194 protein-coding genes, 5 tRNA genes, 1 riboswitch and 1 other annotated feature (2 of these 201 cut by a window edge) are annotated in these 230686 nt (G+C 43.8%); of the genes, 82 read left to right on the top strand and 117 right to left on the bottom strand.

The window, feature by feature from the left end:
- The 9 genes from WR49_RS01485 to nrfB all read right to left on the bottom strand — a co-directional run.
- Nucleotides 1-1225, bottom strand: the 5' portion of a protein-coding gene (locus WR49_RS01485) for an imelysin family protein (RefSeq protein ID WP_046222818.1). It extends 35 nt beyond the left edge of the window; the window shows 1225 of its 1260 coding nt (coding positions 1-1225); the start codon lies at nt 1223-1225; its stop codon lies off the left edge, out of view.
- A gap of 176 nt (nt 1226-1401) precedes the next feature.
- Nucleotides 1402-1998 carry a GTP cyclohydrolase II gene (locus WR49_RS01480; protein WP_017055144.1) on the bottom strand — a complete coding sequence of 199 codons (597 nt, stop codon included), beginning with the start codon at nt 1996-1998 and terminating at the stop codon, nt 1402-1404.
- Nucleotides 1999-2258: 260 nt separating this feature from the next.
- Complete coding sequence (locus tag WR49_RS21420; protein WP_017055143.1) at nt 2259-2435, bottom strand: hypothetical protein; 177 nt, start codon at nt 2433-2435, stop codon at nt 2259-2261.
- Nucleotides 2436-2523: 88 nt separating this feature from the next.
- Nucleotides 2524-2964 (bottom strand): cytochrome c-type biogenesis protein CcmH, encoded by a 441-nt coding sequence (locus WR49_RS01470; RefSeq protein ID WP_017055142.1) that lies wholly within the window; start codon nt 2962-2964, stop codon nt 2524-2526.
- Nucleotides 2961-3515, bottom strand: a complete 555-nt coding sequence (locus WR49_RS01465) for a DsbE family thiol:disulfide interchange protein (protein ID WP_046222817.1) — start codon at nt 3513-3515, stop codon at nt 2961-2963. The genes WR49_RS01470 and WR49_RS01465 overlap by 4 nt, the downstream gene beginning before the upstream one ends.
- Nucleotides 3496-5412, bottom strand: coding sequence for a heme lyase CcmF/NrfE family subunit (locus WR49_RS01460; RefSeq protein ID WP_046222816.1), 1917 nt, complete (start codon nt 5410-5412; stop codon nt 3496-3498). The genes WR49_RS01465 and WR49_RS01460 overlap by 20 nt, the downstream gene beginning before the upstream one ends.
- A 132-nt stretch (nt 5413-5544) precedes the next feature.
- Nucleotides 5545-6519 (bottom strand): cytochrome c nitrite reductase subunit NrfD, encoded by a 975-nt coding sequence (nrfD, locus tag WR49_RS01455; RefSeq protein WP_046222815.1) that lies wholly within the window; start codon nt 6517-6519, stop codon nt 5545-5547.
- 2 nt (nt 6520-6521) lie between these two features.
- Nucleotides 6522-7208, bottom strand: a complete 687-nt coding sequence (nrfC, locus tag WR49_RS01450) for a cytochrome c nitrite reductase Fe-S protein (protein ID WP_046222814.1) — start codon at nt 7206-7208, stop codon at nt 6522-6524.
- A gap of 3 nt (nt 7209-7211) precedes the next feature.
- Nucleotides 7212-7796, bottom strand: a complete 585-nt coding sequence (nrfB, locus tag WR49_RS01445) for a cytochrome c nitrite reductase pentaheme subunit (RefSeq protein ID WP_046222813.1) — start codon at nt 7794-7796, stop codon at nt 7212-7214.
- 481 nt (nt 7797-8277) lie between these two features.
- Here nrfB and nrfA point away from each other — a divergent pair, with 481 nt between their 5' ends.
- Nucleotides 8278-9708 (top strand): ammonia-forming nitrite reductase cytochrome c552 subunit, encoded by a 1431-nt coding sequence (gene nrfA / locus WR49_RS01440; RefSeq protein ID WP_017055137.1) that lies wholly within the window; start codon nt 8278-8280, stop codon nt 9706-9708.
- 146 nt (nt 9709-9854) lie between these two features.
- Nucleotides 9855-10199 (top strand): rhodanese-like domain-containing protein, encoded by a 345-nt coding sequence (locus WR49_RS01435; RefSeq protein WP_017055136.1) that lies wholly within the window; start codon nt 9855-9857, stop codon nt 10197-10199.
- A 51-nt stretch (nt 10200-10250) separates the two neighbouring features.
- Here WR49_RS01435 and WR49_RS01430 read toward each other — a convergent pair whose 3' ends face one another.
- Both WR49_RS01430 and gyrA read right to left on the bottom strand, forming a co-directional pair.
- A complete protein-coding gene (locus tag WR49_RS01430; RefSeq protein ID WP_046222812.1) occupies nt 10251-10880 on the bottom strand; it encodes a TPR domain-containing protein in 630 nt (209 codons plus the stop codon).
- Nucleotides 10881-11054: 174 nt separating this feature from the next.
- The gene (gene gyrA, locus WR49_RS01425; RefSeq protein WP_046222811.1) at nt 11055-13715 is read right to left on the bottom strand and encodes a DNA gyrase subunit A; all 2661 of its coding nucleotides are present in this window, start codon (nt 13713-13715) and stop codon (nt 11055-11057) included.
- A 292-nt stretch (nt 13716-14007) separates the two neighbouring features.
- Here gyrA and ubiG point away from each other — a divergent pair, with 292 nt between their 5' ends.
- From ubiG to yfaE, 4 genes are all read left to right on the top strand, one after another.
- Nucleotides 14008-14718 carry a bifunctional 2-polyprenyl-6-hydroxyphenol methylase/3-demethylubiquinol 3-O-methyltransferase UbiG gene (gene ubiG, locus WR49_RS01420; RefSeq protein ID WP_017055133.1) on the top strand — a complete coding sequence of 237 codons (711 nt, stop codon included), beginning with the start codon at nt 14008-14010 and terminating at the stop codon, nt 14716-14718.
- A gap of 508 nt (nt 14719-15226) precedes the next feature.
- A complete protein-coding gene (gene nrdA, locus WR49_RS01415) occupies nt 15227-17509 on the top strand; it encodes a class 1a ribonucleoside-diphosphate reductase subunit alpha (RefSeq protein ID WP_046222810.1) in 2283 nt (760 codons plus the stop codon).
- A gap of 101 nt (nt 17510-17610) precedes the next feature.
- Nucleotides 17611-18744 (top strand): class Ia ribonucleoside-diphosphate reductase subunit beta, encoded by a 1134-nt coding sequence (nrdB, locus tag WR49_RS01410; protein ID WP_046222809.1) that lies wholly within the window; start codon nt 17611-17613, stop codon nt 18742-18744.
- A complete protein-coding gene (yfaE, locus tag WR49_RS01405; RefSeq protein WP_010438115.1) occupies nt 18744-19022 on the top strand; it encodes a class I ribonucleotide reductase maintenance protein YfaE in 279 nt (92 codons plus the stop codon). The genes nrdB and yfaE overlap by 1 nt, the downstream gene beginning before the upstream one ends.
- A 172-nt stretch (nt 19023-19194) precedes the next feature.
- Here the strand turns inward: yfaE and napF are convergent, their stop codons facing one another.
- Nucleotides 19195-19710, bottom strand: a complete 516-nt coding sequence (napF, locus tag WR49_RS01400) for a ferredoxin-type protein NapF (protein WP_046222808.1) — start codon at nt 19708-19710, stop codon at nt 19195-19197.
- A complete protein-coding gene (locus tag WR49_RS01395) occupies nt 19710-20276 on the bottom strand; it encodes a molecular chaperone TorD family protein (RefSeq protein WP_046222807.1) in 567 nt (188 codons plus the stop codon). Before WR49_RS01395 ends, napF begins: the two co-directional genes overlap by 1 nt.
- A 198-nt stretch (nt 20277-20474) precedes the next feature.
- Here WR49_RS01395 and WR49_RS01390 point away from each other — a divergent pair, with 198 nt between their 5' ends.
- Genes WR49_RS01390 through WR49_RS01380 form a run of 3 tightly spaced genes read left to right on the top strand, consistent with a single transcriptional unit; the run spans nt 20475 to nt 24392 of the window.
- Complete coding sequence (locus WR49_RS01390) at nt 20475-22913, top strand: DmsA/YnfE/YnfF family dimethyl sulfoxide reductase (protein ID WP_046222806.1); 2439 nt, start codon at nt 20475-20477, stop codon at nt 22911-22913.
- A gap of 11 nt (nt 22914-22924) precedes the next feature.
- A complete protein-coding gene (locus WR49_RS01385; RefSeq protein ID WP_004733360.1) occupies nt 22925-23545 on the top strand; it encodes a DMSO/selenate family reductase complex B subunit in 621 nt (206 codons plus the stop codon).
- Between the two features lies 1 nt (nt 23546).
- On the top strand, nt 23547-24392 hold the full coding sequence (locus tag WR49_RS01380; RefSeq protein WP_046222805.1) for a dimethyl sulfoxide reductase anchor subunit family protein: 846 nt from the start codon (nt 23547-23549) through the stop codon (nt 24390-24392).
- 162 nt (nt 24393-24554) lie between these two features.
- On the opposite strand, the gene WR49_RS01375 is transcribed toward WR49_RS01380, so the two are convergent.
- Complete coding sequence (locus WR49_RS01375; RefSeq protein WP_046222804.1) at nt 24555-25793, bottom strand: CinA family nicotinamide mononucleotide deamidase-related protein; 1239 nt, start codon at nt 25791-25793, stop codon at nt 24555-24557.
- A gap of 207 nt (nt 25794-26000) precedes the next feature.
- Between WR49_RS01375 and WR49_RS01370 the strand changes: the two genes are divergently transcribed.
- Nucleotides 26001-26912 carry a DUF3943 domain-containing protein gene (locus WR49_RS01370; protein ID WP_029626788.1) on the top strand — a complete coding sequence of 304 codons (912 nt, stop codon included), beginning with the start codon at nt 26001-26003 and terminating at the stop codon, nt 26910-26912.
- Between the two features lie 274 nt (nt 26913-27186).
- On the top strand, nt 27187-27699 hold the full coding sequence (locus WR49_RS01365; protein WP_017055124.1) for a glycine cleavage system protein R: 513 nt from the start codon (nt 27187-27189) through the stop codon (nt 27697-27699).
- A 109-nt stretch (nt 27700-27808) separates the two neighbouring features.
- On the opposite strand, the gene nspC is transcribed toward WR49_RS01365, so the two are convergent.
- The 10 genes from nspC to uvrY form a co-directional block, all read right to left on the bottom strand.
- A complete protein-coding gene (gene nspC, locus WR49_RS01360) occupies nt 27809-28942 on the bottom strand; it encodes a carboxynorspermidine decarboxylase (protein WP_046222803.1) in 1134 nt (377 codons plus the stop codon).
- Between the two features lie 134 nt (nt 28943-29076).
- Nucleotides 29077-30327: a carboxynorspermidine synthase gene (locus tag WR49_RS01355; protein ID WP_046222802.1), complete on the bottom strand. Its 1251-nt coding sequence runs from the start codon at nt 30325-30327 to the stop codon at nt 29077-29079.
- Nucleotides 30328-30335: 8 nt separating this feature from the next.
- The gene (locus WR49_RS01350; RefSeq protein ID WP_197078515.1) at nt 30336-33287 is read right to left on the bottom strand and encodes a pyridoxal phosphate-dependent class III aminotransferase; all 2952 of its coding nucleotides are present in this window, start codon (nt 33285-33287) and stop codon (nt 30336-30338) included.
- Nucleotides 33288-33934: 647 nt separating this feature from the next.
- Nucleotides 33935-34010, bottom strand: a tRNA-Gly gene (locus WR49_RS01345).
- Nucleotides 34011-34042: 32 nt separating this feature from the next.
- Nucleotides 34043-34129, bottom strand: a tRNA-Leu gene (locus WR49_RS01340).
- A gap of 80 nt (nt 34130-34209) precedes the next feature.
- Nucleotides 34210-34285, bottom strand: a tRNA-Gly gene (locus tag WR49_RS01335).
- A gap of 34 nt (nt 34286-34319) precedes the next feature.
- Nucleotides 34320-34393: transfer RNA gene (locus tag WR49_RS01330), tRNA-Cys, on the bottom strand.
- Nucleotides 34394-34659: 266 nt separating this feature from the next.
- Nucleotides 34660-35217, bottom strand: coding sequence for a CDP-diacylglycerol--glycerol-3-phosphate 3-phosphatidyltransferase (gene pgsA, locus WR49_RS01325; protein ID WP_017055120.1), 558 nt, complete (start codon nt 35215-35217; stop codon nt 34660-34662).
- 46 nt (nt 35218-35263) lie between these two features.
- Nucleotides 35264-37096, bottom strand: a complete 1833-nt coding sequence (uvrC, locus tag WR49_RS01320; protein ID WP_156155653.1) for an excinuclease ABC subunit UvrC — start codon at nt 37094-37096, stop codon at nt 35264-35266.
- 17 nt (nt 37097-37113) lie between these two features.
- A complete protein-coding gene (uvrY, locus tag WR49_RS01315; RefSeq protein ID WP_017055118.1) occupies nt 37114-37758 on the bottom strand; it encodes a UvrY/SirA/GacA family response regulator transcription factor in 645 nt (214 codons plus the stop codon).
- A 425-nt stretch (nt 37759-38183) separates the two neighbouring features.
- On the opposite strand from uvrY, the gene WR49_RS01310 reads away from it, so the two are divergent.
- Complete coding sequence (locus WR49_RS01310) at nt 38184-40547, top strand: DNA polymerase II (protein ID WP_046222799.1); 2364 nt, start codon at nt 38184-38186, stop codon at nt 40545-40547.
- Between the two features lie 91 nt (nt 40548-40638).
- Here the strand turns inward: WR49_RS01310 and WR49_RS01305 are convergent, their stop codons facing one another.
- A complete protein-coding gene (locus WR49_RS01305) occupies nt 40639-41406 on the bottom strand; it encodes a nucleotidyltransferase (RefSeq protein WP_046222798.1) in 768 nt (255 codons plus the stop codon).
- Between the two features lie 137 nt (nt 41407-41543).
- Here WR49_RS01305 and efpL point away from each other — a divergent pair, with 137 nt between their 5' ends.
- From efpL to WR49_RS01290, 3 genes are all read left to right on the top strand, one after another.
- The gene (gene efpL / locus WR49_RS01300) at nt 41544-42113 is read left to right on the top strand and encodes an elongation factor P-like protein EfpL (RefSeq protein ID WP_017055115.1); all 570 of its coding nucleotides are present in this window, start codon (nt 41544-41546) and stop codon (nt 42111-42113) included.
- Nucleotides 42114-42123: 10 nt separating this feature from the next.
- A complete protein-coding gene (locus tag WR49_RS01295) occupies nt 42124-42453 on the top strand; it encodes an HI1450 family dsDNA-mimic protein (RefSeq protein WP_004741258.1) in 330 nt (109 codons plus the stop codon).
- A gap of 147 nt (nt 42454-42600) precedes the next feature.
- Entirely contained in the window at nt 42601-43083 is a 483-nt protein-coding gene (locus tag WR49_RS01290; protein ID WP_017629620.1) for an RNA methyltransferase, read from the top strand.
- A 240-nt stretch (nt 43084-43323) separates the two neighbouring features.
- Here WR49_RS01290 and rluB read toward each other — a convergent pair whose 3' ends face one another.
- The 3 genes from rluB to rnm form a co-directional block, all read right to left on the bottom strand.
- Entirely contained in the window at nt 43324-44358 is a 1035-nt protein-coding gene (gene rluB / locus WR49_RS01285) for a 23S rRNA pseudouridine(2605) synthase RluB (RefSeq protein WP_046222797.1), read from the bottom strand.
- 159 nt (nt 44359-44517) lie between these two features.
- Complete coding sequence (locus tag WR49_RS01280) at nt 44518-45138, bottom strand: L-threonylcarbamoyladenylate synthase (protein WP_017055111.1); 621 nt, start codon at nt 45136-45138, stop codon at nt 44518-44520.
- Between the two features lie 55 nt (nt 45139-45193).
- On the bottom strand, nt 45194-46063 hold the full coding sequence (gene rnm, locus WR49_RS01275; protein WP_017055110.1) for an RNase RNM: 870 nt from the start codon (nt 46061-46063) through the stop codon (nt 45194-45196).
- A 120-nt stretch (nt 46064-46183) separates the two neighbouring features.
- Between rnm and WR49_RS01270 the strand changes: the two genes are divergently transcribed.
- The 7 genes from WR49_RS01270 to trpA all read left to right on the top strand — a co-directional run bounded on the left by WR49_RS01270 (nt 46184) and on the right by trpA (nt 53359).
- The gene (locus WR49_RS01270) at nt 46184-46309 is read left to right on the top strand and encodes a trp operon leader peptide (RefSeq protein ID WP_017055109.1); all 126 of its coding nucleotides are present in this window, start codon (nt 46184-46186) and stop codon (nt 46307-46309) included.
- Nucleotides 46256-46370: a sequence feature (Trp leader region), on the top strand. Its footprint overlaps the gene before it by 54 nt.
- Before the next feature lie 125 nt (nt 46371-46495).
- Entirely contained in the window at nt 46496-48103 is a 1608-nt protein-coding gene (locus tag WR49_RS01265) for an anthranilate synthase component 1 (RefSeq protein ID WP_046222796.1), read from the top strand.
- Between the two features lie 2 nt (nt 48104-48105).
- A complete protein-coding gene (locus WR49_RS01260) occupies nt 48106-48750 on the top strand; it encodes an aminodeoxychorismate/anthranilate synthase component II (protein WP_017055107.1) in 645 nt (214 codons plus the stop codon).
- 9 nt (nt 48751-48759) lie between these two features.
- Nucleotides 48760-49755, top strand: a complete 996-nt coding sequence (gene trpD / locus WR49_RS01255) for an anthranilate phosphoribosyltransferase (RefSeq protein ID WP_046222795.1) — start codon at nt 48760-48762, stop codon at nt 49753-49755.
- Between the two features lie 25 nt (nt 49756-49780).
- Nucleotides 49781-51232: a bifunctional indole-3-glycerol-phosphate synthase TrpC/phosphoribosylanthranilate isomerase TrpF gene (gene trpCF, locus WR49_RS01250; RefSeq protein WP_046222794.1), complete on the top strand. Its 1452-nt coding sequence runs from the start codon at nt 49781-49783 to the stop codon at nt 51230-51232.
- 130 nt (nt 51233-51362) lie between these two features.
- A complete protein-coding gene (trpB, locus tag WR49_RS01245) occupies nt 51363-52553 on the top strand; it encodes a tryptophan synthase subunit beta (protein WP_017055104.1) in 1191 nt (396 codons plus the stop codon).
- Nucleotides 52553-53359 (top strand): tryptophan synthase subunit alpha, encoded by an 807-nt coding sequence (trpA, locus tag WR49_RS01240; RefSeq protein WP_046222793.1) that lies wholly within the window; start codon nt 52553-52555, stop codon nt 53357-53359. Before trpB ends, trpA begins: the two co-directional genes overlap by 1 nt.
- Nucleotides 53360-53456: 97 nt before the next feature.
- Here the strand turns inward: trpA and WR49_RS01235 are convergent, their stop codons facing one another.
- Nucleotides 53457-54254, bottom strand: coding sequence for a slipin family protein (locus tag WR49_RS01235; protein ID WP_046222792.1), 798 nt, complete (start codon nt 54252-54254; stop codon nt 53457-53459).
- Between the two features lie 69 nt (nt 54255-54323).
- Entirely contained in the window at nt 54324-55730 is a 1407-nt protein-coding gene (locus WR49_RS01230) for an NfeD family protein (RefSeq protein ID WP_046222791.1), read from the bottom strand.
- Between the two features lie 409 nt (nt 55731-56139).
- Between WR49_RS01230 and WR49_RS01225 the strand changes: the two genes are divergently transcribed.
- Nucleotides 56140-57459, top strand: a complete 1320-nt coding sequence (locus tag WR49_RS01225; RefSeq protein ID WP_371692163.1) for a dicarboxylate/amino acid:cation symporter — start codon at nt 56140-56142, stop codon at nt 57457-57459.
- A 120-nt stretch (nt 57460-57579) separates the two neighbouring features.
- On the opposite strand, the gene WR49_RS01220 is transcribed toward WR49_RS01225, so the two are convergent.
- Nucleotides 57580-58353, bottom strand: a complete 774-nt coding sequence (locus WR49_RS01220; RefSeq protein WP_017055099.1) for an ABC transporter substrate-binding protein — start codon at nt 58351-58353, stop codon at nt 57580-57582.
- 10 nt (nt 58354-58363) lie between these two features.
- Complete coding sequence (hisC, locus tag WR49_RS01215) at nt 58364-59488, bottom strand: histidinol-phosphate transaminase (RefSeq protein WP_046222790.1); 1125 nt, start codon at nt 59486-59488, stop codon at nt 58364-58366.
- Nucleotides 59489-59668: 180 nt separating this feature from the next.
- Here hisC and WR49_RS01210 point away from each other — a divergent pair, with 180 nt between their 5' ends.
- The 5 genes from WR49_RS01210 (at nt 59669) to WR49_RS01190 (ending at nt 62887) form a co-directional block, all read left to right on the top strand.
- Nucleotides 59669-60559: a LysR substrate-binding domain-containing protein gene (locus tag WR49_RS01210; protein ID WP_017055097.1), complete on the top strand. Its 891-nt coding sequence runs from the start codon at nt 59669-59671 to the stop codon at nt 60557-60559.
- A gap of 209 nt (nt 60560-60768) precedes the next feature.
- Nucleotides 60769-61335, top strand: a complete 567-nt coding sequence (locus WR49_RS01205) for a septation protein A (RefSeq protein WP_046222789.1) — start codon at nt 60769-60771, stop codon at nt 61333-61335.
- 266 nt (nt 61336-61601) lie between these two features.
- Nucleotides 61602-62000, top strand: coding sequence for an acyl-CoA thioester hydrolase YciA (gene yciA / locus WR49_RS01200; protein WP_017055095.1), 399 nt, complete (start codon nt 61602-61604; stop codon nt 61998-62000).
- Between the two features lie 193 nt (nt 62001-62193).
- A complete protein-coding gene (locus tag WR49_RS01195; protein WP_004741234.1) occupies nt 62194-62490 on the top strand; it encodes a YciI family protein in 297 nt (98 codons plus the stop codon).
- A 1-nt stretch (nt 62491) separates the two neighbouring features.
- Complete coding sequence (locus WR49_RS01190) at nt 62492-62887, top strand: GspS/AspS pilotin family protein (RefSeq protein ID WP_046222788.1); 396 nt, start codon at nt 62492-62494, stop codon at nt 62885-62887.
- A gap of 120 nt (nt 62888-63007) precedes the next feature.
- On the opposite strand, the gene metE is transcribed toward WR49_RS01190, so the two are convergent.
- A complete protein-coding gene (metE, locus tag WR49_RS01185) occupies nt 63008-65371 on the bottom strand; it encodes a 5-methyltetrahydropteroyltriglutamate--homocysteine S-methyltransferase (RefSeq protein ID WP_046222787.1) in 2364 nt (787 codons plus the stop codon).
- Between the two features lie 281 nt (nt 65372-65652).
- On the opposite strand from metE, the gene WR49_RS01180 reads away from it, so the two are divergent.
- Nucleotides 65653-66564, top strand: a complete 912-nt coding sequence (locus WR49_RS01180) for a LysR substrate-binding domain-containing protein (RefSeq protein ID WP_046222786.1) — start codon at nt 65653-65655, stop codon at nt 66562-66564.
- A gap of 111 nt (nt 66565-66675) precedes the next feature.
- On the opposite strand, the gene WR49_RS01175 is transcribed toward WR49_RS01180, so the two are convergent.
- Complete coding sequence (locus WR49_RS01175; RefSeq protein ID WP_017055091.1) at nt 66676-66876, bottom strand: DUF4250 domain-containing protein; 201 nt, start codon at nt 66874-66876, stop codon at nt 66676-66678.
- A gap of 113 nt (nt 66877-66989) precedes the next feature.
- Nucleotides 66990-67670, bottom strand: a complete 681-nt coding sequence (locus WR49_RS01170; RefSeq protein ID WP_046222785.1) for a hypothetical protein — start codon at nt 67668-67670, stop codon at nt 66990-66992.
- Nucleotides 67671-67905: 235 nt separating this feature from the next.
- On the opposite strand from WR49_RS01170, the gene WR49_RS01165 reads away from it, so the two are divergent.
- Nucleotides 67906-70314 (top strand): YgiQ family radical SAM protein, encoded by a 2409-nt coding sequence (locus tag WR49_RS01165; protein WP_077680244.1) that lies wholly within the window; start codon nt 67906-67908, stop codon nt 70312-70314.
- A gap of 113 nt (nt 70315-70427) precedes the next feature.
- On the opposite strand, the gene WR49_RS01160 is transcribed toward WR49_RS01165, so the two are convergent.
- From WR49_RS01160 to WR49_RS01150, 3 genes are read right to left on the bottom strand one after another with little or no spacing between them, the layout of a single operon-like run.
- Nucleotides 70428-70892: a GtrA family protein gene (locus tag WR49_RS01160; RefSeq protein ID WP_046222783.1), complete on the bottom strand. Its 465-nt coding sequence runs from the start codon at nt 70890-70892 to the stop codon at nt 70428-70430.
- The gene (locus tag WR49_RS01155; RefSeq protein WP_046222782.1) at nt 70879-72366 is read right to left on the bottom strand and encodes an ArnT family glycosyltransferase; all 1488 of its coding nucleotides are present in this window, start codon (nt 72364-72366) and stop codon (nt 70879-70881) included. The genes WR49_RS01160 and WR49_RS01155 overlap by 14 nt, the downstream gene beginning before the upstream one ends.
- Nucleotides 72363-73382, bottom strand: coding sequence for a glycosyltransferase family 2 protein (locus WR49_RS01150; protein WP_046222781.1), 1020 nt, complete (start codon nt 73380-73382; stop codon nt 72363-72365). The genes WR49_RS01155 and WR49_RS01150 overlap by 4 nt, the downstream gene beginning before the upstream one ends.
- 125 nt (nt 73383-73507) lie before the next feature.
- Here WR49_RS01150 and WR49_RS01145 point away from each other — a divergent pair, with 125 nt between their 5' ends.
- From WR49_RS01145 to WR49_RS01130, 4 genes are all read left to right on the top strand, one after another.
- Entirely contained in the window at nt 73508-74185 is a 678-nt protein-coding gene (locus WR49_RS01145) for a response regulator transcription factor (protein WP_046222780.1), read from the top strand.
- Entirely contained in the window at nt 74182-75480 is a 1299-nt protein-coding gene (locus WR49_RS01140; protein ID WP_046222779.1) for a sensor histidine kinase, read from the top strand. The genes WR49_RS01145 and WR49_RS01140 overlap by 4 nt, the downstream gene beginning before the upstream one ends.
- Before the next feature lie 92 nt (nt 75481-75572).
- A complete protein-coding gene (locus WR49_RS01135; RefSeq protein ID WP_046222778.1) occupies nt 75573-76502 on the top strand; it encodes a pyridoxal-phosphate dependent enzyme in 930 nt (309 codons plus the stop codon).
- 216 nt (nt 76503-76718) lie between these two features.
- Nucleotides 76719-77456, top strand: coding sequence for a dienelactone hydrolase family protein (locus WR49_RS01130; protein WP_046222777.1), 738 nt, complete (start codon nt 76719-76721; stop codon nt 77454-77456).
- 72 nt (nt 77457-77528) lie between these two features.
- Here WR49_RS01130 and WR49_RS01125 read toward each other — a convergent pair whose 3' ends face one another.
- From WR49_RS01125 to WR49_RS01080, 11 genes are all read right to left on the bottom strand, one after another.
- The gene (locus WR49_RS01125; protein ID WP_046222776.1) at nt 77529-78782 is read right to left on the bottom strand and encodes a D-amino acid dehydrogenase; all 1254 of its coding nucleotides are present in this window, start codon (nt 78780-78782) and stop codon (nt 77529-77531) included.
- 230 nt (nt 78783-79012) lie between these two features.
- Nucleotides 79013-79939: a LysR family transcriptional regulator gene (locus WR49_RS01120; RefSeq protein ID WP_017055078.1), complete on the bottom strand. Its 927-nt coding sequence runs from the start codon at nt 79937-79939 to the stop codon at nt 79013-79015.
- A 244-nt stretch (nt 79940-80183) separates the two neighbouring features.
- Nucleotides 80184-81161, bottom strand: coding sequence for a DHH family phosphoesterase (locus WR49_RS01115; protein ID WP_046222775.1), 978 nt, complete (start codon nt 81159-81161; stop codon nt 80184-80186).
- 58 nt (nt 81162-81219) lie between these two features.
- On the bottom strand, nt 81220-82032 hold the full coding sequence (locus WR49_RS01110) for an ETEC_3214 domain-containing protein (protein WP_046222774.1): 813 nt from the start codon (nt 82030-82032) through the stop codon (nt 81220-81222).
- A 2-nt stretch (nt 82033-82034) separates the two neighbouring features.
- A complete protein-coding gene (locus WR49_RS21410) occupies nt 82035-82205 on the bottom strand; it encodes a hypothetical protein (RefSeq protein WP_186667111.1) in 171 nt (56 codons plus the stop codon).
- A gap of 77 nt (nt 82206-82282) precedes the next feature.
- On the bottom strand, nt 82283-83776 hold the full coding sequence (locus tag WR49_RS01105) for a transglycosylase SLT domain-containing protein (RefSeq protein WP_046222773.1): 1494 nt from the start codon (nt 83774-83776) through the stop codon (nt 82283-82285).
- Between the two features lie 79 nt (nt 83777-83855).
- The gene (locus WR49_RS01100) at nt 83856-84467 is read right to left on the bottom strand and encodes a lipoprotein (protein ID WP_046222772.1); all 612 of its coding nucleotides are present in this window, start codon (nt 84465-84467) and stop codon (nt 83856-83858) included.
- Between the two features lie 225 nt (nt 84468-84692).
- Complete coding sequence (locus WR49_RS01095) at nt 84693-86093, bottom strand: hypothetical protein (protein WP_046222771.1); 1401 nt, start codon at nt 86091-86093, stop codon at nt 84693-84695.
- Entirely contained in the window at nt 86075-87253 is a 1179-nt protein-coding gene (locus WR49_RS01090) for a hypothetical protein (protein WP_046222770.1), read from the bottom strand. The genes WR49_RS01095 and WR49_RS01090 overlap by 19 nt, the downstream gene beginning before the upstream one ends.
- Nucleotides 87253-87969 (bottom strand): hypothetical protein, encoded by a 717-nt coding sequence (locus WR49_RS01085; protein ID WP_046222769.1) that lies wholly within the window; start codon nt 87967-87969, stop codon nt 87253-87255. Before WR49_RS01085 ends, WR49_RS01090 begins: the two co-directional genes overlap by 1 nt.
- Before the next feature lie 11 nt (nt 87970-87980).
- On the bottom strand, nt 87981-88925 hold the full coding sequence (locus WR49_RS01080) for a hypothetical protein (protein WP_046222768.1): 945 nt from the start codon (nt 88923-88925) through the stop codon (nt 87981-87983).
- Nucleotides 88926-89754: 829 nt separating this feature from the next.
- Between WR49_RS01080 and WR49_RS21685 the strand changes: the two genes are divergently transcribed.
- Complete coding sequence (locus tag WR49_RS21685; RefSeq protein WP_269429454.1) at nt 89755-89886, top strand: hypothetical protein; 132 nt, start codon at nt 89755-89757, stop codon at nt 89884-89886.
- 225 nt (nt 89887-90111) lie between these two features.
- On the opposite strand, the gene gltS is transcribed toward WR49_RS21685, so the two are convergent.
- The 4 genes from gltS to WR49_RS01060 all read right to left on the bottom strand — a co-directional run bounded on the left by gltS (nt 90112) and on the right by WR49_RS01060 (nt 95019).
- A complete protein-coding gene (gene gltS / locus WR49_RS01075) occupies nt 90112-91326 on the bottom strand; it encodes a sodium/glutamate symporter (protein WP_046222767.1) in 1215 nt (404 codons plus the stop codon).
- A 254-nt stretch (nt 91327-91580) separates the two neighbouring features.
- Nucleotides 91581-91671: transfer RNA gene (locus WR49_RS01070), tRNA-Ser, on the bottom strand.
- 163 nt (nt 91672-91834) lie between these two features.
- Nucleotides 91835-92284, bottom strand: a complete 450-nt coding sequence (locus WR49_RS01065) for an L-alanine exporter AlaE (protein WP_017055077.1) — start codon at nt 92282-92284, stop codon at nt 91835-91837.
- 248 nt (nt 92285-92532) lie between these two features.
- Nucleotides 92533-95019, bottom strand: coding sequence for an ATP-binding protein (locus tag WR49_RS01060; protein WP_436410593.1), 2487 nt, complete (start codon nt 95017-95019; stop codon nt 92533-92535).
- A gap of 138 nt (nt 95020-95157) precedes the next feature.
- Here WR49_RS01060 and WR49_RS01055 point away from each other — a divergent pair, with 138 nt between their 5' ends.
- Nucleotides 95158-95727 carry a UPF0149 family protein gene (locus WR49_RS01055; RefSeq protein WP_046222766.1) on the top strand — a complete coding sequence of 190 codons (570 nt, stop codon included), beginning with the start codon at nt 95158-95160 and terminating at the stop codon, nt 95725-95727.
- A 115-nt stretch (nt 95728-95842) separates the two neighbouring features.
- On the opposite strand, the gene WR49_RS01050 is transcribed toward WR49_RS01055, so the two are convergent.
- The 17 genes from WR49_RS01050 to aspS all read right to left on the bottom strand — a co-directional run bounded on the left by WR49_RS01050 (nt 95843) and on the right by aspS (nt 112053).
- Complete coding sequence (locus WR49_RS01050) at nt 95843-96874, bottom strand: potassium channel protein (protein WP_017055074.1); 1032 nt, start codon at nt 96872-96874, stop codon at nt 95843-95845.
- Nucleotides 96875-97054: 180 nt separating this feature from the next.
- Nucleotides 97055-98116, bottom strand: coding sequence for a quinolinate synthase NadA (gene nadA, locus WR49_RS01045; protein ID WP_017055073.1), 1062 nt, complete (start codon nt 98114-98116; stop codon nt 97055-97057).
- A 209-nt stretch (nt 98117-98325) separates the two neighbouring features.
- On the bottom strand, nt 98326-99114 hold the full coding sequence (gene ybgF / locus WR49_RS01040; RefSeq protein WP_046222765.1) for a tol-pal system protein YbgF: 789 nt from the start codon (nt 99112-99114) through the stop codon (nt 98326-98328).
- A 33-nt stretch (nt 99115-99147) separates the two neighbouring features.
- Entirely contained in the window at nt 99148-99690 is a 543-nt protein-coding gene (gene pal / locus WR49_RS01035) for a peptidoglycan-associated lipoprotein Pal (RefSeq protein WP_017055071.1), read from the bottom strand.
- Between the two features lie 111 nt (nt 99691-99801).
- A complete protein-coding gene (gene tolB / locus WR49_RS01030) occupies nt 99802-101154 on the bottom strand; it encodes a Tol-Pal system beta propeller repeat protein TolB (RefSeq protein ID WP_046222764.1) in 1353 nt (450 codons plus the stop codon).
- 12 nt (nt 101155-101166) lie between these two features.
- The gene (tolA, locus tag WR49_RS01025) at nt 101167-102234 is read right to left on the bottom strand and encodes a cell envelope integrity protein TolA (protein ID WP_046222763.1); all 1068 of its coding nucleotides are present in this window, start codon (nt 102232-102234) and stop codon (nt 101167-101169) included.
- Nucleotides 102235-102247: 13 nt separating this feature from the next.
- Nucleotides 102248-102691 carry a protein TolR gene (tolR, locus tag WR49_RS01020; protein WP_017055068.1) on the bottom strand — a complete coding sequence of 148 codons (444 nt, stop codon included), beginning with the start codon at nt 102689-102691 and terminating at the stop codon, nt 102248-102250.
- 3 nt (nt 102692-102694) lie between these two features.
- Complete coding sequence (gene tolQ / locus WR49_RS01015) at nt 102695-103378, bottom strand: protein TolQ (protein ID WP_017055067.1); 684 nt, start codon at nt 103376-103378, stop codon at nt 102695-102697.
- On the bottom strand, nt 103368-103805 hold the full coding sequence (gene ybgC, locus WR49_RS01010; RefSeq protein WP_017055066.1) for a tol-pal system-associated acyl-CoA thioesterase: 438 nt from the start codon (nt 103803-103805) through the stop codon (nt 103368-103370). The genes tolQ and ybgC overlap by 11 nt, the downstream gene beginning before the upstream one ends.
- 171 nt (nt 103806-103976) lie before the next feature.
- Nucleotides 103977-104279 carry a cyd operon protein YbgE gene (gene ybgE / locus WR49_RS01005; RefSeq protein WP_046222762.1) on the bottom strand — a complete coding sequence of 101 codons (303 nt, stop codon included), beginning with the start codon at nt 104277-104279 and terminating at the stop codon, nt 103977-103979.
- Entirely contained in the window at nt 104272-104379 is a 108-nt protein-coding gene (gene cydX / locus WR49_RS20860) for a cytochrome bd-I oxidase subunit CydX (protein WP_000270284.1), read from the bottom strand. The genes ybgE and cydX overlap by 8 nt, the downstream gene beginning before the upstream one ends.
- A gap of 31 nt (nt 104380-104410) precedes the next feature.
- Nucleotides 104411-105547, bottom strand: coding sequence for a cytochrome d ubiquinol oxidase subunit II (gene cydB / locus WR49_RS00995; RefSeq protein ID WP_017055064.1), 1137 nt, complete (start codon nt 105545-105547; stop codon nt 104411-104413).
- Nucleotides 105548-105560: 13 nt separating this feature from the next.
- On the bottom strand, nt 105561-107147 hold the full coding sequence (gene cydA / locus WR49_RS00990; RefSeq protein WP_017055063.1) for a cytochrome ubiquinol oxidase subunit I: 1587 nt from the start codon (nt 107145-107147) through the stop codon (nt 105561-105563).
- A gap of 552 nt (nt 107148-107699) precedes the next feature.
- A complete protein-coding gene (gene ruvB, locus WR49_RS00985; RefSeq protein ID WP_017055062.1) occupies nt 107700-108716 on the bottom strand; it encodes a Holliday junction branch migration DNA helicase RuvB in 1017 nt (338 codons plus the stop codon).
- A 151-nt stretch (nt 108717-108867) separates the two neighbouring features.
- Nucleotides 108868-109479: a Holliday junction branch migration protein RuvA gene (ruvA, locus tag WR49_RS00980; protein ID WP_017055061.1), complete on the bottom strand. Its 612-nt coding sequence runs from the start codon at nt 109477-109479 to the stop codon at nt 108868-108870.
- Nucleotides 109480-109634: 155 nt separating this feature from the next.
- Nucleotides 109635-110156, bottom strand: a complete 522-nt coding sequence (gene ruvC, locus WR49_RS00975; protein ID WP_046222761.1) for a crossover junction endodeoxyribonuclease RuvC — start codon at nt 110154-110156, stop codon at nt 109635-109637.
- A gap of 115 nt (nt 110157-110271) precedes the next feature.
- Nucleotides 110272-112053 (bottom strand): aspartate--tRNA ligase, encoded by a 1782-nt coding sequence (aspS, locus tag WR49_RS00970; RefSeq protein WP_017055059.1) that lies wholly within the window; start codon nt 112051-112053, stop codon nt 110272-110274.
- Between the two features lie 347 nt (nt 112054-112400).
- Between aspS and WR49_RS00965 the strand changes: the two genes are divergently transcribed.
- The 6 genes from WR49_RS00965 (at nt 112401) to WR49_RS00940 (ending at nt 118755) form a co-directional block, all read left to right on the top strand.
- A complete protein-coding gene (locus tag WR49_RS00965; protein WP_046222760.1) occupies nt 112401-113285 on the top strand; it encodes a DUF72 domain-containing protein in 885 nt (294 codons plus the stop codon).
- Between the two features lie 139 nt (nt 113286-113424).
- A complete protein-coding gene (gene cmoA, locus WR49_RS00960; protein ID WP_046222759.1) occupies nt 113425-114153 on the top strand; it encodes a carboxy-S-adenosyl-L-methionine synthase CmoA in 729 nt (242 codons plus the stop codon).
- Nucleotides 114154-114266: 113 nt separating this feature from the next.
- Complete coding sequence (gene cmoB / locus WR49_RS00955) at nt 114267-115238, top strand: tRNA 5-methoxyuridine(34)/uridine 5-oxyacetic acid(34) synthase CmoB (RefSeq protein WP_046222758.1); 972 nt, start codon at nt 114267-114269, stop codon at nt 115236-115238.
- A 275-nt stretch (nt 115239-115513) separates the two neighbouring features.
- Nucleotides 115514-116248 (top strand): ATP-dependent zinc protease family protein, encoded by a 735-nt coding sequence (locus WR49_RS00950; RefSeq protein ID WP_046222757.1) that lies wholly within the window; start codon nt 115514-115516, stop codon nt 116246-116248.
- Nucleotides 116249-116265: 17 nt separating this feature from the next.
- A complete protein-coding gene (locus tag WR49_RS00945) occupies nt 116266-117771 on the top strand; it encodes an inactive transglutaminase family protein (protein ID WP_017055054.1) in 1506 nt (501 codons plus the stop codon).
- Between the two features lie 3 nt (nt 117772-117774).
- A complete protein-coding gene (locus tag WR49_RS00940) occupies nt 117775-118755 on the top strand; it encodes an alpha-L-glutamate ligase-like protein (protein WP_029626774.1) in 981 nt (326 codons plus the stop codon).
- Between the two features lie 113 nt (nt 118756-118868).
- Here the strand turns inward: WR49_RS00940 and fdhF are convergent, their stop codons facing one another.
- The 5 genes from fdhF to cmoM form a co-directional block, all read right to left on the bottom strand.
- Nucleotides 118869-123098: a formate dehydrogenase subunit alpha gene (gene fdhF, locus WR49_RS00935; protein ID WP_046222756.1), complete on the bottom strand. Its 4230-nt coding sequence runs from the start codon at nt 123096-123098 to the stop codon at nt 118869-118871.
- Between the two features lie 294 nt (nt 123099-123392).
- On the bottom strand, nt 123393-127853 hold the full coding sequence (gene mukB, locus WR49_RS00930) for a chromosome partition protein MukB (RefSeq protein ID WP_046222755.1): 4461 nt from the start codon (nt 127851-127853) through the stop codon (nt 123393-123395).
- Nucleotides 127850-128644 (bottom strand): chromosome partition protein MukE, encoded by a 795-nt coding sequence (mukE, locus tag WR49_RS00925; protein WP_046222754.1) that lies wholly within the window; start codon nt 128642-128644, stop codon nt 127850-127852. The genes mukB and mukE overlap by 4 nt, the downstream gene beginning before the upstream one ends.
- Entirely contained in the window at nt 128625-129962 is a 1338-nt protein-coding gene (mukF, locus tag WR49_RS00920; protein ID WP_046222753.1) for a chromosome partition protein MukF, read from the bottom strand. The genes mukE and mukF overlap by 20 nt, the downstream gene beginning before the upstream one ends.
- 125 nt (nt 129963-130087) lie before the next feature.
- Entirely contained in the window at nt 130088-130873 is a 786-nt protein-coding gene (gene cmoM, locus WR49_RS00915; RefSeq protein WP_046222752.1) for a tRNA uridine 5-oxyacetic acid(34) methyltransferase CmoM, read from the bottom strand.
- 115 nt (nt 130874-130988) lie between these two features.
- On the opposite strand from cmoM, the gene elyC reads away from it, so the two are divergent.
- Complete coding sequence (elyC, locus tag WR49_RS00910; protein WP_046222751.1) at nt 130989-131837, top strand: envelope biogenesis factor ElyC; 849 nt, start codon at nt 130989-130991, stop codon at nt 131835-131837.
- Nucleotides 131838-132008: 171 nt separating this feature from the next.
- Here the strand turns inward: elyC and torR are convergent, their stop codons facing one another.
- Nucleotides 132009-132722: a two-component system response regulator TorR gene (gene torR / locus WR49_RS00905; protein WP_046222750.1), complete on the bottom strand. Its 714-nt coding sequence runs from the start codon at nt 132720-132722 to the stop codon at nt 132009-132011.
- Between the two features lie 255 nt (nt 132723-132977).
- Between torR and torD the strand changes: the two genes are divergently transcribed.
- From torD to WR49_RS00880, 5 genes are all read left to right on the top strand, one after another.
- Entirely contained in the window at nt 132978-133625 is a 648-nt protein-coding gene (gene torD, locus WR49_RS00900) for a molecular chaperone TorD (RefSeq protein WP_046222749.1), read from the top strand.
- A gap of 316 nt (nt 133626-133941) precedes the next feature.
- Entirely contained in the window at nt 133942-134946 is a 1005-nt protein-coding gene (gene purR, locus WR49_RS00895; RefSeq protein ID WP_017055044.1) for an HTH-type transcriptional repressor PurR, read from the top strand.
- A gap of 170 nt (nt 134947-135116) precedes the next feature.
- Nucleotides 135117-135202, top strand: a riboswitch (cyclic di-GMP riboswitch).
- 127 nt (nt 135203-135329) lie between these two features.
- Nucleotides 135330-135920 (top strand): TfoX/Sxy family DNA transformation protein, encoded by a 591-nt coding sequence (locus WR49_RS00890; RefSeq protein WP_004736448.1) that lies wholly within the window; start codon nt 135330-135332, stop codon nt 135918-135920.
- Nucleotides 135921-136052: 132 nt separating this feature from the next.
- The gene (locus WR49_RS00885; RefSeq protein WP_046222748.1) at nt 136053-136733 is read left to right on the top strand and encodes a TVP38/TMEM64 family protein; all 681 of its coding nucleotides are present in this window, start codon (nt 136053-136055) and stop codon (nt 136731-136733) included.
- An 11-nt stretch (nt 136734-136744) separates the two neighbouring features.
- Entirely contained in the window at nt 136745-137062 is a 318-nt protein-coding gene (locus WR49_RS00880) for a putative signal transducing protein (protein ID WP_017055041.1), read from the top strand.
- Nucleotides 137063-137188: 126 nt separating this feature from the next.
- On the opposite strand, the gene WR49_RS00875 is transcribed toward WR49_RS00880, so the two are convergent.
- The 4 genes from WR49_RS00875 to topA form a co-directional block, all read right to left on the bottom strand.
- Nucleotides 137189-137986: an alpha/beta fold hydrolase gene (locus WR49_RS00875; RefSeq protein ID WP_017055040.1), complete on the bottom strand. Its 798-nt coding sequence runs from the start codon at nt 137984-137986 to the stop codon at nt 137189-137191.
- 283 nt (nt 137987-138269) lie between these two features.
- A complete protein-coding gene (gene glgA / locus WR49_RS00870; RefSeq protein WP_046222747.1) occupies nt 138270-139724 on the bottom strand; it encodes a glycogen synthase GlgA in 1455 nt (484 codons plus the stop codon).
- The gene (glgC, locus tag WR49_RS00865) at nt 139714-140943 is read right to left on the bottom strand and encodes a glucose-1-phosphate adenylyltransferase (protein WP_082082726.1); all 1230 of its coding nucleotides are present in this window, start codon (nt 140941-140943) and stop codon (nt 139714-139716) included. The genes glgA and glgC overlap by 11 nt, the downstream gene beginning before the upstream one ends.
- 521 nt (nt 140944-141464) lie before the next feature.
- Nucleotides 141465-144095, bottom strand: coding sequence for a type I DNA topoisomerase (topA, locus tag WR49_RS00860; protein WP_046222745.1), 2631 nt, complete (start codon nt 144093-144095; stop codon nt 141465-141467).
- Between the two features lie 439 nt (nt 144096-144534).
- Here topA and WR49_RS00855 point away from each other — a divergent pair, with 439 nt between their 5' ends.
- A complete protein-coding gene (locus WR49_RS00855; RefSeq protein ID WP_017055036.1) occupies nt 144535-144780 on the top strand; it encodes a YciN family protein in 246 nt (81 codons plus the stop codon).
- A 59-nt stretch (nt 144781-144839) separates the two neighbouring features.
- On the opposite strand, the gene aroA is transcribed toward WR49_RS00855, so the two are convergent.
- Nucleotides 144840-146120, bottom strand: a complete 1281-nt coding sequence (gene aroA / locus WR49_RS00850; RefSeq protein WP_046222744.1) for a 3-phosphoshikimate 1-carboxyvinyltransferase — start codon at nt 146118-146120, stop codon at nt 144840-144842.
- A 162-nt stretch (nt 146121-146282) separates the two neighbouring features.
- Nucleotides 146283-146738 (bottom strand): glycine zipper 2TM domain-containing protein, encoded by a 456-nt coding sequence (locus WR49_RS00845; RefSeq protein ID WP_017055034.1) that lies wholly within the window; start codon nt 146736-146738, stop codon nt 146283-146285.
- Nucleotides 146739-146791: 53 nt separating this feature from the next.
- Here WR49_RS00845 and aat point away from each other — a divergent pair, with 53 nt between their 5' ends.
- The 3 genes from aat to infA all read left to right on the top strand — a co-directional run bounded on the left by aat (nt 146792) and on the right by infA (nt 148500).
- Entirely contained in the window at nt 146792-147502 is a 711-nt protein-coding gene (gene aat, locus WR49_RS00840; RefSeq protein WP_046222743.1) for a leucyl/phenylalanyl-tRNA--protein transferase, read from the top strand.
- Nucleotides 147502-148200: an arginyltransferase gene (locus WR49_RS00835; protein ID WP_046222742.1), complete on the top strand. Its 699-nt coding sequence runs from the start codon at nt 147502-147504 to the stop codon at nt 148198-148200. Before aat ends, WR49_RS00835 begins: the two co-directional genes overlap by 1 nt.
- 81 nt (nt 148201-148281) lie before the next feature.
- Nucleotides 148282-148500, top strand: coding sequence for a translation initiation factor IF-1 (gene infA / locus WR49_RS00830; protein WP_001040192.1), 219 nt, complete (start codon nt 148282-148284; stop codon nt 148498-148500).
- A 173-nt stretch (nt 148501-148673) separates the two neighbouring features.
- Here infA and clpA read toward each other — a convergent pair whose 3' ends face one another.
- Both clpA and clpS read right to left on the bottom strand, forming a co-directional pair.
- Nucleotides 148674-150947, bottom strand: a complete 2274-nt coding sequence (gene clpA / locus WR49_RS00825) for an ATP-dependent Clp protease ATP-binding subunit ClpA (protein ID WP_046222741.1) — start codon at nt 150945-150947, stop codon at nt 148674-148676.
- A 39-nt stretch (nt 150948-150986) separates the two neighbouring features.
- Entirely contained in the window at nt 150987-151307 is a 321-nt protein-coding gene (clpS, locus tag WR49_RS00820; protein ID WP_029626771.1) for an ATP-dependent Clp protease adapter ClpS, read from the bottom strand.
- 585 nt (nt 151308-151892) lie between these two features.
- Between clpS and cspD the strand changes: the two genes are divergently transcribed.
- Nucleotides 151893-152114 carry a cold shock domain-containing protein CspD gene (cspD, locus tag WR49_RS00815; protein WP_046222740.1) on the top strand — a complete coding sequence of 74 codons (222 nt, stop codon included), beginning with the start codon at nt 151893-151895 and terminating at the stop codon, nt 152112-152114.
- Between the two features lie 251 nt (nt 152115-152365).
- Here the strand turns inward: cspD and WR49_RS00810 are convergent, their stop codons facing one another.
- The gene (locus WR49_RS00810; protein ID WP_046222739.1) at nt 152366-154591 is read right to left on the bottom strand and encodes an NADP-dependent isocitrate dehydrogenase; all 2226 of its coding nucleotides are present in this window, start codon (nt 154589-154591) and stop codon (nt 152366-152368) included.
- A gap of 321 nt (nt 154592-154912) precedes the next feature.
- On the opposite strand from WR49_RS00810, the gene WR49_RS00805 reads away from it, so the two are divergent.
- A complete protein-coding gene (locus WR49_RS00805) occupies nt 154913-155647 on the top strand; it encodes a pseudouridine synthase (protein WP_046222738.1) in 735 nt (244 codons plus the stop codon).
- Nucleotides 155648-155726: 79 nt separating this feature from the next.
- On the opposite strand, the gene WR49_RS00800 is transcribed toward WR49_RS00805, so the two are convergent.
- Together WR49_RS00800 and WR49_RS00795 are read right to left on the bottom strand one after the other, a co-directional pair.
- Entirely contained in the window at nt 155727-156383 is a 657-nt protein-coding gene (locus WR49_RS00800) for a DUF2057 family protein (RefSeq protein WP_046222737.1), read from the bottom strand.
- A gap of 191 nt (nt 156384-156574) precedes the next feature.
- Entirely contained in the window at nt 156575-157573 is a 999-nt protein-coding gene (locus WR49_RS00795) for a porin (protein WP_046222736.1), read from the bottom strand.
- Between the two features lie 512 nt (nt 157574-158085).
- Here WR49_RS00795 and dinG point away from each other — a divergent pair.
- The 5 genes from dinG (at nt 158086) to WR49_RS00770 (ending at nt 162983) form a co-directional block, all read left to right on the top strand.
- Nucleotides 158086-160161, top strand: coding sequence for an ATP-dependent DNA helicase DinG (gene dinG / locus WR49_RS00790; RefSeq protein ID WP_046222735.1), 2076 nt, complete (start codon nt 158086-158088; stop codon nt 160159-160161).
- A 127-nt stretch (nt 160162-160288) separates the two neighbouring features.
- On the top strand, nt 160289-161068 hold the full coding sequence (locus WR49_RS00785; RefSeq protein ID WP_017055023.1) for a sulfite exporter TauE/SafE family protein: 780 nt from the start codon (nt 160289-160291) through the stop codon (nt 161066-161068).
- A gap of 22 nt (nt 161069-161090) precedes the next feature.
- Nucleotides 161091-161639 (top strand): primosomal replication protein, encoded by a 549-nt coding sequence (locus WR49_RS00780; RefSeq protein ID WP_046222734.1) that lies wholly within the window; start codon nt 161091-161093, stop codon nt 161637-161639.
- Nucleotides 161629-161799: a pleiotropic regulatory protein RsmS gene (gene rsmS, locus WR49_RS00775; RefSeq protein WP_046222733.1), complete on the top strand. Its 171-nt coding sequence runs from the start codon at nt 161629-161631 to the stop codon at nt 161797-161799. Before WR49_RS00780 ends, rsmS begins: the two co-directional genes overlap by 11 nt.
- 50 nt (nt 161800-161849) lie before the next feature.
- Complete coding sequence (locus WR49_RS00770) at nt 161850-162983, top strand: ribosomal protein uL16 3-hydroxylase (protein ID WP_046222732.1); 1134 nt, start codon at nt 161850-161852, stop codon at nt 162981-162983.
- 141 nt (nt 162984-163124) lie between these two features.
- On the opposite strand, the gene WR49_RS00765 is transcribed toward WR49_RS00770, so the two are convergent.
- A complete protein-coding gene (locus tag WR49_RS00765; RefSeq protein WP_046222731.1) occupies nt 163125-165242 on the bottom strand; it encodes a methyl-accepting chemotaxis protein in 2118 nt (705 codons plus the stop codon).
- A 688-nt stretch (nt 165243-165930) separates the two neighbouring features.
- On the opposite strand from WR49_RS00765, the gene emrD reads away from it, so the two are divergent.
- The 3 genes from emrD (at nt 165931) to xthA (ending at nt 170538) form a co-directional block, all read left to right on the top strand.
- Nucleotides 165931-167136, top strand: coding sequence for a multidrug efflux MFS transporter EmrD (emrD, locus tag WR49_RS00760; RefSeq protein ID WP_046222730.1), 1206 nt, complete (start codon nt 165931-165933; stop codon nt 167134-167136).
- A gap of 335 nt (nt 167137-167471) precedes the next feature.
- Nucleotides 167472-169562, top strand: a complete 2091-nt coding sequence (locus WR49_RS00755; protein WP_046222729.1) for a S9 family peptidase — start codon at nt 167472-167474, stop codon at nt 169560-169562.
- 169 nt (nt 169563-169731) lie between these two features.
- The gene (gene xthA, locus WR49_RS00750; RefSeq protein WP_046222728.1) at nt 169732-170538 is read left to right on the top strand and encodes an exodeoxyribonuclease III; all 807 of its coding nucleotides are present in this window, start codon (nt 169732-169734) and stop codon (nt 170536-170538) included.
- 75 nt (nt 170539-170613) lie between these two features.
- Here the strand turns inward: xthA and WR49_RS00745 are convergent, their stop codons facing one another.
- From WR49_RS00745 to WR49_RS00730, 4 genes are all read right to left on the bottom strand, one after another.
- The gene (locus tag WR49_RS00745) at nt 170614-171291 is read right to left on the bottom strand and encodes an ABC transporter permease (RefSeq protein WP_017055015.1); all 678 of its coding nucleotides are present in this window, start codon (nt 171289-171291) and stop codon (nt 170614-170616) included.
- Between the two features lie 2 nt (nt 171292-171293).
- Nucleotides 171294-172034: an ABC transporter permease gene (locus WR49_RS00740; protein ID WP_017055014.1), complete on the bottom strand. Its 741-nt coding sequence runs from the start codon at nt 172032-172034 to the stop codon at nt 171294-171296.
- A 77-nt stretch (nt 172035-172111) separates the two neighbouring features.
- On the bottom strand, nt 172112-172882 hold the full coding sequence (locus tag WR49_RS00735) for an ABC transporter substrate-binding protein (RefSeq protein ID WP_017055013.1): 771 nt from the start codon (nt 172880-172882) through the stop codon (nt 172112-172114).
- Nucleotides 172883-173018: 136 nt separating this feature from the next.
- Nucleotides 173019-173789, bottom strand: coding sequence for an ABC transporter ATP-binding protein (locus tag WR49_RS00730; RefSeq protein WP_017055012.1), 771 nt, complete (start codon nt 173787-173789; stop codon nt 173019-173021).
- A 789-nt stretch (nt 173790-174578) separates the two neighbouring features.
- Here WR49_RS00730 and WR49_RS00725 point away from each other — a divergent pair.
- The 8 genes from WR49_RS00725 to WR49_RS00690 all read left to right on the top strand — a co-directional run bounded on the left by WR49_RS00725 (nt 174579) and on the right by WR49_RS00690 (nt 187202).
- The gene (locus tag WR49_RS00725) at nt 174579-176120 is read left to right on the top strand and encodes a DUF3360 family protein (RefSeq protein ID WP_017055011.1); all 1542 of its coding nucleotides are present in this window, start codon (nt 174579-174581) and stop codon (nt 176118-176120) included.
- Between the two features lie 308 nt (nt 176121-176428).
- Nucleotides 176429-178705, top strand: a complete 2277-nt coding sequence (gene pflB, locus WR49_RS00720; RefSeq protein ID WP_046222727.1) for a formate C-acetyltransferase — start codon at nt 176429-176431, stop codon at nt 178703-178705.
- 207 nt (nt 178706-178912) lie between these two features.
- Nucleotides 178913-179914: a lipid A deacylase LpxR family protein gene (locus WR49_RS00715; RefSeq protein WP_046222726.1), complete on the top strand. Its 1002-nt coding sequence runs from the start codon at nt 178913-178915 to the stop codon at nt 179912-179914.
- A 163-nt stretch (nt 179915-180077) separates the two neighbouring features.
- The gene (pflA, locus tag WR49_RS00710; RefSeq protein WP_046222725.1) at nt 180078-180818 is read left to right on the top strand and encodes a pyruvate formate lyase 1-activating protein; all 741 of its coding nucleotides are present in this window, start codon (nt 180078-180080) and stop codon (nt 180816-180818) included.
- 383 nt (nt 180819-181201) lie between these two features.
- The gene (locus WR49_RS00705) at nt 181202-181702 is read left to right on the top strand and encodes a YfbU family protein (RefSeq protein ID WP_046222724.1); all 501 of its coding nucleotides are present in this window, start codon (nt 181202-181204) and stop codon (nt 181700-181702) included.
- Nucleotides 181703-182337: 635 nt separating this feature from the next.
- The gene (locus tag WR49_RS00700) at nt 182338-184272 is read left to right on the top strand and encodes a PrkA family serine protein kinase (RefSeq protein ID WP_017055006.1); all 1935 of its coding nucleotides are present in this window, start codon (nt 182338-182340) and stop codon (nt 184270-184272) included.
- Nucleotides 184273-184357: 85 nt separating this feature from the next.
- Complete coding sequence (locus WR49_RS00695) at nt 184358-185629, top strand: YeaH/YhbH family protein (protein ID WP_046222723.1); 1272 nt, start codon at nt 184358-184360, stop codon at nt 185627-185629.
- 10 nt (nt 185630-185639) lie between these two features.
- Nucleotides 185640-187202, top strand: coding sequence for a SpoVR family protein (locus tag WR49_RS00690; RefSeq protein WP_046222722.1), 1563 nt, complete (start codon nt 185640-185642; stop codon nt 187200-187202).
- 184 nt (nt 187203-187386) lie between these two features.
- Here WR49_RS00690 and sohB read toward each other — a convergent pair whose 3' ends face one another.
- Nucleotides 187387-188454 carry a protease SohB gene (gene sohB, locus WR49_RS00685; RefSeq protein WP_032547853.1) on the bottom strand — a complete coding sequence of 356 codons (1068 nt, stop codon included), beginning with the start codon at nt 188452-188454 and terminating at the stop codon, nt 187387-187389.
- A gap of 137 nt (nt 188455-188591) precedes the next feature.
- Here sohB and WR49_RS00680 point away from each other — a divergent pair, with 137 nt between their 5' ends.
- The 4 genes from WR49_RS00680 (at nt 188592) to WR49_RS00665 (ending at nt 194846) form a co-directional block, all read left to right on the top strand.
- Complete coding sequence (locus WR49_RS00680) at nt 188592-189332, top strand: YciK family oxidoreductase (RefSeq protein WP_016792973.1); 741 nt, start codon at nt 188592-188594, stop codon at nt 189330-189332.
- 155 nt (nt 189333-189487) lie between these two features.
- Nucleotides 189488-190195, top strand: coding sequence for a translesion DNA synthesis-associated protein ImuA (gene imuA, locus WR49_RS00675; protein ID WP_046222721.1), 708 nt, complete (start codon nt 189488-189490; stop codon nt 190193-190195).
- Between the two features lie 3 nt (nt 190196-190198).
- Complete coding sequence (locus WR49_RS00670; protein WP_046222720.1) at nt 190199-191671, top strand: Y-family DNA polymerase; 1473 nt, start codon at nt 190199-190201, stop codon at nt 191669-191671.
- Nucleotides 191672-191768: 97 nt separating this feature from the next.
- Nucleotides 191769-194846 (top strand): error-prone DNA polymerase, encoded by a 3078-nt coding sequence (locus WR49_RS00665; protein ID WP_046222719.1) that lies wholly within the window; start codon nt 191769-191771, stop codon nt 194844-194846.
- Between the two features lie 304 nt (nt 194847-195150).
- Here WR49_RS00665 and WR49_RS00660 read toward each other — a convergent pair whose 3' ends face one another.
- Together WR49_RS00660 and mlc are read right to left on the bottom strand one after the other, a co-directional pair.
- On the bottom strand, nt 195151-196092 hold the full coding sequence (locus WR49_RS00660) for a chemotaxis protein CheV (protein ID WP_046222718.1): 942 nt from the start codon (nt 196090-196092) through the stop codon (nt 195151-195153).
- A gap of 159 nt (nt 196093-196251) precedes the next feature.
- Nucleotides 196252-197469, bottom strand: coding sequence for a sugar metabolism global transcriptional regulator Mlc (gene mlc / locus WR49_RS00655; RefSeq protein ID WP_046222717.1), 1218 nt, complete (start codon nt 197467-197469; stop codon nt 196252-196254).
- Between the two features lie 318 nt (nt 197470-197787).
- Here mlc and pyk point away from each other — a divergent pair, with 318 nt between their 5' ends.
- Nucleotides 197788-199236, top strand: coding sequence for a pyruvate kinase (pyk, locus tag WR49_RS00650; RefSeq protein WP_046222716.1), 1449 nt, complete (start codon nt 197788-197790; stop codon nt 199234-199236).
- 143 nt (nt 199237-199379) lie between these two features.
- Here pyk and WR49_RS00645 read toward each other — a convergent pair whose 3' ends face one another.
- On the bottom strand, nt 199380-200588 hold the full coding sequence (locus WR49_RS00645) for a patatin-like phospholipase family protein (RefSeq protein ID WP_046222715.1): 1209 nt from the start codon (nt 200586-200588) through the stop codon (nt 199380-199382).
- Nucleotides 200589-200629: 41 nt separating this feature from the next.
- A complete protein-coding gene (cydH, locus tag WR49_RS21765; RefSeq protein WP_099049783.1) occupies nt 200630-200719 on the bottom strand; it encodes a cytochrome bd-I oxidase subunit CydH in 90 nt (29 codons plus the stop codon).
- 145 nt (nt 200720-200864) lie between these two features.
- Here cydH and WR49_RS00640 point away from each other — a divergent pair, with 145 nt between their 5' ends.
- Complete coding sequence (locus WR49_RS00640; protein ID WP_046222714.1) at nt 200865-201458, top strand: outer membrane protein; 594 nt, start codon at nt 200865-200867, stop codon at nt 201456-201458.
- A 123-nt stretch (nt 201459-201581) separates the two neighbouring features.
- Here the strand turns inward: WR49_RS00640 and WR49_RS00635 are convergent, their stop codons facing one another.
- From WR49_RS00635 to yceD, 15 genes are all read right to left on the bottom strand, one after another.
- Complete coding sequence (locus WR49_RS00635) at nt 201582-201983, bottom strand: hypothetical protein (RefSeq protein ID WP_046222713.1); 402 nt, start codon at nt 201981-201983, stop codon at nt 201582-201584.
- A 224-nt stretch (nt 201984-202207) separates the two neighbouring features.
- On the bottom strand, nt 202208-203638 hold the full coding sequence (ptsG, locus tag WR49_RS00630; protein ID WP_046222712.1) for a PTS glucose transporter subunit IIBC: 1431 nt from the start codon (nt 203636-203638) through the stop codon (nt 202208-202210).
- A 444-nt stretch (nt 203639-204082) separates the two neighbouring features.
- A complete protein-coding gene (locus WR49_RS00625) occupies nt 204083-204850 on the bottom strand; it encodes a TatD family hydrolase (protein WP_046222711.1) in 768 nt (255 codons plus the stop codon).
- Nucleotides 204841-205806: a DNA polymerase III subunit delta' gene (locus WR49_RS00620; RefSeq protein WP_046222710.1), complete on the bottom strand. Its 966-nt coding sequence runs from the start codon at nt 205804-205806 to the stop codon at nt 204841-204843. The genes WR49_RS00625 and WR49_RS00620 overlap by 10 nt, the downstream gene beginning before the upstream one ends.
- A 6-nt stretch (nt 205807-205812) precedes the next feature.
- Complete coding sequence (gene tmk, locus WR49_RS00615; protein WP_046222709.1) at nt 205813-206445, bottom strand: dTMP kinase; 633 nt, start codon at nt 206443-206445, stop codon at nt 205813-205815.
- Between the two features lie 10 nt (nt 206446-206455).
- Nucleotides 206456-207472, bottom strand: a complete 1017-nt coding sequence (gene mltG / locus WR49_RS00610; protein ID WP_046222708.1) for an endolytic transglycosylase MltG — start codon at nt 207470-207472, stop codon at nt 206456-206458.
- Nucleotides 207469-208347: an aminodeoxychorismate lyase gene (gene pabC, locus WR49_RS00605; RefSeq protein WP_046222707.1), complete on the bottom strand. Its 879-nt coding sequence runs from the start codon at nt 208345-208347 to the stop codon at nt 207469-207471. Before pabC ends, mltG begins: the two co-directional genes overlap by 4 nt.
- 104 nt (nt 208348-208451) lie before the next feature.
- Nucleotides 208452-209696 (bottom strand): beta-ketoacyl-ACP synthase II, encoded by a 1245-nt coding sequence (gene fabF, locus WR49_RS00600; RefSeq protein WP_010437291.1) that lies wholly within the window; start codon nt 209694-209696, stop codon nt 208452-208454.
- Nucleotides 209697-209789: 93 nt separating this feature from the next.
- A complete protein-coding gene (gene acpP, locus WR49_RS00595; RefSeq protein ID WP_004737381.1) occupies nt 209790-210023 on the bottom strand; it encodes an acyl carrier protein in 234 nt (77 codons plus the stop codon).
- Between the two features lie 166 nt (nt 210024-210189).
- The gene (gene fabG, locus WR49_RS00590) at nt 210190-210924 is read right to left on the bottom strand and encodes a 3-oxoacyl-ACP reductase FabG (RefSeq protein ID WP_029626769.1); all 735 of its coding nucleotides are present in this window, start codon (nt 210922-210924) and stop codon (nt 210190-210192) included.
- 25 nt (nt 210925-210949) lie between these two features.
- Nucleotides 210950-211873, bottom strand: coding sequence for an ACP S-malonyltransferase (gene fabD, locus WR49_RS00585; RefSeq protein WP_046222706.1), 924 nt, complete (start codon nt 211871-211873; stop codon nt 210950-210952).
- An 80-nt stretch (nt 211874-211953) separates the two neighbouring features.
- Entirely contained in the window at nt 211954-212904 is a 951-nt protein-coding gene (locus WR49_RS00580; RefSeq protein ID WP_017054985.1) for a beta-ketoacyl-ACP synthase III, read from the bottom strand.
- Nucleotides 212905-212909: 5 nt separating this feature from the next.
- Entirely contained in the window at nt 212910-213935 is a 1026-nt protein-coding gene (gene plsX / locus WR49_RS00575; RefSeq protein WP_017062152.1) for a phosphate acyltransferase PlsX, read from the bottom strand.
- A 9-nt stretch (nt 213936-213944) separates the two neighbouring features.
- The gene (gene rpmF / locus WR49_RS00570; RefSeq protein WP_004737376.1) at nt 213945-214115 is read right to left on the bottom strand and encodes a 50S ribosomal protein L32; all 171 of its coding nucleotides are present in this window, start codon (nt 214113-214115) and stop codon (nt 213945-213947) included.
- A 35-nt stretch (nt 214116-214150) separates the two neighbouring features.
- A complete protein-coding gene (gene yceD / locus WR49_RS00565; RefSeq protein WP_046222705.1) occupies nt 214151-214678 on the bottom strand; it encodes a 23S rRNA accumulation protein YceD in 528 nt (175 codons plus the stop codon).
- 149 nt (nt 214679-214827) lie between these two features.
- On the opposite strand from yceD, the gene WR49_RS00560 reads away from it, so the two are divergent.
- Nucleotides 214828-215409 carry a Maf family protein gene (locus tag WR49_RS00560; protein WP_017054982.1) on the top strand — a complete coding sequence of 194 codons (582 nt, stop codon included), beginning with the start codon at nt 214828-214830 and terminating at the stop codon, nt 215407-215409.
- 292 nt (nt 215410-215701) lie between these two features.
- On the opposite strand, the gene rluC is transcribed toward WR49_RS00560, so the two are convergent.
- Nucleotides 215702-216646, bottom strand: a complete 945-nt coding sequence (gene rluC, locus WR49_RS00555; protein ID WP_017054981.1) for a 23S rRNA pseudouridine(955/2504/2580) synthase RluC — start codon at nt 216644-216646, stop codon at nt 215702-215704.
- Nucleotides 216647-217264: 618 nt separating this feature from the next.
- On the opposite strand from rluC, the gene rne reads away from it, so the two are divergent.
- Entirely contained in the window at nt 217265-220384 is a 3120-nt protein-coding gene (rne, locus tag WR49_RS00550; protein ID WP_046222704.1) for a ribonuclease E, read from the top strand.
- Nucleotides 220385-220642: 258 nt separating this feature from the next.
- Complete coding sequence (locus WR49_RS00545; RefSeq protein WP_017054979.1) at nt 220643-222190, top strand: SulP family inorganic anion transporter; 1548 nt, start codon at nt 220643-220645, stop codon at nt 222188-222190.
- A 110-nt stretch (nt 222191-222300) separates the two neighbouring features.
- Here WR49_RS00545 and WR49_RS00540 read toward each other — a convergent pair whose 3' ends face one another.
- Nucleotides 222301-222750 carry a low molecular weight protein-tyrosine-phosphatase gene (locus WR49_RS00540; protein ID WP_017054978.1) on the bottom strand — a complete coding sequence of 150 codons (450 nt, stop codon included), beginning with the start codon at nt 222748-222750 and terminating at the stop codon, nt 222301-222303.
- An 84-nt stretch (nt 222751-222834) separates the two neighbouring features.
- Between WR49_RS00540 and cobO the strand changes: the two genes are divergently transcribed.
- Entirely contained in the window at nt 222835-223440 is a 606-nt protein-coding gene (gene cobO, locus WR49_RS00535) for a cob(I)yrinic acid a,c-diamide adenosyltransferase (RefSeq protein WP_017054977.1), read from the top strand.
- A gap of 143 nt (nt 223441-223583) precedes the next feature.
- On the opposite strand, the gene WR49_RS00530 is transcribed toward cobO, so the two are convergent.
- From WR49_RS00530 to apbC, 3 genes are all read right to left on the bottom strand, one after another.
- Nucleotides 223584-225698: an AsmA family protein gene (locus WR49_RS00530; RefSeq protein WP_046222703.1), complete on the bottom strand. Its 2115-nt coding sequence runs from the start codon at nt 225696-225698 to the stop codon at nt 223584-223586.
- A 108-nt stretch (nt 225699-225806) separates the two neighbouring features.
- Complete coding sequence (udk, locus tag WR49_RS00525; protein ID WP_017054975.1) at nt 225807-226448, bottom strand: uridine kinase; 642 nt, start codon at nt 226446-226448, stop codon at nt 225807-225809.
- A 247-nt stretch (nt 226449-226695) separates the two neighbouring features.
- Complete coding sequence (apbC, locus tag WR49_RS00520; RefSeq protein WP_046222702.1) at nt 226696-227775, bottom strand: iron-sulfur cluster carrier protein ApbC; 1080 nt, start codon at nt 227773-227775, stop codon at nt 226696-226698.
- Nucleotides 227776-227932: 157 nt separating this feature from the next.
- Between apbC and metG the strand changes: the two genes are divergently transcribed.
- Together metG and WR49_RS00510 are read left to right on the top strand one after the other, a co-directional pair.
- A complete protein-coding gene (metG, locus tag WR49_RS00515; RefSeq protein WP_046222701.1) occupies nt 227933-229993 on the top strand; it encodes a methionine--tRNA ligase in 2061 nt (686 codons plus the stop codon).
- A gap of 236 nt (nt 229994-230229) precedes the next feature.
- Nucleotides 230230-230686 carry the 5' portion of a DUF1456 family protein gene (locus tag WR49_RS00510; protein WP_046222700.1) on the top strand. The gene runs 23 nt beyond the window's last position, so the window shows 457 of its 480 coding nt (coding positions 1-457); its start codon is at nt 230230-230232; the stop codon falls past the right edge of the window.

The following is a 230686-nucleotide window of genomic DNA, read 5'->3' as shown; positions in this document are numbered from 1 at the left end:
TATCAATACCAATCACACCAGCAGCACGCTCAATCGCAGCAGTTTGAGACACTAGCGCAACAATTGTTTTGTTTACTAGTGCGTTACCTGCCGCGTTGTCAGCAGCGATTAGCTGATCGAAGTGCTGGTTGTTTTTCTCAGCAGACGTTACTAATTCACCTACTTGTGCACGCGCTAGGTCAAACTGCTTTTGAATCTCTTTCGCAGCTTGCTCATCTTTTTGCTCTACTAGGTCAAACAGGCTTGGGCCTGAAAGCAGAGTGCCGTCTTCACGCTTGTATAGACCCGTGTAAACGTTGTAGATGCCTTGCTCGTTGTAGTAGTGAGAGTTGTGTGTGTTATCAGAGAAACAATCGTGCTCGTCTTCAGTCGAGTTCGCTTCTAGTGCCACCTTCATACGCTCACCCGCTAGCTCACCTAGAGACAGTGAGCCCATACCGAATAGCATTTTACGCAAACCGTTTTCGCTAGATTCAGCAAGAAGTTCTTGACGGTAGTTGCCTTTCTCGCCTTCAGCCCACTGCTTTTCCATCCACTCTAGGTCTTGAATAAGGAGTTCAGCTGATGCTTTTAGGTATGCGCCACGACGGTCACAGTTGCCATTTGTACACTCAGCGCCAACAACGAAATCTGTGTAAGCACGCTCACCTGCACCGCTGTTAGTACCGTTTAAATCTTGGCCCCAAAGTAGGAATTCAATCGCGTGGTAACCAGATGCCACGTTCGCTTCAGAACCGCCGATCTCGTTAAGGTCTGCGATTAGCTCAGGGGTAATGTTCGTTGCATCAACAGTCGTCTGACCAATTTGAAAAGTCTTGTTTGCCACGATGTTTGCGCTAGCGCCTTCGTTACCAAGCTCATATTGGTAATCAGAAGAAACGTAATCGATCAGGCCTTCATCTAGTGGCCATGCGTTTAGTTGGCCTTCCCAATCATCAACAATAACGTTACCAAAGCGGAACACTTCAGATTGTTGGTAAGGAACACGAGACTCCAGCCAAGCTTGTTTGACTTGTTCGAAGTTACCAGCAGAAGGAGAAGCTAAGAAGGTATCAATAGAAGAGTTCAACGCTTTTGCTGTAACTACTGAATCGGCAAACACTGCATGCGCGATATCTGCGTAATGTTCTACAACTTGATCTTGAGTTACTGCTGCGAAAGAAGAAGCAGAGGCAAAAATGAGTGACGAAGTTACGGCTTTTGTCACTAAAGATTTAATGGTCATGAAGCATCCTTGTTGAGCTTTAAATTATTATTCGTAGTAATAGTGCAAACTATTATCATTTACACTACGGATTAAAATAATACAAACTTACAATTTTATTGCAAGATAAATACAAAAAAACCTCACGAAGGTGAGGTCTTTAAACATTTTTGTGTTTTACGCAACAAAGAGACGAGTCAGATATCCAAATTATGTTTTCCGTGTGAGACTTTTGCCTTGAGGTAGCTTTCGTTCCCCGACTTTATATGGGCAGAGGTCTTTACCACTTCTTCAATCTCAATACCAAAAGATCTAAGCTCATTGATCTTCTTAGGGTTATTGGTCAGCAAACGGATTTTAGTGGTGCCTAAAGCTCGTAGCATTTCAGCTGCTTCTGTAAAATCACGCAAATCATCACCAAAGCCTAGGTGATTATTTGCTTCATACGTGTTCATTCCTTCACTTTGAAGACGGTAAGCATCAATTTTGTTATACAAACCAATACCGCGTCCTTCTTGGCGTAAATAAAGAATCACGCCACCCGTTTCACCCATAATCCTTATGGTTTCGTCTAACTGCTCACCACAGTCACAGCGAGATGAATGGAAAACATCACCAGTAAGACACTCAGAATGCATGCGAACAAGAGGTATGTCTTGTGTCTTATCTGCTGACTTAAATATCACAGCAACATGCTCTTTATCTGTTTTCAAACCATGAAAAGACAGAAGCTCAGCATCAATACTGCTTGTTACCCCTACTTTGAAATCTATTCTGGCACGCACTTCCGCCATAGCTATACTCACTTGAAAATTCGATGTATTTAACAACACTACATTATATGTCTAGGCAATATTTTGTAGCGAACTATCTAATGATAGACACTATGAGGCTGTTAACAATTTTTTTCAAGATCGAACAGGCAAAAAATTGTTATGTTATAACAATAAATGTTCACATAAGAAAAAAACCCACATTGGCGTGACCAATATGGGTTATAAATAAGTTTAATTGTAGTGGTTGACTAAAACTGTAGTTATACCTTGACCGCTTATCAACCAACTTGTGTTTGCTTCCAGATGACTAATTGAACCCAGGCGTTTTGCAATTCGGTCAACTCTTCCGGGGTCAAAGTAGATACACTTGACTTGGCACTGTATTTTTCGCCCCATTTATCTGCTTGGACATGGGTATGGAACTCTTTTTTTAGATTTGAGATTACGTTATCCACGAATACATCCTTATATAACAGTGCTTAGCCTTTATAATTTTTAATGTTACAAAATACAGGTCAATTGGTAAACAATAATACATGACTTTTATGAGCTCTTTCTAACACTTTTTACTGATAGATATATAAACAAGAGGAATAATAGACTGGGTAGTAGCCAAAGTAATAAGTTTGAAGCGTTCATTGCCGGCTTATAAAGTACAAATTCACCAAACCTTTCCGTCATATATTGAGTAATTTCACGATCACTCTCTCCAGCTTTTACCCTATTGAACACAACAAGACGTAAATCTTTTGCGATGGGAGAATTCGACTCAATAAGGTTTTGATTCTGACATTGCGGACAACGTAGTCTTTTTGCCAAGGAAATAGCTCGCTGCTGCTGTTCTGAGTTGTCAAACTCAAACAGTTCAACTTGAATACTCGTATCTTTATTACTGGCAGTAAACAGGTCTTCAGCCATGGTCGGAAGGCTAATCACTAAAAGAGCTGACAGCATAAACAACGTTTGTATTAGAGACTTCATCATCCATTCACACCATCAAAATACATCGCAAGCTCATCTTTCCATACCGTTTCATTAATCACGCCCGATAGCTTTTTAATGATCTGGCCATCAGCATCGACCAAATACGTTTCAGGTGTGCCGATTACGCCCAACTCTAACGCTAACTTACCTTGCGGGTCACTGATCACGGTTGAGTACGGGTTGCCAGCATTCGATAACACGTTAATCGCAGCCCCAGAGTTATCTCGATAATTAAGCCCGACGATGGGAATGCCTTTATCGTGAAGTTGAAGCAAAAATGAATGTTCGGTTTTACATATCACACACCAAGAAGCCCACACATTAACCAGTTGATAAGGATGCTGCGTGACATCAGTAAGCGTAACTTTCTGCTGACCACTGACGCCTTCACTATTTACTAACGCACTCGATGTAAATTCTGGAAATGCCCTTTGTTGTTCAGACACAATGGTCGATTGCTGCTTATTATCAAGCGCAAAGACAAACCCCAGCACCACAATCAATGCTAAGGCAATTAGACTAATTAGCTTGTTACGAACGCTGGTATGCATACTGTGACGCCTTAACGGTTTTCTTTTTACGATGAGTCAATGAGAGTAAAGCGCCGATAATGGAGAACAGTCCACCAAACCAGATCCAGCGCGCATACGCCTTATACTGAACACGAAATGCGTAAGCGGTGGAATCGACTTTCTCGCCCATGGTGATATAAACATCACCATGCCAGAACCATTTCATTGCGGGCTCACTCATGTTCATGACTCGAACTTGGTAATGCCTTCTTTCCGGCGAAATAGAAAAACTTTGCTCGCCAGACTCTAGGCTGAGTATCGCTTTTTCTGCAGTAAAGTTTGAAGCGACATACAGCTCAGTATCACGATGAGAAAGCGCCCAATCCATGAATTCGACTTCTACGCTCGGGCTTAACTTATAGCTGCGCTCAAACGAGTGGTAGCTATTCATGGCAGCACCGACCGCTAACACTGCTACCCCAACATGAGCAAAGGTCATCACCCAGACTTTGCGTTGGAACTTGGAACTGCGCGTTACCACCAAGCCATACACATGAGTGAGTAAAACCCAAAATGCGAGTGACCATGTCATCAGAGCCATCACTAGGATCTTCTCTACTTGCCAAGCGTAACAGGCGAACCCGAGACCAATCGATACTAAAGCGATCAGCATCATAACGCCTTTCGACGCTTGAGGCTTAATGCTCAACAAAGGGGCTAAGCCGACGACGGCTAACGCAAGCAAAGCCAAAGGTGCAATCAATAGATTAAAGTAAGGTGCGCCGACCGAGATGTTTCCTAGGCCAAGCAATTCAAATACCATTGGATAAAATGTTCCGAACACCACGACAGCAGTCGCCAGAACAAAAATAAGCACCGCGACTAAGCTCAAAAAGCTTTTGCTGGCGAAGCTGGTAATCGGATTAGATTCAAAAGACTCTCCTCTGACGATAAGCAGAGAAAATGAACTCACCAGCACCAGAACTAATATAAGCAGCAGTGCGATCCCTTTGGTTGGGTCGACTGCAAAAGCGTGTACCGATGTGAGTACGCCAGAACGAACAATAAAGGTGCCTAATATACTCAAACAAAACGTAATGAAAGCGAGACTGAGAGACCATTTCAGTAACTGTTGTTTGCCCTTTGCAACGCCTAGGCTGTGCAGTAAAGCGGTCGAAGTAAGCCACGGCAACAAGCTCGCATTTTCAACCGGATCCCAGAACCACCAGCCGCCCCAACCTAATTCGTAATACGCCCACCAAGAGCCAAGAATGATCCCTGCGGTTAAAAAGATCCAAGCGACTAGACACCAACTGCGACAATGAGCAACCCAATCAAATTCAATTGGATCAACCAGCAAAGCGGCAACTGCAAATGCCAGCACTACAGAAAACCCGACATAACCAAGGTAAAGTAAAGGCGGGTGAAAGATCAGACCAACATCTTGCAACATTGGGTTAAGGTCACGCCCTTCTAGCGGCAACGTCGAGTTCATTTCAAATGGGTTTGATGCGAACAAGGTGAACCAAGCAAATATCGCGAGTAGCAGATTCATCACCCACAGCACTCGGCTTTGGTATTCATTTGAATAGTGTTTTTGTAAGGCGATAACACCAGACCAGACGCTGATCGTCAGTACCCAAAATAACAAGGAACCTTCATGGCCAGCCCATACGGCCGCTAGCTTAAAAAATGAGGGTAATTGAGTATTTGAATGTTCAGCGACGTATAAGATAGAGAAGTCATCACTGACAAAGGCATAGCCAAGCAATGCGACAGAAGTGAGAGAAAACAGCGCACTTGAAAGAGAGAAACTGCGGATTAAACCTAGATTTTGCGTCCGTTTATTTAGCATTTGGTAAAACGAATGCACACCAATAATGCTGCTGAGTACAGCAACCAACACCAAACTAAACAGCCCCAAAGAACCGACCATATCACCTCAATAAGACTCTACCGGAGCAGAGCCAAGTTAAACAATTGTTCGCTTATACTGTTCCAATAAACAGAAGCCAAGTAAGCAGATGCCCAGTATCCAACATCTACTTACTCATTAACTTGCGCGAAATTAAGCTATCGTTAACTGCCCTGCATAAAGGACAAAAGTTCGCAGCATTAATACGCCCATTAGGCTTAGTGAAGTCACCGAGAAAATATACACCGAGCTATGGCGGATCGAGGTTGGTGTAACGGCATTCAGCAACAATGGTAGAACCATGCCAACACCGATAACGCCGTACCAGAACCAACTTGCCCAGAAACCACTGCCGATTGCGTTCCATACGGCTTGCTCACTTTGGCCACCAGCGAAGATAAGCCCAGTAAAGAAAGTAATAAGAACAAACAACTCAAACATCACGACCGGACGTTCGAATCCGTGAATCCATGAAATAGTCGGGCTATGAGGTGATTCTTTAAAGACCAACACACCAAATAAAATACACGCCGCCGCTCCCGAAGATAAGCTCGAGAATAAGAACAAAATCGGCAGCACGGGGTTATTCAATAGTGGGAAAGTATTTAAAGCTGAAAGCAAGAATCCGGTATAAGCGGCAAGCATTAGAGCAAGAACAGCTAAGAATACTTCCAAAGCATTCTCAAACACTTCTAATTTTCCAACCCAGATACCGACGAAATCGAGTCGCCCTTTTAACCATGTTTGGTCATTTAAAAATACGACGATTTGATCTCTAAATATAATGCCGATCCAAAGAAATAAGATCACCATATACACTTGGAATAAGATCACCCCCATCGACATCACAGACGTTGGATTATAGAAGATCATGATCTTCCAAAAAGATAACGGTTTTGTCAGGTGGAAAACCAAGATCAGTAGGCCTGAGATGATCCCAAATGGCGCAAGAAAAGCGGTCGCCTTTAACACACCATTATGAGCAGGATCGCCTTCAATGACCTTACGTTTTAGGTAAATGGAGATCATTACGGCGCCCGCCGACATCCCCGCGAGAAATAGATAGATAGCTATAATCCAGTCCCATACCACGGTACCAGACTGAAAAGCTGTGTCCCATGCACTCATAATCAGATCTCCCCTTTTTGGTGTGGCACTTTATAGAGTTTTGGCTGAGTCCCTAGGTAGGCTTTATCTCTGTAAACCACTTCCGATTGAAGCACCTCGTTTATCTCACTCTTAGGATCGTTCAGGTCGCCAAATATCAGCGCATTGGTTGGGCAAGATTCAACACAAGCAGGTAACTTCCCTTGAGCCAAGTTAGTGTCACGGCAGAAGTTACATTTATCAGCGGATTTATTCTCTGGGTGGAAAAAGCGCACTTGATATGGGCAAGCTAATAAGCAGTAACCACAACCCACACACTTCTCTTTGTGCACGTCAACAATACCGGTTTTCTCATCTTTATAGGCCGCACCCGTTGGGCAAACCATCACACACGGAGCATTATCACAATGTTGGCAAGAGTTACGGGTAAAACGGTAATCAACATTTGGATATTCGCCTTGAGGTTCGCTCTTAATGATCTCTAAGCGCGATACACCTTCAGGCACTTTGTTTACTTCACGACAAGCTTCTGTACAAGCGGTACAACCAATGCACGCGGTTTCGTCATGAATCATTCCATAACGTTTAGCCCCATCCTCTTGAACATTGGCCAACGTTTTACGGCTTGTTACCGCCGCCGTTCCTGCAACACCTGTGGTAAAAATAACGGCACCCGCGCCAGCTAAAAAGTTTCTTCTTGAGCAGCTCATAGATTACTCCCCTTCTTTCTTCTGGTTGAAGTCTGAATGGCAATCCACACACAGCTTAATGGTTTGCTTCTTATCTAAGCCCAACACCTTTGCTTCTGTCGCATGAACATCATGGCAGTTTGAACACGTTAAATTTTGTGCGTGAACGTCGTGGGTCCAACTCGCTTCGCGCAGATCATCAGGCTTGTGACAATCGATACATTGGCTATTGGCATCTAAAATTAAGCTAGGATCGAGGAAAACCTTGTCGGTCCCTGGTTGTGATTGAGCCTCACGATACTTCACCACTTTAGGCGCGCCTTCGCGGTGATCGGGGCTAATAGAACTATGACAGTCGGTACAATTTACTTCACGGCCAAGCAAAGCGTGTGCACTTTCACCATGTGAACCCAATACCGTTTCTTTTGAATCTTTATGGCACTGAACACACTTGTAGTCTTTGTCACGGATTAATTCGATTTCATGTCTTGTTGATTCTCCTACTGGCGTAACAGCAGGCTCAGCAACAGCATGAATGGAATAACCATAGAGGCAGAATGCTAGAAGGGATTTAAGCATTATGACTATGGCCAATTTAATATTGCCCATTTTATCCTTTCCTTATACCGGCATTATTTAACTCTCAACTAAATAATATTCCGGTTAAACAAAAGTACCCTTAAACGATATTATTACCGCTTAAATGATATCAATTCTTATTTTGGATAAGCCACAACGCTTTCTATAGTTAGAATATACCTCTAATTAGGTAATACGAAATTTGGATGGGTTAATCTGTGAACGCAATCACCCTATTTATATCATGGTCAATCTAGGTAATTGATTGTTATATATGATAATAATTCTCAATTGAATTTTAATACCACTAACCACCAATACCTCTTTAGGGGTATATAAACTTCAACGTGATTGAAGTCACTACCGTTAATTGATCTAAGACAAGCTATATCCAACACGTAACAAAATGTGTTTGTTTATGAATTAATATAAACAGGAATTCTCCAGTTCTTAATTTGAATAGCAAACTCACAACGCTTGGTATAAGAATCAGTATATTGGAGATATCACTGTGAAAAAGCATTGGATACGTAATTCGGTCACAGCACTATTAATGGTTAGCGCATCACTAGCAAGCGCGACCAGTTTTGCTGCGTCTGAACAAAAAGAAATTGGCGATCCTCGTAACGACCAGTTCGAGCAAAACCACCCAGATCAATATCATTCATGGAGACAAACGTCAGAAAGTGAAACTATTGAAGATGCGCTAAAAGAAGATCCCAACATGGTCATCATGTGGGCTGGCTACGGCTTCGCAAAAGATTACAACAAAGCGCGTGGTCACTTTTATGCGATTGACGATGTAAGACAAACGCTTCGTACTGGCGGCCCAACGGACGAAAGTTCAGGCCCAATGCCAATGGCGTGTTGGAGCTGTAAGAGCCCTGACGTAGCACGTGTTATCGAAGAGCGTGGCGAAGATGGTTATTTCGAAGGTAAGTGGGCGCGTCTTGGTAACGAGATCATTAACCCTATTGGCTGTTCAGACTGTCACGATACCCAAAGCGAAGGCTTTAAAAATGGTGAACCAGCACTGAAGGTGACTCGTCCTTATGTTGAACGTGCATTTGAAACAATTGGTAAAAAGTTTGATGATCAAAGCCGTTTAGACCAACAGGCTTCTGTTTGCGCCCAATGTCATGTCGAATACTACTTCACTGGGCCAACCAAAGGCGTGAAATTCCCTTGGGACCAAGGTACAACCGTCGGCGATATGGAACGTTACTATGACGCGATCAACTTTAAAGATTGGACGCATAAAGTATCGAAAGCGCCAATGCTAAAAGCGCAGCACCCTGGTTTCGAAACATGGCGTGAAGGTATCCACGGTAAAAACAAAGTCGTTTGTGCTGACTGTCATATGCCGAAAGTGACTAAAGAAGATGGCACCGTTTATACCGACCATAAAGTGGGTAACCCATTCGACCGCTTCGAAGATACGTGTGCAAACTGTCACACTCAATCGAAAGAAACCATGCGTAACATCGTATCAAGCCGTAAAGCGCAAGTTCTGAACATGAAACTGACTGCTGAGAAGCAAATCGTAGCCGCTCACTTTGAAGCAGGCGCGGCATGGGAAGCGGGTGCGACAGAGCAAGAGATGGAGCCGATCCTACTGGATATCCGTCACGCTCAATGGCGTTGGGACTACGCTATTGCATCTCACGGCATTCATATGCATGCACCTGAAATCGCTCTAGAAGTGCTAGGTACTGCCGTTGACCGTGCAGCGGATGCTCGAACTAAGATTGTTCGTCTACTGGCGAAGAAAGGCATCACCGATCCAATCGAAATTCCAGATATCTCGACAAAAGAAGCGGCTCAAAAAGCGCTTGGAATGGACATGGATAAGATGAACGCTGAGAAACAACACTTCTTAGACACGGTTGTTCCTAAATGGGAAGAGCAAGCTGAAAAGCGTGAAGCCAACTACGAATACTAGTTTCTTCAATTAGACCATTAAGTAAAAACCAGTCACACTATTGTTGTGTGGCTGGTTTTTCTGTTTTAAATATTCAGTTTTAGGTTTGAAGCATTCAAATCAATACCTACTTTCCAATGACCGTTTGCTAATTAAAGGAGTCAACAATGAAGACCTTACTTTCGCTTTCAGCATTATGCATTGCACTACTCTGTTCAGGCGTTCACGCATCAGAGCGCGCAGAGACAGGGTGGGAGTTAATAGAGAAAGGCGCATTAGTTGTTGATGTCAGAACACCTGCAGAGTTCGAACAAGGGCATCTAGACAACGCCATCAACTACCCTCTTTCTGAAGTGGCTACTCACTTTGCTAAGATAGATAAAGACCAACCAATCGTGTTGTATTGCCGCAGTGGCAATCGTTCAGGGCAAGCTTATCAATTCTTGCGCGCTCAAGGATTTACTCAAATCCACAATGCTGGTGGCTTAATAGAAATGCAGGAAAACCAATAGTCTTCGAAATGAGCTCTTAAGTAAGATCGCTACTTTAGCAATTAGCCAAGCTTAACGGATCATCTGTTTGGCTTGGTTGATCGAATGGATTATAGAAACGCGATCAATCCCCTTTTGATTGGAATCGAGAATTTGAGTCCACGCATCAATCGCTTGTTGATAGCGCATGCTAATGAAGTGATCGGTCGCAATCAGCATTAATGCAGTCCGATCGTTTGGATCAAGCTGCATTGAGTGATCCAATAACGCATTCACGTCATCGCTCATCGCTTGAGAACTAAGATAGTAAAGTGCCGTTGCTTTGGCTGCATAGAGTCCAGAAGGTGCTTGAGGATCTAATCGAATCGCGTAGTCGTAACAGGTGAACGCTGCATCAAACTCTCCTTTCTGCATATACACACCACCAAGCTTAAACCACAAACCGGATTGATTTGGGTCTTGCTTAAGGCTTTGCTGAAGCTCATCTTTGAAATCTGTTGCTGTGTAACTATTGCTATCATCCAAAGGAAGTTGAGGTAACTCTTGTTTCAGTTGAGACCAGACAAGCACACTCAAAGCCACTGCAGTAAATGAAATCATCACATTGCCTTTTAGATGACTGCCATTGTTGTTCGCGGCAACAACGATCACCACCAAAAACAGGCTCATCAATAACAAAGCAGCCAGTAACCAGATATCCATTTTACTCTCCCTTTTTATCCGCCCATTCACTCTACCTCTTTCACCACAAAGCAAACTTGATCAAGGTATAGCTATTGGTATTTAACGATTATCCACAAATAACAGGTAATAAAAAACCGAGCACTTAGGCTCGGTTTTTTCAATGGTAAACTTAATTACTTAGCGTAATCGAGATTACTCAGAGTCTTGTTCGCTATCACTTTCAGAGTCAGAAGCATCTGATGCTTGCTCTTCACTTGATTCTGCAACTTCAGCGTTGATAGTTTCAGCATTTGCTTCTTCAGCTTCGCCTTCGACAATCTCAGCTTCTTCTACTTCGTCGATACGTTGTAGACCTACAACATTCTCGTCTCCAGCAGTACGAATCAGTGTTACACCTTGAGTGTTACGACCGACTTGGCTTACTTCCGCGACGTAAGTACGTACCAATGTACCTGCGTCAGTGATCATCATCATCTCATCGCCTTCTTCAACTTGAACCGCACCAACAACCGGGCCATTACGTTCAGAGACTTTGATAGATACTACACCTTGAGTTGCACGACCTTTCGTTGGGTATTCAGCTAGTTCAGTACGCTTACCGTAACCGTTTTGCGTCACAGTTAAGATATCGCCTTCATTTGAAGGAACAATCAATGAAACCACTTGATCGTTTTCTGGAAGCTTCATACCACGAACACCAGAGGCAGTACGACCCATTGCTCGTACTTTGTCCTCATTAAAGCGGACAACCTTGCCCGATTGAGAGAACAGCATAATGTCGCTATCACCATTAGTAATATCAACGCCAATCAATGAATCGTCGTCGCGTAAATTAACAGCAATTAGGCCATTAGCACGTACGTTTGCGAATTGATCCAGAGGTGTCTTTTTAACAGTACCGTCGCCTGTTGCCATGAAGATGAATTTCTCGCTAGAGAACTCAGAAACACGCAGAATAGCCGTAATACGCTCACCTTCTTCTAGAGGAAGAATGTTAATGATAGGCTTACCACGAGCTGTGCGACTTGCTAACGGTAGTTGGTAAACTTTCAGACGGTATGTCTTACCACGTGTAGAGAAACATAAGATGTTATCATGAGTATTAGCGACAAGCAGACGCTCAATGTAATCCTCATCTTTCATCTTAGTAGCACTCTTACCTTTACCACCACGATGCTGGGATTCGTAATCGCTTAGGATTTGGTACTTAACGTAACCTGCGTTAGAAAGCGTTACTACAACGTCTTCTTGAGCAATCAGCTCTTCCATGTCGATATCATGAACTGCCGTTGTGATTTCTGTTCGACGTTCGTCGCCATAGATTTCACGTACCGCTTCAAGTTCTTCACGGATAACTTCCATCAAACGCTCAGTGCTTGCAAGGATATGCATTAGCTCAGCGATTTCTTCTAGAAGTGCTTTGTACTCATCTAGAATCTTCTCGTGCTCAAGGCCAGTTAGGCGGTGAAGACGAAGTTCTAGAATAGCTTGTGCTTGTGTTTCCGTTAGGAAGTATTGGCCATCGCGGATGCCGTATTGGTCTTCCAACCAATCAGGACGAGCCGCATCAGTACCAGCACGTTCAAGCATGGAAGCAACGTTACCAAGATCCCATCCGCGCGCCACTAAGCCAGCTTTTGCTTCAGCTGGTGTTGGAGCGTTACGGATAAGCTCGATGATTTCATCGATGTTAGCCAGTGCTAGAGACAGTGCTTCAAGGATGTGTGCACGGTCACGCGCTTTCTTCAGCTCAAAGATAGTACGACGAGTCACTACTTCGCGACGGTGGTCTACGAAGCACTTAAGCATATCTTTGATGTTGAACAACTGTGGTTGACCGTTGTTCAACGCAACCATGTTGATGCCGAAAGTCGTTTGCAGTTGAGTCTGTGAGTAAAGGTTGTTCAGAACAACTTCACCTACAGCATCACGCTTACATTCAATAACAATACGCATACCATCTTTATCAGATTCGTCACGTAGAGCACTGATGCCTTCAACTTTCTTATCTTTAACCAGTTCAGCTATCTTCTCAATCAAACGAGCTTTGTTTACTTGGTAAGGAATTTCAGTAACGATAATGGTTTCTTTACCATTATTTTCTACTTCAATATTCGCTTTTGAACGCATGTAAACTTTACCGCGGCCAGTCTTATAAGCATCAACGATGCCTTTACGACCACTGATAAGTGCTGCTGTCGGGAAATCAGGACCAGGGATATAGTCCATTAGCTCATCAATAGTAATATCTTCATTATTGATAAATGCTAAACAGCCATCAACAACTTCACCAAGGTTGTGGGGTGGGATGTTAGTAGCCATACCTACTGCGATACCAGAAGCACCGTTTACCAATAGATTAGGAATTTTTGTAGGAAGTACTGCTGGAATTTGCTCTGTACCATCGTAGTTCGGTACGTAATCCACAGTTTCCTTATCAAGGTCAGCCAGGAGCTCGTGAGCAATTTTCGCCATACGAACTTCGGTATAACGCATTGCAGCCGCGGAGTCGCCATCGATAGAACCAAAGTTACCTTGGCCATCAACTAGCATATAACGCAGTGAGAACGGTTGAGCCATACGAACAATCGTATCGTATACCGCACTATCACCATGCGGGTGGTATTTACCGATTACATCACCTACTACACGAGCAGACTTTTTATATGGTTTGTTCCAATCATTACCTAGTACATTCATCGCGAACAAAACGCGGCGGTGTACAGGCTTTAGGCCATCACGCACATCTGGAAGGGCACGACCAACGATGACGGACATCGCGTAGTCTAGGTATGAACCTCTAAGCTCATCTTCAATATTTACGGGCGTGATCTCTTTCGCTAGATCGCTCATAGAGCCATTTTCCCTCTATAGTCAGATCGTATTTTTGAATACGTATAAGACCGAAAAATATAACACAAATTTACCTACGGAGGCATCACTTTCCCTCTCCTTTTACCATCTTGTGACCCTTGTAGCCAATCAATTGATGAGAAATTGCACCTCCGCGTCATATCTCGCTGAAACATGGTCACTTTACACCCAATAAATTAGCAAAATTGTAGATCTTCTGGTCAAGGCGAAAAGGCAAGCTATAATGCCTGCAATTTCATGGATGCATTATTTAACTTGGAAATGCCCGATTATGACTAAATCACAGAATGTAGACCCAGCAGAAATCAAGAAATTCGAAGACATGGCATCACGCTGGTGGGATCTAGAAGGCGAGTTTAAGCCATTACATCAGATCAACCCACTTCGCCTAAATTATGTACTAGAGAAAACCGAAGGCCTGTTTGGCAAGAAAGTACTCGATGTTGGCTGCGGCGGTGGCATTTTGGCTGAAAGCATGGCCGTTGAAGGCGCAGTAGTGACAGGTCTAGACATGGGTACAGAGCCGCTTGAAGTAGCTCGCTTGCATGCATTAGAAACCGGTACCAAGCTAGATTACATTCAGAGCACAATCGAAGACCACGCAGAAGAAAACCCACAAACTTACGATGTGGTGACTTGTATGGAAATGTTAGAGCATGTGCCTGACCCACAATCGGTGATTAACGCATGTTCAAAGTTAGTGAAACCTGGCGGCCACGTATTCTTTTCTACCTTGAACCGGAATTTCAAATCTTACTTGTTTGCAATTGTTGGTGCGGAGAAGCTATTAAAGATCGTTCCAAAGGGCACTCATGAGCACGAGAAGTTCATTCGCCCTGCTGAACTTATCAAGATGATTGATAACACACCGCTGCAAGAACTAGGGATTACAGGGCTGCACTACAACCCATTAACGGACACTTACCGTTTAGGGATAAATGTGGACGTTAACTACATCGTTCACACCCAAAATTTCGCCTAAAAAATATCGACACCCCAACCGTAAAATTATTTAGCAAATAGGCTCACGAAAAAGGTTGCAATTAACATAAGTTTGCGACTTTTTTCAGTCTAAATTTCGTGCGCTAGCTTCCATTTTGACCACCTCGATTTAAATTTAATCGTCTAAAATCCGTCGCCTATTTTGCTCAAAGATCAAGGGATTTTTTTTTATGGGCGAGCAAAAATAAAGCATCATGAAAAACCGAATTTTATACAATCAAGTCGCATCTAACTTCATCAGTTAGTGGTTACTTACAGTTTTTTTTCAATCCACCACTTATCCACAAGCACTCCAATTTCTTTACCTTGAAAAATATCGGATGTAGCACTATCTTGTAACCCAACAAACAAATGACCCCTATATGTTGTGTTTGAACTACAATGTATGGGTAGACCAAGATCACAAGGCCGGAACGTAATTTACAAAAATTACACAGAAACACACAAAAACACGGCCTTGTTCAGTTTTGTTAGGGAAATTAAGCAGAATGAACCAACAACTTACTGTTACCAAGCGTAACGGGCGCAAAGAAACTATCGATCTAGAGAAGATCCATCGCGTGATCACATGGGCAGCTGAAGGCTTGCACAATGTTTCTGTATCACAAGTAGAATTGAAAGCTCACATTCAGTTTTACAATGGCATCACCACAACTGACATTCATGAAACAATCATCAAGTCAGCAGCGGATTTAATCTCTGAAGAGACTCCTGATTATCAATATCTAGCAGCACGCCTGTCAGTATTCCACCTACGTAAAAAAGCATACGGTGAATACGAGCCGCCTGCGCTTTATGACCACGTGGCAAAACTGGTTGATATGGGTAAGTACGATAAACACCTAATGGAAGACTACACGAAAGCTGAGTTCGACGAGCTTGACGAGTATATCGACCACAAACGTGACTTAGACTTTTCTTATGCAGCAGTTAAGCAGCTTGAAGGTAAATACTTCGTGCAAAACCGCGTAACAAAAGAAATCTACGAGAGTGCTCAGTTCCTTTACATCCTAGTTGCTGCGTGTCTATTCGCTAAATACCCAAAATCGACTCGTCTTGATTACATCAAACGTTTTTACGATGCATCATCTACGTTTAAGATTTCTCTACCTACACCGATCATGTCTGGTGTACGTACACCTACTCGTCAATTCAGTTCTTGTGTACTGATCGAATGTGGTGACAGCCTAGATTCAATCAACGCAACAGCAAGCTCAATTGTTCGTTACGTGTCGCAACGTGCTGGTATTGGTATTAACGCAGGTCGTATTCGTGCGATTGGTTCTGAGATCCGCAATGGTGAAGCGTTCCACACTGGCTGTATCCCTTTCTACAAGTACTTCCAAACAGCAGTGAAATGTTGTTCTCAAGGTGGTGTTCGTGGTGGTGCAGCAACTGTGTTCTACCCACTATGGCACGGTGAAGTTCAGTCTCTATTAGTACTGAAAAACAACCGCGGTGTTGAAGAGAATCGTGTTCGTCATATGGACTACGGTGTGCAGCTGAACAAGCTTATGTACTCTCGACTTGTGCAAGGTGGCAACATCAGTCTGTTCTCTCCGTCAGACGTACCAGGCCTTTACGATGCGTTCTTCGAAAATCAAGACCGTTTTGAAGAGCTATACGTTAAGTATGAAAACGATCCTTCAGTAAAACGCGAAACAGTCAAAGCCGTTGAGCTATTCTCTCTGCTAATGCAAGAGCGTGCTTCTACTGGTCGTATCTACATTCAGAACGTTGACCACTGTAATACACACAGCCCGTTTGATTCTGAGGTAGCACCAGTTCGTCAATCGAACCTATGTTTAGAAATCGCGCTACCAACTAAGCCGCTTTCTAACGTAGAAGATAACGAAGGCGAAATTGCATTATGTACGCTTTCAGCATTCAACCTTGGTGCAATCAACGAGCTTGATGACCTAGCAGAGCTTTCTGAATTGGTTGTTCGTGCCCTAGATGCGCTCCTTGACTACCAAGACTACCCGCTTCCAGCTGCATACAAGTCAACAATGAACCGCCGTACTTTAGGTGTGGGTGTAATCAACTACGCATACTACCTAGCTAAAAATGGTGTTAAGTACTCTGACGGCAGTGCAAATGGCCTGACTCACCGCACATTTGAAGCAATTCAATACCACTTGCTAAAAGCATCTGTTGACTTAGCGAAAGAGCAAGGTCGTTGCCCATCTTTCCACGAGACCAACTACGCGAAAGGCCTACTGCCAATCGATACTTACAAAAAGGATATCGACTTAGTATGTGAAGAGCCATTGCACTACGATTGGGATTCTCTACGTGAAGAGATCATGGAGCACGGTCTGCGTAACTCTACGCTAACAGCACTTATGCCTTCTGAGACATCGTCTCAAATCTCGAACGCAACTAACGGTATCGAGCCACCACGTGGCTATGTCTCAGTGAAAGCATCGAAAGATGGCATCCTGAAGCAAGTAGTTCCTGATTTCCTAAATCTTAAAGAGAACTACGAGCTGCTTTGGAACATTGGTTCTAACGATGGTTACCTGCACCTAGTAGGTATCATGCAAAAATTCGTTGACCAAGCTATCTCTGCAAACACTAACTATGATCCAAGTATTTACGGCAGCGGTAAAGTACCAATGAAGCAACTGCTTCAAGACCTACTAACAGCGTACAAGTACGGTGTTAAGACGCTTTACTACCATAACACTCGTGATGGTGCTAAAGACGACCAAGGCGATGCAGTTCAAGTGCCGGAAGAAGATTGTGAAGGCGGCGGTTGTAAGATATAAACTGCAATAAACATTAAGACCCCAGAGAAGTTATCTTCTCTGGGTTTAAAGCATTAACAGGGTCCGTTTTATTACGGATCTTTAAAGGATTTGAGGCATTTATGGCTTACAGTACTTTTTCTCAGAAAAAAAATGATCAACTAAAAGAACCAATGTTCTTAGGTCAGTCGGTAAACGTTGCACGTTATGACCAACAAAAATTCGAGATCTTCGAAAAGCTTATCGAGAAGCAGCTTTCTTTCTTCTGGCGTCCAGAAGAAGTAGACGTGTCTAGCGACCGTATCGACTACAACAAGCTACCTGATCATGAAAAGCACATCTTCATCTCTAACTTGAAGTACCAAACGCTTCTAGATTCTATCCAAGGCCGCAGCCCTAACGTTGCCCTGCTTCCATTGGTATCTCTACCAGAAGTGGAAACTTGGATTGAAACTTGGTCTTTCTCTGAAACGATTCACTCTCGTTCTTACACGCACATCATCCGTAACATCGTGAATGATCCAGGCGTAGTATTCGACGACATCGTTGAAAACGAAGAGATTCTGAAGCGTGCGAAAGACATCGCGTTTTACTACGACGATTTGATCAAGCTAACGGCAGACTACCATCGCTACGGCGAAGGCAACCACAGCATCAACGGCGAAGACGTTAAGATTTCACTTCATGACCTGAAGAAGAAACTTTACCTATGCCTAATGTCTGTAAACGCACTAGAAGCAATCCGTTTCTACGTGAGCTTTGCATGTTCATTTGCATTCGCTGAGCGTGAGCTAATGGAAGGTAACGCTAAAATCATCAAGCTAATCGCTCGTGATGAAGCGCTTCACCTAACTGGTACTCAGCACATGATCAACTTGCTACGTAACGGTCAAGACGACTTCGCATTCATGCAAATCGCTGAAGAGTGCAAGCAAGAGTGTTTTGACCTATTCAAAGAAGCAGCCGAGCAAGAGAAAGAGTGGGCAGAATACCTATTCAAAGATGGCTCTATGATAGGTCTAAACAAAGACATTCTTTGCCAATACGTTGAATACATTACCAACATCCGTATGCAAGCGGTTGGCTTAGGTACTGCTTACCCAGAAGCAACGTCGAACCCAATCCCATGGATCAACGCATGGTTATCTTCAGATAACGTACAAGTTGCTCCACAAGAAGCTGAAATCAGTTCTTACCTAGTTGGTCAAATCGACAATGAAGTAAAAGCTGACGACTTTGAAGGATTTGAGCTGTAATGCCAACAATCAAAATCAACAAGCTGACTTCGATTGAATCTAACCCTTCAAACACTCTGTTGGAAACAATGGAACAAGCTGGGTTAGAGCCAGAATACAACTGCCGAGATGGTCACTGTGGCGCTTGCCGCTGCACGTTGGATTCTGGTGAGGTCGAGTACGTTGGTTTTGCTATGGCTTACACGCAAGGTAATGAAATATTGCCTTGTATCTGTAAAGCAAAGACTGAACTATCACTGAGTAACGTTATTCATAGAAACAAGCAAAAACGCGCATAAGCCAACTGGCTTTAGGTCGCTTTGCTCGAATAACTTCAATAAGAATTAAAAAGGGTCCGCTTCCTTAGGAGTACGGACCCTTTTCTATTTATGTCTTTAGGTATCGTAAGACGACTCGTCTATCGCTCAACCAAAGTCTTCTCATTGGTTCGCGCCATACGAAGCCAAACGTTTATTGCTGAGTCAGGTTAAGAGTCACAGAGCCAATATAACAAGCGCTTCGGCACTCTCCACAGCCGTTACACTTATCTTTGTCCACTGTAGGCAACTCTCCTACTTCGATGTGTATCGCACCTGCTGAACACGCCGTTTGGCATGCTGAACAATCCATTTGTATGTAATTATTGCAGCTATCAGCAAAGCTCGGCTTGAGGTCGATATAAGGCGCGACCGTTGGATGAAGTGCGCCGGTCGAACACACTTCAGTGCATTTGTTACACATAGAACAACTGTTGTAATCCAAATTCAGCAGCGCACTGCCCTCTAGCATCTCAATAACGCTATTTGGACACGCTTGTTCACACAGCCCACAACCGTCGCAAAGACGCTCAAACAACACCTCATCGAGTGCTCTTGGCGGCCTTGCGTGCAAGCGCTGTGATACCTCTTCATAATTCGCGGCTGCTTTAACCGGTTTAGAAAGTCGAGTTAAGAAACCGCGCCTATTTGAGTTTATTTGTTCAGACATTAGTCGATATATAACTTTTTAGTAGCAACATTTAAATTATATTCAGATGTTAATTTCTTAAGCCAATTTATTACATCACTTGATAGCTTCTTATAAAATGATAAATCTGATGATGTATTTAATTTATCTAAATAAGTAGAAGACCAAGGTAATAAGTGACACTCCAGCAATTCACGGGCTGAATCGATATTATTGTTTTCTAACAAATACGTATGGGCGAATAACATTAAACCAAATTGATCTTCTGGCTCTCTTAACCCCGTGTCTAATTCAATCTGATTCAATTCTAAAAACTGGCGATACTCAACCGTAGAAGCGCCGAACACAACGCGGTCTTTATCTAGGAACACAGAACCCCAAGGCGGAGCTGGCATGTCTCCAACGCCTTCAAACAGGCGGCTGAACTCTGCTGCGAGCGCATCTTCGTCTTCGCCTCTCAATGCCTGTAAGCATTCTTCAGAGAGCACTTCGCTCTCAACCAAAGCTTCAACAATGGTGACCAACTGTTCTTTACTTGTCGCTTGATAAAATAGCGAACCCAATAATTTATGCGTATCGATAATCATTATTATTTATACCGTTATAGGTTTAAAGATAATTATATAAATAAGACGATTTAATTCTTTGATCTATTTTATACATTCGATTAATAAGATTTAAATTTCGCTCTTATTTGATGCCAGTCAATCAACAATCCGAAATAAAAACACAAATAACAAACTACCTATAAAGTGCTAGTCATCAATAGCAAAAGGCATCTTAGAATGACGAATAAAAAAGAATCTGGGGTAATGAATCTTACTCGAAGAGGCTTCATGAAAGCTTCTTCTGCAGTAGGTAGTGCAGCCGCACTTGCGAGCGGTATCGCTTTACCTTTCAAATCCAAACCAGTAGCGGCTGCGGTTGCTGAGAATGTGGATGAGAAAATCGTATGGAGTGCATGCACAGTAAACTGTGGCTCTCGCTGCCCGTTACGTATGCATGTACAAAACGGTGAGATCAAATACGTAGAAACAGACAACACAGGTACTGACGAATACGGTCATCACCAAGTTCGTGCGTGTCTACGTGGTCGCTCTATGCGCCGCCGTGTTTACAACCCAGATCGCCTGAAATACCCAATGAAACGAGTGGGCAAACGTGGTGAAGGTAAGTTCAAGCGTATTAGCTGGGAAGAAGCTTACGATGAAGTTGCTAGCACTATGCAACGCCTTATCAAAGACTACGGTAACGACACTATCTACCTAAACTACGGTACAGGTACGCTTGGCGGTACGGTTACTAAATCTTGGCCACCAGCTCAAACGCTGATTGCTCGTCTAATGAACCTGAGTGGTGGTTACCTAAACCATTACGGTGACTACTCAACAGCGCAAATCACGAAAGGCTTGAGCTACACCTACGGTGGTTGGGCGAACAACAACTCTTTCTCTGACCTAGAGAACACCAAGCTTAATATCCAATTTGGTAACAACCCTGCCGAGACACGTATGTCTGGCGGTGGTCTGATCCACCACTACGTAGAAAGCAAAAACAAATCGAACGCAAGAACGATCATCATCGACCCTCGCTACACCGATACTGCCGGTGGTCGTGAAGATCAATGGATTCCAATTCGTCCTTCTACGGATGCGGCATTGGTAGCGGGTCTTGCACACGTGATGATCACGGAAGACCTTGTCGACCAACCGTTCCTAGACAAATACTGCATCGGTTATGACGAAAAAACTCTGCCTGCATCAGCGCCTAAAAACAGCGACTACAAATCTCACATCCTAGGTTTAGGTGAAGATGGCGTAGAGAAAACACCAGAGTGGGCTTCTAAGATCACTGGTATTCCAGTTGATACCATCGTTAAGCTTGGCCGTGAAATGGGCACAGCGAAACCATGTGCGATTCACCAAGGTTGGGGCTTACAACGCACTGCGAACGGTGAGCTAGCGTGTCGTGCAATCGCGATGCTGTCACTACTTACCGGTTCTGTGGGTGTATCAGGCGGTTCAACAGGTGCCCGTGAAAGCGACATCAACATTCCATTTGTGCGCTTCCCTACTGTGCCAAACCCAGTTGAAACGTCTATTTCAATGTTCATGTGGACAGACGCGATTTACCGTCACCATGAAATGACCGACATCACTGATGGTGTTCGCGGTGCAGAGCGCCTTAAGAACCCAATCAAGATGATCTGGAACTACGCAGGTAACTGCATCATCAACCAACACTCAGACATCAACAAAACTCACGCGATTCTTCAAGATGAAAGTGCGTGTGAAATGATTGTCGTGGTTGATAACCATATGACGTCTTCAGCGAAATACGCCGATATCATCCTGCCTGACTTAACAACATCAGAGCAAGACGACTGGTGTATGGATGGTAAAGCATCGAACATGCCTTACTTCATCTATGCACAGAAAGCGATTGAGCCTCAGTTCGAAGCGAAATCTATCTACGAGATGTGTACTCAGCTTGCGAAGCGCATGGGCGTAGAAAAAGAGTTCACCGAAGGCCGTACTCAAGAGCAATGGATTGAGCACCTTTACGCTGAAACTCGTAAGAATGACCCAACACTGCCAACCTTCGAAGAGATGAAAGAACTGGGTATCTACAAGCGTAGCTACGACCACCACTACATCGCTTACGAAGACTTCCGTAAAGACCCTAAAGCGAACCCACTGACCACACCAAGTGGCAAGATCGAGATCTACTCTGAGCAACTGGCTGATATCGCGAAGACTTGGAAGCTGAAAGAAGACGAAGTGATTCACCCACTTCCGATTTACGCGGATTCTTTTGAAGGTCATAACGACCCACTAACAGAGAAGTACCCACTTCAGCTAACCGGTTTCCACTACAAGGCTCGTACTCACTCAACTTACGGCAACGTTGCAGAAATCAAAGCAGCAGCACCACAAGAGTTGTGGATCAACCCAATCGATGCAAAAGAACGGGGTATTGAAAGCGGCGACATGGTGAGTATTTTCAACGACCGTGGCGAAGTACACATTCCAGCGAAAGTGACACCAAGGATTCTTCCTCGAGTTGTCGCACTAGGCGAAGGTGCATGGTACGCACCAGATGGTCAGAAGATCGACCATGCAGGCTCTATCAACGTGCTGACCACTCAGCGCCCGAGCCCACTTGCTAAGGGTAACCCTCAGCATACAAACCTAGTTCAAATCAAAGCGCTAAAGAAAGCATAAGGTAGGTTGGAATGAAACAATACGGCTTTTACATTGATTCAAGTAAATGCACGGGTTGTAAAACCTGTCAGCTTGCTTGTAAAGATTATAACGATCTAGACATCAAAACGAACTACCGCCGCGTATACGAATATGCAGGTGGTGGCTTCACTCAAGATGGCGATACCTGGGTTCAGAAAGATGTCTTTTCTTACTACCTTTCTATCGCTTGTAACCACTGTACTAACCCAGCGTGTGTGAAAGTGTGTCCTTCGGGCGCGATGCACAAACGTGATGAAGACGGTTTGGTTGTGGTTGATGAGAGCGTATGTATTGGTTGTCAGCACTGTAGCAATGCGTGTCCTTACGGCGCACCACAATACAATGCCAAGAAAGGTCACATGACGAAATGCGATGGTTGTTACCAACGCGTTTCTGAAGGCAAACAGCCTATCTGTGTTGAGTCTTGCCCACTTCGTGCATTGGAGTTTGGCGAAATCAATACACTTCGCGAGAAGTACGGCTCTGGTGCGGATGTGGCTCCACTGCCATCTTCAACAGAAACACTGCCGAACATCGTAATTAAGCTAAACAAAAACGCGAAGCCGACTGGCGATACCAGCGGTCACCTAGCAAACCCGAAGGAGGTGTAAGATGATTTTTCATGAGTGGTCTTTAATCTTCTTTACGGTGCTGGCACAAACTGCGGTTGGTGGTTACTTACTGATTGGCGCACGTGCACTGGTACTTGGTCATGACGAAGAGAAGCTGAACAGCTACAAGGTTCCAATGTTCATTCTATGGGCATTAATGGGTCTCGGCTTCATGTTCTCGACAACGCACCTTGGATCTCCACTGCGCGCATTTAACGCTTTTAATCAGCTAGGTTCAGCTTGGTTGTCTAACGAAGTGTTCTTCGGTGCGGCATTCTTCGCTGTCGGTGGCCTGCAATGGCTATTGTCTGTGCTTAAGAAAGGTGGCGTAGCTATCCAGAAAGCACTGATGGTTGGCGCAATGGTACTGGGTGTTATCTTCATGTACGCGATGATCAATGTATACATGATCAACACAGTACCGACGTGGGACAACATCTACACACCACTGAGCTTCATCATGACGATGGTTGTGGGTGGCTTGCTGCTATCTCAGTTCGTGATTGTATTCGCAAACGACAGCCGCTTTACGGTTGACCGTAACATCACCATGCTGGCTGTTATCGCTGTTGCTATCAGCTTGCTTGTGACAGTAGGCAAACTGAACCTAATCGGTGACATCCAAACTTCAGCAGCAAAAGCATCTGAGTTGGTTGACGGTTTAGGCAGCTATGTGATTCTTCAAGTTGCATTACTGATGGCAAGCTTACTGGTTTGGATTCTACCTATGCTGAACAAAGCAAAAGTAAATCCAGTTAACCTTGGCTTAGCACTAGTATTGTTCTTGGCTTCAGAGTTAATCGGCCGTGGTTTGTTCTACAGCCTACATATGACAAGCGGTTTGTAATCGAGTTCTTACAGACATGAGTTGCGTGTAAACATCGCTGCTTGTTTGGTTATCTAGAAGGCTAGATAAACAAAAGGCCCAACACCTATTTAGATGTTGGGCCTTTTTATTTGTTCTGTTTTAACGCTAGCTCAAGAGAACTTGGTTAGCGACAAGAGCTACTTACTTAATAATAGCCGCTGGAATAAACATGTCTTTCAATCGCTTAACCGAAGAGTAAGTGCCAAACATCGGCTTGTTGTCTAGATGCCTTCTCAGCATATCGGCGGCGACTGTCTTAATCACGTTGCGTTGGTCTTCACGCGAGTACTGACGATAAAACTCAAGCACCTGCCCCCACTCGCCTGCTTCAGTCGACAATGCAACGCTGAATGTGTTGCCTTCCAGCTTACCAGTCACCAAAGCCAATTCGGTTCCGCACTTCTCTCTTGTTGCGCCAGCCAGAGCAAAGGTTGCGGCTAATGGATCGCTTTTTTCAAGTTCGCTCTCTTTTGGCTCAGCCATCACCCACGAGTGTCCAAAGCAATCTTCTATCTGCTCATTCAATTGCAACCACGCTGACAGTGAACCTTTGGTCGACACTTCAGACACAGATAACGTCTTCTTTTTTTCCGCCATGATGTGGCCAATATGGTCAATCATCGGCTCATCAACACTCACTACGTTACTCTCTAACAGCTTGTACACCATTTGAAGAAGCTTAACGCGCGTTTCTAAGCCAGCCTTAGGACCAAACAGTTTGACCTCAATAAACGGCAAATAAGAACGGTAGCCAAGTTCATAGCCGGCAGGAAGCTTAAGCTGATCTAACGAATCAGAGATGCCCGATTCAGATAAGCCAAACGTAAACAAACGGCTGCATTCTGAAGCAAGCACTTGAGGATACGTACGCGACAAGTCAGGCAGAATTTCAAAGGTCACCATGCGCTTGAATTCACTCGGCACACCCGGCGTGAAATAGAACGTCGCATCGTTAATCTTCAGCTTAAAGCCACACGCAGTGCCAACTGGGTTATCGACAATCTCAGCGCTTGCTGGCAACAAGGCTTGTTTAAGGTTGCTGTCAGGCATCGGCATACCGCGTCCAGAGAACATTTTTTCCATACGAGTCAACCACTCAGGGAACATAATTAAGTCCTGCTCGGAAGCAGTTGCAGCAGCGGCGGCGCTCATGTCGTCGGTTGTCGGCCCTAAACCACCATTAACGATAACCACATCATAGTTAAAGCTCAGCATCAGCAGTTCTTCAACCAGAGCATTCATTTGGTCACCCACAGTGGAACGTTTAGCAAGAGCAAAACCGTGCTGATAAAACTCAGCAGACATCCAGGCCGCGTTTGTGTCGACAATGTCTCCATGAAGAACTTCTTCACCTGTACTTAACATTGCGATTTTCGTCATATTACTTCCCTTGTTGTCATAAAAAGACACTGTATTATTTACAAACTAGTCTATGGTTGAATTTGATACATTTCACCTTTCATAAGTATTGACCATGTCTGAACTAAGATTCTTATGAGAAAAGTAATAAAGTATTAGTTCCCTAAATCAGGCATTTAATAGATAATTGTGACTCTGATCAATTTTTAACTTCTCGTGGAGACCCTTGTGTCCAAATCGCCGTCACTAGCAAAGGTTACAGCTGTATTATCAATGTTAATGTCAGTTAACTCGGCTGCAAGCCAATATGACTTCGAACAGCCAATCAACCTTTCTTACTCGGATGAATGTGCTCAAGATTACTGTGTTAGTGAAAGCTTGTACACCTACAAGCCAAGTAAGAATTATGCATTAAACGAGTCAAGCGATCAGTACGATTTAACGATCGACAAGCAACCACTTTATCTGACTGTCAGCGATGGTAAAGATTGGGATTACCTTATGGGTCAAACCTACACTATTCTTGGTTTGAGTGTCGCAACCGTTGGCCTAATGACCCTATTACCTGAAAGTATTACTAAGTGGGACGATGACCAACGCGATATTAGTGCACTAGGTCAGAAGTGGAAGGATAATGTTTCTGCTGGTCCAGTATGGGACCGTGATGAACACTTCTTAAACTATGTAATGCACCCTTATTTTGGTGGTGTTTACTACACTGCAGCTCGACACGCGGGGTACGATGAGTTTGAGTCTTTCCTATACTCTTGGACTATGTCGACATTCTTCTGGGAATACGGTGTAGAAGCGTTTGCTGAAGTACCTTCATGGCAAGATCTCTTCATCACACCATTCTTTGGTGCGGTTGTTGGTGAAATGATGTTAGAAGCAGAACAAAACATCGTTGCTTCAGGTGGTGAAGTGATGGGTTCTCAAACCATGGGTGATGTGTCTCTATTTTTCCTAAACCCTGTTGGCCATATCCATTACTGGGTAAGTGACGCTTGGGGCGGCGACGCAGAAGTTAACCTGAATACTAACCCTTGGTGGGACAACCAAGATGCCGCTAAATTCGCTTACGATGCTGGCGCACCATACGACTCACAGTTTGTTGGTATGAACTTCAAGGTAACGTTTTGAACCAGTATCCGTGTTACTTGCTAAGCCGTTTACTCAGTTGCTTGCTAAGATTCTGAATCACAAATAACAGCGACAACTCTTTTACAAAGCGGCTCTTTAGCCGCTTTTTTGTGCCCTAGCCTTCATTCTCTTTTTTTGTATCGCAGCTTAGTTTCAAAAATTGACACAGGTCAAACATTGTTCGATGTAACCTTCTACACTGAAATTAAAGAACTTTATCGCGTGATATCAAACATTTAATTGGCAAAGAATAATTGAAACTTTGGGGGCTGATATGAACAGTACATTTATCGTAAACTTTATCGGAAAAGCATCACCAGCAACAATCAAGCAACTTGCTGCGGTTACTCACGAAAACGACGGAAAATGGCTCATCAGTAAAGTGAATTTTATTGAAGATCAAGTCGCGGGTGTACTCAAGGTTGAACTTCCAGCCATCAACGAATCGATTGTTAAAGAAGCCTTCAGCGCTAATCCGGATCTCATCGTGCAATTTGTCGATTCAGACCATGCACACAATGTCCAAGACACGATACACCACCTTAGACTCGACTCGAACGACAGAGCAGGTATCGTCAACGAAGTAACCCATGTCTTGGATAGACAAGGAATCAGCATTCTAGATATGGACTGCCACCGAGTCTTTATCGCTGGTGGCGGCGGTGTGAGCTCAAGCCTGTTTACTTCCAAGATAGCGGTTAAGCTGCCAATCGAAGTTCAGATCGAAGACGTAGTGAATGAGCTAGAAACGCTTAGCGAAGATACTCGAGTGATAATTGAAGGTTAACTGGTAGTCGCTCTCAATTTTATATTCTGTTTTCTGATTAACGGACACCTAAAAACAAAATAGAGCTGCTCATTGGCTGCTCTATTTGTTGTTCTGAGTCTAAGGATCGTTATTTAACCGACCATCGTGACAATGAACGTTTGAAGTCTTCATAGCCAAACTCATTCAGCTTTTGAATTTCTCCGTTGCTACGCTCGCAATAGATCGATGGCATCTTCAGGCCATTGAACCAGTTCAGTTTCACCATGGTGTAGCCCGCACTGTCCAACAGGTGAAGCTTTTGGCCAATCTTAAGTGGCTCATCAAAGCTCGTTTCGCAGAACTGATCGCCCGCCAGACATGAACATGAACCAATCACATAGTCGTGACTACCTGTTTCTGAGGCTTCTAGCACCGATGCTGGTTCATTGTAAATAAGCGTATCAAGGCGGTGTGCCTCAGTCGCTGAATCCACAATCGCTGTTTTCTTCACGTTCTCAACGATATCAACCACTGTCACAACTAGGTCGGTTGTTTTAGTGATGATCGCTTCACCCGGCTCAAGGTACATCTGCACGCCGTGTTTTTCAGAGAAGGCTTTCAGCGCAAGACCCAGTTTTTCGATGTCATAGCCCGGCCATGTGAAGAACACACCTCCGCCCATGCTCACCCAGCCCAACTTATCTAAGTGCTCACCAAACTGTTCGGAGATTGAATCAAGTAGGCCGATAAATGCATCAGCATCTTTGTTCTCACAGTTCATGTGGAACATCACACCATCAATCTCATCGAAGGTCTCTGGCTTGATATGGTCAGCTTGTACGCCCAAACGCGAGAATTGGCGCGCTGGGTTTGCCAAATCTTGTCCTGCGTAGCTCACACCCGGATTTAAACGTAAACCCAGTGAAGCTTTACCTTCAACAATATGACGGTAAGCAGCAAGCTGGCTTTGAGAGTTGAAAATCATCTTGTCGCAGATGTCAGCTACTTCTCTCACGTCATCTTCGCTGTAACCGACACTGTAAGCGTGCGTCTCACCACCAAAGGTTTCGTGGCCAAGCTTCACTTCGTATGGGCCAGAGCTTGTCGTGCCATCGAGATAAGGTTTGATGATGTCAAACACACCCCATGTCGAGAAACACTTCAGTGCCAATACCAACTTCACACCTGAAATCTCTTTCAGCTGCTTGGCTTTCTCTAAGTTCGCAATCAACTTGTCTTCGTTGATCATGAAATAAGGCGTTTTTAGTTCGTTGTTTTGCATGTTAATACCTTGCGGCCCTCGAGTTCACGAAGGCACATGAGAATCGAACAAAGCCGACGCAAGAGCGTTGGATGTAATTCGCAAAACTTTGCCCTTATCGCGAGGACAACGCGATGAGGGCAAAGAGCAACAAATTACTTCAAAGTATGGATTAGAGGTAGACCAGCTGTAGGCTCTAGCTCTTGAACGTGCCAGTCTAGACCGATTTCAGGCATCGTTGCTAGGAACGGGTCTGGGTTTAGCTGTTCCATGTTGAACACGCCTTTATCAGCCCATTCGCCGCGGAAGAACTGAAGTGCAGCGGTAATCGCTGGAACACCTGTTGTGTAAGAGATAGCTTGGTGCTCTACGTCTTCGTAAGCCACTTCGTGGTCCGCGTTATTGTAGATGAACACGCTGCGCTCTTTACCGTCTTTCTTACCTTGAACCCAAGTACCGATACACGTTAAACCTGTGTAACCCGGAGCTAGAGATGTTGGATCCGGTAGTAGTGCTTTAAGAACATGTAGAGGCTGAACCACAGTGCCATCGTGCAGTGTTAGCGGATCTGGGTTAAGAAGGCCGATATCACGCATGCAGTTGAAGTAGTTCAGGTAAGCATCGCCGAAGCCCATCCAGAATTCGATACGCTTAGCTGGGATGAACTCTTTCATTGAACGTACTTCATCGTGTGCCATTGAGTACACCTTGTGAGAGCCACAGTTAGGGAATTCAAACTCAAGCATACGAGAGTGGCAAGGTACTTGTTTCCACTCTTCATTTTCCCAGTAGAAAGAATCGCCTTGGATCTCAAGCATGTTGGTTTCTGGGTCAAAGTTTGTCGCAAACTTCTTACCGTGGTCGCCAGCATTCACGTCCATTACGTCAATTGAGTCAATCTCATCGAACAAGTGCTTAACCGCGTACGCAGCAAAGATTGATACCACACCTGGATCGAAACCAGCACCAAGAATGCCTGTGATGCCCGCTTCAGCGAACTTCTCACGGTAGCCCCACTGCCAATCGTAAGCTTGTGGTACTTGTTGGCCTTCAGAACATAGGTCAACCGCTACCGATGTATCTAGGTAAGAGACTTTTGCTTGGTAACACGCTTCCATGATCGCCATGTTTACCCAAGGAGGACCAGCGTTGATTACTAGGTCTGGTTTCACTTCGTTAATCAGAGCAACAAGTTCATCAACATCGTCAGCATTTACTGCGCGAGCTTCTAGTTTTTTAGTTGAATCTTTAAGGTTATTTTTACCTTTGATTGATTCGATGATTTTTTCACATTTCGCGATTGTGCGAGAAGCGATTGTGATATCACCCAGTACTTCGTTATTTTGTGCTGCTTTATGTGCAACAACCCAACCAACGCCGCCTGCACCAATTTGTAGAATAGCCATAATTTTAATTACCCTTGTTGTTCTGCTAGCTCAATAGCTAAAGTTTGAATTTTGTTAATTAGAGATTTGAAATCTGATGTCGTTAAGCACGGATTCAAGATAGTGAATTTCAGCGCGCTTTTACCGTCGACAACCGTTTCGCCAAGCACGGCAACGCCACGAGTCAGTGCTTCCAGTCTTAGCGTTTGATTCAGTTTGTCTAAATCAATAGCGCTGTTTGCTGATTGCCCATTGCTAGGCACCGAACGGAACAGCACAGTAGACAGTGACGGCTCAGCAAGCAGTTCAAAATCGTCATGCTTCTGAATCAGGTCGGCAATTTGAAGCGTCTGCTCTAGAAGATGATCGTACATATCGCCCAATTGCTTTGGCCCAACGCTTTGCATCGTCATGAAGACTTTCAATGCATCGAAGCGTTTAGTAGTCGCAATAGACTTATCGACTAGATTCGGCAGCTCATCGTGCTCGCGATTCAAGTAATCTGCGTGATGCAATAGGTACTTAAAGTTCGCTTTGTCTTTCAGCAGCACAGCACCACAACTGATTGTTTGGAAGAACAACTTGTGGAAATCAACGCTGACAGAGTCCGCTTTCTCGATGCCTTTCAGACGAGCTTTATGGCTACTTAAGATAAGCGCACCACCGTAAGCACTATCGACATGGAACCAAAGATCTTGTTGATCTGCGATGTCAGCAATCGCTTCAAGATCATCAATAGCACCGTGATCGGTTGTACCCGCAGTACCAACAACAGCAAAAGGAATCAACCCTTGAGCTTTCAGTGTTTTCACTTCTGCGTCTAGCAAGTCAGGCTTGATAGTACCGTTTGCATTGGTATCAACACAGCACACTGCCGCTTCGCCTAGCCCTAGTAGAGAGGCTGACTTTTGAACCGTAAAGTGAGATTTCTTTGAACATAAGATACGCAGCTTGCTCGCGTATTCTGGTAAGCCAAGCTTTTGGATAGAATGACCATTGTGCTTATCGGCAACCCAGTCTCTCGCAAGCAATAAACCCATTAGGTTGCTTTGCGTGCCTCCGCTGGTGAAAACACCGTCTGCTTGTGCGCCAAGTTGGTATTTGTCACACATCCAATCCACGACGCGCTGCTCAACATAAGTCGCAGCAGACGCTTGGTCCCATGAATCCATTGATTGATTCAACGCCGCGATAATCGATTCGGCTACTACAGAAGCCATAAGAGGAGGAGTGTGAAGGTGTGCAATACAGTCTGGGTGTTGTACGAAGATGGAGTTTGCAGCGACAAGGTCTGCAGTACTATCTACAACATCAACCAAAGCGTGTTGATTGTTATCTAGGTCGACAGCCTTGATAGCGGCCTCTAGCACTTTTGGTTCTAGACCTGAATATGGAGTTTCAACCTGCTCAAAAACGGCTTTCATCGCTTGGGTGGTTTGATTCATCACATTAGCAAATTCGTTGCTACCACCTAAACCTGTCTGGATGAAATGCCTGTTCCATTCTTGGTTTGCTTGTTCACTTGAAGCTTGATCTTGTTGTAAACCGCCACCCGCTGCGATGATCGCTTCTTCCATCACGCGCAATGCAAAGTCGATCTGCTCAAATGAGATAATCATTGGCGGAAGGAAACGAATGACCGAACCATCACGCCCACCCTTCTCAACCATCAAACCGCGCTCTAGTGCTGCTCGTTGAATAGCTAGGGTTAGTTCGCCGTCGGATTGTGGTTCGTTAAACTTGTTAAGCTCACCATTTGGTTGCTTGATCTCAGCGCCAAGCATCAAGCCTTTACCGCGAACTTCAGCAATACAGCTCACACGCGATTGAATCTTCTCAAGCCCGTGACGTAAGTATTGGCCTGCGATGTTCGCGTGTTCAACCAAACCATCACGCTCGATGATTTCCAACGCCTTAGCGCCAGACACCATAGCTAATTGATTACCACGGAATGTACCTGTGTGCTCACCCGCTTTCCATGTATCAATGCTCTTATCGAACACAAGTAGCGACATCGGCAGTCCACCACCGATCGCTTTAGACAAACATAAGATATCAGGGTTAACACCCGACTCTTCAAACGCAAATCTATGACCCGTTTTGCCCACACCACACTGAATTTCATCAAAAATCAGTAGGATGCCGTGTTCATCACAGATACGACGTAGGCCTTGCAACCAAGAAGCAGGAGCCGGAATCACACCGCCCTCTCCTTGCACAGGCTCTACGATCATCGCGGCTGGTTTCATGATGCCGGATTCGTCGTCATTCAACATGCGCTCGATGTAACGAACGCTCGCGTTGGCACCTGCCTCACCACCAATGCCAAACGGGCAGCGGAGGTTGTATGGGAAAGGCATGAAATGTACGTCAGACATCAAACCGCTACGACGCTCTTTAGTGCCGAGGTTGCCCATCATGCCCATGGTGCCGTTCGTCATGCCGTGGTAAGCACCACGAAAAGCAAACATGGTGTTGCGACCTGTGGTTTGCTTAGCGAGCTTGATCGCCGCTTCCACAGCATCAGCTCCCGATGGGCCACAGAATTGAAGAACCGAGTTATTTGAAAAGTCTTGAGGAAGAAAAGCTTTAACTCGCTTGATAAACGTCTCTTTTGCTTGAGTCGTAATATCAAGAGTTTGGTATGGTAGACCAGAATCAAGTTGGTCTTTAAGTGCTTGGTTAATCTCTGGGTGGTTATAACCCAAAGAAAGTGTACCTGCACCGGCTAAGCAATCGAGAAAGATCTGGCCACGAGTATCTTCAACTAAAGCGCCACATGCTCGCTTAATAGCAATAGGCAGTCGTCTTGGGTAAGAGCGAACATCCGACTCATGCTGTTCTTGCTCTAGCAAAATAGCGTCAGGTGTTAGGTCGTACGCTCCCTCTACGATAGGAACCATAGTTGAAAATGAATTTGCGATAGTATTGATATCGGCTTCAAAGGCAGTAGTCATAAAAGTCCCCTTGAATGAGTTCATACTCATCTCACCAGACTCGATTTCACTATAACTCTCTGTTTATATTAGAGAGTTCATTATGAAGTAGGTGCGTTGTCTAGAAATGAGATATAGCTGTACGCTCGTATAAGTCAAATGACGAACACGAAATTAGGCCGTCTTAAGACAGCGATAAATTGTTAACGTAAGCTCAAGGTTCAGTAATGCTACTGTTTTGAAGAATTGGACATTTTTGCAGGATCGGACAGCTATGAAGCGCTAGTCCCTTTGGAAATGCAGAGCTGATTAGCAATGTTGTTTTTAGTGTGTTCAATGTTGGGTTTCCCATTAACATGGCGAATGGCGCCATAAGTATCCCGTCTATCAGCTTAAGGACTAGCCGATACCTACCCTACGTTATGTCCCAATCAGCAAGAATGGTCATTACGCGTATCCCCCAGAAGCCATCATGATTCGTTTTGAACATCATCCATTCCGAGATTAAGCGGGAAAGTAACATAAAGTGAAATGAACTATCAATAATTTTTAGTGATGGCTTCATAAATACAAGATTTGGTTGGGTGATTACTTTAAATATCGATATTTAAGTGTCAATTTTTGAGGGTAACGAGAAATTAAAATAGCAGAAAACAAAAAAGCCCGAACATTTCTGTTCGGGCTTTCTAATTTGGAGCGATACATCGGGTTCGAACCGATGACCTCAACCTTGGCAAGGTTGCGCTCTACCAACTGAGCTAGTATCGCATTTGCTTTATTGAGATAAAGACTTTAATAGATGGTGCCCCGGGCCGGACTTGAACCGGCACAGCGCGAACGCCGAGGGATTTTAAATCCCTTGTGTCTACCAATTCCACCACCAGGGCACGCAATTCTTTATTGCGATGCCGATTACTGAAAAGTAAAACACCATCTTAATGCTGACGCCAATCAACACTACAAATTTTGGAGCGATACATCGGGTTCGAACCGATGACCTCAACCTTGGCAAGGTTGCGCTCTACCAACTGAGCTAGTATCGCATTTTCATTCAACTTCTTTCTAGGAGAAAGAGAATGGAGGCGCCTCCCGGAGTCGAACCGAGGTCCACGGATTTGCAATCCGCTGCATAGCCACTCTGCCAAGGCGCCTTAGTAACTCCAGTCGAATCGCTCATTGCCATCCTCTTGGGTACGGGATGCATTTTACGGATTCAGACGATTGAGTCAATATTATTTTTGTATTTTTAATTCGTTTGAGTAGATTTCATACGAAACAGGCCAAATAGCTGACTTTATGTTCAAAACACACTGTGAGCGGGTTATTCAAAGGAGATCTATATCACATTAGATGTCCAGTATTGACAACTTAACCTTAGGTTAAAGATCAAAAAAGCGAGCCTCAGCTCGCTTCTTCATCAATGATGTTTCTCGTCTAACAAATCGTCTTTGGCGGCCATCAAGTATTGCGCCATAGACCAGTAAGTTAGAAGCGTTGCAGCATAGAGCGCAATATAACCAACCCAAACCATCCAATCGTCATAACGCCAAATAAGTACCCATAACGCGAACATTTGAGAAACTGTTTTAACCTTACCAACCCAAGACACAGCAACACTTGCACGTTTGCCGATTTCCGCCATCCATTCTCGAAGAGCGGAAATAATAATTTCGCGAGCAATCATGGTTACCGCTGGAATAGTAATCCAAATTGAGTGGTAATGTTCAGTAATAAGAATAAGAGCAGTCGCAACAAGTACTTTATCAGCGACAGGGTCAATAAATGCACCAAAGCGAGAGGTTTGTCCAAGCTTGCGTGCCAGCATGCCATCTAGCCAATCGGTGAAACCCGCAACCCAAAAGACCATTGCAGCAGCAAAAGGAGCCCATTCATAAGGTAAGTAAAAAACCACAACGAACACTGGAATCAGAAATAGTCGCAGCAAGGACAAAATGTTAGGTATATTTAAACGCATTTTATTAGGCTCTTATTAATCGCGCGTCAATGGTGCGGGATTTTTACTATTGTTTCAATGCTTGATAAATATTTTCTGCCAAAGAATGACTAATGCCCGGCACTTTGGTTATTTCTTCGACAGTTGCACGCTTAAGTTCTTGTAAGCCCCCCATATATTTCAGTAATGCTTGGCGACGTTTTGGTCCTACCCCTTCGATTCCTTCCAGTGCACTGGTTCGACGCGTCTTACCTCGTTTCGCCCTGTGTCCCGCAATTGCATGATTATGGCTCTCGTCACGGATGTGTTGAATTAGATGTAACGCTGGCGCATCGCTGGGTAAGTTAAATTCTTCGCCTTCTAAGGTCACTAAGGTTTCTAGGCCAGGCTTACGAGTCACCCCTTTTGCAATACCCATCATTCTTGGTCTAACCGGCCAATCTCCCCAGTACTTAGAAACAATCTCATAGGCACTATTTAACTGCCCTTTACCGCCATCAATAAAGATGATGTCTGGGATCTTATCGACATCAAGCTGCTTCGAATAACGCCTCTCCAGCGCCTGAGCCATCGCAGCGTAGTCATCGCCGCCTGTAATATCCGTGATGTTGTAGCGACGGTATTCCGGTTTAACTGGTCCTTCTGGATTGAATACCACACAAGAAGCGATCGTGCTTTCACCCATGGTGTGGCTGATATCGAAACACTCCATGCGTTTGATAGCATCCATCGACAGTACTTCTTGAAGCTCTTTAAAGCGCTGATTGATCGTCATCTTATGATTAATCTTGGTGGTTATTGCCGTTAATGCGTTGGTATTCGATAGCTTAAGGTAACGGCCTCGAGTCCCAGAAGGATTGGAGTTGAAGTGTATCTTTCGGCCTGCGACTTCACACAATGCTTCTTGAATAGGTGTGACATCATCCATCAAATCGGCATTTAAAATTAAACGAGTCGGGATGGTTCTCGCTTCATTGTGCGCTAGATAATATTGGCTTAAAAAGCTCGAAAATACCTCTTCTCGCACCGTATTGTTGGGGATTTTAGGGAAATGGCTTCGGCTACCTAAAATTTTGCCTTGGCGAATCATCAAGATGTGAATACACGCCACGCCATTCTCTTGGGCAAATCCCAACACGTCCATATCTTCCATAGAATCGTCAGATACATACTGCTGCTCTTGAACGCGTCTGATCGCTTGGATTTGATCGCGGAAAGCAGCCGCTTGCTCAAAACGAAGCTCTTGGCTCGCCTTATCCATCTTGTCGATGAGTGTTTCAAGAACCAGCTTATCTTTCCCTTGCAGGAACAGGCGAACGTAGTCGATAAGTTCACTGTACTCTTCATCAGAGATAATCGAACTGACACATGGCGCTGCACAACGACCAATCTGATACATCAAACATGGGCGTGTTCTGTTGGCATAAACCGTATCTTCACACTGACGAGCAGGAAAAATTTTCTGTATTAGGTGCAACGTCTCACGCACAGCGCCGGAATCAGGATAAGGACCAAAGTACTCTCCCTTTTTCTTCTTAGCACCACGATGCATCGACAAACGAGGATGTTTGTGACCACTAATAAAAATATAAGGGTACGACTTATCATCACGCAAAAGTACATTGTATTTAGGCAAGTACTGCTTGATGTAGTTGTGCTCAAGAATGAGCGCTTCTGTTTCCGTGTGCGTTACAGTGACATCGATCTTGTCGATATTGCTAACTAAAGCGCGTGTTTTTTCACCGTCGACTTTTTTCCGGAAATAACTGGAAAGGCGTTTTTTGAGGTTCTTAGCTTTACCGACGTAAATAACAACAGCCTCGGCGTTATACATTCGATAAACGCCAGGCTGTTCTGTTACGGTCTTAAGGAATGAGACAGAGTCAAACAAGTTAGTCACACTATACGATCTCAGTGTTAAAGGGTCTCAGTATCTAGCATTCCATGTCTAATCGCTAAATGCGTCAACTCTACATCGCCACTGATATCCAGTTTACTGAACAAACGGTAGCGGTAACTATTGACTGTTTTAGGGCTTAGATTGAGTTGTTCTGAAATATCCGTCACTCTCTGACCTTTGGTAATCATCATCATGATTTGCAATTCACGTTCAGATAAGTCTGCGAATGGATTTTCAGACGCAGGCGAAAACTGGCTCAAAGCCATCTGCTGCGCAATTTCTGGTGAAATGTATCGTTGGCCGCTATTCACCACTCTAATGGCATTGACCATTTCATCCGGACCTGCCCCTTTAGTAAGGTAACCAGCAGCTCCAGCTTGCATCACTTTAGTTGGAAACGGATTTTCCGTATGAACAGTTAAAACAATGATTTTAACATCAGGGTTGAAGCGCAAAATCTTCTTGGTTGCTTCTAAGCCACCAATACCAGGCATATTCATATCCATCAAAATGACATCTGTATTGTTAGTACGACACCATTTTGCAGCATCTTCACCGCTTTCAGCTTCCCCTGCTACGTTCATTCCACGGACGTCTTCAATAATACGTCGTATCCCTGTGCGAACCAGCTCGTGATCATCTACAAGGAAAACATTTATCAAACTTGTATCTCCACACTATTAATTGGCTCTGCAACCACTGTGCCGTTTCATTTGCTTGAAACAATTAAACGAATGAACAGTGAATCGCAGCATTGAGTACATCTTAACTTAATTAGTAAAAAAAAGCTCTGTTGAATATGTGCTGAAATACGAACTTTAGCAAGTACTTATTTATAAATAAGGCAGCTAAAACAACAAGCTTTTGTTAAAAGTCAACTAGTTAAAACAACGCCAATAAAATTACATAAGATAAAAATATTTTCAATACCATTGAATAACCATTCGTGACAATTTCACTTTTTTGCTTATATAGTCCCGTTATTCAACGCTATTACCGATAAATTAATGACTATTTGGTTAGCCTGTTGTGCGAAATTCGGCGCTAGATGATAGTATTCGATTCCCAGTTTCAATAGGTTACTACATTGGATATTCAGCAAGGCTTTGTACTCACAAGACAAGCAAGAGATTTTTCAGGGCGCACACAAATCGACTTGTGGTTAAGCACCCCTCAAGGCCCTACTCTGCTGACAATTCAAAATGAAAAACCTGTATTTTTTGTAGCTCAATCTGACGTTGAAGCATGTCAGGCAATCGCAGCGAAAGAGTCGATTGATTGCCAATTTAAGCCTCTAGAACTAGCCACATTCGAGCAAATACCTCTCGCCGCGTGTTACACCTCACTGTCGAGAAGTAGCTTTGGTTTAGCGCAAACCTTCCACAACGAAGAAATTCAAACCTTTGAAAGCGATATTCGACTCGCCGATCGATTCTTAATGGAACGTTTTATCAAAGGAAGTATTGAGTTCACAGGATCTGCTACGCAAAAAAATCGGCATCGTCGAGTCTCAAATGCGAAATGCCGAGCAGGTGATTACTTACCTAATCTATCTGTGGTCTCGCTTGATATTGAGTGTTCGGAAAAAGGCGTGCTTTATTCAATTGGCCTAGACAGCCCGATGGACAGCCGAGTAATAATGGTCGGCAAAGCACAACAAGCTGAAACCAATATCCAATGGGTTGCCAACGAGAAAGCGCTACTCGAAGCAATGATAGCTTGGTTCTCTGAATTTGATCCTGACATCATTATTGGTTGGAACGTTATCGACTTCGATTTTAGGCTGCTACACAAACGTTCAGAATGGAACGAAGTGAAGCTCAACATCGGCAGAGACAACCAACCGAGCTTTTTCCGCAGTTCGACACAAAATCAGCAAGGTTTTATCACGATTCCAGGGCGCGTTGTCTTGGATGGCATCGATATGCTCAAGACAGCGACCTACCACTTCCGTTCTTGGTCACTGGAGTCGGTATCGCAAGAACTGCTTGGTGAAGGCAAAGACATCCACAACGTTCATGACCGTATGGATGAGATAAACCGAATGTTTAAGTTCGATAAACCTTCACTCGCTAAGTACAACCTTCAAGACTGCGTACTGGTAAACCGCATCTTCGAGCACACTCACCTACTCGACTTCGCGATTGAGCGCTCTAGATTAACCGGTGTAGAGCTGGATCGCGTTGGTGGATCTGTTGCTGCCTTTACTAACTTATATCTGCCTCAAATCCACAGAGCGGGTTATGTCGCACCTAACTTAGAGCCAGAGAATTGGATTGCGAGCCCCGGCGGTTATGTGATGGATTCGATTCCCAACCTCTACGACTCAGTTTTGGTACTCGATTTTAAGAGCCTGTATCCATCGATCATTCGCTCGTTTCTGATTGACCCTATGGGGCTGATTGAAGGGTTGAAGTTGGAACTAGGGACTGCAGAAAACCAAGCGGTTGATGGTTTCCGCGGTGGACAATTCCACCGTTCTAAACATTTTTTGCCTGAGATGATTGAAAACCTGTGGGCAGCACGTGATGTAGCAAAGAAGAACAACGAAAAAGCCTTCTCTCAGGCGATTAAGATCATCATGAACTCATTCTATGGTGTGTTAGGTTCGTCTGGTTGTCGTTTCTTTGATACTCGCCTAGCCTCATCGATCACCATGCGTGGTCATGAAATCATGAAACAAACCAAAGTGCTTATCGAAGACAAAGGCTACCAAGTTATCTACGGCGATACCGATTCAACCTTCGTGTCTCTGAATGGCAGTTATGATCAACGACAAGCCGACGAGATCGGGAATGAACTTGTCGCTTACATAAACGATTGGTGGACGAATCATCTCAAAGAGACCTACAACCTAACCTCGATACTTGAATTGGAATACGAGACTCACTATCGCAAGTTCCTGATGCCAACCATTCGAGGTTCAGAAACTGGCTCGAAGAAACGTTATGCAGGCTTAATCACTCAAGGCGACCAAGAGAAGATCATCTTTAAAGGACTAGAGAGTGCACGCACCGATTGGACACCTCTCGCCCAGCAATTCCAACAAACCTTGTATGAGATGGTGTTTCACGATCAAGACCCAACCGACTATGTTAGGCAGTTTGTTGATGAAACCTCTGCTGGCAAACATGATGATTTATTGGTGTATCAAAAGCGCTTACGCCGCAAATTACATGAATACCAAAAGAACATTCCGCCGCAGGTTCGCGCAGCTCGTATGGCCGATGAGATTAATGCTCAGTTAGGACGCCCTCTTCAATACCAAAACAAAGGACGTATTGAGTATTTGATTACTCTGAGTGGCCCTGAGCCCAAAGAGTATTTAAAGAGTGGTATCGATTATCAGCACTATATCGACAAACAGATTAAACCCGTCGCAGAGGCTATCCTACCCTTCATCGGTTTAGATTTTGAAAGAGTCAGTGGGCAGCAGTTGGGTCTGTTCTAGCACTATTTTATATGCCCTTTAAACGAAAAAAGCAGAGACATGCTCTTCAGCACGCTCTGCTTTTTAGTATCAATTAACCGGTTATAAATCTCTATCCGATTCTGAACTCGGTTTTCTGATACTGCTTAATCAACCAGTCACCAAAGCCGTCAAGAATACCTATCACCGAACGTTTAGGGATTGGTCTACCAGAAAGTAAAATCCCCAGTCTTTGGATTTCGACTTCTCTATCTGGGTGATACTTCAAGAACTGTTGACCACACTCTAATGGATCATCGTACCAATATTTATCGCGGTACATCACCAGTGAGTAACTCGCTCGTAAAAGCTTCTTGGCGATAATCACCTGCGCAGCGATTTGTTGTTCTGACGTTGTCGCTCGTGCAATCTTGTTGCGATACACCGCTAACCAGTTTTCAGCATCCATATTCCAGTGCTTAGCAATTTCCCAACTTGTTTCAAAATCACCATAGCAATCTGACAAATCTTCACCATGCACACACACGGCTAAATGCTTGAGCATAAAACCCCATGTGAAGATGTTGTCGAAATCGACTATCTCACTCACTAAGGTGGTCTTAATTGCTACTTGAGTTACCTGCGGGAAGCTCTTTTGGAAACGCCATTTGATGGTGTTCAACAAGGTGGTTCGTTGGTCAGGAAACGGTCTATGGGTCACCACAACCACATCTAGATTGGAGCGACCAACGACGGCTTGCTTACGAGCTACACTGCCATAAATATAAATACTGTGCAGATTAGATCCTAACCCTCCTTTTAGAAAGGTAATCAGATCGTTAACCACAGGTTGAAATTCAGGTTGAAAAGGCTGTGTTGGGTCAATAACAGGTAGCTGCATAGGTCGTTTCGGTAAATAAAATAATGATTTAACTATAACTCTATGATCGCTTAGGTGACTTTATGATTCAAGCTATTCCTATTTATAGCATCTCCGAGATATAATCAGCGGATAGACCCAATAAGGACAAACACAAAATGCCTAGAGCAAGTGAAATTAAAAAAGGTTTTGCTATCACAGTAGAAAGCAAAACAGTGATCGTTAAAGATATCGAAGTAACAACACCAGGCGGCCGTGGCGGCCAAAAAATTTACCGCTTCCGTGGTAACGATGTAGCAACTGGCGTTAAAACTGAAGTTCGCCACAAGGCTGACGAAATCGTTGAAACTATCGACGTAACTAAGCGTGCAGTAATGTTCTCTTACGTTGATGGCAACGAGTACATCTTCATGGATAACGAAGATTACACTCAATTCATCTTCAACGGTGAAACAATCGAAGACGAACTACTGTTCATCAACGAAGAAACTCAAGGTATGTACGCGATCCTTATCGATGGCAACGCTGCAACGCTTGAGCTACCAACCTCTGTTGAGCTAGTTATCGAAGAAACTGACCCTTCAATCAAAGGTGCATCAGCGTCTGCTCGTACTAAGCCTGCTCGTCTATCTACAGGTCTTACAATCCAAGTACCTGAGTACATCGCGACTGGCGACAAAGTAGTAGTAAACACTGCTGAACGTAAATACATGAACCGCGCAAGCTAAGATACTTATTATGACCGAAGCTAACGACCTAATGTCTTATGACGACGCAATTGACACTGCATACGACATCTTCCTAGAGATGGCACCTGACAACCTAGAACCTGCAGACGTGATTCTTTTCACAGCTCAGTTTGAAGATCGTGGCGCAGCAGAGCTTGTTGAAACTGGCGATGATTGGGTTGAACATGTTGGCTTTGAAGTCGACAAAGAAATCTACGCTGAAGTGCGCATTGGTCTTGTGAATGAAGCTGATGATGTTCTAGACGACGTATTTGCTCGCATGCTAATCAGCCGTGACCCAGAACATAAGTTCTGTCACATGCTGTGGAAACGTGACTAATACCGCTGTTGACGCTCATCAGCATGAGTAAACCAGTATTCATGTAAGCGAGTTAAAAGTTAGCCGAGCCGATTGCTCGGCTATTTTTATCACGCCATTTCTCATCGTGATTACTCACTTTCATCATCAACTTTAGATTCACTGATTATGACCAAAGCAAAAACAGACACACAATCGAAAGGCTATGCCTGCATTGGCCTAGTTAACCCAAAGACGCCTGAAAACGTAGGCTCAGTAATGCGAGCGGCTGGCTGCTACGGCGCCAACTCTGTATTTTACACGGGCACTCGCTACGACCACGCGCGAAAATTCCATACCGATACCAAAGAGAAGCACCTAGCGCTGCCTTTGATTGGTGTTGAAGATCTGAAAGACATCATTCCAGTAGGCTGCGTACCTGTTGCTGTCGATCTGATTGAAGGCGCAAAGCCTTTACCGGATTACAAGCACCCACCACGCGCGTTTTACATCTTTGGCCCTGAAGACGGTACGCTAAAGAAAGAGATCACCGACTTCTGTCGTGAGACGATTTACGTTCCGACCAACGGCTGCATGAACCTAGCGGCATCAGTGAATGTAGTGCTTTACGACCGACTGGCGAAAGGCGATAATTTCTCGAATCATAAGTAAATAGAACGAGATACGAGATACGAAAAGATTTATAGATACGCGTAAACGAGATAAGAGATGCGAAGAGCATGCTTACTGCCGATTATGGCAGTATGTTTTCGAAACTCGGTTACTCGTATCCCGCATCTTTTATTTCTTTTAGACGTAAAAAAAACCTGCTCAACGAGCAGGTTTTTTAGTATTCAGTGCTTTTAGCTAATGAAGCTTTAAGCTTAAGAACTGTAGCAACTACTGGCGTAATTACTGACGTGTTCTTGGCTTAGCTGGTTTAGCCGGACGACCGTTGTTCAGTTTAGGCTTACTTTTGCTAGCCTGAGGTTTGCCTTTGTTTGCAGCTGGAGCGCTACGACCTGAATCAGGTGTTGTAGTACCGCGCGTTGCAGGCTTCTTGCGTTTAGTTTGGTTGCTACGGCCTTTTGGTGCGTTTGCACGCTCCTCGTGACGCTTAACAGCACGACGAATTTTTTGGCTACGAGAACGCTCACGCTTACGAGAAGTATTTGAAGGATCAAGGTCCAACAGTGTCTCTTTCTCAGGCTTAAGCTCAACAAGCTCACGCAGGTAGTTAACTTCTTGAAGATCTAGCTCTTTCCAACCGCCACGAGGCAGTTTCTTATCAAGGTAGATATCACCGTAACGTACACGTTTCAGGCGGCTTACTGTCGTTTCTTGAGATTCCCAAAGACGACGAACCTCACGGTTACGACCTTCGTTAATCGCCACATAGAAAGTATGGTTCATACCTTCACCGCCAGCGTAAACAACATCTTCAAAACGAGCCATGCCGTCTTCTAGTTGTACGCCACGAGTAACGTTTTTAACTTTTTGCTCAGTCACTTCACCGAATACACGTACTAGGTACTCACGTTCAACCTGACGGCTTGGGTGCATTAGACGGTTTGCAAGCTCACCATCAGTAGTGAAAAGCAAAAGGCCTGATGTGTTTGCATCAAGACGACCAACTGAAATCCAACGAGAACCACGGATCTTAGGTAGACGATCGAAAACAGTACGGCGGCCTTCAGGATCGTGACGAGTACAAAGCTCACCTTCAGGTTTGTAGTAAGCAAGTACACGACAAACCACTTCTTCAGAAGCCTTGCCTGAAACAGTATGGCCATCGATACGGATCACTGAGTTCTCGTCTTCAAGACGCTCGCCCAGTTTCGCAACTTGACCGTTAACACTTACACGACCAGATTTGATTAAACCTTCTAGTTCACGACGAGAACCGTGACCAGCTCGCGCTAAAACCTTCTGTAATTTTTCGCTCATTTACTCTTTTCTACCTAATTGTCGTCTTCACAGACGTCGAATGAATTTTTCGCGACCAAATCGCGGTCGCGTATTATCGCAAATAACCTGCCAAAAAGCACTTGTTATTTACTGTGGCAGGCTTGCTGTATCGTTACAGGCTGTTAATCAGTAAAGCGATTATTCAAACGGCGCAGGATCGCCAGCACCACGACGTAGAACCACGGCATCATCGTCACTGAAGTCAATAACCGTCGTCGGTTGCTCACCTAGGTAGCCACCATTCAAAATCACATCAACCGCATGCTCTAGGCTGTCACGAATTTCTTCTGGATCCGACTCAGTAGTCTCGTTACCCGGAAGAATCAATGACGTCGACATCAGTGGTTCGCCCATCGCTTCCAACAAGTCGAGTGCAATCTTGTTGTCTGGGACACGAATACCAATCGTTTTACGCTTGGCATTCATCAAACGCTTTGGCACTTCTTTGGTTGCTTTAAAGATAAACGTGTAAGCACCTGGCGTATGTGCCTTAAGCAGACGGAAAGCCACGTTATCGACTCGTGCATACAGTGACAACTCAGAAAGATCACGGCATAACAAAGTGAAGTTGTGTTTATCATCTATACGGCGAATTTTACAAATACGTTCAAGTGCTTGTTTGTTTTCAAGCTGACAACCCAGCGCATAACCGGAATCTGTTGGATAAACCACAACTCCGCCATTGCGAATGATAGCAACCGCTTGGCTGATTAAACGCGCTTGTGGGTTATCTGGGTGTACATAAAAAAACTGGCTCATTGTTGATCCTCGTTATCGAATCTCTCGACTCTATCATCAGAAGGAGCTGGTTCACCTAAATACTGTCATTGGTATCAGATGGTGAAACCGTTTGAAACTCCCAATCTTTCCATACTTCTTCGACCCCAGAAGGTAGCCAGAGATTACGTCCAAGTTCCATCCACGGAGACGGATAATGGAAGTCACTGCCTTGGGAGGCTAATAGTTTGTATTGTATAGCATAATCCGCAAGTGTGCGCCTTTCTTGTTGCGCTTGCTGAGGTTGAGCAACTTCCATAGCGTCACCCTTTGCTTCAACAAATGCAGCGAGAAGACGCTTAATCCACTTCGCGGTGAGACCATACCTTCCAGGGTGTGCTAGCACAGCTTGTCCACCTGCCGCATGAATGGCCGTTACAGCGTCACCCATTGAGCACCATGTTGGTGGTACATAACCTGGATTGTTGCGAGTCAGAAACTTTTTAAACACTTGCTGCATGGTTTTCGCGTAACCATTATCGACTAACCACTTAGCAAAGTGAGCGCGAGTAATAGGCGCATCACCCGCAATCACTTTAACTTCTTCTAACACCCCTGCTCGGGTCGCTTTTTCGAGTCGTTGAGCAATCATCTCGGCACGCCCAATACGATGAAGCTTTTGTTGTTCAATTAACGTTTTCAATTCTGGCGATTCAGGATCGACGTTTAACCCAACAATATGGATATCTTTGTTTTGCCAAACGGTTGAAATCTCGATTCCGTTAATCAACTGAATAGGAAGGTTGTTGTCAGCAATATAGTTGCGTGCTTCAGCAAGTCCATCAGTCGTATCATGATCTGTAATCGCTAACGCTTCGATGTTAAAGCCTAGCGCTCGGTCAATCAGCTCAGGTGGAGTAAGTCGGCCATCTGAGGCTGTTGTATGACTATGTAGATCAATTCTCATATATTCTTTTTCATTGTTTTCAATTTTTATCGTTATATTTGTGTCAACACACTTGACCTGCAAGAGTAAAACTAGTTAACTAGTACACAAATACGAGGTATCACATTTGATAGGTCCACTATGTTACAAGAATTTAACCAGTACCATAAAGATAAAGTTTTAGAACTTTCTTCAGCAGAAGCAAGTTCAGAACTTAATTGGTGGCGCACTTGGACAAGTTCTTGGTGGGCTAATGTGTACTTCTAGTTAAACGATTTGTTTATAAAAAAGTTATCACTAAGCCCGCTTTCATAGCGGGCTTTTTAATTTGTCGAACATTTCACACTCCACTCACTAACAAATCAACGAGTTGACCATATTCTATATTGGGTGAAGGGTATCTTTATGCGACTATGTACGGCAGGAAATTTAAAAAATCATAAAGGAGGTCTTGTGAACAAGGCCATTGAAATCAAAAAGCTGGGAGCTATTGAGACCATCAATTCTTCAGTTCCCTACTCGCAAGATCCAACCAGTGTTTTTCATACGTTGTGTGAAAATAAAACAGACAGCTTGCTGCTGGAATCTGCTGAAATTGAATCTAAACAGAACCTAACAAGCCTACTCCTTATCGATTCTGCAGTTCGCATCGTATGTCGCGGACATGAAGTAACCTTTCAAGCGTTGACTCAAAACGGTCAAGCACTGATCGAGCATCTAACTCAAAACGTTAAAACAGAGATTAAATCTGATCTGAGCGAAAACTTACTAACGCTATCTTTTGTCGAGCCAAGCAACGAATTGGACGAAGACTCGCGTTTAAGAGAAGCCTCTTCTTTTGACGCTCTACGTTTGGTTCAGCACAGTTTCGAGCAAGACCCAAGCAACAAACACGCGTTATTCATGGCTGGCCTATTCGCTTACGACATCGTGGCAAACTTTGAACCGTTAGGCGATGCGGAAGCAACCAACAAGTGCCCTGACTTTGTATTCTACGTAGCTGAAACACTACTGCGTTTCGATCACCAAGAGCACGAAGGCCTACTTCACGCGAGCTTGTTTGCTCAAGATGATAGCATCAAAGCGCAATTAACTGACCGTCTAGCCGACATTCAAACTCAATGTCAGTCACTGAAAGCCATCACAGAAGTAACGCCACTAGACAACGTTGAAGCGGTACCAAGCGTTTCAGATGAAGAGTTCTGCCAAACGGTTCGTAACCTAAAAGAGTACGTAGTTAAAGGCGACGTATTCCAAGTAGTACCTTCACGCCGCTTTACTCTACCTTGCCCAGCTCCACTGGCGGCTTATAAAGAGCTCAAGCAAAGTAACCCAAGTCCTTACATGTTCTACATGCAAGATGAGCTGTTTACTCTGTTTGGTGCTTCTCCAGAAAGCGCGCTGAAATACGAAACCGAAACCAACCAAATCGAGATTTACCCAATTGCTGGTACTCGTCGCCGTGGTAAGCGCCCGAATGGTCAAATCGATTTCGACCTAGACAGCCGTATCGAGCTTGAACTGCGCACCGACAAGAAAGAAAACGCCGAGCACATGATGCTAGTCGACCTAGCACGTAACGATGTAGCTCGTATTGCTGAAGCAGGCACTCGCCACGTAGCAGACTTGCTGAAAGTAGATCGCTACAGCCATGTAATGCACTTGGTTTCTCGTGTTGTTGGTCAGCTCCGTGAAGACTTAGATGCTCTGCACGCTTACCAAGCTTGTATGAACATGGGCACGCTAACGGGCGCACCAAAAATCCGCGCAATGCAGCTTATTCGTGACGTAGAAAAAACGCGTCGTGGTAGCTACGGTGGTGCAGTCGGTTATCTAACCGGTGAAGGGACTCTAGATACTTGTATCGTAATTCGTTCTGCTTACGTTGAAGATGGCGTTGCACAAGTACAAGCTGGCGCTGGTGTGGTATTCGACTCAGACCCACAAGCAGAAGCCGATGAAACTCGCGGCAAAGCACAAGCGGTTATCTCTGCGATTCAAGCTGCACATACTAAAAGCGCAGCAGCAAATCAGCAAACATCAAACAAGAAGGAGTCGTAATCATGGCTGATATTGTATTCATCGATAACTTCGACTCGTTCACTTACAACCTTGTAGACCAGTTTCGTTCATTAGGTCACAGCGTAAAAATTTACCGTAACAACATTCCGGCAAAGGTTGTTGAAGCAGCGATCAACGAACTAGACAACCCTGTTGCACTGCTTTCACCAGGCCCTGGCGCTCCAGCAGATGCGGGCTGTATGCCAGAGCTGATTCAGCTTCTAAAAGGTAAAGTGCCAATGATTGGTATTTGCTTAGGCCACCAAGCAATTGTTGAAGCCTATGGCGGCACCGTTGCAGGCGCTGGTGAAATCATTCATGGTAAGGTGTCGATGATGGAACACCAAAACCATGCGACTTACCAAAGCTTACCTTCGCCATTGGCTATCGCTCGCTACCACTCTCTAGTGGCAACGCATGTATCTGATAGCCTAACGGTGACAGCTGAAGTCGATGATTTGGTGATGTCTGTGGTTCAAGAACAAGACAAGGTTTGTGGGTTCCAATTCCACCCTGAATCAATTATGACGACCTACGGTGCAACGCTTCTAGCAAACGCTATCGAATGGGCTCTTGAGAAACCTATTCATTTAGAGAAAAGCTCTCCCCTTGAGAAGACAGCGACTCTTGACCAAAAGACTAACTAGGACGAAATCATGGAACAGATTAATAAGCTTTACGAACAGCAGTCTCTTACTCAAGAAGAAAGCCAACAGTTATTTGATGTGATCATCAAGGGTGAACTTGACCCAATCTTGATGGCTTCAGCGCTGACTGCACTAAAAATCAAAGGCGAAACGCCCGATGAGATCGCAGGCGCAGCAAAAGCACTGCTTGCGAATGCAAACCCGTTCCCACGCCCTGATTACGATTTCGCAGACATCGTAGGTACCGGTGGCGACGGTCACAACACCATTAATATTTCGACGACTTCTGCGTTTGTTGCCGCAGCGTGTGGCTTAAAAGTCGCGAAGCACGGTAACCGCAGTGTATCGAGCAAATCAGGCTCTTCTGACTTACTAGACTCGTTCGGTATCAATCTAGCGATGACAGCAGAAGACACACGTACGGCTGTTGATGAACTTGGCGTAGCATTCCTATTTGCTCCGCAATATCACGGCGGTGTACGTCACGCGATGCCGGTTCGTCAAACAATGAAAACACGCACTATCTTCAATATTCTTGGCCCACTGATTAACCCAGCGCGCCCTAACATCGAATTAATGGGTGTTTACAGCAAAGAGCTAGTACGCCCTATCGCAGAAACCATGTTACAAATGGGTATGAAGCGCGCGGCGGTTGTTCACGGTAGCGGCCTTGATGAAGTAGCGATTCACGGCGAGACCATGGTTGCTGAAATTAAAGATGGCAAGATTCACGAATACACAGTGACACCGGCTGACTTTGGTTTGAACACTCACCCTCTTGAAGCGATTAAGGGCGGCGAGCCAGAGGAGAACAAATCCATCACAACCGACATCCTGACGGGTAAAGGCACTGAAGCCCAAGTTGGCGCAGTGGCAGTCAACGTTGCTCTATTGATGCGCCTGTTTGGTCACGAAGACCTAAAAGCCAACGCACAGCAAGCGATTGACGCAATGAACTCAGGCAAAGCGTACGAGCTTGTACAAAAGCTTGCTGCGCACGCCTAACGAACGACGAATCGAGACAAAGAACATGACACAGACTACCGATAAACTGTCGACCCACGTTTCAGTCAAAGAAGCTGAAATGGCGGAAGTATTAGCAAAAATCGTTCGTGATAAATACCAATGGGTTGAAGCACGTAAGCAGACTCAACCATTAGATGAGTTTAAAGCATCACTAACTGCAACAGACCGCAGCTTTTATGATGCTCTGAGCGGCAAGCAAACTGTTTTCATCACTGAATGTAAAAAGGCATCTCCGTCAAAAGGTTTAATCCGTGACGAGTTTGACCTGGACTACATTGCGTCAGTTTACAACAACCACGCAAACGCGATTTCAGTGCTGACAGACGAGAAGTACTTCCAAGGTGACTTTGAGTTTTTACCTAAGGTTCGCAGCATTGCTAAGCAGCCTATCTTGTGTAAAGACTTCATGGTTGATACCTACCAAGTTTACTTAGCTCGTCATTACTCCGCTGATGCTATCTTGTTGATGCTATCGGTACTGGATGACGAGGAGTACAAAGCGCTGGCAGAAGTCGCTCACTCACTCAACATGGGTGTGCTAACCGAAGTCAGCAACGAAGAAGAACTTCACCGCGCAGTCGCTCTAAACGCAAAAGTGATCGGTATTAACAACCGTAACTTACGTGACCTTTCGACTGATTTGAACCGTACTAAAGAGTTGGCGCCGCTGATTCGCGAACTGGCTCCAAACGCAGTCGTGATTTCAGAGTCTGGCATCTACACACATCAACAAGTGCGTGACCTTTCAGCGTTTGCAGACGGCTTCCTAATCGGCAGCTCTCTCATGGCTGAAAAGAACCTTGAACTTGCAGTGCGTAAAGTGACGCTCGGTGAAAACAAAGTGTGTGGTTTAACTCACTCTGATGATGCCGCGAAAGCGTATCAAGCAGGTGCAGTATTCGGTGGTTTGATTTTCGTTGAAGCGTCTAAGCGTCATGTGGATATCGAGGCAGCTCGTTTAACCATGAGCGGCGCACCTTTGAACTACGTGGGTGTGTTCCAAAATCATAGTGTTGCTGACGTTGCTAACACAGTTTCTGAACTCGGTCTGTTTGCGGTGCAACTGCACGGTGATGAATCTCAAGCGTTTGTCGATGAGTTAAAACAATCTCTACCTGAAAATGTTGAAATTTGGAAAGCTTACGGTGTTGCTTGCAGTACTGAAAACGGCACTGAAAGTGTGCTACCAGAATTACTTCAAAGCAATGTGACTCGTCACCTGCTAGATACTAAAGTGGGTTCTCAAACGGGTGGTACTGGCCAAGCGTTCGATTGGAGCCTAATCAACAACCAAAGCGCAATCATGTTAGCGGGTGGCCTAAACCCAGAAAACGCTAACCAAGCGGCTAAGTTGGGCTGCTTAGGATTAGACCTAAACTCTGGCGTTGAATCCGCTCCGGGTAAAAAAGACGCAGACAAACTGCAACACGCCTTTGCAGCGATTCGTAATTACTAGTCCAAGCTCGGCTCTAGGAATTAGAAAGCAGAAACTAAAAACATATTTGTGAGCTTTGCTTTAGCGAAGCTCAAACAAGATTAAATGTCTTGGTGTGAATACACATCAATAGAATTGAAGGAATAACACAATGGCTAAACTCGATGCCTACTTCGGTGAATACGGTGGTCAATACGTACCGCAGATCCTAGTGCCAGCACTAGACCAACTTGAACAAGCATTTATCGATGCACAAGCCGATCCTGAGTTCCGCAGCGAATTCATGACGCTTCTTCAAGAGTACGCTGGTCGTCCAACGGCGCTAACGCTAGCACGCAACTTAACAAAAGGTACAAAGACCAAACTGTACCTAAAGCGTGAAGATCTACTTCACGGCGGCGCTCACAAGACAAACCAAGTACTTGGTCAAGCATTGCTAGCAAAACGTATGGGTAAAAACGAAATCATCGCTGAAACTGGCGCAGGCCAACACGGTGTGGCAACGGCTCTAGCATGTGCTCTATTAGGTCTTAAGTGTCGTGTATACATGGGTGCAAAAGACGTTGAACGTCAAAGCCCGAACGTGTTCCGTATGAAGCTAATGGGCGCAGAAGTTATCCCTGTTCATTCTGGCTCTTCAACGCTAAAAGATGCATGTAACGAAGCGCTACGTGACTGGTCTGCAACTTATGAAGACGCGCACTACCTATTGGGTACTGCGGCTGGCCCTCACCCATTCCCAACGATTGTTCGTGATTTCCAACGCATGATCGGTGAAGAAACGAAGCACCAAATCTTAGCTCGTGAAGGTCGCCTTCCAGATGCGGTTATCGCTTGTGTCGGCGGTGGTTCAAACGCTATCGGTATGTTCGCTGACTTTATTGAAGAAGAGTCTGTACGCCTGATCGGTGTAGAGCCTGCTGGTAAAGGTATTGATACCGACCAACACGGCGCGCCACTTAAGCACGGCAAAACGGGTATCTTCTTCGGTATGAAAGCACCACTGATGCAAGATGATAATGGCCAAGTAGAAGAGTCTTACTCTGTTTCTGCTGGTCTAGATTTCCCATCAGTTGGTCCTCAACACGCACACCTAAATGCTATTGGCCGTGCTGAATACGACAACGTGACCGATGACGAAGCGCTAGAAGCTTTCCAAGCTATCGCGCGTAACGAAGGTATCATCGCAGCGCTAGAGTCATCTCATGCTTTGGCTCATGCCATCAAAATGGCTCACGACGATCCAGAGAAAGAACAACTATTGGTCGTTAACTTATCTGGCCGTGGTGACAAAGATATTTTCTCTGTACACGACATTCTTAAAGAGAAAGGAGCATTATAATGGATCGCTATCAATCACTCTTCACTCGCTTAGCTGAAAAGAATCAGGGCGCATTTGTACCATTCGTAACGGTTGGTGATCCTAACCCAGAGCAATCTCTTAAGATCATGGAAACTTTGGTTGAAGCGGGTGCAGATGCACTTGAGCTTGGTATTCCATTCTCTGATCCGCTTGCAGATGGCCCAACAATCCAAGGCGCAAACATCCGTGCATTAGATTCAAAAGTCACGCCAGATGTGTGTTTTGACCTTATTGCGCAAATCCGCGCTAACTACCCAGAGCTGCCAATCGGCCTACTGATGTACGCAAACTTGGTTTACGCACGTGGTATCGAGAACTTCTACGAGCGTTGTGCAAAAGCAGGTATCGATTCAGTACTGATTGCTGATGTACCAACCAACGAAAGTGGCGAGTTTGTTGCTGCAGCTAAGAAATTTGACGTTCACCCAATCTTTATTGCTCCACCAACAGCAAGTGATGAGACGCTTCAGTCGGTTTCTGAGCTAGGTGGTGGCTACACTTACCTACTTTCTCGTGCTGGCGTAACGGGGGCAGAAACCAAGGCAAACATGCCTGTGACTGCCCTACTTGATCGTTTGAACAAGTTTGATGCGCCACCAGCACTACTTGGTTTCGGTATCTCTGCTCCTGAACAAGTGAAAGAAGCGATTGTAGCTGGCGCTGCTGGTGCTATCTCTGGCTCAGCGGTTGTGAAAATCATTGAAAATAACGTTGAACAACCAGAAGCAATGCTTAAAGCTCTTGCTGAGTTTGTTACGCCAATGAAAGCGGCAACGCAGAAGTAACAGTTAGAATCATTGGTCGTTAATTCGAACCAATGATTCACATATTAGAAGGCTCCACAACTGTGGAGCCTTTTTTATTGCTTTTCATTTGAGCCAATCACTCATCGGCTTTCATCGCTTTCTTAACTGCTGCCTCATTGAGCGTCGCTTTGATCGGATCGGTTATCTTCTCCACTAAATCGATGGGCATTGGGAAAATGATAGTGGAGGTTCTTTCGTTAGCCACCTCGGTTAGCGTTTGCATATATCGCAATTGAATGGCGTTAGGTGCTTGGTTCAGCACTTCGGCCGCTTCTCGTAATTTGGTCGATGCTTCTAACTCACCCGTCGCATGTATCACCTTAGCTCTACGGGTGCGCTCAGCTTCCGCTTGTTTCGCTAGAGCTCGCACCATACTCTCATCAAGATCAACATGTTTAATCTCAACATTGGCTATCTTAATTCCCCAATTATCCGTGTGTTGATCCAGTATCGATTGCAAATCTCTATTGAGCTCTTCTCGCTCAGACAACAGCTCATCCAACTCATGTTGCCCCAATACTGAACGTAACGTCGTTTGTGACAACTGACTGGTCGCTTCGAGGTAGTTCTCCACATTATTGATCGCCATCTTTGGATCCAACACTCTGAAGTAGACTACCGCATTGACCTTAACCGACACATTGTCACGAGTGATCAAGTCTTGTGTCGGTACGTCCAATACGATTGTTCGTAAATCCACTCGCACGATCTGTTGAATAAAGGGGATGATGATAATCAACCCCGGCCCTTTCACACCATAAAAGCGCCCAAGGAAGAACACCACTGCGCGCTCGTACTCACGCAGAACTCTGAACATGCTGGCTATCAACAAGATAACGAGCACGATGACAATACCTATAGTGTGTATAAACATAACCGCCCCCTAATGGTAACGATGGTTAAGCAATAATTAATTCAATCAAGTGTATCCCTGTATTCCGCGCTAACTGGGCCTCGGTGGTATCTCATCGGGTAGTGCCTCGACATCCAACAACAACCCAGTCAGTTTGGTCACTCTGATAAGCTGCCCCGCTTGCAGTTCACTGGCGCATCGAGCTTGCCAAATCTCACCTTCAACCAACACTCGGCCCGTACCCGGGAAACCACTGACGACTTTGCCTATCTCGCCAACCACCGCTTCCATCCCTGTAGTCACAGGCTTGTTTCTCACTCGGACTAACATAGAGATAGTTACGACAATAAAGGCAACAGAGAACAAACTGATCCCGATAATTAACGGCAATGCGATTTGATAACCCGGCACTTCGGTGTCCATCAGCATGATTGAGCCCAATGTAAATGCAGCAACGCCGCCCAAACCGAAAATACCAAAACTCGGGCTAAAGGCCTCTGCCACCATTAAGGCAATTCCCAATAGAATTAAGGCAAGGCCCGCGTAGCTCACAGGCAGCATTTGTAAGGAGTACATCGCCAACAACAAACAGATACCGCCCAATACACCCGGTAAGCCGACTCCAGGGTTATAGAACTCCAGTAACAAGCCATAGATGCCGATGAGCATGAGGATGTAAGCGACGTTTGGATTAGTAATCACCGAAAGCAAACTAAAGCGCCAGTCTTGTTCACGCTCAACAAACGCCACATCACTAAGTTGAACTTCCTGATTGATACCGTTGATGGTGATGGTGCGTCCGTTGCTCAGCTCAACCAATTGCTGAAGGTCGCTGGCAATAAAATCGATCACATTAAGTGTGAGTGCGTTCTCTGAGTCCAAACTCGCCGCTTCTCTTACCGCCTTTTCAGCCCACTCTTCATTGCGATTGTGTAGCTTAGCCAAACTGACAATGTAGGCTGCAGCATCGTTGATGACTTTCTTCTCCATCGCAGTGGTGGCTTTTACTTGCTCGGAACTCTCTTCTTTGGGTGAACCTTGCTCATTGGCTGTGGCGTTGTCGTCTTTATTCGCGTCTTCTTGTGGGGATAACGGATTAGAAGGGCTTTTACCTCCACCAAGAGACACTGGAGTTGCTGCCCCCAAATTAGTTCCTGGGGCCATAGAAGCGATGTGACTGGCGAGAAGAATATAGGTCCCTGCACTTGCTGCGCGTGAACCTGCTGGTCCAACCCAAGTTGCTATCGGAATCGGTGACGTGGTGATGGATCGAATAATGTCGCGCATCGACGTGTCTAACCCGCCGGGCGTGTTCATTTTCAATATGATGAGCTTAGCTTGCTCATCGTGAGCTTGTTCTATTTCTCTCGTAAGGTAATCACTGGTCGCCGGACCTATACCTCCATTCACCTCTATCACCCAGACATCATCGGCCTGAACATTCGCAGAGCTAAACAACAGAAGAAACGCAAACAAGTACTTTAATATAAAAGTCATAGCCCCTCTCCTTACAATTGAGATGCTAAATAGACGTTTATTTAAAGCGTAGAGGTAACATCTTGGTAATAATTCGTTATCTTAAGCATAGCTCAGGCTGGATTTCCCACAACACACTTATCAATATTACCCCCATATCCAACGAGCAAAAAAAGTGCACAAATGAAACGTAAATGTTAACAACACATCCCTACCACTAAGCAGAGATAATTATTCACAAAATATCTGGCAATGCTAATTTTATAAATAAAGCAAATACTCAAGCAAAAAACCCAAAAAGCAAACGTTTGCTTGAACACAAAAAAGCGACAAATAACATTAGACCACGTGTTTTTAGAGGGTTTTCACCTCAGCTCATATTGATAAATGTAAAAGATACGTGTAAAACTCTTAGCGAAATATTTATCCAATGGCACATCGTACATTGGTGAGTAGTTCTGGGATTTTTATATTTAGTAGCACAGAGGTTATGGAAGTGTTAAAAGAAAAGAATTTACTAAGCAATATCGGCATTCAAGTCGTTATTGCAATGATCGTCGGTACCGTAGTCGGTGCGATGATGGGTGACAGCGCAACTATGTTCGCTCCACTGGGTGCTATCTTCATCAACTTGATCAAGATGCTGGTTATTCCTCTAGTCGCGGTTGCCCTAATTTCAGGTGCTGCTGGTCTAGGTAATAGCTCATCGGCTGGTAAAGTCGGTGTAACAACACTGGGTTACTTCGCACTAACGTCTGCACTTGCTGTAGCACTAGCGCTGGTAATGGGTGAAGTATTCGAACCAGGCCGTGGTATCGATGTTTCTGGCGTAGAAGGCATGTTCTCTTCTGAATACGCTGCGAAAGGCGAGCTTCCAACGTTTTGGGCAACCATCACTGGCATGATCCCTACCAACGTTTTCCAATCACTGAATGAAGCAAACATTCTGCAAATTCTCGTTTTCTGCTTATTCTTTGGTATTGCGATCTCTAAACAAGCAAAAGAGAAACGTGACCCTATCATCAACGGTGTAAATGCGATTGTTGATGCAATGGTTTGGATGATCAACAAGGTTATGATCATCGCACCACTTGGCGTGTTCGGCCTAATGGCAGAAGCAGTCGGTACATTCGGTTTTGGCGCACTTATGGTTGTGTTCAAGCTGTTTATTGTTTACATCGCTGCGATTCTGATCTTCGGCTTTGTGGCTTACCCACTGATGATTCAAATCTTCACTAAGACTTCTGCGAAGAAGTTCCTAGTGGCAATGAAGAAGCCTCAAGCGGTTGCACTATCAACAGCATCATCAATGGCAACACTGCCAGTAACAATGGAAACGGTAGAGAAGGAACTTGGCGTTCGTAACTCTACGGCTTCATTCGTTCTGCCTTTGGGCGCGACGATCAACATGTCTGGTAACGCAATTTACTACGGCCTAGTGGCTATCTTCTTTGCACAGCTCTTCAATATCGACCTATCTATGGGGGCTTACGTTGCTATCATCGTAACGTCTACGCTAGGTGCTGTTGGTCAAGCAGGTGTTCCAGGCCCTTCTTTCCTAGTGGTTGCGGTTCTTCTTGCGGCAGGTATCCCTATCGAAGGTCTACCTCTATTGTTCGCTCTAGACCGTATCTTCGACATGATCCGTACTGCTCTGAACATCACTGGTGATGCAGCATGTGCAGTCATCGTTGATTCTCTGATCAAAGACGAAGCGAAAGAAGCTGAGCTACAAAAACAGCAAGCGTAATAAATAAACGCTAAGTTGGTGGTATTGAATTTATACCACGGACATCAACGAAAAAATCCGAGAGCCTCACAGCTCTCGGATTTTTGTTTTTGGTGTTCTAGTTTTTAGGCGTTAGACGAATTACAAATCAGCGCCATAAATATCAAACGTGAAGTACTTAGCGGCGATCTTGTCGTAAGTACCGTTTGCTCTAATCTCTTCAATCGCGGCATTGAATTGTTTCGCCAGTTTTGAGTCCTGCTTTCTTAATGCTAAAGCCGTACCCTCGCCAATGTAGGCTTTGTCGGTTACCGCTTTACCTTTGAATTCGAAACCCTCTCCTTCTTTCTTATCTAAGAAAGCAAGCGACAGTTGATCTGAGTTACCGAAGGTGAGATCTAAACGGCCATTTTGCAGATCAAGGTACACTTCGTCCTGACCTGTGTACCGCTTGATATTTACGATGTCACCAAACTTATCGGTTACGTAGCGATCATGAATCGTACCTTGCTGAACACCGATGGTTTTGCCTGCTAAGCCTGTCTCATCAATGCTGAACTCCGCGCTTTTGGCAGCAACAAATACGGCTGGTGTTTGGTAGTACTTATCGGTGAACAAAATCTTGCGCTTACGCTCTTCGGTAATACGCATCGACGCCATAATCACATCTGACTTTCTTGCCAACAAACTTGGAATTAACGAATCCCAGCTTTGTGAAACCCAAGTACAATCGAGTTTGGCTTGCTCACACAAGGCATCAGCTATCTCAATATCAAACCCGACAGGCACACCGTCACTGTTTTTGTAGTTGAATGGCGGATACGTAAAGTCTGACGCTAAACGGATTTCTTTCGCCTGTACTGTTGTACCAAGTAAAGCGGCCGCACAAGCGAGTCCGAGAATTATCTTTTTCATCATTGCCATCCTAGATATGATTTTTATCGAGTTGAGGTTGAGTTTCTTTGTGTTGAGATTGTTGATTTTGTCCTAATTCGGTTTGGTAGCGTGTTAGTGACGTTATCACTTCTAACATGCTCTCTTGGCTACCAATGCTGATTCGAACGCAGTTACGTAAAGCCGGTTCGTGGTTTTGGTTCCTTGTTACAATGCCATCCTTCATCAATACGCTAAACAGCTCATGCCCCGATTTTTGACGTAACAAAATGAAGTTGGTCGATGACGGATAAACGTGTTCAATAAAGTCGAACTGCATTAACTCCGCAGCAAACTGATTACGAATCTCTACCAGTTTAGCGGTCGCCTGTTTCATCACGGCAACACGCTCATTAGATAACGCCTCTAAAACTATCTGAGACGAACAATCTGGCATTGGGTAAGGGGGAATCAGCTTAGATACGTATTGCATCACGTTAGGGCTCGCCAAAATAAAGCCACAACGTACGGCTGCGAGTCCAAACGCTTTAGATAAAGTACGGATAACGACGAGATGCGGATAACGCTCAATAAGGCTCACGGCCGATGTCTGAGGTTCAAATTCAATATACGCTTCATCGACCACGACTAGCGATTTTCCGACGGTCCCCTCGAGTACTTGAGTCAAATCTGATTTAGGAATCACATTGCCGGTTGGATTATTGGGAGAACAAAGAAAAACGATATTGGCCAACTCGGCTTTTTTCACGATGTCAGCAACGTTTAAGCTAAAATCTTCCTGTAAAGGAGAGTCGAGCGTTTCAATCGCCAGTGCATCAGCGCAAAACTCATACATGGCATACGTTGGTGAACAGATAAGAATCTTGTCTTGATCTGGCTTACAAAATGCCCTGATCAGAAGATCAATTGCTTCATCCGCACCACGGACCGCGATTGTTGGAGCTTCTGTTGCGCAATATCTTTGATACGCCTTGGCAATATCTTGTGGTAAGAAATCTGGGTAGCGATTATAGCTTGGCTCAGCTTCGAACAAAGTGTTCTCTAGTTCATTGGCATTTAACCAGACACGTCCATCACCACCAATTCTTCTTGCCGATTGATAAGGTATTAATTTTTTTACGGCCTGAGGTACTAAACTATCAATAAAAGATGTCAAAAACTGTCCCTTCCATGTAATAACGATGCCTTCACCACTGCCTTCATATTCAAAAAATGCGAACTATACACATATTGAATCACAATTGATGATTAAGTATTTACATTCAAACAGAACACTATTGATAAATGAATCGAAATAATCACATAATAACCATGATAAAAAATCATAGGTAAAGAGATGAATCGAACCCTTCCCTCAACCAAAACCTTGCTCGCGTTCTTATCCACCGCAAGGCACCTCAATTTTACTCGAGCGGCACATGAACTCAATGTCACGCAAGGAGCAGTGAGCCGTCAGGTGCTGTCGTTTGAAGAAAGCCTTGGCTGTGATCTCTTCTATCGGCATGCTCGCGGGTTGTCGTTAACGCCCAAAGGGGAAGAATTGGTCCCTCTCATTCAAGGGACAATTCAACAACTGCAATCGGCTCTCAATCAAATTGCCACTTCACCCTCTAAGATCAAACTCAACGCGCCAAGTTGTATTACTTCTTGGTTGTTACCTAAGTTAATGTCGTTTCAACAGGCTTACCCCGAGATTGATGTTGAGCTTACATCGACCATCAAGCACGTTTTCGAGCCAAGCTTTGACCCATTTGATGCGGTGATTACCTATGGCAAGAAACCCAACCAACAATCGATTGTTAGCCAACTACTGTTCAACGAGCAACTCGCCCCCATCTGCCAAGCACAGAGTATTGTGCCGAGTCATCGGATAAACAGCACTTCGACTGTTATCAAGCCACACAAACTTGCTCAGTACACTTGGTTACACGCCAACAATGAGCAGAGTGATTGGCGACTTTGGTTGGAGCATATCGGGAGCCTCGACCTTTCAAGCAAGAACAACCAACAATTTGCCACGCTCGATCAAGCCATGAATGCGGCCATTCAAGGGTTTGGGATTGCCATAGGCGATATCACACTCGCTCAGCAAGATATCGATTTGGGCCGATTGGTGAAAGTGAGTGAAGACAGTGTCTTTTCCGGAAATGGTTACTTTTTAATTCAACCAAAGAATCGTCAGAATGCGTCCCTGTCGACTTTGGTAGATTGGCTCGTTGATAAATGAGCAAGAGATAGAGAACACCTAAGATAGTCTGAAAAGTAAAGGCTATTTAGAAGACACCAAGAAGTTCATTCATCGCTATCAAACAGCGCCGATGAATTGATTTGCCGATAAAATAATTAGTTTTGCAGCCAATTGCCTTGGGCTATTTAGCATCGGAGTAATTTTAGTTAGACTGTTTGCAACTCAACTAACTGGATATTCAGTGCCACATGAAACAAATTCTTGATTTCATACCCCTCATCATTTTCTTTGCGCTTTATAAGATGTACGACATCTATACAGCGACTGGTGCTTTGATCGTTGCATCTGCTGTTCAAATTGTTTTGACGTACTTGATCTACAAGAAAGTAGAAAAAATGCAGATCATCACTTTTCTAATGGTTGCCGTATTTGGTGGCATGACTATCTTCTTGCACGACGACAACTTCATTAAATGGAAAGTAACCATCGTTTATGCGCTGTTCGCTATCGGTCTGACAGTCAGCCACCTTATGGGTAAATCTGCTATTAAAGGTATGTTAGGTAAAGAGATCACACTGCCTGAGCCTGTATGGGGCAAGATCAACTGGGCTTGGACTCTGTTCTTCACTTTGTGTGCGATCCTCAATGTTTACGTTGCCTTCAACCTGCCGTTGGATATTTGGGTTAACTTCAAGGTGTTTGGTCTGCTCATCGCGACCTTGTTGTTCACATTACTGACAGGTGTATATATTTATAAGCATTTACCAAAAGATCAGCAGAAAGAGCTAACGGATAAAAATACCGACGAGAAGTAACTCTAAGGGATGAGTCCTCATTCCCTTTTTGATACAATTATTATCAATATTCTATTAACAGTGGCCAATGATACTCGTGATCATTGGCCACTGGCTTTTTTGTGTTGCGGAAACTGGTCAAAATAAAGCCTATTATTTAATGAAAACCTCACTAAATTAGCAATCATCTGGTTTGTTGTTGTTCATTGCACTCATTTGCCAATGTGCTTAACCAGTCAACACATCAATTTTTATTTAAGATAATCAATACCACCAAGAGTACGACAATGACTATTCAATCAACTTTGAACCCGATTGGTTCTTTACTTCTTCGCACATTAGCGATGCCTTCTGATACAAATGCAGCAGGCCAGATTTTCGGTGGTTGGATAATGTCTCAACTGGATCTGGCTGGCGGCATACTGGCGAAAGAGATCTCAAACGGAAAAATAGTCACCGTGTCAGTATCAAGCATCGAATTCAAACAGCCAGTTTCGGTTGGCGATGTCGTGTGTGTTTATGGTGACTGCACTAAGATTGGTCGTAGCTCTATGAATATCGACCTAGAAGTATGGGTTAAGCCTGTCCTTGATCACGGCATCGGTGACCGTTACAAAGTATGTGGCGCGACCTTTAACTACGTGGCTGTTGATGAAAGTGGCAAGCCTCGCGCTATCAACAAATAATACCTTTTATTAAGAGAGTTATGTCGATGGTCTTTAGTTTGTATAAATGAAATTGCTAAAGACCATCAACTCTCTCGCACCAATTCACAATTTCTTATCATTAGCCCTTCCAATACCAATTAGTTCGCGTAAATTAGCAAGATAGCGAATATAAACACCCCAATTTAGTGAAGTAAAATAAGGATATCTCAATATGTGGTACGTGATTTTTTCTCAAGACGTCGAAAATTCATTAGAAAAGCGCCTAAGTGTTCGCCCACAACATCTAGAACGCCTACAAACACTTCACGATGAAGGGCGACTGTTAACAGCAGGTCCAATGCCAGCGATTGACTCAGATAACCCTGGCGAAGCGGGCTTCACAGGTTCAACTGTAATTGCCGAATTTAACTCTTTGGAAGATGCTCAAGCATGGGCAGACGCTGACCCGTACATTGATGCTGGCGTTTACCAAAATGTGATTGTAAAACCATTCAAGAAAGTATTTTAACGTGAAGAAATGGATTATTGGCTCACTGGCTTTAGCTCTACTTACAGGCTGTGCCTCAAGTGAGCAAGACGAACAAAGACAGCTAGAGATGATGGCGCAGCACCGAGCTGGCGTTTTATCTGCTGGTCTGCCGATTGAGTATGGCCCACTGTCGGTCATGCGTGTGCTAGCAAAAAACACCGTGATTGAGATCATGATGATTTACAACCAAGATGCTAAAGGTGCAAAACCTTTAAACCAAGTTGTAGATATGAGTGTGAACAGCTACTGCACCAACTCTGAAGTGAGAGCAAACCTCGATATGGGCTTGGCTTACAACATCAAGATTCGCAACACTCGCGGACAACTGATGGTTGAAAAGCTGATTAGCAAAGAGACATGTCAGAGCAGCAGCTAGTTTCAAGATTCAAGATTCAAGATTCAAGATTCAAGATTCAAACAAGCATAAAACCAGAAGGCCTCGTATTTGCGAGGCCTTTATTTTTTAAGAGTAATCAAATCCTAGCGTTAGTTAAGCTTAAACTTCTTCTGACTCCCACTCTTTGCGCAGTGTCTTTGTCGCCGAGACTAAGTTAGTCAGTGCGGCTTCTGTCTCTGCCCAGTTACGAGTCTTTAATCCGCAATCAGGGTTTGCCCACAAACGTTCAGCTGGAATTTTCTCTGCTGCTTTCTTTAGCAAATCAACAATCCACTCTTGTGAAGGGATGTTTGGTGAGTGAATGTCATAAACACCGGGGCCAATCGCATTCGGGTAGTTGAACTCTTCAAACGCTTTGAGTAGCTCCATATTCGAGCGGGAGGTTTCAATGGTAATCACATCGGCGTCCAACGCGGCCACTGAATCAATGATCTCATTGAATTCGCTGTAACACATGTGAGTATGAATCTGAGTTTCTGGTTTAGCACTCGCCGCTGAGATCTTAAAGGCATCGACCGCCCACTCTAAATATTCTGCATGGTCACGTTTTTTCAGAGGTAGACCTTCGCGAATCGCTGGTTCATCGATTTGGATAATGTTGATACCCGCGTCTTGCAAATCAGACACTTCATCTCGCAGAGCAAACGCTAGTTGGTTAGTGATCTCTTTACGTGAAATGTCTTCACGCGGGAATGTCCAACATAAGATAGTGACAGGGCCTGTCAGCATCCCTTTCATCTGCTTCGAGGTCAGAGATTGGGCATAGGTCGACCATTCCACCGTCATCGGTTTCTCACGTTCTATATCCGCGACTACAATCGCTGGTTTCACGCAGCGAGAACCGTAGCTTTGCACCCAACCAAATTTGGTGGTTTGGAAGCCTGCTAGATTCTCAGCAAAATATTCCACCATATCATTACGTTCAGCTTCGCCATGAACCAGTACATCCAAATCTAAGGCTTCTTGACGCTTAACGGCATCCGCAATATGGCCTTTCAGTGCAGTGTTATATTCCGCTTCACTCAGTTTTCCGGTGCGGTAAGCACTACGCTGTACACGGATCTCTCCGGTTTGTGGGAACGAACCAATGGTTGTAGTTGGCAATAACGGTAAACCCAGCACCTCAGATTGGTGTGAAGCGCGTTCTGCATAAGGAGCACTACGCTCCGCTAGCGCTTTGGTAATAGTGTTAATACGAGCTTGAACTTGCGGCTTGTTCACATGAGTCGCGCTCTTGCGCGCAACAATCGGTTGGCTATACGTCTCACACGCTAAAATGGCATTTTGATCGCCGTCTAGCGCCGCACCCAATAAGCTAACCTCTGTGACTTTTTGTTTAGCAAAAGCAAACCAACTCTTCACTTCTTCGCTGAGTGTATCCTCTAACTCAAGGTCAACCGGGCTGTGCAGCAATGAACATGAACTTGCGACCCAAAGCTTATCGCCTAATTTCTCTTTCACAGGTTGTAGTTTTTCTAGCTGAGCGGCTAAGTCTGCTCGCCAAACATTGCGTCCATTGATTGCACCTGCAGAAAGCACCCAATCTTCAGGTAGCTTAGTCACCACTTCATCGAGTTGTTGCGGTGCGGCAGCCAAATCGATATGTAAACCGTTGACGGGCAGTTCCACGATTTTATCTAACGTGTCAGTCACCGAATCAAAGTAGGTGGTAAGTAATAACTTCACATCGCCTTGAATCACTTGATATGCCAACTTGAATGACTCTACCCATGGCTTTTCAAGTTCCAAAGAAAGGATTGGTTCATCGATTTGAACCCACTCAACGCCCAACTTAGCGAGTTTTGCCAGAATAGTTTGATAAGCAGTAAGCAGACGCGGGAGCAAGGTTAAGCGGTCAAAACCCTCTTCAACTTCTTTGCCGAGATATAAGTAAGACAGCGGGCCGAGAAGAACTGGCTTCACCTTATGCCCCGCTTTAATCGCTTCACTCACTTCATCAAACAGTTGTGGCCAGCTCACTTCAAACGAATCGTCCTTACTGAATTCAGGCACAATGTAATGGTAATTAGTGTTGAACCATTTGGTCATGTCAGACGCCGCAGCACCATCTTTAGCGCTTTCTGAGCCATGTTTCCCGCCACAACAAGTTGGCTGCTTTTGAGATTGTATTTGAGTTTGAGATTGCCCGCGACCAACGCGGAACAAGGTATCTAAGTCTGGGAAGGCTTTTTCGTCTTCGCTACCACCAGCGTGTCGCTTAGGTACATGACCTAGAAGTAACGTCGTTGTTAGAACATGGTCGTACCATGCGAAGTCACCCGCAGTTGCAAAGCTTAGATTCGCCTCAGCTTGTACATTCCAGTTACGATTTCTCAATTCGCTGCCGAGCTGCTTGAGCTCAGATTGATCAATCTCACCGCGCCAATACTTCTCTAATGTGAATTTAAGTTCGCGTTTTTCACCGATACGTGGGTAGCCAAGAATATGCGTTGTTGTAGTCATGAACCTGTTCCTTATTCAATAATTATTAGTATTTGTTCAGATGGCCTATCGTGATTTTCACCCTCACAAAAAGGCGTCTGGATGGCTAAACTATCTACCCAATCTGAATAATGAACAACGTCCAAATATTCATCTTGTTTATTAAAAATATTCATATTGAATAGACCAAAGATGAGGCCCTTAAATCCATCTGGACATCTAGACGTTTACAAATGATAAAAAAACCCGTAGGGTGATTATTAAGAAATATTGAATTGGCTTAGGGAATATGAGGAATACTCATGATAGAGCTTAAACATCTTCGAACATTGACCACCTTGAGAGACAGCGGCTCACTGACAGCAACGGCAACCTCTCTTCATCTGACGCAATCGGCGCTTTCTCACCAATTGAAAGACCTTGAGGCTCGTATTGGCGGTCAGCTTTTCCTGCGCAAAACTAGGCCAGTAAAATTCACCTCTGAAGGTGAGATTCTGCTTAAGCTCGCCGATGAGATACAACCAAGAATTGCTAAAGCAGAAAACGAACTCGCAAGCCTAAAAGAGGATGTGAATGGTCGTTTGCACATGGCGATCGAATGTCACTCATGCTTCCAATGGTTAATGCCCGCTTTGAAGGAATACCAAGTGGCTTGGCCAAGCGTAACGCTCGATTTTTCATCAGGCTTTGGTTTTGAACCGCTACCCGCATTAATGGCGGGCGAGCTAGACTTGGTGATCACCTCAGACATTCAGCCCCGTTCAGAGGTTCACTATGAACCACTCTTTGATTTCGAGATGCGTTTGATCACGGCTATTAATTCACCTTTAGCAGAGAAGCCAAGCATCGACCCACAAGATCTTAGTAATGTGACAATGCTTTCCTATCCCGTTCAGAAGCAACGTCTCGATGTAGTGAAACACTTTTTGCAACCTGCAGGTGTAGAGCCGAATAAATGGAAACAGGCAGATAACACATTAATGTTGGTGCAAATGGTATCAGCTGGTCTAGGGGTCGCAGCCCTACCAAACTGGGCGATCAGTGAATTTTCAAGACAAGGTTTAATCGCTAGTAAACCATTGGGCGACGGCTTATCGCGACGACTATTTGCTGCGGTAAGAAACTCAGAAAAAGACAAACGCTATCTACAAGCTTTCTTTAGCACAGCAAGACAGCAAAGTAAGAGTCACCTTGATGGTATTGAAGTCGTTTAAGATCGATACATGATGATGTGATACAAGCCAGCACTATAAGGAAGAAACAAAAAAGTCACAGGTTCGTTCTGTGACTTTTAAATGGTGTCGATTCATGAGCTAATTTATGACTTATCTCGAATAAGACTTAAACTGGTTAGTCAGTGGATCGTATTGATAGCCAAGCATATCCAACTTACCCACAACACTTTCTGTATCCATTTCATACATACTGATCAGCTCTTCAAAGCTATCGCACTCTAAACGAAGTTTCTCATTCACAATTCCAAGCAAAATAATGCTATCCAGACTTTTGACGTTGCTTAAATCCATCCCGTACTCCTTACGAACATACCGACTAAAGTTAAGTTTAGAACGCTTACCAAGGTCACGCTAAAAAATAGATCACACTTCTTAAATCAGATGAATGGTTACAATGCACAAAGTTACAGTGCCCAAACTGGCGTTAAACCAACAGCTGCCGCTAATAACATCAACAATGAAACCGTAAGCTGAAGCTTTTCAGGTGTCTTAACGAACAGTAAATGCCAACACCAAACCACGATGGAAGAGATAAGCAAAGCAAAGCTAAACAACAAGGTTGAAATAACAGGTTCTAGTTGCGCTTCAGACAGTGAATAAACGTTGATCACGGTCGCCAATACCACTAGCATGCCACTTAATACGCCCACAACAGGCAGAACGCGGTGAAATGCTTGTAAGCGCGTTCTTGCGATAGTCAGCAGTAAATGTCCGAAAGCAGCACCCAGTAAAGCCACTAGCAACACAGTCGTAATAATACCAACTGGATTTACCTGTTCGCTTGCTTGGATAACAACGTATGACAGCGCCAAACCACACGCAAGATACATCACCCAGATAGGGCCTGAGTCACGTGTCTTCTTAGTTTGAACTTGAGAATAGAAGTAAAAGATAGCGAATACGATCAGAAACGCTTCAATTCTCAATGAAGCAACAGCAAGCCAAAGCACGCCAATCGCAGGTAACATCTTGTGAATACGGCCACGTTGTCCCGGGCAAATATCCCCTTTTACCAAGATGAGGGTTAAGATCAGTTGGGCTCCCAATAGCATCGGAGCAAATTGTACTAATAATGATTCGACCATTATGGATCTACTTATTCAGACTTATTTTCGCGAATAATATCAAAAACTGCTGCGAACACTAATCAAAATAACAAATTAGCCACTCTACTTAACGCTTCAACTATGCTGAGGTGTAGCTCTTGTGTCTTATTTCACCAAAATGACTAAAGACACTAGAATTAACAAGGGCATGTTCTACTGGCTACTCTAGTCTCATGCCGCTATAATTCCCGCCTCAAAAATCAGAGGTTGAAATATGTACAGCAATATCACTCCTATTCACGAACACAAAAAATACTGGGCCGAGTGCTACGGAACCGCACCCTTTTTGCCTACCAGTAGAAAGGAGATGGATGCTCTTGGATGGGATAGCTGTGACATTATTATTGTAACGGGCGACGCTTATGTCGATCACCCAAGCTTTGGTATGGCTATCATTGGCCGTTTGCTTGAAGCTCAAGGCTTCCGCGTGGGCATTATTGCCCAACCTAAGTGGGACAGTAAAGATGCCTTCATGGAACTGGGTAGACCTAACCTATTCTTCGGCATCACAGCGGGTAACATGGACTCCATGATCAACCGCTACACCTCTGATCGCAAATTACGTCACGATGATGCTTACACGCCAAACAACGAAGGTGGCAAGCGTCCTGACCGTGCAACTCTGGTTTACTCTCAACGCTGCCGTGAAGCTTATAAAGGCACGCCAATCGTGCTTGGTGGTATCGAAGCAAGTTTACGCCGAGTTGCACACTACGATTACTGGTCAGATAAAGTCCGTCGCTCTGTACTGTTTGATGCAAAAGCTGACATTCTTCTTTTTGGCAACGCTGAGCGTGCGCTAGTTGAAGTAGCACACCGCATTGCTGACGGCGAAGACATGTCTACGCTGACTAATATTCGTGGTACTGCAATCAATATTGCAGCAGCCCCTGAAGGCTTCAAAATCATCGACTCTTCTCGTATCGAAAAGCCGAACAAAGCTTACGTGCCCGTAAACCCGTACGAAGTAGAAACGCAATGTGATACCAAGAAAGACGAAAAAGTGGAAGAAGTAAAGGCACAACCCATTGCCATTCGCCCTTCTCGTCACGATGCAAAAACAACTGCTGTTCGTATCCCTGCATTCGAAAAGCTAAACAACGACCGTATTCTCTACGCTCACGCTAGCCGTATTTTACACCTAGAAACAAACCCGTATTCAGGTCGTGCTTTGATTCAACGTCACGGAGACCGTGAACTTTGGGTTAACCAAGCACCAATTCCATTGACCACAGAAGAGATGGATTACGTATTTGGCCTTGCTTACAAACGTGTTCCTCACCCTATGTACGGCAAAGCGAAGATTCCTGCTTACGACATGATCAAAACCTCTGTGAACATCATGCGTGGTTGTTTTGGGGGCTGTTCTTTCTGTTCAATCACAGAGCACGAAGGTCGTATCATTCAGAACCGTTCGAAAGAATCTATCTTGGATGAAATCGAAGACATTAAAGATAAAGTACCAGGCTTTACTGGTACTATTTCTGACTTGGGTGGCCCAACGGCGAACATGTACCGTTTAGGCTGTTCAGATCCGAAAGCGGAAATTAACTGTCGTCGCCCATCGTGTGTGTTCCCAAAAATCTGTGAGAAGCTAAACACAGACCACCAGCACACGATTGACCTTTACCGCTCAGCGAGAAAAGTTCCGGGCATTAAGAAAGTAATGGTCGCATCAGGCGTTCGTTATGACCTTGCGATTGAGTCTCCAGAATACGTACGTGAACTTGTAACGCATCACGTAGGTGGTTACTTGAAGATTGCTCCAGAGCATACTGAAAAAGGCCCTCTGGATCTGATGATGAAACCGGGCATGGGCACTTACGATCGTTTCAAAGAGATGTTCGAAAAGTACAGCGCTGAAGCCGGTAAGAAACAGTATCTAATTCCTTACTTCATCTCGGCTCACCCGGGCACAGAAGATGAAGACATGCTTAACCTTGCGTTGTGGCTGAAAAAGCACAACTACGAGTGTGACCAAGTACAGAACTTCTACCCATCGCCAATGTGTAATGCAACGTCGATGTACTACTCAGAGACGAACCCTCTGAAGCGTGTGAAATATAAGAAGCGTGAAGATGTGCCAGTACCTAAAGGTGACCGTCAACGTCGCCTGCATAAAGCACTGCTTCGTTACCACGATCCAGAAAACTGGAAGATTATCCGTGAAGCGCTAATCGATATGGGTAAGAAGCACCTTATCGGTGACAAGCCGGGCTGTTTGATTCCGGAAGAAGACTTTGATGCACAAACACCGGCGCAACGTCGTAAGTCTGGTCGTCACGGCTCGCAACGTTTTGCAACTAAGCACAGTAAAGCTCAACCGGGTCTTGGCGGCGAAAGCCCACGTAACCATTCTAAGCCTGGTGGCAATAAGCCTAAACCGGGTGGTAAGAAGCCAACAGGTAGCCAAGGTAACGGCAATCAGGGCAACGGAAAGCAGAACGGTAATGGTAACGCGAATAAACCAGCGACTGGCTTCATCAAAAAAGCCCCTGCTAGTCAGCAATCTCAAGGCAATGGCGGCGGGAATGGCAAGCCAAACCGTAGCAAAGCGGGTAATGGTCAAGGTGGTAAACCTGCAAGTAACGGAAAGAATCGCCAGCGCGCAACACAGCGTTAATATAGCGACCCCATTTACTTGGTCATCATAAAAATACAAAGCGCAGCTATTTAGCTGCGCTTTTTTGTGTCTGTTACCAATATTTTCACTTGATTAATTGATTACAAGCGAGCTTAACGGGTGAAGACCCAATACTGACTAAACAAATAGTTGGTGACCATACCCACCAAGATACCAACCGCCATAGCGATAAACACAGCCCCAGCAAATGTAGGCAACAGTTCCATCATCAACTTAAAGCACAGTAAATTAGGAATCGCCGATATCGATGCGGAAAACATGAACTTTTGCCACTGAATCAGCTTTTCGGACCAACTCCCCTGACCTTTGAACTCAAAGGTCAGCACTCGATTACCAAACCAGGTTGTCGTTGCAGCAACGATGAAAGAGCCAATTCGAGCACTCATCAACGGCAGTCCAATAACGTAATGCAGCAACGCAAACACAGAGCAATCAACAACAAACCCACCAACCCCAACCACAGCAAATCGAACCACCTTGTGGTGAGAGCGTAACCTCTGACTGTGCGTTTGAAGCTTGTTGTTGAACATTCGTAACCCCGAGTTAACGCTGAACATCGCTGCCACTTTGAATGTGACTCAACGATAGATTTGGCTTGATGCTTGAGCTATGACAGCTGAATAAAGCACGCTTTATTTTCACCGTTGGCTCTAGAATACACGTTAATGCGTTCTCTTTAATCTTGGTTTCCACTTCAGACCTTTTACCAATCAGATAGAACTTATCAATGCCATCTAGTTGTTCGATATCAAGCAGTTTTTTTGCTTGCCCATGGCTGTAAAACTGCCCAGAGAACGGTCGTTTACCAACATAAAAACTTGGCGATGAATCGGTGATCTGTTCAAAGATAATACGGTCACTCTTCTCGTTCGCTTTACCTAAATTCAAGTAGACCATCGCAATCATTAACAGCACAGGTAGCACCAAAGCCACACTCGAAAACCACTTCTTATCTTTTTCAATTATGAGTATAGCAACCAACAAGCCAAGGGCCGGAATACCTGGTAGGACGTAAGCTGGGAGAATATTGCCCGCCATAGTGAAAAGAATCAGAGGTGAAATCAACCAACAGACAAGAAATGAAAACAAGCCGCGATTTTCAGTATTAATTTCTGCAATTTTCTTACGTCGAGCAAATGCCAATATAGGGAATACAATCGACCACGGCGCAGCCGCTTGAAGCCAAAACAGCCAGATCATACCTCTTGCTTGGTCATGGGCAGAACCATATAAATCGCCCTCCCAGCCACTCACAACAAAACGCTTAAAGTGCTCGCCAACAATAAAATAATCAATAAAGCCCGGTGTTGCCATTTCAGCCATGATGTACCAAGGCAAAGCAATCGCTAGCATCAAACCCAAGCCAGACAACAATGGAAAGCGTTGCCAAAGCACTTTGAAAGCGCCAAAGAAGCCATGTTGTAATACTAACCAAGGGAAAACTGCGATACCCATGATCACAATCGCTACTGGCCCTTTTGCAAGCAAGCCTAGTGCTAAACCAATGAAACCGACGTAGCCCCAAGATCGATTAGTCTTCGCATTAACTTCTCCCTTCGAACCCTCTCCTCCTAACCAACATAGATAGAAACCTAACATGGCAATGGTCATCGCTAACGTTAACGCCATGTCGGTCATCACAGCACCCGCCGCAATAGAGAAAATCCCACATGTCGCCAATACCACAGCCGCCACCAAGGCACTTTGTCCGGTACGCTTGGCCATGTACGCAACCAACAGAATCGTCGCGAAACCGGCTAGCCAGTGTGGCGCACGCACAGCAAACTCACTCAAACCAAACAGTTCAATCCCCGCTGCGCTCATCCATGTGAACAACGGTGGCTTGCCCCAGAAAGGGATGCCGTAATCAAATTGAGGTGTTAACCAATTGCCGGTTTCTACCATCAAGCGAGCCATTTCTCCATAGCGCGCTTCCGTAGTGTCCATTAAAGGGTATGTCGCCAGAGATAAGAGCCTTAGAACCAATGCAAAAGCCAACAAATACCATAGATGCGTTCGGTTCTGGCTCATGCTGACTCCTCTAATTTAAAATGTGTTTTCAATGCAGGGGTATCGACCACCGATTGGATCAGATACAAAGGACGGTTCTTGGTTTCAATGAAAATACGACCTATATACTCACCCATTAAACCAATACTCAGGAGTTGAATACCTCCAAGGGCAAGTTGCACGACCATCATTGACGGGTAACCCGTGATAGGCTCACCAAACATAATGGTTTTGAATACGATGAAGACGCCATACACAAAAGCAGTAAGCGCCACTAAACCACCAACGGCCGTCGCAATACGCAGAGGTCGGATAGAGAACGAGGTAATCCCATCCATCGCCAAACCGATTAACTTGAGGTAGTTCCACTTGGTCTCACCACAGAAGCGAGCATCACGCTTAAATTGGAGCGTCGCTTGTCGGAAACCTGGCCATGAAAAAATGCCTTTCATGTAGCGGTTGCGTTCTGGAAGCTGATTGATATGGTCGACAACCTCTCGGCTCAACAGTCGAAAATCACCCACATTCTCAGGAACATCAATCTTCGCAGCCACGTTCATGACTTTGTAAAAGCTTGCCGCTGAAAACTTCTTAAACCACGTTTCACCATCACGCTGGCTGCGCTGCATATTGACGACGTCATAACCTTCACGCCACTTGGCAATCATTTGCGGGATAAGCTCAGGTGGATCTTGTAAGTCAGCGTCTAGCAAAATCACCGCTTGTCCACGACAGTGATCAAGGCCTGCGCTCATCGCTGATTCTTTGCCAAAATTACGGCTTAAACCGATAACAGAAATTGAGCTATTGATTGAAGTGAATGAACTCACCAAATCCAAGCTGGTGTCTTTGCTGCCATCGTCGACATAAACAATCTCACTCGTGATAGGTAAACTATCGAGAACCTTAGTGAGGCGAGAATGGAACTCTTCCAACACCTCTCGTTCATCATAAAAAGGCACAATGATAGACAAAGAGACCGCAGGGTTAATCTGCGATGTGGATATCTCTGGGCGGCTAATATGAAGTTCAGACATAATATGTTCTTCTATTTTTTAATCTGGAGCCAATCTACCCTCCCATAAGTGAAAGTTATGTTATTGACATATTTTTCACGCTCACTCAGGATAATGTTACCGTCTATTTGTGTATGAGAATCAAAATGAAACGAGTTCTATTGGTCGAAGATAACCGTGAAATTTCAGGTGTCTTGTTTGATTATTTTGAGTGTATTGGCATGGAACTCGATTATGCGGACAACGGCGAACTCGGCCTGCAACTCGCGTTGGAAAACTCATTTGATATCATCATATTAGATCTGATGCTTCCGAGAATGGACGGTCTCACGGTTTGCAATAAATTGCGAGATCAAGGCAACGCGACACCTATTTTGATGCTGACCGCGTTAGATAGCCGAGATGACATGTTGAAAGGGTTTGAGCATGGTGCCGATGACTATCTCACCAAACCTTTTGATTTGGATATTTTGGAAGCCAGAATGAACGCGTTGGTTCGTCGTTACCGCGGAAAAGTGGCGTATTCTAAATTGCAGTTTGATGAGCTCACGATCGACCAAAAAACCCGTAAAGCCTACCGTAAAGACAAACTGCTCGCACTTAACCCAACCACTTACACCGTACTTGAGATGCTGTGCCAAAAAGCACCTGAGGTAGTGACTCGTGAAGATATTTCCTACAAGTTATGGCAGGAAAACGAACCCAACAACGATGTGCTACGCAGTCACATCTATCAGCTGCGTAATCAACTCGACAAGCCTTTCGACACGCAAATGTTAATCACTGTGCCTAAAGTTGGATTCCGCTTGGAGTCGTCGAATTGATCTTAAATGTTCTCACAAGCACCAAAACCTTAACCGGCCGCCTAGCGGTTTTTTTTGGGTTAATGGCGGTTATTGTATCGGTCTTTACCTACATAGTGTTTATGTCTGCGCTTTATCTATCAGAAGATCGCGTGGGGGAAAGACGCATCCTGATCGACCGTAACTATGCGGTTGGTTTATTCCAAGCAGGCGAAAGCGGTGAGTTAAGAATTGATGACCTGACAATCGCCTACAACGATCTTTCATTGATACCTGCAGAATACCTCAAGTACATTAAAGGCAAAGAAAGCTTTGTTGGCGAAGTAGGTGAAGAGCCTAACTCTCGCATGGTGTATGTAGGTGAGTATTCTGATAAAGGTCAAACCCACCCAATCGTTCTGCTTTCCGAGATCGACCGCGTCGAGTTTGATATTTACGAACTGGTTTATGCGACCACCTTTGTACTAACGTTACTCTCTATTCTAATTTTTAGCTTTGGTGCTCTGCTCTATCGGTTATCTAAACGGTTAATTGAACCCTTTAACTCTATTTCCGAACAACTGGAATCGAATAAGCTTAACCTCAATGAAGAATTTAGTGTCAATGACGACGCCGCGGTGGAGTTTCGTCAGCTCACTAACCAACTCAATCAGTATCGAAGAGAAATCAATTCCTTACTCAAGCGTGAACAGGCGTTTGCTCGTTACTCAAGTCACGAATTAAGAACACCGTTAACGGTCGCTCGTGGCGCAAATAAATTACTGCTAAGAAGTGAAACCACCGAATTTCAATCTCGCCAAATTGAGCGCATTGACGAAGCCATTGTTCAGATGTCAGAAATGGTCGATGCCCTGCTTGGTCTCGTTCGTTATGAAAGAGACATTGACGATACACCGCTACGTTTGTTTAGCCAGCAAGAGCTAGAGACTATCATTGCTAAAAATTCATTGCAGGCTGACGAGAAGGAAGTCGAGATAACCTTACAAGTTCAATCAGAACCAACCGTTCAAGCCACCAGCGCGCTCATGAATATGTTGGTCGGAAACTTGCTGAGAAACGCGATTGCAGCCACTAATAGCGGTACAGTAACGATCACCCTTTCCCAAGACAGTCTTGTTATTGAAGACCAAGGCGAAGGCCTGCAGGAGCAATACAACCCGAATGGACACGGGCTGGGATTATTGATTGTCGATGACTTGTGTCAGCGTTTTGATTGGGACTTTAAATTGTTCAATCGAAGCTGTGGTGGATGCACCGCCAAGATCACCTTTCAAGCCGATTCATCTGTGCCAATATCGAACGAAAACTTGATTTAGTTGGTTTACAGCCGCCTCTGGCTACTAGATACTCGTCCGTCCTATTTGATTTAAAAATGCTGGCTCTTTAGTCAGCATTTTGTTTAAGTGCGATGAAACTAAATAATAGCCCTGTAACTCAGCATCAATTTAACGACCACACCTTTTTCTTAAAGCGTGACGATCAGCTTCACTCACACTTTTGCGGCAACAAAGCCCGCAAGTTCATGAAGCTGCTGGAAGACGAACACCCAGAGACCACAACCTTGATCAGCTATGGTTCTGCGCAGGCTAACTCTCTGTTCTCACTCGCGGCACTGGCAAAGATCAAAGGTTGGACGCTTGAGTTTTATGTCGATCATCTCCCTCAGTGGCTACTAGAACGGCCAATAGGTAATTACCGTGGTGCAGTAGACCTTGGCGCGAAGGTGATTTCAGTCAAAGAGACAGGCTCTGAACTTCATCCACAAGCGTATATTGAGCAAGTGAGACAACCTGACTCCCACTGCATTGTATTACCTGAGGGTGGACGCTCTCAGCTTGCTGAGTATGGTGTTAAACAGCTGGCGATGGAGATACTGAGCTGGACTCGCTTCGAAAACCAACACGATTTTGTGGTCGCACTCCCTGCAGGGACAGGCAGCACTGCTCTCTATCTTCATAAGCATTTAAAGCTACACAACATCCCTGTATTAACCTGCGCTTGTGTCGGTGGCAGCGACTATTTAACGCAACAATTTAATGAGCTTGGTGAGTCCGATCATCCACAGATCTTATCGCTTAAAACCAAACACCACTTTGGAAAATTATATCAGCAGGATTATCAAACTTGGTTAGCTCTACAAGAGCAAACCGACATCGAGTTTGACCTGCTTTACGACCCATTGATGTGGCAATGCTTAGAACAATGGCAACAAGATAACCCAACTAAAACCATCATTTATATTCACCAAGGTGGCATCTTAGGTAACGAATCGATGTTGCCACGCTACCAGCGAAAATATCCAGACATGTGCCGAAGTACGACCAACGCTTCCTGGTAATTGCTCTCTTTACTTCTAATTCAAGCTATTGAATTTCCGTTTTCTGATAACACCGCCAAACAACCATCACACTTCATCGTGATGGTTGTGTAACGCAATTCCCTTCCATCTTTCACTCTACTCTTGCACTTCAAATTAGAAACAGAAATCTGGCGAGAATCATCGCGTTATCTATACTTTCGATTGGAACGTCATTGTCACCTGAAGGAATAACGCATGAGAAAACTCACTACACTCGGCCTGTTTTCAATTTTACTACCCTTTTCAGCAATTTCTGGAGAAAACGTCACTTACCAAGTTGACGGTATGGACTACGAAGGTTATTGGAGTGAAGCCAGCGACCAAGCGCCTTTGGTGCTACTCATACACGATTGGGATGGCTTAACCGATTACGAAAAGAAACGCTCTGAGATGCTCAACGAACTCGGTTACAACGTGTTCGCCATCGACCTATTTGGTAAAGACATTCGCCCGACGGAAGTGAAAGATAAAAAGCAACACACTGGCGAATTGTACAAAGACAGACAGAGAATGCGTGCGCTACTTAATGCAGGAGCCATGGAAGCTAAAAGACTTGGCGGCAACTTAGATAACAACGTGATGATGGGGTACTGCTTTGGCGGGGCCGCTGTGTTAGAAGCCGCTCGCGCGGGGATTCCTTCGAAGGCTTACGTTACTTTCCATGGCGGCTTATCAACACCAAAAGGCCAAGACTACTCGCAGACTAAGGCTCCAGTTTTCGTGTTCCACGGCACAGCTGATGCCATGATTTCAATGCAAGACTTTGGCAACCTTGCCGCTCAACTTGAAACAACCAAGGTTCCGCATGAAATGATCACCTACAGTGGTGCGCCACATGCCTTTACCGTGTTCGGTTCCAATAATTACCAAAATGAAGCTGACCAAAAATCCTGGGATAGATTTACCCATGTGCTAGAAACCACTACCCGATAAACTCCACAACAAAATCAGCCCATGCTCAATAATAAACATGGGCTGACTCGTATAACTAAGTACTTTGATGAACTACATGTAGCGATGGATACTCAAGTCATCTGATTTAATGTCACTATCAGAGCCACTGACCACACTCGCTAACAGCTTTCCTGAACCACATGCCATCGTCCAGCCCAACGTCCCGTGCCCCGTATTGGTGAATAGGTTCTTAATCGGAGTTTTACCGATGATAGGAGTGCCGTCTGGCGTCATCGGCCTTAAACCTGTCCAGTATTCAGCCTTAGAGAAGTCCCCTGCTTGTGGGAATAGATCTTTTATCACCATATCAATCGTGGCTTTGCGTTTTTCTGGAATCAGGTAATTAAACCCAGCAAGTTCTGCGGTACCAGCAATACGAATACGGTCATCAAAGCGAGTCATCGCCACCTTATAGGTTTCATCCATAACAGTCGAAGTTGGTGACTTATCTGCATTCACGATCGGTAGTGTTAATGAATAGCCTTTCACTGGATAAACAGGAATCGACAAATCGACTTGCTTCAATAGTTCTCGAGAATAGCTTCCTGAAGCAACCACGTAAGCATCCGCTTTGAACTCGCCTTGAGTCGTTGTAATACTCTCAATGGTTTGATTCTGATGATTGAGCTTGACCACTTCGGTATCAAACACGAACTGAACTCCGATTTGCTTGGCTTTCTCAGTCAAGGCTAAACAAAACTGATGGCAATCCCCAGTTTCATCATGAGGTAAATACAAACCACCAACGAGCCTATCTTTAACGTCCGCCAAACCCGGTTCCACTGAAAGGCACTGTTCGACTCCAAACAGCGAGTGCTCAATACCACTTTCATGTAGGAGCTTCATGTCTTGCTGAATCGCGTCCAGTTGCTTCTCGCTTCTGAATACTTGTAAGGTTCCCTTTTGTCGGCCTTCATAAGCCAAATCTTCGCTGGTCCTTAGATCAGTCAAACAATCTCGGCTATAATTTGCGACTCGTAACATACGCGATTTGTTCTGTGCATATTTAGCTTCGTTACAGTTGGCGAGCATCTTCGTCGCCCAAGAAACTAACTCTGGAGAAAGTGACGGCTTCACTTTTAGAGGCGCATGTTCTTGGGTAAGCCATTTCATCGCTTTCAATGGAATACCAGGCGCTGCCCATGGTGAAGAATAACCGTAAGAAATTTGCCCGGCATTCGCAAAGCTGGTTTCCTTACCACTGCTATCTTGACGATCAATAACTGTGACCGAGTGACCTTCTTTTGCCAAGTACCATGCGCTGGTCAATCCTATAACACCGCTGCCAATTACAATTACTTCCATTCTCTTCCCCTAATACCTACCCAGCAAAAGCTCAATCAGCTAAACACTGTTTTTAATTCAAATATTATTTTCGTTAATAATTTGTAACTTATTCGGCAGGCGTTGATTTAACAATAGAGGTTCCGTTGATAAAAAGTCAATTCAATTTAGAAACGAATTTGGAAGTTGGGAACTGTGATATTAGCGGTATTTAGAAGCTTGGGAGGAGTCGTTACATAAATCTATGATGCCTAAATATTGTAGGCATCATGACTCAAGAACGTTGCATTTTCGAGCAAAAAACCTAACAATGTTTCGGCTTGAAGCGTAAGTGCTCGGCCTTTTAAAGATTGAACCTTAACGGTTGCTTTCGAAAGCATTTCTAGCTCAGTCGCGACCACTTCAATTTGACCTGATTTGATTTCATCAATCACGGTAAGCTTTGGCATAAAGGTTACACCCAACCCTGCTGACACAAAGTTAGTGAGTGCCGTTACCGAGTTAGTTTGAAGCTTTGGTTGTAAAGTAAGATGAGATACCTGCTCAGCGTGTTTTACCAGCCTTCCCATTCCTGTTGAGTTATCGATTAGCGCGACAGAAACATCTTTAATATCCTGCAGTGTTATAGGAGCTTCTTTACTGGTAAGGAAGTGCCCTTTAGGTACGATAAGTTCCAGTGGGTGGCTACGCTCGACATGCGAATGCAACTTAGGGTGTGGAGCAGAAGCATAAGTGATTGCAAAATCTATCTGTTGATCTTCAAGCATTTTGACGGCATCAAGAGCTCCCGCAATCTCAATAGAAAGGTTGATATCGGGATAACGAGTCATGAAGGTTTGCATGGGTTTAGCCACCAAGTTGGTAATAAAGCCTTCACCAATAGCAATACTGACGTTACCCCCTTGGAGGTTTTTAAGCTTAGTAAGCCGAGCTAACACTGCCGCTTCTCCGCGAACGACAGAACGATAATAATTCAATAGTTCATTACCCGCCTCAGTTAACAGTGAGTGGCGGTTATTTCGCTCCCAAACTTTCATTTCCGCCTGAGCTTCAAGTTGCGTTAGCATCCTACTCATCGCCGCTGGGTCGACGTTCATCATTTTGGATGCGTTACGTAGTGATCCATATTTGGATAACGCATTTAAATATTCAAGCGCACGGATATTAAAGTGATGCATTCAACTACCTTGTAATTCGATTAACCCTAAACCAAGCGTCTCATAAGTTTGGCATTCAAATATATCCCAATTTATCGAGATCTCGTTTGCGCTTACTAACTTGTGCACCGAGTCACTTCAGACGAAATGTTGCTCGGCTATTCAGTTTGTTTCTCTGTCATAAATAAGACAAAAGCGACAGCTTTCGTTATCGCCTTTTGAGTTGATGCTACGTATCGAGCTACAAATATCTTCACGTGTGGACTTAGACATTAAGTACAAGGTTCGGTCGAATCAAATCATAGATGTAATCTAGTTCATCACTTTTTCGAAACTGATGGTTGATAATACCACCAGCCATATGAGGATGACCGCCACCAAAGCCAACGCCTTTATCGTTAAGCGCCCTTCGAACAATCTTCGCGACATTGTTTTTTGAACATTCGGAACGAAGAGAAATAAAAGTTTTTTCACTGTTTCTAGCAGTTAGAACGACGATATCGATCTCATCAACACTCAGCAGAAAGTCACCTAGTACACCAAGCATATTTTTAGGGCAGCCTTCAGGAAGTACAGCAAATGCAGCGTTTTTTTCACGACGTAAACTGTCGAGCATTGAATAGAAAAGCTGTAATTCGTGAAACTCTACTTGATTGCGACAAATCTTATTAACCATATCATTACAGGCCTTCGCTCGAAGATAGAGCAGTGCTTTTAGATCTGCAGCCCCCACCCCTCGGGTAAAGTCTGCGGTATCAAAGCTCAAGCCAACCAATAGCGCTGTCGCAATACTCTGTGGCATCTGTAGAGAAAAATAGCGGTAATACTCAACCATAATGGTTGCTGTTGAGCCATAATTTGATCGTATATCGGAATACCATACAAAATCAGGCGCTTTCACTTGATGGTGGTCGATCACTCCCACCTCTACCCCAGGAAAGTCGATAACATTTCTCTCACCAATACAACCATCAACAACAATAACCTTGTCATCTGGTTGTAATTTTAAATCTTTTGGTTCGTAAATTGGGATTTCTAACCAATTTATTAAATTTCTGAGTGACACTCTATCTATGTAACCATGAAATGTAATAAATGGGCGCAACCCCTTCTTTTTTAATAAGTATGCTAGTGCGTATGCAGAGGAGATCGCATCGTGGTCAGGAAAATCATGAGCTTGAATAATGATCCTGCTATCACCCTTAAGCCGCTCTAGAAATCTTTCGAACTTTAAACTTGCCATAATCCAACTTCTAATAAAGTTCTAACTTCGTAAAAATCTAGAACTGATGTGTTAATGGTTAACTCTTGTGAATTAAACGATATTCTGTGTTGGACAAAATAGCTTCTTCTAGTGCACCCACACCCAACGTGCTGTACCCGTAAAAATTCGGCTTCGCGTTGCTACGCAAAGACTGAACGCTTTCTACAACGTTCTCGTCCATTGTTAAGGCGTCTACCACTTCCAAAAGCAACTTCCTGTTCTCTTGTGACATCGGCGAAATAAACTCACTCGCACCACTGATTGATGAGTACAAGTAGCCAAATTCGCCACCATTATTCTCTTCAATGTAGTAGTTACCTGTTCTTGCAAACGATGCACGGATCTCATTGATACTTTCAATAGAACTAAACGTCTGTGCAAAAAACTCAGAACCACCTGCATGCTCTAATGTTTCGGGTTCGAAGCCATCGCCTGGAAATACAAGATAAGCAACAATGGCATTGTCTCTGGTGATCGCAGACAGGATGAAATTATCATCTTGATAATATTTGATCACATCATCACTGCTTGAGCGTTTAATATATACCGGAGCACCAAATGTTTGATCCAAAGTCTCAGATGAAGATCGAATATATATTTTATCTAACTTTTTATGCGATGGAATATCCGTCATTTGAGAAAGGCCAAAATCAAACATCTTTTCTAGTGCATCAAAGCTATCGTTGAAACCACCTAAAGCTATAGAAATAACTGATACCAAACCAATGGTACGAGCTAGGCCACCTTTCTTTTGCTCTTCTAGCAGTGACTCTTGTGTATCTTGAAGTTCTTGTAATTCGTCTTGAATATCTTTTGGAATGCCAGTATCCGTTCTCTGTTCTTCAGACATCTTTAACCTTTAATCTCGTTGATTTTACCTATTAATGCATCTTTTCCGTCTTCAGCTTGTTCTTGAACTCGCTCAAAAACGTCCGTATCCATAATATTTTCAATTTCATCGCTATAATTAAGGCCAAGATAAATACCAATACCGATAAACGCTAACGCAAAAATTTTAAACATTGTCACTCTCACCCATTAACTAATAGTAAAAGTACATGTCGAGAACATGTACTTTATTTTTGTACTGCTCATTTCTATTACTTGTATAGCGCTATCCGACTATTTACTTTCTTTAAGTAATTCTTTGTTTCATCATATGGCAAATTGGCTACCAATTGGTTGTAAACCTCTTGTGGTGTCATTTCATTAATCACCTTAGACGCTTTCCCAATACTGGTAGAGCGATCTTTATTAAATGCTCTCGCCACGTTGCCTGCACCAGTGTTGTAAGCGGCAATCACACAATACAAGCGGCTTTCGTCATTCCCGATCTTACGTAGATATTTGCTGTTTAAGATATCCAGATAAGCAGTACCGGTTTCTACGTTGATCACAGGTTGATATAAGTCAGCCACTTTCATAGGCGCATCTATATTGCGAAGTTGTTTGTTCACATCATGCCCTGCGCTGGTTGGTACTACCTGCATCAACCCAAACGCCGGTACGTGTGATTTGGCATCTGGGCGGAAAGCAGATTCAGAATGCATTATCGCCATAATCAATGCTGCATCAATTTCCCAATTTTTCCCCTCTTTTTCAGCCAACGCGCTATACTTACTCGCACGCGCTTTTAAGCTATTTTCAGGTAGCTTAACTTTATAACTGATCACCTTCTTCGGCTTAACGGGTGCTGCTGCGACTTCTAAAATAGGTTCAGATTTCACAAAGTCAGGCTGAGGGGCTTTTTCAACTGCAGTTTCAACTACTTTAGTCGGTTGCCTTACCTTTGGATCTGGCTTTAATTGAGCGACTTCCTTTGGTACTTCTACTTTTTCAATCGGTTTAACAACCTCAACTTTGGGCTGGAGTCGTTTCACTTCAATACCATATTTCTCACGCATTTCGTCATACAGTTTTGTTTGAGCAGCAATACGGTGTTGCGCTTTAGTCAGAAGTGCCCGTTTCTTATTGTAAGTTCGTTGATAAATAAATGATTCGGGGATACCTGTGTCAGACTGAATCAATCGCTCAGCTTGAACATCCAGTTCATTCATTTGGTTCTGTGTTTGTTGAATAACAAAGTCTTTTTCATCTTGCTCTTTTTCTAAAGAGTACCGCACCTTATGGCCTTCAGCTTTTAGTTCAGCTAAGGCAACACTCTGACCCGCTACTTCAATAGGAATATTTTTCACAAGAGCTTCAATCTCTTCAGATGTGCTCCCTTCATCAACTAAAACTGACACTGTCGCGGTATTATTTTCATAGTCGACTGCAGTCTTAACTTGATCGTCTTGCGAATAATCGACCTGCTTGGTTTTAGACGATACCTCCCCCTCACCCCAAGTCTTAATAAGGTCATTACGACGTTGATCAAGGTTGTTGGTGTATTCATCACGCCATGCTTCATATTCATCGAGATAAACATTCACGTAATCGTGGAATTCATTGATTTTGTCTTCTTGAGACTGACTTGCTTTAAAAACCGCACTATCTAATTGCTGCTTCTGGTCTTCTGATATAGCCAGAGCTTGAGAACTTAATGCTGCTGAGATGACAACAGCTAAGGCAGATTTATTGATCATTTTGTACATAGTTCACTCCAAGAGTGTAGAGATAAAAAAGGCCACTCAATTGGCGGCCTTTTTCACTTTGTTCACCGATATTATGCGGTTACTTTTTCAATGCTTCGAATGCTGCCGCAAGGTCTGCTGCTGCTTTTTCGTTGTTGAACTGATCCCACAATGCAGAATCTTCACCAGTAACTTCGTCGATAACTTTGTTCATGTTCGCATCGTATGCCGCTTGGTCCATACCGACTAGAACATACAAACCACCCGTTGGGCTTGCTTGGCTTACCAATACTCGGCTATTTGTAAGTCTTTTGCTCACTACCGATTTAGTGATGTTTTCAAATGCCTCTTGAATATTCTCAGTTACTAGTGTTACGCCTTCTCCAGCAGATGTTGAAACAGAACCGTCAGTAGCAGATTGAAATAGATTACTCACATCTGTTTCGAATTCCGCAGCTAGGTTGACACGAGCATTGTTCACGGCGATTTTGCGCATAACGCTCATACCTGCTGCACTTTTCTTAGCATAACCTGTTGCACCAATAGCTACATCCATAGGTACTACATCACAGATCCAGCCAGGGGCTTCGACAGTAGGTGCATCAGGGAACGTACATGACGCAAAATTCTGAGCTTGCTCTAGTGTATTGTTGTTACTTTGACAACCAGCAAGAGCAGCAACTAGTGAAGTTGTAATAATTAGTTTTTTCATATATTAAAAGCTATCCATAACGTTTCTTGTGTATCATTTTCAATTAGTAAATCTGCAAATGATCATTTGATATTTGATGCGTCAATCTTATCTGTGATGCATTTCTCTACTCTTTGTGACATTTCTAAATTAATCACAACCCAGTAGAAATTATAAAAATCAGTTAACCTGTTATGTTTAAGAAACAATGTTTTTTAAACATAACAAGTCCTATCAGAGTAACGCTTAAAGCACTCTGATTTGGTATTCATTAAGTACATCAACTTTCGAGCGGTAGTTTGGCTGATGGGTACGTAACACAGGCTCAATGTCTTGAACTAGATCACTTGCGTCGCTAAGCGACCTTAACTGAATAACAATATTGCCACCCTGTTGACTTGATTTAATATCGGAAACCCCATTCATATCACCAATCAAACGGTAAAGTTGGCCCTGTTTGCCTGCGGCTTTCTGTGAAAAAATAAGTTCTCGAATAGGCCCACCACGACTTGCCATTATTTGCACCGACGATTGAAGTTCACGCTTTAGGGCAATTTGATTACCTTCAACAGCCAGGTGAACAGCTGCAAGTTCATTGAGCATGCCCGCTTTGTTCGGTAACGTCATGAAAGTCGGGTCGTTGTGCCAACTACCATAACGGTTGCCAACACGATCGATTACGGTTGCCGAGAGATCAAGCTGAAGACCAGAAGATGTCACTTTTTGAGTTTCTTGAACATCAAGAATGACACTAGACAGCGCCGGGCTCGAAGCAAGATCAAAGCCCATCTCTGCGAGTGCATTTGAAAATGTATTTTTTACGACCGGGAGATCTGCATCAACATAGATTGAAGGTTGGCCAAGGCTTTTTATCAATCTTGCTATTTTCGCTTCCATCTTCTGTCGTTCAACAAACACATCAAGCGTAACGGTTACAGAGCCGTTAGGTTTTTCCTGATAAGAAATTTCATTCCAACTAGAAATCATGCCTTGAGGTTCCATCGAAAGTGATTGCATTGCGATTTCTTGCAAATCGAAATCATTACTGCTTTCTGTTCCTGACAGGGTATCGTAAGACTTTTGCATGTGACCAGAATTGACCATAGCGCCAAGTACCTGACTAATAGCTCGTTTGAAGGCGTCTTGTTCCGCCACTTGCCTTGCACTCAATGCCAATTTGTTACTTTCGCGGCCTTCACCAACAACCACGACAGACATAACCGGTGAGTCATCCCATTCAATACCGTCATCAATATTGACAAACCCAGTATTAAGTTCTGGTGTTAGACGCACTGTTACACAAGTATCATCCCCTTGAATTTCAGGTGCACTGAAGTCGGCATTGATATCACCAGCAATAATGCTTGTTAGCAGTAAATCTCGGCTCTCTTGATCAAACTGTTCCTCAACTAGCGCACTATCTTCAGTTGAAAAAGAAACTGATATTTTACTCTGCAAAAACAAGCGAAGATTATTTAAACCGTCAGCTTTTGCTGACTCAATGGCCATTGCCCCTCTACCATATGCACATCCTTGCTCAATAAGAGCCAATGTAGGCTGGCTCTTATCTAATTCCAATGCAGGAATGGACATACATACAAATAAGGTACTAATGGCAAAGCTTTTGCTTAGCCTTTTGCTGCCCATGTACTACGCTCCTTCATAAACTCCATAGGCACACCAACACTTACAGCGAAAATACGACGTTGGCGATCAGGGCGATAAATCCCGTCTTCAGCAATGTCTTTCACTTCGTCGGCTATACTGCTGTCTTTCCAGCGAACAATCTTCCCTTGGGCACTTTGTTGGCTTGGGTTAACAGTAGCAACACCAATAGGTTCAACAAAACCTGCGCTGTATTCGAATATAACCATGGTCTCATTAGGTAATACGCCTGCATTTTGGCCACGGTCTAATTGAATTCGGTCGCCTTTAATACCCGTAACCTGCGCGGTAGCTGGCATTTCTTTGAGTAAACGCGTTAACATAATATCGAAGCCGCGTGATGACATTTCATTAAGCACCGCATCAACATCTTTACCACTGGTGTAGTTAAAGCCACGATAATAATCGCCATTTGCAATCACGGTTGTGTAACTGTCTTTGTCACGGACATCAAAGTTAGAAACACGTATCTTACCGATGTTTGGGTAGCTCACTTTTTCGCGGGTATATGGGTTAATCACACCCGTCGTCATTTCCATCGACGTTTGAAATAGAGACTGAGTTGACCCAAACAACATGTCAGCGGTTTTGAGAACTTCGACTTTTATCGCGTAATTGGGTAATAACTTACTTTGACTGCCTGCTTTTTTCGCGACATTTTCAGTACCACCATATGCCAAAATGTCTTCCATAGCTTTGTTAACAGCATCGGTATCACGGGTCACAATACGGAAACGATTCACGCCTGCAAACTGGTTTTCTAAAGTATTTTCTAGCGCTTTGGTTTGAAATTTACTGATGCTTGAGTGCATGGAATTGAACACATCAGCAGACTTTCCCTGAAGATTTTCATTCACATCCGTTTTCACATCACCAAAATACAAAAGGATTGTTTTTTTTGCGAGTGGGCAGCGAGTGTCTTCTTCATTTGCATCGTAATTGCAATAATCAAGACCCTGAGTACTGAAATACGCTGGTACTTCAATATCTTCACTGCTAAATTCGTGTGCTGATTTGCCAATAACTAGAGATGAATTTCCCGCATTACTTTCGACTGAATACGTTTGGCTACCTTGATTACTCTGGCAACCCGTTAGCGCGACGGCAGCAGTGACTAAACCGGCAATTCGAGAGAGTTTCATTATGATTTCACTTTGTCTGCAACAACTTTGTCTAAGTTCTCAAGTTGTTCGATAGTATTTTTGTCCATTGAAATAAGCGAATTAGCATCGAATGCTAGTATCGAGCGAGCTTCCATCTCATGGTAAGCTTCAACAACAGGTACCGTTTCCTCTTCGCTCGCTTCGCCTTCCTTCTCGCTTGAGAGAGTCGCCATAAGGTTCTTCATTGCGCCACCAGCAGAATCGTGTGCAAGTGCCGAAGCATGTTGAGATGCAATGTAAGTTAATTCGCCAGCTTGAAGTGCGATATCTGCTGCCAGTTTTAGATTTTTCTGGAAAATTTCGTCAGATGCTTTTTTGTAAGCTTCTACTTGAGGTGTGATCTTTTTGTTAGCAGGTTTACCTTCATCGAATTCATTCATTGCAACTCGAAGTTCTTCATCAGATTTGTCAGCATTTACTGCTAAGAAACCAGCGACATCACCGTGCTTAGATGCAAGCGTACGGTAGTCATTAAACACCGAACATTGGCGTTCTTGAATTGAAACCATTACTTTTGACGCTTTATCAACGGCAAATGATACTGGTGTAAACTCTGTTCCTAGTTCTTTACAGTTCTGAGTAAGCTCCTTGCTTACAGCTTCGCGATCTATGGTTGCTGATTCCATACCTGGAATTGATGAACAACCAGCCAAAACTGATACAACTAAACCTGCAAGTATTGTTTTCTTAAGCATTTTTAAAGCCTTTAATTCAAGAGAGTATAAATAGAATTGTTATTGATCATTTCTGCTATTTTTGTATGAGCAGCATCAAGTGCTAATTTTTTGCTCGACGACGATTTCCCAATCTCCGACAAAATCTTTTGGCTAACTGCGACATTGGGGTTTTTGGCTTCAAAGACTTTCAATATTAGGTCTTGCCTAGCAATGTAAGTGTTATTTTTTTTACCTTGTCTTACATTGCCTTTGATATAAACAATAATGTCGCCTTGCGAAGTCGTTGCTAGATTTCTAGCGAGCCTTGCTTTTGTTTTCGAGGAATACGAATCTGAAGCAGAACGAATGGAAATACTGATATTTTGAAGACGTTCAATCGTATTCCTCTCAAGTACTATTTGCTGTTCATGAAATTTTTTCGCAACATCATGATCTAACGATGACAACACTAATAGTGATTCTTTATTATTCTTCAATAAGGTATGAGCTTTGTTCGTGAACACTGCTCCTTTCCAGTCGCTTGCTTGGGAAGTTAAATATTGTTGAGCGAGCTGGTGGTTCTTATCAATATCAATTGACAACTGATCAACCCACACATCCACGTCAACTCTAAATAGGTAGTTGCACCCAGAAGCATCACATTGCGATGTCATTACTTCCATATTTGAAATGCTGATAGGTACCGAAGTGATTTCAGATTTAGTACTGATTACTTGACCATATTTATCGTGAGTTCCAACCAATTCGCCGTTTTTTATTTCTGTTGTGGTTTCGGATATCATGGAGGTATTCTCAGATGCCTGCACAGTACTATTTACCCGAAAAGCTAGATTTTCTTTCGCATCGATCGTTGCTTCTGATTTGTTTTTACCAATACCTTCTACTTCCCAATAAGATTGAGCGAAAGCTGGGTTCGATAAGCAAAAGAAGCAACAAGTGATTAACAGTTTGAATGTAATATTATTTGTCTTCACGTGACGTCCACCAAAGTTTGTTGTCGCATGGTACAAAATTAGTTTTTTTCAATCAATAAGATATACATATGGTTGAAGTGAAGATATGTGCGTCATACTCATCATTTTAGGTAGAAGAAACGTGATATCAGTTCCAAGTGTCAACATTTCGACTCCTATATACCCCAATGCTTGAAGGGCTATTACATGGTGATTCTGGATTAGAAGTCAAAATCATGACACCGTCAATTTACTAAAAATATATAGGTTATATTGAGTTTTAATATTTATTATAATTGTGATCTAATACCCGTTTTAAAGCATTTTCATATTGTTTTAATTATCTATAGATAGAGAATACAATTGGTTTCTAATCTAATTTATTTAATCCTCTCCATATATATTGTGCAATATTTAGACTCCAACGCCGATTTCTAACCCTCAACTTTTCTATTCACCAAGAAAAATAGAACAGTAATCATACAAAAAATATAGAAACCTTTGATAGTTTAATCAACAGACACAATACTGACAAAGGTGTCAATATAATCCAGTAGTAATGCTGAACATAGATAATAAAGGTTTAATATTTAATTTTATATTTGAATAATATTACTTTAATTAAGACATAATAAACCGTTAACAACAATCCACCTCACTGTGTTCTGATTCCTGTAAATAATTAAACGAGCACCAGAATTGCAAATCGAATTCTATACTCATTGAAAGGGGCCTAAATCAGCGTACACTCTGTCAGTACTTGGGGGTTGATGAGAAACTCATCGGAGCATAGACATGTATGTCTAGATCATAGAGGGGATAATAAGAAAGAATGTTGTAAGGTGCTGTAATGAACGGTGATAAGTTACTCCTATATAAATCAAACGAGAATTACCATGAGCGTTCACGTCTAAAACAGCAATGGCTAGATGTAGTGGAAAAACGTGGCCAACTCGCTTTGAAAATCACAGCACTCAAGTAGGTACAGCGCTTATCAAGCGCTACAAAAATAATAGAGTTAGATACACTTAGCAAAAACTAACAACAATAGTGTTTTGGTATGATGTCTCTCAATTTAACCTGACCAACAACGTTCCATTGAACCTAGCATTATCAACAAATGTGGCAGGTCACAATATTAAATCACTAGTAGCTTACTCTATTGAGCAAACTACTAATCATCTAGTTTGTGAAGCAACGGCTTCACCTACATCCCAACAAAGAAACTGATCACTAGCGCGTTGATCAAATCAACAAAGAATCCACACACTAATGGCACCACAATGAACGCTTGTGGGCTTGCGCCATAGCGGTGGGTTACCGCGGTCATGTTAACAATTGCAGTTGCTGTCGAGCCAAGAGTGATACCACCAAAGCCTGAACATATCACCACAGAATCATAGTTTCGTCCCATTAGGTAATAAACGACGAATATCGTAAACAGCAGTGAAAGCAGGATCTGGATACTCATGACAACAGAGATATAGCCAAACAGTCCATCGAGATCCCAGATACGCAGCCCCATCAAGGCCATGGTCAAGAACATACCTAAGCAGATATCAGAGATCATCGCTAAGCCTTTGCGGCCTTGAGCAATTTTCTCTTGTGTACGGCGCTTCTTGAACAATGCTCGACCAATATTTCCAATGAGGATACCGGCAATTAAGCAGCTTACGAATAACGGGAGTTTTAAGCCCATCGAATCGATAACTTCGCTCAAGCTGTAACCGAGCATCAGTGTTAAGTTGAGAATCAACCACGCCCACAAGACACCGTAATGGCTCAATTCAGTGCGAGTTTCACTTTCTTGGTACGCACCAACTGTCACGTCTTCTTCATTGGATGGACTCACTTTGTACTTGTTTAGTAGGTAGTTGGCAATTGGACCACCAATCACACACGCCGCTATCAAACCAACCGTATTTGACGCCACACCTAGCTCTAGCGCGTTAGCGATACCAAACTCTTCCACAAACATTGGTGCCCACGCTAACGTTGTACCTACGCCACCGATTAAGCTAACAGAGCCCGATAACAAACCAGCTTTAGGATCCATTCCAAAGCCAGAAGCTACAGCCATCCCTACCACGTTTTGCAGAACGATAAAGACGGCAGCAAGAAACAATAGAATGAACAACGGTCGCCCACCCTTAATCAGTGTCTTAATATCCGCTTGGAGTCCGATACCAGCAAAAAAGTAGAGAAGTAAAAAGTCTCTGACATCTAGGCTAAAGGTGATTTGGATTTCAAAAATATAGTAAAGCGCCGCTACGGTTGCAGCACAAACAAAGCCACCAATCACAGGCTCTGGTAGTGAATACTTTCTTAATACTTCAGATCGTTCAATCAAACCTTTACCGATAAACAGTAATGAAATCGCGATAGTAAAAGAGAGCATTGGAGAAACTAGGGTTTCTGTCATGGGGGAATGAATTCCTAATAGTTAGATTATTAATAATATTTCGTACTATTAATAATCTAGATTCATGCCAAAAGATCAAGCGTTTATCGATGATAAAAACACCAAATATGGTTCAATCTGCGACGGCATTAATAGAGGAAATAACTATAAAGGAATGATTAAAGGAACTGATACTAGGGATGGATGTAGATGAAGTGAAATATAGGGGCTCTAAAACGAGAAAACCCCAGCATTTCTGCTAGGGTTTTGAATAGTGGTGGAAGGATGGGGATTTGAACCCCAGATACGCTATAAACGTATACTCGCTTTCCAGGCGAGCGCCTTAAGCCACTCAGCCATCCTTCCACAAATTTTGTGTTAAGCTTGTCACTCAACGAGGCGCTACTTTATTGATTATGCTTGCTTTGGTCAAGGGGCATTATCAAAAAAAGTGCCTTTTTCAGTTTGTTCGATTACAAATTAACTCATTAGATCAAAAACAAACCAAGTATCGCTTATTTCACTTTATTTACGCTTGTTGGTAATAGCCTGGAACTCTAAACCATTTACGGCACATATCTAAGAAATAACCATAAAGTACGCCCATACCACATGAAATAACCGCGTTGCTAGTAACCGCGGTGACAATCTGGTCAGTTGAAGCGCCTACTGCTAGTAAAATCCCAGCATACACTGGCGATTGGAATAACACGTAAGCCATAAGATCGGCCAAGTTCTTCATCAATGAACTTTCTGAAAGTTTTGCACCATTACGTAAGAACCAATCACGAAATACACCATAAGGCCAAGCAATAGCAATGTTTACCGGAATAGATAACGTTCTTGAAGCAAGAGACTGCTCAAACGTCATGCCGGAAATAAACACTTCTACGATCATGCCAGAGATAAAACAGAAAACTACCATAGCAAATGTATCCGCAGCTGCATTACGAATACAAAATGGACCACGAGACTTCATTAGAGACAACCCTGAAATATATCACTGCTTGATCAGTGATTTAGTGACACATAAACAAGGCACATTCGCACCTAGCCAGTTAATATCACTATTAAAACACAACGCTAGCAGTTATACATTCCAAATTACAAATCAAGTGGTAAATTAACAACCAAAAACCACTTAAAAAGCAGTCACTTTGACCAAAAAACCACATGGAGGTTAAAAATTACGCAATTTGACGTTCACTTCCTGTAATTAAACAACACCTAAGCCATAGGTAGATTTACAGTAATGATATCAATAACATCTTGCGCGGGACGCGTTCCCGAGAAGACGTACTCTAGAGCCTTATCAATTTGAGATATAAGTTCTGTATTGTTCATAGGTTTAGCGTGAACACGCAGATTCTCTAGCGCAAATTGAATCTGCTCTAAATTGTTGTCTTCTAACGCCACGTACAGTGTCACTAGCAACTCTTCGATGTTGCCTTTGCTTCGTAACTCAGGCTTAGGCAGTGACTCATTTTTACTTTTCCAATCGTGATCTTTTACTTCTTGAATTTCCGGAGCACAAACTTCTGCTTCATGGAATTGATAAAGCTTATTCGAATAACGAAATAACGCATCGTCGAGCTCCCGTTCGTCAATTGGTTTAGCTATAATGTAATCCACACCAGCACCGATCATACGTTCGCGAGTCTCTTTGAAGACATCTGCGGTACAACCAAATATTAAGACAGATGAAACATCACCAATTAGAGCGCGAATAGCCGTTGTTGATTCCACTCCATCCATCACTGGCATGTGGTTATCCATCAACACTAAATCAAAGTGCTCTGTAACGACAGCTTGTAGCGCAAGTTCGCCGTTTTCAACGTTCTTACAGGTAAATCCTTTACTGCTCATAAAGGTTTCAATGATGACGGTGTTGGTCCTGTTATCCTCAACAATCAACACTTTCAAGCCAGAGTAATCCAATTTTTTATGAGGTAGGCTTTCTATCTCACCAGGTTGGCAAGGCTTAATCTTTAAGCGAACATCAAAGCTAGTGCCAATCCCCTCTTCACTGGTAACCGTGATACTGCCACCCATAAATTGGGCAATTTCCTTCACAATCGCTAAGCCTAGGCCTGTACCACCAAAACGTCTTGTAGTCGTAGATTCTGCTTGCTCGAAAGGTTTGAAGATGCGTTTTTGCGCTTCTTTAGATATGCCTATTCCGGTGTCACGAACTCGAATACTAAGGAAAACATCATTTCCTTCGATAATTTCTTTCAGGTACACCTCAACAAAACCTCTTGAAGTGAACTTCACGGCGTTGTTCAGTAGATTAAACAAGATTTGGCGCAGTCGAGCTTTGTCCGAGAAGTACCAACGGCCAGAAGGCACCTCAGAGTACACTTTGAATTGAAGTCCTTTTTCGGAAGACAATGTGTAGTAGACACTGTTGATACTTCCGATGATCGAATCGAGTGGGAAACGGGTTTCATCTAGATCTAACCTGCCCTGCTCTATCTTTGAAAAATCCAATATCTCATTAAGCAAAGTCATCATATGATCCCCAGACTCATACAAACTTTTAAGATGCTTCTCTTGCTCTCTGTTTAAAGGGGTTTTTAGCAGAATTTGGGCGGTTCCTAAAACGCCATTCATTGGAGTTCGGATTTCATGGGATAAGGTCGCAAGGAACGCTGTTTTTGCATTGGTTGAGGCCTGAGCCTTAACCTTTTCCGCTTCGAGGTAAATGGTCTTTTCGTTAAAGGTTTTAATCAAGTGGCCAATTTCATCATCACTTGAATACTCAACATCGATGATCTCACCCGCTTTTGAAGCGTCGATCTTAACTGCTATATTGGTAATGGGACTAATCAAGTAGCGGTTCAACAAGTAATAACCCGCCATGACACACACGAGCAATAGCGGAACAATACCGCCCTCAATATGCATCACCAGACGAAACACCTCGTCTGCCACCAATAGTTTTGAGTTAACCACTGCGACTTGCCAATCAAAGTCACCAAATTGGTTATTACTAATGTAGACTCCCTCGACAAGATTAAAGTTATGAGAAACCAGAACTTGGTTGAGATTATCTCTTATAGTGATACCAAGGTTATATTCTTCTGCGTGGGTTTTAATGAAACCCAATAACTCTTCCAGAGAGAGATCCACTGTCGCAATACCGGCAAAGGTGCCATCGTAATAATAAGGGGAAGACGCCGTAATCATTCGAACGTGAGTGTACGGGTCGACATACACATCGCTCCATACGGTGCTTCCTTGCGGCTCATCAACAACAGAAGTGTACCAATATTCTTGATGGTAAGGCGCGTTCTTAGGATTGTTATAAGAAAACAGTTGATCAATCTTGCCATCATCGGCTTTGTTGAAAAAGTAGCTGTTCAGGCGTTTATTCGGATCAAGTGCGTAAGGTTCTGGCCAAATGCCCGCGCTAACGATCGTATCGTCGCTCGCCGCCAAAATTGACTTTAATACCGAAGCAACCTCTGAACCTTTTCGTTGTTTCTGAGCGAAACCGACTAGGCTATCGACAACACCTTTAGAGCTACTGAGTGGCTCTGTAATCAATGCGGATAACAACTCAGCACGTAGGTCTAGGTTTTGTTCTAATTCGGCACGTACAGGAGTCTCTACGACGTGGTACGTCACGCTACCGACAATGGCAATGAACATGGCCAAGTATAACCCGAGCGCTACCATACTGTTTTTCTTAAGAGACGACCGTATCTGCATAATTTTTTTGTTATTTTCGTTTTTGTTAAACCTAGTGTTTATCATCAAGGACATCAAGCCTTTTTAGATTGAAGCTTGATTGGCGCAAGTTCATTGGTACTATAAGCGCAAATATGTTCCCTTTTACGGTACCTCACTTTGACTTTACAAGATATTCTTGCGCTTCCAGAGTTGGAAGGAAAGCTAATCACAGAACACAAAACCATAGGATTTGTCACTGCAATGGCAGCGGCACCTAACGTATTACCTCCTCATGAATGGCTTCCGTTCCTTTGGGGTGGTGAAGAAGTCGCTCCTTTTACTGATGGTGAGCAACTTGAAAGCTACATTGAAATTATCATCGCGCTTTGGAACGAAACCCGCCCAGAACTGATTGAAGGCACTTGGGTTTGGCCTGAAACTTGTCAATTGGATGATGAAGAAGTCGTCAACACAGCTGCTCGCGATTTTTGTGAAGGCTTACTTCAAGGTTGGCAGATTGCCCGTGATGATTGGGAAACATTGATGCCAGAAGACAGCAAAGACAATGCGCTGGTTGGCGGTGTGCTGCTTTCACTAAGCATGCTTTACGATCCAGAAACCTCAATCGCGACACTTGCAGAGCAAGGCATTGAAGGTTTAGAGCAGTTCGAAGAGATCTTTAATGCGGTTCCTGTGATGCTGTGCGGTCTAACGCAACGTGGCATTGCATTAGCTGAAGCTCAATAACCTAGAGAATATTAATCAGCTCTGAAAAAATAAGCTTAACTCTCTCGACCAAACAATAACAAAAGGCCTCACTTCACAATGAGGCCTTTTTTAGTTCTGAAGGTATATCAATCGTTTAAAAGCCTTTCCAATCGAAGTGATCAATTCGTTCATCTGCAATATAGAACAACTTAGTCCCGCTGTTGACCACTTGGTCTAGCTCAGGGTTAAGCTCAATACCACTGCCCGTATCAATCGCAATCAACGTGGCTTGATACTTCTCTTTGAACACCGAAAAAATTGGCGCAACCGTTACAGGCTCAGCCCCCTCAGGGTAATAAGTTGAATATTGTGTCATCCCCCTTGTCGTACTCAATAGCTCTTGGTGAAGCGCACTCGACCCCGGATCTACCGCAGCCTTGGCCAGCATTTCTGCCCCCACCGCCGGAATACATTCTGAGTTAGGGCAATGCTGATGCAACAAATCACTCAATGCTTCATCTTTAAAGTACACCAGAAGGTGCGCCTTAGGATTTCGGTTCGCGCAGTAAAGCGCCGCAGATAAAGTTATATCGTCTTCAGGATTATCAATGAGAATACAACTGGCCGACTCAATGCCCGTTTTCTCCATCTCTTTGCCATCGGTGTAGCTGTTTACTTTAACGAAATTTATTTCACCGGGTAACGGGTTCTCGATATCTGAACGCGTACATAACACGATTGGTCGTTTACCCGTTTCTTCGTGCTGTAACATACGAATGAGGTGAATGGTTCTTTGCTCATTCCATCCAAGCATCAAAATGTGGTTGTCCACTCTAACTCTCCTTTTTCCTAACAAACCCGCTCGCCAATATTCAACACCTTCTGTCGCGACCTTACCGAGTAATGCCGCGAAAAGACTAAGCCCTCCCGGAATCACGAACAGTATAACGATCCATCGTCCTGCATCTGTCGTTGGTGATAAATCACCGTAACCCACCGTCGACGCAGTCACGACTAGATAGTAAGCGAATGTGGTAAACGAACTGGTTAGGTCCGATTCACCCGCTAGATACAACGTCGACCACGACAAAAATACGTAACCAAGAAAGGTAAACAGCAAGTTTTTTCCGTTCAAAACAAAGATATTTGCTTTGACCCAGCGTTTGAGTTGTAACCAGATTATCATTCGAGCCTCAAATCTTTTTCTCTTACTTACATGCTAGAAAAAATACGCGATATCAACAAGATGTACCATAAGAAAAAGATACATGGCCACAAGATTGATACTCGCAACCTATCTTTAGGTACAAAAAAAACCAGCACTACAAGCTGGTTTTCTATTCATAATAACAGCCCAATAATGAAATTAAGCGTTGCCTTTCACTTGCACATTAAGCTGTTCAGCAAAATCTAACATGCGGTTCAATGGAATAAGAGACTTAACGCGTAATTCGTCAGAAACGAAGATCTCGTGTTGCTCACCACCATTCTCAAGCGCGTTTTCAATCGCTTCAAGGCCATTCATTGCCATCCAAGGACAGTGTGCGCAGCTACGACACGTTGCACCAGCACCGGCTGTCGGCGCTTCAATCAGCTCTTTTTCAGGAACCAATTGCTGCATCTTAAAGAAGATACCTTTGTCTGTCGCAACAATCATCTGTGGATGAGGCAGCTCTTTTGCTTTCTTGATCAGTTGGCTTGTTGAGCCTACAGCATCAGCCAGTTCAACCACGCTTGCTGGTGATTCTGGGTGAACCAAGATAGCCGCATCTGGGTATACCGATTTCATTTTTTTCAAAGCATCAGCTGAGAACTCATCATGAACGATACACTCACCTTGCCAAAGCAACATGTCAGCGCCGGTTTGATTTGCGATGTAAGAACCTAAGTGACGATCTGGGCCCCAAATAATGGGTTTGCCTTCAGCGTCTAGGCTTTCAACGATTTCTAAAGCGATGCTCGACGTAACTACCCAGTCTGCACGAGCTTTAACAGCTGCAGAGGTGTTCGCGTATACAACCACGGTATGGTCAGGGTGAGCATCACAAAATTCTGTAAATTTGTCAGCCGGACAGCCAAGATCAAGTGAACATTCAGCTTCAAGTGTTGGCATTAGAATGCGTTTTTCAGGAGTAAGAATCTTTGCAGACTCACCCATGAAACGAACACCAGCGATGATCAGAGTGCTTGCTGAATGACGGTTACCGAACTTAGCCATTTCTAATGAATCACCAACGAAACCACCAGTTTCTTCTGCCAAAGCCTGAATTTCAGGATCGGTGTAGTAGTGTGCAATTAGAACTGCATCTTTTTCTTGAAGTAGTTTTTTGATGTTTACGATGTGGGCCTGTTTTTGAGCGTCGCTCAATGGAACTGGCTTAGGCGGAAACGGGTAAACTGTATCGATTTTATCTAGTATATGACTCATTGCTCTTGCTCTACGCAACTTCTTCCGAGAATCCGAGTATTCTACACAGGACAGCGATTGGGATCAAAAAGGATTGGTTGCAAGCGGTGGCTAGCTAGTGCTTAAAACGCATAAACAAGGCGATGCGTTGGCATCACTAACAAGATGAGTAAACACTAAACGGAAGTGAACAAGTATAAAAAAGAGGCGCCTAAGCACCCCTATTTTGTTTATAAGTGGGTTTTAGCCACGTTTGCCGAAGCGCTGTTTGGGTATTCTGCGACGACTTGTTGGTAATATTTCTTAGCTTGCGTCGCGTTGTTGTTGCGCGCAGCTATGTCACCAAGCTTAACCAGTGCATCTGCTCGCTTGTTTGAGTCTTTATAAGACACAACAGCAGCGAAGCTCTTCACCGCTTCTTTATCTTGCTTCTTAGCGAAATAAAGCTGACCTAACCAGTAATGTGAGTTAGGTGTGAAGGTAGAATCTGGGAAGTCTTTTTGAAACTTTTGGAATGCTGCGATAGCACCCGTGTAGTCTCGTTGCTTTAGAATCATATCTACAGCATTTTGATAAGCAGTTTGCTCATCTACATCAGTACTGAACGTACCAGAAGCGTCTTTAGAGCCTTCGCTCGCCGCCACTACTACCGTTGCTGTACCTGCAGCTTTCACCTCGCCTCTTACACGATCCAGCTCGATGAACAGTTCACGCTGACGCTCTAGCATTTGCTTCATATCGTAGCTGTTTCGCTCCAGCGCACCTCGAAGTTCACTGATCTCCAGTGACATATCATCGATTTGCTGCTGCATTTGAAGCTGAACTAGGTTGCGATTTTGAAGCAGGCGCTCTAAACGCTCAATATCTGATTCGTTAGATACAGTCCCTGATCGAGAGGAAGATGATGAATTGGTTGCGGTGCTATTGAGATCGGATACTGGAGCTGGTGCAGCGAACACGGTGTTCGCTGCACTTGCCAGTAACGAAAGCAAAATGACTCGCTTTGTGTTACTGAACATGAGGCAATTCCTCAATTATATAGTCTACTAAAATTAGTAAACTAGTACTGCGCGACGGTTTTTAGCGTACACATCTTCAGATTGACCTAGAAGAAGTGGCTTCTCTTCACCGTAGCTTACGATAGAAATTTGGTCTGCTTGAACACCTAGCGCTTGTAGGTATTTCGCTACAGCTTGTGCACGACGCTCGCCAAGTGCGATGTTGTACTCAGGAGTACCACGCTCATCAGCGTGACCTTCGATAGTAACGTTCATGTCAACGTTCTTACTCAGGTAAGCTGCGTGAGCTGCTAGTATTGCTTCGTAGTCGCTAGCGATAGTTGAGTTATCGAATGCGAAGTAGATTGTTTGAGTTTCACGTAGCGCTTGCTCTTTAAGCTCTTGCTCAGACAGTTGACCGTTAGCGTCAATTGGCGTTACAACCGTTGTATCTACGTTGCTTTCTGAACCTGAAGTTGTTTGGTTGCTTTCAGTACCAGATGTTGCAGATGTCGCTTCATCCGTTGAACTACATGCCGTCACTGCCATTACTGGTAGTGCAATCATCAAGCCTTTAAGAACTTTATTAAGTTGCATCTTATTTTCCTTACGTTATCAAACTTAGTTTCTACAGCGACTAAGTGCTATAGATAGTTAAATGCCACAATAGTTAACACTATCAATAGCTAATAGAATGTATCACTTTAGCTAGAGAAACGGTGACCATGCAGGTGCTCTTACACGTCCGTTGGTTGCCGGTAATCTCGCTTTAAAACGCCCATCAATAGAAACCATCGAGAGTACATTTGTCTTGTTGTAAATAGAGCTATAGATAACCATACCTCCATTCGGTGCAATACTTGGTGATTCATCTAACAATGTTTTTGTTAGTATCTGAACCGCACCAGTTTCCAAATCCTGTTTAGCCAAGTTAAAGCCTGAGTTGCTTCGATTTACCATGATTAGGAATCGTCCATCAGGAGTGATCTGACCACCTAAGTTTTGGCTACCTTGCCAAGTAATACGAGATGTCGAATTATTTGACAAATTTACATTATAAATCTGTGGTTTACCACCACGATCCGATGTGAAAATAAGAGACTTGCCATCTGGATGCCAGAATGGTTCAGTATTATTCGAACGGCCTCGGGTAACTTGAGTCAGCTTACGGCTAGCAAGGTCAAGTGTGTACACCTGAAGGCTGCCTGTTTTCGACAATACCAATGCTAATGTCTTACCATCTGGCGAGAATCTTGGCGCACCATTATGACGAGGATATGAAGTCACCTTCTCACGCTCACCTGTATAAATATTCATAATGAATATTTCAGCTTGGCCATTTTGGAAACTCACATAAGCCAGCTTTTTGCCATCTGGTGACCATGATGGCGACATAAGAGGCTGTTTAGATCGAAGTACCAAACGCTCATTAAAGCCGTCATAATCCGCCACACGAAGCTGATATGGGTACTTATCTTTATCGTTCACTACCACATAAGAAACACGTGTTAAGAACGCGCCTCTTTCACCAGTTAACTCTTCATAAACTAAATCAGAAATACGGTGTGCATACTCTCTCAAGCGTTTACCGGAGACCGTTGCCTTTTTATTAAACAGCACATGGTCTTTCGAAAGCACCAATTGACCTTCATCACTTAACGCTCGGCTTTGTCCTTTAGTCAATTGACCACGAACAATGTCGACCAATTGATAGTTCACCACATACTGCCCTTCGACATTTTTAGTGATACTACCCGTCAGCAATGAATCAACACCTAGATTGGTCCAAGCATCAAAATTCACCTCAGTTTCACTGTAAGGCGTTTGAGGCATTTTGCTTGTCGGAACGGGGCTAAATTTACCACTGCGCTGTAAGTCAGAAGCAATAACTGCTGATACGTCATGTGGCAACGGTTCAGTTCCTTCCCAACGAAAAGGGACAATAGCGATAGGTCGTGCAGAGTTAATACCGTCTGTAATAACCAGCTCCAGCGCCGCATGTGCAAACTGGCTGCTTGTCGCTATTACAAAAACACAACTCAGTAATAGTTTTTTTAACACAAGTTCGTCCTTCTACTCTGGTGATACAGTTAAGTTAATATCTTTCAGTGATGTCACAATGTCTGGGTCTTTAGGCAATGGGTACGATTGCACTTGTGCCACCGCACGCTTCGTTGCTGCGCACAAACGACTGTCACCATCCAAGATACTCAAGCTCCCCAAAATAGCATTAGAGCCCGTTGGAATAAGCTTAAGGTTAACTCGGCACGATCGTCCTCTATAGCTGTCCTCTAGCAAAAGGTTCTGCTGAATCAGTTGGGTATAGATAGCACCGTAACGCTGAGCTTCATCACTAATAAATTGTTGTCTTGCTGAAGAGTTCTGCGTCGCCTCTGTTTCAAGCCCTTCAAAGATGTCATTCAATGCTGCTTCTTGCTGCTTACGCTCTTTTTCAGCTCTTGCTGCCGCTTCCTTCTCCTTACGGGCTTTCTCTGCTGCCGCTGCTGCCTCTTTCTCTTTGGCTATGCGTTGCTTTTCAGCACGCTCAGCGGCTTCTTTTTCTTTACGAGCTTTTTCAGCAGCCTCTTGCGCGGCTTTTTCTTTTGCCACGCGTTCCTGTTCAGCTTTTGCGATTGCTGCTTCTTTAGCTTTACGCTCATTTTCAGCTTTCACCAACGCCGCTTCTTTCAGCTTACGGTCAGCTTCTGCTTTAGCAGCTTTCTTCTTCTCTTGCTCTAAACGCGCTTGTTCAGCTTTGCGTTTTTTCTCATTCTCGACACGTCGTTTTTCAGCTTCTCGTGCAGCTTTTGCATCCTTCGCTTGTTGCTCTTTTAGCTTGCGGATGTTTTCTTCTTCAGCTTTACGATTTTTCTCTAGCCTTTCACTTTCGCGTCGCAGTTTATCTAAACGTTCTTGCTCTTTCTTACTTGCCGCTTCACGTTGTTGGCGGATTTGTTGAGCTTGTTGACGAACCAATTGTGGGTCGATAACGACAGCCTGAACCATCTGCCCCGTAGGTTTTGGTTCAGACATCGTGAAGTCCGCTCCCCAAATGAGAGCAACGAATAAGACAACGTGCAGCCCAAGTGAAATTAGAAGCGGCTTTTTGAAACTATTGGATTTTTTATTATTCGCTTTCATGAATGCTACGGAGCTATTCCCTTATATCCGTTAAAAGGCCAACCTTTGGCACACCTGCACGGCTTAATTCATCAAGTAATAAAACCACTTCAGCGTAAGGCGTTGCGGCATCACCACCAACCGCCACTGGAGAGTTTGGCTTCAAAGACAACTCAGCTTTCACTCGGACGATAATATCTTCCAATGATAAACCACGCTGTACTTCTTCGTTATTGACACTTAAACCAAGCTCACCGTCTTTGTTCACTTCAACAATAATAAAACTCGCGTTATCGTCACCCAGCAGATCTTGTGCAGACTTAGCGGTTGAAGCCTGAGGCAGCTCAACGTCGACACCTTGAGTTACAAACGGTGAAGTCACCATAAAAATGATCAGCAAAACAAGCATAACGTCAATGTAAGGTACAACGTTAATCTCTGCGGTCATTTTGCGTTTTTTAGGTTGGTATCCAGCCATCTATTATTCCCTGCCAGCCATCGCTTGACGGTGAAGAATACTGTGAAACTCTTCAGAGAAAGTCGCGTAGTTGTGTTCTAGCTTACCTACTCGGCTGCTGAAGCGGTTGTACGCCATTACTGCAGGAATTGCGGCGAACAGACCCATTGCCGTTGCAATAAGTGCTTCTGCAATACCAGGAGCAACCATAGCGAGTGTCGCTTGTTTCACTTCGCCCAATGCGATGAATGAGTGCATAATGCCCCAAACCGTACCAAATAGGCCTATATAAGGACTGATAGAACCGACTGTCGCTAAGAAAGGTAAGTTAGTCTCTAGCTCGTCTACTTCACGGGCTACTGCAACGCGCATTGCACGCCCAGTGCCTTCCATAATAAAGTCAGGAGAAGTAGCGTTGGATTTGCGAAGGCGAGCAAACTCGGTGAAGCCTTCGTAAAAAATCTCTTCAGTGCCAGAAAGCTCATCTTTGCGCTTATTGCTTTCCTGATACAACTTAGCTAGGTCAACACCAGACCAAAATTTATCTTCAAACACTTCAGTTTGTTTAGAAGCTTGCGATAACACTTTACTTCTTTTTATGATCATTGCCCAAGAAACAACAGACATGCCCATTAGGATTAGCATGACCATTTTAACTAGAAAGCTAGCTTCTAAAATTAGGCCTAATATTGAGATTTCAGCAGTCACTATTCGTTAGCTCCGTAAGAATAAATGTTGGCATTGCCTTGGGTTTCATTTTTTGATTGTCTATACATGCTACCTTAACCAGTGCTTTACACAATGCTTTGCCATCAGGATTTACGATCTCTTGACAGAAGACCAAGGTAGCTCGCTTCAATTCGTAAATATTAGTAATAACTTGTAAAGAATCATCAAGGCGTGCACCTTGAATAAAATCTATCTCCATATGTCGGACGACAAAACCTATGCTTTGTTCTAACAATACTTGCTGAGAGACACCAATTGAGCGCAACATCTCGGTTCGAGCGCGTTCAAAAAACTTGAGATAATTAGAATGGTACACCACGCCACCCGCATCGGTGTCTTCGTAATATACGGTTACTGGCCACTTAAACGGCTTAGATAGTCCTTGCAAATTGATACCACAACCCAAAAACGATAAAGATATTACTATAACCTAACTCATTTTCATTAATAGTATATGGCCGTGAATTTTTGATTTAACAGACGAAAAAAGAGGCCACCTGTATAAGATGACCTCTTTTTGACTAAAAACCCAACAAGTATAAAAGTTCGCTTTGATATGAACCTAAACTATTACCTTTCAGGTAAAGCGTAGCACCGTTAGGTAGATCAAAATGGTGAGTGAAACGTATGGGCTAAACAACAGCTGCCAAACCCAAGCTCTTGGCTTAAACCCGATACCGAAAACCATGCTTGAGCACACAGCCCAGATAAACATTGGCCCAATGATCGCGTTAAAACCCCCGATACTTGTCGCATACGCTTCAGGATCCCACATCACTAAACCCACATGCATGAAACCCAATATCAGGGATAAAACTCTTAACAGAGTCTTATCCATTGGTTGATGCAGTTTAGCGATTTTTTCTGCGAGATTACTCACTGTCCTTGTCCATCATTTCTGAATGCTCAAGCCAAAGAGCATTAATGATGCCGAATGCACATGCTAGAAGTACACCCAAAATCCATGCGAAATACCACATAAAATTTCTCCTAAGTTATTTCACTTCTAGCTTAGTAAGCTGAAACGTCGTTATCTTCGATGTGTTTCTTATCCAGACGACCGAACATTTTGTAGTATGTCCAAGTTGTGTAGCCAAGAATCACAGGAACCATTACCGCAGCAACCATTGTCATCAAACCTAGTGTTAGTTCACTCGCTGTTGAATCCCACATAGTCAAACTATGATTAGGGTTCAAACTTGATGGCATAACGAATGGGAACATTGCAAAACCAGCCGTTAAGATAACACCTGCGTTAGACAGGCTCGAAAACAAGAATGCGAAACCACCACGCTCAAAGCGAGATGCAATCACAGCTAATAGAGGCATTGCGACACCAAGAATTGGCGCTGCCCACATTGCAGGATACGTTTCGAAGTTTGTCATCCAAGCACCAACTTGAAGTGATACCTCTTTGTTTAATGGGTTCGAATCTGCAAAGGTGTCAATCGTGCTTGTGATTACATAACCTTCAATAGACTGAACCCAGAAACCACCAATAACGAACAGAGCAATAGCAACAAGGCCTGAAATCTGAGCTACACGACGAGCACGGTTATGTAATTCCTCTGTTGTCTTCATTTGAAGCCATGTTGCCCCTTGCATAACGAACAACATTAGAGCTAACACACCACAAAGCAATGCAAAAGGGTTTAGCAAGGCAAAGAATGTGCCATGGTACTTAGACATCATTAAGTCATTCAGGTCGAATGGTACACCTTGTAGTAGGTTACCAAATGCCACACCGAAAATGATTGGCGGCACTGTGCCACTGCAGCAAAGTGCGTAGTCCCAAGCTTTACGCCATTTTGGATTTTCAATCTTAGAACGGTAATCAAGAGCAAGTGGACGTAGCCAAAGCGCGGCTAACGTCGCGTACATTGCAAAATAGAAACCGGAGAAAGACGTCGCATAAACCAGAGGCCATGCAGCAAACAATGCGCCACCCGCCGTGATTAACCAAACTTGGTTACCATCCCAGTGCGGTGCAATAGTGTTAATCATGACACGACGTTCTGTGTCACTCTTACCGATAACAGGAGAAAGAGCTGCAACACCCATATCAAAGCCATCAGTTACGGCGAAACCAACCAGTAGAACACCGATCAGTACCCACCAAATAAGTCGTAAGCTTTCGTAATCAAACATAATATTCCCTCACTTATACTTCGACTGAACGGCTAACTTTGTCTTCAACAGAGTTATCGTTTTGTTCGAAGTGATAACGGCCTGTCTTTAGACTACTTGGACCTTTACGCGCGAATTTCAGCATTAGGTAAACTTCTGCAATCAAGAACACGGTGTACAGTGCAAGAATTGCGAATAGAGAACTCCAAAGCTGTTCAATAGTTAATGCTGATGCAGCAACGTTAACTGGTAGAATTTCACCAACCGCCCACGGTTGACGACCAAACTCAGCAACGAACCAACCAGCTTCAATCGCAATCCAAGGCAGTGGAATTGAGAATAATGCAGCTCTAAGAATCCATGGTTTTTGTTCGATTTTCTGACGGCATGTTTGAACAAACGCAGCACCGAATACAAACAGCATAATGAAGCCACAAGCAACCATTAGACGGAATGACCAGAATAGAGGCCAAACCGTTGGGATTGAATCATCCGCAGCCATTTGGATTTGCTCTTCTGTTGCATCAACAACGTCGTCTGTGTAGCGCTTAAGAAGCAAGCCGTAACCTAAATCACCTTTTACTTCATCGAAAGCCGCCATATTTTCTTCAGACTTGTCGCCTGCACGTAGCTTTTCAAGCAAATCGTACGCATACATACCCGTGCGGATACGATCAACGTGGTCATCACGTAAGTCACGCAGACCCGTTACTTCCTTATCAAGAGAACGTGTTGCGATAATACCCATTACGTAAGGAATTTTAATTGCGTAGTCAGTATTCATTGTTTCTTGATTTGGAATACCAAAAACAGTAAATGCGGCTGGTGCTTCTTCCGTATGCCACTCTGCTTCAACAGCAGCTAACTTCACTTTTTGAACTTCACCAAGCTCGTAACCAGATTCATCACCTAGTACGATTACTGATAAAATCGCTGCCATACCAAATGATGCTGCAATCGCAAAAGAACGACGTGCAAAGGCAAGATCACGACCTTTAAGAATGTAGTATGAGCTGATACCAAGGATGAACATAGCACCCGTTGTGTAACCAGACGCTACTGTGTGTACGAATTTAACCTGCGCTACTGGGTTTAGTACAACTTCTGCGAAGCTCACCATTTCCATACGCATCGTTTCAAAGTTAAATTCCGCACCCACTGGGTTTTGCATCCAGCCGTTTGCTACTAATATCCAAAGCGCAGAAAAGTTAGAACCAAGAGCGACTAACCACGTTACCGCTAAGTGTTGACGCTTCGACAATCTGTCCCAACCGAAGAAGAAAAGACCAACAAAAGTAGACTCTAGGAAGAATGCAACAAGCGCTTCAATAGCCAACGGAGCACCAAAGATGTCGCCAACATAGTGAGAATAGTATGACCAGTTAGTACCAAACTGGAACTCCATGGTTAAGCCTGTCGCTACACCAAGAGCAAAGTTAATACCAAACAATTTACCCCAGAACTTAGTCATATCCTTGTAAATTTGCTTGCCAGTCATTACATAAACTGACTCCATAATGGCAAGTAGAAACGCCATCCCTAAAGTCAGTGGAACAAATAGGAAGTGATACATCGCTGTAAATGCAAACTGCAATCGCGACAGATCAACAACATCAATCATGGTAACTCCTTTGTGTCGGCTGAATGACACTTTTGTGATTATTCACCTCAAAAATCCATGTTAAAACAATTTATGCAATTGTTATTACAAATTGAAATTTGTAGCAAAAACGTACCGTTATAGTTAGATTATTGTTAAGCATGAGCTAATATAGCTGGCGCTAATATTACTGGTAAAATCAGTATGTTTCAAAAGGTTTATGGGAGAACCCTGCGTTGATTTGTATCAAATTTATTCTAGCAAATTAGAGTTATTTTTGAACAGTTATGATTAAAATCACACCAATTTAGCTTGTCTTAATAACAGTGCATGATATCTGTGACAAAAGCTCATCACCACTTCAACATATGAACTACAACTACCCATAAAGTATTAACAAAATATATGACAACTTATTTCATTTTTTGTTAACCAAATCAAACTTGAAATCAAAGTTTCCACTTTTAACACCCACTACTCAGCCTTTTTACCTATTAACTAAAAAATTGTTATTCACTAAAAACAAAAAAAATCCCAGCGCTTATGCAACTGGGATTTTTATAAATAAATAATTTAACGATTAGAAGGTTTATCTATTCCGAAGTGCAAATAGGCTCTGTCGGTAGCAATTCGACCTCGTGGAGTTCTTTGTAGATAACCTTGTTGAATTAAATATGGTTCTAGCACATCTTCAATGGTGTCTCTCTCTTCACCAATTGCGGCTGCCATATTGTCGATACCAACCGGACCACCACCAAACTTCTCCATAATTGCGAGTAGAAGCTTTCTATCCATGTAATCGAAACCTTTCGCATCGACATCCAGCATGTTAAGCGCTTTATCAGCAACCTCAGGACAAATATGACCATCCCCTTTGACCTCTGCATAATCACGTACACGACGCAGCAAACGGTTAGCAATACGAGGTGTACCACGCGCACGGCGAGCAACTTCTAACGCGCCTTCTGATTCCATCGAAAGACCGAGACAATCTGCACTTCTCTGGACAATATTTTGTAGATCTTCAACTTTATAGTACTCAAGACGTTGAGTGATACCAAAACGATCACGTAATGGAGAGGTCAACGAACCAGCACGAGTGGTTGCGCCGATCAAAGTAAAAGGAGGGAGATCGATCTTGATAGAACGCGCCGCAGGGCCTTCACCAATCATAATGTCCAGTTGGTAATCTTCCATTGCTGGATACAGAACCTCTTCGACCACAGGGCTTAGTCGATGAATCTCATCAATGAACAGCACATCATTCTCTTCAAGGTTTGTCAGTAATGCCGCTAAGTCACCCGCTTTTTCTAGCACAGGCCCTGAAGTAGTCCGTATGTTCACATCCATTTCATTGGCAACAATGTTAGCCAATGTGGTTTTACCCAAGCCTGGAGGACCAAATATCAACAGATGATCGAGCGCCTCGCTACGTAATTGTGCCGCTTTGATGAAAATCTCCATCTGGCCACGAACGTGATCCTGACCTTGATAATCGGCTAATGCTTTTGGTCGTATTGCGCGGTCAATAACATCTTCATCTTTAAAGACCGGATTATCAGGAGCAATGAGGCGATCTGCTTCAATCATAGGGATTCCAATTTGAGAGTTCTAACTCTGTTATATCTAATTTCTAACTCGATGTTTTGTTGTCCACGACGTTGAACGTGAAACGGCTGAACACCAGTATAGTGGAGGCTTACCTGCAGCATATAAAACCCTGCAAAAAAGTAAGATCTATTTAAACCATCGACTTCAATGCTTCGCGAATCAACTGTTCACTCGTCATGCCTTCTTTAGCCACTTGAGAAACAACCTTAGAAGCTTGAGTTGGTTTATAACCTAATGCAAGTAGTGCACTTACCGCTTCTTCTTCAGCATCATGAACCGTCGGCACAGAATCAATAGGTGCTGCATCCGTCGCAGGCGTGAACAAATCACCGACGCCCCACCCTTTCAAACGGTCTTTCATTTCAACAACAAGTCGCTCTGCCGTCTTCTTACCAACACCCGGCAATTTTACCAACGTAGAAATATCTTCGCGTTCAACACTTTGAATAAACTGGCTAGCCGTCATACCTGAAAGGATACCAAGGCCTAGCTTAGGGCCAACACCGTTCGCTTTGATAACTTCGCGGAACAGCGCTCGCTCTTTAATAGTGTTGAAACCATAAAGCAGTTGTGCATCTTCACGTACAACAAAGTGAGTGTAGATAATTGCCTCTTCGCCCACGTTTGGTAATTCATAAAAACAGCTCATTGGCATTTGAACTTCATAGCCAACGCCACTCACTTCGATTAATAACTCTGGTGGCTGTTTTTCTATTAATATACCGCGTAGACGTCCGATCACAATTCACTCTCTTGGTGGAACATAATTTGAGGGACAGAATATAAAAGAACTGGATGCTTATCCAGTTCTTTATGTTTATTAGAGTGATTTATTTACACTTGCTTGGCTTGTGAAGCCGCATTATTCAAGCTTTTAAGAAAGCACTAAGATCTAGGTTAACGGTAACGCCCTTTTTTTGCTCCAGTTGCTTTACCAGCAAGTGCAACTAAGGTTTTATTGGTGTTCGCGTGAGTGATTGCTACACCCAGAGCATCGGCTGCATCGGCCTGTGGCTTGGCAGGTAGCTTAAGCATGCTCATTACCATGTTCTGAACCATAGACTTGTCCGCGCCGCCATTACCGGTCACCGCTTGCTTAATTAAACGAGCCGCGTATTCATGAACAGGCAAATCCGCATTTACAGCCGCTACTATTGCGCTACCACGAGCTTGACCAAGTTTAAGCGCCGAATCCGCATTCTTCGCCATGAAGACCTGCTCTATCGCAAACACATCCGGCTGGAATTGAGTGATGATTTCACTTACACCCGCATAAATTTTCTTTAGTCGACCCGGTAACTCTTTTTCAGAGGTGCGAATGCAACCACTCCCTAAGTAATATAGGTGGCGGCCATTTTGACGAATAACACCGTAACCGGTAATGCGTGAGCCAGGGTCAATCCCTAAGATAATAGACATAACTTCAAATACTGATTATTTATACATGCTTTATGAGCTTAGTATATCGAACGCAAAAAAAAATGCCCGTCAAATTACGGGCATTTCTATTCACTTAAAAGATAGAGTACTTAGCTTATTCGGCTGACTCTTCTTTTTGTGCCACTTTAACAGCGATTGCTAGCTCTTCCAATGATGCTGGGTTCGCTAGGCTTGGCGCGTCTGTTAGTAGACATGCTGCAGCGGTTGTTTTCGGGAATGCGATAACGTCACGGATGTTCTCTGTACCACAAAGTAGCATTGCTAGACGGTCAAGACCGAATGCTAGACCAGCGTGTGGTGGAGTACCGTATTGAAGAGCATCTAGTAGGAAGCCGAACTTCTCTTGCTGCTCTTGTGCTTCGATACCTAGGATACCGAATACCGCTGTTTGCATTTCTGCGTTGTGAATACGTACAGAACCGCCGCCTACTTCGTAGCCGTTGATTACCATGTCGTATGCATCAGAGTTTGCTGCTGCTGGGTTCGCTTTAAGCTCTTCCGCGTTCACACCTAGTGGTGATGTGAATGGGTGGTGCATTGCGTGTAGGTTACCTTCGCCGTCTTCTTCGAACATTGGGAAGTCAACAACCCACAGTGGAGCCCATGCAGATGTGTCTGTTAGCTCTAGATCAGTACCTAGTTTAAGACGAAGTGCGCCCATTGCTTCAGCAACGATACCCGCTTTGTCTGCGCCGAACAGAATGATATCGCCAGATTCAGCTTGAGTGCGATCGAGAATACCGTTGATTACGTCTTCGCTTAGGAACTTAGCAACTGGAGATTGAATACCTTCCATGCCTGCAGCTCGGTCGTTAACCTTCATCCAAGCTAGGCCTTTCGCCCCGTAGATGTTTACGTGTTCAGCGTAACCGTCGATTTGCTTACGAGTTAGCTTAGCGCCACCTGGTACACGGATAACCGCTACGCGACCTTTTTCGTCGTTAGCTGGGCCAGAGAATACTTTGAACTCAACGTCTTTAACCAAGTCAGCAACGTCAACTAGCTCTAGTGGGTTACGTAGATCTGGCTTATCAGAACCGAAACGACGAATCGCTTCAGAGAAAGGCATTACTGGGAATTGACCTAGTTCAACATCTAGAAGTTCTTTCCACATATCGTGAACAAGCTTCTCAGTCACGTTACGTACTTCTTGAGAAGTCATGAACGATGTTTCGATATCGATTTGAGTAAATTCAGGCTGACGGTCAGCACGTAAATCTTCATCACGGAAACATTTAACGATTTGGTAGTAACGGTCGAAACCAGACATCATCAGCAGTTGCTTGAACAGCTGAGGAGATTGAGGAAGTGCGTAGAAGCTACCTTTGTGAACACGGCTTGGTACTAGGTAGTCACGAGCACCTTCTGGTGTCGCTTTAGTTAGTACTGGAGTTTCGATGTCTAGGAACAGGTTCTCATCAAGGAAACGACGAACGAAGCTAGAAGCACGTGCACGAAGCTTGATACGGTCGCTCATTTCTGGACGACGAAGATCGATGTAACGGTACTTAAGACGCTGCTCTTCAGAGTTCGTTTGGTTGAAGTCGAGTGGAAGCGCTTCTGAGCGGTTGATGATCTCTAGCCCCGTCGCGTAAAGCTCTACTTCACCAGTAGCCATGTCTTTATTTACTTGGCTGTCAGGACGAACACGCACTTCACCAGTAAATTTGATACAGAATTCATTACGCAGTTGGTTAGCGATCGGGAAGATATCTTTCATATCTGGATCGACAACAACCTGAACGATGCCTTCACGATCACGCATATCAATAAAGATAAGACCGCCTAAATCACGGCGACGGTTTACCCAGCCGCACAATTCTACAGTTTGTCCCGCCAGGGACTTGTTCAGGTTACCACAGTAATGGGTACGCATAATGAATTTCCCAATCTCTTAATAATTTACTAATTTCCAAGCTGTAGGTGTCAAAATAGCCCTACAGAGCTTTTCACCTAACGAAGCGAGGAATCATTTATACGCGGAAACTCGCTTAAAATCGACCTTCCACATTCGAATTTATTATGTTTTATCTGGCTTTACTGCTTTTTAGCCCATCAAGTGCGCAAAGATTCATCAAAACCAAAAAAATTGGCATAATTATATCTCGAAAGTACCGTAATCGGCAAAAGTCTCGTACAGTAGATTTGCACTTCAACTAAAAATTTTTTGTAATGGCTAATGACGCGATGACAAATAGCGTGATAACTAACGGTGTAATAACAATGGAAACTTTACCTCTAAGACTTGGCTTAACAATGTGGTCTCATTCTGAGTGGCAAAGTCAGTTCTATGGCAAGGGGACAAAGCCTGCAGAACGTCTAGAAAAATACACCCAAGTTTTTCATACCGTTGAAGGCAACACGACCTTTTACGCTACGCCGAGTATGTCTACCGTTCATAACTGGAAAGCCGCGAGTCACGATGATTTCAGGTTCACTTTCAAACTACCTAAATTCATAACCCACCAGCAGCAACTCAGGCATTGCCAAGCCGAACTCAAAGAGTTCTTAACGACCATGTCACCACTCCATGATCGCATTGGTCAATGGACGATTCAGCTACCACATAGCTTTGAACCTAGCATGCTCCCAGTGCTACAAAAGTTTTGTACGTTATTTCCAAAAGACATGCAGCTTGGTGTTGAAGTCCGTCACTTGGGGTTCTTTGACAAAGGTGATGCCGAAAAACGCTTCAACCAATGGCTGGTTGAAGAAGGTATCAATCGCATCATTATGGATAGCCGCCCCGTATTTTCCGCGCCGCCAACCACAGAGGCTGTGATCGATGCACATCAGAAGAAGCCACGCGTACCCGTTCATGCAATTGCAACCGCCAACAACCCAATGATTCGCTTCATTGGCCACCCTGATCAAGAGCCTAACATCGAGTTTTTTAAGCCATGGTTTAACAAAATTCCAAACTGGCTTAGTGAAGGCAAACAACCGTATTTGATGATCCACACGCCAGACAACAACCACGCGCCTGAGCTTGCAATTGATATATATCAGCGATTGCAAAAGCAAGTATCTGAAAATACTTCATTATTATTGCCCGATCTGGCTCAGTTTCCAGCTCAGAAAGGCAATCACCAAATATCAATGTTTTAATCCCACTCTCTTGTATAGAGCCAAACATCAGGACTAATCTCAGTTTTCGTGACAGCAGTCTTTTTTTTACGTAAAATACGCCCCCTTTTATTTGGTACGAATTTCGGACCAATTACGCTGACTGTCGAGAGAAAATGCCATGAGCAACACAGACAATATCTTTTCCGCTCCTATTGATAAAATTGGAGACTTCACCTTTGATGCAAGGGTTGCTGAAGTATTTCCGGATATGATTCAACGCTCGGTGCCTGGCTACAGCAATATCATCTCTGCGATCGGCATGTTAGCTGAGCGCTTCGTAAAACCGCATTCAAATATATATGACCTAGGTTGCTCTCTTGGCGCGGCTACGCTTTCAATGCGCAGACACATTCAGCAAGAAGGCTGCACGATTTTCGCTATCGATAACTCAGAAGCCATGGTTGAGCGCTGTAAATTACACGTTAACGCTTACCGCAGTGACACGCCGGTAGAAGTAATCGAAGCTGATATTCGTGAAGTAGAAATCAAAGATGCTTCTGTTGTGGTACTTAACTTTACGCTGCAATTCTTGTCTCCAGACGACCGATACGCTTTGCTTGAAAAAATTCACGCAGGCTTACGCCCAGGTGGCATCTTAATTCTGTCAGAAAAATACGTATTCGAAGATGAAAGCTCAAACGAGCTGCTTATCGACCTGCATCATGATTTCAAACGTGCTAACGGTTACAGCGAGCTAGAGGTAAGCCAGAAACGCAGCGCAATTGAAAACGTGATGCGGCCTGACTCGGTCAAGGTTCATAAAGAACGTTTTCAAAAAATCGGTTTTTCTAGTTGCGAAGTTTGGTTCCAGTGTTTCAACTTTGGTTCGATGTTCGCTATCAAATAAAACACAAACATAATCAGTTAGAGACGATTCATTCGGACTTTAACCACTAATTTCCTGTGTTGTGATGCTCAGCGTCACACACATTATGAATTCCACAACGGTTTATATTACCCATGTTTAATTTTGCTAATTTTTATCAACTTATCGCCCAAGATACTCGCCTTCAGCCGTGGTTAAACGTCCTGCCACAGCAACTGACCGATTGGCAAAATGCAGAGCACGGTGACTTCGACCGTTGGTTACGTGCACTAAACAAGATTCCACAAGGTGTGCCTGACCAAATTGATCTGAAAAACTCAGTGACCATTGTCAGCTCAACACCGTTCCACACCGGTGAGCTTAAAAAGTTAGAAAGCTTACTGAAGACTTTCCACCCTTGGAGAAAAGGCCCTTACACGGTTCACGACATTCATATCGATACGGAATGGCGCAGTGACTGGAAATGGGATCGCGTGCTTCCACATATCACCCCACTAAAAAACCGCTCGGTGCTCGATGTAGGTTGTGGCAATGGTTACCACATGTGGCGCATGCTTGGCGAAGGCGCTCGCCTAACGGTGGGTATCGACCCTTCTCACCTTTTCTTGGTTCAGTTTGAAGCGATTCGTAAGTTAATGGGCGATGACCAACGTGCTCACCTTTTACCTCTAGGCATAGAGCAACTCCCAAAATTGGAAGCCTACGACACAGTATTTAGCATGGGCGTGCTATACCACCGACGTTCACCGCTTGATCACTTAATTCAACTGAAAGACCAATTGGTATCTGGCGGTGAGTTAGTGCTTGAAACCTTAGTGATTGAAGGCGATGAAAATGCAGTCCTAGTTCCTGTTGACCGTTACGCGCAGATGAGAAACGTCTACTTCTTCCCTTCAGCTCGCGCACTGAAACGTTGGCTTGAACAGGTTGGCTTTGAAGACGTTCGTATCGTTGACGAAAATGTCACCACTATAGGTGAACAACGCACAACGGAATGGATGACACACAACTCTCTGCCAGATTACCTAGATCCGAACGATCCGAGTAAAACGGTTGAAGGCCACCCTGCACCAAGGCGTGCGATTTTGGTAGCAACAAAGCCATAGATTCTCAGCCCACAAAATAATAGCTACTGAGGAAAAAATGAGGGGTTATTTTTGCTTGTAAACCCATCATTTTTTCGCAGTACACTTTGACCAAAGAGCCCCAAAATTGACGCCTATTTAATAAGTAAGCTATTTAAGATTGCGATAATTGGCGTAGCGCTCACATTGCGATTCAATATGACCAGACTCTAACATTAGGATGCTTCACGCATCCTTTCCGGTAGGATAAACTGCTAAATAGTATGAACTATTCTCTAATTCCCAAAGGTTTTTTTATGTTTAAGCGATTATCGCCAATTGTGGCGGTTGGTTTGCTCTCTGGCTGCACCCTCACTAACGGTGCGACCTACCACCAAGAAACGCTCGACGCAATTTCCCACTCAGAGGCAAACATCGCAAATAAAGTTCAGAATCTTGAACTACAAATGAGTAACCAAAGCGACTATATTGAAAGCCTAGAAGATGAAATTACGACTCTTTCTAGTCAACTAAATGCTCATCTAACTCGTATTGAACACAAGGTTATTGAAGAGCAAGAGGAAGAAGAACCTGAAGTCGTTGTCGCTGACCCTGTCACCCCGACGTTACAACCTACCATCTTAGGCGGAATCGAAAAGGTATCTATCGACTCGATAAAACAAAGCTTTGACGCTCGTGTTGATACCGGCGCAACCACCTCCTCTTTAAATGCCGTCGATATTAAAGAATTCGAACGTAACGGTAAGAACTGGGTTAAATTCCACCTAGACGACCAAGCAGAAAAAGAACAAAAATGGATCGAAGCACCTGTTATACGTTATGTGAAAATCCGACAATCAACAAATGATCAGACAGAGCGAAGAGCGGTGATTGAATTATGGGTGAAAGTTGGAAAAATCCATGAAAAAGCGCAATTTACATTGGCGGATCGCTCTCAAATGAGTCACCCTGTATTACTAGGGCGCGAATTTATCAAAGACATCGCGCTAGTGGATGTAAGCAAAACGTACGTACAAACGGAAGCTAAATAACAATAGTAGGGCAAGCTATGACGTCAAGAATTCCATTTTATATCTCTATTTTCCTGCTCATTGTGGCAGGTATAACGCTAAGTATGTTTAGGCATACAACCTACGGTGTACCTTGGACTCCAGGAGAAACTAGACAAGTATGGGACATTGAAGCTCGTATCGAATTCAATGCAATAGGTAAAGAAGCAAAGGTTTCATTAGCCGCTCCTCACACTCAGTCTAATTACACACTTATCGGTGAATCAGCTTCATCACCAGGCTACGGTATCTCCTACTTGAATACAGAGTCAGGTCGCCGTGCAGAGTGGTCTATTCGTTATGCAGATGGTCCTCAAACCATCTACTACAAAACACAATTTCTAGTCGACAACCAAGCTAAAGTAAACGATGCACCACCAGAAGGTGAAATAACGCAACCAAGCTTCGACGGTCCAGAAGAAGCGGCATCTCTTGCTCTGATAGATAGAGCAACAAAGCGTTCCGCAGACAACCTAACCTTTACTCGTGAGTTGATTAAAACGCTTAACGATCCTGATAGTCAAAACTCTGCGCTAATTCTGAATAACATGACGAAAGTTGAAGCGACACACAAGCTACTTTCGACAGCCAAAATTCACAACAAAGTAGTCGGTGTTATTGAATTGGAAGATGGACGTCGTCGACAATCAATCCAACACATGATCCAAATCTGGGACAATGACCAGTGGATTTTGTTCTCTCCAGAGTCGAGTCAACGACAAGTTCAACCAAACCTACTTATCTGGGATGAATCCAACGTTTCTCTGCTAGATGTTGTTGGTGGTCAGAACAGTAAAGTTCATTTCTCTATGATTGCTCAGGAAGTATCTCCAACTGAAGCAACCAACAACAAGGTTTCAGCTGATCGATTATTGAACCTATCGATTCACAGCCTGCCGCTAGAAGAGCAAGCGATGTTCAAAACCATCATGCTTATTCCTATCGGTGCACTGATTGTTGTGTTCCTACGCGTGATCATCGGTTTGAAAACATCTGGTACGTTCATGCCAGTTCTGATTGCCGTGGCGTTTGTTCAAACACAATTAATAACGGGTATTGTCGGTTTCCTATTAATTGTCGGTACCGGCCTGGTGATACGAAGTTACTTATCAAAACTCAACTTACTCCTGGTAGCTAGGATATCCGCCGTCATCATTACAGTAATCATGATCATCTCCGTGTTTACCGTGGTCGCATTTAAGGTCGGTCTGACAGAAGGTCTATCCATTACGTTCTTCCCAATGATCATCCTATCTTGGACTATCGAACGTATGTCTATTCTATGGGAAGAAGAAGGCGCGAAAGAAGTCGTGTTACAAGGTGGTGGTTCTCTGTTTACCGCTATTCTTGTTTATTTAGGCATGACGAACCCATTCATTCAGCACTTAACGTTTAACTTTATTGGTCTACAGCTTGTTATTCTAGCAACCATCTTGCTACTAGGTAACTATACTGGCTACCGTCTAACCGAGCTTCGTCGCTTTAAACCGCTAGCGGAGGACTAAGTTATGTTTGATCAGTTTACTTCACCGTTTAGGTTGAAAGACAAAGGCATAATGGGAATGAACAAGCGTAACCATAGCTATATTGGTCGCTACAATGATCGTTCCAAGTATCCACTCGTTGATGACAAGCTTAAGACTAAGATCATTGCAGAACAGGCTGGCGCAACTGTACCGAAATTGATTGGTGTTATTAGTCATCAAGCTGAAGTGAAAACAATCCACAAGATGGTTAAAGAGTGGCCGGGTTTCGTAATCAAGCCAGCTCAAGGTAGTGGTGGTAAAGGCATCCTTGTTGTGACATCTCACAAGGATGGCGTTTATACCAAGCCATCCGGTTCAACCATCAATGAAGAAGATGTAGAACGCCATATCAGTAACGCTCTAGCGGGCCTTTTCTCTCTGGGTGGCAAGAACGACGTAGCCGTAGTTGAAAACCTCATCAAGTTTGACGAGTGTTTCGATGGCTTTAGTTATGAAGGTGTGCCCGATGTACGAATCATCGTATTCAAAGGCTATCCTGTGATGGCTATGATGCGCCTTTCCACTTCTGCTTCTGACGGCAAGGCAAACTTACACCAAGGCGCTGTGGGAGTTGGTATTTGTATTGCTACCGGAAAAGCCGTCCGTGCGGTCCAGTTTGACCACCCTGTGACTCACCACCCAGATACCGGTAAAGAACTGGCGCTACTTCAAGTACCGCATTGGGAAAAGCTGCTAACTCTTGCATCAAGCGCTTGGGAAATGACAAGTCTTGGTTACATGGGTACTGACATGGTTTTAGACCAAGAAGAGGGCCCTATGGTACTGGAACTCAACGCTCGTCCTGGGTTAGCAATACAGATTGCAAACGGCGCGGGTTTGCTTCCTCGCTTACACCATATTGAAAACATAGGCACACCCGCCGAATACCCAAAAGCTGCAGAGCGCGTTGCATACGCCGCTAAGCAATTCGGTGTTCACGGTAACGAGATTGTTCCGAACTAAGCTATTTACTGACTAGGTCACTTGATACCTAATTAGAGCTCAACAAAAAAGCCGCATAACTCTGAGAGTTACGCGGCTTTTTAATGCCTGCCATCGTCACCTAGCTAATATGATTAAGCCTCTGTTACTTCACTCTCAGTCTCGCGAATAGGATCAATACGCACAGCCGCTACCTTAAACTCAGGGATCTTGGCATGCGGATCTGTCGCAGTGGTAGTCAAACGGTTAACCGGTGATTCTACGAAATGGAATGGAATAAACACCACGCCCATTTGCATTCGCTTAGTCACAAACGCTGCGATTTCGATTTCACCACGACGAGTTGATACTTTGATCACCTGACCATTCGAGATACCTAGCGCTTCAGCATCATGAACACTCACCATGGCACGCGGCCCTGCTAAGTTATCCAGCCCTTTGGTTTTACGTGTCATGGTTCCGGTGTGGAACTGCTCCAATACCCGCCCCGTTGTTAGCACTAATGGGAATTCTGAATCCGGCAGCTCTGCCGCATACCGAAACGGAATCGCTTCCATTTGACCACGCCCGCGAGTGAATTGGGTTTGGTGCATGATGCGAGTGCCGTCTGGGTTGTTCTTATTACTCGGCCACTGTACGCCATTAACCGTTATGTTCTCCCAACGTAAACCACCATACTGTGGCGTTACACGTGCTATCTCATTGGTAATGTCCGCAACCGAATCGTAGCTCCAACCACCGCCCATCGCATTAGCAAGCAACTGGATAATCACCCAATCCTCTTTCGCGTCACCTGGAGGTAGCACCGCTGGGTTAATACGCTGAACGCGTCGCTCAGTATTGGTAAAGTGACCTGACTTTTCAGCGAACGAGCAAGATGGCAGAACCACATCGGCATATTGAGCGGTTTCGGTTAAGAAAATATCTTGAACCACGAGGAAATCTAACGCTTCAAGACCTTCAATCACATGCGCTTGGTTCGGGTCACTCAGCACTGGGTTCTCGCCCATTACGTACAGGCCACGAACATCTCGATGACACGCACCATCAATGATCTCGGTCAGCGTTAAGCCTGTTTCAGCCGGTAAATCAGCAACGCCCCACTCCATCGCGAACTTTTGGCGAACCATTGGGTTATACACTTTCTGATAGCCTGGCAGGTTGTTTGGCAATGCGCCCATGTCGCACGCACCTTGAACATTGGATTGGCCACGCAGTGGGTTGATACCACCACCTTCAATACCGATGTTGCCACACAAGAGTTGCAGGTTAGCAATCGAGCGAACGTTGTCGTGGCCAGTGGTATGTTGCGTGATACCCATGGAGTAATACACCGCAGTACGTTTTGCCGTACCGATCAAGCGCGCCATCGCAAAGATATCCTCCGCTTTAACGCCAGTCACCAGCTCCACTTTATCGAGAGAGTAGCTTGGTGACATCACCTCTTGCAGCAAGGTATCAAAGCCATCGACACGATCTTCAATATACTCTTGATCATACCAACCGTGTTTGATGATCTGTTGCATCACACCATTAATCAGCATCACATCGGTACCCGGTCTGTGCGCTAAGTAAAGCTCAGCATGGTCAGCAATATCGATTCGTTTTGGATCGGCAACGATCAATCTCGCTCCACCATGTCTCACAGCTTGTTTGATATGCGAGCCAATAATTGGGTGTGCTGAAGTCGTGTCTGAGCCAATAATAAAGATCACATCTGAGTGCTTGATGCTTGGAATATCATTGGTCATCGCCCCGCTGCCCAGCGAAGCTTCTAAGCCAGTAACAGTCGATGCGTGACAAAGGCGCGCACAGTGATCGACGTTATTGGTGCCTAGCTCGCGACGTATAAATTTTTGGAACGCATAGTTATCTTCGTTGGTGGTTTTAGCCGACGAAAAACCCGCCAAAGCGTTACTGCCAAAGCCTTGCTTAATCGCGGTAAACTTCTCGGCAATAAGCTTGACTGCTTCATCCCAGCTTGCAGGTTGCAACCAGCCATCTTTACGAATTAGTGGTGTGGTTAAACGCGCATGACTGCCCACAAAGTCGAAGCCGAACCGCCCCTTAACACACAACATGCCTTCATTAACCGGAGAATCGCCGCCCTCGATATAGCGGATTTTGTTTTTCTGCTCATCGATATGCATGGTTAGCTTACAGCCGACACCGCAATAAGTGCAGATGGTATCGACTTTCTTAAGTACGTCTGTGTCTCCCTGCTTTCTATCACGAGCATCGACCATTGCACCGGTCGGACACGCCTGAATACACGATCCACATTGAACGCAGTTTGAGTCGCCCATTAAGGTCTTGCCCGCACCAAAGTTAGGGCGACATTCGGGTCTTGATGCAGGTTTGCCATCGGATTGGTTCATAAAGCTTAAAACGCCATGGACATTCTGTTCTCGACACGCTTGGATACACTGGCCGCAACTGATACAGCGGTTGGCGTCAAAGATAATAAATTCTGAGCTATCATCGACTGAAAATTTTTGTCTTGTTAAACCGACCTTCGCTTCTTCTGCACGTATCGCCTGCCAGCTCTCATTCGAAGCCACATCGATTTTGTATTCTGGATGGGTTTGCGTTGCTTTGTATTCGGTCGAGTAGTCTCGTAGGTCGCAATCGGTATTAGCTTGGCAGCCGCATTCTAAACACCTTGCTGCTTCAGCAATGGCATCGGCATTATCAAAGCCTGTTTCTACTTCCTCAAAACTTTGCTCGCGCTGCTCTAGGGTGAGCTCTGGCATGATTTTACGAGCCATGCGTTGTATCGACTGATATTGCTCAGGATCTACCGCTTTGAGCTGTTTGTGCTTTCTTGAGTTAAACGGTTTAGCCGGAATATTTTCCATATCACCATGGAAGAAGCGATCGATCGCTTGTGCAGCAATACGCCCATCCCCCACCGCTTCAACCGCGGTTGCAGGACCTCGCCGGAAATCACCGATACTAAATATATTACCGGTTCCGGTATGCATGGTTCGCGGATCAGCGTCCGCAGTATTCCAACGCGTTAACGGGATTTCTAGTGACTCATTGTCCATAAAGCTAAGATCAGGCTTTTGCGACACGGCGGCAATCACAGTATCGAAAGCCTCAACAAAAAACTCGCCCGTTGGTCTAGGACTGCGACGACCTGAAGCATCAGCCGGACCCAAAGCCATACGCTCTAATCGTATTTCTGATACATGACCATTTTCATCGGCTATGTTTTCTGCAGGGTTAGTTAAGAAATGGAACTTCACGCCTTCATGCTCAGCTTCTTCGATTTCGTAATCTTCTGCAGGCATCTCATCTCGAGTACGACGGTAGATCAGCGTGGTATCAGCACCATCACGAACTGCGGTTCGAGCGCAATCAATCGCGGTATTACCACCACCGATCACTGCAACCTTTTTACCAGTGACATACTGCTGAGCGGTCACGTAATCTTTCAAGTAATCGACGCCTAGATAACAACCGCCAAGCTCGCTGCCCGGATAATTCATTTCAACCGCTTGCGACGCGCCAACGGCTAAGCAAACCGCATCAAAATCACGGCTAAGATCTGACAAGGTGAAATCAACACCAAGCTTCTTATCGCACTCTACTGCCATTCCGTTACGACACATGAGCTCGATTTCTTTATCTAGAATCGACTTCGGTAGGCGATACTCAGGAATGCCATAACGCAACCAACCACCAGCTTTAGGCATCGATTCGTAAACACTGACATCATAACCTTCATTAGATAGGTAATAACCTGCTGTTAAGCCACCAGGGCCACTACCAACAATTGCAATACTCTTGTCTTTGTTGGGTTTCTTCGCTGGCATGTAGCTCTCTTGAGCGGCCAGATCGGCATCGGCTGCATGTCGTTTTAGCTGACGAATCGCGATGGATTCATCGACCAAGTTACGACGACATTCGGTTTCACAGAAAGCAGGACACACACGACCAATTGAAAGCGGCATTGGCAATGTCTTTTTGATCACTTCAATCGCTTTGATGTGATCATTTTGCGCAATATGATGGAGGTAAGATTGGATATCGACACCCGCAGGGCAGGCGGTTTGGCACGGTGCTTCACAGTCAGCGTAGTGGTCTGCCATGATACGATTCAGCGCATCTTGTCGATGAGACGTTAGCTGTTTAGATTGAGTGGTGATGTTCAAGCCATTGGCTACCTCAAGCTCACAAGAACGTGTCACGCCCATCCCATCCACTTCAACCACACACAAATCACACGGCACTTTGTCCGTTGTTTTGTTCAAACCACATAACGATGGAATCTCTAAACCACATGTTTTTGCTGCCTCAAGAACGGTTTGCCCTTGTTCAACGATTCGAAATTTTCCATCAATGACGATTTGAATCATACCTTAGTCCTACCTTTACCTTTCGCACACGCGAGTTATCAACAATTAAAAATATAAGCAATACAATATCGTTAACATTATTAGACTCATGGCATTACCATACATTATTTGTGGACTTGTACGTGTGACCTCAAACAAGTTCCATTGATAATAACCATAAGGTATGAGTGGTCTTATCAGTATCGATGAGAAGATTGAACTGGAGGCATTCAGTTGAAAAAATTAAATGTGAGGTACAAAAAAGCCCCTAATGGTTAGGGGCTTTGAACAAATATCATTCGGCCATTATCGAACTTACTGCTCAGCTTCCTCGATAAGCTCTTGAACCGGAGATGCTGGTTTATTTTGCGCAAAACCACGCAGGCCAACAACATGCACGTGTTCGTGATCTTTGAAGACCTTACGTACCAATTTATAGGTTGTGCCTTTTTCAGGGCTAATGTTCTCTGGGGCTGCAATCAAAAGTTGCATGCCTAGACGATCACAAAGCTCAAACAGTGTTGAGATAGATTTTGCATCCAAACGTGCTGCCTCATCAAGGAACAACAAGCGACATGGGACGATATCTTTACTACGAAGTCGACGAGACTCCTCTTCCCAACTTTGGATAACCATCAACAGAATGGATTGACCCGTACCGATAGCTTCACCCGTAGAAAGTGCGCCCGATTCAGCTTGTAACCAACCGTCTGAACCACGGTTAACTTCTACACTTAACTCTAGGTAGTTACGGTAATCCAGTAACTCTTCACCCAGAACCTGTGGAGAGCGTTGACCCATATCGATATGTGGGTTAACACGCTGGAACAGCTTCGCCATTGCTTCTGAGAAGGTAAAGCGGGTGCTTTCAAACAGGTCTTTATGTTGCTCTTGCTGGGTAGCGAGCCCGGACAATAAGATCTCGTGGCTTTCACGGATCTTAACGTTCAAACGTACGCCCTTAACCTGACCAAAGTAAATATTAGACAAGCCTTGATTCAGCATGCGAATACGGTTCTGCTCACGCTGAATCGTCTTCTTGATGATGCTAGCTACCGACTCAGAACTGATCGCTAGGCGGTTTTCACGCTGGGTCAGTTCTTCTGTTAGACGAGCCAGTTCAACTTCCATCTCTTCGATTGCTTCAACCGGATCATCGGTATGAATGATGTCTTGGCGAATACGCTCACGAAGGTGTTGGTAAACCGCAATATAGAACAGTACCTTACGCTCTGGATGAGCATTGTCTTCTGATAGGCGTAGCGAATCGCGTAGATCTTCATTGTCAGCCACCGCCAAACGTAGCGCACCCAATGATTTATCCGACATTGAACGAAGTTCGCCAGCCGTTAGGTAAGCCAGTTCGCGCTTGTGGAGACGACGTTCAACGTCATTCTCACGAGCTAAGCGAAGTACTGAACACCAACCTGCTTTGGCTGCAACCACAAAGGTACGAAGCTCTGTATACTCTTTCTGTACTTTCTTAAGACGCTTAGCCAGTGCTTTCATCTCAAGTTCTGTTGACGTAATCGTGCGCTCGTATTCACTCTTACGGCTACGAGAGGTGTGTAGGCGCTCTTGAAGCCCGTCACGACGACGTACAGCGCGTTCTTCAGCGCCTTCATCAGCGTTTACACCGAACTCTTGAAGCTCTTGCTTAAACTCTTGAACCGTTTCTTGCTTCGCTTGATGCGAGCTCTTCAGTGCAGCCAATACTTGGTTGTACTGGTTCATCTGTTCACGAGCTTGCTTCAAGCCATCACGGCCTTTGGTTCTCGCTTGTTCTGCTTGAACCAGTTTCGCTTTAAGTTGCTCGCTCAGTTCACTGCTCTTATTAAGTAAATCAACAGAATCTGCGTAAGCAAAGTAGTGACGACGCTCAATCAAATCAGACAGTGCGAATACTTTGCCTTTTAGAGCTTGTAGCGCTTTATCAGCTTGTTGATATTCCGCTTCTAGCGCTTCAAATTGCTCAGGGTCTGCATCTAGTGCAGAAACAACCTGCTCCAATGAATTAAGTGCTTTACCGTGATTGTTCAAGAAAGACTTCGCTTCACTCAAACGCTCAAGTTGTACTTCTAGTTCAGCAAGGCGTTCAGCTAAGGTTTCGTCTTCTAAAATACGCACCATAGGCGCGAGTTTGTCTAGCGCACCAAGTGCTTGCTTGCTTTGTAGAAGTTGGCTGCGTTGCTGCTGTTCTTTAGAATCCAACTCAGCCAAAGAACGAACAATTTGATTACGCTTATCACGAATCGCAGCAAGTGCTTGTTCTGGGTCTGCGTTAAACGCAACGTGCAGGTGCTTCGCAACAAAGCTGTTGAATGCTTGGTATAGGCGATTCAGCTTTTGAGAGTCAAACGCTGCTTTCGCGTGGTTCTCAACAACAACGTCACGCTCTTCGCGCAATTTCTCTAGACGTTGTTCACGAGCCGCACGGCCAAACAGTGGGATCTCAGGGAAACGAGAGTAACGCATTTGGCGATCGTTCAGCTGAACACACACTGCGCCTTCAAGCTCATCGGCATTGAATGAACTGTCATCAAACGCGTCGACATCGCCTTCTAGGATGTAAAGGTCTTCTGGACAATCATCAAGATCCACCAGCTTCTCTTTAATACCATCAAGATCAGAAACCACAATTGCGTGACGAGCTGGGCCGTACATCGCACTGAAGTACGGCGCATCACCAATCGTGATGTCATCGTAGATCTCAGAAAGCAACACGCCACCAAGCGTATCCGCCAGACCTTTCAAACGAGGATCGTTAGAGCCACCTGGAGAAGCTAAACGCTCAATCTCTTGCTCAAGTTCAGCTCGGCGCGTAGCCAACTGATCTTTTGCTACCGCTTGAGATTTCTCATCTTCAAGCACTTGCTGCATTTGAGTCATCACCGCTTGGCTATCTTCTAGCTCAGCTTCGGTTTGATCTCTCAGTGCTTCAAGCGCATCGTTTGCCGTGATCCACGCAGGAGCAATGGACTCAAGTTTTTGAATCTCTTGATCGTGGTTTTGTTGCACACGACGTTGCTCACTCTTCGCTTCACGCAGCTCTTCTTGAGCGTACTCAAGCGTTTCGATCTGCATTGCATGACGTTCGCGTTCTTCGTCGAAAACCGCTTCGTCAGTCAGTGAGATGTTATGTTGCTTTTGATATTCAGTCGCAAGCTCTTTTGCTTGACGTTGTTGTGCCACGTCACGAGCCATGTCGCGGTGCTGAGCACGCCACTGTTGTTCATTTTCAACAACGTGTTTTGCGTTACGGCCTTTTTCTAACGCCTGCTTAGCACTGTAGGATGCTTCTTTACGGTCTACGCCACCAACAATGCTTTTAACCAAAGATAACGCTTTGTCGAACTGTGCAGACGCAGCAGATGACATGTCTAGCTTATGTTTAGTAGACAGTAGCGTTTGCGTGCTTGATTCTTGTTGGGCTTTTAGCTCAGAAACCAGAGTTAATGCACTTTCTGCGGTAATAGATTCATCACCAAGTAACTGCTTCGTTTTCTCTAATGCTTGAACCGCTTGTTGGTATTGCAATGCACGAGTTTGTTGAACATCCAAAGCTTGTTGATAGTCAGCCAACTGAGTTTTCAGGCTATCCACTTCTTCTTCAGTAATGTTAGCCTGTTCTTCAGCAAGAAGTACTCGCTCTTGGGCTTCTTCAACCACCATCATCTGCTCTTCTAGACGCTCATTAAGCTCTTCTAGATCTTCGCTGTAGCGGGCAATTTTCTCTTGCTGACGAAGTGCAGTTTGAACCAGTTGAAGATGATCTGAAGCCGCTTGATAATCTTGCTCTAGCGCAGACTCTTGATCGACCAGCAGTTCAAGTTCTTCTTGAACACGATTCAGCAGGTTGTTTTGATCAAGCAAGGTTTCGCGAGAACCAAACAGTTCACCACGAAGCTTCATGGTTTGATCTAGCTTGTTACGACGATCGTTGGCATGGCGCATGTAATCCGCTGCCACATAGTTCGTTGATTCAGTGATCAAATGCTTGAACAAGTCACGATCCGACTGCGTTGTCTTGATCGCTTCTAGCGTCATGCGGTTTTCGCGCAGTGCTGATTCCATATCTTGGAATGCTTTCTTCACACCACCATTTTGCGGTAGAAGGTAATCACGCAGAGAACGTGTAATCGCACTTGAGATACCACCGTAAAGTGATGCTTCAATTAGACGGTAGAACTTAGAACGGTCGCTGCTGTTACGCAGTTTCTTCGGTACTACACCGTACTCAAACATCTGTGAGTGATAATCAACAATAGAAGAGAATGCTTTAAAGTGAGCGCCTTCGTATTGTGCAACTGCTGCTTTCACATCGTTCAATTGACATACACGAGCGTGGCTGTCTGAAACATTCTGAATCAACACATCCGTTGGTTTCACATGGCTAGGAAGGCCTTGGATAACGAACGGCTTGATGTCTACTTTCTTGTCACGACCCGCAACTTGCTGCAGTTTTACTGCAAACAACAGGCGTTGATTACGAGAGTTCACCACATCTAGCGCCGCATAACATGCGCCAGGTTGAAGCTTACCGTAAAGGCCTTTATCACGAGACGACTGTGAGCTGCCCGCTTCCGTCGTGTTACGGAAATGCAGAAGGCTTTGGTCGGGGATAAGTGCAGTGATGAATGCCGCCATTGTGGTCGACTTACCTGCACCGTTACCGCCAGAAAGTGTTGTAACCAATCCATCAATATCAAAAGTACGCGCAAAGAAGCCGTTCCAGTTAACCATGGTTAATGATTGATATTTACCTCTTTCAATCATGCTTCACCTTCTACTTTTGTTTGTTCGCCATCATTTGACTCAAGGTCAAAGTCAGCTTGATCGTTAAAAATGTCTTGTTGACCGTTTTCGTCTACTTCTGATACAGCTTCCGCTTGTTCTTCATTCAACAAGCTACCTTGGTTAGGTTCTTGGGTATGAACCACAGCTTCACCATCACGGATAAGACGTAATTGCGCTTCTTTCATATCATCGCCAACACGAACGTCAGCGCCAAAGCGGAATACCGCTTCGCTGATACGGAACTTGCCGGTTTCACCAATCGCAATCAGCATGCCGATACGGCGTAAACGACGCAAAGAAGTACGTACTTTTTCAAAGAGCTTTTCTTTGTCTAAGTCAGAACCAGAGGCACGATTGGTTGCTAGCTTCATGAGTTTTTTCTCATCCGCTAACGCCATTAGCTCTTCAAACAACTCTTGGTTGTTGAAAATGCCTTCGTGCGCTAAACGTTCTGGGCTTAGGTACAAGAAGCACAATACCTTGCCAACCAACATGTCTAGTTCAGACAACACACTACGACCAATGAGAGACGTAGAACGCGGACGCAAGTAAAAGAAGCCTTCCGGTGCTTTCACAAGCTCGGTGTTGTAGCGTTGATAAAAATGCTGAAGCTCAACTTCAAAATCAGAAAGTAACGCGTGGTTATCTAGATCTTCTGTTGAAATATGCTTACCTGAACGCAGCATACTGTCTAGCGCAGGAAACAGCGGGTTCGCTATCGCTTTTACCAGTTTCTCTGGCATGTAATCATCAGTACTTGTTAATGACATTTGCTTGTACCTTTGCACCGAAATCGTTGATTGCCTGCCAATCTGGCTGAATAGCCTGATAGTCAGACTCTGAGTAACCTAAGCGTACGGCTTGGTCGACAACAATTCTGGCTAAATCAAAATGGTGTGTGCGAGGGTGTGCAGCGAGGTAATCGCGTAACACAAGGCCAAGATCAATTGGCGCGCCTTGCTGTTTGTGAGCTTTTAACATCTCTGCAATTCGATCTGAAAGCAGGTCATTCACTTGCTCAAATTCTTCGTACTCTACGTCGATTGGTGCTTGTCCCATCACTTCGTCATCACGAAGCACAAGCGCTTCATCACGAAGGTCCGTCAGCTTCTCAGCGTCGGCGTAGGTCAATAACCACGGCGCATCAAAGTAGTCAGTGACTGACTGACGCAAGCGCTGGCTAAAGGCACGGTTTTTATCCATATCAATCGCGGTACGAATAAACTTGTGAACGTGGCGGTCGTAGCCGATCCATAAGTCGATCGCTTGTTGGCCCCAACTTGTGATTCGGTCGAGCTTCATCTGCAAGCCAAACAGGGTTTCGCCAACGAACTCGAGTTCATCATCACCGTAAACAATTTCTTGAATATCGAGGATCTGTGTTTGCAGTTCATCACCCGCCGCTTGCAAGGTGTCTTGCAACTCTTTTAGCGTGGACGAGGTTTCTGATAGCAAGGTTTCACAGTTGTTAATCGCCTCTCGCCAATCTTTGTTTAAAAGGTCGGCAATTTGCTGCTTAACGGTTTGCTGCTGCTCATCCATAACACGTTGGTTAAGATCGATCTGATCGAAAATCTCACCAACAGAATACTTGAGCACACCGTAAACGTTCTTTCTCCAATGTCCTGGAGTTCCACCTTTTTGCGCTGCTTCAATAGCTTTTGCCATCTCATCTGCAACCATCGAAAGTTGAATCGACAGTTTTAACTTAGAGAATTGACGGTGACGTAAGTAATAATCTGAAATTCCGATCGCAATTGGAGAAAGACGATAAATACTTGCACCGTCGGTGATCTCACTAGTAAACCGGCTAATCAACTTCTGTTTAACCAACTCATTGATGGCGTTGTTGGCACGAAACGCAGACGCTTCGCCAGTATCTTCAAACAGTCGAGTGACGATGGTAAATGCATCGTGCAATTCACCCTCGCCCAACTCTTCATCGAACCTTTCATTGCTTAGTACTGCGATAGCAATCAAAAATGCTAAGCGCTCTGGTGGCAAGTTTAATGAAAAATCATGCTGCTTGACCCAGCCCACCAACTCATCAATTGGCTGCTCTTCGGCAGTTTGAGTCATTTCACTCATTGTGGTTCCTGTTACTGTTCTTCGTCATATCGAATGTATTAGATATGACGCCTATTTCTTTATGACGCGGGCTTCTTACGATTGCATAGCGCATGTTGTGGCTTCTTTTACCACATTCACCGCTGTTATTGCGCAGGTTTTTGAGCCCAAACGTGAATATAACGGCCTAGTGACAGATATGGCTCTTGGCGACATAGCTGTTTTTCCAGTTCCAATACATCTTCAAATTGGTAATCGCCCATGTACTCCATATTACCTATGTAGTCACTGAAAGAGCGAATGCCTGATTTACCACAGATTTCTAGACCAGCGTCTTCTATCCATTGATAAACCTCTTCCGGCTTCAAGCCTTTTTGTGGTTGCAGCTTAAACCGTTTTCGATGTGGCATCCCATTCAATACATGAGGAATGTTGCCACAAATCACATTTTTCAGGACTAATCCGTGGTGGTTGTAAAACATTATCGAGGCAACGCCGCCCGGTTTAACTTGTTCAAGCAATAAATCAAGCGCCTCTTTTGGGTCGGCTAACCATTCCATTACGGCGTGAAACATCACAAAATCGACTTTCTCATCGAGGTGTTCTGCCACTTTTTGTACCGGTGAATGAATAAATCGATACTGCTCTAACAAACCCGCTTCGCAGATACTCTCTTCTGCGAGTTTAAGCATCTCAGATGAGAGATCGCATAAAGACACGTTATGTCCAAGTGCGGCAATTTTTTGCGACACCTGTGCAAGTCCCCCTCCAGCATCAAGCACATGCAACGGTGAAGATGAATGCTCAAATTTGCTCAAAGCTTGCTCTAAATCTTCCCATACAATGACTTGACGGATCTCTCCTTTGTCAGAGCCGTAGATATTTTTTGCAAATTTGTGGGCAATATCGTCGAAATTACGGTCTTCAGTCACGGCTACTTGAGTTATTATGTCCTATCGTGCCTGCTATTCTGTCACAGGAATTTCAGGAATAAAGAGGCGATGTCTCTTTTTACTACTAAGTGATGTTTTTTCGGACTATTCGGATATGTTTGAGCTGAAAAAAGTAGTGTCTTCGTTACTGATGCCACTGCCAGCAATGTTAATTCTCGCCTTTCTGGGTTTAGCCCTAGTGATGTTTACTATCAACAGGAAGACGGGTTGCCTAATTACCCTTTCAGCCCTCTGTGGTATTTTCCTAATCGCTTTCCAGCCAGTTTCTAGCAAACTTTTAATGCCAATGGAAAGGCAACACACCGCTTTTTTACCCGTCGACGATACCGTCGATTACGTGATGGTGCTTGGAAGTGGTCACGTCGTAGACGACCAAATCCCGCCTACATCAGAGCTTAGCCGCACCGGTTTGATGCGTTTGAGTGAAGGAATTCGTATTCTACGTCTTTATCCTGGTGCCAAACTCATTTTGTCTGGTTACGGGGGAGGCACTGAAGTGAGCAATGCCAGAATGATGGCTAAGGTTGCCTTGGCCCTCGGCGTAGCAAAACCAGACATCATTTTGCTTGAGACAGCAAAAGATACCTGGGAAGAAGCCCGCCAAGCTGCTGCGTTTGTTAAGCACAAGAGAATGGTATTGGTGACTTCTGCAAGTCATATGACTCGTGCATTGAATGAGTTCAATGCTGCAGGTATGGATCCATTACCTGCACCCACAAACTATCTTGCACAAGAAGGGATTGTTGAGCCTTGGAATAAGTACATGCCTAAGGCGCTCTACCTTGAGCAAACCGAGCGTTACTGGCACGAGACTATGGGATTGGTTTGGCAAAACCTACGTGACTGGCTAGACACCAGTAGGGACATTTCAGAAGAACCGGTTGTTGTCCCTGAAGCTTCTAGCTTAGCTGAGGAAGACAGTGAAGTTTCTGCAGCACAGTAAGCTCAGTCCAGCCTGAAAACTCAGCCTGTTGAGCAGATAGAACAGCAAAGAAATTTATAGGTTCTTAGCTCGCTGGCAATAATCGTTAAGTAATAAAAAGCCGAGACATCAAATGATGTCTCGGCTTTTTTCCTTCAAATATCGTTACTGACGATAAGCCCCCAAAGGGTATTAGTCACCAGCGAACATATAACCTTCACCGTGAACCGTCACAAAAATCTGTGGATTCTTAGGGTCGAACTCCATCTTTGCACGCATACGACGGATTAGTACGTCGATAGTACGGTCATTAGGTGCGTCCACTCGGTGGCTAATCATATTCAGAATACGTTCGCGGCTTAATACTTGATTAGGGTAAGAAGACAAAGCCACTAGCAGTTCGTATTCTGCTTTGGTCAGTTTCACCGGTTCGCCGTTTTTGCTTAACGCGCGACGAGGGATATCAAATGTCCACTCACCAAAACGAACCACAGACTCATCTGATGTTTCTTCGACTGCGCCCGCTGCTGTTTTACGAGCAGCAGCAATACGCCAAAGTAAGTTTTTAACTCGAACCAATAACTCGCGAAGTTCGAAAGGTTTAGTAACATAATCGTCTGCCCCCATTTCTAGGCCTACGATTTTGTCGATGCTATCCGTGCGTCCAGTAACTAAAATAATTCCAATGTCTGATTGACTGCGTAATTCGCGAGTTAGCATCAATCCATCTTCGCCTGGTAAGTTGATGTCCAGCATAATGAGGTCCACGTTGTTTTCTTCTAACACGCTTCTCATTTGAGCGCCGCTTTCTGCTTCGCTCACTGTGTAACCTTCGTTCTGGAAGTATCCAACCAATTTACTGCGGGTTACCACATCATCTTCTACGACTAATACGTGATAGCTCATCTACACCACTTTTCTTATTTAATAGTTTCAATGACTATTCTATTCATAACTAGTAACAATTCTAGTGGTGCAGAAGATAAAAGCCAGAAACATGGATTTTTTTTGATACAAGACAATCTTAAACCTTGCTATTTATCGTCCATAACAATTCAATATGGGCATTACCACTAACGAGTAGCTTTGCGCTTAGCAAATATCACGGTTAGTTAGACTGAGTACCCCGGGTATACGAAAGACGATATTAGGATCAATCCAATGAAAGATACAAAAGCGTTCAACGAACAAAGAGCAGAAATCTACTGGTGGTTGTCAAGCTTATTCGCTAAAGAACTCACTCAAGAAGAACTCGATCACTACCACTCTGTTGAAATTCGTTCTTTCCTAACTGGTTTAGGCGAAAATGAAACACTAAAGCCTGCGATTGATAAGTTAGTGGACGCGCTGAACCGCCTACAAACACGTGAAGATGCTCAGCTAGAACTGTCTGCAGACTTTTGTGACCTTTTCTTAAAAACAGATAAACATGGCGCCCTTCCATACGCTTCTATGTATATCGGCGAAACTGGCCTTTTGAATGATAAGCCAGCAAAAGATATGGAAGAGATCATGGCTAAGCACAACTTAGTCGTGAACCAAGATCTAAAAGAGCCAGCAGACCACATTGCTATCGAACTCGATTTCCTTGGTAACTTGATCATTCGCTCTAACGAAACTGAGCTTGAAGAAAAGCTAGAAAAATCATTTTCCGTTCAACAACAGTTTATCGAACAACAACTCCTTACTTGGGTACCCAAGTTCAACGTGAAATGTCATGACGTTGACGAATTCGGTTTCTACGCTTCAGTCTCATCTCTATTACTCGCCTTCTGTAATTTAGACGCTCAATATCTAGCTGGTGACTAAGCTTATTGCATGACTAGGTAAATAAATTCAATAGAATGTGACAATTCACCCGGATTTCAGGGTGAATTTTATTGCGAGTAACTTCTAGTCAGTCTAAAATTGTGACCGCAAACGATAAAATATGAAACATTCACGAAATGCTATGCTTATTTAAGTTCAGAGCATTTCGGTGTTAAGACAAGCCGCTCAATAGCGGTTTTTTGTTTTTTAGCACGTTAGTACCCAAAGAGCCCTACAAATTATAGCTCTTAGTTAGGTAGCTTAACGGCTACTTTATTCCGTACTTTGGGAAAGTAGCTTCTAATAGGATAAAACCATGGCCACGATAAAAGATGTCGCTCGCTTAGCCGGCGTATCGACAACAACCGTTTCTCACGTAATCAATAAAACACGTTTTGTTGCAGAAGCGACTCAAGAAAAAGTAAACAAAGCTGTAGACGAACTGAACTATGCGCCAAGTGCTGTAGCTCGTAGCTTGAAGTGCAATACAACGCGTACTATCGGCATGCTTGTTACTCAATCAACCAACCTATTCTTCTCTGAAGTTATCGATGGTGTTGAAAGCTACTGCTACCGTCAAGGTTACACTTTGATCCTGTGTAACACAGGTGGTATCTATGAGAAGCAACGTGACTACATTCGAATGCTGGCAGAGAAACGTGTAGATGGCATCTTAGTTATGTGTTCAGACCTAACTGAAGAACTAAGAGTGATGTTAGACCGTCACGCTGACATCCCGAAAGTTATTATGGACTGGGGCCCAGAGAGCTCTCAAGCTGATAAGATCATTGATAACTCTGAAGAAGGTGGCTACCTAGCAACCAAGTACCTGATTGAACGCGGTCACTCTAAAATTGCCTGTTTAAGTGGCCACTTAGACAAAGCAGCATGTGTTGAACGCATTGCCGGATACAAGCGCGCACTGAACGAAGCTAAGATTTCTACCGATAATAACATGATCATCGAAGGCAACTTCGAGTGCGATACGGCAGTTCTTGCTGCAGAGCAAATCGTTGAGATGGAAGATCGCCCGACGGCTGTATTCTGCTTTAATGACACGATGGCACTAGGTCTAATGAGTCGCCTGCAACAGAAAGGTATTCGTATTCCTGAAGATATTTCGATCATTGGTTACGACAACATCGAGCTAGCTGAATACTTTTCACCACCTTTAACAACGGTGCACCAACCGAAACGTCGTGTTGGTAAAAATGCTTTCGAAATTCTATTAGAACGTATAAAAGACAAAGATCATGAAAAACGTGTCTTCGAAATGCACCCTGAAATCGTAGAGCGATGTACAGTTAAAACGTTAAATTAATTGATAAAATGAGTTTAATTTCATCAAGCGCACCTTTAGGTGCGCTTTTTTTATCAGCACCCAAAGTGAACCTAGATGCACAATACAAAGATCATTAATTGAAGCAATATCACATTTTGAAATAACAAGTGTGAGCCTCATTCAACAAAAACTTTATTCTATTCAATCAGTCACGCACAGGGCAAACCACTCGAAAGAGTGAGACGCAAAGCTTCCGGCCTAAACCACTCGTTGGTATGGTAGCGGGGTTACCGATGGCAAAATGCAGTAACTACTAATAATTTAGTAATTTACGGCTTATTGACAATTTAATTGCAACATTTTGCTAATCTCTCGGACCTGCTTATTTGGTGGCGTACTTCAAATACACCGAGATAAATAACATGGATAAACCGATACTAAAGGACTCAATGAAGTTATTTGAGTCCCTAGGAAAAATAAAATCACGCTCAATGTTTGGTGGATTCGGTCTTTTTGCTGATGACACAATGTTTGCTCTGGTTGTTAATGACCAACTGCACATACGAGCAGATAAATGCACAACAAAGCAATTCGAACAACAAGGGTTTCAACCGTACGTCTACAAAAAACGTGGTTTCCCTGTTGTTACTAAATATTTCGCTTTACCTGAAGGCCTATGGCAAGACCAAGAGAAAATCTTGCAGCTTGCAACCACGTCTCTGGGTTTTGCTAAAGAAGAAAAAGCTGAGCAGTCTTCTGCCAAGCCGACCCGACTCAAAGATCTGCCTAATCTTCGACTCGCTACCGAGCGTATGTTGAAAAAGGCAGGAATCGATTCTGTAGAACGTTTATATGAATCTGGCTCTGTAAACGCATTTAACGCCATCAAAGAATCGCATGCGTCTTCTGTCAGTATTGAACTACTTTGGGCGCTAGAAGGTGCGATCAATGGTACACATTGGTCTGTTATACCGCAGCAGCGTCGCGAAGAGCTTATCAATCGCGTCAATTAACATTGTCAGTGCAATATATACATAACTAAGCCGCATTTACTGCGGCTTTTTTTATATCTGGTGAAAGTTAATCTATGCTTTGCCTGTCTATCTATACTATCGGTATGCATTGAAAATTTAGAGGAAGTATCAATGAGTAAGAAAATGATATTGGGTATTGTGTTGGTCGTAACCATTGTCTTGTTAGGCATCAATTTCGGCCAGTACTTAACGCTTGAAAATGCTAAGACCCAACAAGCTGTCTTAAATGACTACATTGACAGCAACTTTATTGCAGCTGCCGCTATCTATTTTGTTGCGTATGTAATGATTACTGCTTTCTCAATTCCTGGTGCCGCTGTTGTCACCCTGCTCGGAGCTGCTCTATTTGGTTTCTGGAATAGCTTGCTGCTGGTATCTTTCGCAAGTGCAATTGGTGCTACCCTTGCCTTTCTAAGTAGCCGCTATCTATTACGTGACTGGATTCAAACCAAGTTTGGTGACAAATTGGCGACGATTAACAAGGGGGTTGAAAAAGACGGCGCATTTTACTTATTTTCTTTGCGTCTGATTCCTGTATTCCCATTTTTCCTTATCAACTTGCTGATGGGCCTAACGCCAATGTCGGTCAGTCGTTACTACATTACAAGCCAAATAGGCATGCTACCAGGCACTGCGGTTTTCTTGAACGCCGGTACTCAACTTGCGGAGATTGACTCGCTTTCAGGTATCATTTCCCCTTCAGTATTGTTGTCATTTGCTTTACTCGGGGTGTTCCCAATTTTTGCTAAATGGCTAATGGGCAAATTTCGCTCAACACCGATAACTGATTAAGGTTCTATGTCATGAAAATCTTTGTTGCATCGAATCCGACAGAAGCCCACATCATATGTGGATTGCTAGAAAGTGAGAATATTGCATGTGAGGTCCGTGGTGAGGGGTTGTTTGGTTTAAAAGGGGAACTCCCATTTACAGAAGACACTGACCCGTACGTTTGGCTGTATGAACCAGAACTGGCTAACAAAGCTCGCACTATTGTAAATGATTACCAAAAGCAGCAAGATTCGATCATCTATGAAGAGTGGCGATGTAGTGAGTGTCACGAAGTCAACGAAGCACTATTTGGTTCTTGTTGGCAGTGTGGCGCAGCCTCACCTGAGTAATACGCAAAGACTGTGACAAGAGGTTCGGTTTGATACCTCCTCAATATAAAAACGGGAAGCTAATCTAGCTTCCCGTTTTTATTTCAATTCTATCTAATCATCTAAGCTGATAATAAACCTAGAGAATCATTGGATTTGCTTTTGGATAAACTCGATAGAATGTTGATTGAATGCTTCAGGGTTTTCTACATTGCAGACGTGACCGCAGTTAGCGATTTCAACCAGTTCACTCGACTCATGTGCTTGCACCATTTCCTTTACTGGCTTAATGAACATGTAATCACGCTCTCCCATTAAATAGAGAGTAGGAATGGGTAACTCTCTATCTTTGAAATACTTCATTAGGGGATTAACATCTGCGGTTAAGATGAACCAACGTTTAAACTCTTTTTGGCACAGTTTCTTTGCTTCTCGGATAAACAGATGACGAGACTCTTTTTGGCTTTTTTGTGGCATTACTACATATGCAAAAAGACTGTATAACCACATATAAGGAATAATGTGTTTACTTAAGTTACCTAATTTGATTAAAACTTGAGAACGAGTGTTGAGTTTAGTGACAGCGCCGCCTAATACCATTGAACGCACACGCCCTGCAGCTAACTCCGCAACGTTACGTACTATGATCGTGCCTAAAGACATGCCAACAAAATGTGCAGAACGGATTTTAAGATGGTCTAATACCTTGAGAATATCAAGCGTCACCGATTTGAAGGTATAACGATTCGAAATCAGCCCTTTAAGTATATTGTCTGATTTACCATGCCCTCTCAAGTCAATGAGCAGCAAGTTGAAATGCTGTTTATACGCTTTAATCTGCTTGAACCAGATGGAGGAACTGCCTCCTGCGCCATGCACAAATACAACCCACTCATCGCTCGTAGGGTGAGTAAATGTTTTATGAAATAGTAAACTCTCAGACATACCTATCGCTTTAATTATTGGAATGGAGCTATGCCTCATCACGAGGCGATGACTAGGATATCACGCTATTAAGAACTTTAAGTGATAATAGTGTCAAACCTATCATTAGTCATATGAATACTTACCTCACCTTTTCTACCTGACTAAAATGAGTTTGCAAGCTTTGTCTTCGTAAACGTGATGTGCTCTGACCAGGAAACAAAAAGGCACTCTACAATTAGAGCGCCTTCATTTATTACGAGCGGTTGTTGCTCCCAGCTAATTTTAAAGCTAAGTCAACAAGTTAAAATGCTGAATGGTACATAGCTAGGTATTCTTTAGCCGCATCTTCCCAACTAAAATCTTGCTGCATCGCATAAAGCTGAACGCGCTTAATTTCAGATGGATTTTGCGCATAAAGCAGCAATGAACGATGTAAGACTGCCAGTAACGCCTGCGGTGTTGGTTCATCAAAAGCAAACCCAGTCGCGACTTCAGGATCCTTATCGTAATCATTTACGCTGTCTTTTAAGCCACCGACAGATCGAACAATCGGTAAAGTACCGTAAGCCATGCTGTAGATTTGGTTTAAGCCACAAGGTTCAAATTCAGAAGGCATCAAAAAGAAGTCAGAGCCCGCTTCAACTAAATGCGCCAATTCGTTGTTATACGCTTCAACAAACGAGAACTTATCTGAGTGAAGTGCCGACAGATCTTTTAGCTGACTCGCCAACACTGGATCGCCTGTTCCTACAATCACGATCTGAAGCTCGTTCTTCAAAAACTGCTCGATGATGGGCAATAAATAATGTACGCCTTTTTGATGGGTCAGACGACAAACCATGCCATACACAGCGCAGTCGATAGCTGGCAAACCAACATTTTGTTGCAATTTTTGCTTACACGCCGATTTACCACGAACCATGCTGTGCTTGGTCGCTTTGTATTTGCGAGGTAAAAAATCATCCGTTTCAGGATTCCAAGCACCATAATCACAGCCATTCAAAATACCGAACAAGTCCGAAGCTCTGTGTTGGAACTCTGCTGCCATACCATGACTGCCAAGCTCAGTTTTGAGCTCTACTGCATAGGTTGGGCTTACTGCATTCACTTTATCTGCACACAAAACACCCGCTTTTAACATGGTAACGTGAGTATCACTTACCGCAGCTTCAGGTACGTTATAGCTGTGCATTTCAGGCAGGCACTGCAACTCTTCGTAAGAAAAAACGCCTTTGAAAACCGCGTTGTGAATTGATATAACACTGCGAGTGTTTTCGAAAAATTCGTGCTGGTGATAACGAAACTTAAGCAAGAAAGGAACAAAGCCCGTATGCCAGTCGTTCGCATGAACGATATCAGGTTGGAAACCAAGCTTTGGCAACATATCCAAACACGCGGCGCTAAAAAACGAAAAACGTTCTCCATTGTCAGCGTAAGCTTGGTTGTTCTCTGCATACATTTCTGGGCGGTCGAAATACTGGGCACATTCGATACCTAAAACTTGAACGCCTTCTACGGTCAGTTTCTTAACCTGATAAGCAGTATGAGGCCAATGATCGAGTTCAGTCGATAAAATAACGTCTGCTGAGTCCATGTTTGGAATATTTCTATACGCGGGAATAGTCACTCGAACGTCCTGGTCGAGAGCTTGCAAAGCCTTCGGCAGTGCCTTGGCTACATCAGCCAAGCCACCACTTTTAATCAAGCCTTCAACTTCAGACGCTACAAAAAGTACCGAGAGAGTCTTAGTAACCAACTCGTGCTCCTTTTTCAATAACTACGACACCATCATCAGATACGTGGTAATGCTTTTTGTCTTCTGTCAAATTTACACCAATCTGTGTACCCGGTGCGATGTCTGCATCTTTATCAATGATAACGCGGCGCAGGATACAACCCTCACCCACTTTTACATCACCGAGTAAGATACTTTCGCTGATATCACACGCTGATGCGATATTGCTGCGGAATCCCAATACACTCTTTTCAATACGCGAACCACGTACATAACTACCGCTACACACAAGGCTATCAATGATCTGAATTCGACCATTTGCCGAATCAGTAAACGTAGCTGGTGGTAGTGGTGGGTAATAAGTGTGTAGAGGCCATTTGCGGTTGTATAGTGAGAATGGCGCATCTTTCTTGAGAAGGTCCATGTGCGCTTGCCAGTATGCGTCAATCGTACCTACATCGCGCCAGTAAACTTCTTCTTTCTCACCAGTAATACGGTTGGTGCTGAAATCATAAACAAACACGTCACCACGGGGGAACATGTTTGGAATAATGTCTTTGCCGAAATCGTGTGTCGAACCTTCTCTATCAGCATCTTCCGTTAGTTCAACAAAAAGTTCTTTCGCTTCAAATACGTAGTTGCCCATTGAAACGAGCGCTGATTCTGGATCGCCCGGAATCGACTTCGGATTTGCAGGTTTCTCTTCAAAGCCAATCATACGGCCGTCAGCATCAACCTCAATAACACCAAACTCAGAAGCTTCTGCAAGTGGCATACGTAAAGCTGAAACCGTTAAAGCCGCTCTCTTTTCTTTATGGAAATCAAGCATCTGTTTGATATCCATTTTATAGATGTGGTCAGAACCGAAAATACAGACTTGATCTGGTTCTTCCAACTCCATAAAACCCATATTTTGGTAAATAGCATCTGCCGTACCTTCATACCAACGCTTTCCTTTACGCATTTGCGCTGGAATAGGGTCAATAAAACGATCTGTTATACCACTGATATTCCAACCTTTTTTCATATGATGAAACAAAGATTGTGACTTAAATTGTGTTAACACATAGATCTTCATAAGATCTGCATTGACGAAATTGTTTAAAGCGAAATCAATTAAGCGGTAGCTACCACCGAACGGAACCGAGGGTTTGCTGCGAGATTCTGTTAAAGGTCTCAAGCGCGAGCCTTCGCCACCAGCAAGAATCATTCCCAATACACCAGCCATTTTATTCTCCATATATCTATAGCTTGTCGATGTCAGTACTCGTAGAGGTATCTTCCTCTGGGGGATGAGCACTAACACTTATTCAGGGTACTTAGCGAATATCTATTCACATACAGTGACAATATCCTAAGCCAAACGTTATTATATGTGCATTATTATTTGCACTTAGTTTTATACGTTATCGACTTTCCTGTCGATTTCAATTTTTAATACGCCATTCTGCGCTATATAACCGATTGCTTTTTCTAAGACTTAAAGCAGCTCACACTACCCCCCTCTCAGAGATACATTACATTAACACTCACCACACATTAGGTATACAACTAACCCCAAACTTGAGAGTTACAGTATTTTAATTGAGTTACAATATTGTTAAAGCCACATAAAAAGATACGATTAATCATTTCCTTCATTTTCCTGTGGTCATTTAATAATACTCCAGAACTAACAAGAGTCAATCATTTGCATAATTAGTCATATTTAGATCAAAAAAAAGCAGCCGAATGGCTGCTTTTTCAATCAATAACGTTTAATCACTTTTCTTTGGGCTTTTTACGCTTATCCGTAACTTCCCACTTACCGTCGATGTACAACGCAGTCCAACCGGATGGTTTTCCATCGGCTTCAGTACGAACGTAGTTTTCTTTAGTCTTACGACTAAAACGAACCACTGTCGGCTTACCATCAGGGTCAGCAACTGGCGCTGATGTTAGGTATTTGAATTTAGGTGAAATACGGTCTTTAAAACGAACCAGCTCTTCTACTAATGGCGCACGTGTTTCTCGCGATTTAGGGAAGTTACTCGCCGCCATAAACAGACCAGAAGCACCATCACGAAGCACAAAGTAGGCGTCTGAATTTTCACATGGAAGCTCAGGGAAGTGCACGGGATCTTCTTTAGGTGGCGCAACTTCGCCATTTTTCAGAATTTTACGAGTGTTTTTACAATCTTCACTCGTACAGTCCATGTATTTACCAAAACGACCGTTCTTCAAAACCATGTCAGAACCACACTTATCACATTCAACAAGCGGACCATCGTAGCCTTTCACTTTAAATTCGCCGTACTCAACCACATAACCTTCACAGTTCGGGTTGTTACCACACACGTGCATCTTACGCTTATCATCGATTAGATAAGCATCCATTGCTGTTTCACAGATAGGACAACGTTTTTTGGCTCGAAGTGCTGCGGTTTCAACGTCTTCTTCAAGCACGTTGATAATGCCTTCTTCATCACCCAGGTTGATGGTTGTCTTACAACGCTCTTTTGGTGGAAGTGCATAGCCAGAACAACCAAGGAATACGCCCGTCGAAGCCGTACGAATACCCATTCTACGGCTACAAGTCGGACACTCAATATCGGTTTCCACGATATGATTTGGCTTCATGCCACCAGCGTCTTCGTCTAAGTCTGCTTTTTCCAAATCGCCAGTAAAGTCTTCGAAGAAGTTATCTAGCACGCCTTTCCAGCTTGCTTCGCCTTCTGCGATTTGGTCCAACTTCTGCTCCATACGAGCAGTGAAGTCGTAGTTCATTAGGTCATTGAAGCTGCCGTCTAGACGGTCAGTGACAATTTCACCCATCTTCTCAGCATAGAAACGGCGTTGTTCAACTTTCACGTAACCACGATCTTGAATCGTCGAGATGATCGATGCATAAGTTGAAGGACGACCAATACCACGCTTCTCAAGCTCTTTAACAAGTGCCGCTTCAGTGAAACGTGCCGGTGGCTTAGTGAAGTGCTGTTTAGGGTCTAACGCAATGAGATCGAGCTTATCGCCAATCTGCACTGCTGGAAGAATCGAGTCTTCGTTTTTACCCATTGGGCGTTGAACGCGTGTCCAACCATCAAATTTAAGGATACGACCTTTCGCTTTTAGCGTGTACTCGTCAGCTTTAACGCTTACTGTCGTTGAATCGTATTGAGCTGGTGTCATTTGACATGCTACGAATTGATTCCAAATCAGCGAGTAAAGCTTGTGTGCGTCTGCGTCTACTCCGTTTAGATCTTCAGACTTAACATCTACACTTGAAGGACGAATCGCTTCGTGGGCTTCTTGAGCCCCCTCTTTGCTGCCGTATACCAGCGCTTTAGGTGGAAGGTATTTCGCGCCGTACTCAGAACCAATGTATTCACGAGCGGCTTCTACAGCTTCTGAACTCAAGTTGGTTGAGTCAGTACGCATATAAGTGATGTAACCCGCTTCATACAGGCGTTGAGCCAGCATCATGGTTTTCTTTACGCCGTAACCAAGACGCGTACTCGCCGCTTGTTGCAATGTCGATGTAATGTAAGGTGCAGACGGCTTACTCTTCGTAGGGCGGTCTTCACGCTTACATACTTCGTATTGGGCTTTTTCTAAAACACTAACTGCAGCTTGAGTTTGCGCTTCGTTTTCAGGTTTAAACGCAACACCATCTTTCTGCGCGACTTGTAGCCTGAAATCTGTTTTATCTGTTGTTTTAGTGTCAGCATGTACATCCCAAAACTCTTCAGGGATGAAAGCGTTAATCTCTCGCTCACGCTCAACCAACAGCTTAACGGCTACCGATTGAACACGACCTGCGGACAGGCCTCGTGCTACTTTCTTCCAAAGCAGAGGTGACACCATAAAGCCAACAATACGGTCCATAAAACGTCGTGCTTGTTGTGCGTTTACGCCATCAATGTTTAGCTCACCTGGAGTTTCGAAAGCTTGTTGAATAGCATTCTTGGTGATTTCGTTAAAGACCACTCGCTTGTATCGCGTTTCATCGCCACCGATGATCTCACGAAGGTGCCATGCGATAGCTTCTCCTTCGCGGTCCAAATCGGTTGCGAGATAAACGTGGTCTGCGTTCTCAGCCAGTTTTTGTAATTCAGCAACAACTTTTTCTTTACCAGGTAAGATTTGGTAATTCGCTTCCCACTCTTTGTAAGGGTTAATACCCATTTTTTTAATAAGTGCTTTACGATCTTTTTCTTTTTTGATACGAGCTTTCTCTTCTGGGCTCATACCCTTGGTTGAAACTGCAGCAGCCTTTTTACCAGTACTTTGACCTGCCGTTGGTAAATCACGTACGTGACCTACACTCGACTTAACGACAAAGTCTTTGCCAAGGTATTTATTGATAGTTTTAGCCTTGGCTGGCGACTCCACTATAACGAGCGATTTACCCATATTGACTCTAACGTCCTTAATCACGATGCTTCAGCACCAACAATTTAACTTGCGGGCTTTTACGCATGATATTCTAAATTCATTGCTTCTTTTTTTACTATTGTGCGAGATTACTAGAAGATCAACCGCTTTTTTCAAAATTGGATCTGATCGCTCGACAATTCGACGACTCATAGATAAAGGGTCACAATATAAAGAAGCTATAAAGTACTCACGAAGAATACTTGCAAGAGCCTATTCATCAGGCATTACGTCTAAACGGGCTCATACTAAGCTTGTCCGCGAATCTAACGCGAGTTCCATTCAATTATTTTTGTCGTAAATCACAAAATAAATTGTGGATATTCGAAAAAGACTCTCTTAAACGGTTGTGAAATCATTGAATTTCTAGTTCGACACCATAAACTCAACATTATATTCAGTTATCAGAGATAAACTCATGACAAAGAAAGTAATAGCAGAATTTGATTTACTGCTTATCGCAAACCAAATTATCCAATCACATGATGACTACATTGAAGGCATGCGCGCAAACAGCGTAGTAGAAAAAGACGATGTTCTAATTTTCAAAGGTGAATATTTCTTAGACAGTAATGGAATGCCAACAGAACATACAACCGCGGTATTTAACATGTTTAAATACTTAGCGCACCATCTTTCGAAAGAATTTACGCTTCAGCAATAATTCAAAAGCTTGCCATTTAGGCAAGCTTTTTACTTCCTCAACCTATATATGTTGCATTTTTATAGACTTAGCATTTTCAGCTTATCGAAGTAGCCAGGGAATGTCTTTGAAGTACAACCTGGATCATTGATGGTAACCGGCGTATCGCTCAAGGCCACTAACGAGAAACACATCGCCATACGGTGATCATCATAAGTATCAATCGCCGCGTGTGTCAGTTCAGCTACTGGGTTAACGATGAGGTAATCTTCTCCCTCTTCCACTTCAGCACCGACTTTACGCAGCTCGGTTGCCATTGCAGCCAAGCGGTCTGTCTCTTTCACACGCCAGTTGTAGACATTACGGATTGCCGTTGTGCCTTTCGCAAACAATGCGGTTGTCGCGATAGTCATCGCCGCATCTGGGATATGGTTATAGTCCATATCAATGCCTTTCAGCTCGCCACAACGAGAGATAACGTAGTCGTCACCCCATTCGATTTCCGCACCCATTTTCTCAAGCGCATCAGCGAATTGGATATCACCTTGGATACTGTTTTTACCAATACCAGTGACCTTAATCTCACCACCTTTGATAGCAGCGGCTGCAAGGAAATATGACGCAGATGATGCATCACCTTCAACCAAGAAATCACCCGGTGCCGAGTAAGATTGCCCCGTAGGAATCACAAACTCTTGGTAATCGTTGTTGATCACGTCCACACCAAATTGCTTCATGATGTGCAGCGTAATATCGATGTAAGGTTTAGAAACCAATTCACCGTCAATTTTAATGGTCACTTCACCTTCAGCTAAGGGCGCAGCCATCAAAAATGCCGTCAAGAATTGACTAGAGATTGAACCGTCGATAGAAACCGTACCGCTCTTCAGACCTGTGCTTGTGATCTTCAATGGTGGGTAGTTTTCGTTCTCTAAGTATTCAACGTCGGCACCGGCTTCTCGCAGTGCCGTTACTAAGTGGCCAATTGGGCGCTCTTTCATGCGCGGCTCACCAGTAAGAACGTATTCACCGCGGCCTAAACATAGTGCAGCCGCCAACGGACGCATCGCCGTACCCGCGTTACCTAAGAAAAGTTCGAGGGCTTTATCGCTTGAGAACGCACCACCTACACCCGTCACTTCACAAACAGTTTTGTCAGCAGACAACTGATAATCAACACCTAGTTGAGTCAAGGCATTCAACATATGGCGAATGTCATCACTGTCTAGCAAGTTTGTTAGGCGAGTCGTTCCTGTTGAAAGTGCCGCCAAAAGAAGTGCACGGTTGGAAACACTTTTTGAGCCAGGTAGGTTTACTTCCCCACTCACTTTTTGAATTGGTTGTAACGTAAGGCTTTCCATTAAATCTTATAGTCCTTGTACCACCCGAAGTCACTGGCGCGTATTTATTTTCGGGTGATGAATAATTCTTCGTACTTGCAGATTAACTAACTTTTCCAACTAACTCCAGAGCTAATCCCCTTGATAAAGGCGATTAATCAGCCAATCAATAAAACCAACACACTAGTACACGATATCAACGCGAACACCATCAGAAAAATAGAGAATGCGCACATCGTCACCTCGGTTAAACAACATCGAGTTATCGACATCTTGAATAATGTTAACCAACTTGCCCTCTTTGGTTTTGACCAATAACTCGACAAGTTTGTATTCGACTTTGTACTGTGTATTGCCCCGGTTACGAGCTATTCCCGCACCAGCCACTGCGCCCACGGCCGTTGCGACTTCCTTACCAGTGCCACCACCAAACTGATTACCGATCAAGCCACCGATCGCAGCACCCAATAAGGTTTCCCAACCATTCGCTTTCGATTCAACGATCTCTTGTTGAGTGATGTATCTAACCGTATCGATCTCACCATAAACCACCTCATTCACTGGTCGAGCTTGGTTTCTGTTGTAAGCTGCATTTGCCAACATGGGCAAAACAAGTAAAATCCAAAGCAACTTCTTCATGGTAAAACTCCTAAAGACCTCTTGGTCAGTGATTAACCTGTAACGCGGTACTTATGACTATATACCTAACCGAACTTGATACTACTAGTATAGAGTTTCCTTCGCCCTTCGACGCGCTTGATGAACCCAACGGTCTGCTCGCCTTTGGTGGTGATTTGTCACCAATGCGAATTTTGAACGCTTATAGCCAAGGTATATTTCCATGGTACGGCCCAGGTGAGCCTATACTTTGGTGGAGCCCCGCACCGCGAGCGATATTTAATCCTAAGACATTCAAACCATCAAAAAGTCTTAAAAAGTTTCAAAGAAAACATAATTATCGTGTCAGCATTAATCAAGCGACGGACAGAGTAATCGGTTACTGCTCTTCGTTAAGATCCGAAGAGGAAACCTGGCTAAACAACGACATGCAGTTAGCTTACCGCGAACTTGCTTCATTAGGATTCTGTCATTCCGTTGAAGTGTGGCAAGGCGATGAATTGATCGGCGGGCTTTATGGCTTACAAAGAGGCCAAGTCTTTTGCGGTGAATCGATGTTTAGCTTGAAGACCAATGCCTCTAAGATCGCGCTGTGGTACTTTTGTGAACACTTTACCCAGTTCGGTGGGAAGCTCATTGATTGTCAGGTCATGAACCCTCACTTGGAGTCCTTGGGCGCTATAGAGGTCGATAGAAACGAATTCTTAAACGCTCTGCAGTCACTAAAAGAAACCTCCGTTGACGATGCATGCTTTAAAACCCAATGGTTAAAGGAAATGCCTTAATGAATCCAGATTTACAACAAATCAGAATTGGATTAACAGATAATCACGCTTGCAGCTATTTACCACACCTCGAAGAAAGAGTGGCAGTCACGCTTGATGAGCACATGCACACTTCAGAGAGTTATGAAGTTCTGCTCGCAAACGGGTTTCGTCGCAGTGGAACTACCATTTACAAGCCACATTGCGACAATTGCTCAGCATGCCAGGCCATTCGTGTTTCTATCCCAGAAGTTAAGTTCTCCAAAAGCCAAAGACGGGTCCTCAACAAGGCGAAAACATTTCGCTGGGAACTCAAAGACACAATGGATGATAACTGGTTTGATTTATATAGCCGCTACATAACCGCTCGTCATCGTTCGGGAACCATGTATCCACCAAAGAAAAAAGAATTTCTACAATTCTCACAAAATGAGTGGCTTACAACAAAGTTCATGCATATCTACGACGAGAATAAGTTGATCGGAATTGCTGTTACCGATGTTATGGCTCATAGCACTAGCGCGTTTTATACCTTCTTCGATCCAGATATCGACATATCCATGGGAACACTTAGTGTTCTATTCCAAATCCAACACGCCCAGAAAGAGCATAAACAATGGCTATATTTGGGTTATCAAATCGATGAATGCCCTGCAATGAACTATAAAGTACGGTTTCAACGCCATCAAAGGCTAGTAAATCAACGGTGGCAAGGGTAGAATACGCGACAACTTTACATATTTTGATTTTAACGGCACAATCAAGCCGTTGAAAACCGCCAAATTTCGAAAGAGGATTAGATGGCTAAAGAAGACGTAATCGAGATGCAAGGCACTGTCCTTGATACTCTACCAAACACAATGTTCCGTGTTGAACTTGAAAATGGTCACGTAGTGACAGCACACATCTCTGGTAAAATGCGTAAGAACTACATCCGTATTCTTACTGGTGATAAAGTAACTGTTGAGATGACTCCATACGACCTTTCTAAAGGCCGCATCGTCTTCCGTGCTCGTTAATTTTTAATTATCGAATACGATAAGAAGCGGAGCTATATGCTCCGTTTTTTAACACCTAAAATTCCCCATCTCCCAAAAATAAAAAACGCACAACCGAAATCATGCGTTTTATTTTAGCTACGTGTTCATTGAGGCCTAAGCCGCTAGAAAGTTAAATCATTAAGAAATAATGCTTAGTGCATAACTTCTTCTTTCGCCCCTACATAAACAAAGTCTAGTTCGTCTTTTTTCAGGGATACCTTAACTGTACCGCCATCAACCAAGCTACCGAACAACAGCTCATTGGCAAGAGGCTTCTTAAGTTTATCTTGAATCACACGTCCCATAGGGCGAGCTCCCATAGTCTTATCGTAGCCTTTGTCTGCCAACCAGTGACGAGCATCCTCAGAAACCTCTAGAGATACGCCACGTGCGTCCAGTTGAACCTGAAGCTCAACAATAAACTTGTCGACTACTTGGCTAATCACGCTTGGATCCAAGCTATTGAACCAAATAATATTATCAAGACGGTTACGGAACTCAGGAGTAAATACTTTCTTAATTTCCCCCATAGCATCAGGGGCGTGATCTTGTTGGATCAGGCCGATCGATTTCTTCTCGGTTTCAGCAACACCAGCGTTTGTTGTCATCACTAAGATAACGTTACGGAAATCCGCTTTGCGACCGTTGTTATCAGTTAGTGTACCGTTATCCATCACCTGCAGTAACAGGTTGAAGATATCTGGGTGAGCCTTTTCGATCTCATCAAGTAACACAACAGAGTGTGGGTTCTTGATTACCGCGTCAGTCAGTAGACCACCTTGGTCATAACCAACGTAACCTGGAGGCGCACCGATCAAGCGGCTAACCGAGTGACGCTCACCGTACTCAGACATATCAAAGCGCAGCAGTTCAATACCCATCAGTTTAGACAGTTGAACCGTAACCTCGGTTTTACCCACACCAGTAGGACCAGCAAATAGGAATGAACCAACCGGTTTATTGTCAGCACCTAGTCCTGCACGAGTTAGCTTGATCGCTTCGCTCAATACATCGATCGCAGGGTCTTGTCCGAATACCAACATTTTCATGCGTTGATCCAGTTTCTGCAGCGTATCTTTGTCTGAAGACGATACTGATTTCTCAGGAATACGCGCCATCTTCGCCACCATTGACTCAATATCAGCCACACTTACCGTCTTCTTACGACGGCTTGCAGGAGCCAGACGGCTACGAGCGCCAGCTTCATCAATAACGTCAATCGCCTTATCAGGAAGGTGGCGTTCATTAATGTATTTAGCTGACAGCTCCACAGCGGCACGCAACGCTTTATTGGTATAACGCACTTCGTGGTGAGCTTCGTATTTTGGCTTCAGGCCAATCAGAATCTTAGTCGTATCATCTAATGACGGTTCAACAATATCGATTTTCTGGAAACGACGAGATAGCGCACGCTCCTTCTCAAAAATACTGCTGTACTCTTGGTATGTTGTTGAGCCGATGCAACGTAACTTGCCACTGCTTAATAGCGGCTTAATTAGGTTTGCCGCATCAACTTGACCGCCAGATGCCGCACCCGCACCAATAATTGTGTGAATTTCGTCGATAAACAGAATCGCGTCTTCTTCTTTCTCTAGTTGCTTAAGAATTGCTTTGAAGCGTTTCTCAAAATCACCACGATATTTAGTCCCAGCTAGAAGTGAACCAATATCTAAAGAATAAATCACACTGCTCTGAATAATTTCAGGTACTTGTCCTTCAACAATACGCCATGCAAGGCCTTCAGCAATGGCGGTTTTACCTACACCAGCTTCACCCACTAACAAAGGGTTATTCTTACGACGGCGACATAGTACTTGAATTGTACGTTCAAGCTCTTTATCACGCCCGATAAGTGGATCAATGTTACCTTGCTTCGCCACTTCGTTAAGGTTGGTGGCAAAGTTTTCTAGACGGTCTTCAGAATTAGCTTCTTCTGCACTCTCTGTACCACCAAATGAAGCAGACGATGATGAGCTGTCACCTTCGTTATTGACCTTGGTAATACCATGAGAAATAAAATTAACAATATCTAAGCGACTAATGTCGTTTTTCTTGAGTAAATATGCCGCGTGAGATTCTTGCTCACTGAAAATAGCCACAAGTACATTAGCACCTGTTACTTCACTGCGACCTGAAGATTGGACATGAAAAACAGCGCGTTGGAGCACTCGTTGAAAGCTCAGTGTAGGCTGCGTTTCACGAGTCTCATCGCTCTCTGGAATCAGTGGGGTTGTTTGATCGATAAAAATATCGAGCTCGTTGCGAAGAGCGTCGAGATCAGCCTGACAAGCTTGTAGCGCTTCCTTGGCCGCATCATTTTCTAATAATGCTAGTAGGAGGTGTTCGACAGTCATAAATTCATGCCGCTTGTCTCGTGCACGAGCAAATGCACCATTTAAACTCGTCTCTAATTCTTTATTTAGCATAAGTACCTCCTAAGTGAACAACAGTGTTGTTCGAGCAATTTATACTTGCTCCATTGTACATAGTAGCGGATGCTCATTTTCCTTTGAATACATCGTTACCTGAGCTACCTTTGTTTCCGCTATTTCAGCACTGAATGTGCCGCATATAGCTTTACCTTCATAATGAACCTTGAGCATCACTTCCGTTGCTTTTTCGATATCTAGTGAGAAAAATCGCTCTAGTATCTCGATTACAAAGTCCATAGGCGTGTAATCATCGTTATTCAATATAACGTTATACATTGCCGGTGGCTTTACTTTAGTTGTCTCTTTCTCCAGTAGATCTGAGCCTGGAGATGCCCATTCAAAGTTTCTGCTCATATCAGTTTTGCTAAGGGTTATTTTCCGGAAATCGTGAATGTTTAGCTCACTCAAATCTATCATATTCACGCTTTATGGTGTACTAAGAAACTGCACCAAGAAACAGGGCCAAAAAATATTCCTCTATACTGAGCCTAATCCACCATTTCCATAGCTGCAAATAAAAGATCTCGATTAACAGAGTTAACATATGTGATTGATTAAAAAGACACCACAACTATTGACTCTGACAATAAAACCGCCACTAAGTTACTATTTAGTTAATAGTTTGCAGTTAATCTCGAATGTGATTTGTTATTAAAATTGATCAATTTTATACCAATTTACTATTGACTGTGCTCAATCATTAGCTACATTGGAGCTAAAAGGTTTTTAATACATTTTTGCAACATGATTTAAAATCAGCAACACGCTTTAAAAATTAACAATAAGGAATAGTTACGCAGGGTAGCGTTAATTTCCGTAAGCAATGTACGAGGTTCAAGCTATCAGCTGAAGTTCTTTCGCTGATCAGAATGATATCAATCTCACTTACAAAAATTGATATAACAACGTTAGTAATAAAATGCATGAGGGATGTATAGCATGGCTACAGGTACAGTAAAATGGTTTAACAACGCCAAAGGGTTTGGTTTTATTTGTCCAGAAGGTGAAGACGGCGATATTTTCGCGCACTACTCCACAATACAAATGGAAGGTTATCGAACCTTAAAGGCTGGTCAGCAGGTCGACTATGAAGTAGAAAGTGGACCTAAAGGATCGCATGCTAGCTCTATTGTTCCTGTAGAAGGTAGCGCCAGTAAATAGGTTGACTGCCAACACATGTTTACATTCAGTAGTCCTAGTTAAAAACGACTAAGTTACACAGTAAACACTCATTTAGCACTGTATACAGTCTTAAATGGGCGTTTTTTCGAACAATAGACATCAAGTAAAAAACGCTTTAACAGTTCATTAAAGCGTCTTCAATTTTGATTTAGCCAGGAAATACATTTCTTACTTAACTAGAAGGTAACTATCAAACCATGTTTATGACTTGATAGTTATGAGTACAATCACTATGCATCAATAAATGCGTTTAGCGTTGAACTTGGGCGCATTAGAGTTGAAACCAATGCGTCGTCAAGTAGGTAGTAACCACCTAAGTCACCAGCTACACCTTGAGCGTTGTTTAGCTCAGCAACAATCGCTTCTTCGTTTTCCGTCAGTTGATGCGCCACACTAGCAAACTCTGCTGCTAAATCAGCATCAACAGTTTGTTCAGCAAGTGCTTTAGCCCAGTATGCAGCTAGGTAGTAGTGGCTACCACGGTTATCAAGCTCACCCACTTTACGTGAAGGTGACTTATTATGATCTAGGAATTCGCCCGTCGCTTTATCAAGTGCATCAGCTAGAACTTGCGCTTTAGCATTCCCTGTCACTACGCTTAGGTGCTCTAGTGACGCCGCTAATGCTAAGAATTCACCCAGAGAATCCCAGCGCAGATGGTTTTCTTTCTCTACTTGCTGCACGTGCTTAGGAGCCGAGCCGCCAGCACCTGTTTCAAACAAACCACCACCGTTCATTAGCGGAACAATTGATAGCATCTTAGCTGATGTACCCAGTTCTAGAATTGGGAACAAGTCAGTTAGGTAATCACGTAAAACGTTACCTGTAACTGAAATCGTATCTAGGCCTTCTTTAATACGAGCCAATGAGTATTGAGTTGCTTCAAGTGGAGCAAGGATCTTAATTTCAAGACCATCAGTATCGTATTCAGAAAGGTACGTTTCAACTTTCTTAATAAGCTGAGCGTCGTGCGCGCGAGACTCATCTAGCCAGAATATCGCTGGAACACCCGAAGCTCGAGCACGAGTTACCGCCAGTTTAACCCAGTCTTGAATCGGCGCATCTTTAACCTGACACATACGGAAGATATCGCCTTCCTCTACGTCTTGCTCCAAAAGCACTGAGCCTGAAGCGTCAACAACTTGAACCTGACCAGCAGCTTCAAGAATGAAAGTTTTATCATGAGAACCATACTCTTCCGCTTTTTGAGCCATCAAACCAACGTTTGGTACGCTCCCCATAGTCGTAGGGTCAAAAGCACCGTTCTCTTTACAGAAATCAATAACCGCTTGGTAGATACTCGCATAGCTACGATCTGGGATCATTGCTTTCGTATCTTTTTGCTTACCTTCTGGGTCCCACATTTGACCTGAAGAACGCAGCATTGCTGGCATAGATGCATCAACAATGATGTCACTTGGTACGTGTAGGTTAGTAATACCACGGTCCGAATCAACCATAGCCAGTGGAGGCTGAGTCTCGTATACCGCTTGTAAGTCAGCTTCTATTGCTTCTTTCTGCGCTTGAGGAAGCTCAGCAATTTTCGCATATACATCACCGATGCCGTTATTAACATCAACACCTAACTCTTCAAATAGTTGGCCGTGCTTAGCGAATACGTCTTTGTAGTAAACCTTAACCGCGTGACCAAAAATCACTGGATCAGAGACTTTCATCATCGTCGCTTTCATGTGAAGTGAAAGCAGAACGCCTTGCTCCTTAGCGGATGCGATCTCCTTTTCAAAGAAGTTTACCAAAGCCGTTTTATTCATCACCGATGCATCGATGATCTCTTTATCTTGCAATGCGAAAGCTGGCTTAAGCGTTTTCTTAGAACCGTCTTTACCAACAAACTCAATGCTTACTTGAGTAGCACCTTCAATTGTCACTGACTTTTCACTACCGAAGAAGTCTTTATCGTCCATGCTTGAAACATGTGACTTAGAGTCTGCAGACCAAGCGCCCATAGAGTGTGGGTTTTTCTTCGCGTAGTTCTTAACAGAAAGTGGAGCACGACGGTCAGAGTTACCTTCACGTAGTACTGGGTTTACTGCACTGCCTTTGATCTTGTCATAAGTCGCTTTCACTGCTTTTTCTTCATCAGTATTCGCTTCTTCAGGATAATTAGGAAGTGCGTAACCTTTTGACTGTAGCTCTTTGATCGTTGCTTGAAGTTGAGGTACAGATGCAGAGATATTTGGAAGTTTAATGATGTTCGCTTCTGGGGTTTTAGCCAGCTCACCTAGCTCTGCTAATGCATCACCAATACGCTGCTCTTCATTCAAGTAGTCAGGGAAGTTGGCAATAATGCGCCCTGCAAGTGAAATATCGCGAGTATCAACGTCAATACCAGAAGAAGCCGTAAAAGATTGAATGATTGGCAGCAGAGAGTAAGTTGCTAGTGCCGGAGCTTCGTCTGTGATGGTATAGATGATGGTTGGTTTTTCAGTAGGCATGAAATTTCCCTATAGTTCTTACAAGCTCACTGAGAGTAGTGAGAATGTTATAAATTGACCAATAAGCGACTCTGAGAGTGAAAACTGCTTACTTGGTAGTCGTACTCTATCTTATTCCTCATGCTATTTTGATGACAGCATGAACCAAATCCGTGAGTGCGTTGTTATAATAAAACACGAAGGTATAATTAAACAAATCAGGCTTAAGAGTCCATCAACTTGTTCTATTTTGTGTCTTTTAGGCGCGCAAATGATAGCTCAATTCCGTTTCAGTGAAAACTTTTCAGCACACTTCATTTACATTTTTGCAAGGTAGTTAACATGTCGACTCGCTCACTCAGCGCATCTCGCTCAGACAAACCAACTCGTTCTGGCGCAACATTAAAACAAAGCGGTAATAGGCAGAACCGAAGCAGTGATAAAAATAGCACTGGCAATTCACATAAAAGACCTCACTCAAGTAAACACCGTTACAAGAGCAAACCTATGAGTACCAAACCAAAGGTAACATTGGAAGAGCGAAAAGTGATTCTGTTTAACAAGCCTTTTGATACTCTCAGCCAGTTCACCGATGGTGAAGGCAGAAAAACGTTGGCTGATTTTATACCAATTAAAGATGTTTATGCTGCAGGACGACTTGACCGCGACAGCGAAGGATTAATGGTCTTAACCAATGATGGCATCTTTCAAGCTAAACTAACTCAGCCCAACTCAAAGTCACCAAAGACTTATTGGGTGCAGGTTGAAGGAAGCCCCTCTGAGGAAGATTTAGATAAATTGAGAAAAGGTGTCGAGCTAAAAGACGGTATGACACTGCCAGCAAGAGTAGAAATAATGCCAGAGCCAGAGGTTTGGGAAAGAACCCCTCCAGTTAGGTTTAGAGCTGCAATACCGACTACATGGATAGCGATGACTATCATTGAAGGACGTAACCGTCAGGTAAGGCGTATGACAGCCAATATAGGCTTCCCTACTCTACGCCTCATTCGTTATTCGATGGGTAATATGAACGTCGGTGAGCTTCAGCCTGGTGAGTGGAGAGAGGTAAAGCTTTAACCGCTTGAACGAATAAGCCAGCAGCTAGTGCTCCTGGCTTCGCTTCCTAAAAACAGTCATCAACGTTGATTGAGTTCGTTTACTGCTGATCAACCAACCATTTACGGAGTGATTTACGCTCAGTTGGCGACAATTTCAAATACGACATTTTTGCTTTTTGCATTTCTAAGCTATCTTGGCCTACAGACTTAGCTGCTTGTTGCTTACCGTTTACTAAACTTGCAGCGGCAACAGGTGCAATGACATTACCCGCAAAGCTGATGCCATTGGCTGCGTTATAAATCGCAAGTTGTTCGTCAAGGTTTGAATATGGGAGCATGCCCTTTTTCCCCACCATTTTGATTTGGTCGTAATCTATATCGCTGCCATTGAGGCTCACATTCCAGTCAATCGTATCGCCTTCAAACACTTTTCTTGCTTGAAGTACGTCCTTCAGTTTCGGACCGTCGATTTCCAATTCGCCACCATTAACATCCAAGGTAAGAATATAAGGCGCTGAAGTGAAGTTGCCACGCTGCTCACCTCGCCCCAACATCGTATCCATGCGTAACACGATTTGATTCGACCCCGTGGTAAGCATAAACGGTTCATCCATCTGTTTTTGACTATTGATAAATAACACTTCAACCCCTTGAGCCACATCTAGCTCGGTCGACGAATTGGTGTTTGCATATGCATTCGGGACACTCAACGCGGAAAGCGCCATTAAAATCGAAGTCCAAATAGTACGTTTCATGATTTAACCCTTTTTTATCATTAAGTCTTATACCCAAATAACCTCGAGGTCTCGCTAACACCATGCATAAAAATATAGCTTACTAGCCAGAGATTTAAGCTCAGTTGGGTATAACACTGACAGCTTTCCTATATAATCAAAAAGGCCGCATAAATGCGACCTTTGTTTACATTCAACTTGATATCAAGTGATTAGAATGTGTAGTACATACCAGCAACAACACCATCAGCTTCAACTTTGTTGTTGTTATCAGTTACTTCTTCGGCATCAGTATATTCAACGAATGCTAAGATGTTGCTAGAAACTGAGTAATCAGCACCGATAGTGTAGTAGTTGATTTCTTCATCGTTATCACCGTCAGTGAAGCCGAATGAGGTGTATAGACGTGCTTTTTCGATTTGGTAGTCTAAAGCTGCAGAAATTGTGTCTAGATCTGAAGCACCATCGATGTCTTCAAAGATGTAGTTCACTGCCGCGCCGAAGTTACCTAGAGTAAGACCAGCTTTTGCACCCATGATGCTGTGATCAGTACCATTTCCACGGTTACCTTGATCTTGGTAAGTTGCGCCAAGAGTGAACATCTCGTCGAAAGCGTATTCAGCAGATACACCGTATGCAGCATCTTCATCTTCATTTGAAGATAGGTAAGTATCAGCAATCAGCTTAAGACCACCAGTTGTGTACTTTGCTGAAATTGCATGACCATCACCCTCAAGAGAGCTAACAAAGTCATCCATGTAACCTAAACCTTCGTTAGTGTTGTCTAGTGTTACTGCGTCTAGAGAGTCACCGAAGTCACCTACTTCACCAGCAGCAATACCGAAGTTTTCACCAATATTGAAACCGAAGTAAAGGTCATCAGTTTGCATTGCATTATCGTCATCTACCTTACCTTTCCAACCATCAAAACCGTTACCGTTTTGGATTTCGAAAGAGCCGAATGCAGATACGCTATCATTCAACTTATGCGTTGCATCAATCTGAATTTTTGCCCATAGATCCACGTCAATGTCAGATTTGTTTTTTGTAGCTGCACCATTAGCTGTTGTTGTTGATTCAGCAGTACTTAGGTAAGTATCGATTTCACCTTTAACGTTGAACGCTGTAGTGCCGTCGTCATAAATGTTGCCTGCTGCTAGCGTAGAAGTTGAGATACCCGCTAGTGCTAATGCGATTAGAGTCTTTTTCATAATAAATCCACTGCCTTTTCTAAGAATGGGAGATCCTTGCCCGGTTCCCTATTATTTTTGTGACTAGTAATTACCACTCTTTGTTGGCTAACCACTGTCACTAAATTTCGATGTCTAGATTGCAAAAGATTATCCTGCGTGTCAAATAAACTAAAAAAACACTCAAAAAAAACATAAACAACTAAAAATCAAACACTTACATTTTTTTTCATTGTTTTACGAGTGACTTATCCTTAGTTTTACTGGGAAATATAATAACTATAAAAACAAAAAATACAGCATCAAAAACCATAAAAACAAAAACAAAACCACCAAATAAGAACTTTATACCTGATAGCCAGTCTTTTTTAATATTTATATTTCACAAGATAAATAAAATAGTTAAGTTCCTGATGGTTCAGTTTTTTTTTGTGAACGAGATCTACCTTTGATTCAAAAGCGAGCTATTTTGCCGTAAATGTACCGGCTAGTGATATGTGCTACTATCCTCGCTCCGTTACGTAGGTCACAGTATGCTAACTACTAAAATTCAAAACTCTATCCGCACCAGTTATCAAAACCTCCAAGATCAGTTGGACAACTTTGTACCTCGACGTGCTCAAAATTACCTTGTTGCAGAAATAGCAAAGACACTTTGTGGGCAATACCACAAAAGTAATCGCATGATTGTTGCAGAGGCAGGAACGGGGATTGGCAAATCACTAGCTTATTTGATGGCGACGATTCCTGTTGCGGTACTCAACAATCGAAAAATCGTCATTTCAACGGCGACGGTTGCACTTCAAGAACAACTCGTCAATAAAGACCTCCCTCTATATAGAAGACTTACTGATAGAGAGTTCTCTTTTATACTCGCCAAAGGTAGACAGCGTTATTGCTGTGCCGAGAAGTTAGCCGCTGCTTGTGGAGTTGATGGTGGACAAATGGCTATGTTCGACGCCAAACCAAAGAAAAAGGATACCGAACAGCTTCAAACCATGTACCGTAGTTTGGCTCAAGGCAAATGGGATGGTGACCGCGACTCATGGCCGAAACCAATCGACAATATAATTTGGCAAATGATTGTCAGTGATAAGCACAGCTGTAATAACAGTATGCCTTCTCATAGAGACTGCCCTTTCCAAAAAGCACGCTCGGAGCTAGATAAAGCGGACGTGATTATCGCCAATCACAGTTTAGTGATGGCTGACGCAGACCTAGGCGGTGGAGTTATTCTTCCAGAACCTGAGAATAGTATCTATATCTTCGATGAGGCCCATCATTTACCTCACGTAGCAAGAGATCACTCGTCTGCAGCGGCGAGCTTAAAAGGCGCCGCATCTTGGTTAGAGCGCTTAAATCAATCCATCACCAAGCTTTCGGGCCTCGCGGACGAAAAGCGCGTTAATCGATTCAGAAATGAACTGCAAGATTCAGTACAGCAGCTGATTCCCACTCTGAATCAGCTAAACAAACAATTTGACACCGCCCATTTTGAAGACGGGTTGTTTCGTTTTGAGCACGGCGAGCTACCCGAATGGCTAGAAAGTGAATCTAAAGATCTCAAGCAGCTCACTCAAAAGGCGAGTCAAGCCGTCGCAAAAGTTGCAGACCTCATTGCTGAACGTGTTAAAGACGGTGAACTTTCAGCGAAATTAGCCGAGCCCGCACTCGCTGAAATAGGTTTCTATATACAAAGGACAGAGAATCTAGCGCAAGTATGGCGCCTAATGGCGGAACCTAAGCGAGAAAAGGGGGCGCCGTTAGCGCGTTGGCTTGAGTTAAACAAAGAGAGTGAAGGCGATATCGTCGTGAATGTTTCACCATTAGAGGTGGGCTGGCAACTTGACCAACAGATTTGGAGCCGCTGTGTTGGAGCCGTCTTAGTTTCTGCGACAATGAGAGCGCTCAATTCCTTCAGCTTCTTCAGTCATCAAGCCGGTATCAGTCAAAAAGCGGAAGATGGTGTGCAATTTCTGGCTTTAGCGTCACCGTTTGATTATCAGAATCAAGCAGAGCTGATCGTTCCAGCTATGAAATACGAACCGCAAGCACCTCAGTTTACCGAATATCTTATTGAAATTTTGCCTAAGATAATAGAAGAAAACAAAGCCAATCTCGTTCTATTCTCTTCTTACTGGCAAATGAATAAAGTTGCAGAAGCTTTGGCAACAGATTTCGTTAAAAAGTCATGGGCTTTACAGGTTCAAGGTGATACTTCACGCACTAAAATCCTAAAAAAACATAAAAAACTCATAGACCAAGGTAAAACAAGCGTTCTTTTTGGGACTGGCAGCTTTTCAGAAGGCCTTGACCTACCAGGAGCACTTCTTGAAAACCTAGTTATTACCAAGATTCCTTTTGGCGTTCCAACCTCCCCAGTAGAACAAGCACATTCAGAATATATTGAATCACGTGGCGGTAATCCCTTTATGCAGATTACTGTTCCAGATGCGAGTAAAAAGCTTATTCAATCTGTCGGTCGGCTACTGCGAAAAGAACGAGATTCTGGTAAAGTCACCATCCTTGATAGACGTATAGTGACGAAGCGATACGGGAAGTCCCTACTCGACTCGCTACCGCCTTTTAAAAGAACAATAAATTACTAATTTTCCTACCATTAAGGTAGTTATGGGCCAGTTATCGCTAGGCCCTTCATTCACAACCCAACATGACTAATCCATCGATTATTCGTGTGGCTGTACGACCAGCCGACAACGAGAACACTAGCTATTTATGGAAATGATTGAACCAACCATGTTGGTTATTCTTGCTCTGGTTGCATTTGCAGCTGGCTTTATTGATGCTGTCGCCGGTGGTGGTGGGATGTTAACCGTTCCCGCTTTGTTATCACTTGGCCTGCCACCACACATTGCGTTGGGTACCAATAAGCTCGCTGCGACGTTTGCCTCATCGACAGCGGCTTTTACGTATTACCGTAAGAAATTATTTAAACCCGAGTGCTGGGTCAACGCATTTATAGCAACGCTAATAGGTGCGACTATTGGTACATTAACCGTTGATGCAATCAGTACTGAATGGTTAGAGAAAGTCTTACCGCTCATTATTTTAGCGGCGGCGGTCTATACCATTTTCCACAAGACTCCAGACGTGAGCCACGATGTATCTCCTAAACCGTGTCCGGTACTTAAAAGAAAACAAAAGTACCAAGGATTCATTCTTGGGTTTTACGATGGTGTTGCAGGCCCAGGAACCGGCGCATTTTGGACCGTAAGTTCTATGGCACTTTACCGCCTGAATATCTTACTTGCTTCTGGCCTAGCTAAAGCAATGAACTTTACCAGTAACTTCACTTCTTTGGTAACTTTCGCCATTTTGGGTCATATTGATTGGGTTCTTGGTTTAACCATGGGTGTTTGCTTAATGGCAGGGGCATTTGTTGGTGCACACTCTGCGATTCGTTTTGGTGCGACGTTTATACGACCTGTCTTTGTGACTGTGGTCAGTGTTCTTGCAATTAAACTGGCTTACGAAGCGTGGTTTGTAAACTTATAGCTACCAGCAAACAGGAAGCAACATGAATCAGTTTTCAAAACTAAAAAGTGTTATTGACACCTTGATTGGCCATTGCTCTCAGGTCGATAAATCTCGTGGTGCTTACCATCAAGCATTGTTTGATCGAGCCTTGTTTAAGTGTGGCTCCTCTATTCTGCTTCCTTATGCACTTGAAACTCAGGCGACTTATAACACCATCATTCGTGAACAGGACACCAATCAACTCACTTCATCACGAGCGAATTACCTAACTGAAAAACTGACCAACCAGATTGCAGCGATTCAACGAGAGTTAGCGAATCACGATTTGCGTCTAGATAGAAAAAGTAAATCAGGGAAAAGTTTAAACGATTTATACAATGAACTTGCACAGCATCAAGATTGGCAAAAGCGGCTAGTCGATTTAGTTCAAGCACGAAAGTTAGCGTTTGATTCTGCGCCTCGCCACAGTAAGAAAAAAGCGGAAGAGGCTTGGCAGTTAGCAAAAGAACGATTAGAGCGCTGTGAAGACTCAATGAAAAATATTGAGAGATTGATTAACTTAGAGAACCCTAAGCGAAATGAATACTGATAACACACCATCACCACTGGATAACGCACCAGAAGAAGTTAAGTTGGCTGTCGACCTGATCTATCTGCTCGAAAGCAACGAAATCGATCCAAAAGTAGCGTTAGAAGCAATCAAAATGGTCCAGCAAGATTTACAAGCCAAACTAGCATCTAGCATCTAGCATCTAGCATCTAGCATCTAGCATCTAGCATTAAAATATACAGGATTCACATGTACCAACTTAGCTTTTCTATGCCCGAGTTTCTTGAAAATTACTGGCATAAAAAACCAACCATCTTAAAAGGTGGCTTCCAAAACTTCGTCGACCCAATTTCGCCGGAAGAACTTGCTGGTTTATCGATGGAAGAAGAAGTGGATTCTCGCTTTGTTTCTAACCTCGACAACAAATGGACAGCCGAACATGGTCCATTCACGGAAGAGAAGTTTGGTGAACTCACTGAAAGCCATTGGCAATTGGTTGTTCAAGCGGCGAACCACTGGCATCAAGGTGCAAATCAACTGACTGAAGCGTTCCAACAATTACCAAACTGGTTGTTTGACGATCTCATGATTTGCTACTCAGCACCTGAAGGCGGTGTTGGCCCTCACATTGATCAATACGATGTATTCATCATCCAAGGTCAAGGTAAGCGTCAATGGAAGGTTGGTGCGAAGGATATAGGTCAGTACACAGAATCCGTTCAAGCTTCAGCACTTCGTCAAATAGAAGGCTTTGAGCCAATCATTGATGAAACCTTAGAGCCAGGTGATATCCTTTATATTCCACCAGGCTTCCCGCACGAAGGTAACACGTTAGAACCATCAATGAGCTACTCTATTGGCTACCGTTCTCCTAAAGAGCAAGAGCTAATCAGTAATTTTGCCGACTTTGTACTTGCTCATGATATGGGTGACGTTCACCTACATGACCCAGAATTTAAAACGCAAGATGGTTACGGCAAGATTCGTTCATCAGACTTAGATAACCTGACTGATATGTTGAAGTCAGCCTTGGAAGAACCAGAAACGATCAGTGATTTCATGGGTTGCCTGCTAAGCCAGTCACGCCACCAGCTTGATATCGTTGCACCTGATCCTTTGTGGACTCAAGAAGAGATCGCTCAGCACTTAGAGTCTGAGGGCGAGATCCATCGTGTATCTGGCTTAAAAGCGCTCTACCATGAAAATGAAAGCAATACGGCTTACATCAATGGTGAAGTGGTTAAGGTTGACGAAGCTGACTCATCACTACTCAACATACTTTGCGATGAGGCCGTAATTAATTCAGCTGCCACTCTATCTCCTTCGGGCGTAACGGTTGTGACTGAGTTAGTGAACAAAGGTTACTGGTTTATCGAAGACTAACTTCGCTAGCAGAGGTTTCGGCGAAAATTACTGAGTTTTAGAAGCTAGAACGTTAGACCAAACCTCAGAAGTAACAAAAAAGGACAAATGAAATCTCCATTTGTCCTTTTTTAATTCACTTTTTTAATCAGTTTTAAACCACTAGACCTTAAACTGATTAACTAATTTCTGTTGCTGTTGAGACAGCCGATCAATTTCACTTCCGACTTGTTCAGACGCCGCGGCTTGCTCTAAAATCTTAGCGCTCAAATCACGAATGTTAACCACGCTTTGATTCACTTCACCAGAAACGGATTGCTGCTCTTCTGCCGCCCTGACGATCTGATTGTTCATGTCACTGATCGCTTCTATCGAGGTAAAGATCGAACCGAGATCTTCAACCGCTTTTTGAACATGTAACGCGGTATCATTGGCAAGAATATTACCTTCTTGTATCGCCTCAACAACATCTTGAGTACCTGCGTGCACCTTATCGATAACCGCTCTGATTTCACCAACCGATGAATGCGTGCGACTTGCTAGGTTTCTCACCTCATCCGCCACAACCGCAAAACCTCGACCTTGCTCACCGGCCCTCGCCGCTTCAATCGCCGCATTCAGTGCTAATAAGTTAGTTTGCTCAGAAATACCTTCAATAACACTTAAAATCTCAGTGATGTTGCCGTTATTTTTAGCCAACTCTTCAACAATAGGCACCGCGCTCGACATGCGTTCAACCAACTTTCTCATTTCACCGGCAGAAAGCTCAATAACTTCTTGGCCTTGTTGAGCAGAACGGTTAGCTTCGCTAGCCGCATCAACGGCCACTTCTGCATTTTGCACCACCAAGCCTGCTGTTTGAGTCATTTCCTCAGCGGCTGTCGCTACTAAGTCGACTTCTTTAAATTGAGACTCACTGCTTTCACGTGTGCTTGATGCGGATGCTTTCGCTTGGCCTGTTGTGCTCGCCACTTGCTCTGTAGTTAAAACCACTTCTTTAATTGTGTGCTGTAACTTATCTAAGAATAAGTTAAACCCTTTCGCTAACTGACCGATTTCGTCTTGAGATTTGACTTCTAGACGTTGAGTCAAATCCCCCTCGCCAGAAGCAATGTCATTCAGTCTCTCGACCACCTGTCGAATAGGCTTAACAATTGAAAGGGAAGCAAATGCGATAATAGCTAAACCGAACAAAATGAATACGGTACCTGCAATTACTTCCGTTTTAATGCCTTCACTTAGCTTAGTACTAATGATGGAATCCAATTTGTTGGCATCAGCGACGACGCTCTCTCTCGGAATCTCAAACAACACACCCCAAGTTTGGTTAGCCGCAACAACAGGTGCAAATGCAAGTAACCACTCGTCGTTTTTGCTCCATTGCGTTGTCACTTCGCCACCAAAGATAAAGTCGGTCATCAAATCACTGTTCGTGTGGTCACTCTGGAAAGTCGAACCAACAGCAATACTAGAATCATCAGAAGCAATAACCGAACCGTCCAAGCTAACGACATAAATAGCACCAGCACCATCAAACAAACTTTGATCAGATTGAGTGACTACATCCACTAAGCCATCAAGCCTTAGGTCTATCCCTAAGAAACCAATGGCTACATCATCGACTAAAATAGGCACAGAAATTGAGGAGGTCAGTAAGGTTTTACCTCCGCTGTTTACAACTTTTGGTGTACTAATACACGTTTGCCCTGATGACAAAGGACAATAAAAACGCTCACTGTTGCTATCATCGCTCAATGTTGATTCTGAGATCACGTTCGGCAAAACATTCTCACCGTTATCAGCCACCTTCCAATAAGGTGCGAAACGGCCTTTTTCGTTAGATCCGACATAATCAGCATCCACATAGTTCGCGTCTTCACTATCAAGCAAGTCTGGCTTAAAGACTAAGTACGCCCCTTGAATCGAATCAAAGTTTAAAACTGAACGACGCACCATTTCGTCCAATGCAGTACGAAGTTCTTCACTTGGGGTAAAGTTTTCATCCGCATTATTCTTTAGAAACAGAGCACTCGCCGCAAGCATCTCGGCACGGTAAATAGCTTCGTCGATATAACGTTGCGTTTCTTGAGCATTGAGCTGAGAAACAGACGCCAACAACTGCTGAGTTTTATTGATAACCGATTCTGAACTTTGAGACTTTATGACTTGTTGATTACTCGTCGCGTTGTAGATCGAGAAACCAATAAGAGACAGTGATGTAATGATTAGGCAACAACCTGCTAAAAGGGTTATTTTCCACTGTACCGATAGAGAGCGCATTTAATATCCTTATTTAAGCCAAAAGACTTCCTTAACCCTAACGCTCACATTGATAACTAATTACTGCATACAATGCTAATGAGGTTAGACGAATAGCTTAGCGAATAATTACAGCACAATTTGCATACATATAAAACGAAAGTTTACATAAATGTTAATAAGTCGTGTTTTTGTCTTTTGTTACTGTGATTTCAAGAGCTTTCAGCTTGTCACTCCAAGTAAAATTGTCGAAGGCATAACCCGCAATTTTCGATGCTCACTAATCGGATTGATCTTGTAAACTCCCATAATTTAGAGGAATGCTGTTTTATCAAGGCAACCTTTTTATTTTCTACATAGTCACTCTGATAGAAATTGTTATATTGCACTCGGCTACTGAAACCTTTCTCCATAAACTTCTTTGCGCCTGCGCTTCTGGTCATGAATAACTCAAGTTGGTCTGAGTAATTATTATATTTCAATGAAACCTATTCACCCTTTTTATCTTTTAAACTTTACTAATTTCGGATTAGTTTTTGTAATCCAAGTTATAGATTTTTATCTTGTTCAACTTCACATTTTTTGATTGCTAAGTCGCCACTCAAGCTCTAATATCTCGCGCCTAGATTCCCTAATCACTTTACTTATTTGGCTCTCCTTAATGGAGCGCTAAGGCTTTTTACGTCTTAATTTTTGGAGAGATACGCAAATGTCCGCCTCGTTTCCATTAGCGAAACTTACCTTTCTAATCGCTATTCTGACTGCCGTAGGTCAAATGACTCAAACGATGTACGTGCCTTCTATCGGTCATATGGCAGGTGAGTTCTTAGTTTCGGCATCTTCACTGCAAGCGGTGATGGCGTGTTACTTGATTCCTTATGGTCTTTCGCAATTTGTTTACGGCCCACTTTCTGATCGCCTAGGTCGCAAACCGATCATCGTTATTGGTTTGATCATCTACATCATCGGTACTCTGGTGGCATTGTTCGCTCACGAGTATGAATGGTTCTTAGTAGGTAGCTTTATCCAAGGTTTGGGCATCGGTTGTGGTGGGGCGATGTCTCGTACATTGACTCGCGACTGTTTTGAAGGCGCAGAACTGCACCGTGCAAACAGCTTGATTAGCATGTGTGTGATCTTCTCCCCATTGATGGCTCCTGTATTGGGCGGCTACCTAACCGAAGTTTTCGGCTGGCGTTCTAGCTACTTGTTCCTTGCGCTGTTCGGCATTGCTGTTGTGATCGCTATGATGACGAGCATGATGGAAACACTGCCGAAAGAACGACGCAAACATGAATCGGTTGCCAACAGCTACAAATTCGTTCTGTCCGACAAACGCTTCCAAGGTTTCTTACTGATATTGGTCGCAACATTTGCTGGTGTGGCCGTATTTGAAGCCGCTGCAGGTGTGTTGCTTGGCGGCGTACTAGGCTTACCGGCAACGACAGTAAGCTTGTTGTTTGTCTTGCCTATTCCGGGTTACTTAGTCGGTGCTGGCTTATCTAGTTACATCGCACAACGTCGCTCTGAGCGCCGCGCACTGAATGTTGGTCTAGTAGCTATATTGGTGGGCTCAACAGTGGTATTGATACCCGGTCTGTTTGGTCAAACAACAGCATTAACTTTGATTGGCGGTGCCACAATTTACTTCTTGGGCGCTGGCATCTTATTTCCAGCTGCGACAACAGGGGCACTTTCGCCATTCCCTCACCACGCTGGTACTGGAGGTGCGATTTTAGGCGGTATGCAGAACCTAGGTGCTGGCATCGCAACACTATTGGCATCGTTCTTCCCCGCTCAAGACCAACTGCCACTCGGTTGCCTGATGATTGTAATGTCATTCATCGCCATTCTTGGTTTACGTTGGGTTAATCGTAAACCTGACCATTCAAACGAAATACCATTGGCTATCTAAAATAGCGCTCTCATCATCCAAAAGGGACATACTCAAAAGTGTGTCCCTTTTTTGTTGCACGTGCTCCCCCTCACATCAGCGCGCAATTTCATTTAACATTACTTTGATTTTTTGAAAACAATAACAGACACTTACGATGAAGGTGCATATCCAGAATCCAATTATAAATAACATCGCTGGAAGAAAACTAAGTTACCTATACCCCGATAAAAAAGGATGCTGGTATTAAAACGAGTAAGGTGCACACTAAGGATATACAGATGCGTTTCGCTTTAACCACATTAGCCGTATCGGTCGCGCTTGTCGCCGGATGCAGCAATCAAGGAATAACAACCATGAAACACTACTCTCAAGCGCAACTCATCGCTCAGCAGACACAAGCACCCGTTGCTAAGAAAGTCCCTCACGCAATGACGATTCATGGTGACACCCGAATCGATGATTACTACTGGATGCGCGATGATGCACGCCAAGATCCAGAGATCTTGCAACAACTTGAACAAGAGAATCAGTACGCAGATACAGTTCTGAAACATACAGAAGCGTCACAAAAACAATTATTTGAAGAGATTAAAGGCCGAATCGCGAAAGACGACAATTCGGTACCGGTTCGCAAAGGCAGTTACTACTACTCGAATAAGGTCACAGGCGACAACGAATACCCAGTTCACCTGCGTGAAAAAAACTTTTTAGGCACAGACAAGCAAGTCATTTTAGATGTTAACGAGCTAGCAAAAGAACATGAGTTTTTCAGTATTGGTGGCTTAAACATCAGCCCAAACGAAAACTTGTTGGCCTATGGCGAAGATACGCTAAGCCGCCGCATTTACACCATCAAGATCAAAGACCTCACAACAGGTGAATATCTAAAAGATGAAATTGAAGGAGCTTCGAGTGCGATCGCGTGGCAAAACGACAACCAAGCCTTCTACTACATCAAGAAAGATCCGCAAACGTTGCTGGGTTACCAAGTTTACCGCCATGTTTTAGGCACACCTCAAACAAGCGATGAGCTAATCTACGAAGAAACCGACAGTGCTTACTATACCTCTTTGAGCAAAAGCAAAGATGGTGAACAGGTCTACATTTGGCATTCAAGTACAGAAACCAGCGGTGTATCAGTCATCGATGCCAACAACCCGAAGGCTAAAGCTGAAGCTTTTTACCCAAGGGAAACTGGCATTGAGTACAGTATCGCTAAGCTAGGTGATTGGTATTACATCTACACCAACTACCAAGCGGTCAACTTCCGTTTAATGAAAGTCACAGCCGAATACATGCATGACCGCTCAAAATGGGTCGATGTCATCGCAGCAGACGACAACACTCAACTTGTTGATTTCGAGTTGTTTGATGACCATCTTGTTTACGAGCAACGCGCGGATGGCTTGTCTACAGTAAAAGTTCGCCAGCTCTCAACAAGCAAAGAGTTCCCGCTTGAGTTTAACGACACCGCTTTTGCCGCTTACCTAACGAGTAACTATGAATTAGACAACTCAAAAGTTCGAATCTATTACAGCAGCTTGACTACGCCAGGGACTTATTATGATTTCGACCTAAGTACAGGTGAATCTGAAATAATGAAGCAAACACCAGTATTAGGAGACTTCGAAGCGGATAACTACCAGTCGGAGCGAATCATGGTAACGGCTCGCGATGGTAAGCAAGTCCCTGTTTCTTTGGTTTATCGCAAAGATTTATTCAAGAAAGACGGCACTAACCCAATCTACCAATACGGCTATGGGTCTTACGGCTCTACGATTGAACCTACCTTCAGCTCAACTCGCCTAAGCCTACTGGATAGAGGTTTTGTTTATGCAATCGCACATATCCGCGGTTCAGAAATGCTTGGTCGCCCTTGGTATGAAGATGGCAAAAAGCTGACCAAACAAAACACGTTCAACGACTTTATTGATGTAACCAAAGGGCTTGTTGAAGAAGGCTACGGCGCGAAAGATAAAGTGTTCGCTGTTGGTGGTTCTGCTGGCGGTTTATTGATGGGAGCAATCATCAACCAAGCACCAGAACTGTACCGTGGTATTGGTGCACATGTCCCGTTTGTAGACGTTGTGACAACCATGCTTGATGAATCGATTCCTCTAACCACCAACGAGTATGACGAATGGGGCAATCCTAACAATAAAACCTATTACGATTACATGCTAAGTTACTCGCCATACGACAACGTGAAAGCTCAAAACTACCCGAACATGTTGGTAACAACAGGCCTGCATGACTCACAAGTACAATACTTTGAACCAATGAAATGGGTGGCGAAGCTGCGTGAGATGAAAACAGACAACAACGTGTTGCTGTTCAAAACCGATATGGAAGCTGGTCACGGTGGCGCTTCTGGTCGATTTAAGCGATTGAAAGAAGACGCACTTGAATACGCGTTCTTTCTAGGTTTACTAAAGACTCAATAGATTCAGCATAAATGTAAGTACTCACATCATCTCATGTCGCTATTTTGTCTCTACAAAATGGCGACATAAATTATTAAGCATGGTTAAATACGACTAACCATGAAACCCACCAAATCAAAAACCTTTAAAAACAAGCAGTGACAAAGGTTTACGAGAGGTATAAAAACAAATGAAAGTAATTAGCTTCAACATCAACGGTCTTAGAGCCCGCCTTCACCAACTGCAAGCTATTATCGACAAACACCAACCCGACGTGATTGGTCTGCAAGAGATAAAAGTGCACGATGAAGCCTTCCCAATTGCTGATGTTGAAGCAATGGGCTACAAGGTTTACTTTCACGGCCAAAAAGCACACTACGGTGTGGCTATGTTGTGTAAGCAAGAACCAATATCTGTGCAGAAGGGTTTCCCAACAGACAATGAAGAGCATCAAAAACGTATGATCATGGCGACGTTTGAAGATGAGAATGGTGAAAAGGTTACCGTGCTAAATGGCTACTTCCCTCAAGGGGATAACATCAAGCATGAAACAAAATACCCGTACAAACGCCAGTTCTACAAAGATTTAATGACTTACCTAAACGACTATCACAACAAAGATGAGCAAGTGATTGTGATGGGCGACATTAATATCAGCCCTAACGACGCAGACATCGGCATTGGTGAACCTAATGCGAAACGTTGGTTAAAAACAGGTAAATGTTCTTTCCAACCAGAAGAACGCGAATGGTTGAAAACTTTGATGGACTGGGGCTTTGTAGACAGCTTCCGTTTGCTGCACCCTGAAGTGAATGATCAATACTCGTGGTTCGATTACCGCTCAAAAGGCTTCGTGGACAACCGTGGCCTACGCATTGATGTGGTACTTGCAACTCAGAAACTTGCTGATAAGTGTACTGAAGCGGGTATCGACTACGAGCTACGCGGCATCGAAAAACCGTCTGATCACGCGCCAATTTGGTCGGCGTTTAAGTAACAAGTTAGATTGTTGTTATCATAAAAAACGGCGCTCAATGAGCGCCGTTTTGTTAACTGTGTGGATACCGTACGATTAGCTAAGTGGTCTTAAGTAAGCAAGGAAACGTTTCTCGGCGAATTTGAAAATCGCGATGATGATAAACGTTAGCGCCATGTAGAACAGGCCTGCCGTTAGGAAAGACTCGAATGGAGCGTAGTAACGTGAGTTAACCAAACGCGCAGCTCCGGTTAGATCCATAATGGTTACGATACCCGCAACGGCTGAACCGTGAAGCATGAAGATAACTTCGTTACTGTACGCTGGTAGTGCGCGACGTAGAGCACTTGGCAGAATAATACGTCTATAAGTCTTCGCTGTACTCATGCCGTATGCTTTTGCCGCTTCAACTTCACCTTTTGGCAAGCCATTGATCGCACCGCGGATAATTTCGGCAGTGTATGCAGAAGTATTAAGAATAAATGCGACTAATGCACAGAACCATGCGTTTTCCCATAATGTATCTTTTACCGGGAAAAACTGATCCATTCCGTAGTAGATCAGATACAACTGTACCAGTAATGGCGTACCACGAAAGAAATAGATGAATGACCAAGCAGGGGCATTAATTAGCATATTGGGGCTATTGCGAGAGATAGCTAATGGTATGGCAACAAATAAGCCAATGATCAAAGCTAAGCAAACCATCCAAGCCGTTGTCCATAAACCACTAAGGTAAATCGGCAGGCTTTCAATTATCAATGAAAAGTCCATAACTACCTCGCGTGGATACTGAATTTACGTTCAACCAGCTTAAGCAAGCCCGTCGAAACACTGGTGAAGAATAGGAAGATAAGCGCCACTGTCATATAGAAGGTAAATGGCATTTTGGTTGAACCTGCCGCTAATGCGCTAACACGTACCATATCTTCTAGGCCAATAATGGAAACCAGCGCGGTAGTTTTAAGTAAAACCAACCAGTTGTTACCAAAACCCGGTAGTGCGTGACGAATCATTTGCGGTAACAGGATACGACGGAACGCTAGAACAGGTCCCATGCCATAGGCCTTTGCTGCTTCCATTTCACCGCTATCAACCGCCATGATCGCACCACGGAAGGTTTCAGCCATGTAAGCGCCAAAGATGAAGCCTATCGTTAAAACACCAGCAACAAATGGACTGACATCAATATAATCAGGTAAGTAAGCGGTCCATTCATGGTTAGGATCACTTGATGTGAACCACTCATTGAGCCACTCATTGATGGAGTACAAACTGTTATTTAAAAGGATTTGTCCACCAAAGAAAATCAGCATCATCAATACAAGATCTGGAATGCCTCGAATGACGGTTGTGTAGAGGGTTGCGATGGCGCGAGCCCAACGATAAGGTGCAAGCTTTGCCAAAGCGCCTAGCATGCCAAGCGCCATAGCTAAAATCAGCGACAGTAAGGCAACTTCGATTGTAAGCACCGCCCCTTTCAGGATCGACGCTTCATATCCTTGTAAATCAAACATAATGAATTCCAACAGAACTGCGAAAAGTTGGTAAGACAGGGAGAGGAGACCTCTCCCTTAAGAAATGACGCTAGAGATTACTGGCCGTATACATCGTAGTTGAAGTATTTAGCCGCAATATCTTGATAGATGCCTTTTTCACGTAGTGAAAGGATTGCAGCATCTAATTGTTTAGTCAGATCTTTGTCTTGCTTACGTAAAGCAATACCAAAACCTTCGCCGAACCACTTAGGGTCTGTCAGTGATGGACCAACGAACTCGTAGTCTTCACCACCTGCTTTGTTTAAAACGCCTTCTTCTAGAGCAGAAGCATCACCTAGTACAGCAGCAACGCGACCGTTTGCTAGATCAAGGTAAGCTTCGTCGAATGAACCGTAACGAACGATCTCTACTGTGTCACCATAGTTGTCTGTTAGGTATTTATCGTGAGTTGTTGCACGTTGAACTGCAATTTTTTGACCACTTAGATCATCAAAGTTAAGGCCTGCACCTTTTTTTGCGATGAACTTGTTTGGTATAAGTGCATATTTACCAGTGAAGTCGATTTTTTTCTTACGCTCTTCCGTGATAGACATTGCCGCAATGATCGCATCATATTTACGAGCAAGTAGAGAAGGAATAATGCCATCCCAATCTTGTGCAACAATCTTACATTTCACCTGCATTTCAGTACAAAGTGCGTTAGCCATGTCGACATCAAAGCCTTTTAGTGAGCCGTCAGATTCAGTCCAACTAAATGGAGGGTAAGCACCTTCAATGCCGAAACGTACTGTTTTCCATTCTTTTGCTTGAGCTACGCCCGTTGCAGCAGTTGCAGCAAGTGCCGCGACTAATAACCACTTTTTCATATCCCTACTCCTGTGATTTAGGTTTTTATGTTTTGCTAGTTTTAATATTGTGTTTGTTGTTGCTTATTAACTTACTGGTTGTGCTTCATTGTTAATACCGTCGTCATTTACCTTGGCAACGATATTTCAATTCTGATTAGTAGATCGATGAGATAAATTGTTGTAATCGTTCAGATTCAGGTTCCGTAAATAGTTTAGCTGGATCGCCCTGTTCTTCCACTAGACCTTGGTGCAGGAACATCACATGGTTTGATACATCACGAGCAAAAGCCATTTCGTGAGTTACCACAAGCATGGTTCTTCCTTCTTCAGCCAAATCACGCATTACGCCAAGAACTTCACCAACTAACTCAGGATCGAGTGCCGATGTTGGTTCATCAAACAACATCACTTCGGGGTCGACCGCTAACGCTCGTGCAATCGCAGCGCGCTGTTGTTGCCCGCCGGATAAGTGTCCTGGGTAGTAGTCTTTGCGCTCATACAGCCCTACTTTCTTCAATAGTAACTCTGCATTTTCAATCGCTTGTGCTTTAGGCACACCTAATACGTGAACAGGTGCTTCAATAACATTCTCGAGAACGGTCAGGTGAGACCATAGATTAAAACCTTGAAAAACCATTGCCAAACGAGAACGGATTCGCTGAACTTGTTTTTCATTGGTAGGAACAGAAACACCTTGACGATTATTTTTCATTTGAATTAATTCGCCATTAACCCAAATTTCGCCGGCGGTAGGTGTCTCTAAAAGATTGATACATCGAAGGAAGGTACTTTTACCCGATCCTGAAGATCCGATAATTGATACCACGTCGCCTTTATGCGCTGAAAGTGAAATTCCCTTTAAAACTTCATTTTGACCAAACGTTTTGTGTAGATCCTTTATGTCCAGCGCTGGTACATCTTTCATGCGCTTTCTCTCCCAAGTTTGTGAAAATGCAAGGTACTCCGACCTTTTCATGCGATACAAATTAGCACCACACGGATCAACATGCAACAAATTATTAACCTGGCAAATTCAGAATAAATAGCACTTCACGCTGATTTATTATGCACTATGTAGCGTTTTACCCTCAATTTAATGAATGAGTTATATCAATAACTCGTAATACCCTCTCTTACATTGTTTAAATAAAGTTAACCAAAATGAGATTGTCGTAACCTAATACTCGGTAAGGAAAACAAGTTATGTGACTAAGATGCTTTATTGCCGACAAGATATAGCGCACACATAAATATACAAGTCATTACATAAATCACAATTATTATAAAGGGACTAGATTGTAAGAGTTTCGCTAGTAAGCAGAATAAGCAGATAGTAATTAAACAATCCCGTAAGTTTTAGGCACATCAACGAACGCTGTGGCAACAGAGCTCAAAGAAGATAGTAAACGTTAACTTGTGAAAACAAATTACATGATTCATCAATGGTACGTTAACGAATCGCTTCATTTTGTAGCTTTCTTTCACATACACTCTTAAAGTGATCAAGATCAATCACCCTAAAGAGTAAGCTTGTTAAACTCCTCGACACACAATAAGGCATAAAAAATGCCAAATTTTTCTTTTAACTTCACAGCATAATGCACATAAAAACTGCGCAACATAGTGCTAACAAGTTAAAACTAATAAATAACGCAATTACGCGAAATTATAGAATTCAATCTTAGAATTACTAACACAAAAATATGAGGAATCTATGTCAGACGTTGTCAATAATGCGAACTCTGAAGTAGAAGAGAAAAGCTATAAAGAGCTACACCGCCCTGCTTCTGAATTTGAGAGCCGCTCAGATTACCTAGACCACGAACTTCAAATCATGAAGCCTCGTCGTTTTGGCCTAAACCTTCCAGGCCGTGATTTCCGCTTTGAACTTGAAGACCTTGTTCCTGCACTTGCTGGCACCATTGGTATCATCGCAATGTATTCTGCAGTAATGATGTCTTGGGCTGATGGCCTCACTCAAGCTTGGGAACACGTAAACCTTGGTAAAGAATTTGCGATTGAAGTAGCTCGTGTAGAAATGCTTATCCCTGCACTGCTGTTCTGTATCCTTGCTTCTGGTTTCTTTAATCCAAAAGCCAACCTTGCCGGTAACCACGGCCCAATGATCCCTCTTATTGGTACCATCGCTCTAGCTGGTGCTCACCCTCTTGCATTGGCTATCCTTATCGGTATTTTCGGTCTAATCCTAAGCTTCCTAAAAGGCGGCTCCAAGCTAGTTAACCTGACTTCAGAAGGTACTGCTGGTGGCTTGCTCATTTTCTTAGGCCTAACCGGTACTATGAGCCAAATCAACTCAATTCAAGCATGGGCGGTTGGTCTTCAATCTTCTACTGTTGAAGCGGGTAGCATGGGTTACGTGGGTCTTATCGTTCTTGCTATTACTATTGCTATTTACGCTTTCCTAGCAAAAGTGAACAAGCGTTGGTTAGCTATCCCAGTCTGTGCGTTTACAGGCCTTGCTATTGCATTAGCATTAGGCGCTGGTTTCGATATCGTGTTCGAAACTGAAATGGGTATTCCAAACCTAAACCCTGTTTACTGGTGGGGTTCGACTTCTGAAGGTTGGATGCTTGGTTTGCCAAACATTGAACACTTTATCGCTTCTTTACCGTTCGCAATTCTTGCAGTAGCAATGTGGTCACCTGATTTCTTAGGCCACCGTATCTTCCAAGAGTTGAACTACCCTAAACGTTCTGAAAAAGTTCTGATGGACGTAGATGACACAATGACTATGTGTTCAGTTCGTCAAATGGTTGGTACTGCAGTGGGTGGTGGTAATATCACTTCTTCTTGGGGTACTTATATGATCCCAGCTGCAATCGCGAAACGTCCCATTCCTGGTGGCGCAATCTTACTTGGTTCGCTATGTATCATTGTTGCAATTCTTGGTTTCCCGATGGACGTTGCGGTATGGCCACCAGTGATGCGTGTTGCGCTACTTGTCGGTGTATCTCTACCTCTACTGGAAGCGGGTATGCAAATGGTTAAGGATTCGAAAGATTCTCAAGCCGCTGGTATCTGTATCTTTGGTTCTGCAGTTGTTAACCCAGTATTAGCTTGGGCGTTAACTATGCTTCTTGATAACAACGGCCTAATTGGTGATAAAGAGCGTGCGAAGCGTCTATCATTTGTAGACAAAATTGTTATCCCAGTTGGCGTTTTAGTTATCTGTCTAGTAGCAATGCTTGCAGTTGGTATGCTAGAGAGTCAGTATGGCCTAACATCTTGGCTATAACCTCTTTTACTATACAAAAGTAGTATTAAGATTAAAAAAAAGTTTGGGTGGCAACCCCTGCTACTCAAATTTTTTCAACTTTTGTTGGTATTTATTGATTTAGTTTAAGGTTTACAGAAATTTTTTAGCGTAGTCTTGATTACATAGAGTTAAAGACAACATATAAAGAGTAGTGACAATATATATAATCATATGAAGCGAATATGCTCATACATATTGTTATTAATAAGAGTGTACTACCCTTACGAGGGGCACTGGCTCAACAGTGTTAATGTACGTGTTTTTTCTACTAAAAAGGTAGGTATGTCATGGCAGAGCAATTTGCTAAAGCTTGGGAAGATTTTGCTGCAGGTGAGTGGCAAAGCGAAGTAAACGTTCGTGATTTCATTCAAAAGAACTACACGCCGTATGAAGGCGACGAGTCTTTCCTAGTTTCTGAGGGTACTGAAGCAACTAACAAGCTTTGGTCTTCGGTAATGGAAGGTATCAAACAGGAAAACGCAACTAAGGCACCTGTAGATTTCGATACTTCTGTTATCTCTACCATCACTGCTCACGATGCAGGTTACATTGAGAAAGATCTTGAAACTATCGTTGGTCTACAAACTGAGAAACCACTAAAACGTGCCATCATCCCTAACGGTGGTGTACGTATGGTTGAAGGTTCTTGTAAAGCATACGGTGAAACTCTTGACCCAATGGTTTCAAAAATCTACTCAGAATACCGCAAAACACACAATGCTGGCGTTTTCGATATCTACACGCCTGATATCCTAAAATGTCGTAAGTCTGGTGTTCTGACTGGTCTTCCTGATGCATACGGCCGTGGTCGTATCATTGGTGACTACCGTCGCGTAGCTCTATACGGTATCGACTTCCTAATGAAAGACAAGCAAGCTCAATTTGCTTCTCTTCAAGAGCAATTCGAAAACGGCGAAAACCTAGCAGAAACAATGCAACTGCGTGAAGAAATCTCTGAGCAACATCGTGCTCTAGGTCAAATCAAGCAAATGGCAGCTAAATACGGTTTCGATATCTCTGAGCCAGCTCAAACTGCTCAAGAGGCTATCCAGTGGACTTACTTTGGCTACCTAGCTGCTGTTAAGTCTCAAAACGGTGCTGCAATGTCTCTAGGTCGTACTTCGACTTTCCTAGACATCTACATCGAGCGTGATATCGCTGCTGGCAAAATCACAGAAGACCAAGCTCAAGAAATGATCGACCACTTCGTAATGAAGCTACGTATGGTTCGTTTCCTACGTACTCCTGAGTACGATGAGCTATTCTCTGGCGACCCTATCTGGGCAACAGAGTCTATGGGTGGTATGGGCATCGACGGTCGTACGCTAGTAACGCGTTCGAACTTCCGTTTCCTTAACTCTCTATACACTATGGGTCCTTCTCCAGAGCCAAACATCACTGTTCTTTGGTCTGAGCAACTGCCTGACGGCTTCAAACGTTTCTGTGCGAAGGTATCTATCGATACTTCTTCTATCCAGTACGAAAATGATGACCTAATGCGTCCTGACCTTGATTCTGATGATTACGCAATCGCTTGTTGTGTATCTCCAATGATCGTTGGTAAGCAAATGCAGTTCTTCGGCGCTCGTGCTAACCTTGCGAAAACAATGCTTTACGCAATCAACGGTGGTATGGACGAAAAACTTAAGATGCAAGTTGGTCCTAAAGAAGCTCCAATGACTGACGCTGTTCTTGATTACGATAAAGTAATGGACCGCCTAGATCACTTCATGGACTGGTTAGCGAAGCAATACGTGACTGCTCTAAACAGCATTCACTACATGCACGACAAGTACAGCTACGAAGCGTCTCTAATGGCTCTTCATGACCGTGACGTTCGTCGTACTATGGCTTGTGGTATTGCTGGTCTATCTGTTGCAGCTGACTCACTGTCTGCAATCAAATTCGCGACTGTTAAACCAATCCGCGACGAAGATGGCATCGCAACTGACTTTGAAATCGAAGGCGATTACCCTAAATACGGTAACAACGACTCTCGTGTAGATGACATTGCTTGTGAACTCGTTTCTACGTTCATGAACAAGATCCGTAAGCTTAAGACTTACCGTAACTCTATCCCTACACAGTCAGTTCTTACTATCACGTCTAACGTGGTATACGGTAAGAAAACAGGTAACACTCCAGACGGTCGTCGTGCTGGCGCTCCTTTCGCTCCTGGTGCTAACCCAATGCACGGTCGTGATGAGAAAGGCGCTGTAGCTTCACTAACGTCTGTCGGTAAACTACCGTTTGCTGACGCACAAGATGGTATCTCTTACACGTTCTCTATCGTGCCAAACGCACTAGGTAAAGAACAAGACAGCCAACGTGCTAACCTTGCAGGCCTAATGGATGGTTACTTCCACCACGAAGCTGGTATTGAAGGTGGTCAACACCTTAACGTTAACGTTCTTAACCGCGAAACTCTTGAAGACGCAGTTAAGCACCCTGAGAAATACCCTCAGCTAACGATTCGTGTTTCTGGTTACGCTGTACGCTTCAACTCTCTGACTACAGAGCAGCAAGCTGACGTAATCGCACGTACATTTACTGAGTCTCTATAAACATCAACGTTTAAACTGACCATTCAGTAATAATGAGCCTCGCCAATGTGCGAGGCTTTTTTTATATTCGATATAAATAGTACTGACCTCACCAATATCCCAAAGTGTTAGATTGAGCAGAAATCTCCCTTTCTATTCACTTTTTTTTCTATAGATTAACTCAAACTACGGTACTATCTTGGCTCATAATTTTAGAGTAACTGCTACATGAATTACCTTCGTTGTTTACCATTGATTCTTCTCTCTTTTGCATCATTAGCATCTGAACGTTCTACATTAACTTTCGCTTTAGACAATGATGGTATCTTTGGTGTCGACCAAGACTACACCAACGGCTTATTTCTGGGTTACACATCATCAAGTATTACTCCGTACAATTGGGTGAAACCATTAAGTCTTTCTTATTGGGGCGCAAACTCTCTAGATAAGTGGGAGATCACCATTGGCCACAAAATGTATACCCCTTCTGATATTGAACTAGAAACGCCATCAGCCAATGATCGCCCATATGCCGGTTTCCTACACACAGAATTCAACTACATTAGCTTGAATCCGCAGCAAGCCCAACGCTTTAACATCACGTTTGGTACAACGGGTGAACGTGCTCTTTCTGAAGACGCTCAAAAGCTAGTCCACTCGATCACGAAATCAGACGAACCTATGGGTTGGGAATATCAAGTTGATAATGAGTACGCCGGTAGTGTGGGGTATCTGAGTCATTTCAACCTAATGCGCAATCAAGCGTTAGTAAACACTGACTTCGAAATTTCTAACGTTTCAGAAATCAACGTGGGTAACTTTAGAAGTGATATTTCAACAGGCTTCATGTTCCGTTGGGGTACAGACTTAGGTGGCAACTTTGGCGCAGCAAACATCAGCACAGAAAACCCATTTAAGGCAGGTATGATCGGCGCGTCAAACACGGGTTGGTTTACATATGCTGGCCTTGAAGGTCGTTACCGATTTAACGACCTGACTATCGAAGGTAATCGTTCAGGTGTGGACGAGTATGCGAATAAAAACAACGAAGATCCTGCTATTTACGATGTTACATTAGAGAACATACAAGCGACAGCCGTACTGGGTTTTGCTTGGTATAACCAACACGTTGGTGCATCCTTGGCGCTAACGGCAAAAACGCCTGATTACAAAGAAGCGAAAGAGTCAGTGTACACCACGGGTGGCATCACCATGTTTGCTTTCTTCTAGGTACCATAAGGCCTTTTGTCCTTTACTTTTCCAGTTTAAGAAAGGCAATCATCTTCGTCGATGGTTGCCTTTACTTTTAAAGACCTCGTTACCATTTGACCCTATTTTATGTACCGTTTTTGTAATAAAATAAAGGGCATAAATTCCTCTACGAGAATAGCTCATGTCTACAACTGGTCGTATTCACTCATTCGAATCTTGTGGTACTGTCGATGGCCCTGGTATCCGCTTTATTGTGTTTCTTCAGGGCTGCTTAATGCGTTGTATGTACTGCCATAATCGCGACACATGGGATCTTCATGATGGAAAGGAAGTAACGGTCGAAGAGATCATCAACGAAGCAAAATCGTACCGTCATTTCATGAAAGCCTCTGGTGGTGGTATCACCTGTTCAGGTGGTGAGGCAATGTTGCAACCTGAGTTTGTCCGTGACTTTTTCCGCGCTGCTCAGGCTGAAGGCATTCACACTTGTCTCGATACTAATGGCTACATTCGCAAGCACACTGAAGTGATCGATGAAGTTCTAGAAGCCTCAGATTTAGTGATGCTGGATATTAAGCATATGCGAGATGAGATTCACCACGACTTCATTGGTGTATCGAATAGACGTACGCTTGATTTTGCACGCTACCTACACAAGATCGGAAAAACCACTTGGATTCGTTACGTGATTGTTCCGGGTTACACCGATACTCCAGAAGATGCTCACCTTTTAGGTGAATTCATTAAAAACATGGATAACATTGAAAAAGTAGAACTACTTCCATATCACAAGCTTGGTGCTCACAAGTGGGAAGCACTTGGCCATGACTACCCTCTTGAAGGTATACAACCTCCAAGTAAAGAGAAAATGGACGAGATTGTAGCCGTACTTAGTCAGTATCACCCAAACGTCAAATACTAACCTACACTAACGTTGATAGTGATTTCAAACGCCTCAATTTCGATTGGGGCTTTTTCTTTTATGATTATACCAATCGTAGTAAATAACTGGTCATCCTAGCTGGTTAAAACGCTCAATAACTGCGTTAGAAATTTTGATTGTAGAATAACTACTTATCGAAAATGTCTGCTTTGTTCTTAAGCCTTTTTCCTGCGCTATTTATGATCACTTACTTACTGTGATTGGTATCAAAACAATCCTTTCACTTTTCTTTACAACTTTTGTTTATCAATTCAAAAAATCATATTAAATCCGTGTTGAGATCATGTTTCCACTCGTAGGAATGCTGTTACTCTTACTGCAACAAAAGAATACAACATTTAGTTTTTAGTGAGGCTCCTCCCATGGAAATGACCAATGCTCAGCGTCTAATTCTATCGAATCAATACTACCTAATGTCTCAAATGGATCCTGAGAATTCAGCTAAGTACCAACGTCTACAAACGATTGTAGAGCGCGGTTACGAACTCCAAATGCAAGAGCTTAACAAGGAATTTGGTTGTTTAACTGAAGCTGAGTGTCGTGAAATTATCGACATCATGGAAATGTACCATGCAATGCAAGAATCACACAAAATGCTAGAAAATCAAGAACGTACTGAGGTTGACCAACGTCGTCTACAGTTTCTCGGTTTTGATATCACTTCTGAAGTGCAGAGAACACACTACGTACGCTTCCTAGTGGGCTCTGAAGGGCTTTACCCTCAATTCGACAAAGCTGACCACCATTTTAATAGCCAAATGCCAATGCTAGAGAAATACCGTCGCATGTTAATTACATGGCGCAATTGCCCTCGTCAGTACCACCTATGTGCGACAGAGCTATCTCAAATCTTTAATGCTTAAGCTTAAGCTTAAGCTTAATAAACAACACTAGATTGCAGCGACACCAACTGATTTACAACATCGATATATACAAAGAAGGGTTACTCAACTGAGTAGCCCTTTTTATTACTTGAATCTTAAATACTAGGCGTGAATCCGCTATTGCTTACAGCCCTACTCATATAATTATTTGAGAATTGATTCCACACTGACGTTTCTCGCGCCTTCCACTTTTCATGTGTTGTCACTGCCATTTATATGGTTGTCTCACATCGGCTGTTTTAACGAAGGATTTTTTCATTGCTTCGACCTATTCAGCCATCAATTTATGATAACGCAGCGCACGATAAAGAAGCTCATTCGAAAAAGAAACATCAAGCTCGATTATACGTCTAATGCACATAAATCCAGTTCAAGAATTGGAAAGCTGCCTAAAATCATAAAACAAACGGCTAGCCCCTCTCGAATGCAAAATAATTTGATTTTGCTCGCTTCAAGTTGCCTATTGCTTTCGCCGAGCTTTCCACACGCAAAATTGTAAATAAATACATAATTGTTAAGCAAAATTGTGGAAGCGGGTCTAACCTTAAAATGTAGGAAGAGCCTATTTTTCAATCGCTCGTCAGTTTTGACTGGTTAACAAGGGGAATGTGACTATGAGTATTTTTGACCACTATCAATCACGTTATGAAGCGGCCAAGGAAGAAGAGCTGACATTGCAAGAATTCTTGGGGCTGTGTAGAGACGATAAAAGTGCTTATGCTAACGCTGCTGAGCGCTTACTGCTGGCTATTGGCGAACCGGAGGTGATTGACACAGCTCAAGATCCTCATCTAAGTCGTATTTTCTCCAACAGAGTGATAGCACGTTACCGTGAATTTGAAGATTTTTATGGGATGGAAGACGCGATTGAGCAGATTGTTTCTTACCTAAAGCATGCCGCACAAGGCCTAGAAGAACGTAAACAAATCCTTTACCTACTTGGCCCCGTGGGCGGTGGTAAATCTTCTCTTGCCGAAAAGCTCAAAGCACTAATGCAAAAGTTACCCATCTATGTGCTGTCTGCCAACGGTGAACGAAGCCCTGTGAATGATCACCCCTTCTGCCTATTTGATGTCAACGAAGATGGTGATTTACTGAAGAACGAATACGGCATTGAGCAGCGTTACCTCCGTTCTATTATGTCTCCGTGGGCTGCAAAACGCCTACACGATTTTGGCGGTGATATTTCCAAATTCAAGGTCATCAAACTACGCCCTTCGATTCTCGATCAAGTAGCGATCGCGAAGACAGAGCCAGGAGATGAAAATAATCAAGATATCTCATCTCTTGTTGGTAAAGTTGATATTCGCAAGCTTGAGCACTTCTCTCAAGATGATCCTGATGCCTACAGCTACTCTGGTGCGCTGTGTAAAGCAAACCAAGGTTTAATGGAATTCGTAGAGATGTTTAAGGCGCCTATTAAAGTCCTACATCCTCTCTTAACGGCAACACAAGAAGGTAACTTTAACGGTACCGAAGGACTTTCTGCATTACCGTTCGATGGCATGATCTTAGCTCACTCGAATGAGTCAGAATGGCAAACTTTCCGCAACAACAAAAACAACGAAGCTTTCCTAGACCGTGTGTACATTGTAAAAGTGCCTTACTGTCTACGTGTTTCTGAAGAAGTGAAGATCTATCAGAAACTGCTTGAGCACAGTGAATTGTCTAAAGCACCTTGCTCACCTAGTACACTAGAACTGCTATCACAATTCAGTATTTTGTCTCGACTCAAAGAGCCAGAAAACTCATCACTGTTCTCCAAAATGCGTGTCTACGACGGGGAAACACTGAAAGATACCGATCCAAAAGCGAAGAGTTACCAAGAGTACCGAGACTATGCCGGTGTTGACGAAGGTATGTCAGGGCTATCGACGCGCTTCGCCTTTAAGATCCTTTCTCGTGTGTTCAACTTCGACCAAGCTGAGGTAGCAGCTAACCCTGTTCACCTATTCTACGTCATCGAACAGCAAATCGAGCGTGAGCAATTCCCTCAAGAAACCGCCGAGAAGTACCTCGAGTTCTTGAAAGGATATCTAGTGCCTCGATACGTAGAATTCATCGGTAAAGAGATTCAAACCGCATATCTAGAGTCTTACTCTGAGTACGGTCAGAATATTTTCGACCGCTATGTCATCTATGCTGACTTCTGGATTCAAGACCAAGAGTACCGTGATCCAGAAACAGGACAGCTATTTGATCGCGCTTCTCTGAATGCTGAGCTAGAAAAAATCGAAAAAACAGCTGGAATCAGTAACCCTAAAGACTTCCGAAATGAGATTGTGAACTTTGTGCTTCGTGCCAAAGCCAATAATAACGGGCAAAACCCCGTTTGGACAAGCTACGAAAAACTGCGCACTGTGATTGAGAAAAAAATGTTCTCTAACACAGAGGAACTACTTCCTGTTATTTCGTTCAATGCTAAAACCTCTACGGATGATCAGAAAAAACACGACGACTTCGTTGCTCGTATGATGGAGAAAGGCTACACCGAAAAACAAGTTAGGCTACTATCTGAGTGGTACCTAAGAGTTCGCAAATCCTCATAACTAAACTGTACAGAGCAGTTCAAGTGAACCGCTCGTACAACCTAAATAAAAGTAGGATCGCGACATCAGCTGAGAGGGAGTTCTTATGGCACAATTTATCGATCGGAGGCTCAATGGCAAAAATAAGAGCGCTGTAAACAGGCAGCGCTTCTTAAGACGCCATAAAGAGCAAATCAAAGAGTCTGTGGCCGATGCAGTCAACCGACGCTCAATCACCAATACTGAAACGGGTGAAGACGTCACTATTCCTCATAAAGACATCAAAGAGCCAAGCTTTCATCAAGGTCAAGGCGGCGTAAGAGAACGCGTACATCCAGGTAATGACCAGTTCATTACTGGCGATAAAATTGAGCGCCCTAAAGGTGGGGGCCAAGGTGATGGTTCGGGGCAAGGGGACGCGAGCCCTGATGGCGAAGGCCAAGATGAATTTACCTTCCAAATTTCAAAAGATGAATATCTTGATATTCTATTTGAAGATTTAGCCCTGCCTAACCTAGAAAAGAATCAAGTCAATAAAATCACCGAATGGAAAACACACCGCTCTGGTTACCAAAGCGCGGGGATTCCATCCAACATCGCTATCGTGCGTTCACTACAGCAGTCTCTAGCTCGAAGAACCGCGATGACAGCTAGTAAAAAACGCGAGCTTAACCTACTGATGGAGCAACTTGACCAAGTTAAAATGACGGAACCGGCACAACCCTTCGAAGAAAGTCGCCTAAAAGAAGAGATCGCCGAGCTACGCAAAAAAATTGAAAACGTGCCCTTCATTGACACCTTCGACTTACGTTTTAAAAACTATGAGAAGCGCCCTATTCCATCTAGCCAAGCGGTGATGTTCTGTTTGATGGATGTGTCGGGCTCAATGGATCAAGCCACCAAAGACATCGCAAAACGTTTCTACGTACTGCTGTATCTGTTCCTCAATCGCACTTATGAAAATGTCGATGTGGTGTTTATTCGTCATCATACTCAGGCGAAAGAAGTCGACGAACATGAGTTCTTCTACTCGCAAGAAACGGGCGGCACTATCGTTTCCAGCGCACTAAAATTAATGAAAGAAATTGTAGCTGACCGTTACCCAGCAAGTGAATGGAATATCTACGCCGCTCAAGCCTCTGACGGCGATAATTGGGCTGATGACTCCCCTCGCTGTAAAGAACTGTTGGTGAATAAGCTTCTGCCTATCTGCCAATATTACTCATACATCGAAATAACACGCCGCTCTCACCAAACGCTTTGGCACGAATACGAAAAACTCGAAAACAGCTTTGACAACTTTGCGATGAAAAATATTAGAACAGTGGATGATATTTTTCCTGTGTTTAGAGAGCTATTCCAAAAAGAAACAGCGTAAGGGGCTTGCCATGACAGCGAAATCAAACGTTGCAGAAAAGAACGAAGCTACGCAAAAGAACAACGAGAAAATGCTACCTGACGGACCCGATTGGACGTTCAACCTATTAGAGCAATATCACGTTGAAATTAAGCGTGTGGCGCAGCATTACCGTTTAGATACTTACCCGAACCAAATTGAAGTGATTACCTCAGAACAGATGATGGACGCTTATTCCAGCATTGGTATGCCCATCAATTACAACCACTGGTCTTTTGGTAAAAAATTCATTCAAACCGAACAAAACTACAAGCACGGCCAAATGGGCTTAGCATACGAAATTGTCATCAATTCAGATCCTTGTATCGCTTATCTGATGGAAGAGAACACCGTCACTATGCAGGCACTCGTTATGGCTCATGCTTGTTACGGCCATAACTCTTTCTTTAAAGGCAACTATCTGTTTCAAACATGGACCGATGCCAGTTCCATCATCGACTACCTATTGTTCGCTAAAAAATACATTACTGAGTGCGAAGAAAAATACGGTGTTGCAGAAGTAGAGCAACTTCTCGATTCTTGTCACGCACTGATGAACTACGGCGTAGATAGATACAAACGTCCAGAGAAGATTTCAATCGCAGAAGAAACCGCAAGACAGGAAGAGCGAGAGGCTTACCTGCAATCTCAAGTCAATGAGTTATGGAGAACGGTGCCTAAAAGTCAAGACAAAGAAGAAAAGGAAGCGATTCGTTTTCCTAGCGAGCCTCAAGAGAACATTCTCTACTTCATCGAAAAAAACGCTCCACTGCTTGAACCTTGGCAACGTGAATGTGTCCGTATCGTCCGTAAAGTCAGCCAGTATTTCTACCCACAGAAGCAAACCCAAGTAATGAATGAGGGTTGGGCAACCTTCTGGCACTACACCATCCTTAACCACCTTTACGATGAAGGCTTAGTAAGTGATAAGTTCATCTTAGAATTCTTACACAGCCATACTAGCGTGGTCGCACAACCGGCTTACAACAGCCCTTATTTCAATGGCATAAATCCTTATGCGCTTGGGTTTGCGATGTTTAGAGACATCCGACGCATCTGTGAAGAACCAACCGATGAAGACAAAGAGTGGTTTCCTGAGTTAGCCGGAAGTGATTGGTTAGAAGCCGTGCATTTTGCTATGCATAACTTCAAAGATGAAAGCTTTATCAGCCAGTATCTTTCTCCAAAAATCATTAGGGACTTTAAGCTGTTCTCTGTGCTCGACGATGACCATAAGAACACTATTGAAGTCAGCGCTATCCATGATGATCCAGGCTATAGTTTGATTCGAGAGAAGCTCGCTGCACAATATAACTTAAGTAACCTTGAACCTAATATTCAGGTACTAAATGTAGATGTCCGTGGTGATCGCTCGATGACACTGCAATATAGGCCTCACGACCGGATTCCTCTTGATAAAGGCTATGATGAAGTCATGAAACATCTATACCGCTTATGGGGCTTTGATGTCATTTTGGAAGAGCTCAACGATACGGGTCATAGAGAGATCCTGACCACTTGTCCCAAACGTAATGATTATGGAACCAAGATTTAACGCTTAACTCGCTAACGTTGACACTCTATATGTAAAAAGACATTTAGAAATGGTGCTGGAAAAGGCTTGAAAACCAAGCAGAATTTTTCGATAAGTAGTTACTCTACAATCAAATATTCTAGTGAAGTTATCGAGCCTTTTAACAAGCTAAGACGAGCAATTATTTACTACGATTGGTATAAACTTAAACAATCGGCTTTTGACCGCGTTCTATCAGCTTCATCAGCACGCTGTCTGCAGATTTACCTGCAACGCCAGCTAGCTTGTCTGATAGTTTTTTCTTCTGTACGTAGTGAATCGCTAGAACCGTCTTGTCTTTGCATGCTGCTACGACTAAATCATCAGAAGTACTTATCTCATCCACCAGCCCAAGTTCATGAGCTTGTGTACCGAACCAGTGTTCGCCCGTTGCAACCTTATCAAGGTCTAGCGCAGGACGGTGGTCACGAATAAAGTCTTTGAATAAGCCGTGTGTCTCTTCTAGCTCTTCTTTAAACTTCTCACGTGCTTTATCGCTGTTCTCACCAAACATAGTTAGCGTGCGCTTGTACTCACCTGCCGTTAACTGTTCGAACTCAATATCATGCTTTTTAAGCAATTTATTGAAGTTAGGCAATTGAGCGATAACGCCAATAGAACCAACAATAGCAAAAGGTGCAGATACGATTTTGTCTGCAATACATGCCATCATGTAACCGCCACTTGCTGCGACTTTATCTACCGAGATAGTCAGAGGTAGGCCTGCCGCTTTAATACGATCAAGTTGAGAAGAGGCCAAACCATAGCCGTGAACCATGCCACCGCCAGATTCAAGCTTAAGCAATACTTCATCACCTTCACGAGCCACAGCTAGAACCGCCGTTACTTCTTCACGTAATGAAGCCACTTCTTTCGCATCAATGCTGCCGTTAAAATCAAGAACGAATAGATGTGGTTCACGCTTGCTATCAAGCTCCCCCTCTTTCGCTGCTTTCTTCACTTCTTTACCGCGTGACTTTACTTTCTCTTTTTCTGCTTTCTTTTCTGCTTTATCACGTGCTTTGATGAAAGTATCATCATGCAAATGGTGCTCTAATTGTTCAATAGTCTGTTTGTGATGTTCCGATAGGTTAGTGATTTCCAGCTCACCTTTAATTGCGCTTGATTTACCACCCACCGATTTAGCAATCACTAAAATGGCAATGATGGCGATTACAACGGTCGCAATCTTGGCTAAAAACAAGCCGTAGTCCAACAAAAATTCCAATGTCATATCCCCTATTGTATGAATTAGTGTATTGTAACCATCTTGTCACGATTACCAAGAATTTCTCATCATTCCTGCGGTTATCTGTGTAATTAAACATCAATGGAATGACGAACATAATAAAAGAAAGAAGGATAAGCACAGTGGATTACCCAATCTCTACAGATGCCCTCAAAGATAAAGTAATTTTGGTTACAGGTGCCGGTGCTGGCATTGGTCGCCAAGCCGCACTAAGCTTCGCTCAACATGGCGCAACTGTCATTCTGTTAGGCCGTAATGTCAAAAACCTTGAATTGATTTACGACGAAATCGAAAGCGCTGGTTACCCACAACCTGCGATTATCCCATTGGATTTAAAAGGCGCGACAAAACAGAACTACGTTGATATGGCTGAAACCATTGAATCACAGTTTGGTCGTTTAGACGGCCTACTGCATAACGCAGGTGTGCTTGGTACGTTAAGTCCATTCGATCAAATCGATGAAGAGACCTTTGATGGCGTCATGCAAATCAACGTTAAAGCTGAGTTTCTAATGACTCAAGCACTGCTGCCTGTCATTAAGAAAGCGGAAGCGGGTCGTATTGTCTTTACCTCTTCAACGGTTGGCCACTCTGGCCGCGCGTTCTGGGGCACTTACGCGATTTCAAAGTTTGCAACAGAAGGTATGATGCAAATCCTAGCGGACGAGCTTGAAGACACGAACATCCGTGTTAACGCAATCAATCCGGGCGGCACTCAAACACGCATGCGTGCAAAAGCGTACCCAGGAGAAGATGCGAATAAGCTAAAAACGCCACTCGACATCATTCCACTGTACCTGCACTTAATGAATCCAAGTGTGACAGACATTAATGGTCAATGTATCGATGCTCAACCTAAGTAACTGATATCATTAACCAACAGTAAAAAGTCGCTTCCATAGCGGCTTTTTTTGTATCTAAATCAACCATCTAATATTTAATTCACCTGATTTTCATCATTTCTCTTTGCATCTTTTTCATTGTTAAATATACTGTATAAATATACAGGTATTTAATTATGCATGAACTAATAAAAAGCTTACAAGACCGCCAGCTAATCTGGAAAGGGTTACAATCAACAACGCAAGGAAGTACCACTTCAACAGGCTATCCTCAATTGGATAAACAGCTTGATGGAGGCTTTCCAATGCACGGCGTTATTGAGGTGGAATCACAACAAGGGATCGGCGAACTTCGTCTACTCACGCCTTATTTAGCTCAACAAAACTCACAGAAACTGGCCATTTTCATCAACCCACCAGGGAAGCTCTGTGCCGAGTTTTTCAACGAACAAAATATTCCACTAGAGAACATCCTAGTCATCCAACCTCAGCGTGCTCTCGATGCACTATGGGCCGCAGAACAATGCCTCAAGAGTGGTGCTTGTCATTCTGTATTGCTATGGGGAGCCAATCTAGAAATCCACCAAACCAAGCGCCTGCAAGCAGCAAGCGAAACGGGTAAGTGCCTGCAATTTCACTTTAAAGCCACCAGCCATAATCAGTTGTCCCTACCCGTTTCTTTAAGCATGAAACTCTCTTCTCACGCGCAGGGGTTAAAGGTTGAGGTCACAAAGAGAAAAGGCAGCTGGTCGTATGGCAGCTTTATTCTCGACATGAGCCAAAACTGGCCGTTACTCACAGAAAAAGTCATCAATCAAAACAGTTCGACTCACGCTTTGTCTAGTAATACGGTGCCGGCTTTCCCTATTGCGAAGCAAGGCTAACGTATGTTGTGGCTTTATCTACACTTTCCATCTCTGCAGTTAGATACCTTGTTTAACTCTAATGAATTAAGTTTGAACGGAGCATCACACGCTCAGCCTATTATCATTGTCGATGAAAAAGATCATCGCGTGCTACAGGCTAACCAAGCCGCACTGCAATCAGGCATCACACTAGGCATGGGACTCGGGTCTGCAGCGGCACTTTGCCACAACTTACACGTCCACCCTTACAGCATTGAGCTAGAGAAAAATAAACTGAAAGAGATCGCTCAATGGGCATATTTAGTTACATCAGATATGGCATTACTGCCGCCCAATGGTTTATTGATTAAAGCCTCTAACATGCTGTCGTTTTACAACGGGCTAGATAATTACTGGCTCGAACTCAAAAGCCATTTAGAGTTACTCAACATCCAGTTCAGCTTTGCCACAGGTTATTCGCCGCTTTCTGCAATCCTTTTGGGTAAACAATCAATCAACCAAGTCACTAATAATGTTGAACAAATGAAAGCATGGGCCAATCAGCAAACATTGAGTTCTAGCGAGCTGCCAACTAAGCAAGTGGAGCGTCTGAACCGCGTCGGCATTAACTTAGTGGAAGACCTATTAAAGTTGCCTTTGCAAGAAGTCGCACGTCGCTTTGATATCGACTTGGTCAACTATGTTGGTCGCCTTAATGGGCAGTTCAAACACCTGATTGATTTCTATCATCCACCAGAGAGTTTTCAACAATATTTGGAGTTACTGTTTGATATTGAAAACATCCTGTTTATCGAAAAGCCTTTGCTGAAATTGTTGAATCAGCTCGAGTGTTTTTTGAAGCTGCGCGACCGAGTGGCTTTCGAGTTGACGCTGACTTTGCATCTAAGGGATAAAGACGATCACCCTGTCTCTTTTTATTCAGCACAGGGCGATTATCTTGCAAGCAAATGGGCGAGCCTTACCCATCTAACTTTAGAGTCACTAAAGCTCACAGCACCGGTTCAGGGGCTGACACTCAGCTTGATTCGTCATGGAGAACCCCAAATGGCCTACCATGATCTTTTTGATGGCAATACCGGAACGCTTGCTGCGCTAGACCTACTTTCACTGTTACAGGCGAAGCTTGGGCAAGCCTGTATTCAAACTCCTAAAATGCAGCAGGATCCTAGGCCAGAGAAAAACAATCAATATTCACTACCAACACTAAGTCATGTGGCAAAAAAGGCTCTAACTCCCCAAAAGGCCAATCAACAAACCACAACAGCTATCAGTATTAATCAACAGCGACTCAGGCCGAGTATTCTGCTGCCTGAGCCTGAAGTATTAACAGAGAGCGTCACCTTGTCTCAAGGCCCTGAACGCATTGTGTCTGGGTGGTGGGACGGAGAGAAGATCATTCGTGACTACTTTATCGCTTACAGCAAAAACGGGCGGTGGTTATGGGTATTTAGAACACCAGATAAACAGTGGTTCTTGCACGGTTTGTTCAGCTAGTCAGTAAGACAGTTTGGTAAGTCGTTCTTGCCACTGGTTCCATTTAAACGCCCCTTTTCAATCATGTTCACTCTCAATGATTAAGTGAGGTTACGTTATGTCTCAGCAATACTCAGAGCTTTTCTGCCAAAGTAATTACTCCTTCCTTGAGGGAGCTTCGCACGCAGAAGAGCTTGTTTTACAAGCCGACTTCTTACGTTACAAAGCATTCGCGGTCACCGATGAGTGCTCGGTAGCGGGCATCGTGAAGGTTCACTCTGCAATCAAGCAACATAAACTGTCGCTCAAGCAAATTGTCGGGAGCATGTTTTGGTTAAATGACGAGTGCCAAGTTGTCTTGTTATGCCCAAATAGAACGGCCTATGCCGAGCTGTGCCGTATTATTACCAACGCGAGACGTCGTAGCAGCAAAGGACATTATCAGCTCTCTGAATGGGATATCATGTCGGCTAAGCATTGCTTCATTCTTTGGTTACCTCAACAGAAAAATGAAGATTCACATTGGGGACAATGGCTTTCTCAGCATCACTCCGGCCGGCTGTGGATTGGCCTACAACGACACCTAAAACAAACCGACCTGCAGTACATGGATTACTGTGTTGAGCTATCACAACATCATCAATTGCCGATTACAGCTTGTGGTGGCGTGTTGATGCACAACACTAATCGCTTGCCCTTACAGCACTCACTCACCGCGATCAAGTACCAAAAACCCATTACTGAAGTGGGTAGTCACTTACTGGCCAATGCCGAGCGCTGTTTACGAAGCATCAATAAGCTCTCACGTATTTTCAAAGCGGAGTGGCTAGAAGAGAGCAACCGAATCTCAGAACTGTGCGAATTTGAGTTAAACAGTTTGCGCTACGAATATCCCAGTGAACTGATTCCTCAAGGTGAGACACCCATGAGTTATCTGCGCATGTTGGTCGAGAGAGGGAAACAAGCTCGCTTCCCACAAGGTGTGCCTAGCAACATTCAACAAATCATAGATAAAGAACTCGGATTGATTGATGATCTCGACTACCCTTTCTTCTTTCTCACCATTCATGACATCGTCATGTTTGCCAAAAGCCAAGGCATTCTTTACCAAGGTCGAGGTTCAGCGGCCAATTCCGTAGTCTGTTACTGCTTAGAAATCACCTCTGTCGATCCAAGACAGATCTCGGTGTTATTTGAGCGCTTCATCAGTAAAGAGCGCGATGAGCCGCCCGATATTGATGTCGATTTTGAGCACGAACGACGTGAAGAAGTCATCCAATACATCTATCAAAAATACGGTAGAGAACGCGCTGCGCTTGCCGCAACGGTCATTTCATATCGCTTCAAAAGTGCAGTAAGAGATGTCGGTAAAGCGTTAGGGCTACAAGAAACCCAGCTTGATTATTTCATTAAGAACACGAATCGCAGAGACAAAAGCCTAGTTTGGCAGGCTCAGTTAACTCAATTGGGGCTACAACCTGATTCTTTGAAGGGGCAGCAGTTTATCCACTTGGTTAATGAGATTATCGGCTTCCCACGTCACTTATCTCAACATGTCGGTGGCTTTGTCATATCTTCTGGGCCTTTGTATGAACTGGTTCCCGTCGAGAATGCCGCGATGCACGATCGAACCATTATTCAATGGGATAAGGATGATCTAGAAACCTTAGGCTTGCTGAAAGTTGATGTGCTCGCGCTGGGTATGCTCTCTGCGATTCGTAAATGTTTCGACCTGATCAAACGTATTCACGGGCGATCACTGACCATTGCTGAGATCACTCGCCTTAAGGACGATCCTCAGGTTTACGGCATGATTCAACGAGCAGACACGGTCGGGATATTCCAAATTGAGTCTCGCGCGCAAATGAGCATGCTGCCAAGGCTTAAACCGAAAACTTATTACGACTTGGTGATTCAAATCGCTATCGTGCGCCCGGGGCCAATTCAGGGCGATATGGTACATCCATTTCTAAAACGTCGAGATGGCATTGAACCCATAAGTTACCCATCTAAAGAGGTGGAATCGGTACTATCACGCACCTTAGGTGTACCTATCTTTCAAGAACAAGTGATTAAACTCGCGATGGTAGCTGCAGGGTTCACTGGCGGAGAAGCGGATCAACTCAGGCGCGCGATGGCCGCTTGGAAGAAAAACGGTAACGTGTTTAAGTTTAAAAACAAACTCATCGAAGGCATGCAAAAACGGGGCTACAAAACCGAGTTTGCCGAACAGATATTTAAACAGATATGCGGTTTTGGCGAGTACGGTTTTCCGGAAAGCCATTCAGCTTCGTTTGCGGTATTAGCCTATTGTTCAGCTTGGTTGAAATGTTACTACCCAGAGTGTTTCTACGCTTCTTTACTGAACAGCCAACCCATGGGCTTTTACAGCCCTTCACAATTGGTACAAGACGCACAACGACACAATGTGGTGATACTTCCGGTATGTGTGAACGCCTCGCAAGACAACCACATAGTCGTTGAACATCAGAATGGTTTAGCGATTCGCTTAGGGCTACGACAAATCAAAGGGTTCAGCGAGCATGGGATTCAAAGCGTGCTCGCCAATCGTCCGCATTCCGGTTATCGCCACCCTAGTCAGGTTAAACAGTTATCGATGAATAAAAAAGATATCGAGCTACTGGCCTCCGCAAATGCACTGAATAATGTCTCGGGAGACCGCTTCCAGACTCGTTGGGCACTGATGGACTCCGCTTCTGACCTGCCTCTATTTCGTCAGGCTTACGACAAGGTAGAGCACGCTTTGCATAAACCCAATGAGATGCAGGATCTATTGGAAGATTTCACCAGTGTCGGGATTTCATTAAACAAGCACCCCATCACTTTGCTCGAAGAAGCAGGACGATTAGGTCGATTCACACACATGAAAGATCTAATACAACAAAGGCACAAATCTATGGTCACCGTTGTCGGATTAGTCACAGGAAAACAATCTCCCGGAACCGCGGCAGGTGTCACCTTTGTCACTCTGGAGGATAGCACTGGTAATATTAATGTTGTTGTATGGGGAGCTACCGCACGAGCTCAGCAGAAAGCCTACCTCACAGCCAAAGCATTAAAAGTACAGGGAATATTAGAAAAGGAAGGCGAAGTAATGCATGTGATTGCTGGGAAGCTCATCGATATTACCGATGAAATTGTTGGTTTGAAAACCAAATCACGGGATTTCCATTAGCGACTCAGATAGCCGTTTTCATAAACGCTAAAAGCGAAAAAGGGAAGCATCTGCTTCCCTTCAATTCAGTTCAAATTATTGAATGATACCTCAACGCTATCCGCCGTAAGCCTTTTCTTAAAGGCTCTATAAACAATTAGTTCAAAGCAATAACGACTTTAGACGTTAACCATATCATTAAGAGCTGCTACCTTAGATGGTTTGTGAAAGATCGCGCTAGTGATTGGGTATATTTCTTTAAGAAACCAATATTAACGAATACTCGCTATAAGATTATTCAAAGCAAACCAAACAGCAGTATTACTTACAAAATCTGGCGCATTCGTTCTTGAGTCACTTCAACTAATAGGTCTGGCTGGAATTTAGAAATGAAGCGATTACACCCTACTTTCTCAACCATTGCTTCATTGAAACTACCACTTAATGAAGTATTTAGCGTAATGAATAAGTCACGCATTCTTGGATCACTACGAACCTCATGAGTCAGTTTGTAGCCGTCCATTTCAGGCATTTCAGCATCGGTAATCATCAACAATATTTCCTGATTAATGTCTTTACCTTCGTCACACCATCCCTTAAGCAGATTCAACGCTTCTAAGCCATCACAACATTCAATAATATTCAGGCCGAGTTGTGACAACGTGCCTTTAATCTGGTTACGTGCTGTTGAAGAGTCATCAACAATAAGAACGTTACGTCCAACCATCTCATTGGCGAGCTTCTCGTCTAAAACCCCTTCAGAGATAGAAACATCGTAATCAATGATCTCAGCTAGTACCTTTTCAACATCGATGATCTCAACAATTTTATGTTGATCTTCTTCTTGAATATGCGTAATCGCTGTTAGGTAGTTTGCACGCCCTGCAGTCTTGGGTGGTGGCTGGATTTCAGTCCACATCGTATTCACAATATTGCGAACTTGCCCAACCAAAAAACCTTGAACGGTTCGGTTGTACTCCGTAATAATCAAATTACTTTCTTGAGAGTCGGCACGTGATGGCGGAAAGCCTATCGCACTACGTAAATCAATTACAGGGACGGATTCACCGCGCAAAGAAGCAACGCCAGTAATATTATGATGGGAGCCTGGAAAGCGAGTGAGTACTGGCAATTTTAGGACTTCTTTCACTTTAAACACGTTAATCGCAAATAGTTGACGACTATTTAAACTGAATAATAAGAGTTCCAGACGGTTTTCACCTACCAGTTTGGTTCTTTGATCAACCGAATTTAAAACTCCAGACATACAACACCTTAGTGACAAATAATAACTTTGGCTACAATAGCCTACTTCAATAGGATAACACAAAGCGCCAATCACAGAATACTTAAACTAAGTACCAAAAGTACTGCAATACGAAGCTTAGGTGTATGGTTGGAGTAGACTATAACAGTAGTAAAGAAGCTAACCTTCAATAACTTTCATCAATAGCTGACCATCGTACAAAGCCTGCTTGATAAGCGCAGCACCCGGCATGGTCGCCTGCTTATAAAAACGAGACTCCACCAACTCTAAGTCTTGATGGTAAACCGATAAACTCTGCTCTTCGATACACTTTTGAATTTCAGGGTATAGGACACTTTTTGCTTGGTTAATAACACCGCCAACCAATATTTTCTCTGGGTTGAATAGGTTAATCACAATCGCAATCGCCGCACCTAGGTAGCGACCTAACTGCTCAATCACTTCGACGGCTAACTCATCTCCATTTGCTGCTGCCGCGCAAATTTGCTCAATGGTGACATCTTCAAACACAGACAAGGTTGATGCTTCACCATTTGCGAGTCTTGCTTTCACTTGGTCACGTATCGCTTGTGAACTCGCTACCGTTTCTAAACAGCCTCGGTTACCACAATGACAAAACTTGCCTTCTTTATCGATCTGGATATGCCCCAATTCACCGATATTGCCATGACGCCCTTGCAAAACACGTCCATCAAGAATAATCCCGGCACCTAAACCATGGTGAATCGAGATAAGAACAGAGTTGTCGTTGTCTTGTGAATTACCAAACAGCTTCTCTGCCAATGCCCATGCTCGGGTGTCATTGGCAATAAAGACTGGCAAGCCCGTTTCTTTATAGATCTCCGGCCCTAACGCTAAATTTTCAACATTATAGTGTGGCATCTGCAACACTATACCTTGCTCAGAATTCACAAGGCCAGGTAGCGTAACCGCAATGCTGGTTACCCTATCGAGTTGTTCAGCATAGGTTTGGAAGAATTCATCAATCTCATGCAATAAGCGAGCAAGCACATCGTCTTGGTCACGTTCATGAATATCGATTTTAGTATCGATAAGAACATCACCACCCAATTCATGCAGAGCAATTGTCAAGTATCCACGACCAAGACGCATCGACAGAAACTGCCAACCTTCGTTATTGGTTTGCAGACCGACAGCCGGACGCCCACGAGTGGTGGCTTCTTGAACCGTCGTTTCATGAATAAGGTGAGCTTCAATGAGTTCACGGGTAATTTTAGTAATACTCGCCGGAGCCAACTCACTTTGCTTGGACAAATCGATACGAGAAATAGGACCTTTAAGGTCAATTAGTTTATATACACGACCAGCATTGACCTGTTTGATATGATCAATATGGCCCGGTTGAGCCATGTACATTTTACGCTCCAAAAATCATCAACTGGATAATTTTTTTACTTTGCGAAGTAATTGTGAAGTCACTTGGTATATCGCCGTGACCAGTATCACGTATATACATGAATCTTTGTGTATCGAGTCAAATAGTTCGAGAAGAATTATCATCCAAATTGAGAAATTAAGACTTAATTTTCGAAAAAAAACATCACGACTGAGGCATGAATCCAATCATTGTGGATAATTGGAGAAATACCTTCCAAGCTCCCAATAAATTATCAATTAATGCATATACTTAATTCAGCCTTAAATCAGATTACAGTCCTCACTCTAGGAGTATTCATGACAGCCGCATTAAGAAAAACGAAAATCGTCACCACACTAGGCCCTTCAACAGATAAAGGTAATGTGCTTGAAGCTATCATCAAAGCCGGTGCCAATATCGTCCGTATGAACTTCTCTCACGGCAGCAGCGACGATCACATCCAACGCGCAGAACAAGTTCGAGCGATAGCTAAACGGCTCGGCACTCAAGTCGCCATTTTAGGAGATTTGCAAGGTCCAAAGATTCGTGTGTCGACATTCAAAGATGGCAAGATCCAATTAGCCGTCGGAAACCAGTTCACTCTAGACAGTAACCTAGGTTTAGGTGAAGGCAACCAACAAGCCGTTGGCCTCGATTACAAAGAGCTGCCAAACGACGTATCAGCTAACGACATCTTATTACTCGACGATGGTCGTGTTCAATTAAAAGTGACCAGTGTCGAAGGGTGTAAAGTCCACACTGAAGTGATCATCGGAGGCCCTCTCTCCAACAACAAGGGGATTAATAAAAAAGGGGGTGGCTTATCCGCAGAAGCGCTGACAGAAAAAGACAAGCGCGATATCGTAACCGCAGCACAAATCAAAGTGGATTACCTAGCGGTGTCTTTCCCTCGCAATGGCGAAGATATGCATTACGCGCGTCAACTCGCACATGAAGCCGGCTTAGAGGCTCATCTTGTGGCTAAAGTGGAACGAGCAGAGACAGTCGCCACTATTGAGAACATGGATGACATCATAATGGCCTCAGATGTGGTCATGGTGGCCCGTGGTGACCTAGGAGTAGAGATTGGTGACCCAGAGTTGGTTGGAGTACAAAAACAGCTTATACGTCGTGCAGGGGCGCTTAATCGAACAGTGATCACCGCAACTCAGATGATGGAGTCGATGATCTCCGCTCCAATGCCAACTCGGGCAGAAGTCATGGATGTAGCGAATGCCGTACTTGATGGGACGGATGCCGTAATGCTTTCCGGTGAAACAGCAGCAGGCGATTACCCAGTCGAAACCGTGAAATCAATGGCAGAAGTCTGTATTGGCGCTGAAAAGATGGCGGGTATTAACAACCACTCCAATTACCGTCTTGATCGTACCTTTGTAACGGCTGAAGAAACCGTTTCGATGGCGACCATTTACTCTGCGAACCATATGGAAGGAATTAAAGGCGTGGTCACTCTCACTGAATCCGGACGCACAGCACTGATGATGTCACGCCTCAGCGCCGATATGCCCATCTACGCACTATCTCGTAACGAAAGCACACTTAACCGTTGCACATTGTACAGAGGGGTTACCCCAATTTACTTTGAAACAGAAGCCAAAGACAGCCTTGATATTGCGCTCTCTACGCTCGCCTGCTTGAAAGAAAAAGGATATCTCACATGTGGCGATCTAGTGATCATCACACAAGGGGACATTATGGATGTAGCCGGATCGACCAACTGTATGAGAATTCTGCCTGTAACCTAACTCTAAAATCTTCAAGTTTGTTCAATCATCTAAAGCCCGAAGGCTAATTATTCAGTGTTTAAAGTTTTGGTTTTCGAGAGCAAATAAAAAAGAAAGGGTTATCGGACCAAGTTCAATAACCCTCTCCATTTCAAAAAACTTTTCTACAAGTATTTTTTTCCGGCAGCATCGGTTACCAAATGTGGCGTATGTGAGCTACGAGCGTTGTCAGTGGAAGAATAAGTTTCAACAAAACGATAGCCAGCTTCTAACCCCAATTCGTAATCATGCAGTAAATCATCTTTATGACTCATTAATGAGCTCGATTTAAGCGTTTGACTAGGTGCTATCTGAACCACAAAAGTATCATCGGGAGGTGAGTTAAGGAAGTTCTGAGTCAACGAGTAAGTTTGGTAATGAACCATCAACATATCAGCTAATCCTGAATCAAATTTATCACCAATCAAATGACTTAAACGATAGATATCATCAGCACCAAATAACCATCGACCGCCATTTAGAAGATCTAAATGTACCCTATCTCTCTTTTGTTCTTTTGAGCTCAAGATTTGTTGTTGAAAAAACGATGTCCAATCGTTTTTCCATTGGTCCACTTTTTGTTGCCAATGACCGTGAACGTTATTAAACGAACCGCGAAACCATTCAAGTTCTTCTAAAGATAGCGTCTTATTTTTTACAGGTAAAATTGGCTTGCTATGGACCGGATTTAGTTCAAACGCAGGCTCAGTTCTAATTACGACGATAGAACGAGCATTGCGTCGCCAAGCTTCTTGTACAGGAATAGATGCTGACACACCACCATCCACATAAGAACCGTTTCCAATACGTATTTCATCATTATATAGACGTGGAATGGCGCACGTGGCAACCATTACCTTGTACCAATCTTCACTTAATACAGGAAAGTAGTAATCTTGAAGATCTTTCGAATCGGTGACCGCGGCAAAGAGTTGACGATCACCCAACGTTTGTCTTCCCAAATCAAGGTCGAGCTTATATGGATAGGCCATGATTTTCTCTAAGGCCCACTCTAACCCCAACTTTTTTCGATGTCGTATATAAGAAAATAGGTTAAAGAACTCTGGAGAAGTAGTGAGTTCGAGGACAAAAGAACGACTTAAGCCTTTATTACGACATAGGTAAGCGCATAAATTGAGAGCGCCAGCAGAAGTGCCAAAAAACTCATCGAAAGGGTCAAAGTTAGAGATCAGGAACGCATCCAGTACCCCTGAGGTGAAAATGCCTCTCTGTCCGCCCCCTTGAGCAACCAGTGCAGTTTTTCCAGCAATAAACTTAGCGTAGTAATCCAAATCTATTGCTGTATCAATATTGGTTATAATACCACTATTCATTTATTCCCTGAGTATAAAACCCGGCCTCTCCACAAATAGTATTAACTACCAATCGCGATAAAGCCGAATGAAAGAATGATTGTGTAAATTAACACTGTTATTTGTAGGGCGTTTTTCAGATTATGGTCCATAGACACCTCTGGCTTATTATTAATTTGTCGAGTCACTGTTTAATTATTATCAGGTGTGTGAAGTATCTTCAAGAATCGTCGAAATTAGTCGCACAATATTGATGTAACCATCACAATTAGTAAGTGTATGGATAAGGATATACTCATGAATAACAAAGCAAATATGATGGCGCTTATTGCGCTTTTCTCCGTATCGAGTGTGTATGCTTCGCCGGAGATCATCATTACCCCGATGGTGGGTTATACCGGTGGCGGTAGTGTCGAAGACCAGGATGGTAAAAACTACGACATGAAACCGTCTGAAAACTACACCTTTGCGATTGAAACGCCACTTGATAAAGGTCGCATCGGCTTTTTCTATTCTAACCAGAGCTCAGAGCTAGAAAAACTCAACCTAAGCTCCTCAATTCAATACCTACACTTTCAAAGCAGTATTTACTACCCTGCTTCTCCGGTGTTGTCTGGGTACCTAGGTTTGGGGATTGGTGCATCTTACGTGGATGTAGACTGGGCGAAAGATAAATTTGGATTCTCAACCTCTATCTTTGGTGGCTTAGAGTACAAATTTAGTGACCGCTTAGCACTTAATACTCAAGTGCGTTGGCTAGGTACTGTGGTCGACAACGACACGTCTGGAGTTTGTAACGTACCCAGCACGGGGCAAGACTGTATTATCCGATTTGATACCGATTGGATGAACCAATTCCAAGCGAATATCGGACTGAGCTTTACTTTCTAAACCAAACCGTTTTTAAGCCACGCTTTCTAGGCTACTCAGTTCGCATGAGGCATAAAGACAAAACAAAAAAGCCAACTTCATGCGATGCTGGCTTTTTCACTATAAAAACAGTTTAAGTTCACTTTAGAACTTATAGGTGACACCCAGAGCACCGCCGATTTGCAACTCGACGCCTTTGTACATGTCTAGCTCAGGGTGAACTTGTGCGTAAGCATTCCAACCTTCGTAAAAATTAACTTTCACTCCTAACGGTACTCTTAAACCAAAATCGTCATTCCATTCAGCCCAAGCACCTGCACCTACGTACCAATTTAACGGAACTTCCGTTTCAAACTGACCACGTTTCCAAATGTAGTCGAGTGCCGCGCCGTCGTTACCAATGGTTGCACGATACTTCTGTTCAAACTCCACAACGGCACTCAAACCTTGATCAATAGCTAGACCAGCTTCCAAATTTGGATCTGCGGCATGAACAAACGAGGCTCCACTGAAGCACATAAGGCCGAACAAGTAACGATGTTTCATAATATTTCCAGACTGTCTTACAAAAACGTTAGGTTACGTAAATAATAGATAGAGGTGTCATCATTAAGTTAAATGACAACAGATCCCCAGAGTGGGGAAATTGAACATCAATGCATAGAGTTAAGTGATAACAGGTTGATCAGGAAGGGTTAACTTAGAAAGTGTTTCATCGAGCAAAAAAAAGGAGACCTTTCGGCCTCCTTTCCATTTATTGAATCAGTGAATTAACCGTTGTTACGGATCCACTCATCCATGTCTGTCTTCAGATTGTCAGACTTAGTACCGAAGATAGCTTGAACGCCACCAGAAACAACAACAACACCTGCTGCACCTAGTTTCTTCAGTTTGTCTTGGTCAACAACTGCTGTATCAGCAACTGCAACACGTAGACGAGTAATACAAGCGTCAAGACCCGTGATGTTCGCTTTACCACCGAAGGCAGCAACTAGCTCACCAGCAAGTTCAGAACCAGTCGCAACTGACTCTTCTTCAGACTCGTCTTCACGACCTGGAGTTTTAAGGTCTAGAGCTTTAATCACAGCACGGAATACGATGTAGTAAACAACCGCGTAAATAAGACCAAGACCAACAAGAAGAAGCATGTTCTCAGCGCGTGGAGATTGAACTACAAAGTCAATGAAACCATTTGAGAATGTGTGACCATGAACAACACCTAGTGCGTTAGTTAGCATGTATGCAACACCAGCAAGTACAGCGTGGATAGCATAAAGCACTGGAGCAACAAATAGGAATGCAAATTCAATTGGTTCTGTGATACCAGTAAGGAATGAAGTTAACGCAGCAGAAGCCATGATACCCATTACTTTAGCGCGGTTTTCAGGTTTTGCTGCATGTGCAATTGCAACTGCAGCAGCAGGAAGACCGAACATTTTGAATAAGTAACCACCAGCTAGTTGACCGAAACCATTACCAGCAGCGCGAGATGCGTCATCAGCAGTAAGGAAACAAGTCATGATACCATTTACCTGCTCACCAGCGTTGTTAACACAAGAACCCGCTTCGTAGAAGAATGGTACGTTCCAGATATGGTGAAGACCAAAAGGAATAAGAGAACGTTCGATTACACCGTAGATACCAAATGCCATTACTGGGTTTTGGTTTGCAGCCCAATCAGAGAATGTCGCAATTGCGCCACCGATTGGAGGCCAAATTACAGAAAGAACTAAACCTAGAGCGATAGATACAAAACCAGTAACAATTGGCACTGCACGCTTACCAGCAAAGAAGCCTAGGTATTCTGGAAGTTGAATACGGTAGAACTTGTTGAAAGCCCAACCAGCAACACCACCAGCAAGGATACCACCAAGTACACCAGTCTCAATGCCATCAACACCCATTACCGTTGCCATTACTTTTAATGTAGCAACCATAATGCCGTAACCAACAACAGCAGCAAGACCTGCTACACCGTCATTGTTTGTAAAACCAAGTGCAGTACCAACAGCAAATAGCAGAGCCATTTGACCAAAGACTGAACCACCCGCTTGTTCCATTAAGTGAGAAAGCACTTCCGGAAGAAAACTAAAGTTTGCTGCGCCGACACCTAGCAAAATACCCGCAACCGGAAGAACTGATACTGGTAGCATCAGAGCCTTACCGACTTTTTGCAAGTTGGCAAAAAGGTTCTTAAACATGTTTATGCTCCTGATAAAGATAAAATAATTATATGGGTTCTAACGGCACACCCCCGTAGCCTATATGTTAGCACCCCGCGAAAATGTAACCATGTATTGCATTATATTTTCTGCCGCTAAATATATATTGATGGGTAACTAACTTTCTAGTCACTTACGAAATTTAGTTTCAAAACACGTCTTGGATCACATGTCAAATCTAGAAATGAAATGCTTTTCAACCATGCAAGAAGTTGAAATATAAGGATTTATTTTTACACCCTTATTATTTTACTAAGTGAATAAAATAAAGGTAAATGTTATTTTTAGTAACAAAATTACAAATGTTATAAATAACGCTCTCAAGTTCAACATAATTAGTAAACATTAAAAAAAAACGCACTTTTGGTGATCAAAAATACAAAAAGGGAGCTTTTGCTCCCTTTTATTTACTGACCTAGTTTTTTATCGAAAAAAAAGTTTCTGGTAATTTTTGGTTGTTTGTTCAGCAACCTCTTTCATCGATAAACCTTTCAACTGCGCAATATAGGCTGCCACTTCTACGACATATGCGGGCTGATTCTGCTTGCCACGATATGGAATGGGTGCCAAGTATGGAGAATCCGTCTCGATCAGTAACCTGTCTAGCGGTAGGTTCTTAACAACTTCTTTAAGTTCTGTAGCCTGCTTAAAGGTCACAATACCTGAAATTGATATGTAGAAGCCTAACTCCATTGCCGCTTCAGCGAACGCTTGATCTTCGGTAAAGCAGTGAATCACACCACCACACTTTTCTGCGCCACCATCACATAAAATAGCGAGAGTATCTTCACGCGCGTTACGTGTATGGATAATCAAAGGCTTATTAAGCTCTACGGCCAACGCAACATGCTGTTTAAATCTCAGCTGTTGTAACTCAGCCGTCTCAGGTTGATAGTGGTAATCTAGTCCTGTCTCACCAATCGCAACGACTTTTGGGTTGCTAGCGTATTCACGCATTCTCTCTAAACAGAAATCACTCTCGACATCGAGAGGATGAACGCCACAAGAGGCTTTAACGTTATCAAACGGCGAGATCATCTCGAGCATATTTTCAAACGAATCCAGTGTCACACCAACAGACAGCAGCTGGTCTACGTTTGCTGCCTTCGCCTTGTTCACAACGTCTTCTACACTTGTGTGTAAATCTTGATAATCCAGTTTGTCTAAATGACAGTGGGAATCTACGAACATGTTTCCTCGCAAGTGGCTATCAGCCAATTCATTATGAGTAGCTCCATATTGAGCCCAGGATGTTGCTTTAACTGCTCAATCAATATAAGCAGTTTATTCGATGCATCGTAAGCACTTTGGTAAGACATCACTTCAACCAGAGCTTTCGCACTCGGAGTGATAGACTGATTCGCCAAACCAAAATGCAGCTTCTGTACATCTGACAATAAATGCCAAAGCCAGCCAAGTTGAACCAAAGGGTCTTTGCTAAGCTCTGTAGAGAACTTTAGCATGTCAGGTTGAGTACCCTTGACGACATTCACAAAGCCATCGAGCACTTTTGTTGACGCTTCAACGCCACCTTGCTCAAACATCGCTTTTGCTTTTAAAGGTGCATTGTCATTAAGAGCTAAAATATACTGCGGAACCGCTTTACCTACTTCACCATCTAACCACGCTGAGCCTGCCTCCAATTGTGGGCTAACTACATTAAACTGTTGGCAACGGCTTAGGATGGTAGGCATTAACCGATTACTACTACGCGTTGAAAGGATAAAAATACAATTACTTGAAGGTTCTTCTAATGTTTTCAAAAGCGCGTTCGACGCAGATTCGTTCATGGATTCAGCGGGATTAAGCAAGATGACTCGTAAACCACCCAACTGAGAAGACTCTTGGGCCCAGCGATTACTCGCACGCACTTGATCAACCGTGATCGACTTACCTTCTTTCTCAGGCGCAATCACGTGGAAATCAGGATGACTTCCCGATTTCATCAGTTCACAACTATGACAAAACCCGCAAGACTCACTTTCGTAATTAGTACACATTAATGCCGCGGTAAGTTGTTCAATCAAAGCATCAACGCCAAGCCCTTCTGGTGAATTAACAATCACCGAATTAGGAAAACGCTCCGCATCGAGATTTTTTTTCCACTCACTCCATACCGGTGTGAGCCAAGAATACACTTCAGCCATGACTACCTACTGTTTGTCGAGCCAAGCAGTTAGCGCGACTTTAATATCAGCGGCTACTTGCTCAATTTCTTGCTGCGCGTTAATCACAAGTACAGAATCATCTTGTTCTGCAATTTCTAGATAGCGCTCACGCGTGCGGTCGAAAAATGAGATGTCCATCTTTTCAATTCTATCAAGCTCACCACGGCCTCTAGCACGCTCTAGTCCTACTCTAGGGTCTAGGTCCAAATATAACGTTAGATCGGGTTTAAAGCCGCCTAGCGTGGTTGATTTCAGTGATTCCATAGTCGTGCGCGCGATCTGGCGACCACCTCCTTGGTATGCCTGTGAAGACATATCATGACGATCACCCAATACCCATTGACCACTGTCGAGTGCTGGCTTGATAACGTTTTCTACTAATTGAACGCGTGCTGCGTACATCAGCAGTAATTCAGTCATATCTTGAAGCTTCTCGCCTTCGTGCTCTTCTTTAACCAATGAACGCATCTTTTCAGCTAAGACAGTACCGCCCGGCTCGCGAGTATTAACAATATCCTCAACACCCGATGCTTTTAATGTCTCAACGATGGCATTAATTGCTGTACTTTTACCTGCGCCTTCAAGGCCTTCAACCACGATAAATTTCGACTGATTCATAATTATTTCTTTATCTGTTTTTTCTTAATTGCTTTAAGTAAGCTCGCACGGCACGGTTATGCTCTGTCAAACTCTTTGAAAATACGTGACCGCCCGTTCCACTCGCAACAAAATACAGGTAGTTGCTCTTCTCTGGATTCAGAGCTGCATGAATAGATGCTTGGCCCGCCATGGCGATAGGCGTAGGTGGCAAACCGCTCATTGTATAGGTGTTGTATGGTGTTGGCGTCCGTAAATCTTTCTTACGAATATTACCTTTGTAGCTATCGCCCATACCGTAAATAACCGTAGGATCTGTTTGTAGACGCATACGCTTGTTCAAACGGTTAACAAAAACAGAAGACACACGCTCACGTTCTGACGCAACAGCGGTCTCTTTCTCGATGATAGAAGCAAGAATCAGAGCTTCATAAGGTGACTTAAGAGGCAGTTTTTCGGCTCTGTTTTCCCATTCGTCATTCACCACGTTCATGAGGTCGCGATGAGCACGCTTCAGCAAATCTAAATCGGTCGTACCGTAGGTATAATGATAAGTCTCCGCTAAGAAAAGACCTTCTAGCTTTTCATTTTCAACGCCCAGCTTTTCAGCAATCTCTTTTTCAGAAACACCATCCAACGTCTGTTGAATGAATTCATTGTCTTTTAGCTGCACAAGCCATTCATCAAAGCGACTGCCTTCAACGAAGGTAATCGTGAATTGGTGCTCTTTGCCCTCAACAAGCACTTGTAGTGCCTGCTCCAGGGTCAAACCCGGCTCTAGCAAGAATGTCCCCGCTTTTACATCAACCAGCTCAGGATGTAACTTACGGATTAATTTCTCGTAAGGAGAAGCCTCAAATAGCCCCTCATTGATCAACTGTGCCAGAACACGATTAAAGCTGCTGCCTGAAGCAACGGTTACGACCTGTGGTTTTCCTAATTGGATGACTTGTTTCAGGTTATCTTGCGCTTGGTTATAAACATAAAACCCAGCAGCGCCCGCTGCGATTAGGCACAAGATAATAAAAATAAATAACTTTTTGATCACGAGTTTAGTTGTCCTTGAAGGCTACGAGTAACGGTTCCAATGTTAAATTGGGTTTCACTAATACGGGTAACGGGGGCAATCCCTAAAATGGAGTTGGTCATGAAAACCTCATCAGCTTGCATGAGTTGAGATAAGCAGTAGTCACTCATAGTAACGGAAAATTCCGCTTGATTCAGCGCGGTTAACACTTGCTTACGCATAACACCAGCGACGCCACTTTGCGTTAGTTGAGGTGTGTGAATCGTCTGCCCTTTTCGCCAAAACAGGTTAGCTACGGTGGTTTCAATGACATTGCCAGAGATATCAAGCACCACACCATCGACTTCATTAGCTTGATCCATTTCATCTTTCATCAAGATCTGCTCGAGGCGATTATTGTGTTTATGTCCAGCAAGCAGTGGGCTCAAACCCAATGCTTGTTGGCAGACACCGAGTTCAACACCAGAATCTTGCCACGCTGAATAATGACTTGGGTAATCGAAGGTACTGATGGTTATTGTTGGCTTGGCGATATTCTTGGTACTGTAGCCACGCCCACCCGCCCCACGGCTAATGTGCAGCTTGATCCCTGCTTTTTCATTATGAGGCTTGTTTGCGTTATGGATCTTGTTTGAACCATCAAGGCTCTTTGTGCCATGAATATCGTTATCTTGGAGGTATTGAAGCGCAGTATCGAGCCAAAGACTAACAACATCCCAATCAAGAGCAGAAATGCGTAGCGCTTTAAGGCATTCGTCGACACGATGCTGATGATCGTGAAAATGTTGTACCTCACCATTACTCACGAGCATTGTCGTAAAACAGCCATCTCCGTACTGAAATGAGCGATCCAAAATATCGATAGTTTGCTGGCTTTCTCCATCAACCCAAAACATGTTTTTCCCCATAAAAAGAAACGGCTCAATGCTAAAGCATCAAGCCGTTTAAAAACAAGTCTAATTGTGACTATCTACGAGTGTTTACGTCTTTAATAAGATGATTAAATCTTTTTGAAGATCAAACAGCCGTTTGTACCACCGAAACCGAATGAGTTACATGCAGCATATTCCATGTTGCTAACTTCACGCGCAGTGTGAGGTACTAAGTCAATATCTAAGCCTTCTTCAGGATCATCTAGGTTGATTGTTGGTGGAACAATTTGGTCAACCAGAGACATTGCCGTGATGATAGCTTCAGCAGAACCAGCAGCACCTAGAAGGTGGCCTGTCATTGATTTCGTAGAAGAAACCAATACTTGCTTGCTGCCTGCTTCGCCAAGAGCACGCTTGATGCCCTTAACTTCCGCTACGTCACCGGCAGGAGTCGATGTACCGTGAGCATTTACATAACCGATTTGTTCACCAGTAATGCCAGCATCACGCATAGCCGCTTCCATTGCTAGTGCACCACCAGAGCCATCTTCACTTGGAGATGTCATGTGGTAAGCGTCACCCGACATACCGAAGCCAACTAGCTCACAGTAAATCTTAGCGCCACGAGCTTTCGCATGTTCGTACTCTTCAAGAACCATCATGCCTGCACCGTCGCCAAGAACGAAGCCGTCACGGCCTTTGTCCCATGGACGAGAAGCTTTTTGAGGCTCATCGTTACGAGTAGACAGTGCTTTAGCCGCACCAAAACCGCCCATACCTAGTGGCGTTGATGCTTTTTCAGCACCACCCGCCAGCATTGCGTCAGCATCGCCGTATGCAATCATACGAGCCGCGTGACCAATGTTATGTAGGCCCGTCGTACATGCAGTAGAAATCGCGATGTTTGGACCACGTAGGCCACGCATGATAGACATGTGACCAGCAATCATATTCACGATCGTCGACGGTACGAAGAACGGGCTGATCTTACGAGGGCCTTTTTCAGTTAGAGCTTGGTGACCGGCTTCGATCAAACCAAGACCACCAATACCAGAACCGATAGCAACACCCACACGTGGAGCGTTTTCTTCAGTAATAGTTAGGGCTGAATCATCTAAAGCTTGAATACCTGCTGCGACACCGTACTGGATGAACAAGTCCATCTTACGAGCATCTTTTTTAGTCATATACTCTTCGCAGTTAAAGTCTTTAACTAGACCTGCAAAACGAGTTGAGAAATTGGTTGCATCAAAATGATCGATATTAACGATACCACTTTGACCAGCTAGCAGGGCTTTCCAAGAAGATTCTACAGTGTTGCCTACCGGTGACAACATACCCATGCCAGTGACAACTACACGACGCTTGGACACGATTTTACACTCCGGGGATTGAGGTGATTTAAGATGAGGATAGATGAGTTAGATAAAACACAGGCGGTCGAGGTGACCGCCTGGGAGAGATTATTACTGAGCGCTAGTTACGTAATCGATAGCTGCTTGAACAGTAGTAATTTTCTCAGCTTCTTCATCTGGAATTTCAGTGTCGAATTCTTCTTCTAGAGCCATTACTAGCTCAACTGTGTCTAGAGAATCTGCACCTAAGTCATCAACGAAAGAAGCTTCGTTTTTAACTTCAGCTTCGTCTACACCTAGCTGTTCAACAATGATTTTCTTTACGCGTTCTTCGAGGTTGCTCATTTTTTCTTTTCCTTTACAGAGTTCGCTTTATGCGATGTTTTCCGTAGTTTATTCAATCTATTGAAAGTTGCAAGGTCAACTTTTCTGGTCAAACCACAATTTTCACGATTTTAACCGAAATTACGTATGATCTTGACTTAAATCATGCACAAATGTTGCACATAATTTACACCATGTACATACCGCCATTGACGTGAAGTGTTTCACCTGTGATATAAGCTGCCGCAGGTGACGCCAAAAATACCACAGCTTCAGCGATTTCGCGAGGGTCGCCTAGTCGACCTGCTGGTACATTCGCCAAAGTTGCTGCACGTTGGTCATCATTTAGCGCTTTAGTCATGTCAGTTTCGATGAAACCAGGAGCTACAGTGTTCACTGTAACGCCACGAGACGCAACTTCACGAGCCATTGATTTAGTAAAACCAATTACGCCTGCTTTTGCAGCTGCGTAGTTAGCTTGACCAGCGTTACCCATAGTACCGACTACAGAACCAACGTTAACAATACGACCTTGACGCTTCTTCATCATGCCACGCAATACAGCTTTAGACATGCGGAAAATAGGCGTTAGGTTAGTATCAATGATGTCATTCCACTCATCGTCTTTCATACGCATCAGTAGGTTATCACGAGTGATACCAGCGTTGTTAACTAGAATATCAATTGCACCAAATTCATCGTTGATGGTTTTCAGTGTAGCAGCAATTGAGTCAACATCTGTTACATTAAGAGCAAGACCTTTACCGCTCTCACCTAGGTACTCACTGATTGCAGCAGCGCCGCCTTCAGAAGTAGCCGTACCGATAACTTTAGCACCACGCTCAACTAAAAGTTCAGCGATTGCACGACCGATACCACGGCTTGCGCCTGTAACGAGTGCAACTTTGCCTTCTAAATTCATCATAACTTCTCTATTAAGTGGTTAATTACCTAGCAGCTTCTAGTGATGCAGTGTCATTAACTGCAGCAGCTGTCATAGTTTTTACGATTCGTTTTGTTAGACCAGTAAGAACTTTACCAGGGCCTAATTCAAGTAGCTTCTCAACGCCTTGCTCGTTCATTGCTTGTACGCCTTCGGTCCAACGAACTGGGCTGTATAGCTGACGAACAAGTGCCTCTTTAATTTTCGCAGGGTCTGTTTCAGCAACAACATCAACGTTATTGATAACAGGCAATGCTGGCGTGTTGAACTCTAGCGCTTCTAGAGCCACTGCTAGCTTGTCTGCTGCAGGTTTCATCAGTGCACAGTGAGACGGCACAGAAACAGGTAAAGGAAGTGCACGTTTAGCGCCCGCTTCTTTACATAGTGCACCAGCACGCTCTACTGCTGCTTTGTTACCTGCGATAACAACTTGGCCAGGAGAGTTAAAGTTAACTGGAGACACAACTTCGTCTTGCGCCGCTTCTTCACACGCTTTAGCAATCGCTTCATCATCTAGACCGATGATTGCGTACATTGCGCCAACACCCGCAGGAACGGCTTCTTGCATCAGTTGCCCACGAAGTTCAACCAGCTTGATCGCTTCTTTAAAGTCGATAACGCCAGCACATACAAGTGCAGAATATTCACCTAGGCTGTGACCTGCTAGATTTACAGGTTGCTCTAGGCCAAGCTCTTGCCATACACGCCAAATTGCAACAGACGCTGTTAATAGAGCCGGTTGAGTGCGAAAAGTTTCATTTAGATTTTCTACTGGACCATCTTGAACCAATGCCCATAGATCGTAACCAAGTGCTTCTGAAGCTTCAGCAAATGTCTGTTTTACAACATCATACTGTTCGCCTAGGTCAGCAAGCATACCGATAGCTTGGGAACCTTGGCCTGGGAATACGATAGCAAACTTGCTCATTGTAATTTTCCTTTAAGCAAAGCAAAAAATTGAATAAGGCACATAAGTTATGTGCCTTGTTTGTTGATTATCGCTTGGGGTTAGAATTTAACTAACGCAGAACCCCAAGTGAAGCCGCCGCCAAATGCTTCAAGTAGAAGCGTTTGACCACGTTTAATTCGCCCGTCGCGAACAGCCTCATCAAGGGCCGTAGGTACGGTAGCTGCTGACGTGTTGCCGTGCTTATCAAGAGTAATCACTACTTGATCAAGCGACATCGTCAGCTTTTTAGCGGTTGCCGAGATAATACGGTAGTTCGCTTGGTGTGGAACTAACCAATCAAGCTCTGACTTATCCATATTGTTCGCCGCTAATGTGTCTTTAACTAGCTTAGAAAGCTGAGTTACCGCCACTTTAAATACTTCGTTGCCCGCCATGTGCAGCCATTTGTCTGCATCACCGCCACGCTCTGGTACTTCTAAGCTTAGAAGCTCACCGTATTTACCGTCAGAGTAAATATGAGTAGACAAAATACCTGGCTCTTCGCTTGCGCCTACAACCACCGCGCCTGCTGCATCACCAAATAGGATGATAGTAGAGCGGTCAGTCGGATCACAGGTTTTTGACAGTGCATCAGCACCAATTACCAAAACGTTCTTACACATGCCAGTCTTGATGTGTTGATCAGCAACAGACAGTGCGTAGACAAAACCAGAACACGCCGCAGCCAGATCAAACGCAGGGCAGCCTTTGATACCAAGCTTGCCTTGTACCTGACATGCCGAAGACGGGAATGTGTGGCTACTGCTGGTTGTCGCAACGATGATTAAATCAATCTCTTCTTTGTCGATACCTGCCATTTCAATGGCATTTTCAGCAGCGTAAAACGCCATATCAGCAACGGTTTCGTTTTCCGCTGAAATACGACGCTCTTTAATACCAGTTCTAGCAACGATCCACTCATCGCTAGTCTCTACCATTTTCTCTAAGTCTGCGTTAGTACGCACCTGAGATGGCAAGTAGCTGCCAGTACCTAAAATTTTGCTATACATGAAGACTAATAATGCCTCTCGAGTAAAACCGCTTCCAAACGATCGCTAATGCGGCTGGGGACTTGTCGTTTGACCTCGTGTACTGCTTCACCAATCGCGTTGACGACTGCAGACACATCAGCACTTCCATGACTTTTAATGACAATGCCGCGCAATCCTAACAAACTTGCGCCGTTATACTGGTCGGGGTTCAAGGTTTTTAATTCAGTAAATAGCTCAGAAAACAGCATTCTGGCTATCCAACCCTTTATTGTTGAAGCCATCATGCGCGTTTTTAGCTTATCAATAAAGAGCTGAGCCGTACCTTCGCACGTTTTTAAGCAGACATTGCCCACAAAACCATCACATACGACGACATCAGCAGCATCTTGAAGTAATTGATTACCCTCAATATAGCCTATGAAGTTCACAGACTGAGTATTAGACAACATTTCGGCACATCGTTTTACAAGGTCATTACCTTTAATTTCTTCAGCACCGATATTCAGGATAGCGACACGTGGCGCGCGACCTAAATGTTGTTCCGCTAATGCACTGCCCATTACGGCAAACTGAAACAGTGAATCTGCGTCACTAGAAACGTTCGCCCCTAAATCAAGCATCCATGTACGGTTGCCAGAAGCAGTAGGCAAAGCTGAAACCAATGCAGGCCTATCAATGCCGGGAAGAAGTTTGAGTCTGAAACGAGATAGCGCCATCAGTGCGCCGGTGTTACCACCACTCACACAAGCATCAGCCTGTGATTCAGCAACCAGATCAATCGCAGCACGCATAGAGCTACCCTGACTGTTACGTAAGGCTAGTGACGGTTTTTCAGAATTGGATATAACTCGATCACAATGCTGGATACTCAAACGAGAATCAGGCATTCGACCTAATGAAGATAATTGAGATGTGATCGCGTTTCGATCACCTATGAGAATGACTTTTAGCTCTGGGAAATACGACAGTGCCTGCACGGCGGCAGGCACTGTTACACGAGGACCGAAGTCCCCGCCCATTGCATCAAGCGCAACGGTTAGATTTTGCAAAGGTCAACCTTACTTGTTGATAACCTTTTTGCCGCGGTAGAAACCTTCGGCAGTCACGTTGTGACGTAGGTGAGTTTCACCTGAAGTTGCGTCTACAGAAAGTGCAGCTGTAGTTAGTGCATCGTGTGAACGACGCATGCCACGCATTGAACGTGATTTCTTGCTCTTTTGTACGGCCATTGACCCTACTCCTATGTAAATTCTTAAAGAAGCAATTACTTCTTTAAGCTTTTTAAAACATCAAATGGATTCGGCTTTTTATCTTCCTCAATTTCTTCAGGAAGTTCACCAAATACCAAATTATTTGAGTTAACGCTACAGTCCGCATCGTCGTGCATTGCTATTTGTGGCAATCCAAGGATGAACTCGTCTTCAACTAATTGAATCAGGTCTAACTCACCGTACTCGTTCAGATCTACCAAATCGTACTCTTCCGGTGCTTCCTCTTCACTTTTCTCACTGTAAACAGGAGTATAAGTAAATTGGACATCGCACTCATGTGCGAAAACCTCATTACAACGTTGACACTCTAAATCGACTTCGACGTTAGCTTTACCAGAGATAACGACTAATCGTTGTTCATCAAGCCCAAATGACATTGAGACTTGCGCGTCACGTTTTACGCCTTCAGTTGCTTCAGTTAAACGCTTCAAAAGACTGACCTGAATGATACCATTCACATCGAGTCGTTTTTGAGCCGTTCTTGCCGGATCAACTGTACGCGGTATTTTTTCCTTTTGCATAGGGCGCGAATCTTATCTTCCAAATCATGTTTAGTCAAAGGAAATGGCAAAAAAAATGTACTTTCCTGCCTTTCCTATTCAGAGCATTATGAATAGCAGGACAAGTTACGTTATCCTGAGATAAATGCTTCCTTGAATTGTAAATTAAAATGAGAAATTACCAACTAGTTTTAGCCTCTACATCACCATTTAGGCAAGAGATCCTCAAAAAACTACAGTTAAGCTTCATTACAGCTAAGCCAGACTGCGATGAAACGCCGCTTCCAGAAGAGACACCTCAACAGTTAGTGATGCGCCTTGCCGAGGCCAAAGCTAAGTCTTGTACTGTGGAGCAACCTAGCTTAGTCATTGGCTCTGATCAGGTTTGTGTGATTGATGGAGAGATCATAGGTAAGCCTCATACTCGAGAAAAAGCGATCGAACAGTTATCTCGTCAAAGCGGCAAGAGCATTACTTTTTATACTGGGCTTTCGGTTTGGAACAACGAAACCAATGAAGCTGACACGCGTCTCGACACCTTTGTAGTGCATTTCCGCGATTTAACCGAGCAGCAAATCATTAGTTATGTCGAGAAAGAACAGCCTTATTACTGCGCAGGTAGCTTTATGTGTGAAGGGTTAGGCATCGCGTTGTTTAAGCAGATGGAAGGGAAAGACCCAAATACTTTGATCGGCTTACCGCTGATCGATCTCGTCGATATGTTAGAAACGCAAGGAATGAGTGTGCTGTAACGGATACACTCTCTTTGTTATAGATTCCCTATTCCTTCCTTCGTCAGTCTAGGGGATGACGGAACACGCAATTTTATCTAACCAGCTAATGATTATAGAACGTGATTTTAAAAAGTCGTCATCCTCAAGAGCGAGGAACGAGCGAGTTGGGGATCTTCTACAACAGATAAAACAAAAAAGGTTGACGATATTCGTCAACCTTTTCCATTTGATGCGTCTGACACTCAATTCACAAAAATTTATGATTTCGTATCTCGTATCTCGTATCTCGTATCTCGTATCTCGTATCTTCTTAGAGCTTACGTAAACCCGTTAGGGCTTTCTCTAGCCTTCTTTCCATTGGCGCCGAGATATCCATCTTCTCTTCACTACCTGGGTGTGTAAACTTGATGTTTGCTGCATGTAGGAACAGACGATCAAGACCAACCTTGCCCGTGTAAGCGTCAAAACGACGATCACCATAGCGATCATCCCAAGCAATTGGGTGTCCAGTATACTGAGCGTGCACACGGATTTGGTGTGTACGGCCTGTAATCGGGCTAGCCTGAATCAACGTTGCCTCTTGGAATTTCTCTAAAACCTTAAAGCGGGTTTCAGAAGCTTTACCATTCGGGTTCACTCGAACAATGCTATTCACTTCATTTTTTAACAAAGGCGCGTTAACGACTTTACAGCTGTTCTTCCATTCGCCCATGACTAAAGCGAAGTAGTATTTCTGAACCGTTTTTTCACGGAACTGTGCTTGAAGGTGTCTTAGCGCCGAACGCTTCTTAGCAACAAGCAAAATGCCAGACGTATCTCTATCAATACGGTGCACTAATTCAAGAAAACGAGCATCAGGGCGAAGAGCACGTAATGCTTCAATCGCGCCAAACTTTAATCCGCTACCACCATGAACAGCAGTGCCAGACGGTTTATTAAGAATTAACATGTGATCATCTTCATAAATGATGCACTGTTCTAATTCTGAAACCTTGTTGAGTTTCGTGCTCGGCACGTTCTCTTCTGTTTTCTCTTCAATAGTAACCGGAGGAATACGGACTAAATCGCCAGCTTTTAGCTTGTACTCAGCCTTGATGCGTTTTTTATTTACGCGGACTTCGCCTTTACGCACGATTCGGTAAATCATGCTTTTCGGAATGTTTTTTAATTGGTTGCGTAAGAAGTTATCAATACGCTGACCAGCCATATCTTCGTCAATGTCGACGAATTGGACTTGGGTTCTAATTTCGCTCATTGCGCTATTGTATCACTGTCACTTTTGATAATTGAGATTTTCTTAAGCCTATTCCAAACTTATTTATCCAGAAGACCTAACACTCATTCCTTAAGTAGTGGTCAAAGTTTGATATTTCTTTGATTCTTCGAACAAAAAAGCACCAGGATTCGTGCAAATTGAAATATCAGTTGATAAATTATTTATAGACAGTGAGTTAGAGCTATCAAAACCCAAACAAAAACTGTTTTTTTTACCGCATTACTACAAAGCAGATTGCTGTGTTTACCGACCACTGCTATAGTTCACAGCTGCTATCAATGGTTTGATTAATATTTAAACAGCTAACCATTCATAAGCAAGTAAATGAGTAGATAACTCAGATTAGACAGTGCTGCAATCGGCGTAAGACACGGTCAACTGAGCTCCTTATCGCTCTACTCACGTAAACTCATGTTGAGTATTCACCGCCACATCGCGGATCATAGGTTAACTCCCTATGATGACTGACGTGCCCCAGAGCATCCCTCTCCAGCCGGGAGGCTGCACCGATAAAGCCATGGGATCTGGCACCATGAGAAACGAAATAAAGCGATAAGAACAATGATGAAAATAAGAAAAGACAATGAGAATTTCTAAATGAAAAGAATGTTAATTAACGCAACTCAAAAAGAAGAGTTGCGTGTCGCTTTGGTTGACGGCCAGCGACTGTTCGATCTCGATATCGAAAGTCCAGGTCACGAGTCAAAAAAAGCGAATATCTACAAAGGACGTATTACCCGTATTGAACCAAGCCTAGAAGCGGCATTTGTTGATTACGGCGCAGAACGTCACGGTTTCCTCCCTCTTAAAGAAATTGCCCGCGAATACTTCCCTGAAGGTTATACATACCAAGGCCGTCCTAGCATTAAAGAAGTGCTAAAAGAAGGCCAAGAAGTAATCGTACAAGTAGAGAAAGAAGAACGTGGTAGCAAAGGTGCTGCACTGACAACTTTCATCTCTTTGGCTGGTAGTTACTTAGTTCTTATGCCTAATAACCCTCGTGCTGGCGGTATTTCTCGTCGTATCGAAGGTGATGAACGCACTCAACTGAAAGCAGCATTAAGCACTCTTGAGCTTCCTCAAGGTATGGGTTTAATCGTGCGTACAGCTGGTGTTGGCAAAAGCGCAGAAGAGCTAGAGTGGGACCTGAATGTTCTATTGAACCATTGGGGCGCAATCAAGCAAGCTTCTGATTCAAATGCAGCTCCTTTCCTAATCCACCAAGAAAGTAACGTTATTGTTCGCGCAATTCGTGACTACCTACGTCGTGATATTGGCGAGATTCTAATCGACAGCAATACTATTTTTGAACGTGCACAAGCGCACATTCAATTAATACGCCCAGATTTCATGAATCGCGTTAAGAAATACGATGGTGAAGTACCACTATTCAGCCATTACCAGATTGAAAGCCAGATCGAATCTGCTTTCCAACGTGAAGTTCGCCTTCCATCTGGTGGTTCTATCGTAATCGACCCAACAGAAGCTCTGACTTCTATCGATATCAACTCTGCTCGTGCAACAAAGGGCGGCGATATTGAAGAAACAGCGCTAAACACCAACCTAGAAGCTGCCGATGAAATTGCACGTCAATTACGTCTACGTGATCTAGGTGGTCTTGTTGTAATCGACTTTATCGATATGACTCCGGTTCGCCACCAACGCGAAGTAGAGAGCCGTCTACGTGATGCCGTTCGTTTAGATCGCGCACGTGTTCAGATTGGTCGTATTTCTCGCTTTGGTCTCCTAGAGATGTCCCGCCAACGTTTGAGCCCATCATTAGCAGAAGCAAGCCACCACATTTGTCCTCGTTGTACAGGTACTGGTGTTGTTCGTGATAACGAATCACTAGCACTGTCTGTTCTACGTCTGATTGAAGAAGAAGCTCTAAAAGACAACACTGCGCAAGTTCTTGCTGTAGTCCCTGTTCCTATCGCTTCTTACCTATTGAACGAGAAACGTCGCTCAGTAAATCACATCGAGAAGAACCAAGAAGTTAAGATCACTGTTGTACCTAACTCTGACATGGAAACACCACATTTTGAGGTTATCCGTGTACGTGAAGGTGAAGAGTTCGATCTACTGTCTTACCTACTGCCTAACAAGCTAGAAGCTCTAAAAGAAGCGGAAAGCAAAGAACCAGCAGAACAGACTGTTCGTCCTAAAAAGCTCGAAGAGCCAGCTCTGAAAGGTTTTGCAGCTCCAGCTCAATCAGCACCATCTCCATCTTCGGATCCAGCACCTAAAGCGGTAGAGAAGAAAGCTGAACCAGCAACGACTCAAGAACCAGGCCTGATTGGTCGTTTCTTCAAAGCAATCGGTAGCTTCCTCTTTAGCTCTGCAGCTCAAGAAGAGAAGCAAGAAGCACAAGAAGAGAAAAAAGAAGAAGAAAAACCTAAAAACAATCGAAACAACGGCAATCGTCAGCGCCGTGATCGTAACGATAACCGTCGTCGCAACCAACGTGGTGAACGTAGCGAGCGTGGTGACAATCGTAACGAAAACCGTGACAACAAACGTCGTCGTAAGCCAGCTCGTGACGAGAAGCCTGAAGAGCAGAAAGAAGTAGCTCCACAGCAAAATCGTCAGCCTCGTAAGCCTAAGCAAGATCGTCGTAACAAACCACGCGATGAGCATAAGCAACGCGAAGAGCAAGCTCCATCTAAATTAGCAGAAGAAGGTCTACAGCTAGCGGCAGAAGCTCAAGCTGATAAACCAGAAGCGCCTAAGGCTAAACCTGAAGCGAAAGCGGCTAAAATTAAAGAGCGTCGTCAGCGTCGTAAACTGAACAAGCAAGTTCGTGTTAAAGACCAGCAAGCTCAAGCTGAAGATAATGCTTCAAAAGAGCAGGTTATTGCTAAAGAACAATCTGTTTCAAAAGAACAGTCAGTAGCTCAAGAGCAAAAAGTTGCGGAACAAGTAGAAGCAACTCAAGCGAATGCAGAGCAAACTGAACAGGAAGAGCCGAAACAACGTCGTAACCGTCGTTCTCCACGTCACCTACGTGCAAGTGGTCAACGTCGTCGTCGCGGTCGTGATCGTCGCCCTAACCCATTCCGCCTACGTAAAGGTGGTGTAGCTTCTCCAGAGATGGCGATGGGTAAAGTGATGCCTCGCTTCATTCCAAAACCTCACCACAAACAGGCAAAACCTGAAGTGGCTGAAGTTCAAGTGGCTGTTGAAGAGCAAACATCTGTTCAAGAACAGCATGCCGCTCTAGAAACTGCATCACAAAGCAACGCAGCAATGGCAGGCGGCTTTGCATGCCCTGAACTGGCTATGGGCAAAGTGATTATCCGTCGCGAAGAAGCTGCTGTTGAAGCTCAAGTAGCTGAGACTCCTGCTGTAGTTGAAGAAGCTCCAGTTTTTGAAGCACAAAAAGTTGAAACGCTTAAAGCTGAAAGTGTGGAAGTTGAACAAGCTCCGGTTGAAACTGTGAAAGCAGAAGAAGTCGTAGTTGAAGCGCCTAAAGCTGAAAGTGTGAAAGTTGAAGAAGCTCCTGTGGTAGAAGCACCAGCTTCAGAAGCAACACCAAAAGTGGCAGTCGCTAAGAAACAAGCGGGTTCACCAATGACTAAAGCTCCTGGTCCTCAAGAGATCAAAGAGATTGAAGTAATTGCAGCTCCGTTCCGCGCTGAGCGCTTTGTATCGAAAGGTGCAGGCAGTCAGGCAGCGTCGAACAAAGCTGGCGCGGCGATGACTAAGCCAAACTACTAGCGATTACTGATAGATAATCGCAAGTAAATAGAATCAAAGGCTGCTTATTAAAGCAGCCTTTTTCATATCTACTAATCGAATAAAAATTAACAGATATATTACTCAAAGTTAGGTTCAACCTTGAACTTAATCACATTTTTGGGTAGCATTCGCGCACTTATCTTTTCGACACTTCGCTATTGCCGCTCTTTTCCATCACTGTTTGGCTACGCAATACACCCGTGTCGGTAAATCCATCTTAAGCATAGCTGAGCAAACATGTTCGAATTCCCACAATTTTCAAAGCACTCTGTAAAGAATGACGTGCTTTCAGGTCTAACAGTAGCCCTAGCTCTGGTACCTGAAGCTGTAGCATTCGCCTTTGTTGCTGGCGTTGACCCAATGGTTGGTCTTTACGCAGCATTCATCGTAGGTTTAATCACTTCTGTCTTTGGCGGCCGTCCAGGTATGATTTCTGGTGCAACTGGTGCAATGGCCGTTGTAATGGTGAGCCTAGTGGCAACCCATGGTGTTCAATACCTATTCGCAGCCGTTATGCTGGCTGGCCTTCTGCAAATTGCAGCAGGTGTATTTAAACTAGGTAAATTTATCCGTATCGTTCCACACCCAGTAATGATTGGTTTCGTGAACGGTTTGGCCATTGTTATCTTCCTAGCTCAGCTTGGTCAATTTAAAGCGCCAGACGTAACAGGTGCGTTGACTTGGTTACCAAGCGGTCAAATGACACTGATGTTAGGCCTTGTGGCACTCACTATGGCTATCATCCACTTCCTACCTAAACTGACAACAGCGGTACCATCTTCATTGGTTGCTATTGTGACGGTAACGGCTTTGGTTGTTGGCCTTGATCTTGAAACTCGTACTGTTGTCGATTTCCTACGTACTATGTCTGGTGACGAAGCAGCAACACTAGCAGGCTCTCTACCAACATTCTCTATTCCAGCAGTGCCGCTTAGCCTAGAAACGCTATACATTATCCTGCCTTACGCCGTGATTCTCGCAGCGATTGGTCTAATTGAATCACTACTGACGCTAACCGTACTAGACGAAATGACAAACACTCGTGGTCAATCTAACCGTGAATGTGTTGGTCAAGGTATGGCTAACGTGACGTGTTCAGTCTTTGGTGCGATGGGTGGTTGTGCGATGATCGGTCAATCGATGATCAACGTAAACTCAGGTGGTCGTGGTCGTCTTTCTGGCATCGTTGCTGCCGTTGCACTACTGATGTTCATCCTATTCGGCTCTGCGCTTATTGAAATGATTCCTCTAGCAGCACTAGTGGGCGTCATGTTTATGGTTGTTATCGGTACGTTTGAATGGGCAACCTTCAAGCTTGCACGTCGCGTACCTAAGCAAGACTTCTTCGTTATCGTCCTTGTTACAGTTGTAACTGTAATGACGGATCTTGCGGTTGCTGTATTTGTGGGTGTTATTGCCTCAGCACTAATGTTTGCGTGGCAACATGCTAAGCATATCTACGCAGACACATCTGTAAACGGCAAAGGCTCTAAAGAGTACAAAGTTAACGGCCCAATCTTCTTTGGTTCAACGGCTAACTTCCTTGAGTTATTTGACGCATACAACGATCCACAAGATGTTATCGTTGATTTCGCCAATTCACGCGTTACTGACCACTCTGCTATTGAAGCGATTGATACGATTGCTGAGCGTTACGCAGCACAAGGTAAAACGCTTCACCTTCGCCACCTAAGCCAAGACTGTGTCACAATGCTACACAAAGCAGGTAGTTTGGTTGAATCAAACGTTGCAGAAGATCCAATCTACAAAGTAATGTCTAAGTAATCTTAGCCATAGCTTAAAGCTAGATTTAGGAAGGTCGACATTGAATGAATGCCGGCCTTTTTTATATCTGTGATTTACTGATGACTCAGATGCTTAATATAACTTAGACATCAGATCGAACGCAGAATCGGTTCACTGGACTCTTCAATTAAATCCAAAACCAATTCAAAGCCATTCCCTTCCCCATAATATGGGTCGGGTATCTCTTGATACTGCGACTCGCCAAAACTCAAAAACAGCGCAATCTTGTATTGCAGGTGCACTGGACATTGGCTCATTAAGTCGTCTAAATTGGCCCTATCTGCAGCGAGTATCAGGTCAAATTCTTCGAAGTCATTGTCAACCACTTTACGAGAAGTAATCCCCTTAAAGCTGTAGCCTCGCTCCTCTCCTGCAGATCTCGAACGCGAGTCCGGCGAGTTACCTTGATGAAAACCAATCGTCCCCGCAGAGTCGACCACAACGTCAATATCCAGCTGTTGAGCTTTCTTCCTTAGCACCGCTTCTCCTGTTGGCGAACGGCAAATATTCCCCATACAAACTACGAGTATCTTTTTCATCCCTAATCACCTGTTCTTCCGATGGTTTTTGATATCGTTAAGTTAGGCTATGATAGGTGCAATCACAACTTAAAAGGATTTGTTATGTCGACTGAAGACAACAAAGAACAACGCCACAAAGCAAGACAACAGAAAGTAAAAGAACAAGTCGATGCTCGTGTCGCTGCAGCACAAGAAGTAAAAGGCCTATTGTTGGTCATCACTGGTAACGGTAAAGGCAAATCAACATCAGGCTTCGGCACCATTACTCGCGCAGTGGGTCACGGTAAGAAATGTGCCGTTGCTCAGTTTGTTAAAGGCACTTGGGATAACGGCGAAAAGAACGTTCTCCAAAAACTCGATGTAGAGTTCCAAGTCATGGGCACAGGTTTTACGTGGGAAACTCAAAACAAAGCTCAAGATATCGAAGCCGCACAGCGCGTATGGAAAGAGTGTCAACGCATGCTGGCTGACGAGTCGATTGATGTAATTCTGTTTGATGAGCTAACCTACATGGTAAGTTATGGCTACATCGAACTCGATGAAGTGGTTGAGGCGTTGAATAACCGTCCGAAGATGCAGTCTGTAATCATTACAGGCCGTGGGGCTCACCGTACTCTAACAGAAATGGCAGATACGGTATCTGAAGTTCGTAACGTGAAGCACGCTTTCGAATCTGGAGTCAAAGCGCTACAAGGCGTTGACTGGTAATAGCCTTCAACCTGAAATCCCCGACTCGGTCATCTCCCCTATCGTCATTCCCTAGAGCGAGGGACAAGTATTATAAGCATCCAAACAAAAGCGCCATTCCTACAGTAGGAATGGCGCTTCTTTTCTATACGAGTTAGAAACGTTTAGTTAAAGAAACCTTTCAATAAACCATCTACCGCTTCTTTGGTTTTCTCGTCTTTGATCTTATCCGTTAGCTTGTTCACACCACGGTCAATCTCTTTCTGTGCTTTCTGTTTCAATACATCATCAAAAACAAGTGCAAATTTCGGGTCAGCCCACTGGCCAGTCACCTTAATTGGGATAGTCACATCTTTCAGGTCGTCAATGCTCTTACCGCCCTGACCTTCAAGCGAACCCACAATTGATGTACGAACAAGGAAATCGACCGTTTCATTAATGAAGTTCGCTTTACCTTGGCCAGTAACGCGCAGTAGTGGCGACTGTGCCGACAAGTCGTTCGTTGAAACCCAACCTTTGTCGACCTTCAGCGTCGCTTTCATTGCACTGAAATCCGTTTTTTGAGCTTCTCCTTTGCTTTCGACTTTTTCGCCTTTTATCTTGGCGTAGTTCTCTCGAATCAGTTGAGCAACGTTGATACCATTTACCGCACCATCTTCAAAGTTAATCACGATTGTGCCAACTAAGTTTTTCTTAATGCCAGTCGGAGTCAGGCTTTTACCTTTAACGTTAACATCGATATTACCGGTACCTTCCAGCGTATCGTTATTCGCAACATCAACCAGTAACGGTTGTACCTTCACGCCTTTGATTTTCTTCTTAGCCGTATAAGTCGCCGGTGTTTTACGTGCGTCTAACTTAGCTGTTGCAGAAATAGAGCCTTGGTAAAGGTTCGATGTGAATGAGGTTAGCTCTGCGATACCACGGTTAACCGAGAATGATGTTTTAACATTCTGCATTTTCGCATTGCTCGCCTTGAACTTATCAATCGTGATATCACCTTTCACGTCTAACGTTTTCAGAGCCGACAGATCAGGTTCCACTTCTTTCGCAGGTGCAGAGCTACCTGAGTTTGACTTTGAACCAGAAGGAGCCGTGCTCGCCGTTTCTGTTGTGTTACCTAGGCCTAAGAACTCATCAAGGTCGATGTTCGGGCTATGAAGAGAAAAACGAACCTTTGGAATTTCAGACAGGGTTACGTCAGCTTTACCATCTAGCGCGATAGAGTTTGCTTGCAGCTTTTCTAACACAAAGCTCAAATGGCTCTTCGTTAGATCAAAGGTCAAATCAGACAGCATATCGACTTTCATTGGAGACTGAGGAAGCGTGTCGCCTTTGAATGTTGAGTCTAACGTTAACCTGTTCAGTGTCACTTTTGAAATCGCGCTATCGACGATTAGTTCACCGCTACCTTTCAGGTCTAAGTCAAGACCTGATGCTTTACCTACCACTGCGTAAGTCAGTTGGCTTACCTTATCGAACTCAAATGTATCTAAACCAATTTTTGCGGAGTCAATTGATGTAGCAGGGTCATTAAACTTGGCGTTTAGATCAATATTGCGCAGCGCGTAACTCGCGAAGCCTTCCGCTAGTTTAAATTCAGAACTGCCGTTTGCAGAAAATTTCTGTTGATTGTTTTCGCCAGAAGCGGCAAAAGTCGCGGTTGTCCATGTATCTACTGCGAACTCAGATAAATTCAAAGACACATCGTATAACTTAGTGAATGAACCGGCTTGCTTGTCGTCCATTTCAAACAGTGCGTTTGAGATGGTGACACCTGCAAGATTGATCGTCCAATTAGAAGCTTCAGCCGCACTTTTTTCTTGAGGTACTGAGGCTGATTCAGCCGTTGTATCTACTACCGGCTCTGACTCTTGAGGTGCTGCCGCTTGTGTTAGTGCATCGATATTCTTACGGCCATCTTTAAGCGTTTCCAAATAGAACTCTGCGCCGTCTAGAGTAATGTTGCCAATCTCTAATTGATTGCTAAATAGCGGAGTAACCGAAACATCAACGCCAACGGTATCAACCTTAAATAAGTTCGGTTGGGTAAACCCTTCAGGATTACGTAATTCAGTTTGACCAAGTTCAAAGCCAATCGATGGGAAAAATTGCCAGCTGATATCGCCCTCGATCACTAGCTCTAGGCCGGTGTGTTTCTGGGCTTGTTCGACAATTAATGGCTTAAATTGGTTAGGATTCACTAACAACACTAGTGCCAGAACTGCTGCAATGACAACAAATACTGGTACGGCTACGAAAATGAGTAGTTTCTTCATCCGCATATTCCTTGCTTAGATTCCAAAAAGAAAGTGGCACTATAAAAGTGCCACTGATTCGGTAAAAAATAAAGCTAAGTGAGTCACTTAGGCTAAAGTTTTATTCGATTAAGACTTCAACAACTTCGCAATGTGTGCTTTTAACACATCAATCGCAATACGATTTTTACCACCACGAGGAACGATGATGTCTGCATGTTGTTTCGAAGGCTCGATAAACTGCATGAACATTGGACGCACTGTTTTTTGATATTGTTTAAGTACAGTATCCATTGTACGTCCACGCTCTTCTACATCACGTTTAACACGACGCAATAAACAGATGTCTAACGGTGTATCCATAAAAACACTTGCGTGCATTAGGTTACGAAGACGCGGGTCTGTTAATAGCAGAATACCTTCTAAAATGATCACTTTCTTAGGTGTAAGTGTAGTCGTTTCAGAAGTACGTGTGTGCTCAGTGTAACTGTATTCAGGAACTTCTACGGCATTGCCACTCATTAGCTGCTGTAGATGTTCACATAAAAGATCATGATCTAATGCATTTGGGTGATCGTAGTTAGTTTTAACACGCTCTTCCATACTCAAGTGACTTTGGTCGCTGTAATAGCAATCTTCCGTGATAACACCAATTTGATGGTCGCCTACTTTTTCGCGCAGCTCATTATAAATCGTACTAGCAATCAGACTTTTTCCTGAAGCTGAAGCGCCAGCGATACCTACGATGACACATTGATTATTATCAGACATTAATTTTGCACCCGATATGGTTTGGTGGTGGGAATAGATAAACTGCCTGATTATAGGGGCTAAACAACATAGATTCTAGTCGCCATTCTAGCTAATTGCAGGCAAATTGATGATATCAATGCATTTCATGAATACAATCGTTTGCTTTCAAACAGCTCCCTTATAACTATTTGCGCACCCCAACAATTATTTGTCCAACTTCAAACAGCTATGTTGGTAACCTAGATACTTTTTGCATTGATCCGCGCTATTCAACCATCGAAAAGTTAATCGCTTCTGGTCTCGCTTTTCCCGTCCAGAACATTTTCGCAGCGATATTTTCAGCAAGTTCTAGATAGTGACGCGTATGCTCACTATCCGGACGACGTATTACCGTCGGGCAACCTGCGTCAATGTCTTCTCTCACATCAATATGCAATGGAATTTGCGCCAAGATATCGAGGTGAAACTCTTCTGACATCGCTTCTGCGCCACCAGCACCAAATATATGCTCTTTCTCACCACAGTGACTGCAGATATGGTAGCTCATATTTTCTACTAGTCCTGCTACTGGCACACTTACTTTATCAAACATAGCGACACCTTTACGTGCGTCGGCTAATGCCAAATCTTGCGGTGTAGTCACCACAACAGCCCCTGTCACAGGAATCTGTTGTGACAATGTTAATTGAATATCCCCCGTGCCCGGTGGCATATCGATGACTAGGTAATCCAACTCTGGCCATACCGTTTCATTAACAAGTTGGCCTAATGCCTTGGCCGCCATTGGGCCACGCCAAATGGCAGCATCATCTTTCGATACAAGGTAACCAATGGAGTGAGTGAAAATACCGTGCACTTCAATTGGCATCATCCACTTGTTATTTTGAACTTCTGGTTTCGCGTCTAATTGGCCAAGCATCATCGGCACAGAAGGGCCATAGATATCTGCATCCAATAAACCCACTTTTGAACCAGACTTAGATAAAGCCAAAGCAAGGTTGACTGAAGTCGTCGATTTACCCACCCCACCCTTTGCAGATGTCACGGCGATGATGTTCTTCACGCCCTTCAATGGTGTAGCAACCGTGGTTTCTAACGCAGATGGCTGCACCTTCACTTGAAATTGGAAAGTACTCACAAGCTTTTGCTCAATCTGGGCATTAATCCAGTCTTCAAGATCAACAGCAAGCTGGTTGGCAGCGAAAGGCAATGTGATAACAAATGATCCACGGGGATCAACAGAGACGATATTATTTTGGTGTAACGCCCACTCGGGAATGAGGATAGGTGACTCGAACTCATTCAACCATGAACAGAAATCTTGCTTAGAAGTAAAGTTACGCATTGGGGCTCCTTTTTTTATTTATGCTATCACCCACGAGATGAAGACTGAACCCCTAAAAAACTAGGGGAATCCTTTGTCTGATACCTTGGCGTATCACACGTTATAAAGTAGTATTACCTCTCAAATTTATACCTATCAAAAAAGCGAATTATTAAGTATGGCAACTGATCCAAGACAACTTTTGGTAACTTGTGCGCTTCCGTACGCTAACGGCTCTATTCACCTTGGCCATATGCTTGAGCATATCCAAGCTGATATCTGGGTTCGATACCAGCGTCTACGTGGCAACACTGTAAACTTCATCTGTGCTGACGATGCTCACGGCACGCCAATTATGCTTAAAGCTCAACAGATGGGTATCACGCCAGAAGAGATGATCGCTGCTGTTAGTGAAGAGCACCAAAAAGACTTCGCTGGCTTTGATATCAGCTTTGATAACTACCACAGCACACACAGCGAAGAGAACCGTGAACTGGCTTCTCACATCTACCTAGAACTTAAAAAGAACGGCTTCATTTCTAGCCGTACTATTTCTCAGCTTTTCGATCCTGAGAAAGAGATGTTCCTACCAGACCGCTTCGTAAAAGGTACTTGCCCTAAGTGTAAGTCAGAAGACCAGTATGGTGATAACTGTGATAACTGTGGTGAGACATACAGCCCAACTGAACTGATTAATCCTAAATCAGCGGTTTCTGGCGCAACTCCAGTAATGAAAGATTCTGAGCACTTCTTCTTCGACCTACCTCAGTTCGAAAGCATGCTAAAAGAGTGGACTCGTTCTGGCTCTCTACAGAATGAAACTGCAAACAAAATGCAGGAATGGTTTGAGTCTGGTCTGCAACAGTGGGATATCTCACGTGATGCACCTTACTTTGGCTTTGAAATCCCAGGCGAAAAAGACAAGTTCTTCTACGTTTGGCTAGATGCTCCTATCGGTTACATGGGCTCATTCAAAAACCTTTGTGACAAGCGCGATGACCTAGACTTCGACGAATACTGGAAGAAAGACAGCACAGCTGAACTTTACCACTTCATCGGTAAAGACATCGTTTACTTCCACAGCCTATTCTGGCCAGCAATGCTTGACGGCGCGGGCTTCCGTAAGCCAAACAACGTATTTGTACACGGCTACGTAACGGTTAACGGTGCTAAGATGTCTAAATCTAAAGGCACATTCATTAAAGCAAGTACGTACCTAAATCACTTAGACCCTGAGTGTCTACGTTACTACTACGCTGCTAAGCTAAACAGCCGTATCGATGATTTAGACCTTAACCTTGAAGACTTCACTCAACGTGTAAACGCTGATGTAGTAAACAAGATCGTTAACCTAGCTTCTCGTAACGCTGGCTTCATCACTAAGCGTTTTGAAGGCAAGCTTTCTGCTGAATTTGCAGAACCAGAACTTTACAACGAATTCGTTGCTGCTGCTGAGCGTATCGGTGAGCTATACGAAACTCGTGAGTTCAGCCGCGCTATCCGTGAAATTACTGCACTAGCTGATAAAGCTAACCAGTACATCGATGAGAAAGCACCTTGGGTTCTTGCAAAAGAAGAAGGTAAAGAGCAAGAGCTTCAAGAAGTTTCTTCTGTCGGTATTAACCTATTCCGCGTACTAATGGCTTACCTGAAACCAGTGATGCCTGAGCTTGCGGCTCGCACCGAAGCTTTCCTAAACGAAGAACTAACGTGGGAAGGTGTTGCAGCGCCGCTAACTGATCACGAAATCACTAAGTTCAAAGCGCTATTTAGCCGCATTGATCCGAAGAAAGTGGAAGCCATGATCGAGTCTTCTAAAGAAGATGCTGCAGCTGAAGCGGCAGCGAAAGAAAAAGCAGAAGCCGAAAAAGAGCAAGCAAGCCAAACCGAGCTAGACAAAGAACCAATCGCAGAAGAGATTGAGTTCGATGCCTTCGCTGCAGTCGATATGCGCATTGCTCGTATCATCTCTTGTGAAGAAGTTCCGAAAGCAAACAAACTACTGAAGTTCCAATTGGACATCGGCGGTGAGACCCGCCAAGTATTCTCTGGCATCAAGTCAGCATACAAACCTGAAGAGCTAGAAGGCAAGCTAACTGTTATGGTAGCAAACCTAAAACCTCGTAAGATGAAGTTTGGTATGTCGGAAGGCATGATCCTAGCAGCTGGCCCTGGTGGCAGCGACCTATGGATCCTTGAACCACACGAAGGTGCTCAACCTGGTATGCGTGTAATGTAATTCTGACCTCAGTCAAGATAAAGCTGCACTCGTAGCGAATTAATCCCCAATGTAGCAAATGCATCGGGGATTTTTTATATCTACCGAATACAGGCGTTCTCTGTTAGAGTCGCCATCAACTATGCTATGTAGAGTGATGGTGTATCGACGTCCGTTTTTTCGGTAGCTATTTTTATCAGTAACAATGCGCGCGATCAAATCCACTTTACTCTCTAAACCCTTTTTAGGAACCTTCAGTGACTAACAACGAAATCTTGCGTCGTATTCAACACGCACTAAACCTTAAAAATGCACAAATCATTAAAGCTATTGAGCAAGCTGAGGTGACTGTTGCTCATGACCAAGTAATTAACTGGCTAAAAGACGACAATGACAAGTCATGCTCTAAGATGAAAGACAAAGAGTTAGCGGTATTCCTAAATGGTTTCATCAACCTTAAACGTGGTAAAAAAGAAGGTGCTCAACCTAAACCTGAAGTTGATCTAACTAACAACATGATTTTCATGAAGCTACGTATTGCATTAAACATGAAAGCAGAAGATGTACTGGACATATTAGAAGTCGTCGGCATTAGCTTGAGCAAGCACGAGGTTGGTGCGTACTTCCGTAAACCAGAAAACAAAAACTACAAGGTATGTGAAGACCAACTACTTTGTGATTTTCTAAATGGCGTCCAATTTACAAACCGCCCAG

This window comes from Vibrio sp. ECSMB14106 (genome assembly GCF_000972265.1).
GTDB lineage: Bacteria > Pseudomonadota > Gammaproteobacteria > Enterobacterales > Vibrionaceae > Vibrio > Vibrio kanaloae.
The sequence above is the reverse complement of the archived record's forward strand: the minus strand, read 5'-3'. Positions and strand labels throughout refer to the sequence as shown.

Bases quoted from the DNA above. Each gene is read 5' to 3' on its own strand.
- yfaE (WP_010438115.1), top strand. From the start codon at position 18,744: ATGCCAACAATCAAAATCAACAAGCTGACTTCGATTGAATCTAACCCT.
- cspD (WP_046222740.1), top strand. From the start codon at position 151,893: ATGGCTACAGGTACAGTAAAATGGTTTAACAACGCCAAAGGGTTTGGT.
- fabD (WP_046222706.1), bottom strand. From the start codon at position 211,873: ATGAGCAAGTTTGCTATCGTATTCCCAGGCCAAGGTTCCCAAGCTATC.
- WR49_RS01105 (WP_046222773.1), bottom strand. From the start codon at position 83,776: ATGTACAAAATGATCAATAAATCTGCCTTAGCTGTTGTCATCTCAGCA.
- WR49_RS01170 (WP_046222785.1), bottom strand. From the start codon at position 67,670: ATGGTCGAATCATTATTAGTACAATTTGCTCCGATGCTATTGGGAGCC.
- WR49_RS00620 (WP_046222710.1), bottom strand. From the start codon at position 205,806: ATGGCTGAAGTGTATTCTTGGCTCACACCGGTATGGAGTGAGTGGAAA.
- imuA (WP_046222721.1), top strand. From the start codon at position 189,488: ATGCATGAACTAATAAAAAGCTTACAAGACCGCCAGCTAATCTGGAAA.
- WR49_RS00545 (WP_017054979.1), top strand. From the start codon at position 220,643: ATGTTCGAATTCCCACAATTTTCAAAGCACTCTGTAAAGAATGACGTG.
- WR49_RS00785 (WP_017055023.1), top strand. From the start codon at position 160,289: ATGGAAATGATTGAACCAACCATGTTGGTTATTCTTGCTCTGGTTGCA.
- WR49_RS01160 (WP_046222783.1), bottom strand. From the start codon at position 70,892: ATGTTCAGCGTTAACTCGGGGTTACGAATGTTCAACAACAAGCTTCAA.
- gyrA (WP_046222811.1), bottom strand. From the start codon at position 13,715: ATGAGCGATCTAGCGAAAGAGATCACGCCCGTAAATATTGAAGATGAG.
- WR49_RS00770 (WP_046222732.1), top strand. From the start codon at position 161,850: ATGTACCAACTTAGCTTTTCTATGCCCGAGTTTCTTGAAAATTACTGG.
- acpP (WP_004737381.1), bottom strand. From the start codon at position 210,023: ATGAGCAACCTCGAAGAACGCGTAAAGAAAATCATTGTTGAACAGCTA.
- WR49_RS00695 (WP_046222723.1), top strand. From the start codon at position 184,358: ATGGCACAATTTATCGATCGGAGGCTCAATGGCAAAAATAAGAGCGCT.
- mukB (WP_046222755.1), bottom strand. From the start codon at position 127,853: ATGATTGAAAGAGGTAAATATCAATCATTAACCATGGTTAACTGGAAC.
- WR49_RS01090 (WP_046222770.1), bottom strand. From the start codon at position 87,253: ATGAAACTCTCTCGAATTGCCGGTTTAGTCACTGCTGCCGTCGCGCTA.
- WR49_RS01260 (WP_017055107.1), top strand. From the start codon at position 48,106: ATGGCTGATATTGTATTCATCGATAACTTCGACTCGTTCACTTACAAC.
- WR49_RS01375 (WP_046222804.1), bottom strand. From the start codon at position 25,793: ATGACGAAAATCGCAATGTTAAGTACAGGTGAAGAAGTTCTTCATGGA.
- cydH (WP_099049783.1), bottom strand. From the start codon at position 200,719: ATGGACCATAATCTGAAAAACGCCCTACAAATAACAGTGTTAATTTAC.
- udk (WP_017054975.1), bottom strand. From the start codon at position 226,448: ATGTCTGATAATAATCAATGTGTCATCGTAGGTATCGCTGGCGCTTCA.
- ruvC (WP_046222761.1), bottom strand. From the start codon at position 110,156: ATGTCTATTATCTTAGGGATTGACCCTGGCTCACGCATTACCGGTTAC.
- trpCF (WP_046222794.1), top strand. From the start codon at position 49,781: ATGACACAGACTACCGATAAACTGTCGACCCACGTTTCAGTCAAAGAA.
- aroA (WP_046222744.1), bottom strand. From the start codon at position 146,120: ATGGAAAGCCTTACGTTACAACCAATTCAAAAAGTGAGTGGGGAAGTA.
- WR49_RS01390 (WP_046222806.1), top strand. From the start codon at position 20,475: ATGACGAATAAAAAAGAATCTGGGGTAATGAATCTTACTCGAAGAGGC.
- yciA (WP_017055095.1), top strand. From the start codon at position 61,602: ATGACTATTCAATCAACTTTGAACCCGATTGGTTCTTTACTTCTTCGC.
- nspC (WP_046222803.1), bottom strand. From the start codon at position 28,942: ATGCAAAACAACGAACTAAAAACGCCTTATTTCATGATCAACGAAGAC.
- WR49_RS00730 (WP_017055012.1), bottom strand. From the start codon at position 173,789: ATGAAAGATGTACCAGCGCTGGACATAAAGGATCTACACAAAACGTTT.
- WR49_RS00950 (WP_046222757.1), top strand. From the start codon at position 115,514: ATGTTTAAGCGATTATCGCCAATTGTGGCGGTTGGTTTGCTCTCTGGC.
- efpL (WP_017055115.1), top strand. From the start codon at position 41,544: ATGCCTAGAGCAAGTGAAATTAAAAAAGGTTTTGCTATCACAGTAGAA.
- pflB (WP_046222727.1), top strand. From the start codon at position 176,429: ATGGCAGAGCAATTTGCTAAAGCTTGGGAAGATTTTGCTGCAGGTGAG.
- WR49_RS01465 (WP_046222817.1), bottom strand. From the start codon at position 3,515: ATGCATACCAGCGTTCGTAACAAGCTAATTAGTCTAATTGCCTTAGCA.
- WR49_RS00800 (WP_046222737.1), bottom strand. From the start codon at position 156,383: ATGAAACGTACTATTTGGACTTCGATTTTAATGGCGCTTTCCGCGTTG.
- WR49_RS00875 (WP_017055040.1), bottom strand. From the start codon at position 137,986: ATGTCTGAGAGTTTACTATTTCATAAAACATTTACTCACCCTACGAGC.
- WR49_RS00745 (WP_017055015.1), bottom strand. From the start codon at position 171,291: ATGGACTTTTCATTGATAATTGAAAGCCTGCCGATTTACCTTAGTGGT.
- yceD (WP_046222705.1), bottom strand. From the start codon at position 214,678: ATGCAAAAGGAAAAAATACCGCGTACAGTTGATCCGGCAAGAACGGCT.
- nadA (WP_017055073.1), bottom strand. From the start codon at position 98,116: ATGAGTCATATACTAGATAAAATCGATACAGTTTACCCGTTTCCGCCT.
- WR49_RS01350 (WP_197078515.1), bottom strand. From the start codon at position 33,287: ATGAACTCATTCAAGGGGACTTTTATGACTACTGCCTTTGAAGCCGAT.
- WR49_RS01280 (WP_017055111.1), bottom strand. From the start codon at position 45,138: ATGAGCCAGTTTTTTTATGTACACCCAGATAACCCACAAGCGCGTTTA.
- WR49_RS00755 (WP_046222729.1), top strand. From the start codon at position 167,472: ATGAAACACTACTCTCAAGCGCAACTCATCGCTCAGCAGACACAAGCA.
- WR49_RS01210 (WP_017055097.1), top strand. From the start codon at position 59,669: ATGAATCGAACCCTTCCCTCAACCAAAACCTTGCTCGCGTTCTTATCC.
- mukE (WP_046222754.1), bottom strand. From the start codon at position 128,644: ATGTCATTAACAAGTACTGATGATTACATGCCAGAGAAACTGGTAAAA.
- WR49_RS00635 (WP_046222713.1), bottom strand. From the start codon at position 201,983: ATGAAACATCGTTACTTGTTCGGCCTTATGTGCTTCAGTGGAGCCTCG.
- WR49_RS00715 (WP_046222726.1), top strand. From the start codon at position 178,913: ATGAATTACCTTCGTTGTTTACCATTGATTCTTCTCTCTTTTGCATCA.
- WR49_RS01120 (WP_017055078.1), bottom strand. From the start codon at position 79,939: ATGCATCACTTTAATATCCGTGCGCTTGAATATTTAAATGCGTTATCC.
- nrfB (WP_046222813.1), bottom strand. From the start codon at position 7,796: ATGGGCAATATTAAATTGGCCATAGTCATAATGCTTAAATCCCTTCTA.
- WR49_RS01145 (WP_046222780.1), top strand. From the start codon at position 73,508: ATGAAACGAGTTCTATTGGTCGAAGATAACCGTGAAATTTCAGGTGTC.
- aat (WP_046222743.1), top strand. From the start codon at position 146,792: ATGACTATATACCTAACCGAACTTGATACTACTAGTATAGAGTTTCCT.
- WR49_RS01180 (WP_046222786.1), top strand. From the start codon at position 65,653: ATGATAGAGCTTAAACATCTTCGAACATTGACCACCTTGAGAGACAGC.
- tolR (WP_017055068.1), bottom strand. From the start codon at position 102,691: ATGGCTGGATACCAACCTAAAAAACGCAAAATGACCGCAGAGATTAAC.
- WR49_RS01380 (WP_046222805.1), top strand. From the start codon at position 23,547: ATGATTTTTCATGAGTGGTCTTTAATCTTCTTTACGGTGCTGGCACAA.
- mlc (WP_046222717.1), bottom strand. From the start codon at position 197,469: ATGTACATGGCTCAACCGGGCCATATTGATCATATCAAACAGGTCAAT.
- rluB (WP_046222797.1), bottom strand. From the start codon at position 44,358: ATGAGCGAAAAATTACAGAAGGTTTTAGCGCGAGCTGGTCACGGTTCT.
- WR49_RS01135 (WP_046222778.1), top strand. From the start codon at position 75,573: ATGAAACTAAATAATAGCCCTGTAACTCAGCATCAATTTAACGACCAC.
- WR49_RS00580 (WP_017054985.1), bottom strand. From the start codon at position 212,904: ATGTATAGCAAAATTTTAGGTACTGGCAGCTACTTGCCATCTCAGGTG.
- WR49_RS00735 (WP_017055013.1), bottom strand. From the start codon at position 172,882: ATGAAAAAGTGGTTATTAGTCGCGGCACTTGCTGCAACTGCTGCAACG.
- WR49_RS00780 (WP_046222734.1), top strand. From the start codon at position 161,091: ATGAATCAGTTTTCAAAACTAAAAAGTGTTATTGACACCTTGATTGGC.
- purR (WP_017055044.1), top strand. From the start codon at position 133,942: ATGGCCACGATAAAAGATGTCGCTCGCTTAGCCGGCGTATCGACAACA.
- trpA (WP_046222793.1), top strand. From the start codon at position 52,553: ATGGATCGCTATCAATCACTCTTCACTCGCTTAGCTGAAAAGAATCAG.
- WR49_RS00705 (WP_046222724.1), top strand. From the start codon at position 181,202: ATGGAAATGACCAATGCTCAGCGTCTAATTCTATCGAATCAATACTAC.
- WR49_RS01110 (WP_046222774.1), bottom strand. From the start codon at position 82,032: ATGTCTGAAGAACAGAGAACGGATACTGGCATTCCAAAAGATATTCAA.
- glgC (WP_082082726.1), bottom strand. From the start codon at position 140,943: ATGGAGAATAAAATGGCTGGTGTATTGGGAATGATTCTTGCTGGTGGC.
- WR49_RS00765 (WP_046222731.1), bottom strand. From the start codon at position 165,242: ATGCGCTCTCTATCGGTACAGTGGAAAATAACCCTTTTAGCAGGTTGT.
- ruvB (WP_017055062.1), bottom strand. From the start codon at position 108,716: ATGATTGAAGCAGATCGCCTCATTGCTCCTGATAATCCGGTCTTTAAA.
- mukF (WP_046222753.1), bottom strand. From the start codon at position 129,962: ATGAGTGAAATGACTCAAACTGCCGAAGAGCAGCCAATTGATGAGTTG.
- WR49_RS01435 (WP_017055136.1), top strand. From the start codon at position 9,855: ATGAAGACCTTACTTTCGCTTTCAGCATTATGCATTGCACTACTCTGT.
- WR49_RS00700 (WP_017055006.1), top strand. From the start codon at position 182,338: ATGAGTATTTTTGACCACTATCAATCACGTTATGAAGCGGCCAAGGAA.
- aspS (WP_017055059.1), bottom strand. From the start codon at position 112,053: ATGCGTACCCATTACTGTGGTAACCTGAACAAGTCCCTGGCGGGACAA.
- WR49_RS00645 (WP_046222715.1), bottom strand. From the start codon at position 200,588: ATGAATAGTGGTATTATAACCAATATTGATACAGCAATAGATTTGGAT.
- WR49_RS00810 (WP_046222739.1), bottom strand. From the start codon at position 154,591: ATGCCTACTGAAAAACCAACCATCATCTATACCATCACAGACGAAGCT.
- WR49_RS01235 (WP_046222792.1), bottom strand. From the start codon at position 54,254: ATGTTTATACACACTATAGGTATTGTCATCGTGCTCGTTATCTTGTTG.
- WR49_RS21410 (WP_186667111.1), bottom strand. From the start codon at position 82,205: ATGTTTAAAATTTTTGCGTTAGCGTTTATCGGTATTGGTATTTATCTT.
- nrfD (WP_046222815.1), bottom strand. From the start codon at position 6,519: ATGAGTGCATGGGACACAGCTTTTCAGTCTGGTACCGTGGTATGGGAC.
- WR49_RS00540 (WP_017054978.1), bottom strand. From the start codon at position 222,750: ATGAAAAAGATACTCGTAGTTTGTATGGGGAATATTTGCCGTTCGCCA.
- WR49_RS00625 (WP_046222711.1), bottom strand. From the start codon at position 204,850: ATGTTCGTAGATTCCCACTGTCATTTAGACAAACTGGATTATCAAGAT.
- WR49_RS01470 (WP_017055142.1), bottom strand. From the start codon at position 2,964: ATGATGAAGTCTCTAATACAAACGTTGTTTATGCTGTCAGCTCTTTTA.
- WR49_RS01095 (WP_046222771.1), bottom strand. From the start codon at position 86,093: ATGGGCAGCAAAAGGCTAAGCAAAAGCTTTGCCATTAGTACCTTATTT.
- clpA (WP_046222741.1), bottom strand. From the start codon at position 150,947: ATGCTAAATAAAGAATTAGAGACGAGTTTAAATGGTGCATTTGCTCGT.
- apbC (WP_046222702.1), bottom strand. From the start codon at position 227,775: ATGCGTAACTTTACTTCTAAGCAAGATTTCTGTTCATGGTTGAATGAG.
- WR49_RS00795 (WP_046222736.1), bottom strand. From the start codon at position 157,573: ATGAAAAAGACTCTAATCGCATTAGCACTAGCGGGTATCTCAACTTCT.
- WR49_RS01430 (WP_046222812.1), bottom strand. From the start codon at position 10,880: ATGGATATCTGGTTACTGGCTGCTTTGTTATTGATGAGCCTGTTTTTG.
- elyC (WP_046222751.1), top strand. From the start codon at position 130,989: ATGTTTGAGCTGAAAAAAGTAGTGTCTTCGTTACTGATGCCACTGCCA.
- gltS (WP_046222767.1), bottom strand. From the start codon at position 91,326: ATGACAGAAACCCTAGTTTCTCCAATGCTCTCTTTTACTATCGCGATT.
- nrdB (WP_046222809.1), top strand. From the start codon at position 17,611: ATGGCTTACAGTACTTTTTCTCAGAAAAAAAATGATCAACTAAAAGAA.
- WR49_RS01365 (WP_017055124.1), top strand. From the start codon at position 27,187: ATGAACAGTACATTTATCGTAAACTTTATCGGAAAAGCATCACCAGCA.
- WR49_RS00845 (WP_017055034.1), bottom strand. From the start codon at position 146,738: ATGAAGAAGTTGCTTTGGATTTTACTTGTTTTGCCCATGTTGGCAAAT.
- WR49_RS01150 (WP_046222781.1), bottom strand. From the start codon at position 73,382: ATGTCTGAACTTCATATTAGCCGCCCAGAGATATCCACATCGCAGATT.
- dinG (WP_046222735.1), top strand. From the start codon at position 158,086: ATGCTAACTACTAAAATTCAAAACTCTATCCGCACCAGTTATCAAAAC.
- fabG (WP_029626769.1), bottom strand. From the start codon at position 210,924: ATGAATTTAGAAGGCAAAGTTGCACTCGTTACAGGCGCAAGCCGTGGT.
- emrD (WP_046222730.1), top strand. From the start codon at position 165,931: ATGTCCGCCTCGTTTCCATTAGCGAAACTTACCTTTCTAATCGCTATT.
- torD (WP_046222749.1), top strand. From the start codon at position 132,978: ATGAAAGATACAAAAGCGTTCAACGAACAAAGAGCAGAAATCTACTGG.
- cmoA (WP_046222759.1), top strand. From the start codon at position 113,425: ATGAGCAACACAGACAATATCTTTTCCGCTCCTATTGATAAAATTGGA.
- cydX (WP_000270284.1), bottom strand. From the start codon at position 104,379: ATGTGGTATTTCGCATGGATTTTGGGTGTACTTCTAGCATGTGCATTC.
- WR49_RS00880 (WP_017055041.1), top strand. From the start codon at position 136,745: ATGAAAATCTTTGTTGCATCGAATCCGACAGAAGCCCACATCATATGT.
- WR49_RS00885 (WP_046222748.1), top strand. From the start codon at position 136,053: ATGAGTAAGAAAATGATATTGGGTATTGTGTTGGTCGTAACCATTGTC.
- metG (WP_046222701.1), top strand. From the start codon at position 227,933: ATGGCAACTGATCCAAGACAACTTTTGGTAACTTGTGCGCTTCCGTAC.
- WR49_RS00660 (WP_046222718.1), bottom strand. From the start codon at position 196,092: ATGTCTGGAGTTTTAAATTCGGTTGATCAAAGAACCAAACTGGTAGGT.
- WR49_RS01085 (WP_046222769.1), bottom strand. From the start codon at position 87,969: ATGCTTAAGAAAACAATACTTGCAGGTTTAGTTGTATCAGTTTTGGCT.
- WR49_RS00805 (WP_046222738.1), top strand. From the start codon at position 154,913: ATGTCGACTCGCTCACTCAGCGCATCTCGCTCAGACAAACCAACTCGT.
- WR49_RS00670 (WP_046222720.1), top strand. From the start codon at position 190,199: ATGTTGTGGCTTTATCTACACTTTCCATCTCTGCAGTTAGATACCTTG.
- ybgF (WP_046222765.1), bottom strand. From the start codon at position 99,114: ATGTTCAGTAACACAAAGCGAGTCATTTTGCTTTCGTTACTGGCAAGT.
- WR49_RS00640 (WP_046222714.1), top strand. From the start codon at position 200,865: ATGAATAACAAAGCAAATATGATGGCGCTTATTGCGCTTTTCTCCGTA.
- WR49_RS00965 (WP_046222760.1), top strand. From the start codon at position 112,401: ATGGAAACTTTACCTCTAAGACTTGGCTTAACAATGTGGTCTCATTCT.
- WR49_RS21685 (WP_269429454.1), top strand. From the start codon at position 89,755: ATGAACGGTGATAAGTTACTCCTATATAAATCAAACGAGAATTACCAT.
- WR49_RS01355 (WP_046222802.1), bottom strand. From the start codon at position 30,327: ATGGCTATTCTACAAATTGGTGCAGGCGGCGTTGGTTGGGTTGTTGCA.
- WR49_RS01050 (WP_017055074.1), bottom strand. From the start codon at position 96,874: ATGATAATCTGGTTACAACTCAAACGCTGGGTCAAAGCAAATATCTTT.
- torR (WP_046222750.1), bottom strand. From the start codon at position 132,722: ATGAGCTATCACGTATTAGTCGTAGAAGATGATGTGGTAACCCGCAGT.
- rluC (WP_017054981.1), bottom strand. From the start codon at position 216,646: ATGAGCGAAATTAGAACCCAAGTCCAATTCGTCGACATTGACGAAGAT.
- pyk (WP_046222716.1), top strand. From the start codon at position 197,788: ATGACAGCCGCATTAAGAAAAACGAAAATCGTCACCACACTAGGCCCT.
- ptsG (WP_046222712.1), bottom strand. From the start codon at position 203,638: ATGTTTAAGAACCTTTTTGCCAACTTGCAAAAAGTCGGTAAGGCTCTG.
- WR49_RS01115 (WP_046222775.1), bottom strand. From the start codon at position 81,161: ATGGCAAGTTTAAAGTTCGAAAGATTTCTAGAGCGGCTTAAGGGTGAT.
- topA (WP_046222745.1), bottom strand. From the start codon at position 144,095: ATGGGTAAATCGCTCGTTATAGTGGAGTCGCCAGCCAAGGCTAAAACT.
- WR49_RS00945 (WP_017055054.1), top strand. From the start codon at position 116,266: ATGACGTCAAGAATTCCATTTTATATCTCTATTTTCCTGCTCATTGTG.
- WR49_RS00835 (WP_046222742.1), top strand. From the start codon at position 147,502: ATGAATCCAGATTTACAACAAATCAGAATTGGATTAACAGATAATCAC.
- napF (WP_046222808.1), bottom strand. From the start codon at position 19,710: ATGTCTGAACAAATAAACTCAAATAGGCGCGGTTTCTTAACTCGACTT.
- cydA (WP_017055063.1), bottom strand. From the start codon at position 107,147: ATGATTGATGTTGTTGATCTGTCGCGATTGCAGTTTGCATTTACAGCG.
- metE (WP_046222787.1), bottom strand. From the start codon at position 65,371: ATGACTACAACAACGCATATTCTTGGCTACCCACGTATCGGTGAAAAA.
- WR49_RS00530 (WP_046222703.1), bottom strand. From the start codon at position 225,698: ATGAAGAAACTACTCATTTTCGTAGCCGTACCAGTATTTGTTGTCATT.
- trpD (WP_046222795.1), top strand. From the start codon at position 48,760: ATGGAACAGATTAATAAGCTTTACGAACAGCAGTCTCTTACTCAAGAA.
- WR49_RS00665 (WP_046222719.1), top strand. From the start codon at position 191,769: ATGTCTCAGCAATACTCAGAGCTTTTCTGCCAAAGTAATTACTCCTTC.
- WR49_RS00890 (WP_004736448.1), top strand. From the start codon at position 135,330: ATGGATAAACCGATACTAAAGGACTCAATGAAGTTATTTGAGTCCCTA.
- WR49_RS01220 (WP_017055099.1), bottom strand. From the start codon at position 58,353: ATGAAAAAGATAATTCTCGGACTCGCTTGTGCGGCCGCTTTACTTGGT.
- WR49_RS00725 (WP_017055011.1), top strand. From the start codon at position 174,579: ATGTCAGACGTTGTCAATAATGCGAACTCTGAAGTAGAAGAGAAAAGC.
- WR49_RS01195 (WP_004741234.1), top strand. From the start codon at position 62,194: ATGTGGTACGTGATTTTTTCTCAAGACGTCGAAAATTCATTAGAAAAG.
- ubiG (WP_017055133.1), top strand. From the start codon at position 14,008: ATGACTAAATCACAGAATGTAGACCCAGCAGAAATCAAGAAATTCGAA.
- cydB (WP_017055064.1), bottom strand. From the start codon at position 105,547: ATGTTTGATTACGAAAGCTTACGACTTATTTGGTGGGTACTGATCGGT.
- WR49_RS01480 (WP_017055144.1), bottom strand. From the start codon at position 1,998: ATGGCGGAAGTGCGTGCCAGAATAGATTTCAAAGTAGGGGTAACAAGC.
- WR49_RS01270 (WP_017055109.1), top strand. From the start codon at position 46,184: ATGTTACAAGAATTTAACCAGTACCATAAAGATAAAGTTTTAGAACTT.
- WR49_RS01100 (WP_046222772.1), bottom strand. From the start codon at position 84,467: ATGAAAAAACTAATTATTACAACTTCACTAGTTGCTGCTCTTGCTGGT.
- pal (WP_017055071.1), bottom strand. From the start codon at position 99,690: ATGCAACTTAATAAAGTTCTTAAAGGCTTGATGATTGCACTACCAGTA.
- fdhF (WP_046222756.1), bottom strand. From the start codon at position 123,098: ATGATTCAAATCGTCATTGATGGAAAATTTCGAATCGTTGAACAAGGG.
- WR49_RS01060 (WP_436410593.1), bottom strand. From the start codon at position 95,019: ATGCAGATACGGTCGTCTCTTAAGAAAAACAGTATGGTAGCGCTCGGG.
- WR49_RS01225 (WP_371692163.1), top strand. From the start codon at position 56,140: ATGGCACATCGTACATTGGTGAGTAGTTCTGGGATTTTTATATTTAGT.
- WR49_RS01295 (WP_004741258.1), top strand. From the start codon at position 42,124: ATGACCGAAGCTAACGACCTAATGTCTTATGACGACGCAATTGACACT.
- WR49_RS01205 (WP_046222789.1), top strand. From the start codon at position 60,769: ATGAAACAAATTCTTGATTTCATACCCCTCATCATTTTCTTTGCGCTT.
- WR49_RS01385 (WP_004733360.1), top strand. From the start codon at position 22,925: ATGAAACAATACGGCTTTTACATTGATTCAAGTAAATGCACGGGTTGT.
- WR49_RS01175 (WP_017055091.1), bottom strand. From the start codon at position 66,876: ATGGATTTAAGCAACGTCAAAAGTCTGGATAGCATTATTTTGCTTGGA.
- trpB (WP_017055104.1), top strand. From the start codon at position 51,363: ATGGCTAAACTCGATGCCTACTTCGGTGAATACGGTGGTCAATACGTA.
- WR49_RS01165 (WP_077680244.1), top strand. From the start codon at position 67,906: ATGTACAGCAATATCACTCCTATTCACGAACACAAAAAATACTGGGCC.
- cobO (WP_017054977.1), top strand. From the start codon at position 222,835: ATGTCGACTGAAGACAACAAAGAACAACGCCACAAAGCAAGACAACAG.
- pflA (WP_046222725.1), top strand. From the start codon at position 180,078: ATGTCTACAACTGGTCGTATTCACTCATTCGAATCTTGTGGTACTGTC.
- WR49_RS00560 (WP_017054982.1), top strand. From the start codon at position 214,828: ATGAGAAATTACCAACTAGTTTTAGCCTCTACATCACCATTTAGGCAA.
- WR49_RS01305 (WP_046222798.1), bottom strand. From the start codon at position 41,406: ATGCAGCTACCTGTTATTGACCCAACACAGCCTTTTCAACCTGAATTT.
- WR49_RS01460 (WP_046222816.1), bottom strand. From the start codon at position 5,412: ATGGTCGGTTCTTTGGGGCTGTTTAGTTTGGTGTTGGTTGCTGTACTC.
- rne (WP_046222704.1), top strand. From the start codon at position 217,265: ATGAAAAGAATGTTAATTAACGCAACTCAAAAAGAAGAGTTGCGTGTC.
- nrfC (WP_046222814.1), bottom strand. From the start codon at position 7,208: ATGAGCTGCTCAAGAAGAAACTTTTTAGCTGGCGCGGGTGCCGTTATT.
- WR49_RS00690 (WP_046222722.1), top strand. From the start codon at position 185,640: ATGACAGCGAAATCAAACGTTGCAGAAAAGAACGAAGCTACGCAAAAG.
- WR49_RS01130 (WP_046222777.1), top strand. From the start codon at position 76,719: ATGAGAAAACTCACTACACTCGGCCTGTTTTCAATTTTACTACCCTTT.
- WR49_RS00740 (WP_017055014.1), bottom strand. From the start codon at position 172,034: ATGTTTGATTTACAAGGATATGAAGCGTCGATCCTGAAAGGGGCGGTG.
- rpmF (WP_004737376.1), bottom strand. From the start codon at position 214,115: ATGGCCGTACAAAAGAGCAAGAAATCACGTTCAATGCGTGGCATGCGT.
- cmoB (WP_046222758.1), top strand. From the start codon at position 114,267: ATGTTTAATTTTGCTAATTTTTATCAACTTATCGCCCAAGATACTCGC.
- xthA (WP_046222728.1), top strand. From the start codon at position 169,732: ATGAAAGTAATTAGCTTCAACATCAACGGTCTTAGAGCCCGCCTTCAC.
- WR49_RS01155 (WP_046222782.1), bottom strand. From the start codon at position 72,366: ATGAGCCAGAACCGAACGCATCTATGGTATTTGTTGGCTTTTGCATTG.
- rnm (WP_017055110.1), bottom strand. From the start codon at position 46,063: ATGAGAATTGATCTACATAGTCATACAACAGCCTCAGATGGCCGACTT.
- rsmS (WP_046222733.1), top strand. From the start codon at position 161,629: ATGAATACTGATAACACACCATCACCACTGGATAACGCACCAGAAGAA.
- tolA (WP_046222763.1), bottom strand. From the start codon at position 102,234: ATGAAAGCGAATAATAAAAAATCCAATAGTTTCAAAAAGCCGCTTCTA.
- clpS (WP_029626771.1), bottom strand. From the start codon at position 151,307: ATGAGCAGAAACTTTGAATGGGCATCTCCAGGCTCAGATCTACTGGAG.
- sohB (WP_032547853.1), bottom strand. From the start codon at position 188,454: ATGACATTGGAATTTTTGTTGGACTACGGCTTGTTTTTAGCCAAGATT.
- WR49_RS01395 (WP_046222807.1), bottom strand. From the start codon at position 20,276: ATGATTATCGATACGCATAAATTATTGGGTTCGCTATTTTATCAAGCG.
- infA (WP_001040192.1), top strand. From the start codon at position 148,282: ATGGCTAAAGAAGACGTAATCGAGATGCAAGGCACTGTCCTTGATACT.
- WR49_RS01230 (WP_046222791.1), bottom strand. From the start codon at position 55,730: ATGACTTTTATATTAAAGTACTTGTTTGCGTTTCTTCTGTTGTTTAGC.
- WR49_RS01065 (WP_017055077.1), bottom strand. From the start codon at position 92,284: ATGAAGTCTCGTGGTCCATTTTGTATTCGTAATGCAGCTGCGGATACA.
- WR49_RS01290 (WP_017629620.1), top strand. From the start codon at position 42,601: ATGACCAAAGCAAAAACAGACACACAATCGAAAGGCTATGCCTGCATT.
- nrdA (WP_046222810.1), top strand. From the start codon at position 15,227: ATGAACCAACAACTTACTGTTACCAAGCGTAACGGGCGCAAAGAAACT.
- tmk (WP_046222709.1), bottom strand. From the start codon at position 206,445: ATGAATCAGTCGAAATTTATCGTGGTTGAAGGCCTTGAAGGCGCAGGT.
- pabC (WP_046222707.1), bottom strand. From the start codon at position 208,347: ATGTTTTGGGTTGATGGAGAAAGCCAGCAAACTATCGATATTTTGGAT.
- pgsA (WP_017055120.1), bottom strand. From the start codon at position 35,217: ATGCGTTTAAATATACCTAACATTTTGTCCTTGCTGCGACTATTTCTG.
- WR49_RS00855 (WP_017055036.1), top strand. From the start codon at position 144,535: ATGACAAAGAAAGTAATAGCAGAATTTGATTTACTGCTTATCGCAAAC.
- WR49_RS00940 (WP_029626774.1), top strand. From the start codon at position 117,775: ATGTTTGATCAGTTTACTTCACCGTTTAGGTTGAAAGACAAAGGCATA.
- WR49_RS01125 (WP_046222776.1), bottom strand. From the start codon at position 78,782: ATGGAAGTAATTGTAATTGGCAGCGGTGTTATAGGATTGACCAGCGCA.